Here is a 230,686-nt window from a genome sequence, read left to right on the forward strand (position 1 = left end):
CGACTGGAAACGGTCCACCAGCCGTTCGCGCTCGGCCACCGGCGTACCGCCGTGCAGGAGCTGGGAGGGGACGGCCCGCGCGGTGAGGTGGGCGGCAAGAAGCCGGGCCATCGTCACGTACTGGGTGAAGACGAGAACGGATCCGTCCTCGGCGAGGATGGTGTCGAGCAGCTCGTCGAGCAGGGCGAGCTTTCCCGACCGGCCGACGAGGCGGGTCGGCTCCTCCTGCAGATACTGCGCCGGGTGGTTGCAGATCTGCTTGAGCGAGGTCAGCAGCTTCATGATCAGGCCGCGCCGGGCGATGCCCTCCGACGCCTCGATGGCCCCCATCGTCTCGCGGACCGCGGCCTCGTAGAGCGTCGCCTGCTCCCGGGTGAGGAAGACGGGGTGGTCGGTCTCCGTCTTGGACGGCAGCTCGGGCGCAATGCCGGGGTCGCACTTCCTGCGGCGCAGGAGGAACGGCCGGACCAGGCGGGAGAGCCGTTCGACCGCCTCGTCGTCGGCGGGCCCGGCGGCCGTCCCGGCGCTCTCGACGGCACGGGCGTGGCGCGCCCGGAAGCCCTTGAGGGGGCCCAGCAGGCCGGGCGTGGTCCAGTCGAGCAGGGCCCACAGCTCGGAGAGGTTGTTCTCGACGGGGGTACCGGTGAGGGCGACCCTGGCCGGGGCCGGGATGGTACGCAGCGCCTTCGCCGTGGAGGAGTGCGGATTCTTCACGTGCTGGGCCTCGTCGGCGACGATCATGCCCCAACTGTGGTCGGCCAGTCGCGCCGCGCTGGAACGCATCGTGCCGTACGTGGTGAGGACGAAGCCGCCGTCGGGCTCGGCGAGTGTGCGGTCGGCGCCGTGGAAGCGGCGGACGGGGACGCCGGGAGCGAAGCGGTTGATCTCCCGGTGCCAGTTGCCCAGGAGGGAGGCGGGGCAGACGACGAGGGTGGGCGCGGGGTGGGCACGGCGCAGATGGAGCGCGATGAGAGTGATCGTCTTGCCCAGCCCCATGTCGTCGGCGAGACAGGCACCGAGACCGAGTGAGGTCATCCGGTCCAGCCAGGCGAGACCGTGGAGTTGGTAGTCGCGGAGTACGGCGTCGAGGCCGGGCGGCGGGGCGATGACGGTGGTGTCCGCGGTGATGCGGGCGCGGAGTGCGGCCAGGGCCCCGACGGGCACCGCTTCGACCTGTTCGCCGTCGACCTCGGCGCTGCCGGTGAGTGCCACGGAGAGGGCGTCGACCGGATCGAGCAGGCCGAGCTCCCGCTTGCGTGCCTTGCGGACGAGCGCGGGGTCGACCACGACCCACTGGTCGCGCAGGCGGACCACGGGCCGGTGCGCCTCCGCGAGAACGTCCATCTCCTGCTCGGTGAGCTGCTCGCCACCCAGGGCCAACTGCCAGTTGAAGGAGAAGAGTTGCTCGGCCTCGAAGAACGATGTGCCGTCGGTGGCCGAGCCCGGGGCGGGCCGCACGACGGCGGTGGCGGTCAGGGAACGGACGAGCTCCCTCGGCCAGTGGACACCCACCCCGGCCGCGGCCAGTCGGGGCCCGGCGTCGCCCAGCAACTCGTACAGCTCGTCCTCGTCGAGCGCCAGCACATCGGGCACCGGCTGATCCAGCAGCCGCTCCAGCGGTGACCAGACACGAGCGGCCCGGCGCAGCGCGAGCACGGCGTCGATCCTGGCCCGCGGGCCGAACGGCTCCCCCGCCCCGCCGTGCCACAGCGTGCCGGCGTCGACGACGTAGGTCGGGTCGGCCAGGCTGTGCACCTGGGTGATCGCCGCGGCTGCGTGGCGTGTTCCGGTGGGGCGTGTTCCGGTGGGGCGTGCGGCACCGCGCCGACCGGCACCGGTCCGGGCCCCCGCCGCTGTGTCAGAGGCGTCGTCGGCGTGCGGACCGTCCGGGACGTGAGGGTCGGCCGTTGCGTGCATGTCGGCTGTTTCATGCGCGCCCACCGTTTCCGGAGCGCCGGACGTGTCGGCCACATTGATCGTCCCGGTGCCGCTGATCCTCCCGGCCGCGCTGATCCTCCCGGCCGCGCTGGTCGTCTCGTACGCGTCGGCCGTGTCGAAGAGTTCGTACGCCGACAGGTCGAGGCGCAGCGAGACACGTACGCCCGCGTCGAGTCCGGCGGCGACGTCCACGGCCCAGGCGCGGGCTCCTGGCAGGTGCTGGGCTTCTCGGGCCGCGAAGGGCGCGCCCATCGCGTACGCGGCGGCGGGCGTGCGGGGCAGGGTGTCGGCCACGGCGTCGAGGAACGCGCCGAGCAGCCATTCCGGGTCGGGCAGCCGGAGCGGCGCACGGTCCGGGACCGGGACCGCGTACCCCTCCGGCGGCATGGCGGCGGCGATCGCCCGCAGATGTGCGATGTCCTCGGCATCGCGCGGACCGGCCCGCCAGGCGTCGAGGTCGTCACTCGTCAGGCCGGGGAGCAGCCTGCCGCGCGCCACCAGGTTGAGCGCCTGGAGCGCGGCGGCTCCCCAGCAGCGGGTGGCGGGATGCGCGCACCCGTGATGCCGGGCGCGCACGAGCAGGGGCAGCGCGTCGGTCACGGGCAGCAGGACGGCCGGCACGGCGCTCCGACGCGCTCCGCCCCGCTGTCCGTGTCTGCGGACGACAGTGATCTCCGCGGTGGTGACACCGTGTGCGCGGGCGTCCGCGGGTCCGTCGGCCGAGCCCGCGTTCCCGGCGGCCGTGAGCGGGAGCGCGCCGCCGTCGGGATCCCAGAAGGCGACGCGTCCGTCCCTCGGCAACGGCGCGGGCAGGAAGACGGCCGCGCACCCGATGAGACGGATGGCGGAGACGTCGGCCTGCGGCTGGTGTTGCGCCGTGATCATCGGTCCCCTCCCCTGCCGCTCTACCGCTCCGGTCGTCCCGATCGCCTGATGCTCATGACTCCTGCGAGTCTAGGCGGGGGGTATGACAATCGGCTTCGCGATGGCGTTCCCGCAGCGGGGAGGCGGTATGCGACCCATTTCTCCTCGACAGCGCCGGGCGCGGCGCTGTCGAGGAGAGCGAAGGACTCGGATCAGTGCGGGGCGAGCGGCTTGGGACGAGGGGACCGCGCGGGCTCGGCGGGCGCGGCCGGGGGCTTCTGCGCGGAGGAATCGGGCGCCGGAGGCGCAGGAGCCGGCGAGCGCTGCGGCGGGCGCGGCCTCGGGTGCGCCTGCTGCGTCTGCGCGGTGCGCTGGGTCTGCGCCTGCGCGGTGCGCTGCGACGGCGAGGGGCGCGGCGCCTGCGCGGGAGACGCGGAGGGCTGGGCGGGACGAGGGGCCTGCTGCGCCGCGGGCGCCCCGTCGGGTGCGGACTGGTGCGCTCGCTCCAGGAAGCGGAGCAGCTCCACCGGGAACGGCAGCACCAGCGTGGAGTTCTTCTCGGCGGCGACGGCCACCACCGTCTGCAGCAGTCGCAGCTGCAGAGCCGCGGGCTGGGAGGACATCGCGCTCGCCGCCTCGGCGAGCTTCTTCGACGCCTGGAGCTCGGCGTCCGCGTTGATCACACGGGCGCGACGCTCACGGTCGGCCTCGGCCTGACGCGCCATGGAGCGCTTCATCGTCTCCGGAAGCGAGACGTCCTTGATCTCCACCCGGTCGATCTGCACGCCCCACCCGACCGCCGGGCTGTCGATCATCAATTCGAGGCCCTGGTTCAGCTTCTCGCGGTTGGACAGCAGATCGTCCAGATCGCTCTTGCCGATGATCGACCGCAGCGAGGTCTGTGCCATCTGCGACACCGCGAACCGGTAGTCCTCCACCTGGATCAACGCGCTCGCCGCGTCGACCACCTTGAAGTAGATGACGGCGTCCACCCGCACCGTCACGTTGTCCCGCGTGATGCCGTCCTGCGCCGGCACCGGCATCGTCACGATCTGCATGTTGACCTTGCGCAGCCGGTCGATACCGGGGACCACCATGGTGAATCCGGGCCCGCGCACATCGTCACGCAGCCTGCCGAGCCTCAGAACGACGCCCCGCTCGTACTGTTTGACGACCTTGGCAGCCGCGGCCAGGTACAGCAAACCTGCCGAGGCCGCCACCACTACCGCGATCACGAGATCCTGGACCATGACGGGCCCCCTGACAGCCGGAACACCTGATACCACGGTATGCCCAATATCCACCGATATGAAGGTGTGGTGCGGCGGCACCCACGACGGGGCGTCCGCACGGCGTGGCATCCCTACGACGCGGCACCCTGACGACCGGAGCGGCGCGACGGGGTCGGTACGCGGAACCGGGCGCCGAAAGGGTCGGTACGCGGAGCCGGGTGCACGGGAGCCGGTGAACGGGGACCCTTCGCCCGCCCGGCCGCACACCGGATGCCGGGGAGCAGCGGGACGGGCAGGGTGGCCAGCATCGGCACGCGCCGGTACCGACGGATCCGATGGTGCCGACGGATCCGATGGTGCCGACGGATCCGATGGTGCCGACGAATCCGATGGTGCCGACGAATGACCGGACGAGACAGACGAGGTTCCGCCCATGCCTGCGATCGATCAGCGACGCCGCCATCCCGGCATCGCAGCCGTGACCGCGCTCCTGGCGCTCATCATCACGGGCTGCTCCGGTCTCGGCCGGACCGCGGTCGGACCGGTCACGTACACGACCGAACGGGATGCCGAGGTCACGTTGCAGAGCCCGCCGGTGAGGGGGTGCCACCGACTCGACCCCGCGGGTGCCAAAGCGGTGACCAATGGCACCCTCGTCGACATCGTCCTGTACCGCACACCCGACTGCACCGGGCCGGGCGCGACCTACCTCGCGACCACGTTCACCGACGTCAACGGCAGCGGCGCGCTTCCGTGGCGCAGCTTCCGTACGATTCACTGATCCGCGCCGCATGCTTCGCCTCCGTCGGTTCCCCCTCTCGCCCCGCCCTTTACTCCGCCCCCTTCACTTCGGTCCCCTTGCTCCCCTCGCCCCCCTTCCGGCGTTCCGTCAGACCGAGCGGCGTGCCACCAACGCCGCGCTGATGTGCTGGAGGTCGGCCGGGCGCGACGGGGAGAGGCCGGTCAGGCGGTCGATGCGGCGGATGCGGTAGTCGACGGTGTTGGGATGGATGTGCAGGGCGGCCGCAGTGGTCCGCCGGTCCAGCCCGAGTTCGAGATATGTCTCCAAGGTGTGCAGCAGTTCGGGCTTGGTCTCCAGCGGTCCCAGCAGCCGTGCCAGTCCGGGCAGCGCTTCGCTGGGCCGGCTGAGCTGGTACTCCAGCAGGACATCGGCGAGCCGGTACAGGCCGGACGGTCGGCCGGTGCGGACGACCAGGTCGACGATCTCCGCGTTACGGGCCACGGCGGCCGGAACGGCCCCCGGTTCCACGGTCTCCGCGGCGGCCGTGACGGGGACCCCCGCCGCACGGGCCGTCTCGTCGATCAGCGCGCACAGTCCGCCCGGACCGTGCCATTGCGGCGGCTCCGCGACGGGCAGCAGCACCGTGCCGCCGGACGCGTCGAGGGCGGTGAGCACCGGTGTACCGGCGAAGCGGTCGAGGACCGTACGGATCCGGCGACTGACCATCGGCGGCAACGACACCGAGCTCGTCGGCATCGCGCAGAAGTGCACCACCCTCGACCCGAACGCCACTCCGTGCAAGGAAAAGCGCCGACTACGCGTTCCACGACCTGCTCACCGCCGTCGCCACGAACGGCTCCGGCGCGACCGTCTTCCACTGCAGTGCGGGCAAGGACCGCACCGGCTGGGGCACGGCCGTCCTGCTCACCCTGCTCGGCGTCCCGCGCGGCACCGTCGAGGCGGACTTCCTCGCCAGCAACCAGTACACCGGCAACCCGAAGGCCGTCGAACTCGGCTGGCTGCGCGCGGCCTTCGCCCAGGTGGACGACCTTTACGGCGACTTCGACACCTACGTACGGGAAGGGCTGAAGATCGACGACGCGACGGTGGCCGCGCTGCGCGCCAAGCTGCTGAGCAACTGAGCAACCGTCATCGGCCGTCGGACGAAAGGACGTTCCCGAACGCCGCACACGCCGACTCCGGCAGGGCGTGTGCGGCGAACGACGGACGAGGTCGTCAGCACATCGGATAGCGGTCGGCGGGCCACACGACCGCGTGCTCGAACTCCAGGCACAGGTCGTCGGCCAGTTCGCCGATCACCGTCCGCCCCTCCGTCGCCACCAGCCAGGACGGCGGAAGATGCACGTCGCCGTGGCGGGCGCCGAGCAGATTGCCGCACACCGCCCCGGTGGAGTCGCTGTCGCCGGAGTGGTTGACCGAGAGCAGCAGCGCCTGCGCCACCTGTTCGGCGCCCGGCAGCACCAGGGCGCAGTACACGGCGATGGCCAGGGCCTCCTCCGCGACCCAGCCCGCTCCCAGGGTCTCCACCTTCTCGGCCGTCGGCCGCCCCTCGGCGGCCAGGTCCACGGCCGCGCGCAGCGCCCCCGTGGTCTCCTCGTGCCCCGGATGGCGGCCCAGCAGTTCCATGGCCCGCAGCACCGCGCCCGCCATCGAGTCGCCCTCCAGGAGGTGGGTGACGATCGCGGCGAGCGCCCCGGCCGCGTACCCGCCGGTCGGATGGCCGTGAGTGATCTGCGCGCACCAGTAGGCGAGCCGGAACCCCGCCTCGGCGTCCGCCGCCACCAGGCCGAACGGGGCCGACCGCATCACGGTGCCGCACCCCTTGGACCCGGTGTTCACGGGGCCCGACCCGCCGAGCCGCCCCATCGGCTCCGGCACATGGCCGGTGGCGAGACCGGTCAGGCAGGCATTGCCCGGGGCCCGGCGCGCGTACAGCCACGGCTCCAGCCTGAGCCGTCCGGTCCGCACCGGGTCGTCGCCGCCCCCGGTCGGCGGGGCGGGATGGTTCTGGGTGTCCAGCCAGCGCAGATAGGCGTTTCGCACGATCGCGGTCTCGGCACCCCCGATGCCCTTCGCCGTCGCCCGGCCATGGGCCCTGATCAGCCCCTCGGCCGTGAACAGGGTCATCTGGGTGTCGTCCGTGACCCGGCCGACGACGCCCTCCTCGTCCGCGAGGAGCCCCCGCACCCCGTGCTCACCGTGCGCGCGCCGGATACCGGCGAGGGAGAGGAACTCCACCGGGTTTCCCAGCGCGTCCCCGATCGCCCCGCCCAGCAGACAGCCCCGTACCCGCGCCCTGCGACCCGCGCGGTCCCCCCATGATGCGCCGTTCACGCACGATCCCCTCGACTCGGTGCCGACCCTGTCGGTGTCGACATGTCCCCAAAGCAACCGTCGCGGGTCCATCCTGGTAAGAGAGGTGATCACCATGCGTACCGGCAATGAACCGACGACTGCCCGTAGTCCTCTGCGACTGCGGCTGTGCCTGAGTCTATGGGGGCTGGCCTGGACCGTCTTCGGCCTGACCGCCTTCACGCTGGCCGACCGTCCGGCCTGGGCCGCCGCCTGCGGCCTGCTGCTTCTGCTGGTCCTCGCGGACATCGCGGTGATCATCCACCACATCCACCAGGGCCCGCACTACCAGCCGGGCCGGAACATCCCTCCGTACGAACCCGACCACGGCGGACGGGGGCGGTACGGCCACTGACCCGGCCGGCCGCAGGACGGCGGGCGTCCTCGCCCGCCGCCCTACGCTCCGGGAGACCGCACCCGCGCCGGGGCACCGGGGACACGGACACCCGCGGGGCCTGGGCGCGGAAGACCGGGGCCCGGCGTGCGGCGGGGTACGGGCCGCCGGTCTCAGCCCTTGGCCGCGGCCCGCCGGGTCAGCTCGGCCCACACCGCACGGACCTGCGGTTCCAGTTCCGCCAACGGTCCGTCGTTGTCGATGACCAGGTCGGCCACGGCACGCCGCTGCTCCCGGGTGGCCTGCGCGGACATCCGGGCGCGGGCCTCGGACTCGCTCATCCCGCGCAGCCGTACGAGCCGGTCGAGCTGGGTCTGGGGACCGGCGTCCACGACGACGACCATGTCGTAGAGCGGGGCGAGGCCGTTCTCGGTGAGGAGAGGGACGTCGTGGACGACGATCGCGTCGGGGCCCGCCGCCCGTTCCAGCTCGGCGGAACGGGCGCCGACCAGCGGGTGGACGATCGCATTGAGCGTGGCGAGCCGGTCGGCGTCGGAGAACACGATCGAGCCGAGCTTCGGGCGGTCGAGGGCGCCCTCGGCGGTCAGCACGTGCGCGCCGAACGCGTCGACGACGGCCGCGAGGCCGGGAGTCCCCGGCTCGACGACCTCGCGCGCGATCCGGTCCGCGTCGATCAGTACCGCCCCGTAGCCGACGAGCAGCCGCGACACTTCACTCTTGCCGGCGCCGATCCCGCCGGTCAGGCCCACTTTCAGCATGCCGGGCAGCCTAGTGCCATGACCGGCGATGTTTGCCCCGAAGGGGCGTCGTCCGGTGCGTGCGATCGCAAGGCGGCCGGAAGCCCTGGTAGCGGCCTACGGGGGCTTTTGGCCAACGCCGCGAGCAAGGGGGTCTCCCCTGCTCGAACGAAGCCGAGAGCTCGGGGAGGTGCCGGGCGGCGCGACGGGCAAACGTTGCCGGGAGGGGCACTACAACTAGGGCGCCCCAGTCGCAGTGCCCCGGCTGGCGCCCCTATGGGGGCGGTCCTGGGCGAACGGTCAGGCATCCCCTTCACGCTCCGCGAGGAAGCGCTCGAATTCGCGGCCGATCTCGTCGGCGGAGGGAAGCTCGACCGGCTCGGCGACCAGGTTGCCCCGGGTCTCGGCACCCGCGACCGCGTCGTACTGGTGCTCAAGGCCCTCGACGAGCGAGACGAGTTCTTCGTCCCCCTGGCCGATCTGCCGCTCGATCTCGGTCTGGGTGCGGTGCGCCTCCGTGCGCAGGGCATGGGCGACGGACGGCAGGACCAGCCCCGTCGCGGCCGTGATCGACTCCAGGGCGGTGAGCGCCGCGTCCGGGTAGGCGGAGCGGGCCACGTAGTGCGGCACATGGGCCGCGACGCCGAGGACGTCGTGCCCGGCCTCCATCAGCCGGTACTCCACCAGCGCTTCGGCCGAGCCCGGGACCTGCGCCTCGTCGAACGGGCTGCGATGGCCGGGCATCAGGTCCGTGCGGTTCCCGTGCGGGGTGATGCCGACGGGGCGGGTGTGCGGGACGCCCATCGGAATCCCGTGGAAGTTGACCGCGAGGCGGACGCCGAGGCGCTCGACGATCTGCTCGACGGCAGCGGCGAAGCGCTCCCACTCCGCGTCGGGCTCGGGCCCGGAGAGCAGCAGGAACGGCGCCCCGGTGGCGTCCTGCACGACGCGGACCTCCAGCACCGGGGCCTCGTAGCCCGCCCACCGATCGCGCCGGAAGGTCAGCAGCGGCCGACGCGCGCGGTAGTCGACGAGCCGGTCGTGGTCGAAGCGGGCGACGACCTGGTGCGGCAGCGTTGCGAGCAGGCCGTCGACGATCTGCTCGCCGGTCTCACCCGCGTCGATGTACCCGTCGAAGTGGTAGAGCATGACCAGACCGGCCGATTCCTGGGCGAGCGCCATGTCGACGACGGCCAGCCCCTTCGGCTCCCATTCGTACAAACTCTGCGGATCAGGCACGGTTACCGCTCCTCCTCGTGTTCCCCGGCAAGAACATCCGACGGGACATGGGCATTCCCGGACCGCGTCCCTCGCGCGTCGGTTCAGGGACCCTCCGACGGGAAGGCACCCCCCATGCGCACCCGCGTCCTGCTCCCCGCCCTGCTGGCCTGCGCACTCACCACCGGCGGCCTCTCCCTCACCCCCGCCACCGCGGCCGTCGCCCCCGCCGAGCGGACACGGCCGGCACGGCCGCGGTCATCGACGTGAGCACCGCCGCCCAGCTCACGTCCGCTCTCACCGCCGCCGCCCCCGGCGACACGATCCGCCTAGCCGACGGCACGTACAAGGGCAACTTCAAGGCGACCATCCCCGGCACCGCCTCCGCCCGGATCACCCTCACCGGCTCGGCCAAGGGGGTCCTCACCGCCGGTGGCGGCTACGGGCTGCACCTCAACGGCGCGTCCTACTCGACCGTCCGGGGCATCACCGTCACCCCGTAGAAGCGCCCCCACGAGCCACCTCTGCGGAAATGAACCGCCCGCGCGGACCCGCCCTGGAAACAGACGCGCGACTCCGCCCCTGAACACACGTGAGGCCCGTCCCCCGAAGGGAACGGGCCTCACCGTCAGCCGTCCCGGTCATTCACCGACCGGAGGGGCGAAGGCGCAGAGCGTCAGCTCTGGCCACCCGCCAGCTTCTCGCGCAGAGCGGCCAGGGCCTCGTCCGACGCCAGGGCGCCGGAGTTGTCCGCCGACTCCGAGGAGTACGAGCCACCGCTGCCGCCGGAGGCGGCCGGGGCACCACCGGCCGGGGCGGCAGCGCCCTCGGCAGCGGCGGCCTCGTCGGCCTCGCGGGACTTGATGACCTGGGCCTGGTGCTGCTCGAAGCGCTGCTGCGCCTCGGCGTACTGCGTCTCCCACGCCTCGCGCTGAGCCTCGTAGCCCTCGAGCCAGTCGTTGGTCTCGGGGTCGAAGCCCTCGGGGTAGATGTAGTTGCCCTGGTCGTCGTAGGACGCGGCCATGCCGTACAGGGTCGGGTCGAACTCGACCGACGCCGGGTCGGCACCGAAGGACTCGTTGGCCTGCTTCAGCGAGAGGCTGATGCGGCGGCGCTCCAGGTCGATGTCGATGACCTTGACGAAGATCTCGTCGTTGACCTGGACGACCTGCTCCGGGATCTCGACGTGGCGCTCGGCCAGCTCGGAGATGTGGACCAGGCCCTCGATGCCCTCGTCGACGCGCACGAACGCACCGAACGGAACGAGCTTGGTGACCTTACCGGGAACGACCTGCCCGATCTGGTGCGTACGGGCGAACTGCTGCCACGGGTCCTCCTGCGTCGCCTTGAGCGACAGGGAGACGCGCTCGCGGTCCATGTCGACGTCGAGGACCTCGACCGTGACCTCCTGGCCGACCTCGACGACCTCGGAGGGGTGGTCGATGTGCTTCCAGGACAGCTCGGAGACGTGCACGAGACCGTCGACGCCGCCGAGGTCCACGAACGCACCGAAGTTGACGATCGAGGAGACGACGCCGGAGCGGACCTGACCCTTCTGCAGGGTCGTGAGGAACGTCTGGCGGACCTCGCTCTGGGTCTGCTCCAGCCAGGCACGGCGGGACAGGACCACGTTGTTGCGGTTCTTGTCCAGCTCGATGATCTTGGCCTCGAGCTCCTTGCCCACGTAGGGCTGGAGGTCACGGACACGACGCATCTCGACGAGGGAGGCCGGCAGGAAGCCGCGGAGGCCGATGTCGAGGATGAGACCACCCTTGACGACCTCGATGACGGTACCGGTGACGATGCCGTCCTCTTCCTTGATCTTCTCGATCGTGCCCCAGGCACGCTCGTACTGAGCGCGCTTCTTGGACAGGATGAGGCGACCTTCCTTGTCCTCCTTCTGGAGAACCAGGGCCTCGATCTCGTCACCGACCTTGACGACCTCGTTGGGGTCGACGTCGTGCTTGATCGAGAGCTCGCGGGAGGGGATGACGCCTTCGGTCTTGTAACCGATGTCGAGCAGGACCTCGTCCCGGTCGACCTTCACGATGACGCCGTCGACGATGTCGCCGTCGTTGAAGTACTTGATCGTCTCGTCGATCGCGGCGAGGAAGGCTTCCTCGTTACCGATGTCGTTGACCGCTACCTGCGGGGTGGTGGCGGTGGTCTCGGTGCTGCTCGTCATGTGGGAAAGGGCTCCGGTACGGACAGTAAGTCGTAGGTACTGCTACGCCGGAAGCCCGTATCGCCTCTGCAGAAGCCGGACAGCCCGGGAAGCACCGGACCCGCCGTACGGGAGGCGCCTCGTGAACCGAGGGGACATACAACAGATGCGAGCGCGACCTGCTAGGTCTGAGGCGCGCAGGCTCGCAGCGCAACTTGTAGCATACGGGGGCAGCCGGGCACGGTCAATGCACGAAGGCGCACACCCGCGACGCATCGGCCCAATTCCGGCACATTTCGTGTTCCGCGAGGCCGCGTCGCCGCAGGGCACGCTCCCTCGGTGCGGGGGCCGTTGCCGGACGGCCCCTGCGTACCTCTCGCGTGCGACAGGGTGAAGGCAAACTACAACGACGGACACGATGAGCCAAGAGATGCACCTGCCCGAGCCGGAGGCGACCCGCCGCGCCGCCTCGGAGACCGAGAGCAGCCGGGCCAGTCGCGGCTGGTGGGACCGGAACGCCGACGACTACCAGACCGACCACGGCGCGTTCCTCGGCGACGACCGCTTCGTCTGGGGCCCCGAGGGGCTCGACGAGGCCGAGGCCGGTCTGCTGGGTCCGGCCGGCTCGCTGAAGGGACTCGACGTCCTGGAGATCGGCGCCGGCGCCGCGCAGTGCTCGCGCTGGCTGGCCGCGCAGGGGGCCCGCCCCGTCGCTCTGGACCTGTCGCACCGGCAGTTGCAGCACGCGCTGCGGATCGGCGGCGAGGTGCCGCTGGTGGAGGCCGACGCCGGGGTGCTGCCGTTCCGTGACGGCGCGTTCGACCTGGCGTGCTCGGCCTATGGCGCGGTGCCGTTCGTCGCCGACCCCGTGCGGGTGTTCCGCGAGGTGCACCGGGTGCTGCGGCCCGGCGGGCGCTGGGTGTTCTCGGTGACGCATCCGGTGCGCTGGGCGTTCCCGGACGAGCCGGGGCCCGAGGGACTGTCGGTCGCGTCCTCCTACTTCGACCGCACGCCCTACGTGGAGCAGGACGAGCGCGGCGAGGCCGTGTACGTCGAGCACCACCGGACGCTGGGCGACCGGGTACGGGACGTGGTGGCCGGCGGGTTCCGACTGGTCGACCTGGTCGAACCCGAGTGGCCCGCCTGGAACCACCAGGAGTGGGGCGGCTGGTCCCCGCTGCGCGGCAACCTGATCCCGGGCACGGCGATCTTCGTCTGCGAACGGGCCTGAGCCCCGGTCCGGGACCACGTCGCCGTCCGCCAAGGGGGCCGCGTCCGGTCCCGGACCGCGACCGCCGCGCGGAGCCGGGGGCGGTCCCGGATCGAGGCCGCCGCGCGTCCTCGTACGACACTGGGGGCGTGATCCGCACCGATGCCCTGGAGCAGCTGCCCGTTCGCACCGCCGTGCCCGTCCTGGAGCGAGCGCTCGACGACCGCGGCGCCGCGGTGTTGTGCGCACCCCCCGGCACCGGCAAGACGACCCTGGTGCCGCTGGTCCTGGCCGGTCTGACCGGCGAAGGGCCGGTGCGCCGGGTGGTGGTCGCCGAGCCGCGCCGGATCGCGGCCCGGGCGGCGGCACGGCGGATGGCCTGGCTCCTCGGGGAGCGGGTCGGCGGGCGGGTCGGGTTCACGGTCCGCGGGGAGCGGGTGGCGGGGCGCGACACCGTGGTGGAGGTGGTGACCACCGGGGTGCTGCTCCAGCGGCTCCAGCGCGACCAGGAACTGGCCGGGGTCGACGTGGTGATCGTCGACGAGTGCCACGAGCGGCATCTGGACGCGGACACGGTCGCCGCGTTCCTCCTCGATGTGCGGGAGACGCTCCGCCCCGATCTGCGACTGGTCGCCGCGTCCGCGACCACCGACGCGTCGGGCTGGGCGCGGCTGCTGGGCGATGCCCCGGTGGTGGAGGCGCGGGGCGTCTCGCATCCGGTGGAGGTGGTGTGGGCACCACCCGCCGGGGCGGTGCGCCCGCCGCACGGCACGAGGGTCGATCCGGCGCTGCTGGCGCATGTCGCCGCGACGGTGCGCCGTGCGCTCGCCGAACGGGACGGCGACGTGCTGTGCTTCCTGCCCGGTGTCGGCGAGATCGGCCGGGTGGCGGGACAGCTCGCCGGGACGGACGCCGAGGTGCTCCAGGTGCACGGGCGGGCGCCGGCGGCGGTGCAGGACGCGGTGCTGGCCGGGTCGCCCGGCGGCCGGCGGGTGGTGCTGGCGACCTCGGTCGCGGAGTCGTCGCTGACGGTGCCCGGGGTACGGGTCGTGGTCGACTCGGGGCTGGCCAGAGAGCCCCGTACCGATCACGCGCGGGGGCTGAGCGCGCTGACGACCGTACGCGCCTCTCAGGCGACGGGACGGCAGCGGGCGGGCCGGGCCGGCCGTGAGGCGCCCGGGGTGGTGTACCGGTGCTGGGAGCAGGCGGAGGACGGGCGGCTCGCGCGATTCCCGTCCCCGGAGATCGCGGTGGCCGATCTGACGGCGTTCGCGTTGCAGGCCGCCTGCTGGGGCGATCCGGACGCGTCGCGCCTGGCGCTGCTCGATCCGCCGCCCCCGGGCGCGATGGGCGCGGCGCGCGAGGTGCTGACGGCGGTCGGCGCGGTGGACGCGCGCGGGCGGGTCACCGACCGGGGCGTGCGGATGTCCCGGCTGGGTGTGCACCCCCGGCTGGCGCGGGCGCTGCTGGACGGCGCCGCCGAGGTCGGCGGGCGACGGGCCGCCGAGGTGGTGGCGCTGCTGAGCGAGGAACCGCCCCGGGAGTACGGGGACGACCTGGCGGCGGCGCTGCGGGCCGCCAGACGGGGCGGGGACGGGTATGCGGCACGGTGGCGGCAGGAGACCCGGCGGCTCTCCTGCGCGGTCGAGGGGGCCGCGGGCGGATCGGTCCCGGACGACGCCGCCGTCGGTCTGGTGGCCGCGCTGGCGTTCCCGGAGCGGGTGGCGCGGGCGCGGGGCGAGGGCGCGTTCCTGATGGTGTCGGGGACGGGTGCGCGGACGCGCGAGGATTCGGGGCTGCGGGGCGCGCCGTGGTTGGCGGTCGCGGTCGCCGACCGGCCCGCGCACGCGGCGTCCGCACGGGTGCGGCTCGCCGCCGTGATCGACGAGTCCACGGCGCGGGCCGCCGCGGGGCACCTGCGGTTCGCGGGCGAGGAGGTGCGCTGGGCGGGCGGCGACGTGGTGGCCCGCCGGGTGGAGCGGCTGGGCGCCGTCGAGCTGTCGGTGCGCCCGTTGGCCGAGCCCGAACCCGCGGTCGTGCGGGAGGCGCTGGTCGAGGGCCTGCGGCGCGAGGGGCTCGGGTTGCTGCGCTGGACGCGGGAGGCCGGGCGGTTGCGGGAACGGCTCGCGTTTGTGCACCGGACGGTGGGGGCGCCCTGGCCGGACGTGGCGGACGAGGCGTTGTCGGCACGTGCCGGGGACTGGCTGGAGCCGGAGCTGTCTCGGGCCCGGCGCCGCTGCGACCTGGGGCGGATCGACGCGGGGCAGGCGCTGCTGCGGCTCCTGCCGTGGGCGACCGGTGAGGCGGCCCGGCTGGACGAGCTGGCGCCGGAACGGATCGAGGTGCCGAGCGGGTCCCGGGTCAGGGTGGAGTACGGCGGGGAGCGGCCCGTGCTCGCGGTGAAGCTCCAGGAGTTGTTCGGGCTGGCTCGGACCCCGACGGTGGCCGGGGTGCCCGTGCTGGTCCACCTCCTGTCCCCCGCCGGGCGGCCCGCGGCGGTCACGGCGGATCTGGCGTCGTTCTGGCGGGACGGCTACCGGGCGGTGCGCGCGGAGCTGCGGGGCCGTTATCCCAAGCATCCGTGGCCGGAGGACCCCGCGACGGCGACAGCGACGCGGCTCACCAACGCCCGGCTCAGGCAGCGGGCGTAGGGCCGGGAGCCGCGTCGGGCGTCGCCGCGCCGGCGGGTCGTCCGTCGTCCGGGCGCCGGGAGCGTGCCTCCAGCCACAGCGCGAGGGCGAGCAGCGCGGCGCCCAGGCCCAGGAAAGCCCAGGGCAGGTACGAGGTGAGCAGCAGGATCAGCAGGCGCTGCGAGGCGACCAGGGCGACGGTCGACTCGATGTAGTCCTCGCGCATCTTCACGTGTCCGGCGAACACGGTGACGGTGTCCTGCGGCAGGCCCATGGCCTTGGCGTTGCGCAGTTCCTCCTTGTGGATCTCCTCGCCGTTGACGGGTGCCCCGGTGACCGGGTCGACCCAGAACATCCGCTTGGTGGTGTACCAGCGGGTCATGCCCGTCTTCGCGATCTGTTCCGGGGAGACGCCCTGGATGGGCATCTTCTTCGGCATCGGGACCTTGGTCCACGGGACGGTCTGTTCGAAGTAGTAGACGTCCATGCCGCGGAAGGTGCGGGTGCCCTTGTAGTGGATGGGCGAGCTGGTGCGGGACTGGGCGTCGAAGTACTCGTAGTCGCGTTTCTCGGTGAGGAAGGGCCACTTGAACTCGATGCCCTCGCGCCTGACCGGGTCGCCGTCGACCATTTCGCCGGTGGCGTGGACGGGCGCCTGGCTGTGCGCGTCGAAGATGTAGCGCTCGGGGATCTCGGAGACCATTTTCCCGTCGGGACCGGCGACGAAGCTGAGGGCGTCCCAGACGACGACGTCGCGGCCGGCGTCGCGTTCGATCCGCTCGGATTCCTCCACGTTGCCCTTGAGGGTCTGCACGATGGTGACCTTCGGGACCTGTTTGACCTTCATGCCGTCGTTGTAGTCGAGGAGAGTGGCGGGCTTCGCCTCCAGCACCACCTCCTGGTACTGGCTGGGCGGGATCTTCGCCAGCCTCGGGAAGGCGTACCAGCGCAGCAGGGGCGCCAAGGCGGCGAAGAAGACGGCGAGGGCCAGGAGTACGAGGCCGGCTCGGCGGTGCATGGTGGTGCCCTCCCTCAGCTTGCGCGGCTGCTTGCGCTGGACGTTTCGTGTGGCGCGGCTGCTTGTCGAGCGGTTGCTTCAGGTGGTTCTCGGTTCCCGGGAGATCACTGCTTCTTGGGTCCCGGGACGGTGGTCAGCAAGGGTTCGGGCGAGGTCTGTCCGGGCGGGGCCCCGATGGCGCAGACGGTGAGCACGAGCGCGAGGGCCGCGGCAAGTCCGATGGCGGCGGCGACGAGGGCACGCATGCCGGTCCTCCCGGTGAGCACGGTTCCGACGGCAACGGACCTGACAGGCCGTCAGGGTTGGGGCACCGTAGCAACACGGGCGCGAGAGGGGAACACGTGGAACAGCCCCTCCGCCGGGCGATGGCGGAGGGGCTGTCGGACGTTCGGGCTGCCGGTCGGGCGGAGGGGTCAGGTCGCGGGGGCCTCGATCACGAGGTCGATGACGAGCGTGGCGCCACCCTCGGTGGTGAGGCGCAGCTTGAACGTGCCCGTGGTGCCGTCCGCGTAGAGCCTCGGGAGCTCCAGCCTGCCGTCCGCGCCCGTCCTCAGGCCCGTGAGCGTACGGACCGCCTCGTTGTTCTCGCCCTTGAAGTACGGGCCCTTGTCGTTCTCGGACGGCTCGGCCTCGTCGTCGATCAGGGTGGCGGTCACGGCGACACCGGCGGCGATCGCGTCCTTGTAGGTGGCCTCGATCTCGACGGTGTCGGCGAACTCCGTGCCGGGCGCGGCCACCAGGGCCTTGTCACCGATCCTGGTGATCTCGTCGGCCTGCCGGGCGGTGACGGTGGCGGTGTAACCGACGCCGGGCAGCGCACGGCCGGAGGCGACGGCCCGCACCCTGAACTGCCCCGTCCGCTCGCCCGCCTTCAGCACCGGGGCGGTGACGGTGCCGTCGGCCTTGGTGGAGACGGTGACCTCGGGCTTCCCGCCGGCGAAGACGGCGTCCGTGTCGCCGGTGACGGTGAAGGTGACGGACACCCCGGCCATCGGGCCGCCGAGCGTGTCCACGGCCCGCACCTTGATCCGCTCGGCGAACGCGCTGCCCGCGGTGGCGGTCAGCGGGCCGGTCCCGGCGTTCTCCACCCGTGCGAGGGTCCGAGGCGGCTTGGGGGTCGGGGTAGGCGTCGGTGTCGGGCCGCCGGGCTTCGACGGATCGGTGCCCGGCTTCGACGAGGGCGGCTTCGGCTTGGGCTTGGAACCGGGCTTCGGCCCGGTCTTCCCAGGCGGCGTGGGAGAGGGGCCCGTGGTGCCGGGGTCCGTCGCGGAGTCCGAGCCCGTGCCTGCGCCGAGGTCGGGCAAAACGGTGCCCGAGCCGTCGGGGATCTCGTGGGTGCCGCGCTTGTAGTACGCGAACCAGGAGCGGACCGTACGGAGATAGACGTCCGAGTGGTTGTAACTCAGGACCGCCCGGTCGAGATCGGCGGCGACGGCCAGATCGCGCGAGCCCGCGCAGAGGTAGCGCGCGGCGGCGAGTGCGGCGTCGTAGACGTTGTTGGGGTCCTTGCGGCCGTCACCGTTGCCGTCCTGGCCCCACGTCGCCCAGGTGGACGGGATGAACTGCATCGGCCCGACGGCCCGGTCGTGCGTCGCGTCCCCGTCGTACGCCCCGTTGTCGGTGTCCTTGATCAGGGCGAAGCCCCGGCCGTCGAGGACCGGGCCGAGGATCGGGGCGAAGGTGGTGCCTTCCGCGTCGACCCGTCCGCCACGGGCGTGGCCGGACTCCACCTTGCCGATCGCGGCGAGCAGTTGCCACGGCAGCCGGCAGGCGGCATCACTGTCGGCGACGGTCCCTTCGGCCTTCTTGTACGCGGCCAGGACCGAGGCCGGTATGCCGGATTGCGAACCGCCGCCGGTGAGGGGCGACTCGGTGGTGGTGCCCGGCTTGTGGGGCGTGTTCAGCGGCGGCAGTTCCGTGTAATAGGGCGAGTTCCCGGTGGCCGCGCCCTCGTCGGGCTGCGGCGCCGCACCCGTGGCCTGCGCGTCGCCGCTCGCATCGGCCAGTGGCGTGCCCGGAGCACCCGAGGCGGAGAGCGCCGCCACGGCGACGGCGGCCACGGCCGTGGTGGTCGCCCCCTTGCGAAGTCGGCGACCGAACTGCGCTGCCATACCGTGGCCCCTCCCGTCGTCGGCTGCCCGCGCTCCCTGGCGCCAGGACTCAGGCGACCCTACGGCAACACATGCGACTGACACAGCGTCTACTGACCGATTATTACCTGTTTTTCACATTCCGGCCTACAAGTTGTACGGCGGCTGTCCGAGGGGTGAGGACGACTCACGCATACTTGCCGCCATGCCGTTCACACTCAGTCACGCCGCTGCCGTGCTGCCGGGCATACGGCGCGACGGCACGGCGCGCGGCCCATTCGTCGCCTCGGCCCTCGTCGCGGGTTCGTTCGCCCCCGACCTGACGTACTTCGCGGACAGCGTGGTCCCCGGCGCCATGGAGTTCGGGGCGGTCACCCACTCGGTGCGGGGTGTGCTCACGGTCGATGTGCTGATCACCGCGGCGGCGGTGGCGCTGTGGCAGGTTCTGCGCGATCCGCTGGTGGCGCTGCTGCCCGGGGCCTGGCAGGGGCGGACACACGCGTTCCTGCGGGGCAGGCCCGCGGCCGGGCGCGGGCCGCGGCGTGTCCGGGACGGCGCGTGGTTCGCGGTGTCGGCGGTCGTCGGGGCCGCCACCCACGTCGTCTGGGATGCCTTCACCCATCACGACCGCTGGGGCGTGCGGCTGGTCCCGGGGCTCGACGGAAGCCTCGGGGGACGTCCCGTGTTCCAACTGGTGCAGTACGGCAGTTCGGCGGTGGCCCTGGCCGTGCTCGCATGGTTCGCGGTGTCGGGGCTGCGGCGGACCGGGGCGCGGCCGGTCCCACCGGGCGTGCCGGTGCTGAACCGCCGGGGCCGGTGGGCGGCGGGGGCGCTGCTGGGTGTCTGCGTCCTGCTCGGCGTCGCGCACCGGTGCGCACGCTGGTACGCGTACTTCGGCCGCGTCGGCGACCCGCTGGACATCGTCCCGACGGCCTGCTTCGGCGCCGGGGCGGGGCTGGCGGCGGGCCTGGTGCTGTACGGAGTGTGGATGCGGCTGCGGCGATCGCGCCCACCCGCACCCGCGTCCCCCTCCGCAGCGGGACGGCCCGGGTCACCCGGCTGACCCGACGGGCCCGGGACAGCAAAACCGCACCCCGTCGCCACCCGCGGCCCCGAGGCGTGGTGGCCCGACGGTCCCGGGGCGGCCCGAGGCCCCGGGTGCCCTGGATGTCCGAAGACCCCGGGCGGCCCGTCCGACACCGCCGGCCCCGTGGGCCACGCCCACCGGTCGATGGGCCATACCCGCGGACCGGCGGACCGTACCCGGGTCAGTGGGCCGCCGACTCCCAGTCCGTGCCCACACCGACCGACACGTCCAGGGGGGCGCGCAACCGCACGGCCGTGGCCATCTCGTGTCGCACGATCTCCTCCACCCGCGCACGCTCCCCCGCCGCGATCTCCAGGACGATCTCGTCATGGACCTGAAGGAGCATCCGCGACTTCAGCGCCGCCTCGGTCAGCGCCCGGTCCACCTTGAGCATGGCGACCTTGACGATGTCCGCCGCCGTGCCCTGGATCGGCGCGTTGAGCGCCATGCGCTCGGCCATCTCACGCCGCTGGCGGTTGTCGCTGTTGAGGTCCGGGAGATAACGGCGGCGGCCGAAGACCGTCTCCGTGTATCCGGTGGCCCTGGCCTCCTCCACCACACGGTGCAGATAGTCGCGCACCCCGCCGAACCGCTCGAAGTAGGTGTCCATCAGACCGCGTGCCTCACCCGCCTCGATGTTCAGCTGCTGGGAGAGACCGAACGCGGAGAGCCCGTACGCCAGCCCGTAGCTCATGGCCTTGATCTTGCGGCGCATCTCCGGGTCGACGGCCGACTTGTCGACGCCGAACACCTGCGAGGCGACCGTCGTGTGCAGATCCTCACCGGAGGTGAACGCCTCGATCAGGCCCGCGTCCTCCGAGAGATGAGCCATCACCCGCAGCTCGATCTGGCTGTAGTCGGCCGTCATCAGCGACTCGAAGCCCTCGCCGACGACGAAGCCCCGGCGGATGGCCCGGCCCTCGTCCGTACGCACCGGGATGTTCTGCAGATTGGGGTCGGTCGAGGAGAGCCGGCCCGTCGCCGCCACCGTCTGGTTGAACGTGGTGTGGATACGGCCGTCCGCCGCGATCGTCTTGATCAGGCCCTCGACCGTGACCCGCAGCTTCGCCTGCTCCCGGTGGCGCAGCATGATCACCGGCAGCTCGTGCTCCGTCTGCGCGGCCAGCCACGCCAGGGCGTCGGCGTCCGTCGTGTACCCGGTCTTCGTCTTCTTCGTCCTGGGCAGCCCCAGCTCGCCGAAGAGGACTTCCTGGAGCTGCTTGGGCGAACCGAGGTTGAACTCCCGGCCGACCGCCGCGTGCGCCTCCTTCACCGCCTGCTGCACCGCACCGGCGAACTGCTCCTCCATGCCCTCCAGATGGTCCCGGTCGGCCGCGATGCCGTGCCGCTCCAGACGGGCCAGCAGCGCGGACGTCGGCAGCTCCATGTCGTGCAGCAGCTCCGCCGCACCGACCTCCGCCAGCCGGGCGCCGAACGCCTCGCCCAGGTCCAGGACCGCGCGGGCCTGCGCCATCAACGCGTCCGCCTCCGCCCGGTCGTCCGCACCGAAGGCCAACTGCCCGTCGGGCGCCGCCGCGGGCGCCAGCTCCCGGCCCAGGTACTCCACCGCCAGCGCGTCGAGCGCGAAGGAACGGCGGCCCGGCTTGACCAGGTAGGCGGCCAGCGCCGTGTCCATCGCGACGCCCTCGACCCGCCAGCCGTGCTCCGGGAAGACCCGCATGGCGCTCTTCGCGTTGTGCATCACCTTCGGCCGCGCCTCGTCGGCGATCCATGCGGCGAACGCCCGCTCGTCGACCTCGTCGAGCTCCGCGGGATCGAACCAGGCCGCCGCACCCCCCGCCGCGGCCAGCGCGACCTCGGTGACCGCGCCCGTACCGAGCGCCCAGGTGTCGACCGTGGCGACACCCAGCGGCTCCCCGCCGTGCTCCGCCAGCCACGGCGCCAGCTCGCCCGCGCCCAGCACCGCGCCGTCCAGCTCGACGCCCGCCGCGGGCACCGGGCCCTCGTCCTCGGCCGCGCCCGGATCGACGGCCATCAGCCGCTCACGCAGGCTCGGGTTACGGATCTCCAGGACGTCCAGCACACCCGTCACCGCCGTGCGGTCGTACGGCGCGCGCTCCAGGTCCTGCGGGGTCTTCGCCAGCTCCACGTCACGGACCATCTCCGTCAGCCGACGGTTCATCCGCACCGCGTCCAGGTGGTCCCGGAAATTCTGCCCGGCCTTGCCCTTGACCTCCTCCGCGCGCTCCACCAGCTCGGCGAACGAACCGAACTGCTTGATCCACTTCGCGGCGGTCTTCTCCCCGACGCCCGGGATACCCGGAAGGTTGTCCGACGGGTCACCGCGCAGCGCCGCGAAGTCCGGATACTGCCGCGGCGAGAGCCCGTACTTCTCCTCGACCTTCTCCGGGGTGAACCGCGTGAGCTCCGACACGCCCTTCGTCGGATACAGCACCGTGATGTTGTCGGTGATCAGCTGGAACGAGTCCCGGTCACCGGTGACGATCAGCACCTCGAAACCGGCCGCCTCGGCCTGCGTCGCCAGCGTGGCGATGACGTCGTCCGCCTCGAAGCCGTCGACCGCGAAACGGTCCGCGCGCATCGCGTCGAGCAGCTCACCGATCAGCTCGACCTGCCCCTTGAACTCGTCCGGGGTCGTCGAACGGTTCGCCTTGTACTCCGGGAACTCCTCCGAGCGCCACGTCTTGCGGGAGACGTCGAACGCCACCGCGAAATGCGTGGGCGCCTCATCACGCAACGTGTTCGCCAGCATCGACGCGAAGCCGTACACCGCGTTGGTCGTCTGCCCCGACCCCGTCGTGAAATTCTCGGCGGGCAGCGCAAAGAACGCCCGGTACGCCAGGGAATGCCCGTCCATCAGGAGCAGGCGCGGTCGGTTGTCTGCCGTCTTCTTCGATGCCGTCTCAGCCACGCCCCCGATCCTGCCACGGACCACCGACAATGCCCGACCGGGCGTCGCTCGGCCGCATTCGTCGACGCACGGCCGTCCCGCCCGCCGCCCCCGCGTGACAGGATCGAGCAAAGAACTGGGGAGAACAGCCTCCGCACGACGCACACGGCACGCAGCACGCACGGCACGACACGGTCCGCACCCGGCCCGAAAGGAACCGCACCATGGCCACGAAGCCCCCCGCAGGTGACCCGGTCCAGGACGCGCCCCAGGTCGGACCGGTCCGGCACACCGCCGCCGGCCTGCCCGCCGTCGCCCACAGCCTGAGCGCCGCCCGGCAGCAGATGGGCATCCGGCGCACCGCCCAGACCCTCCTCAAGGTCAACCAGAAGAACGGCTTCGACTGCCCCGGCTGCGCCTGGCCCGAGGGCGACCACCGGCACACCGCGGAATTCTGCGAGAACGGCGCCAAGGCCGTCGCCGAGGAAGCGACGCTGCGCCGCGTCACCCCCGAGTTCTTCGCCGCACACCCCCTGCCCGTCCTCGCCGCCCGCAGCGGATACTGGCTCGGCCAGCAGGGACGGATCACCCACCCCATGTACCTCCCCGAGGGCGCCGACCACTACGAGCCGGTGACCTGGGACCGCGCCTTCGACATCATCGCCGAGGAACTACGCGCGCTCTCCTCCCCCGACGAGGCCGTCTTCTACACCTCGGGCCGCACCAGCAACGAGGCCGCGTTCCTCCTCCAGCTGTTCGCCCGCGAATTCGGCACCAACAACCTCCCCGACTGCTCCAACATGTGCCACGAGTCCTCCGGCTCGGCACTCACGGAGACCATAGGCATCGGCAAGGGCAGCGTCTCCCTGGAGGACCTCCACCACGCCGACCTGATCATCATCGCCGGACAGAACCCCGGCACCAACCACCCCCGCATGCTCTCCGCCCTGGAGAAGGCCAAGTCCGCCGGGGCCAGGATCATCTCGGTCAACCCGCTGCCCGAGGCCGGACTGGAACGGTTCAAGAACCCCCAGACCCCGTACGGCATGCTCAGGGGAACCCCGCTCACCGACCTCTTCCTGCAGATCCGCATCGGCGGCGACCAGGCCCTCTTCCGCCTCCTCAACAAGCTCGTCCTCCAGACCGACGGCGCCGTCGACGAAGCCTTCGTCCGGGAACACACCCACGGCTACGAGGAATTCGCCGCCACGGCCCGCGAGGCCGACTGGGACCGGACCCTCGCCGCCACCGGCCTCGACCGCGCCGCCATCGAAGAAGCCCTCGCCATGGTCCTCGCCTCGAAACGCACCATCGTGTGCTGGGCCATGGGCCTCACCCAGCACAAGCACTCCGTGCCGACCATCCGCGAGATCGTCAACTTCCTCCTCCTGCGCGGAAACATAGGCCGCCCCGGCGCCGGCGTCTGCCCCGTGCGCGGACACTCCAACGTCCAGGGCGACCGCACCATGGGCATCTTCGAACGGCCCCCGGCCGCGTTCCTCGACGCCCTCGACAAGGAATTCTCGATCACCTCGCCGCGCCACCACGGATACGACGTCGTGCGCTCCATCCGTGCCCTGCGCGACGGCGACGCCAAGGTCTTCTTCGCCATGGGCGGCAACTTCGTCGCCGCCACCCCGGACACCGAGGTCACCGAGGCCGCGATGCGACGGGCCCGCCTCACCGTCCACGTCTCCACCAAACTCAACCGCTCCCACGCGGTGACCGGCACCCGGGCCCTGATCCTGCCCACCCTGGGCCGCACCGACAAGGACGTCCAGGCGAGCGGCAGGCAGTTCGTCACGGTCGAGGACTCCATGAGCATGGTCCACGCCTCCCGCGGCAACCTCACCCCCGCGAGCCCGCACCTGCTCTCCGAACCCGCCATCATCGCCCGCCTCGCCCGCGCCGTCCTCGGCCCCGGATCGGCCACCCCCTGGGAGGAGTTCGAGAAGGACTACGCGACCGTCCGCGACCGCATCTCCCGCGTCGTCCCCGGCTTCGAGGACTTCAACGCCCGCATCGCACACCCCGGCGGCTTCACCCTCCCCCACGCCCCTCGCGACGAACGCCGCTTCCCCACCGCGACCGGCCGGGCCAACTTCACCGCCGCACCCGTCGAACACCCCGAACTCCCCGACGGCAGACTGCTGTTGCAGACCCTGCGCTCGCACGACCAGTACAACACCACGATCTACGGCCTCGACGACCGCTACCGCGGCATCAAGGGCGGCCGACGCGTCGTCCTGGTCAACCCCGACGACGCACACGACCTCGACCTGCCCGACGGCGCGTACACCGACCTCGTCAGCGAGTGGAAGGACAGCGTGGAACGGCGCGCCCCCGGCTTCCGCGTCGTGCACTACCCGACCGCCCGCGGCTGCGCCGCCGCCTACTACCCGGAGACCAATGTGCTGGTCCCCCTCGACTCCACCGCCGACACCAGCAACACCCCCGCGAGCAAGTCCGTCGTCGTGCGTTTCGAGAACGTCCGTGTCGGGGACATCCGGGGTTGACCGGCAAAAGCCGCGGGTGACCGGGGGCGCCCGGGGATGACCGGGGGCACCCGGGGACGGCCCGGAACGGCCAGCGGTGACCGGGGACGAGGCCCCGCCCGGAGCGGCGCCCTCGACCCGGGCGTCCCCGGGGCGTCACCCCGCCCCGGCCCCGGGAGCGACCCACCCGACGAGCCGGACCGCCCAACGGGCCGGACCGCCCAACGGGCCGCGCCCGCGCCGGACTGTCCCGTACATCACACGACCTAAGCGACCGCTCAGTCGTCTGATATGAACGACGCAGACAGACCGAAGCCCCCAGGGATCGCAGACGATCGGAGCAGGCCAGCATGGGCGAGCACACCACTCCCACGTTCCCCCAGGAGATCATCGACGAATACGCCGCACTCGGCGTCGACCTCCCCGCCCTCTTCTCCGCCGGCCACCTCGGCGAACGCATGGGCGTCACGATCGTCGAGGCATCCGCCGACCGCGTCGTCGGCACCATGCCCGTCGAGGGCAACACCCAGCCGTACGGACTGCTCCACGGCGGCGCCTCCGCCGTACTCGCCGAGACCCTCGGCTCGGTCGGATCCATGCTCCACGGCGGCGCCACGAAGGTCGCCGTCGGCGTGGACCTCAACTGCACCCACCACCGCGGCGTGCGCAGCGGACTCGTCACGGGCATCGCCACCCCCGTGCACCGCGGCCGCTCCACCGCCACCTACGAGATCGTCATCACCGACGAGCACGACAAGCGGGTCTGCACCGCCCGCCTCACCTGCCTGCTCCGCGACGCACCGCGCCCCGACGCGGCCTGACCGAATCCCGGCAGCCCGCCCCGGCGCCGCCCGACCCCCGCGCCCCGCACCGCTGACCGAAACACACCCCATCGCACAACCCAACCGCACACCACGCACCACCGCCGCGCGCCACACGCCGGCACCATCGCCCGGCCGGACCGAGATCCGGCCGGGCATTCTCATTTCCCGCACAACTCACGTGAAGCAAAGCCAAGTTGACCATCTCTGTGATCAACAACCTTGGCGTCACCGTACGTTGATAGACCCACCCGACACCCGAATCACACCCAAGCGCACCGCCCGCACACACAACACCGCGTCAACCACACCACCACATGCATCACGCTGAGTAATCGACGGACGGTGTGTGCAGGCCACGCACACAACACCCGTATCCGGCCCCGCGAACACCCCGACACCACACCCGCAGGCCCGCCCGCACCCCACTCGCCCACACCGGGCGACAGCACCAAGATCTACTCAAGCCCCTTAGCAGAGCTGCGAGTTCTCACCATTCGGCCACTTTCACCGGCCGGTAAAAAGACGTACATGTCCGCACAGCCACCTCAAGCCTTGCTCAAGGGCATAACAAGAAAGTCACATCCTGCGGCGGACCCATCCCCCACCACCGCACCTGCGCCTAGAGTCACGGCCAGTCACCGCGCCGCCGGGCGCGTCAACCAGCACGGCCCTGTACCACCCGTACGGCCCGGCGAACGACACGGCACCTCAAGCAGAGGAGGCCGCGCCAGGGAAAGGACCTTTCGTGCGACACCGTTCCTCGCTCATCCTCACCGCAGTCCTCACCACAGGAGCACTGACACTCACCGCCTGCGGGTCGCGCGACGACAGCAACACCGGCGGCGGCGACAGCGGCACCAAGACCGTCGTCATCGGCGTCGACGCACCCATCACCGGCGACCTCTCCGCCCTCGGCCTCGGCATCAAGAACTCCGCCGACCTCGCCGCCAAGACGGCCAACAAGGAAAAGACCGTCCCCGGCATCACGTTCGAGGTCAAGCCCCTCGACGACCAGGCACAGCCCTCCGTCGGCCAGCAGAACGCCCAGAAGTTCATCGACGACGACACCGTCGTCGGCGTCGTCGGACCGCTCAACTCCGGCGTCTCCCAGTCGATGCAAAAGCCCCTCAACGACGCCGGCCTCACCCAGGTCTCCCCCGCCAACACCGGCACCGAACTCACCCAGGGCGAGAACTGGAAGACCGGCGACAAGAAGCGCCCCTACAAGACCTACTTCCGCACCGCCACCACGGACCAGATCCAGGGCGCCTTCGCCGCGAAGTACCTCTACAACAACGCGAAGATCAAGCAGGTCTACCTCATCGACGACCAGAAGCCCTACGGCGCCGGCCTCGCCGCCTCCTTCAAGAACACCTTCACCTCCCTCGGCGGCAAGATCGTCGGCAACGACCACGTCAACCCCGACGACCGCGACTTCAACGCCGTCGTCACCAAGGTCAAGAAGTCCGGCGCCAAGGCCGTCTACTACGGCGGCGAATACCCCGCCGGCGCCCCCCTGAGCCAGCAGCTCAAGGACAGCGTCCAGATCCCCCTCATGGGCGGCGACGGCATGTACAGCGCCGACTTCATCAAGCTCAACAAGAAGGCCCAGGGCGACATCGCCACCTCCGTCGGCAAGCCCGTCGAAGAACTCGACTCCGCCAAGAAGTTCATCGCCGACTACAAGACCGCCGGATACAAGGACGCCTACGAGGCATACGGCGGCGGCACCTACGACGCCACCTGGTCCATCATCGAAGCCGTCAAGATCGCCGTCGCCGACAACAACGGCAAGGCCCCCGACGATCTGCGCGCCAAGGTCCTCGAAGCCATGGCCAAGGTCAAGTTCGACGGCGTCACCGGCCCCGTCTCCTTCGACGAATACGGCGACACCACCAACACCATGATGACCGCCTACCAGGTCGACGGCGGCAAGTGGACCTCCAAGATCAGCGAGGTCTACAAGCCCTGACCACCGCCGCCCTCCCGGGCAACCCGAAGTGACCCAGACCGCGCGGGAGCGCCACCAGCGCCCCGCGCGGTGCCATATCCGAACCACTCCACGGAGGCCCTGCGGTGAACGAACTGCCGCAACAGCTGGCCAATGGACTCATCCTCGGCGCGATGTACGGACTCATCGCGATCGGCTACACGATGGTCTACGGAATCATCCAGCTCATCAACTTCGCCCACGGCGAGATCTTCATGATCGGAGGCTTCGGAGCTCTCACCGTGTACCTCTGGATGCCGGCCGGCGTCTCCCTCCTCGCGATCATCCCACTCATGATCATCGGCGGCGTCCTGTGCTCCGTCGCCGTCGGCACAGCCGCCGAACGCTTCGCCTACCGGCCCCTGCGAGGCGCCCCCCGACTCGCCCCCCTCATCACCGCGATCGGACTCTCCCTCGCACTCCAGCAAGCCATCTGGAAGTGGTACCCCGACGCCAAGAAGGACCGCTCCTTCCCCCAGTTCAAGGGCGACGCCTTCGACATCCTCGGCGCCCACATCCAACGCGGTGACCTCTTCGTCCTCATCACCGCCCCCATCTGCATGATCGCCCTCGGCCTCTTCGTCTCCAAGACCCGCGCCGGCCGCGGCATGCAAGCCACCAGCCAGGACCCCGACACCGCCAAGCTCATGGGCATCAACACCGACCGCATCATCGTCATGGCCTTCGCCATCGGTGCCGCGTTCGCCGCCGTCGCCGCCGTCGCCTACGGACTCAAAAACGGCCAGATCGGCTTCAAAATGGGCTTCATCATGGGCCTCAAAGCCTTCACCGCAGCCGTACTCGGCGGCATCGGCAACATCTACGGCGCCATGCTCGGCGGCGTCGTCCTCGGCATCGCCGAATCCCTCGCCACCGGCTACATGAGCAACGTCCCCGGCATGGAACTCTTCGGCGGCGGCGCCTGGAAGGACGTATGGGCCTTCGTCCTCCTCATCATCGTCCTGCTGCTCCGACCCCAGGGCCTGCTCGGCGAACGCGTCGCGGATCGGGCGTGATACGGATGACCACCAACCACACCACCACACCGCACACCGCACCCCTCCTCCCCATCCCCCCCGCAGCAGCCCGCATCGCCACCCTCACAGGCGCCGCACTCGCACTCGCCGGCACCTTCCTCGCCTGGACCTGGACCAAGGAATTCCCCGGCGACCTCACCGTCACCGGCTACCCCGGCGGCCTCCAGATCCTCACCCTCATCAGCGCCGCACTCACCCTCCTCCTCACACTCTCCGGATACGGCATCCGCGGCCTCCGTTGGCTCACCCCCGGCGGCACCAACAGCCCCGTCCGCCTCCTCGCCCTCGGCACCCTCGGCACCACCGGCTACACCCTCGGCGCCATCTCCTACGCCCTCGGCGGCCTCATCAACCTGGAACCCGGCGCCTGGGTCAGCGGCATCGGCGCACTCATCGCCGCCATCGCCGCACTCGGACTCCCCACCGACCAGCCCCCCACCGGCACCGGCACCACCACCGCCTGGGAACGCTTCCGCGACAGCCTCCGCGCCCCGTCCGCACCCCGGGCCAAAGCACTCCCCGACTGGGCCGAAATCCTCATCATCGTCATCGCGTTCGGCATCGGCCTCCACGTCTTCAGCTACGGCATCGACACCGACTACACCGAACTCTTCATCGGCTTCCTCATCACCACCGGCTTCGCCTTCACCGCACTCCATCGCGCCGGACTCGTCTCCCGCCTCACCGCGCTGACCGCGAAGCACCGCAACATCACCCTCACCGCCGCCCTCGTCGCAGCCGTCTGCTTCCCCTTCACCCAGCAGAAAGAGGAATACGCGCTCATCGGCGCCAACATCCTCATCTTCGGCACCGTCGCGCTCGGCCTCAACGTCGTCGTCGGCCTCGCCGGCCTCCTCGACCTCGGATACGTCGCCTTCCTCGGCGTCGGCGCCTACGCCGCCGCCCTCGTCTCCGGCTCCACCATGTCGGCCATCGGCGTCGAATTCCCCTTCTGGGCCGCCGTACTCACCGGCGCCGCCGCCTCACTCGTCTTCGGCGTCCTCATCGGCGCACCGACGCTACGGCTGCGCGGCGACTACCTCGCCATCGTCACCCTCGGATTCGGTGAAATCTTCCGCCTCACCGTCAACAACCTCAACGGCAACAGCGGCCCCGACCTCACCAACGGCTCCCAAGGCATCCCCAGCATCCCCGACCTCAACTTCTTCGGTTTCGACTTCGGAACCAAGCACGACGTCCTCGGCTTCAGCCTCGGCAGGTCCGCCAACTACTACCTGCTCATGCTCCTCTTCACCGCCGTCGTCGTCCTCGTCTTCCGCCGCTCCGGAGAATCCCGCATCGGCCGCGCCTGGGTCGCCATCCGCGAGGACGAGACCGCCGCCACCGCCATGGGCATCAACGCCTTCCGCCTCAAACTGCTCGCCTTCGCCCTCGGCGCGACCCTCGCCGGACTCGCCGGAACCGTCCAGGCACACGTCAACTACACCGTGACCCCCGAGCAGTACCAGTTCGCCGGCTCCGTACCCCCCAACTCCGCCTTCCTCCTCGCCGCCGTCATCCTCGGCGGCATGGGAACCCTCAGCGGACCCCTCGTCGGCGCCGCACTCCTCTACCTCATCCCGGCCAAGCTGCAATTCATGCAGGACTACCAGCTCTTCCTCTTCGGCGTCGCACTCATCCTCCTCATGCGCCTGCGCCCCGAGGGCCTGGTCGCCGACCGCAGGAAGCAGCTCGAATTCCACGAGTCCGACCAGCCCGACGTACCGGAACCGCGGCAGTCCGACGAAACCGGCGCCAACATCGCCAAGGCGGGGGCGTGACCACCATGACCACCACCAAAACCCCCACCACGAACAACGCCACCACCGTCCTCGACGCCAACGGGGTCACCATGCGCTTCGGCGGCCTCACCGCCGTACGCGGAGTCGACCTCACCGTCAACACCGGCGAGATCGTCGGCCTCATCGGCCCCAACGGCGCCGGCAAGACCACCTTCTTCAACTGCCTCACCGGCCTCTACGTCCCCACCGAGGGCAAGGTCAGCTACAAGGGCACCGTCCTGCCGCCCAAACCCCACCTCGTCACCCAGGCAGGCATCGCCCGCACCTTCCAGAACATCCGGCTCTTCGCCAACATGACCGTCCTGGAAAACGTCCTCGTCGGACGCCACACCCGGACCAAGGAAGGACTCTGGTCCGCCCTCCTGCGCCTTCCCGGCTTCACCAGGGCCGAGAACGCCAGCCGCGAACGCGCCATGGAACTCCTGGAGTTCATCGGCCTGGCGGACAAGGCCGACCACCTCGCGCGCAACCTCCCCTACGGAGACCAGCGCAAACTGGAGATCGCCCGCGCACTGGCCAGCGAACCCGGCCTCCTGCTCCTCGACGAGCCCACCGCCGGCATGAACCCGCAGGAAACCCGCGTCACCGAAGAACTCATCTTCGCCATCCGCGACCAGGGCATCGCCGTCCTCGTCATCGAGCACGACATGCGGTTCATCTTCAACCTCTGCGACCGCGTCGCCGTCCTCGTCCAGGGCGAGAAACTCGTCGAAGGCACCGCCGACGTCGTCCAGAGCGACGAACGCGTCGTCGCCGCCTACCTCGGCACCCCCTTCGAAGGCGCCCCCGGCGCCGAAGAAGCCGCCGAGGTCGAAGCCGCCGAGGCCGAGGCCCACAGGACGACCGACACCGGCACCGCCGACACCACCGCCACGGCCGACACCGCCGGCACCACCGGCACGACCAGCACCACCGGCGCCGACGGCACCGAGGAGGACCCCCGATGACCACCCTGCTGGAAGTCCAGGACCTCCGCGTCGCCTACGGCAAGATCGAAGCCGTCAAGGGCATCTCCTTCACCGTCCAAGCCGGCCAGATCGTCACCCTCATCGGCACCAACGGCGCCGGCAAGACCACCACCCTGCGCACCCTCTCCGGGCTGCTCAAACCCGCCGGCGGCAGCATCGTCTTCGACGGACAGCCCCTCGGCAACACCCCCGCCCACAAGATCGTCTCCCTGGGCCTCGCCCACTCCCCCGAGGGACGCCACATCTTCCCCCGGCTGACGATCACCGAGAACCTCCAGCTCGGCGCCTACCTCCGCAACGACAAGGCAGGCATCGAACAGGACATCCAGCGCGCCTACGACCTCTTCCCCATCCTCGGGGAACGCCGCAAACAAGCCGCCGGAACCCTCTCGGGCGGCGAACAGCAGATGCTCGCCATGGGCAGGGCCCTCATGTGCCGGCCCAAGCTCCTGATGCTCGACGAACCCTCCATGGGCCTCTCCCCGATCATGATGCAGAAGATCATGGAGACCATCGCCGAACTCAAGGCCCAGGGCACCACCATCCTGCTCGTCGAACAGAACGCCCAGGCAGCACTCTCCCTCGCCGACCAGGGCCACGTCATGGAGGTCGGCAGGATCGTCCTCTCCGGCACCGGCGCGGACCTCCTGCACGACGAGTCCGTCCGCAAGGCCTACCTCGGCGAGGACTGACCCCACCGGCGCCGCGCAGGGACCCCGCGACGGCACCTGAGCCACGAACGGACGAGGCCCGCACCCGGTCGAACCGGTGCGGGCCTCCCCCGTACGCGTACGCCGCCTACTCGCCCGTCTTCTTCTCCTCGGCGGCCTGCTTCTCAGCGGCCTTCTTCTCCGCCGCATCCGCGATCAACGCCTCGGCGAGCTGCTGCATCGACATCCGCCGGTCCATCGACGTCTTCTGAATCCACCGGAACGCGGCAGGCTCCGACAGACCGTAATCCGTCTGCAGAATGCTCTTCGCCCGGTCCACCAGCTTGCGCGTCTCCAGCCGCTGCGCGAGATCCGCGACCTCGCTCTCCAGCGCCTTCAGCTCCGCGAACCGCGACACCGCCATCTCGATCGCCGGCACCACGTCGCTCTTGCTGAACGGCTTCACCAGATACGCCATCGCCCCGGCGTCCCGGGCCCGCTCGACGAGATCACGCTGCGAGAACGCGGTCAGCATCAGAACGGGCGCGATGGACTCCTCCGCGATCTTCTCCGCGGCGGAGATCCCGTCCAGGACCGGCATCTTCACATCGAGGATGACCAGATCGGGCCGGTGCTCCCGAGCCAGCTCGACCGCCCGCTGCCCGTCCCCGGCCTCGCCGACGACTGCGTAGCCCTCTTCCTCCAGCATCTCTTTGAGGTCGAGACGGATCAGCGCCTCGTCCTCGGCAATGACGACACGGGTCGTCAGCGGCGGAACGTGCGACTTGTCGTCGTCGGTGGGCTGGGGCGACTCGGGGGTGGTCACGTGGCTCCTCTTTTTCAAGACAGGTGCTGCTACCCGAGCCTACCTAGCTCCTGTATGTTTGAGGCACAGCGGTCCTGCGCTAACCTTTGATGTTAAGGCCAGCCCTGGTAGTCCAGCGGAAGAGACACGGTGCTCAAACCACCGACAGCGTGGGTTCGAATCCCACCCAGGGCACTTCCCCTTTGATTCCAAGGTCAAATTGAGTCTTGGTGATCTTCACTCCTGCTGGTGAACGCTCCTTCGAATCCAGCACATACCGACGAAGATCGCACAAGACTCCCCCGTATGGAACAACACAGTCCTTCGTTACGGGACGAAGCGCTCGCCCTCCTGCGAAGCGGCTCCAGCAATCGCGCGGTTGCAGAACTCCTCAACGTTCCTCGCGGAACCGTCGGCTGGTGGCTGCACCAGGATCGCAAGCAGCGCGGAGTCCGATATGAGCAGCCCACCGACTGCCCGATGTGTACGGGTAGGGAGTTCGATCAGGTCGCTTACGTATACCTCCTGGGCCTCTACCTGGGCGACGGCCACATCATCTCGAAGCCGAAGCAGCACCACTTGTCAATCTTCTGCGACAACACATGGCCAGGACTGATCAACGAAGCGGAGTCGGCTATGCGAGGGGTGATGCCCTCTCCCCGCGTGACTCGCCGCCGCAGAGGCGGCTGCGTCGAGGTCAAGTCCTTTACGAAGCACTGGCCCTGCCTCTTCCCGCAGCACGGGAGCGGCAGGAAGCACGAGCGCCGGATCGCCCTCGTCTCCTGGCAGCAGGAGATCGTGAACACACACCCGTGGGACTTCGTCCGCGGCCTGGTCCACTCCGACGGATGCCGCGTCATCAACTGGACGACCCGCACCATCGCCGGAGAGCGGAAGCGCTACGAGTACCCCCGCTACTTCTTCACCAACGTCTCGGACGACATCCGACGCCTCTACACCGACACCCTCGACAGGCTTGGCGTCGAGTGGACACACTGCACCCGCGCGGGCAAGGCGTACAACATCTCCGTCGCCCGACGGGCGTCCGTCGCTCTCATGGACGCCCACGTCGGGCCGAAGCACTGAACGACCGGCCTACTTGCCTCCGTCGTCCTCGCCGATGCGGTGCACCCGGACCAGGTTCGTCGAGCCCGGGACCCCCGGCGGGGAGCCTGCGGTGATCACGACGACGTCGCCCTCCTCGCAGCGGCCGATCTTCAGCAGTTCCTCGTCGACCTGGGCCACCATCGCGTCCGTCGAGTCGACGTGCGGGCCGAGGAAGGTCTCGACACCCCAGGTCAGGTTGAGCTGGGAACGGGTCGCCGGGTCCGGGGTGAAGGCCAGGAGCGGGATGGGCGAGCGATAGCGGGAGAGGCGCCTGACGGTGTCGCCGCTCTGGGTGAAGGCGACGAGGAACTTGGCGCCCAGGAAGTCGCCCATCTCGGCCGCCGCGCGGGCCACCGCGCCGCCCTGGGTGCGGGGCTTGTTGTGGTCGGTGAGGGGCCTCAGGCCCTTGGCGAGGACGTCCTCCTCGGCGGCTTCGACGATGCGGGCCATCGTGCGGACCGTCTCGACGGCGTACCGTCCGACGCTGGTCTCGCCGGACAGCATCACCGCGTCGGTGCCGTCGATGACGGCGTTGGCGACGTCGGACGCCTCGGCGCGGGTGGGGCGGGAGTTCTCGATCATCGAGTCGAGCATCTGGGTGGCGACGATGACCGGCTTGGCGTTGCGCTTGGCCAGGTTGATGGCGCGCTTCTGGACGATCGGCACCTGTTCCAGGGGCATTTCGACGCCGAGGTCGCCGCGGGCGACCATGATCCCGTCGAAGGCGGCGACGATGCTGTCGATGTTCTCGACGGCCTGGGGCTTCTCGATCTTGGCGATGACCGGGAGGCGGCGGCCTTCCTCGTCCATGATGCGGTGGACGTCCTCGATGTCGCGTCCGCTGCGCACGAAGGAGAGGGCGATGACGTCGGCGCCGGTGCGCAGGGCCCAGCGGAGGTCCTCGATGTCCTTGTCGGAGAGTGCGGGTACGGAGACGGCGACGCCGGGGAGGTTGAGGCCCTTGTGGTCGGAGACCATGCCGCCTTCGAGGACGGTGGTGTGGACGCGGGGGCCGTCGACTTCGGTGACTTGGAGGGTGACGCGGCCGTCGTCGACGAGGATGCGTTCGCCGGGGGTGACGTCGGTGGCGAGGCCGTGGTAGGTGGTGCCGCAGGTGTGGCGGTCGCCCTCCATGGGTTCGACGGTGATGGTGAAGGTGTCGCCGCGTTCAAGGAGTACGGGTCCTTCGCGGAAGCGTCCGAGTCGGATCTTCGGGCCTTGAAGGTCCGCGAGGATGCCGACGCTGCGTCCGGTCTCGTCGGACGCCTTGCGTACGTGGCGGTACCGCTGTTCGTGGTCGTTGTAGGTGCCGTGGCTGAGGTTGAGGCGGGCGATGTCCATTCCTGCCTCGACGAGTGCCTTGATCTGTTCGTACGAGGTGGTGGCGGGGCCCAGGGTGCAGACGATTTTGGCTCGGCGCATGGTTCGACCCTAGACCTTACCTACGGGTAGGTAATTGGCTGTGCGTGACTACCCAACGACCTTTGAATGAAGGGTTGTTGACAAGTGTTGAATTGGGCGCCGGTGTGCTCGGATGAGCATTCCTCCGTTCCGGTATTCCTTGTTCGATGGTTGTTCCTCACAGTTCGGGCGGCGACATGATGAAGCGGGCGTTCACCTGGGCCTGGACGGTCTGGCGTCGTGGTTCGAGGTCGAGGGTGGGGGCCGGGGCGGCCGGGGCGCCGTAGCCGGCGCTTCCCCGGAAGCCGGGCGGGGTGGGCAGGGCGGCCGGGGCGGCGTTCTCGGCGCCGAGGTCGGCGAGTTCGACGAGTGCCGTGAGGTGGGAACCGAGGGCGTCGGCGTATTCGCGGGCTCGTTGGACGGCTTCGCGTACGGCTTGGCGGCGGGCGTTCGCGTGGGCGGGTGAGTCGGGGCGCAGGGCCCACCAGGGGCCGTTGACGCGGGTCATGTCGAGGTCGGCCACACGGGTGATCAGTTCGCCGAGGGCGGTGAAGTCGTTGAGGACGGCGGTGATGTGGACGCGCCCGTGGTAGGCGCGGACCTTTTCGTCGCGGCCTTTTTCGGCGAGTTCGGGGTTGATGGAGAGGGCGCCGGTTTCGAGTTTCTCGACCGCCGGGCCGTAGGAGCGTATGTGTTCGAGGACGGCTCCGTTGCGGCGGGTGAGGTCTTCGAGGGCGGTGCGGCGGTCCTTGCCTCGGGCGGTGACGGTGATGCCCAAGTGGGCGATTTCGGGGTCGACTTCGAGGCGGGCTTCGCCCCGGACGGCGACGCGGGGGTGCTCGGGGGTGCCGTAGGGGGCCGGGGTGTCGGTCATGGTTCCACTGTGGCATGCGGGTACGACAGCGGCTGGTCACCGGATCGCAAGCCTGTGGCGGCTACCGCCTCTCCAGGCGTGCCGCCAGCCGCTGCGGGAGGGTGTCGCGGTTGGCCGGGGTCACCTGGAGAAGTTCGATGTCGGCGCGGTGTTTGAGTGTGTCGGTGAGCGGGTTGTGCTGCGCCTGGACGGTGGCGACGACATCGATGTCGGCTGCGAACAGTGCCCGGACGGCGTCCTGGAACGGGCGGTACGCCAGTTCCATCTTTCCGAGCTCGTCGACGAGGACGAGACGTCCGGGTGTCGGCGTGGCCGTGGGGGCCGGGGGTGGCCACGACAGGGACGGCAGCGCCAGTCGTTCCATGACTTCCAGGTCGACGCCGTAGCGGCCGACCCGTGGCGGCCCCGGAAGGTCGACGTGGGCGAGTACGGCCCGTCGGCCGGTCAGTGTCTCCAGGGCGAAGCCCACCCGTGCGCCGTCTTCGCGGATCTCCTGGGTGGTGAAGCCGGTGGCCTGCCGGGTGTGCAGCAGTGCCGCCAGTCGGCGGATCGCGGTGGTCTTTCCGCTGCCGGGGCGTCCTTCCAGCAGGATCCTTGTCGGCATCGCGTCGTGCTCCGCAGCGTGAGCGGGTGTGGGTGGTCGGGTGGTGTGGCTCTGCTGTCAGCTTCCCATCGGGGCGGGTGGTCGGGCCACCGGGCGGGCTGGGCGGCGGATGTGCCCGGTCCGTGGGTATGGCCCGGGCTCGGGCGGTCGGGGCGGGCCGGCCGTTCGGCGCGCGCGATCGGGCCGGAGCTGATCTGCTGGAGAGCAGGGGCGTCCGCGCGCTTTTCGGGAGTGGTCCGGATGAGTACGTATCGAGTCGCCCAGGTGGCCGCGGCGGGCGGGCCGTTCGAGCTCGTCGAGCGTGAGGTGCCGCAGCCGGGGCCCTGTCATGTGCGGATTGCCGTGGATGCCTGCGGGATCTGTCACAGCGACGCTCTTTTCGTGGATGCAGGGGTGCCCGGCGTACGGTTTCCGCTGGTGCCCGGGCATGAGATCGCCGGCCGCGTCGAGGCGTTGGGGGAAGCGGTGCAGGACAGCGGTTGGCGGGTCGGTGATCGGGTGGCGGTCGGCTGGTTCGGCGGCAGCTGCGGCCATTGCACACCTTGCCGGCAGGGCGATTTCGTCGTGTGCGAGAACCTGAAGGTTCCCGGGTGGGCGTACGACGGGGGTTTCGCCGAGACCGTGATCGCGCCGATCGATGCCTTGGCCCGGATCCCCGACGCGTTGGCGGCGACCGACGCGGCGCCCATGGCGTGCGCGGGGGTGACCACGTACAACGGGCTGCGGCGCAGCTCCGCGCGGCCGGGCGATCTCGTCGCCGTCCTCGGTATCGGCGGTCTTGGCCATCTGGGGGTGAAGTACGCGGTTGCGATGGGTTTCGAGACCGTGGCGATCGCCCGGGGGGCCGACAAGGCCGATTTCGCCGAGCGGCTTGGCGCGCACCATTACATCGACAGCACGGGGAGTACTGGTGTCGCGGAGGCGTTGCGGGCTCTGGGTGGTGCCAAGGTCGTGCTGGCCACCGCTGCGAATGCCGATGCCATCGCGGCGACCGTGGACGGGCTGGCCCACCGGGGGGAGCTGGTGGTGATCGGTGTGAGTCCGGAGCCGTTGGGGATCAGTCCGGTCCAGCTGATCATGAGTGGCAGGGTGGTGCGGGGTCATCCGTCCGGTACCGCGCAGGATGTGCAGGAGGCCATGGCGTTCAGTGCTCTGTACGGTATTCGTCCGATGGTCGAGGTCGTGCCGTTGAGCCGGGCTGCGGAGGGGTTTCAGAGGATGCTCTCGGGTGCCGCTCGTTTCCGGATGGTGCTCGCCGTCCGCTGACACGTCTGCTGGGTGCCATGACTACGTCACGCGATGTGTTGTTCACCAGCCTGGACCAGGGGTCCGGTGGTGGTGTGGAGGAGGGTGGGCTGTCGCTCGCTCTCGCGGGGGCCGAGGTGATCGACCTGCTCGGTGCCGAGGTCGTCGGCCTGGACGGCGATCGCATCGTGCCGGGCGACCTCGTGTCCTTGGCCGATCCTCTGCTGGAGCGGGCCGCGTCGGCGCTCGTCCGTGAGGCGCCGTACGAGTCGGTGGGTGACTGGCTGTGGCGCAGGGGTCGGGGGCTGTTCGCGGCGTATCTGGCGGTGCTTGAGGCGGAGGGGAGCGTCGGTCGGCGGCATCGTCGTGGTGTGCCGTTCGGGGCGGGCCGGCTTGTGCCGGTCGATTCGCCGGATCGCCGTGACGCGGCGAGCCGCTGGGCGTCGAAGGAGCCTGTCCTGGTCTCCCTCGCGGCGGCTCTGGGAATCCGTGGCGAGGAGGGGGTGGATGCCGTCGGCTCTGCCGATTCTCCGGGTACGGACGACGACGCCGTGGACACCGTGCTCGCCGCTGTCCACGATGCGTTGACGCGTCTGGAGGCCATGCGGCTGCGGCGGACCATCGAGCAGGCCGCCTTCGACAACGTCTGGCGGGGCGATTGACACGCCCCCCTGCGGCCGGCCGGCGGTTGCGGTCTCTGGCCGGTCGTGGGAGGGGCCCGGGGGTGAGCCCGTGGGGGCGGGTGGGCGACTGGCAGCAGCCCCGGCCCCGGTTCGGGGCAGGTGTTCGGTCCAGGGGTGTCCTTCGGTCGGTCGGTGCGGGGCGCCCGTCTTCTTCAGGGGAGGGGCGGCCGCCTTGTTCGGCGTGGTGTGGGGTCAGTGGTTGTTGTGGGTGAGTGGGACGCGGTCGGAGGTCTGGGTGGGGAGGGGCAGGGTGGCGGGGGCGAGGCCGAAGGTGGTGAAGGCGGTGCGTTGTGGGAGTGGGTAGGGGTTGGTGCCGGTGAGGTGGTTGAGGATGGTGGCGCTGCGCCAGGCGGCGAGTCCGAGGTCGGGCGTGCCGACGCCGTGGGCGTGGCGTCCGGCGTTCTGTACGTAGATGTTTCCGGTGATGGTGGGGTCGAGGACGAGGCGGAAGTGGTGGTCGACGCGGGGGCGGGCGGAGTCGTCGCGGTGGAGGTGGTGTTCGAGGCCGGTGAGGAGGTGGTCGAGGGGGCGTTCGTGGTAGCCGGTGGCGAGGATGACGGCGTCGGTGGTGAGGGTGGTGCGGGTGTTTTGCTGGGTGTGTTCGAGGTGGAGTTCGATGCGGGTGCCGGCGGTGCGTGTTGCGGTGCGTACGGTGACGCCCGGGGTGAGGGTGGTGTGGGGCCAGCCGCCGTGGAGGGTGCGGCGGTAGAGCTCGTCGTGGATGGCGGCGATGGTGTCGGCGTCGATGCCTTTGTAGAGCTGCCATTGGTGGGGGACGAGTTCGTCGCGTACGGCTTCGGGGAGGGCGTGGAAGTAGTGGCTGTAGTCGGGGGTGAAGTGTTCGAGGCCGAGTTTGGAGTATTCCATCGGGGCGAAGGCGGGGGTGCGGGCGAGCCAGTGGAGGTTTTCGCGGCCGGTGGGGCGGGCGCGGATGAGATCGAGGAAGATCTCGGCGCCGGATTGTCCGGAGCCGATGATGGTGATGTGTTCGGCGTCGAGGAGTGCCTGGCGGTGGTGGAGGTAGTCGCCGGAGTGGATGACGGGGACCGAGGGGGCCTCGGCGAGGGGTTTGAGGGGTTCGGGGATGTGGGGTTGGGTGCCGATGCCGAGGACGATGTTGCGGGTGTGGGTGCGGCCGAGTGCTTCGGCTTCTCCGTCGGCGTCGAGTCGGGTGTAGTCGACTTCGAAGCAATCGTGTCGGTCGTTCCAGCGGATGGCGTCGACCTGGTGGTTGAAGTGGAGTGCGGGGAGTTGGTGGGTGACCCAGCGGCAGTAGGCGTCGTATTCGGCGCGTTGGATGTGGAAGCGTTCGGCGAAGTAGAAGGGGAAGAGCCGGTCGCGGGTGCGGAGGTAGTTGAGGAAGGTCCAGGGGCTGGTGGGGTCGGCGAGGGTGACGAGGTCGGCGAGGAAGGGGACTTGGAGGCTGGCTCCGTCGATGAGGAGGCCGGGGTGCCAGTGGAAGGCGGGGCGTTGTTCGTAGAAGGCGGTGGTGAGGGGGCGAGTGGTGGTGGGGGTGCGGTGGGCGAGTGCGGCGAGGGAGAGGTTGAAAGGGCCGATGCCGATGCCGACGAGGTCGTGTGGCTGGTCGGTTCGGGGGGTGGGTCGGTCGGTCATCGGGGGGTGTTGCCTTTCGTGAGTTCGTGGGTGAGGTCGTTGACGAGGTCGAGGAGGGTGTGGAGGTCGTCGGGGGTGGTGTGGGGGTTGAGCAGGGTGGCTTTGAGCCAGAGGCGGTTGCCGGTGTGGGCGCGGCCGAGGACGGCGTGGCCTCGGGTGAGGAGGGTGCGGCGGATGGTTGCGACGGTGTGGTCGTCGGCGTCGGTGGGGCGGAAGAGGACGGTGGTGATGGTGGGGCGGTCGTAGAGGTCGAGGGTGGGTGTTTTGGTGATGAGGTCGGCGAGGTGGTGGGCGGTGGTGACGGTGCGGTCGATGAGGTCGGCGAGTCCGTCGCGGCCGAGAGCCTTGAGGGTGACGGCGATCTTGAGGGTGTCGGGGCGGCGGGTGGTGCGCAGGGAGCGGCCGAGGAGGTCGGGGAGGCCGGCTTCGGTGTCGTCGTCGGCGTTGAGGTAGGGGGCGTGGTGGTGGAGGGGGTGGAGGTGGGTGCGGTGGGGGACGGCGAGGATGCCCGCGGGTGCGGGTTGCCAGCCGAGTTTGTGGAGGTCGAGGGTGACGCTGTGGGCGCGGTCGAGGCCGTGGAGTTTGCCGCGGTGGGTGGGGCTGAGGAGGAGGGGTCCGCCGTAGGCGGCGTCGATGTGGAGTTCGGCGCCGTGGGTGGTGCAGAGGTCGGCGATGTCGGTGAGGGGGTCGATCCGGCCGGTGTCGGTGGTGCCCGCGGTGGCGGTGACGAGGAGGGGGCGGTGGTGGTGTCGGGTGAGGGCTTCTTGGAGTGCGGCGAGGTCCATGACGCCGGTGGGGGCGGGGATGACGACGGGTTCGGGAAGGCCGAGGAGCCAGGCGGCGCGGGTGATGCTGTGGTGGGCGTTGGCGGCGTGGATCGTCTGGACGGGGCCGTTGCGTTCGCGGGCGAGGAGCAGGGCGAGTTGGTTGGCTTCGGTGCCGCCGGTGGTGATGAGCGCGTCGGGTGAGGGGTGGTGGGGGTAGATCTCGGCGGCGAGGGCGGCGGTGGTGTCGGCTTCGAGGGTGGAGGCGGCGGGTGCCTGGTCCCAGGAGTCCATGGAGGGGTTGAGGGCGGAGGCGGCGAGGTCGGCGGCGGTGGCGAGGGCGAGGGGTGGGGTGTGGAGGTGTGCGGCGCAGAGCGGGTGTGCGGGGTCTGCTGCGCCTTCGGCGAGGGCGGTGACGAGGGTGCGGAGGGCTTCGTGGGGGCCGGTGCCGTGGTCGGGGATGAGGGGGTGGGTGGTGGTGCGGGTGCGGTGGGTGACGGTGTCGGGTCCGCCGGTGGGGAGGGGGCCGTCGCGCCGGTGAGCGCCGTCCCGGAGTGCGGTGAGGACGGTGTCGAGGAGGGGGCGGAGTGCGTCGGGGCCGGTGGCGGAGCCGGCGAGGGGTGGGGTGGGCATGACGGCGGGGCCCTTCGGGTGTGGTGCGTGGGCATGGGTGGACATGCCAGCTTGTCCGGGATTTGAAGGGCGCGGCTGTGGAGCGTGGGGATCTGAACTCGAATGGGGGATGCGTGGTGCGTGTGGGGCTGGTGTGGCGGGTTGGAGTGGTAATGGGGGTTGGGGTGGCGATGGGGGGTGTCGGTCAGTGGTGACAGGCGTTGTCGGTCAGTGGTGAGGGGGGTCGGTCAGTGGTGACAGGCGTTGTCGGTGAGTGGTGACAGGCGTTGTCGGTCAGTGTGATGGGCGTTGGCGGTCATGGGTGTGCCCGGCGCATCCCTGGGTGGTGGGATACGCCGGGCACGGGTGGCTGCGGGGCCGTGTGTGATGCGGGGTGTGCTGTGTGGGGTGTGGGGTGTGGCGCCCCCGGCGGTCAGCGCGTCAGCGCCGAACGCGTCGACGACGGCCGCGAGGCCGGTGCGGGTAGACGGGCCGGTGCGGGTCAGTGGGTGGTTCGGCGAGTGCCGGTGGTGGGCCGGCTCCGGCTGGTCGGCGCCCGTGGTGGGTCCGCGCCGACCAGCCGACGCCGGTGGTGCGTTGGTGCGGGTCAGTGGGCTTCGCGTACGGCGAGGGCGCGGCGGAGGTCGTCGAGCTGGTCGATGAGTTTGCGGCGCAGGGCCGGGATGAGGTCCTTGTCGTTCAGGGTCTGTTCGCCGAGGTGGAGGTTGTCGGTGTCGACGGCGTACCCGGGGAACGCGTAGCGGCCTGCTGCTTCGGCGATGGCGGGGCCGCGTCGGGCGGCGAGACGGGTGGCCTCGGGGTAGTAGCGGGGCACGTAGTCCCGTACGAGGTCGGTCTGTTCGGGCTGCCAGAAGCCTTGGGCGGTGGCGGTGAACAGGTAGTTGGAGAGGGTGTCGTCGTTGAAGAGGGTGTGCCAGGCGGTTGCTTTGGCCTCGGGGGTGGGGAGGGCGGCGCGGCAGCGTGCGGCGCCTTCCTGTCCGGTGGCGCTGGGGTCCTGTTCGAGTTCGGCGGCGATGTGGGCCTCGTCGGTGGCGCCCAGGACGGCGAGGCGGGTGAGGATGCGCCAGCGCAGTGCGGGGTCGAGTTCGGGTCCGCCGGGGACGGTGCCGTTGGTGAGCCAGTCTTGGAGGGCGTCGGGTTGGGTGGCGGCGTCGATGAGGTGGCGTACGGCGATGAGGCGGAGGCCGGGGTTGTGGCCGTCCTCGGTGCGGCGGATGAGGTCGCGGCAGAGGGCGGTGATGGTGGCGAGGGCGGCGGGCCGGTTCTCGGGGGTGAGGTAGTGGCCGGCGATGTGGGTGCCCGCGAAGGCGAGTACGCCCTGTGCGAGGGCGAGGTCGGTCTCGTGCGGGAGGTGGGTGCGGGCGGTGTCGAGGTAGGTGGTGGGGGCGAGTTCGCCGTCGCGGACCATGTCGCGGGCGGTGTTCCAGATGACGGCGCGGGTCAGTGCGTCGGGGATGCCGGACAGATGGTGGAGGACGGTGTCCCAGGAGGTGTCGTCGAGGCGGACCTTGGCGTAGCTGAGGTCGTTGTCGTTGAGGACGACGAGGGCGGGGCGGCGGCCGGGCAGCGGGTCGGCCGGACCGTTGCCGGGGACGTCGATCTGGAAGCGGTCGCGCAGGACGAGACGGCCGGATCCGGTGCGGGCGGCGGTTCCGGAGAAGTCGGGGGCGTGGTCGTAGGCGCCGACGGCGATGCGGTGGGGACGGCCGCCGTCGTGGGCGACGGCGACGGACCACGTGCCGTTGGACTCCTGGACGCGGGAGGTGAGGGTGTCGACTCCGATGGTGCGCAGCCATGCCTCGGCCCAGGCGTGGACGTCGCGGTCGGTGGCCGATGCGAGGCTGTCGATGAAGTCGGCGAGTGTGGCGTTGGCGAACTTGTGGCGGGCGAAGTGGGTGTTGATGCCGGCCAGGAAGTCCTTCTCGCCGAGCCAGGCGACGAGTTGGCGCAGGGCGGAGGCCCCCTTGGCGTAGGAGATGCCGTCGAAGTTGAGCATCGCGGACGCGGTGTCGGGGACGGCGTCGGGGTCGGGGGCGACGGGGTGGGTGGAGGGGCGCTGGTCGGCGTCGTATCCCCAGCCCTTGCGTGCGACGCCGAAGTCGACCCAGGTGTCGGTGAAGCGGGTGGCTTCGGCGAGGGTCTGGTAGCCCATGTACTCGGCGAAGGACTCGTTGAGCCAGATGTCGTCCCACCAGGCGAGGGTGACGAGGTCGCCGAACCACATGTGGGCCATTTCGTGGGCGATGACCATGCCGCGGGTCTGGCGTTCGGTGTCGGTGACGGCGGAGCGGTAGACGAACTCGTCGCGGAAGGTGACGAGTCCGGGGTTCTCCATGGCGCCCGCGTTGAATTCGGGGACGAATGCCTGGTCGTAGGAGTCGAAGGGGTAGGGCTCGTCGAACTTCTCGTGGAAGCGGTCGAAGCAGGCGCGGGTGATGTCGAGGATCTCGTCGGCGTCCGCGTCGAGGTGGGGGGCCAGGGAGCGGCGGCAGTGGATACCGAAGGGCAGCCCGGCGTGTTCGGTGGTCACGGAGTGCCAGGGGCCGGCGGCGACGGCGACGAGGTAGGTGGAGATGAGGGGGGTGGGGGCCAGGGTCCAGCGGCCGTCGCCGTGGTGTTCGGCGATGCCGTTGCCGAGGACGGTCCAGCCTTCCGGTGCGGTGACGGTGAGTTCGAAGACGGACTTGAGGTCCGGTTGGTCGAACGCGGTGAAGACGCGCTGGACGTCCTCCATGAAGAGCTGTGTGTAGACGTATGTCTCGCCGTCGGTGGGGTCGGTGAAGCGGTGCATGCCTTCGCCGGTGCGGGAGTAGCGCATGGCGGCGTCGACGCGCAGTTCGTGCGCTCCGGCGGTGAGGCCGGTGAGCGGGAAGCGGTTCTCGACGAGGTGGGCGGGGTCGAGGGGCTGTCCGTCGAGGCTGATCGAGCGCAGCGTGGCCGGCTTGAGTTCGACGAATGTGTCTCCGTCCGCTGCCGCGGTGAACTGGATGACGGTGCGGGAGTCGAAGGTCTCCTCGCCTGCGGTCAGATCGAGGTCGATCGTGTACCGGTGTACGTCGAGGAACTGGGCTCGGGTCTGCGCTTCATCGCGCGTCAGTACGGACATGCGGTCCATGCTGCCGTACGGTCCGGGCACGGCGCAGGCGGGTTCTCGCAGGGCTGGGGATACGACGGGGCCCCGCGGGGTCACGTCGGGGCACGGGATGCGTCGGGGCCTGCGGGAGGCCGCGCGGTGGGACCGGTGACCGCCCTCGGTGCGTCCCGGTGGCGTGTGGGGACCGGGATGGTCGGGTTACCCGCGCGAGATCGCGGTCGACGCGCTGGACGCGTTGGACGGTAGGTTGAAGGGGTGGAGTTCGGCTCGCCGTGAGCGTGTCGGCGTTGCGGTTGCCGTTGCCGTTGCTGTTGCCGTGGGCCGACGCCTCGATGCGTCGGCCGGAGGACTGCGGTCCGACCGGTTGCGACCGCGGTGTGACGGACCGCGTGCGGGTGGTGGTCTCGGGGCGGGGAGGGGGCTGTCGTCGGACCGGCCGTCGTACGGCCGGAGGCCCAGGCCCGGTCCGGAGCGCTCAGGCGTCCCGGCCGGTCGTCGACTCCTCCGCGATCCGCTCGTGGTGGCGGATGACCTCGGCGACGATGAAGTTCAGCAGCTTCTCCGCGAAGGCCGGGTCGAGATGCGCGCTCTCCGCCAGTTGCCTCAGCCGGGCGATCTGCCGGCTCTCCCGGGCCGGGTCGGCCGGGGGCAGGTGGTGGGCGGCCTTGAGGTGGCCGACCTGCTGGGTGCACTTGAAGCGCTCGGCGAGCATGTGGACGACGGCCGCGTCGATGTTGTCGATGCTCTCGCGCAGCCGGTTCAGTTCCGCGCTCACGGACTCGTCGATGTCCTTCGTGGTCATGGTCAGCGAGCTTAGCCCGGCCGCCGCGGGCGGGGCGCCGCGGCTCGGCGCTCCGGCTCGGCACCGCGGCACAGCGGCACCGCGCCGCGAGAAGCCTGTAGAGACAGCCGCGAGAAGCCGACCGGGATCGCCGCGGGGATTCGGCCGGGTCGCCGCGAGGATACGACCGGGATCGGAGCGCCGGGCCCGAACGGGGCGGTCGTCGGCGGGTGCTCCGGGTCCGGCACCTCGTCGTTCCAGCCGCCCGGGACGTTGCGGCCCTGCTGTTCGCGGAACCGGACCGGTGCCGAGCCGACGCGGCGGGCGAAGAGCCGAAGGAGAAGTACGCCGGGTCGTCGTAGCCCACGCGCCGGGCGACGACGGCGACCGGCAGATCCGTGGCGACGAGGAGTTCCTTGGCGCGGCGGAGGCGGATGCCGGGGAGGTAGTCCTTGGGCTGCAGCCCGCGCCGCGCCGTACCGCCGTGCGCGGTTCGGCGGACGTCATGTCGGGCCGGGCGGCGTGCTCGGCGACGGACAGTCGGGCCGGGCGGCGTGCTCGGCGACGGACAGCGGCTGGAAGGCGTCACGGGCGAGGGCCTGGAGGGCGGGGTCGCCATCGGGGGCCGGCGTCGGCGCGCGCCCGGCGCAGGGCGACGAGGAGTTCGTGGACGGCGGCGCCGGTCTCGACCTCCAGCAGGGGGTTGCCACGGCGGGCGGCCCGCCGCAGCCCGTGCCGCTGGCCGCCCCGGTGCGGGCCCGGAACCCGGCCCCGGCGGATCGCCGGGGCCGGGCCGGTGCCGGGCCCGTGGCCCGTGGCCCGTGGCCCGTGCCGGAGCACCGGTTCCGGGTTACGCGTTCCGGACCCCGGGCTGCGGGTCCGGCCTGGCTCCGGAATCCGGGGTCCGGGCTCACGAACTTCGGACAGGTTTACGGCACGGGCTCATGGCCACGGGTTGCGGATCAGAGCGTGGACGCGGCCGAGGCGATGCTGGACGCGAAGGTCGAGACCTCGGTGTACACGCCCGGGTAGTCGGGCCTGGCGCAGCCCTTGCCCCAGCTGACGATGCCGACCTGTATCCAGGCCCCGGAGTCGTCCTTGCGGAACATGGGGCCGCCGGAGTCGCCCTGGCAGGTGTCCACGCCGCCGGTGTCGATCAGACCGGCGCAGATCTCTTCGCCGGGGACGAGGTCGCCGTACGCGGCCTGGCACTCGGCGTCGGAGACGAACGGCACGGTGGCCTTGAGCAGGTAGCGCTGCTGTGAGCCGCCCTCGGTGGCCGCGCCCCAACCGGCGATGGTGAAGGTGCCGTTGTTGTACGCGGTGCTGGTGGCGATCTTGAGGGTGGGCAGGTCGATCGGCTTGGCCAGCTTGATCAGCGCCCAGTCCTTGCCCGTGCCGTTGTAGCCGGGGGCCTGCAGGACCTTGGTGGACTTGACCTTGATGGCACTGGAGGACTGCAGGTCGACGACGCCGGCCGTGGCGGTGATGGAGGTGTTGTTGCCCGATCCGTCCACGCAGTGCGCGGCGGTGAGCACGATGTCCTTGGCGTAGAGGGCGCCGCCGCAGCCCATCGACAGCCGGACCATGAACGGGAATTCGCCCTGGGCGGCCGGGGTGCCGCCGACAACGGGCGCGGGGGCGGCAAAGGCTCCGGCAGGCTGGAGACTGACGGCCGCGAGGACCACGGCGGCCATGACGGAACATCTCTTCAGGGCGCGCAGAAGCTGCTTCAAGAGACTGCCTTCTCTCGTGGGGGGTGCCTGTGGGGGGTGCTTGTGGGGGGTGCTTGTGGCGTTCTCGTTGGAGATCTCGTGAGGGATCTCCCTGGATCTCGCGGGGTGTACCCGCCCTCGCCCGGGGCCCGGCACGCGGGCAGGAACACCCGAGTGGTCATGCTCCCGACAAAGGCGTGCTTGGGATTATCGGGACGCGCTCACAACCTCCACAAGGTCGGCTTTTCAGCCAAGATCACCGACGCCCTCACGGTGACGACCTGGGGGCCGACAGGGAGTGGATCAGAAAGCGCCGTCATGCGGCTTCGACGGCAAGGCGGAGGAGGGAGTCGATGCGGCGCGGAGGGGGTCTGCCCCAGGTCGGGCGAAGCCAAGACCTTGGGGAAGACCGACGGCAACGCGGCAAGCGGAGTCGCAGGTCGGCGCGAGCCCGCTCTCTGTGGCCCCAGGTCGATACAGTGGAGGCCGGTCGGACGTCGCGGACGGGGGTGGGCACGTGGCGGGCAGCGGTCGGGGCGGCAACCGTGCCGGTGGTGGCCCGGTCGTCCACGGTTTCCCTCATCTCGACACCGTCCGTTCCGCGATCACGGCGCTGTACCGGACGTTGTCGTACGACGGGGTGCGCGGTTACGCCACGAGCCTCGCCCCGGCCGATGTCGCTTTCTTCGACCACGACGACCCGCACCTCGGGGCACAGCGGGTGGCCCGGGCCGTGGTGCAGCACCTGCGCCTGCCGGACGCCCGGACGATCATCGCCTTCCGGACGATGGAGCATGCCGCCACGGTCGAACTCACCGCGGGGCCGGAGTACTTCATCGAACTCAACGACCGGTTCCGCACCCACCGCAGGGATGTCGGCGCCGCTCTCGCGCACGAGATCACGCATGTGCTGCTGCACCGGCTCGGCCTGGAGTTCCCCGGGACGCGGGACAACGAGATCCTCACCGACACCGTGACGACCTACCTCGGCGCCGGCTGGCTGCTGCTGGACGCCTTCCGCCAGGACGCCGTCTCCAGCCAGAAGCTCGGCTACCTCACCCCGGAGGAGTTCGGATACGTCCTCGCCAAGCGGGCGTTCGCCTTCGACGAGGACCCCGCCCCCTGGTTCACCAGCCCGCAGGCGTACACGGCTTACACGAAGGGACGTGCGCAGGCCCTGCGTGACACCCGGCAGCCTCCGCTCGCCGCCGCCGGCTGGGCGTCCCGGCACCGCTACGCCAGGGACCGGCGCGCCGCCCAGGAGGTTCGCGGCGCGTCCGCGCACCCGGCCCCCGATGTCTCGTACGCCTTCGACAACGGCCCGCAGGGGCTCCGGGTCTCCTTCCCCTGCCCCGCCTGCCACCAACGCCTGCGCGTTCCGGTGCGCGGCCGGATGCGGGCCCGGTGCGGACTGTGCCGGACGGTCCTGGACTGCGACACCTGAGCCGAACCGCCGTGCGGCCGTTCCCCGCCGGGCCGGGCCGCGGGGAACCTGACCGCAGAAGAACGGCGGGGCGTGAAAGTCCGGGGAACGGCAGGGCGTGGCCCGTCGCGCGGTGGTCGATGCGGCGGCTGAGGAACGAGCCGACCCCGTACACCGCCGTAACCCGGCCCCGTGCACCGCCCCGCCCTACTCCGCCCCGTACACCGGCCGCGGCGTCTGCGCCCGGGCGAGCAGCTTTCGGGCCGTCGCCCCCGCCTCGGCCGGGGCCCACCGGGCCCCGCGGTCCGCGGTGGGTCCGGGACGCCAGCCCTCCATGACCGTGATGCGCCCGGCCTCCGCCTCGAAGACGCGCCCGGTCACCCCGTCGCTCGCGGCCGAGCCGAGCCACACCACCAGCGGGGACACGTTCTCGGGGGCCATCGCGTCGAACTCCCCCTCCCCCGGCGCCGCCATCGTCTCGGCGAACGTCCGCTCGGTCATCCGGGTCCGGGCCGCCGGGGCGATCGCGTTGACCTGGACCCCGTACCGCCCCAGCTCCGCGGCGGCGACCAGGGTCAGGCCCACGATGCCGGCCTTCGCGGCGGAGTAGTTGCCCTGGCCGACGCTCCCGAGCAGCCCCGCGCCGGAGCTGGTGTTGACGACCCGGGCGACCGGTGGACGACCCGCCTTGGCCTCGCTCCGCCAGTGCGCGGCGGCCTGACGCAGCGGCAGGAAGTGCCCTTTCAGGTGGACGCGCATCACCGCGTCCCAGCCGTCCTCGTCCAGGTTCACCAGCATCCGGTCGCGCAGGAACCCGGCGTTGTTGACCAGGGTGTCCAGCCGTCCGAAGGTCTCCAGCGCGGTCGTGACCAGTGACGCGGCCCCTTCCGTGGTGGCGATGTCGCCGGTGTGGGCGACCGCCTCGCCGCCCGCCGCCGTGATCTCGTCGGCCACCTGCCGGGCCGGGCCGTCCGATCCCCCGGCCCCGTCGGCGCCGACACCGAGGTCGTTGACCACGACCCGCGCCCCCTCGGCGGCGAAGGCGAGCGCGTGCGCCCGGCCGAGCCCGCGACCGGCTCCGGTCACGACCACCACACGCCCGGCACACAGTCCCCCGGCGGTCTCCGCCACCCGCCCCAGTCCTGCCGCGCCATGTCCGTCCCTGCTCGTGGCCATCACACCTCTCCCCTGTTGGCGATGCGGGGGCAGACTGCTACCTTCCACACCTAACAAATGTTTGGTGGAAAGGTAGCTGATGCGCTCATGGGTGTCTCCACCACAAGCCCGGACAAGGGCGTCCGCCTGGTCACGGTCGACTACCCGCCCGTCAACGCGCTCCCCGTGCGGGGCTGGTACGACCTCGCCGACGCCCTGCGCGCGGCCGGGCGCGACCCGGAGGTCCGCTGTGTCGTCCTGGCCTCCGCGGGACGCGGTTTCAACGCGGGCGTCGACATCAAGGAGATGCAGCGCGACACCGGGCACGACGCCCTGATCGGCGCCAACCGCGGCTGCTACGAGGCGTTCTCGGCGGTGTACGCGTGCGAGGTGCCGGTCATCGCCGCGGTGCACGGCTTCTGCCTCGGCGGCGGTATCGGGCTCGTCGGCAACGCGGACGCGATCGTGGCGAGCGAGGATGCCACGTTCGGCCTGCCCGAACTGGACCGGGGCGCGCTGGGCGCGGCGACCCATCTCGCCCGGCTCGTGCCGCAGCACCTGATGCGCGCGCTGTACTACACCTCGCGCACCGCCACCGCCGCCGAGCTGCACGCCCACGGTTCGGTCTGGAAGGTCGTCCCGCGCAGCGAACTCCTCGACGCCGCCACGGAGTTGGCGGGCGAGATCGCGCGCAAGGACGGATATCTGATCCGGCTGGCCAAGGCCGCCATCAACGGCATCGACCCGGTCGACGTCCACCGCAGCTACCGCTTCGAGCAGGGCTTCACGTTCGAGGCCGGGCTCAGCGGTGTGGCCGACCGGGTCCGCGACACCTTCGGCAGGGAGGCACGACCGTGACCGACACCAAGACCGGGACCTCGCCCGAACCCGGGACCGAACCCGGACCCGGCACTGAAACCGGCCCCAGGACCGGAACCGGAACAGGGGCCGGGACCGGACAGGAACCCGGACCCCGGACCGAACCCGAAGCCGGGACCGGAGCCGGGACCGGGACCGGGGCCGGCACCGCTCCGGACGCGAGGACCGACAAGAGCATGACCGCCCGCGAGGTGGTCTCCCGTCTCTCCAGCGGGATGACGATCGGCATCGGCGGTTGGGGCTCGCGTCGCAAACCAATGGCGCTCGTGAGGGAGTTGCTGCGCTCCGACGTCACCGATCTCACCGTGGTCTCCTACGGTGGCCCCGATGTCGGCCTGCTCGCCGCCGCCGGCAGGATCCGCAAGCTGGTCGCGGCCTTCGTCACGCTCGACTCGATTCCGCTCGAACCGCACTTCAGAGCGGCCCGACAGCGCGGCGCATTCGAACTGATGGAGCTCGACGAGGCCATGCTCATGTGGGGACTGCACGCCGCAGCGAACCGACTGCCGTTCCTCCCTGTCCGCGCCGGGATCGGTTCGGACGTGATGCGGGTCAACCCCGTTCTGCGGACAGTCACTTCACCGTACGCCGACGGCGAGGAGTTCGTCGCGATGCCCGCCCTGCGGATGGACGCGGCGCTGGTCCACATGAACCGTGCCGACCGGTTCGGCAACGGCCAGTACCTGGGCCCCGACCCATACTTCGACGACCTGTTCTGCGAGGCCGCGGACGCGGCGTATGTCTCCTGTGAACGCCTCGTGGAAACCTCGGAGTTGACGGAGAAGGCCGCCCCGCAGACCCTCCTGGTCAAACGGCACTACGTCACCGGGGTCGTCGAGACACCGAACGGCGCGCACTTCACCTCCTGCGCCCCCGACCACCCCCGCGACGAGGCGTTCCAGAGGGCGTACGCCATCGCCGCCGCCGACCCCGCCGCCTGGGCGGAGTTCGGCGACCGCTTCCTGCCCGCGCACGGCGACGAGAACAGCTATCAGGCGGCCGTCCGGACCTGGCACGAGGAGCAGCAGTGACCACGGATCGCACCACGGACCACATCCCGGTCGAAGCGACGGGCCGCACCACGGTCGAAGCCCGCACCACGGCCGAAGCGACGGACCGTGTCACGCAGGACGCGGCGGACCGTACCACTACCGTCACCGGCGCACCGCGGCCCCCCGCCACCCGGGCCGAGTACTGCGTGATCGCCTGCGCCGACGCCTGGCGGGGCGACGGCGAGGTGCTGGCCAGCCCTATGGGTGTCGTCCCGTCCATCGGCGCGCGGCTCGCCCGGCTCACCTTCGCCCCGGATCTGCTGCTCACCGACGGCGAGGCGCTGATCGTGGGCCCGGACGGCACGACGGAGGGCTGGCTGCCCTACCGTCAGCACCTCACCATGGTGACGGGCGGCAGGCGTCACGTGATGATGGGGGCGAGTCAGCTCGACCGGTTCGGCAACCAGAACATCTCCTGCATCGGGGACTGGCACCGGCCCGACCGGCAGCTGCTCGGGGTGCGCGGCGCTCCCGTCAACACCCTTAACAATCCGGTGAGTTACTGGGTTCCCAAGCACTCCCCCAGGGTCTTCGTCGAGCGCGTCGACATGATCTGCGGCGTCGGGTACGACAGCGCTGCCGCGGCCGGCCCCTCGGCGCGGCGCCACCACCGCGTCCGGCGCGTCGTCACCGATCTCGCCGTCCTCGACTTCGCGACCCCGGACCACTCGATGCGCCTGGTCTCGCTGCACCCGGGCGTCACCGTCGAGCGGGTCCGCGAGGCCACCGGCTTCGCGCTCGCCGTCGCGGATGACGGCGTCCCGCCCACCCGGGAACCCACCCCCGCGGAGCTGCGCCTGATCCGCGAGGTCATCGACCCCGCGGGGACACGGGACCGCGAGGTGCGGGTCTGATGCGGACCGCGCTCACCGATCTCGTCGGTGTCCGCCACCCCGTCGTGCAGACCGGCATGGGCTGGGTCGCGGGCCCCCGGCTGGTCTCCGCCACCGCCCGCGCCGGGGCGCTCGGCATCCTGGCGTCCGCGACGATGACGACGGAGCGGCTGCGGGCGGCGGTGCGCGAGGTCAAGTCCCGTACGGACGAGCCGTTCGGGGTCAATCTGCGGGCCGACGCCGGGGACGCGCGCGAGCGGGTGCGGATCATCATCGACGAGGGCGTGAAGGTGGCGTCCTTCGCGCTGGCCCCCTCGAAGGACCTCATCGCCGAGCTGAAGGACGCGGGGGTGGTCGTCATCCCGTCGATCGGTGCCCGGCGCCATGCGGAGAAGGTCGCGGCGTGGGGCGCGGACGCGGTGGTCGTGCAGGGCGGCGAGGGCGGTGGCCACACCGGCGATGTCGCGACCACGGTGCTGCTGCCGCAGGTGGTCGACGCCGTGGACATCCCGGTGATCGCGGCGGGCGGCTTCCACGACGGTCGTGGCCTGGTCGCGGCGCTGGCCTACGGGGCGGCGGGCATCGCGATGGGCACGCGGTTCCTGCTGACGTCGGACTCGCCGGTGCCGGACGCGGTGAAGGCCCGCTACCTGGCGGCGGGCGTCAAGGACATCACGGTCACCACGGCGGTGGACGGACTGCCGCACCGGATGCTGCGTACGGAGATGGTCGCCGCGCTGGAACACGCGGGCCGCGTGCGGGCGTTGGCGCAGGCGGTGCGACGGGCCGCGGGCTTCCGACGGATCTCCGGCCTCGGCTGGTCGCGGATGGTCCGCGACGGTCTCGCGATGAGGCACGGCAAGGACCTCTCCTGGAGCCAGGTCCTGCTCGCCGCCAACACCCCCATGCTGCTGAAGGCGTCCATGGTCGACGGCCGCACCGATCTCGGCGTGATGGCGTCGGGGCAGGTGGCCGGGCTGATCGAGGATCTGCCCAGTTGTGCGGAGCTGGTGGAACGGGTGATGGCGGAGGCCCACGCGGCCCTGGGCACGGTGTCACGCGCCCTGGACCCGCTCGCAGCACCGCTCTCAAAGGCACCGCCCCCGCCGCCGGACGACGGAACGGCGGCGCGGTGACCATGACGACGGCCGGGCCGTGACCGGACGCACTCCGGTCACGGCCGTGGTCACGGTCACCGCGCCTCGTCCACGCGTGCTCCGTCGCGTCCCCGCGCGTGCTCCGTGTCCCCGCCCATGTCGCGTGCCCCACGCGTACGGGAGGTGACGGGAGACGGGTGACAGGTGACAGGTGACGGGAGACGGGTGACGGGTGACGGGTGACGGGTGACCGAAGTACGGCTACGCGGCCCGGCGGCCACGTCCCGTCCGCTCGTCACCACCGCGTCCGGCCCCGGATCCTGACCCGGCCCGGGTCCGGGAGCGCCCGGTACCCGCCGCGCGGGAGGAACCGCCGCTCGTGGAGCCGTCCGAGCCCCGGCGCTCGCCCCCGGCGCCCCGGCGCTCACCGCCTCCGGGGCCCCGGCCCGTACCGTCGGCGCCACGACCGGTGCCGCCGCGTCGGCGACGGCGCCCGCCCGGAGCGGTGCCGGGACCGTCCGACTCGGCCCCGCCGGACCGGGTGCGCTGCTTCGGCGGGGTGACCGGCTGCGGGACCTCGATGACGACCGCGACACCGGACGGTTCCCGGGCCCCGGTGATCCGGACCAGTTCCTCGTCGCCGGAACGGACGCGGGTGGTACGCGGGGAGATGCCCGCGTCGGCCATCAGCCGGTTCATCTCCCGCTTCTCCTCGGGCAGCACCAGGGTGACGACGCTGCCGGACTCACCGGCCCGCGCCGTGCGCCCGCCTCGGTGGAGGTAGTCCTTGTGGTCGGTCGGCGGGTCCACGTTCACGACCAGGTCGAGGTCGTCGACGTGGATGCCGCGTGCCGCCACGTTCGTCGCGACGAGCGCGGTGACCTGACCGTTCTTGAACTGGTCCAGCGTCCGGTTGCGCTGTGGCTGCGAACGCCCGCCGTGCAGGGCCGCGGCCCGTACCCCGTTGGCGAGCAGCCGCTTGGCGAAACGGTCGGCGGACCGCTTGGTGTCCACGAACATGATCACCCGGCCGTCGCGGGCGGCGATCCGGATGGCGACGGCCTTCTTGTCCGTCTCGTCGGCCACGTGCAGCACATGGTGCTCCATCGTCGTGACCGCGCCCGCCGACGGATCGACCGAGTGCACGACGGGGTCGGTGAGGAACATCCTGACCAGCCGGTCGATGTTCGCGTCGAGCGTCGCGGAGAACAGCATCCGCTGGCCGCCCGGCTGAACCTGCTTGAGCAGCGCCACGACCTGCGGCATGAAGCCCATGTCGGCCATCTGGTCGGCCTCGTCGAGAACGGTGACGGCGACCTGGTCGAGGCGGCAGTCCCCGCGTTCGATGAGGTCCTTCAGCCGGCCCGGGGTGGCGACGAGCACCTCGGCGCCCCGTCGCAGCGCGAGGGACTGCCGGTTGATCGACATGCCGCCGACGACAGTGGCCAGGCGCAGATGGACGGAAGTGGCGTACGGCGTCAGCGCGTCGGTGACCTGCTGGGCGAGCTCGCGGGTCGGGACGAGGACCAGCGCGAGAGGCGCCCGCGGCTCGGCGCGCCGCCCGGCGGTACGGGCCAGCAGTGCGAGGCCGAAGGCGAGGGTCTTGCCGGACCCGGTGCGGCCCCGGCCGAGGATGTCCCGGCCGACGAGCGAGTTCGGCAGAGTGGCGCCCTGGATCGGGAAGGGGTCGGTGACCCCCTGCGCGGCCAGGGTCTTCAGCAGGGCCGTCGGCATGTCCAGTTCGGCGAACGCCTCGACGGCGGGCAGTGCGGGGGTCAGAGTCTCGGGCAGGGCGAACTCTCCCTGCGGCGGCGCGGCCCTGCGACGGGACGACGCCTTGCCGGGGCCCTTGCCGGACCCCTTGGCGGCCGCCTTCGCCGGGGCCGTGCCGCGCCCCCTCGACGGGCGGTTGCGGGCAGGTCGGTCCTGGCGTTCGAAGCGGGTCATACGGAATTGCCCTCCTGGGGATTCCTGAGATCTCCCAGGACCCCCCGGGGAATCGCCGGGGACCGCTGGGACTGCATCATCACGGGACTTACGGAAATACGGGACTACGGAAATACGGGACAACGGCGCTACGGGACCACGGCGCTACGGGACCACGGGCCTACCGGACTGGGGGACCATCGGGGCCGCAGGAACCACATGGACCGCGGGTAACGCGGAACAACGGGGCTGCGGGGAACCCTCCGGGCCGGGTCCCGGGGCTCGATGCTTGGTGCTCGGTGCCTCGGTGCCTCGATGCCTCGGGGACAGCACAAGCCGGGACCCGCACCTCGACGGTGCGGGCCCCGGCTGCGGGTTGCGCGTCCGACGGTCAGGCCGGGACGATGTTCTCCGCCTGCGGGCCCTTCTGGCCCTGCGTCACGTCGAACGTGACCTTCTGGCCCTCCTGGAGCTCACGGAAGCCGGTGGCGCTGATGTTGGAGTAGTGGGCGAAGACGTCGGCGCCGCCGCCGTCCTGCTCGATGAAGCCGAAGCCCTTTTCCGAGTTGAACCACTTCACGGTTCCGGTGGCCATGTCATTCTCCTCAACAGGTGCAGTGCTGGAAATCCGCACTTCACGAATTCCAAGTCGCCGCATTGAGCCCCATCCGGAGAAAGCCGGAAAACAATAATGCGCCCGACGAAGCATTCCCGTCAGGCGCACATCATGTTCATGGGTACCAAAACTGCAACGAGGCAACCGTAGCACGTTCCGCCGGCCGCGGCGGGGACGCGCCGCGCCGCGAGCGGCGGATTTTGGGCCGGACCGGAGGAGATCAGAGCCGTTCGATGATGGTCACGTTCGCCTGGCCGCCGCCCTCGCACATGGTCTGGAGCCCGTAGCGGCCCCCGGTGCGCTCCAATTCGTGGAGCAGCGTCGTCAACAATTTCGCACCGGTTGCGCCGAGCGGGTGACCCAGGGCGATCGCGCCGCCGTTGACGTTCACCCGGTCCGGGTCGGCGCCGGTCTCCTTCAGCCAGGCCAGGACCACCGGGGCGAACGCCTCGTTGATCTCGACCAGGTCCATGTCGTCGATGGTCATGCCGGTCTTCGCCAGCGCGCGGGCGGTGGCCGGGATCGGGGCCGACAGCATGCGGATCGGGTCCTCGCCGCGTACGGAGAGGTGGTGGACGCGGGCACGCGGGGTGAGGCCGTGCTCGGCCACGGCGCGTTCGGAGGCCAGCAGCACGGCGGCGGCCCCGTCGGAGACCTGTGAGGAACAGGCCGCGGTGATCGTGCCGCCCTCCATGACCGGTTTCAGCGCGGCCATCTTCTCCAGGCCGGTGTCGCGGCGCGGCCCCTCGTCGGTGGTGACGTCGCCCACGGTGACGGTCTCGCGCGCGAAGCGGCCCTCGTCGATGGCGCGGAGCGCGCGCCGGTGGGAACGCAGGGCGAACTCCTCCATGTCGAGGCGACTGATGCCCCACTTCTCGGCGATGAGCTGGGCGCCGTGGAACTGGTTGACCGGCGCGTCGCCGTACCGGGCGCGCCAGCCCTCGCTGCCCGCGTACGGTCCTTCCGTCAGTCCGAGCGGCGCGGCGGCCTGGCGGGAGGCGAAGGCGATCGGGATCTGCGTCATGCTCTGGACACCGCCCGCGACGACCAGGTCCTGCGTGCCGGAGAGCACGCCCTGGGCGGCGAAGTGCACGGCCTGCTGGGAGGAGCCGCACTGGCGGTCGACGGTGACGCCGGGGACCTCCTCGGGCAGTCCGGCCGCCAGCCAGCAGGTGCGGGCGATGTCGCCGGCCTGCGGCCCCACGGCGTCGAGGCAGCCGAAGACCACGTCGTCGACGGCCGCCGGGTCGATCCCGGCCCGCTCGACGAGGGCCTTGAGTACATGAGCGCCGAGGTCGGCGGGGTGGATCCGTCCGAGTCCGCCCCCGCGCCTGCCGACCGGGGTGCGTACCGCTTCGACCATGTATGCCTCGGCCATGACTGCCACTCCTTCACTGAGCTCAAGGGCTCACGAGTTCACGGGTTCACGGGTTCACGGGTTCACGGGGCTTTCTCAGGGCCCAGGTGGTCCAGGGCGATGCCGTCCAGGACCATCGAGAGGTACTGGCGGGCGATCTCGTCGGGGCTGTGCTGTCCGCCGGGCCGGTACCAGGAGGCGGCGACCCAGACGGTGTCGCGGACGAACCGGTAGGTGAGGCGGATGTCGAGGTCGGCGCGGAAGGTCTTGTCGGCGACGCCGCGCTCCAGCGTGCCGAGCCACGCCTGCTCGAAGTTCCGCTGGGAGTCGACGAGGTACCGGAAGCGCGGCTGGGTCGCCAGGTGCTTGGACTCCTTCTGGTAGATGGCGACGGCGGCGCGATGCCGGTCGATCTCCCGGAAGGACTCGGTGACGAGGGCCTCGATGGTCTCCCGGGGGCCGAGTCCGGCGGCGAGCACCGCGTCGTACCCCTCCCAGAGCTCGGTGAGGAAGGTCGAGAGGATCTCGTCGATCATCGACTCCTTGGAGTCGAAGTGGTAGTAGAGGCTGCCCGCGAGCATCCCCGCCGCGTCCGCGATCTTGCGGACGGTGGTGGCGTTGTATCCCTGCGCGGCGAACACCTCGGCAGCGGTGTCGAGCAGTTCGCGTCGGCGCTCGGGCGAGGGGGTCACCTGGGGCTTCTTCTTGGTAGGCACCCGCCCATTCTCCGCCCACGGGCCCCTCCCCCGGACGTCGCGGGCGCGGCGGCGACCCTTCGCCCGGACACGCCGGGCGCCGTCCGCTCAGGCACGCTGACTGCTGACCGCGACGACCTCGCCCGTCATGTACGAGGAGTAGCCGCTGGCGAGGAAGACGATGACGTTGGCGACCTCCCAGGGTTCGGCGTACCGGCCGAACGCCTCCTTCGCGGTCAGTTCGTCGAGCAGTTCGGCGGAGGTGACCTTCACCAGGTGCGGGTGCATGGCGAGACTGGGGGCGACGGCGTTGACGCGTACGCCGTACTCGGCGGCCTCGATCGCGGCGCACCGGGTGAGCGCCATGACGCCCGCCTTGGCCGCCGCGTAATGGGCCTGGCCGCTCTGCGCGCGCCAGCCGACGACGGAGGCGTTGTTGACGACGACGCCGCCCCGCCCGGCCTCCCGAAGTGAGCGCAGGGCGGCCCGGGTGCAGCGGAAGGTGCCGTTCAGGGTGACGTCGAGGACCTTGGTCCACTGCTCGTCGGTCATCTCCGTGAGCGGTGCGGTGCCACCGAGGCCGGCGTTGTTGACGACGATGTCGAGGCCGCCGTGAGCACGTTCGGCGAGCGCGAAAAGGGCCTGGACCTGCGCCTCGTCGGTGACGTCGCAGGGCAGTGCGGCGACGCGGTCCGCGCCGAACTCCTCGGCGAGGGCGCCCTCGGTCTCCCCCAGGCGGCGGGCGTGCGCGTCCCCGATGACGACGCGGGCTCCCTCCTCCAGGAATCTGCGGGCGGTGGCGCCACCGATTCCGGTGCCCGCCGCGGCGGTGACGACGGCGCCGCGGCCGGCCAGCAGCCCGTGTCCGGGTTCGTACTGCGGTGCGCTCACGCCCGTGCCTCCTCGGTCCCGGTCCCGGTGTTCTCGACGGCGCTCAGCCCGTACGTTAACCTACCAAACACTTGTTAGGGAAGGATGAGCCGATGCCCGATGCCCACGCCACGTCCGCCGGTCGTCCCGACACCCGCACCGGCACCGACGGTGGCGCCGACGCCGCCGGCGGAACCCTCACCGGCGCCGAGGTCGTGCTGTACGAGCGCCGGGGGCCCGTCGCGTACGTGACGCTGAACCGCCCGCGCTACCGCAACGCGCAGAACTCGGCGATGACCTACGCCCTGGACGCCGCGTTCTACCGGGCCGCCGAGGACTCCGAGGTGAAGGTCGTCGTGCTGGGCGGCGCCGGGGACCACTTCTCGGCGGGCCACGACATCGGCTCCCCCGGGCGCGACGCCCATCTGCCGTTCGAGCGCCGGGCGGGGCTGTGGTGGGACCACTGCGACAAGGCGGGCGCGGAGAGCCGCTTCGCCCGTGAGTCGGAGGTCTATCTCGGCATGTGCAGGCGCTGGCGCGAACTGCCGAAGCCGGTCGTCGCCGCCGTCCACGGGGCATGCGTGGCGGGCGGGCTGATGCTCGCCTGGGTCTGCGATCTGATCGTGGCGAGCGAGGACGCCTTCTTCGCCGATCCGGTGGTCCGGATGGGCATCCCCGGCGTCGAGTACTTCGCACACCCGTGGGTGATGCCGCCCCGGATCGCGAAGGAGTTCCTGTACACCGGCGACCGGATGAGCGCCCGCCGCGCCCACGAGGTCGGCATGGTGAACAAGGTGGTGGCGCGCGACCGACTCGCCGCAGCCACCGAGGAACTGGCCCTTCGGATCGCGCGGATGCCGCGCATGGGCCTGGCGCTCACCAAGCGCGCGGTCAACCAGGCCGAAGATCTCCAGGGCCTGCACACCGGCCTCGACTCGGTCTTCGGGCTGCACCATCTCGCGCACGCGCACAACGCGGAGACGGCGGCGGACCCGCTCGGCGGCATGGACGTCGCCTCGATGAAGCGGGCGGAGACCACGAAGCGGCCGGACACGACGAGGTCGGCCGACACTCCAGGGCCGGCGGACACGACGAGGCATCCGGGCATGACGGGACCGAAGCAGACGGCGGGACAGGCGGAGACGACAGGGCAGGTGGGCGGCTGATGGATCTGTCCTGCACCGCCGAGGAGGAGGCGTTCCGGGCCGAGGCGCGGGCCTGGCTGCGGGACAACGTGCCCGCCGAGCCGCTGCCGTCCCTGGAGACTGCCGAGGGCTTCGCCGCGCACCGGGCGTGGGAGGCGCGGCTGCACGAGGACCGCTGGTCGGTCGTCTCCTGGCCGCGTGCCTACGGCGGGCGGGGCCTCGGTCTCTTCCACTGGCTGGTCTTCGAGGAGGAGTACTACGCGGCGGGCGCGCCCGGCCGGGTCTCGCAGAACGGCATCAACCTCCTCGCCCCGACCCTCTTCGACCACGCCACCGAGGAGCAGCGGGCCCGCGTCCTGCCGCCGATGGCGAGCGGCGAGGTGATCTGGGCGCAGGCGTGGTCCGAGCCCGAGGCGGGTTCGGACCTGGCGTCGCTGCGGTCGCGGGCGGTGCGCACGCAGGGCGGCTGGCTGTTGTCGGGGCAGAAGACGTGGTCGTCGCGGGCGGCGTTCGCGGACCGGGCGTTCGGCATCTTCCGTACGGACCCGGGGGCCGCGAAGCCGCACCACGGGCTGACGTATCTGATGTTCGACCTCTCGGCGCCGGGGGTGACCGTGCGGCCGATCGGACGGCTGGACGGCAAGCCCGCCTTCGCCGAACTGTTCCTGGACGAGGTGTTCGTGCCGGACGAGGACGTCATCGGGGAGCCGGGACAGGGATGGCGCATCGCCATGGCGGCGACGGGCGCCGAGCGGGGGCTGACGCTGCGCTCCCCCGGCCGCTTCCTGGCCGCCGCGGACCGGCTGGCCGCGCTCTGGCGCGACCGGGGCGACCCGTCGGACACCGCGCTGCGCGACCGGGTGGCGGACGCGGTCATCGGGGCGCGCGCGTACCAGCTGTTCACCTGCGCCGCCGCGTCACGGTTCGCGGCCGGGTCGGCCGTCGGCGCCGAGTCGAGTCTCAACAAGGTGTTCTGGTCGGAGTACGACATCGCGCTGCACGAGACGGCCCTCGATCTGCTGGGACCGGACGCGGAACGGGCGGACTCCGCGTGGGCCGAGGGGTATGTCTTCTCCCTCGCGGGCCCCATCTACGCGGGCACGAACGAGATCCAGCGCGACATCATCGCCGAGCGTCTGCTGGGCCTGCCGAAGGGACGGCGCTGATGCGTTTCCTGCTCGACGACGAGCAACGGGACTTCGCCCGCTCGCTGGACGCGATGCTGACGGCGGCCGGCACCCCGTCGGTGGTACGGGCCTGGGCCGCGGGGGACTTCGGGCCGGGCCGGACGCTGTGGGCACGCCTGGCGGAGGCGGGGGTGTTCGCCCTCGCCGCGCCGGAGGAGTACGGGGGCGTGGGGCCGCTCCCGGTCGAGCTGGCGGTCGCGTTCACCGAGCTGGGGCGGCACGCGGTACCGGGGCCGGTGGTGGAGACGGTCGCGGCCGGGGTGCTGCTGGCGGGCGTGGGCGGCGCCGCGGCGAAGGAGTGGCTGCCGCGTCTGGCGTCCGGCACGGCGTCGGCGACGCTGCGGATGGACGGGTACGGGCCGTACGCGCTGGACGCGGACGCGGTGGACGCCGTGTTCACGGTGGCCGGTGACACGTTGCGGTCGGCACCGGGGCACGGGACGCTCGCACCGTCCTCGGATCCGGCCCGGCGGCTGCTGCGTCCCCCGCCGGGCGGGGAACCGCTGGCGTCCGGGCCCGGGGTGGTGCGGGCGGCGGCGCGCGCCGCGCACTGGGCGGCATTCGCGACGGCGGCGCAGGCGCTCGGCACGGGCGAGGCGCTGTTGCGGACCACGGTCGATCACGTGAAGCGGCGTTCCCAGTTCGGCGCGGCCATCGGGTCCTTCCAGGCGGTCAAGCACCGGCTCGCGGATGCGCTGACCGGCCTGGAGTTCGCCCGTCCGCTGCTGTACGGGGCGGCGCTCGCGCTCGCCGAGGAGGCGCCGGACGCCGGTGCGCAGGTGGCGGCGGCCAAGGTGACGGCGGGCGAGGCGGGGTACGCGGCGGCGCGCGCGGCGCTGCAACTGCACGGAGCGGTGGGCTACACGGAGGAGCTGGACCTGTCGCTGTGGCTGCGGAAGGCGCGTCCGTTGCGGGACGCGTGGGGGACGCCGGGAGACTGCCGGGCGCGGGTGCTGGCGGGGTCTGCGGGGCCGAAGTAGTCCCTCCCCGGATGCGTCCTCTCCGGAGGAACCCGGAAAGGACGTGCCCGGGGCGGTGCGTGCCGTCAGGCTTCGTACGGGGTGCCGTCGGCGGGCCGGTGGATGGTGCGCACCGGCGCCCCCGGCCGCCACAGACGCAGCACCATCGCGTCGGAGCCGAGGGTGGTCAGGAGCACCTCGTCCAGTTCCCCGCGGAAGAGCTGGAACGGCTCCGGCGGTTTCGCCTCCTCGGTGAAGCGGGCCAGGAACGCGGGGTCGGTCACCTCCACCGCCCGGCCGGAGATCCGGACGTCGCCGTCCGCCATTTCGGCGTCCGGCCCCGGGTTGGCCTGTACGGCGAAGCGCGGATCGCGCAGCAGGTCCAGTGCCTTGCGTGAGTCGGGCATCATACCGAGCAGCAGTTCGCCGAAGCGGAAGTCCACCTCCAGGCCGGTGACCCGGGGCGAACCGTCCTTGCGGAGGGTGGCCAGGACGTGGTGCCGGTACAGCCCGAAGCGGGCCCGGACGGTGTCGGCGAAGTCCTGGTGGGCCGACCGGAACGCTTCCCAGGAACGCGAAGAACTCGAAGAACTCGACGAACTCGTTGTCATGGGGACATGGAACCCGGGAAACCCGACATCTCCTGTCCGGTTTCCCGGGGACATCCCGGCCCCAGCCCGTTGGGACACCCACTCGCGCCTCTGTCGGCATCCGTTCGCTATTTTGATCGCCGCCGCCCCACCGGCCGCTTCAAGTCCGCCCACCGTGAGGAGCCCGCCGTGGATGCAGAGGCCACCACCTGCTTCCGCCACCCGTCCTACGAGACGTATGTGAGCTGCGTCCGCTGCGAACGGTTCATCTGCCCCGACTGCATGCGGGAGGCGGCCGTCGGCCACCAGTGCGTGGAGTGCGTGAAGGAGGGACAGCGGTCGATCCGGCAGGCCCGTACGGTGTTCGGCGGCGTGGTGGCGAGGACCGCGGCGCCGCTCGTCACGTATGTGCTGATCGGCCTCAACGTCCTCGCGTACCTGGGCGAGTTGGTCCGCCCGGAGCTCGTCGACCGGTTCGCGATGCTGGGCGCCGGGCTGACCGCGCCCGACGGGAGCCAGTACGTCTACGAGAACGGTGACTTCACCGGCTTCGACGTGATCGGGGTGGTGGACGGCGAGTGGTACCGGCTGCTGACCGGGGCGTTCCTGCACCTCCCGCCGACCGGGGCGTCGTTCGGCGCGCTGCCGTTCGGGATCCTGCACATCGTTTTCAACATGTACGCGCTGTGGAACCTGGGCCGTGTCGTCGAGGAGCAGTTGGGCCGGGCCCGGTATCTGGCGTTGTATCTGCTGTCGGCGCTGGGCGGTTCGGTCCTGGTGTATCTGATCGCGCCGTTCGACGGCACGGTGGGGGCCTCGGGCGCGGTCTTCGGTCTCGGGGCGGCGTTCTACGTCATCAATCGGCGCCTGGGGCGCGACATGCGGGCGGTCAACCGGTTCATGGCCGGGTTCCTGGTCTGGATGCTGATCTCGGCCGGATTCACCTCGTGGCAGGGGCACTTGGGCGGCCTGCTGACCGGTGGTGTCGTCACGGTCGCGTACGCGTACGCCCCGGTGAAGGGCCGTATGGCGGTCCAGGCCGCCGCGTGCGTGGTGCTGCTCGCCGTGCTGGCGCTGCTGGTGGTGCTCAAGACGTCCGCGCTGCTGGAGTGATGCCGGGCCGCGGCCCGTTCGCGGCGGCGGCCCACGACGGCGGCGTTCCCGGGCATGCCGCGGCGCCTGCCACGTACCGCGTCACCCGCCCCCGCGCGCGTCGGCCTATCGCGTCCCGCCGTCCCCGGGGCACACCTGGTCCCGCCGCCCTCCGGGCACACCGGACACATGGCCTCGGCCGCCCCGGGCATGCCGCGGCGCCTGCCGATGGTCCGGGTCGGGGACGGGCAGGCGCCGCGTTCAGTTCCGTACGCCGTTGTACGGGACATCCTCGGGGTGATCAGACCGCCAGGGCGCGGTCCGTCGGGCGGATCGGGGCCGGCAGGGCGCTGGCACCGGTCAGGTAGCGGTCCACACCGCGCGCCGCGGAACGGCCCTCGGCGATGGCCCACACGATGAGGGACTGGCCGCGACCCGCGTCACCGGCGACGAAGACGCCCTCGACGCTGGTGGCGAAGTCCGCGTCGCGCGCGATGTTGCCGCGCTCGTCGAGCTCCACGCCGAACTGCTGGACCAGGCCGTTGGACCGGTCCGTGCCGGTGAAGCCCATGGCCAGGGTGACCAGCTGGGCGGGGATCCGCCGCTCGGTGCCGGGCTTCGGCTCCGGCCTGCCGTCCTTGAACTCCACCTCGACCAGGTGCAGGGCCTGCACATGGCCGACGGTCTGTCCCTCTTCGGGAGCGGAGCCCTCGAAGTGGGTGGTGGAGACGGAGTACACCCTCTCGCCACCCTCCTCGTGCGCGGAGGTGACCTTGTAGAGCATCGGGAACGTCGGCCAGGGCTGGTTGGCGTTCCGCTCCTCGCCCGGCCTCGGCATGATCTCCAACTGGGTGACGGAGAGCGCGCCCTGGCGGTGGGCGGTGCCGACGCAGTCGGCACCGGTGTCGCCGCCGCCGATGACGACGACGTGCTTGCCCTCGGCACTGATCGGGGAGACCGTCAGGTCGCCCTCCTGCACCTTGTTCGCGAGCGGGAGGTACTCCATCGCGAAGTGCACACCGTTCAGCTCACGGCCCGGCACGGGCAGGTCGCGGGAGACGGTGGCACCCGCGGCGATGACGACCGCGTCGTAGCGGCGGCGGAGCTCGGCCGCGTCGATGTCGCGGCCGATCTCCACCTCCGTGCGGAACTTGGTGCCCTCGGCGCGCATCTGCTCGACGCGACGGTTGATGTGCGACTTCTCCATCTTGAACTCGGGGATGCCGTAGCGCAGGAGCCCCCCGATGCGGTCCGCGCGTTCGTAGACGGCGACGGTGTGTCCGGCCCGGGTGAGCTGCTGGGCGGCGGCGAGACCCGCCGGGCCCGAGCCGATCACGGCGACGGTCTTGCCGGAGAGCCGCTCGGGCGGCTGCGGGGTGACGTCGCCGTTGCCCCATGCCTTGTCGATGATGGAGACCTCGACGTTCTTGATGGTGACGGCCGGCTGGTTGATGCCGAGCACGCAGGCGGACTCGCACGGCGCCGGGCAGAGCCGCCCGGTGAACTCCGGGAAGTTGTTCGTGGCGTGCAGGCGCTCGGACGCGGCCGTCCAGTCCTCGCGGTAGGCGTAGTCGTTCCACTCGGGGATGAGGTTTCCGAGCGGGCAGCCGTTGTGGCAGAACGGGATGCCGCAGTCCATGCAGCGTCCGGCCTGCTTGCTGATGACCGGGAGCAGCGAGCCGGGGACGTGGACCTCGTTCCAGTCCTTGAGGCGCTCGGCCACGGGGCGGGTCTCGGCGACCTCGCGCCCGGTGGTCAAAAAGCCCTTGGGGTCAGCCATGAATCGCCGCCTCCATCATCTTCTCGTTGGTCTCCTGCTCGGAGAGACCGGCGAGCTCAGCGGCGTCCTTGGCGGCGAGCACGGCCTTGTAGGTGGACGGGATGATCTTGCTGAAGCGGGAGGCGCCGCCGTCGGCGCCGTCCCAGTCGGCGAGCAACTTCTCGGCGACGGTGGAGCCGGTCTCCTCGTGGTGGCGGCGCACCACGTCGTGCAGCCACTGCCGGTCGGTGTCGGAGAGTTCCTCGATCGCGTCGTGGTTGCCGGCGTTGACGTGGTCGCGGTCGAGGTCGACGACGTAGGCGACGCCGCCCGACATGCCCGCGGCGAAGTTGCGTCCGGTCTCGCCGAGGACCACGGCGTGGCCGCCGGTCATGTACTCGCAGCCGTGGTCGCCCACGCCCTCCGAGACGACGGTGGCTCCCGAGTTGCGGACACAGAACCGCTCGCCGGTCCGGCCGCGCAGGAACATCTCGCCGGCGGTGGCGCCATAGGCGAGGGTGTTGCCCGCGATGGTGGAGTACTCGGCGAGATGATCGGCGCCCCGGTCCGGGCGGACGACGATCCGGCCGCCGGAGAGGCCCTTGCCGACGTAGTCGTTGGCGTCGCCCTCCAGGCGCAGGGTCACGCCGCCGGGCAGGAACGCTCCGAAGGACTGGCCGGCCGAACCGGTGAAGGTGAGGTCGATGGTGTTCTCGGGCAGTCCTGCGCCGCCGAACTTCTTCGTCACCTCGTGGCCGAGCATGGTGCCGACGGTGCGGTTGATGTTGCGGATCGGGAGCTGGGCCCGGACCGGCCGGGCGTTCTCGGCGCGGTCCGCGTCGAGGGCGTCGGCGGCCAGCCTGATCAGCTCGTTGTCCAGGGCCTTGGCGAGGCCGTGGTCCTGCTCGACGCGCCGGTGGCGGGCGGCGCCCTCGGGCAGGTCGGGGACGTGGAAGAGAGGGGCCAGGTCGAGGCCCTGTGCCTTCCAGTGCGAGACCGCGCGGTCGGTGTCGAGGACTCCGGCGTGGCCGACGGCCTCCTCGATCGAGCGGAAGCCCAGCTCGGCGAGGAGTTCGCGGACCTCCTGGGCGATGAACTCGAAGAAGTTGACGACGTACTCGGCCTTGCCCGAGAAGCGGTCGCGCAGCACCGGGTTCTGGGTGGCGATGCCGACCGGGCAGGTGTCCAGGTGGCAGACGCGCATCATGACGCAGCCGGAGACGACGAGCGGCGCGGTCGCGAAACCGAACTCCTCGGCGCCCAGCAGCGCGGCGATGACGACGTCGCGGCCGGTCTTCAGCTGGCCGTCGGTCTGCACGACGATCCGGTCGCGCAGGCCGTTGAGCAGCAGGGTCTGCTGGGTCTCGGCCAGGCCCAGTTCCCAGGGGCCGCCCGCGTGCTTCAGCGAGGTGAGCGGGGAGGCGCCCGTTCCGCCGTCGTGGCCGGAGATCAGGACGACGTCCGCGTGCGCCTTGGAGACACCGGCGGCGACCGTGCCGACGCCGACCTCGGAGACCAGCTTCACGTGGATGCGGGCCGCCGGGTTGGCGTTCTTGAGGTCGTGGATCAGCTGGGCCAGGTCCTCGATGGAGTAGATGTCGTGGTGCGGCGGCGGGGAGATCAGGCCGACTCCCGGGGTCGAGTGCCGGGTCTTCGCGACCCAGGGGTAGACCTTGTGGCCGGGCAGCTGGCCGCCCTCGCCGGGCTTGGCCCCCTGGGCCATCTTGATCTGGATGTCGTCCGCGTTGACCAGGTACTCGCTGGTCACACCGAAGCGGCCGGAGGCGACCTGCTTGATGGACGAGCGGCGCTCCGGGTCGTGGAGGCGCTCGGGGTCCTCGCCGCCCTCGCCGGTGTTGGACTTGCCGCCCAGCCGGTTCATGGCGATGGCGAGGGTCTCGTGGGCCTCGCGGGAGATCGAGCCGTACGACATGGCGCCGGTGGAGAAGCGCTTGACGATCTCGGAGACGGGCTCGACCTCGTCGACGGGGACCGGCGCGCGGTCCGAGGCGAAGGCGAACAGGCCGCGGAGCGTCATCAGGCGCTCGGACTGCTCGTTCACGCGGTCGGTGTACTTCTTGAAGATGTCGTAGCGCTTGGTGCGGGTGGCGTGCTGGAGGCGGAAGACGGTCTCCGGGTCGAACAGGTGCGGTTCGCCCTCGCGGCGCCACTGGTACTCGCCGCCGATCTCCAGCGCGCGGTGCGAGGGGGAGATGCCGGAGGCGGGGTACGCCTTGGCGTGGCGGGCGGCGACCTCACGGGCGACGACGTCGAGGCCCGCGCCGCCGATCTTGGTGGCGGTGCCGGCGAAGTACTTCGAGACGAAGTCCTCGTCCAGGCCGACGGCCTCGAAGACCTGGGCGCCCCGGTAGGAGGCGACCGTGGAGATGCCCATCTTGGACATGACCTTCAGGACGCCCTTGCCGAGCGCGTGGATCAGGTTGCGGATGGCCTTCTCGGGCTCGATGCCCTCGATGAACGTACCGGCGCGGACCAGGTCCTCGACGGACTCCATCGCCAGGTACGGGTTGACGGCGGCGGCCCCGTAGCCGATCAGCAGCGCGACGTGGTGGACCTCGCGCACGTCCCCCGCCTCGACCAGCAGCCCCACCTGGGTGCGCTGCTTGGTGCGGATGAGGTGGTGGTGGACGGCCGAGGTGAGCAGCAGCGACGGGATCGGCGCGTGCTCGGCGTCGGAGTGCCGGTCGGACAGGACGACGAGACGGGCACCGTCCGCGATGGCGGCGTCGACCTCGGCGCAGATCCGCTCGATCCGTACCGCGAGGGCCTCGGCGCCGTCGGCGACCCGGTAGAGCCCGGAGAGCGTGGCCGCCTTCATGCCCGGCATGTCGCCGTCGGCGTTGATGTGTATCAGCTTGGCCAGCTCGTCGTTGTCGATCACCGGGAACGGCAGCGTGACGCTGCGGCAGGACGCGGCGGTCGGCTCCAGGAGGTTGCCCTGAGGGCCGAGCGAGGAGCGCAGCGAGGTGACGAGTTCCTCGCGGATGGCGTCCAGCGGCGGGTTGGTGACCTGGGCGAACAGCTGGGTGAAGTAGTCGAAGAGCAGCCGGGGCCGCTCGGACAGGGCGGCGATCGGCGAGTCCGTGCCCATGGAGCCCAGCGGTTCGCCGCCGCTTCGGGCCATCGGCGCGAGGATGACGCGCAGCTCCTCCTCCGTGTAGCCGAAGGTCTGCTGGCGGCGGGTGACGGAGGCGTGCGTGTGCACGATGTGCTCGCGCTCGGGAAGGTCCCCGAGCTCGATGACCCCGGCCTCCAGCCACTCCTGGTAGGGGTGCTCGGCGGCCAGCGACGCCTTGATCTCGTCGTCCTCGATGATGCGGCCCTCGGCCGTGTCGACGAGGAACATGCGGCCAGGCTGGAGGCGGCCCTTGCGGACCACCTTCGCCGGGTCGATGTCCAGGACGCCGACCTCGGAGGAGAGCACGACGAGTCCGTCGTCGGTGACCCAGTAGCGCCCGGGGCGCAGCCCGTTGCGGTCGAGGACCGCGCCGACCTGGGTGCCGTCGGTGAAGGTGACGCAGGCCGGGCCGTCCCAGGGCTCCATCATCGTGGAGTGGTACTGGTAGAAGGCCCGTCGGCCGGCGTCCATGGTGTGGGTGGACTCGGGGCTCTCCCACGCCTCGGGGACCATCATCAGCACCGCGTGGGGCAGGGAACGGCCACCGAGGTGGAGCAGCTCCAGCACCTCGTCGAAGGAGGCGGAGTCGGAGGCGTCGGGCGTGCAGACGGGGAAGATCCGGTCGAGGCGCGCGGAGCCGCTGTGCCCGTGGTCGGCGGAGCCGCTGTGCCCATGGTCGGCGGAGCCGCTGTGCCCGTGGTCGGCGGAGCCGCTGTGCCCGTGGTCGGCGGAGCCGCTGTGCCCGTGGTCGGCGGAGCCGAACAGGTCGGAGGCGAGCTGCGACTCGCGGGCCCGCATCCAGTTGCGGTTCCCCTTGACGGTGTTGATCTCGCCGTTGTGTGCGACGAAGCGGTACGGGTGGGCGAGCGGCCAGCTCGGGAAGGTGTTCGTGGAGAAGCGCGAGTGGACCAGGGCGACGGCGGTGGCGAGGCGGCGGTCGGAGAGGTCGGGGAAGAACGGCTCAAGCTGCCCGGTGGTGAGCATGCCCTTGTAGACGAGGGTGCGGGCGGAGAGCGAGGGGAAGTACACCCCGGCCTCCCGCTCGGCGCGCTTGCGCAGCACGAACGCCTTGCGGTCGAGGGCGATGCCGGTGGACTCGCCGTCCGCGACGAAGAGCTGGCAGAACTCGGGCATGGTGGCGCGGGCACCGTTGCCGAGGATGTCGGGGGCGACCGGGACCTCGCGCCGGCCGAGGACCGTCAGGCCCTCCTCCGCGGCGATCTTCTCAAGCTGCCGGAGGGCCTCGGCGGACTCGCCCGCCGGGAGGAAGGCGATGCCGACGGCGTACGCACCGGCCTCGGGGAGGTCGAAGGCGACCTCTTCGCGCAGGAAGGCGTCCGGCACCTGGAGGAGGATCCCGGCACCGTCGCCGGAGTCGGGCTCGGAACCGGTGGCACCGCGGTGTTCGAGGTTGCGCAGTACGGTCAGCGCCTGTTCGACCAGTTCGTGGTCGGCCACACCGGTGAGTGTGGCCACGAACCCGACACCGCAGGCGTCGTGTTCGTCACGGGGGTCGTACAGCCCCTGCCGGGCGGGGCGACCGTCCATGGGCGACCAGGCGTCGGTACGCATGGGCTCTCCCGTCGTCGTCGTGGCATGTGCGGTGCCGAGGGACGACGTTGGCCCTCTGCGAAAGTGCGTGCATCTACATGATGGGGCGCTTCTCGAGACGCGAAAAGCTCGTTCCAACATGCGGACATCGGGTGATACGGGGATGAAGCGGTGGGGTGTGTCGCAGTTGGAGATCGGCGCCCGGAGGGGCCGGAAGGGGCCGCAGAGAGAAGGCGTCGTTGCCCGCGGTGTCTACGGCTCATGCCCGGTGGCCAAGAAAACGAAACCGCCGGGTAAGGGCTGCTGAGGAGCAGCTCCGTCGTGGAGGACGATGTTATGCCCGGCGGAGCGGTCCCGCCCAGAGGCGGGTTTCAGGACGTACATCACACGACCGGCCGAAGCGCATCACGCGGGCGGAGGACGGCGGAGCGTGCCCACGGCAGACGCGGGAGGCCGGGCACGCAAGACGCGCGACGGGGGCGCGCACAGACGCGGGGCGTTCCCACCCCGGAAGCAGAAAGGGCGCGCCAAGCGCGGAACGGGCCCGCCCGTTTCGTTCCGCTCGCCCTGGTGGTGCCGTGACCGGCAAGGTTCGCCCCCCGTCGCGCCGCCCGGCACTTCTCCGGGAGGGACACCAGGAGCCCCGTCAGCCCCCGACGGCCACACCGAACAGCGTGCCCAGACCGTAGGTGACCGCCGCGGCGGTCCCGCCCAGCACGAGCTGACGCAGCCCGCTGTACAGCCAGCTGCGCGCCGTCACCCTGGCTACGACCGCACCGCAGGCGAACAGCCCGGCCAGCGCGAGCAGCACGGCCGGCCACAACGCGCTCGCCCCCAGCAGATACGGCAGCACCGGCAGCAGGGCGCCCAGAGCGAACGAACCGAAGGACGACACGGCGGCGACGAGTGGCGAGGGAAGGTCGGCGGGATCGACGCCGAGCTCCTCGCGGGCGTGGATCTCCAGTGCCTGTTCGGGGTCGCGCGAAAGCTGCCGTGCCACCTCGCGGGCGAGCCCCGGCTCGACGCCCCGGGCCTCGTACAGCGCGGCGAGCTCCCGCTCCTCGTCCTTGGGGTGCTTGCGCAGCTCGCGCCGCTCGACGTCCAGCTCCGCCTCGACCAGCTCGCGCTGCGAGGCGACGGAGGTGTACTCACCGGCCGCCATGGAGAACGCGCCCGCGGCGAGACCCGCGAGGCCGGTGATCACGATCGTCTGCTGGGAGACGGCACCGCCCGCGACCCCGGTCATCAGGGCGAGGTTGGAGACCAGGCCGTCCATGGCCCCGAAGACCGCCGGACGCAGCCAGCCACCGTTCACGTCGCGGTGGGTGTGGTTGTCGCGGTGCGCCTCGTGCAGTACGGCGTCGGTCTCGATGATGGCCACGGTTCTCCCCTTCCGATGGCGGGTTCATGTGCTCCACCCCGCCCAGCACCATCGAAAGTACGCACGAAAAATGGCTCCCGCCAGCAAGGAAGGCCGTACTTACCACCCTCCGTAACCAGGTAAGTACGGCCTTCCTTGCTGTCCGGGCCCCCTCATCCGACTGGGCCTTTTGCCTTGAATATCAGCCTTTGCCGGGTCGTGATGTGGCACAGATCGATCAAGTACCTGAACCGGTCCGGTACGAGCGAAGGGTCGGCGCACGATGGATTCGACTTCTGGAAGTCCGGCGTGGACGCGGACGCGGGGCGTCCGGGGCGACGCGCCCCGTACCGACCGGGCCCGCGGCGCCCTGCTCGGTCTCGCGGTCGGTGACGCGCTGGGCGCACCTGCGGAGAACCTCCGGCCGTCCGAGATCCGCCGTCGCTGGGGCCGCATCGAGGGCTTCGTGCGGGAGGACCCGGCGGGCACGGACGACACGGAGTACGCGATCTTCTCCGGGCTGCTGCTCGCCCGGCACGGTTCGGCGCTCACCGTCACCCATGTGGAGCGGGCCTGGCACCTGTGGATCGCCGACCTCGACGAGGGACCGTTCCGCGGCGCCGGGTTCAGTGAACGGGGCACCCTGGAGAACCTCCGCCGGGGCCTGGCCGCCCCGATCTCCGCCCAGCACCGGCACGCCTGGAGCGACGGCCTGGCGATGCGGGCCGCGCCGTTCGGTGTCTTCGCGGCGGGCCGGCCGGACGAGGCGGCGCGGCTGGTCGCGGTGGACGGACAGGTCAGCCATGACGGGGAGGGCATCTACGGGGGCCGGGCGGTGGCGGCGGGGGTGGCCGCCGCGATGACGGGCGCCGGGGTCGTCACGGTGATCGCCGCCGCGCTGTCCGTCGTCCCCATGGACTCGTGGACGGCGCGCTCGCTGCGGCGCGCGGTGACCGCCGCACAGCGCACGTACCCCGACCGGCTGACCATGGAGCGCGCGGTGCGTTCCGCGGTGGTCGTCGGCGGCTACCCGTGGACGGACCTGGCCCCCGAGGCGGTCGGCCTGGCCTTCGGCGCGTTCGCGGCGGCCCGCGGCGACTTCCGTACGGCGGTGCTGACCGCCGTCAACATGGGTCGGGACGCGGACACCACGGCCGCGGTCGCGGGGGCACTGGCCGGTGCCCTGAACGGGGCGTCCGCGATCCCGCGGCCCTGGGCGGAGGCGATCGGTCCCGTCCGGGGCAGTTGCCTGCCGTCGATGCGGGGCCACCACGTCCTGGACATCGCGGAACTCCTCACCGCGCCGGACGCGACGCACGCTCCGGACACGGCGCACGAGGCGGACGCGACGCACGAGGGGGACGTCGGGGAACCGCCCGGTGCCGTACGGGACGCGGGCCGTGCACCGGCCGGGGAGCGTGCCTCCCGGCCGCGCTCGGCCCCCGCGACCGCAGGCACGGCCCGTACGGGAGCCGGCGCGCCCTTCACAGGGACCGGCACGACGTGGACGGAAGCCGGCGCGCCCCGCACCGCACCCGGACCCGCGACGGACCGTCCGGACGCCACCGCCGCCCCGTGCGCCACCGCGCGCCGGGACACGCCCCCTCCCCCGCCCCGGCCCGCAACACCGCCGCCGCACGGCGCCCGGGCCGAGCACGGCGCCCCGGTCGCCCGGCGCCGGACCGGGTCCGGGAGCGCCCCCGGGCACCGCGCCCGCGTCGAGGGGCTCCTGCTCGGGCTCGCCGCGGGGGACGCAGCGGGCTGGCCGGCCGCGCGGCACCGGGCGGCCCGGATGCCCGAATGGACCCGTCGCCTCACCCGTGAGCTCGACACCTTCGCGGAGCAGAACGCCACGACCACCCTGCCCGTCCCCATCGCGCTCAACCAGCCGCCCGAGCCGCTGCGGCTCGGCCCCTCCGACGACGCCGAATGGGCGGCGTTCGCCGCCGGGACCGTGCTCGCCCCGGCGGCCGGACCACTGCGCGGGCTGTCCCCGGAGCGGCGTCTGCGCGTCGCCGTCGACATCGCCTGGAACGCGCTGGCGGCCGAGGTCGCCGAGGCCGCCGCCCGGGCCCCCGAGGTCGAGTCGGCGGTGCTCCCGCTGCGGGCCCGGATCTCGGTGCGGGCCGGGCTCGGCAATCTCGCCGCCGGACTGCGCCCGCCCGCCACCGGCCACGACAACCCGCACTACTTCGACGACGCGGCCTGTGTGCGGGCCGCCGTCCTGGCCGCCGCCCATCCGGGGGACCCGGCCGCCGCGGCCGACCTCGCCGAGTTCGACGCCCGCTACACCCAGGACGGCGACGGTGTGCACGGTGCCCGCGCCATGGCCGCCGCGATCGCCGGGGCGCTGGGCGGCGCGGACGTGGACGGCGCGGTGGACGCCGCGCTCGCGCAGCTCCCCGACGGCACGGAGATCGCCCGCAACGCCGCCCACGCCGTCCGGATCGCGCGCGGATTCGTCGGCGAGGAGGCGGGAGTCTTCTCCCTCGTACCGGTGCTGGAGCACCAGATCGTCGACCACGTCTACAGCTACGGGATCGCCGCAGCCGAGACCGTCCCGGTCGCCCTCGCCCTGGCCACCGCCGCGCGCGGCCGGATCGCCGAGGCCGTCCCCGCGGCGGCGTGCCTGTCGCGGGTGGCCGACTCGGCGCCCGCCCTCGCAGGCGCGCTGACCGGTACGCTCGGCGGCATCGGCGCCCTGCCGGACGGGTGGCGCGAGGCGTGCCGCACCCTCGCCGGATGCGCGCTGCCCCGGCTCGCGGGCACCGATCTCGTCGAACTCGCCGGGCTGCTGGCAGACAGGGAACCGGGGCCCCCCGGGTGGACAATTCGCCCATGACGTTCCCGATGCCCATGGCGTCCCCGATGTCCACGACAACGTCGATGTCCGCGACGACGCCGGGGTCCGGAGCGCGGGACGCCGCACCCGCGCCCGCTGAACGCGCCACGGGAACGCCCGCCGACGACGCAGTCACCGGACCGACCCCACCGGACCGACCCCGAGGAGGCACACCGCCCATGACCGGCATCGCGGTGCTCGGCAGCACCAACATGGACCTTGTCGCATACGTCGCACGGGCTCCGCGGCGCGGAGAGACCGTGACGGGACGGGAGTTCCGCACCATTCCCGGCGGCAAGGGAGCCAACCAGGCCGTCGCGGCCGCCCGCGCGGGCGGCGACGTGACGATGATCGGCGCGGTCGGCAACGACGCGTACGGCGCCCTGCTGCGAAGCGGCCTGGAGCACGCGGGGGTCGACACCGATCTGCTGCACACCGTCGACGGCCCCAGCGGCACCGCGCACATCGTCGTCGACGACCTGGGCGGCAACTCCATCGTGGTGATCCCCGGCGCCAACGGCGCCATCACCGCGCTCGGCCACGGCGAGACGGCCGCGATCGCCGCCGCCGACCTGCTGCTCCTCCAACTGGAACTGCCGCTGTCCGTCGTGACGGACGGGGCACGGATCGCGCGCGCCCACGGCGTGCGCACCCTGCTCACCCCCTCTCCCGTGCGACCGCTTCCCTCCGAACTCCTTGACTGCGTCGACCTGTTGATCCCCAACGAGCACGAGGCGTCCGCCCTGACCGGCGTCACGGACCCGCACGCGGCGGCCCAGATCCTGCTCGGCCGGGTCCCCGAGGTCGTCGTCACCCTCGGCGCGAAGGGCTGTCTGTACGCGGCCCGGGACCGCGAATCCGTCCTCCTCCCCGCCCCCGAGGTCACCGTCGTCGACACCACCGGGGCCGGGGACACCTTCGTCGGCACCCTGGCCGTGGCGCTCGGCGAACAGCGGCCCGCGCCCGAGGCGCTGGCCTGGGCGACGTCCGCCGCCGCGCTGTGCGTACAGCGGCCGGGCGCTTCGGTCTCCATGCCGTACCGCAGCGAGATCGACGCCGCATGAACGCGCCCGCGCAGGCACCCCTGACCGGACTGCGGGTCGTCGACCTCGCCACGCTCTTCGCGGGCCCGCTCGCCGCCACCATGCTGGGGGACTTCGGCGCCGAGGTGATCAAGGTGGAGCACCCGCGCACACCCGATCCCTCGCGCGGGCACGGACCCACGAAGGACGGTGTCGGCCTGTGGTGGAAGCTGCTGGGCCGCAACAAACGCAATCTGACCCTCGATCTCTCCGCCCCCGCCGGGCGCGACCTCCTGCTGCGGCTGGCCGTCGACACCGATGTGGTCGTCGAGAACTTCCGGCCCGGGACGCTGGAACGCTGGGGCCTGGGCCCGGCCGAGCTGCACGCCGCGAACCCCAGGCTGGTGCTGGCCCGGGTCACGGGCTTCGGCCAGTTCGGCCCGTACGCGCGCCGTCCCGGCTTCGGCACGTTGGCGGAGGCGATGAGTGGTTTCGCCGCGATCACCGGGGAGCCGGACGCACCGCCCACGCTGCCGCCGTTCGGGCTCGCCGACTCGATCGCGGCACTCGCCACCGCGTACGCCGTGATGACCGCGCTCGCCGCGCGCGACCGGACCGGAGAGGGGCAGGTCGTCGACATGGCGATCATCGAGCCGATCCTGACCGTGCTCGGCCCCCAGCCCCTCTGGTACGACCAGCTCGGCCATGTCCAGCAGCGCACCGGCAACCGCTCCCGCAACAACGCCCCGCGCAACACGTACCGCACCTCCGACGGACACTGGGTCGCGGTCTCCACCTCCGCGCAGTCGGTCGCGGAACGGGTCATGCGCCTGGTCGGCCGGCCGGAGCTGATCGACGAACCCTGGTTCGGCTCCGGCACCACCCGCGCGGAGCACGCCGACGAACTCGACGAGGCGGTCGGCGACTGGATCGCCCGGCACACCCGCGCGCAGGCCCTGCGCGCGTTCGAGAAGGCGGAGGCGGCGATCGCTCCCGTGTACGACGTCCGCGACGTGATGGAGGACCCGCAGTACCGGGCGCTGGGCTCCATCGCCGAGGTCGACGACCCGGAGCTGGGACCGCTGCGGATGCAGAACGTCCTGTTCCGCCTCTCCGGGACACCCGGCGCGATCCGCTGGGCGGGACGGCCGCACGGCGCGGACACCGACGAGATCCTCACCGGGCTCGGCCTGTCGGCCCCGGAGATCGCCGCACTACGGGCGGAGCACGTGCTGTGACGGCGGCGGTCCCGCTCACCCTGCTCTACGTCCCCGGCGACCGGCCGGAGGTGGTGCGCAAGGCGCGCGACGCGGGCGCGGACGTGGTGATCGTCGACCTGGAGGACGCGGTCGCCCCCCACCGCAGGGAATACGCCCGGGCGGCCACCGCCGAGCTGCTGTCCGAGGCGTCCGGCGACACCGCCGTGCCGCTCCACGTCCGCGTCCGCACCGAGGCGGACGTGCGTGCCCTGGCCGGTCTGCCGGGCCTCGCCGGGCTCCGGCTGCCGAAGATCACGCACGCGGCCACCGTCCACCGCCTCGCGGCGGTGGCGCCGGGGGTGGCGCTGTGTCCGTTGCTGGAGTCGGCCCTCGGCGTGGAGCACGCGTACACGATCGCCGCCGCCCATCCCCAGGTGCGCTCCATCGCCCTGGGCGAGGCCGACCTCCGGGCCGATCTGGGGGTCGGTGACGACCCCGGGCTCGACTGGTCGCGCAGCCGGGTCGTGGTCGCCGCCCGCGCGGCCGGACTCGCTCCCCCCGCCCAGTCGGTGTTCCCCGACGTACAGGACCTGGACGGGCTGCGCGCGTCCTGCGCGCACGGCCGGTCCCTGGGCTTCCTCGGCCGGGCGGCGATCCACCCCCGCCAACTCCCCGTCATCGAACGGGCGTTCCGGCCGACGGCCCAGGAGGTCGAGGCGGCGGAGGAGATCGTGACGGCGGCCGTGACGGAGCAGGGCGCGCTGGCCCTGCCGGACGGCCGGTTCGTCGACGCGGCCGTGGTGGCCTCGGCCCACCGCACCCTGGCACTGGCGCACCGGGCGCGCTGACCGGCCGGTGCCGACGGTTCCGTCGGCCCTCGGGGGCGGAGGGCTCACAGCCTGGCCCGTCGGCTCCGGGCCCGGCCTTGCGCCTCGCGGTCCGCACCGTACGACGACCACTAGAACTCAAGGAACCCGGCGGGGCGCAGTGATCAGGATCCCGCGTGCGCCGACGACGTCGACGTCCCGATGGGTGGGTTCAGGTGCGGGCGCACACGGCTCAGGCTTTCTCGGCCGCCTCGGAGAGGCCGCTCCCGCTGTCCGCCCCGCCCGGGGCGTCACCGTCCTCGGCGTCCTCGGCGCCCTTGCCGTTCTTGATGTCCTTGGTGCCCGTCGCGTCCTTCAGGTCCTCCGGGCCCTTCGCGTCCTCGATGCCACCGGCGTCCGCCGTGCCCTCGGCCGCCGCCGGCTCCACGATCTCCTCGCGGCCCGGTCGCAGCTTCGCCGAGATCACGATGTACGCCACCGCCAGCACCAACACGATCAGCGCGGTCCACACGTTCAGGCGCAGGCCCAGGATGTGGTGGGCCTCGTCGACCCGCATGTACTCGATCCAGGCGCGCCCCGCGCAGTACGCGGCGACGTACAGCGCGAACACCCGGCCGTGTCCGAGCCGGAAGCGGCGCTCCGCCCAGATCACCAGCACGGCGACGCCGATGCACCACAGCGACTCGTACAGGAACGTCGGGTGGTACGTGCCGGCGACGCGGTTGGGGCCCTCGCTGATCTCCAGCGCCCACGGCAGATCGGTCGGCTTGCCGTACAGCTCCTGGTTGAACCAGTTGCCCCACCGGCCGATCGCCTGGGCCAGGGCGATGCCGGGAGCGAGGGTGTCCGCCAGGGCGGGCAGCGGGATGCCGCGACGGCGGCAGCCGATCCAGGCGCCCACAGCACCGAGCGCGATCGCGCCCCAGATGCCGAGACCGCCCTCCCAGATCTTGAAGGCGTCGACCCAGTTCTCGCCCTCGCCGAAGTACAGCTGGTAGTCGGTGATGACGTGGTAGAGCCGGCCGCCGACCAGGCCGAAGGGCACTGCCCAGACGGCGATGTCGGCGACGGTGCCGTCGCGGCCGCCCCGGGCGACCCAGCGCCTGTTGCCGAGCCAGACGGCGACGAAGACACCGATGATGATGCAGAACGCGTAGCCGCGGAGCGGGATCGGTCCGAGATAGATCACGCCGGTCGACGGGCTGGGAATGTAGGCAAGGTCCATGGCAGGGTCGACGCTACCCTGCCGGGTGGGGCCCGGGGCAACCCACCCGGCAACGTCTGCGTAACGGGCGCGTCGTCCCCCGCGCCCCCGGGCCGCGCCTTCCCCGGCCCGATTCCGGCGGCCCGCGGGCCCGGCCCGCGCCTGCAGGGGCCGCTTTCCGCGGCCCGGGCGGCGGCTCTCCTCGGGCCGGAAGGCGAGGGGCGTCCCCCGGGGGACCGTCGTCGGGCGGCGGTCAGGAAGCGGACGGAGCGGGCGAGGCCACGGCGGGCGGGGGCGTGGCGGACGCACCCGCGGCGGGCGCCCGTGCGCCGGACGCGGGCGGGGCCGTGCCTGCGGCGGACGCGCCGGACGCACCGGAGGCGGGCGCGCCGGACGCGGGCGTGCCCGTGGCCCTGGCCGTGGCGGACTTCTTGGCCTTTTCGGCCTCGGCGACCCACTTCTTCAGGTTCGCCACGGTGATCGGTTCGTTCCCCTTCTTCGGGAAGATCGGCTCGCCGTTGAGCAGTACGGTCGGCGTGCCGTTGAAGCCACTGGTCCGGAACGCCGTGTTGGACTTCTGGACCCAGCCGTCGTGCTTCGCGTCGTTCACACAGCCGCGGAAGGCCGGAGTGTCGAGGCCCGGGACCTTGCCCGCGAGGTCGATCAGCTTGCCGTTGTCCGCGAAGGCGTCGACCGTCTCCTGCGGCTGGTTGCGGAAGAGGATGTCGTGGTAGGCGGAGAACTTGCCGGCGTCCTGCGCGCAGGCCGCCGCGTTGGCCGCCCTCAGCGATCCCGAGCCGCCGAGGTTGCCGTCGATGATCGTGGCGAGGTGGTACTCGGTCCTGATCCGGCCGGCGCGCTCCAGCTCGTGGAAGGTGTCCCGGAAGGCGTTCTCGAACTGGGCGCAGACCGGGCAGCGGAAGTCCTCCCAGATGGTGAGCGTGGACGGGGCGTCGTCCGCGCCGGACCGGATGGCCAGGCCGTCCTTGCCGGTGGCCCCGGACGGTGCGACGAGGGGGCCCGCCGCCTTCTCCTTCTCCCCCTTGTCGCCCGAGTTCGCGGCGATCACGCCGACGACGGCGGCCAGCCCCAGCACCCCCACCACGGCACCGCCGACGATCAGCGACCGCCTGCGGCGCTCGCGGGCCTCCTCGCGCTCGCGCTGCCGGGCGAGCCGTTCGCGCGCCGCCCTTTTCCCGTGTTCGTTCTTCTCGCTCACACCCGCAGCAACGAACCGGGGAGGCACGCGCGCGCCTCCCCGGTCCAGGTCCACCCGTTCGGATGACGCCGATGCGGAGCGTCCGGCCGCGGGCTCCGCGGCCGGACCCTCTCAGCGCTTTCGCACGCCTTCGGCGAGTTCGCCCGCCAGGGTGCGGACGGCGGCCAGGCCGGCCTCCTCGTCGGGAGCGTCGAGCAGCCCCTTGACGAAGGCGGAGCCGACGATCACCCCGTCCGCGAAGCCCGCGACCTCGGCCGCCTGCCGGGCGTTCGAGACGCCGAGGCCGACGCAGACCGGGAGGGACGTGGTGGCGCGGGTGCGCTCGACCAGGTCCTGGGCCCGCTCTCCGACGGACTCGCGGGTGCCGGTGACGCCCATCAGCGAGGCCGCGTAGACGAAGCCGGAACCGGCCGCCGTGATGGTGGCCAGGCGCTCGTCCTTGCTGCTGGGCGCGACGACGAAGACGGTCGCCAGACCGCGCTTGTCGGCGTGCTCGCGCCACAGCGCGGATTCCTGGACCGGCAGGTCGGGCAGGATGCACCCGGCGCCGCCCGCCTCGGCGAGTTCGGTGGTGAAGCGCTCGACGCCGTACCGGTCGATCGGGTTCCAATACGTCATGACGAGGATCGGGGCGCCGGTCGCCTCGTGCGCCTCGCGGACCGTGCGCATCACGTCCGCGATCCTGACGCCGCCGCGCAGAGCGATGTCGTCGGCGGTCTGGATGACCGGGCCGTCGAGGACCGGGTCGCTGTGCGGCAGCCCCACCTCGACGATGTCCGCGCCGCCCGCCACGACCTCCTTCACCGCGGCGATGGCGCCGTCGACGGTCGGGAAGCCCGCCGGGAGGTACGCGATGAGCGCCGCCCTGTTCTCCGCCTTGGCCCGCGCGAGGGTGGAACTCAGCAACTCGACATTGCCGCTCACTTGGTGACCTCCTCTTCCCCGTCGGCCACATCGGCCTCGACGACCCCGTCGGTCTCGTCGTACAGCCCGAAGTAGCGGGCCGCCGTGTCCATGTCCTTGTCGCCGCGTCCGGACAGATTGACCACGAGCAGCCCGTCCTTGCCGAGTTCCTTGCCGATCTCCAGGGCCCCGGCCAGCGCGTGGGCGCTCTCGATCGCCGGGATGATCCCCTCGGTGCGGGACAGGAGACGCAGCGCCTGCATGGCGGCGTCGTCGGTGACCGCGCGGTACTCCGCGCGGCCGGTGTCCTTCAGGTACGCGTGCTCCGGGCCGATGCCCGGGTAGTCCAGACCGGCCGAGATGGAGTACGGCTCGGTGATCTGGCCCTCGTCGTCCTGGAGGACGTAGCTGCGCGAGCCGTGCAGGATGCCGGGCTCGCCCGCGGTCAGGGTCGCCGCGTGCTCTCCGGTCTCCACGCCGTGCCCGGCGGGCTCGCAGCCGATCAGGCGGACGCGGGCGTCCGGGATGAAGGCGTGGAAGAGCCCGATGGCGTTGGAGCCGCCGCCCACACAGGCGATCGCGGCGTCCGGGAGCCGGCCGGTGTGCTCCAGGATCTGGCGGCGCGCCTCGACGCCGATGACCCGGTGGAAGTCGCGGACCATGGCGGGGAAGGGGTGCGGTCCGGCGACGGTGCCGAAGAGGTAGTGGGTGTGGTCCACGTTGGCGACCCAGTCGCGGAACGCCTCGTTGATGGCGTCCTTGAGCGTCCGGGAGCCGGACTTCACGGCGATGACCTCGGCGCCGAGCATCCGCATCCGCGCCACGTTCAGCGCCTGCCGCCGGGTGTCGATCTCGCCCATGTAGATGGTGCAGTCGAGCCCGAAGAGCGCGCAGGCGGTGGCGGTGGCGACGCCGTGCTGGCCGGCCCCCGTCTCGGCGATGACCCGGGTCTTCCCCATGCGCCGGGTGAGCAGCGCCTGGCCCAGCACGTTGTTGATCTTGTGCGAGCCGGTGTGGTTCAGGTCCTCGCGCTTGAGGAAGATCCGGGCGCCGCCGGCGTGCTCGGCGAAGCGTCGGACCTCGGTCAGCGCGCTGGGCCGACCGGTGTAGTCGACCATGAGCGCGTTCAGCTCGGCGGCGAAGGCCGGGTCGGCCTTGGCCTTGTCGTACTCGACGGCGACCTCGTCCACGGCGGCGACGAGCGCCTCCGGGATGAACTTGCCGCCGAACGCGCCGAAGTACCCCTCAGCGCTGGGAATCAGACCCTCCGGGTCCGGGATGAAGAAGTCAGATGACATCCGACATGCTCCTCGACATCGCAATGGGTGGTTTCACCGTATGCGCCGTGAGCGGAGCGCCGCCGCGACCGGGAGCGGTCGGACGGTGCGGTCATACGTACAGAGGTGGTGCGGGTACGTCGGCCGGGGCTCGCTAGGGCGCGGACCCCGTGCGCCATCGCATGCCGTTGACCTGGCCGGGCTCGTCGCCGATCACGTACCGCACCCGTCGGCCGTGCACCCGGCGCGCCGGGGCGCGGCAACCCCGGTGCCAGAAGGGCGGCGCGCAGCGCCTCGGCTGGGGGTGGTCGAGGGGGACGGGCGGGTGGCCGCCGCGCGCCGACGGCGTGAACGGGCCCCGGACGGCCGTCGCACCGGTCGGGCGCGGGCCCGGCCGGGTGCGGGGCGAATCGGGACGGTCGGCGGTCACGGTCGCGGTCAACCCCGCCCGTGCCGCAGCGCCGGGTGGGCGCCCGCGGCGACCAGGTCGGCGACGGCGCCCCGGGGGTCGCGGCCGGTGACCAGGGACTCGCCCACGAGCACCGCGTCGGCGCCCGCGTTGGCGTACGCGATCAGGTCGTGCGGACCCCGGACACCGGACTCGGCGATCTTGACGATGTGATCCGGGATCTCGGGGCCGACGCGCTCGAAGGTGGAGCGGTCGACCTTGAGGTCCTTCAGGTTGCGCGCGTTGACGCCGATGACCTTCGCCCCGGCGTCCACGGCGCGCTCGACCTCCTCCTCGTCGTGCACCTCGACGAGCGGCGTCAGGCCGATGGACTCGGCCCGCTCGATCAGGGAGACCAGGGCCTCCTGGTCGAGGGCGGCGACGATGAGCAGGGCCAGGTCGGCGCCGTAGGCACGGGCCTCCCAGAGCTGGTACGAGGTGACGATGAAGTCCTTGCGCAGGATCGGGATGTCGACCTTGGCGCGGACGGCCTCCAGGTCGGCGAGCGAACCGCCGAACCGGCGCTCCTCGGTGAGGACCGAGATGACGGACGCGCCGCCCGCCTCGTAGTCCGCGGCAAGGGCGGCCGGGTCGGCGATCGCGGCGAGCGCCCCCTTGGAGGGGCTGGAGCGCTTGACCTCGCAGATGACACTGACGCCCTCGCCGCGCAGTGCGGCGGCCCCGTCCTTGGCCGCGGGAGCACGCCGCGCGCGTTCCTTCAGCTCGTCGAGGCCGACACGCGCCTGCCGCTCCGCGAGGTCGGCACGTACGCCGTCGATGATCTCGTCGAGCACACTCACGCGAGCGGCCCCCCTTCCAGGAAGGTGATGAGGGAACAGGATCAGCCATGTCAATGCTATCCGCAGGAGGCCCCGGGCCCGAATCCGCTCGGCGGGCGTCCCACCGACTGAACGGTCAGGGCGCGAGCGCAGCTCCGAACGGAAGGTTCCGGACGACCGAGAAGGCGATCAGCACGGCGCCGATCCCCCACCAGACGGCGGGGCTCGCGGCGATGCTCATGGGCCTTCCCCGGGCTGCACGGGCCGTCCAGACCACCCAGAGGACGGCGAAGAGCACATATCCGGCCACGGCGAGCGCGTTGGAGCCGAGGGCGGCGGCGATGTCGCCCTGCGCGAAGGCGTGGGCGCTGCGCAGACCGCCGCAGCCCGGGCAGTACAGGCCGGTGAGGCGGAGCAGCGGGCAGACCGGGTAGTGGCCCGGTTCGTTGGGGTCGACGGCACCGACGTAGCCGAAGGCTCCGACGACGGCGGCCATGACGCCCACGGGGGCGGCCAGCCGCCGCAGGCGTGCGACGGGTCCAGGGGGCGGCGCAGGGGGGAGGAACGGCGGCCCCCCGTGCGTCGGCGGATGGGCGGCGTCGGCGGGCCCGGGGCCGTGCGACGGCGGTGCGGCGGAAGTCGGCGATGCGTCCACCCGGTGATTGTCCCCGCCTGCACGGAAAGGCGCAGCCCGTTCCCGGGCTGCGCCTCGCGTTCGTACGGCTTTCGCGCGCGTCAGGAGATCTGCGCCTGCGCGGCGCGGGCCCGGGCGGCGGCCACCTCCGGCGTCTCCTTCGGCGTACCGAGGCCGGCCATCTTCATCGCGAGGCCGACGACCCCGCCGAGAAGGATGACGCCCATGCTGGCCCAGAACCCGACCGGGTTGGCCGCGACCATGAAGACGCCCCCGGCGCAGAAGCCGATGAAGGAGATGATGACACCGGTCCAGGCGGCCGGGGTGTGTCCGTGGCTGCTGCCCGCCATGAGTTGCTCCTTGTTGGTGTTGCGCTGTTGGTGTCGCTGTACGCAAAGCTGGTGGCGCTGTGGTGCCGCTGTGCAGAAAGCTGGGCCCATTGTCCCGTACGGACGCGCAGGACGTGACCTGGGGGTCACGGCATGGGTGCCGCTCCCGGCAACGCACTAGCGCGTCGGGTCCTCGCCCCGGTCCAGGGCCTTCCAGAGGTCCTCGGGCCGGTCCGGGTCCGGGGTCCCGCTCGCGGTCCGGCGCGGGCGGGGTGTGCCGTCCCGCTCGTACCGCCCCGATCCAGACATACTGGGCCAGAGTCTGCCGTAGCGCAGGGCGAGCAGCCCGGCGAGGAGGATCAGCAGGCCGCCCGCCGCGGTGACGTAGGGCCAGGGGGTGTGGGCGATGGCCTGGATGGTGGCCGAGGTGTCACCGGTGGTCCGCGCGGCCTTCTCGTCCAGCGCGGAGCTGTCGGAGGCGCCGAGGCAGGCGCTCAGTCCGGCGCCGAGTCCGCTGAGGGCGAGCAGCCCGGCGACGACCAGCCGTCCGCCGCCGCGGACCGCGAAGACGGCGACGAGGGCGGCCAGGCCGACGACGGCGAGGGCCGCGGGAAGGCCGGTGACGTCCTGACCGTCTGCGGTCAGGGGCAGAAAGCCGCCGCCGACGGCCACCCGGCCCTCGGCCCAGACCTGGCCGGAGGCGAGCAGGACGACGGTGGCGCCGACCGCGCCGAGGAGCAGGCCGACGGCCAGGCTGCGGCGGCTTCCCGCGGAGCCGGGTGCGGCGTCCGTGCGGGCGCGGGGCTGGGGTACAGGGACGGCACTCACGTACCCCACTATCCCCCACGGCCCGGTACGCGGCCGGACTCGGGGTCCCGGTATCCCGGTCCCTCCGCTCGCCGCGGGGCGGACCGCCGACCGCCTCACACGCCGCGGAGCCGGTTGGCGGTGTGGACGGCCCGGAGCACCGCCGCGGCCTTGTTGCGGCACTCGGTGTCCTCGGCGACGGGGTCGGAGTCGGCGACGACACCCGCCCCGGCCTGGACGTACGCCGTGCCGTCGCGCAGCAGCGCCGTCCGGATCGCGATGGCGGTGTCGGAGTCCCCGGCGAAGTCGAGGTAGCCGACGCAGCCGCCGTACAGGCCGCGGCGGGTCGGTTCCAGCTCCTCGATGATCTGCATGGCACGGGGCTTGGGGGCACCGGAGAGGGTGCCCGCGGGGAAGCAGGCGGTGAGGACGTCGAAGGCGGTGAGGCCCTCGGCGACGCGGCCGGTGACGGTGGAGACGATGTGCATCACGTGCGAGTAGCGCTCGATCGACATGAAGTCGACGACCTCGACGGTGCCGGGTTCGCAGACCCGCCCCAGGTCGTTGCGGCCGAGGTCGACGAGCATGAGGTGCTCGGCGCGTTCCTTCGGGTCGGCGAGGAGTTCCTCGGCGAGGGCCTGGTCCTCCTGCGGGGTGGCGCCGCGGTGCCTGGTGCCGGCGATCGGGTGGACCATGGCCCGTCTGTCCTCGACCTTGACGAGGGCCTCGGGGCTGGAGCCCACGACGTCGAAGCCGTCGAACCGGAGGAGGTACATGTACGGGGACGGGTTGGTGGTGCGCAGCACCCGGTAGACGTCCAGCGCGCTCGCCGCGCACGGGGTTTCGAAGCGCTGGGAGGGGACGACCTGGAACGCTTCGCCGGCCCTGATGCGTTCCTTCACGTCCTCGACTGCGTCCTGATACGACTCGCCGCCCCAGAGGGCGGTGTACGGGGGCAGCTCGGAGGGCGGGAGGACTGCGGGGGCGTTCTCGACGGGGCGCGCGAGGTCCCGTTCCATGGCGTCGAGGCGGGCGACGGCGTCCGCGTACGCCTCGTCGACGCCGGAGGCGAGGTCGTTGTGGTTGATCGCGTTGGCGATCAGCAGGACGCTGCCGTCCCGGTGGTCGAGGACGGCCAGGTCCGAGGTGAGCAGCATGGTCAGCTCGGGGAGGCGCAGGTCGTCCGCCGCGCTGTCGCCGATGCGCTCCAGGCGGCGCACGACGTCGTAGCCGAGGTAGCCGACCATGCCTCCGGTGAACGGGGGCAATCCGGCGTCGGCGACCAGGTCGCGGGGGGTGTGCAGGGTTTCGATGGTGGCGCGCAGGGCCTCCATCGGGTCGCCGTCGACGGGGACGCCCACGGGCGGAGTGCCCAGCCAGTGCGCCCGCCCGTCCCGCGCGGTGAGGGTGGCGGCGCTGCGTACGCCGATGAAGGAGTAACGCGACCAGGTTCGGCCGTTCTCCGCGGATTCGAGGAGGAAGGTGCCGGTGCGCCCGCCCGCCAGTTTGCGGTAGAGGCCGACCGGGGTGTCGCCGTCCGCGAGGAGTCTGCGGCTGACGGGGATGACGCGGCGTTCGACGGCCAGCTTGCGGAACGTGTCGAGATCCATGGCGCCGAACCCTACTGGGCGAACGGGAGGACATCGGCGTCGAAGCAGGTGCGGTCGCCGGTGTGGCAGGCGGCGCCCTTCTGGTCGACCTTGACGAGGACGGTGTCGGCGTCGCAGTCGAGGGCGACGGACTTGACGGTCTGGGTGTGGCCCGAGGTGTCGCCCTTGACCCAGTACTCGCGTCGGCTGCGGGACCAGTAGGTGCAACGGCCGGTGGTGAGGGTGCGGTGCAGGGCCTCGTCGTCCATCCAGCCGAGCATCAGCACCTCTCCGGTGTCGTACTGCTGGGCGATGGCCGGGAAGAGCCCGTCGGCGCCCCGCTTGAGGCGGGCGGCGATGGCCGTGTCGAGGTTGCTCTGCGGCGTCGGGGTGCCTGGGGCGGGCGCGCTGGTCATACGCCCATTGTGCCGTGGTCGCGGGACGGTCCGGTGCGGCTTTCGCTGGGCGGACCGGGCGCGACGGTCGTACGCTGGCGGGCATGTCGACCCATGCGAAGCGTGAACGACTCCTGCTCGCCGATCTGTTGGAGGCGGCGGGACCGCAGGCCCCGACCCTGTGCCGGGGCTGGACGACCCGGGACCTGGCCGCCCATGTGGTGGTGCGGGAACGCCGGCCGGACGCGGCGGGGGGTGTGGTGCTGGGCGTCCTGAAGAACCGCCTCGACCGGGTGCAGGCGGAGTACGCGGCGAAGCCGTACGAGGAGCTGATCCAGCTCATCCGCACCGGGCCGCCGCGGATGTCCCCGTTCGGTCTGAAGCCGATCGACGAGGTCGCCAACACCGTCGAGTTCTACGTCCACGCGGAGGACGTGCGCCGGGCCCAGCCGGACTGGTCGCGGCGCGAGCTGGACCCGGTCTTCGCCGATCTGCTGTGGTCGCGGGCCGAGCGGACGGCCCGGATGCTGGGCCGCAGGTCCCCGGTGGGGCTGGTGCTGCGCCGTCCGGACGGCCAGACGGTGGTGGCGCACAAGGGCACCCCGGTGGTGACGGTGACCGGCGAGCCGGGCGAGCTGCTGCTGTTCGCGTTCGGCCGCCAGGACGCGGCGGCGGTCGGGCTGGACGGCGAGCAGGAGGCGGTGGCCCGGCTGCGGACGGCGGAGCTCGGGATGTAGGGCGGGCGTACGGGTCTGGTCGGCGCGGGCGTGCCGCTCGGCGCAGCCGGGTGAAGGCCGGACCGGCCGTCGCCACCGCCGCGCACACCGGCGCCCGGCGGCGCCATTCGTCCTCCTGCTTGGCGCGCGTCGCCGCCGACACGTCGCGCAGGACCGCGTCGTCCTCGTCGCTCAGCATCCTGTCGACATCGAGGTCGAGGGTCTTGCCGGTTCCGTTCAGACGCCTGGCAGCACCTCGCCCCGCCGAGACTCGACGGGGCGAAGCAGGTCCCCGGATCGACCAACAGGGTCTGCACACCGCGCCAGGAACGATCGGCCGCCGCCCGGCACTCGATGAGTACCGCGGTCAGCGGACCGGGTGTCCGGCCTCCCGGAGCGCCGCCTTGACCTCGGAGATCCGCAGGTCGCCGAAGTGGAAGACGGACGCGGCGAGTACGGCGTCGGCTCCCGCGGCGATGGCCGGTGCGAAATCGGCGAGCCGGCCGGCGCCGCCGGAGGCGATGACGGGGACGGTCACGTGCTTGCGCACGGCCGTGATCATCTCGGTGTCGTAGCCGTCCTTGGTGCCGTCGGCGTCCATCGAGTTGAGCAGGATCTCGCCCGCGCCCAGCTCGGCGGCCCGGTGCGCCCATTCGACGGCGTCGATGCCGGTGCCCCGGCGCCCGCCGTGCGTGGTCACCTCGAAGCCCCCCGTCGGCGTGCGCCGGGCGTCCACGGAGAGGACCAGGACCTGGCGGCCGAAGCGCTCGGCGATCTCCCGGACGAGGTCGGGGCGGGCGATCGCGGCGGTGTTGACGCCGACCTTGTCCGCACCGGCCCGCAGCAGCTTGTCGACGTCGTCGGCGGTGCGGACGCCGCCGCCGACCGTGAGCGGGATGAAGACCTGCTCGGCGGTGCGTCGCACCACGTCGTAGGTGGTCTCCCGGTCGCCGCTGGACGCGGTGATGTCCAGGAAGGTCAGCTCGTCGGCGCCCTCGACGTCGTACAGCTTCGCCATCTCGACGGGGTCGCCCGCGTCGCGCAGGTTCTGGAAGTTGACGCCCTTGACGACCCGGCCGGCGTCCACGTCCAGGCACGGGATGACGCGTACCGCGAGGCTCATCGCGCGCCTCCCCGGTACGCCTCGACCTCGACCTCGACGACCAGGCTCGGGTCCACGAGGCCCGCCACGATCAGCATCGACGCGGCGGGGCGGACGTCGTCGAACAGCTCCTTGTGGGCGCGGCCCACCTCGTCCACGTCCCGGGCGTGGGTGACGTACATCCGGGTGCGGACGACGTCCTCGCGGCCCAGGCCGAGCTGCTTCAGGGCGTCGAAGGCGACCCTGAAGGAGGTGACGGTCTGCTCGTACGGGCCGCCCGAGGAGATCTGGCCGTTCTCCACCGAGGTGCAGCCGGAGACCAGGACGAGGCCGTTCGGCAGCTGGACCGCGCGGGAGTAGCCGAACTTCTCCTCCCAGGGGGCGCCCGAGGAGACGCGGCTGACGGAGTCGGTCATTCCGAGACCACCCTCAGAGCTTCTTCGAGGGTGAACGCCTTCGCGTACAGCGCCTTGCCCACGATCGCGCCCTCGACGCCGTCCGGGACGAGCGCGGAGAGGGCGCGCAGGTCGTCGAGCGAGGAGACGCCGCCGGAGGCCACGACGGGCTTGTCGGTGGCGGCGCAGACCTTCTTCAGGAGGTCCAGGTTGGGGCCCTGGAGCGTGCCGTCCTTGGCGATGTCGGTGACGACGTAGCGGGCGCAGCCCTCGGAGTCGAGGCGGGCGAGCGTCTCGTAGAGGTCGCCGCCGTCGCGGGTCCAGCCGCGGCCGCGCAGCGTGGTGCCGCGCACGTCGAGGCCGACGGCGATCTTGTCGCCGTGCTCGACGATGACCTTGGCGACCCACTCGGGGGTCTCCAGGGCGGCGGTGCCGAGGTTGACCCGGGTGCAGCCGGTGGCGAGGGCGGCGGCGAGCGAGGCGTCGTCGCGGATGCCGCCGGAGAGCTCGACCTTGATGTCCATGGTGCGGGCGACCTCGGCGATCCGCTCCCGGTTGTCCCCGGTGCCGAACGCGGCGTCCAGGTCGACCAGGTGCAGCCATTCCGCGCCCGCCCGTTGCCAGGCGAGGGCCGCCTCCAGCGGGTCGCCGTAGGAGGTCTCGGAACCGGACTCGCCGTGGACGAGGCGGACGGCCTGGCCGTCGCGGACGTCGACGGCGGGGAGGAGTTCAAGCTTCGGCATTACAGCGTCTCAATCCAGTTGGTCAGCAGCTGGGCGCCGGCATCGCCGGACTTCTCGGGGTGGAACTGGGTGGCCCACAGGGCGCCGTTCTCCACGGCGGCGACGAACGGCTCGCCGTGGGTGGCCCAGGTGACCCGGGGCGCGCGGATCTTGGGGTTGGTGACCTCCAGGGTCCATTCGTGCACGGCGTAGGAGTGCACGAAGTAGAACCGGGCGTCCGGGTCGAGCCCGGCGAACAGCCGGGAGTCCTCGGGCGCCCGCACGGTGTTCCAGCCCATGTGCGGCACGACCGGGGCCTTCAGCGGGCCGACGGTGCCGGGCCACTCGTCCAGCCCCTCGGCCTCCACGCCGTGCTCGATGCCGCGCTCGAAGAGGATCTGCATCCCGACACAGATACCCATGACGGGCCGGCCGCCGGCCAGCCTGCGGCCGATGACCCATTCGCCGCGGGCCCTGCGCAGTCCCTCCATGCAGGCCGAGAACGCGCCGACACCGGGCACCAGCAGCCCGTCGGCGTTCATCGCCGCGTCGTAGTCGCGGGTGATCTCGACGTCCGCGCCGACGTGGGCGAGGGCCCGTTCGGCGGACCGGACGTTGCCGAAGCCGTAGTCGAAGACGACGACCTTCTTCTTCGCGCTCTTCGTGTTGTCGCTCACCGGTCGTACCTCAGTCCCAGAGTCCCTGGATCCGCAAGACGCCCGCGACCAGGCACATCGCGGACCCGATGCCCAGGAGGACGATGACGCTCCTGGGCATCTTCTGCTTCGAGAAGGAGTAGACGCCGCCGGCCAGGAACAGGCCGACGACGATCAGTATGGTGCTGAGGCCGGTCACAGCGCGCCCTTCGTGGAGGGGATGATCCCGGTGGCCCGGGGGTCGTGCTCGCTGGCGTACCGCAGGGCGCGGGCCAGTGCCTTGAACTGGCACTCCACGATGTGGTGGGCGTTGCGCCCGTACGGGACGTGGACGTGCAGGGCGATCTGCGCCTGGGCGACGAAGGACTCCAGGATGTGCCGGGTCATCGTCGTGTCGTAGGTGCCGATCATGGGCGCCATGTTCTCCGGCTCGGTGTGCACCAGGTAGGGACGGCCGGAGAGGTCGACGGTGACCTGGGCGAGCGACTCGTCCAGCGGGACGGTGCAGTTGCCGAAGCGGTAGATGCCCGTCTTGTCGCCGAGGGCCTGCTTGAACGCGGCACCGAGCGCGAGGGCGGTGTCCTCGATGGTGTGGTGGGTGTCGATGTGCAGGTCGCCGTCGGTCTTGACCGTGAGGTCGAAGAGCCCGTGCCGGCCGAGCTGGTCGAGCATGTGGTCGTAGAAGCCGACGCCGGTCGACACGTCGACCGTGCCGGTGCCGTCGAGGTCGATCTCGACGAGCACCGAGGTTTCCTTGGTGGTGCGTTCCACTCTGCCTACGCGGGCCGCGCGGGTCATGCGTCGTGCTCCTTCTTGATCTCACGTGCGGCCGGCGCCGTCGGGGCGTCGGCCGCGGGTCCGTCGAGCAGTCCGTCGACCGCGTCGAGGAACGCGTCGTTCTCCGCCGGGGTGCCCGCGGAGACCCGCAGCCATCCCGGTACGCCGTTGTCCCGGACCAGGACGCCCCGGTCGAGGATCCGCCGCCAGGCGGTGTGGCTGTCGGCGAAGCGGCCGAACTGGACGAAGTTGGCGTCCGATTCGACGACCTCGAAGCCCCTGGCGCGCAGTTCCTCGACGATCCGGTCCCGCTCGCTCTTGAGCTGGGCGACGTATCCGAGCAGCGTATCGGTGTGCTCCAGGGCGGCGAGCGCGGTGGCCTGCGTGATGGAGGACAGGTGGTACGGCAGCCGCACGAGCTGGACCGCGTCGACGACGGCCGGGTCGGCGGCGAGGTAGCCCAGGCGCAGACCGGCGGCGCCGAACGCCTTCGACATGGTGCGCGAGAGCACCATGTGCGGCCGGTCCTCGATCAGCGGGAGCAGCGAGGGGTGGTGGCTGAACTCGCCGTACGCCTCGTCGACGACGACCATCGACGGCCCGGCCGCCTGGGCCGCCTCGTACAGGGCGAGGACGGTGTCGGCGCCTACGGCGGTGCCGGTGGGGTTGTTGGGCGAGGTGATGAAGACGATGTCGGGCCGGTGCTCGGCGATCGCCTTGCGAGCGGCCTCGACGTCGATGGTGAAGTCCTCGTTGCGCGGCCCGGAGATCCAGCCGGTTCCGGTGCCGCGGGCGATGAGGGCGTGCATGGAGTACGAGGGCTCGAAGCCGATCGCGGTGCGCCCGGGGCCGCCGAAGGTCTGGAGGAGCTGCTGGAGCACCTCGTTGGAGCCGTTGGCGGCCCAGACGTTGGCGGGTCCGACCTGGTGTCCGGCGGTGCGGCTGAGGTAGCGGGCGAGTTGCGTGCGCAGCTCGACGGCGTCCCGGTCGGGGTAGCGGTTGAGGTCGCGGGCGGCCTCGCGGACGCGTTCGGCGATCCGGTCGACGAGCGCCTCGGGCAGCGGGTAGGGATTCTCGTTCGTGTTCAGCCGTACGGGCACGTCGAGCTGCGGCGCGCCGTAGGGGGACTTGCCGCGCAGTTCGTCCCGGACGGGGAGGTCGTCGATGCGCACGGGGCGTTCGGGGGAAGTGCTCACCGGTTCGGCACCTTCCATCCGAAGCGGGCCTTGATGGCCGCGCCGTGGGCGGGCAGGTCCTCGGCCTCGGCGAGCGTGACGACGTGGTGCGCCACGTCGGCGAGGGCGTCGCGCGTGTAGTCGACGACGTGGATGCCGCGCAGGAAGGACTGCACGGAGAGCCCGGAGGAGTGGCAGGCGCAGCCGCCGGTCGGCAGCACGTGGTTGGAGCCCGCGCAGTAGTCGCCGAGCGAGACCGGGGACCAGGGGCCGACGAAGATCGCGCCCGCGTTCTTCACGCGCTCGGCGACGGCGGCGGCTTCGGCGGTCTGGATCTCCAGGTGCTCGGCGCCGTACGCGTCGACCACGCGCAGTCCCTCGTCCAGGCCGTCGACCAGGACGATCGCGGACTGCTTGCCGCCCAGGGCCGGGAGGATCCGGTCCTGGACGTGCCTGGTGGCGGCGACCTGCGGCTCCAGTTCCTTGGCGACCGCGTTCGCGAGTTCCTCGGAGTCGGTGACGAGCACGGCCGCCGCGAGCGGGTCGTGCTCGGCCTGGCTGATCAGGTCGGAGGCGACGTGCACCGGGTCGGCGGTGTCGTCGGCGAGGACGGCGATCTCGGTCGGTCCGGCCTCGGTGTCGATGCCGATGCGTCCCGTGAAGTAGCGCTTGGCGGCGGCGACCCAGATGTTGCCGGGGCCGGTGACCATGTCGGCGGGCGCGCAGGTCTCGGTGCCGTGCGCGAACATCGCGACGGCCTGGGCGCCGCCGGCCGCGTAGACCTCGTCGATGCCGAGGAGGGCGCAGGCGGCGAGGATCGTCGGGTGCGGCAGGCCGCGGAACTCCTTCTGCGGCGGGGACGCGAGCGCGACGGAGGCGACACCGGCCTGCTGCGCGGGCACGGCGTTCATGATCACGGAGGAGGGGTAGACGGACCGGCCGCCGGGCGCGTAGAGCCCGACCCGCTCGACCGGGACCCACTTCTCGGTGACGGTGCCGCCGGGCGCGACCCGGACGGTGTGGGAGGTGCGGCGCTGCTCGGCGTGGACGCGGGTGGCGCGCGCGATCGACTCCTCCAGGGCCGCCCGTACGAGCGGGTCCAGTCCGGCCAACGCCTCGGTGAGCGCGGCGGCGGGGACGCGCACCTGGTCCAGGCGCACGTCGTCGAACCTCTCCGCGTACTCGATCAGCGCCGCGTCGCCCCGATGATGCACGTCCTCGCAGATGGGCCGCACCTTCTCCAGGGCGGCTTCCACGTCGAACTCGGCACGGGGCAGCAGGTCGCGCAGGGCACGGCCCCCGGGGAGGGCGTCGCCGCGCAGATCGATTCGAGAGATCACACCGCAATTCTCGCAGACCGCACCCGTCGTCCCGGTGTCCGTATCACTGGCTGATACGTGTCCCCCGCCGCCACCGCTTCACTGGCTGATACGCGCTGCGGACTTACGGCCTCGCCCGCGATGGGCAGAGGGCGACGGGGCGGCGTCCGGGGCTTCGAATCCAAGGCGGAGGAGGGGTCGGATGGGTCTTTCTGCTCGAACGCGGCCGAGAGCTGGGGAAGGAGCGTCGGCGACCGACGACGAAGCAGGAGGCGGAGGTCCCGGACCCGCGACGCCGCTGACCATCGTGGGCGAGGCCGTTACCGCTGCCCCATAGCGTTCATGTCGTTACTCAGAGGGAAGAACAGCTCCGAGAGCGGAAGGGGGTACACCCGTGACCGAAGCGCATGACGGCGACTTCCCGGACGGACTCAGCGCGGCGGAGCTGGGCATGTGGCAGGCGTTCCGGAACGGCAGCACCTACGACCTGCGGGCCCGCGACCCGGCGCGGGACGACCCGTTCGCCCCGTGCGTCTGGGGCCCGGAGCGCAGTGTGGACGGGCGTGTCGTCGCCCGGCTGCTGCTGTCCGGGCCGTCGCCGCGTCCCGGGCGGGTCGCGGCGCTGAAGCTCCGCGGTGTGCGGATCAGCGGCACGCTGGATCTGGCGGGCGGGCGTGTCGCGCCGTACGTCGAGCTGACCGGCTGCCGCTTCGAGAACGAGGTGGTGTTCCCGGAATGCCACTTCACGACGCTGCGGATCGTCGGCTGCGCGATGCCCCGGCTGGAGGCGGCCCGGCTGCGGACCGAGGGCGATCTGCACCTGCCGCGCTGCCGGGTCCGCCGCGGAATCCGGCTCACCGACGCCCAGATCGGCACCGACCTTCTGATCAATCAGGTGGAGATCGGCCCCGACCGCAACGGGCGGGCCCTGGCCGCCGACGGTCTCGCGGTCGCCCAGGACCTCCAGGCGGAGCTGGTGGAGGCGCGGGGCGAGCTGAGCCTGCGCGGGGCGAAGGTCGGCGGTTCGCTCAGTCTGCGCGGCAGCCGGCTGCGCGGACGGGAGGGCCGGCGCGCGCTGAACGCGCCGCAGCTCACGGTGGAGCGGTCGCTGTACATGAGCGAGGCGTGGGTGAGCGTCGACACGGGCAACCAGGGCACCACTCCCCCGTACGGCATCGTCATGGCTCCGACCCCGGCGCGCGGTACGCGTTCGCAGATCTTCGAGTGCCGGGGCGGGGTGCGACTGGACGACGGGCGGTTCGGCGACGCGGTCGACCTGCACAAGGCGCGGTTCGTTCTGGCCCGGCACGAGGAGCTGTCGCTCCGCCGCATCGTCACGCCGGAGCTGCGGTTCAACGCGGAGCGGCCGGAGGAGGGCCGGGTCGTGCTGAACGGCGCGCGGGTGGCCACGCTGATCGACGTGTCGACGAGCTGGCCCGGGCCCGGCGGTCTGGCGATGGGCGGCTTCGTGTACGAGAACCTCGTGCCGTACGGGCACTTCCCGCTCGCCCGGCGCCTGGAGTGGGTGGCCGCGGCGACCCCGGAGTACGTGCCGGAGCCGTACGAACGCCTCGCGACGGTGCTGCGGAACTGCGGCGAGGACGCCGACGCCCGCGAGGTGCTGCTCGCCAAGCAGCGGCGGCGGCGCGAGACGCTGCCGCTCGCCGCGAAGCTCTGGGGGTTCCTCCAGGACTGGACGGTGGCGTACGGCTACCGGCCGGGGCGGGCCGCGGTGTGGATGGCGGTGCTGTGGGCGGCGGGGACGCTGGCCTTCTCGCGGCACGCCCCGGCACCGATCAAGAAGGACGAGCACCCGGAGTGGAACCCCGCGCTGTACGCACTGGACCTGCTGATACCGGTGATCAACCTCGGCCAGGACGGCTACTGGCGGATGAAGGACGGCTGGCAGTGGGGGTCGGCCGTGCTGATCCTGCTGGGCTGGATCCTGGCCACGACGGTCGCGGCCGGCGCCTCCCGGCTGCTGCGCCGCGGCTGAGCCGCACGCCGTGGCCGGACCGCCGCGCCGGGCCTTCGCCGGGACCGGGCGGTCCGGCCCGGTCGGAACGGGCGGTCCGGCCCGGTCCCAATGGTCCGAACGAACTGAACAATCGGGAGGACGGGGAGACGATCGGGCGGGGCGGAAGGGCCGGACACCGTCGGCCACAGCAGCGGGAATCGGACCGCCCCCGCACTCCTTTGCTTTTTGTTGACCCCACTCGGTACAACCCTCGCACTCGGCACCAAAGCTTCACAGCGCCCCACTGGCGCCGTCCCGACCAGCGCCTTTCAATGGTCTGCACCATGCCACTCCTTCGTTCCCTGTTCCGTGCCCCGCGCACGCCCCGGCTCTCCGCCCAGGAGTGCGCCGGGCTGACGGCGGACGACGCGGTGTTGCTCGACGCTCCCGACGAGCGGCTCTCCCCCGCGCTCGTCGCCGCCGCCGTCGGCGCGTACGAACCGGCCGCGGAACTCCTCGCCGCCACCAGGGACGGCGCCGAGTGGGAGAACCGCGACCGGTACCTCGGCCGGCTCGTCACGTTCGCCCGCAACCGTGACGGCTGGCTGACCGCGTGGCTGGCCGCCGCCCCGCTCGACCCCGACGCACTGCTCGTCAAGGCCGAGCTGGCGGTCCGCAGGGCCTGGGAGTCGCCCGTACGGGCCGAGCAGCTGCGCGAGGTGACGCCGCTGATCACCGCGGCGGCACAGAGCGATCCGCGCGACCCGGTGCCGTGGCGGCTCGCGCTCGACCACGCCCGCGGCATCCATGCCACGCACAGCGCGTTCGAGGCGCTGTGGGAGCAGGCCATCCGGCGCTCCTCGCACCATTACGGCTGCCATGTAGCGGCCCTGCGGTATCTCTCCGCCGCCCGGCACGGTTCTCACCGCGAGTGCTTCGACTTCGCCGAGCGGGCCGCCGAGGACTCGCTGCCCAGATCGCTGGTGCGGGCACTGCCCGTGCGAGCGGCGTACTCCCTGCTGGTCGAGGGGCCGGGGGCACGAACCACCTCGGTGCAGCAGGAACGGATCGACGCGGCGGCGGATCCGGCGATCACGCTGTCCGCCTCGTTCGCACCGGGCGACCCCTGGCCCGCCGAGGTCCGCAACCTGCTGGCGTTCGTCCTGGTCGCCCGGGGCCGCTGGGACGCGGCGCTGGAGCAGTTCCGGCGGATCGGGCCCCATGCGACGTCGTTCCCCTGGGCGTCGGTCTCCGAGGACCCGCTGGGACGGTTCCTCGCAGCGCGCGAAGAGGCGCGGTCCCGGGCGGCCGGCGCGGGGCCCCTGCCGGGGCGGGCCCGTAGGGGCCGTCCGCGCGACCATTACGCTTGACCGCTGTGACCCCCGCTCGCCTGCCCCTGTTTCCGCTGAACGCGGTGCTCTTCCCGGGCCTCGTGCTGCCGCTGAACGTCTTCGAGGAGCGATATCGCGCCATGATGCGCGAACTGCTCCGGACCGACGAGGACGAACCCCGCCGTTTCGTGGTGGTCGCGATCCGGGACGGCCACGAGGTCGCCCCGACGGGCACCGGAATGCCGGAGGAGGTGCGCTCCGTTGCCGGACGCGGCCCGGCGGACGGCTTCGGCCCCGACCCGATCCGGGCCTTCCACCCGGTGGGCTGCGTCGCCGATGCGGCGAAGATCCGGGAACGGCCGGACGGCACCTTCGAGGTCCTCGCGACCGGGACGACTCGGGTCGAGTTGCTCTCCGTCGACGCGAGCGGCCCCTTCCTGACGGCGGAAGTCCGCGAACTGGACGAGGAACCGGGCGAGGGTGCGGGCGCGCTCGCCGAGGGCGTGCTGCGGGCGTTCCGCAGCTATCAAAAGCGCCTGGCCGGAGCGAGCCGGCGGTCCCTGACGACGGGGGCGGAGCTACCCGACGACCCCTCGGTCGTCTCCTACCTGGTCGCGGCGGCGGCCGTGCTCGACGTCCCCGCGAAGCAGCGGCTGCTCCAGGCCCCCGACACCGCCACCAGGCTGCGCGAGGAGCTGACGATGCTGCGCGCCGAGACCGCCGTGATACGGCATCTCCCGTCGCTGCCCGCCGTGGAGCTGACGCGCGCCCCGACCCACCCCAACTGACCGACCGGACCGGGCGGGCGGACCGATCCGCCCCGGCCGACGGACGGATCGCTCCTCCCGACGAACCGACCACCCGAGGAACCCTCACCGTGGCGAAGAAGCCGAAGAAGCAGCACCCGTCCGGCGGCACCCCGGCGACGGTCGCGCTGACCGCGGCCGGTGCGGCCTTCACCGTCCACGCCTACGACCACGATCCGGCGTCGGCCTCGTACGGCGAGGAGGCCGCCGAAGCCCTGGGTGTCTCCCCCGACCGGGTCTTCAAGACCCTGGTCGCCGACGTGGACGGCACGCTCACCGTTGCGGTCGTCCCGGTGGCCGGCACCCTCGACCTCAAGGCCCTGGCCTCCGCCGTGGGCGGCAAACGGGCCGCGATGGCCGACCCGGCCGCGGCGGAACGCACCACCGGTTACGTGCGGGGCGGCATCTCGCCGCTGGGCCAGCGCAAGCGGCTGCGCACGGTACTGGATGCGTCGGCGCGGTCGCACGGGACGATCTGTGTGTCGGCGGGACGCCGCGGCCTCGAGGTCGAACTGTCCCCCGCCGATCTGGCGTCGCTGACGGGGGCGGTGTTCGCGGAGATCGGCCGCGGGTGAGGGCCTGCCCCCGGAGGACGCCGACAGTGCCCGCCCGCCCCGGCGGCCCACCACGCGCCCGGCCTGCGGACGGGGCGCGGGACCGGCTCCGACCCGATGGGGGGGCCGGCCGGCCCGCAGAGGCTCGGCCGACCAGTACGGGGGCCCGGCCGACCGGCGGAGAGAGCCGGTGAACCGACAGCGGGGGCGGCGGACCGGCGCGGGCGCAGCCGCGTTCGACCGTGCTGGGCGGCCTCTTCCCCCCGCCTCTTCGCCTCCGGTCTACGCCCCGGTCGGCGGCACCGGCGGCGCGCCCCCGCCGGGGCCCGTCCCCGGCCCGTCGGCCCCGTGTCCCGCGCCCGGGACCGGGCCACCGGCCGCCCACCCCGGAAAGGTGCCCCACTCCGGCTCCGGGTCCCTCGGCCCGAACAGCGCGGTCAGCGCGAGGTGTACCACCATCGCCGCCACCGGCCAGGCCAGCCACGCCGCGGCCGCCGTCCTCAGTTGGAGCGGCGCGTCGAAGACCACGCCCTTGCCGACCGCCCGCGCGTGCGCGACGACGTCCTGGTCCGGCCCGAGCCACACACCGAGCCGCCAGGCAAGCAGCGAACCGAGCACCCCGCCCACCGCGAGCGCCACCACCACCGCGACGCCGCCGCGGCGCCGGAACCAGAAGACCAGCGCGGCGGAGAGGGCCCCGAACGCCAGGGCCAGCAGCACGAACGTGCCGTCGGCACCGATCGCCTCCTCGCCCTCGCTGTCCTGGAGGAAGACGGCCGTGCCGTCCGAGATCAGCGGAACCCTCGGCGCGAGCCACACCCACAGGAGCCCGAGCCCGGCACCACTCGCGGTCACCAGAAGGGCGACGGCCACCGCGCGCAGCAGTTCCGCGCCGGAGCCCCCCTCGCCGTCCGGAGCCGACCAGGATCCGGGACCGGCCTTCCCGGGACCGTCCCAGTGCTGCGGGGTCTGCCAGGGTTCGTTGGAGGAGGGCCGGTGGGGCGGCGTCAGAGGTGCGGTCACCGTGCCATCGTGCCAGGCGTCCCCGCGCACCGCCTCATCGGACCGCTGCCCTGCGGTACGCCCAGGTGGCCACGGCCAGCGACAGGACACCGACGACCGCGCAGACGGCGAGATCCAGCCCGACGGCCGTCCAGTCCGGGTGGGCGTCGAAGGAGCGCGCGAGCGCCTCGACCCCGTACGTCGACGGCAGCAGATCGCGCGCCCAGCCGATCGGCACGGGCATCCGGTCGGCCGGCAGGACACCGAGCAGCAGCGCCGCCGACATGCCCAGTTGCCCGAGCAGGGTGGCCAGCTCCTGCCGGGGCGCGAGCAGCCCCAGCGCGGCGCCGAGCCCGGCGAGCGCCGCCCCGGACAGCGGGATGACGGCGACGAGCACCCACAGGTGCGTCAGCGGAAGTCCGAACAGCACGCTCCCCGTCACCGCCGTGACGATCGTGCCGGGCACGGTGAAGGAGGCGTACGCCCCTGCCGCGCCCAGCACCACGGCGGCGGGCGGCACGGGCAGGGTGGCGTAGTGGTCGAGCCCGCCCCCGGCCCGCAGCTGCCCGAAGTACTGGGCGAGCAGGTTGAGCGCGACGAACGCCACCACGAGGACGCTGGCCCCGGCGACGACCGCCCGTGCCTCGGAGCCGCCGTCGACGACCCCGCGCATCAGCACCATGATCCCGACGGATTGGAACGTCGCGACGAAGAGCAGCGGAATGCGGGCCACCCGCGCCCGGGACAGCTGGGCGCGGTACACGGCCGCGAGCGAGGGGAACAGCCGGGCCCGCGGCGCGAGCGGCACGGGGGGCGCCCCGTCGTGGCCGTCGCCGCCGTCGGCCAGGACGTCGGCGGCGGACCCTGCCGGTCCGGTCACCGCCTGTGCGGGAACGATGCTCGTCACCTGGCGCTGCTCCTGTCCGCTCGCCGCCCGGCCACGCACGCGCATCCGGCCGCCCCTGCCGCCCCCGACACCTCGGCCGTACCGACCGCCCAGGTCACGACTTCACCAGTCCCTTGCCCACGACGCCGCCGAGCGCGAGATAGACGTCCTCCAGGCTGGGCGTGGCCAGGGTGAAGTCGTCGAGCGCGGCGAACGCCGCCCCGCCGGTCACCGCGGCGACCGCGGCCCGCGCCTCGTCGGGCCCGAGCCGCAGCACCCAGCGCCGCCCGGACTCCTGCGCCGAGCGGCGCAGCGCCGCCACCTCGGGGACGTCCAACGGCGCCCGTTCGCGCCACACCAGCTCCACCCGGACCTCGCCGGCGACGCTCTCCTTGAGACCGTTCGGCGTGTCGCAGGCGATGACCCGGCCGTGTTCGATCACCGCGACCCGGTCGAGGACCGTCTCGGCCTCGATCACGTTGTGCGTGACCAGCAGGACGGTCGTACCGCGCTCGGCCCGGCGCCGGTCGACGGCGGCCCACACCGCGCGGCGCGCGACGGGGTCCATACCGGTGGTCGGTTCGTCCAGGACGAGCACGGGCCGCTCGCCGACCAGCGCGGCGGCGAAGCAGGCGAGCCGCCGCTGTCCCCCGGAGAGCTTCTTCAGCGGGCGCCCGGCGATGCCGGTGAGGCCCAGTTCGTCGAGCACGTCGTCGCGCTCGGCACGGGCCTCGGCCACCGCGAGACCGCGCAGCCGTCCGGTGGTCTCGGCAGCGAGCGACACGGTCAGTTCGTCGAGGGCGGTGGACTCCTGCCCGAGGTAGCCGATCAGCCGGGAGGCCCGTTCGGGATGGCGCACGAGATCGTGGCCCAGCACCGTGACGGTGCCGGAGTCGGGCCGCATCAGCCCGGTGAGCTGCCGTACCAGGGTGGACTTCCCGGCGCCGTTGGGGCCGAGCAGTCCGAAGATCTCGCCGCGCCGAACGTCCAGGCTGACGCCGTCGGTGGCGCGGACCTCCGGTGTGGCCGGTGTGCCGCGACGGCCGCGTGCGGCAGGGTAGGTCTTGACCAGGTCACGCACCGCGCACACGGTCCCGGTCGCCGTCTGCGCCTGTGCTGTGCCCGTACTCACGAGGTACGAGAGTACGGGGTCGCAGGGCCCCGATCACGCCCGGGGCCGTGCCCGTCCGGCGCCGACACCGCTCCCACCGGCCGCTTCGCCCGTCCGCATGCCCGGCGCCCCGCGGGCGCGGACGGAGCGCGTCCGGTCCCGGGCGCGGACGCCGTCAGTCGCCGGAGGAACCCGCGCGCTCCGGCACCGAGGCGTTCCCCGCCGCCGCGCGTACGTCGATCTCCCGCCAGAATCCCGCCCGGATGGCATAGCGGTCGTGCTCGTCGATCTGGTCGTCCTTGTGGGCGAGCAGGCCGAAGCGTGCCGCGTAGCGCAGCAGTTCGCCGTCGATGCGGTGCGGGACGCGCGGATACATCGTCGACAGCTTCTGCAGATGGGTGTGATCGGACAGCCGCTCCATCCAGCGGCGGGCGAAGACCTGGCCCACTTCGAAGGGGTCGCCGCCGACAGTGGTGATGTCCTCCTCCCGGTCCGCCCAGCGCTGCTCGGCGCTGGTGAGCTGGGCCAGCGTGGGGAGGCATGCGGTGTCGGCGGGTTCGCCGAGCGCTCCGCCGCGCTCGATCCAGCCCTTGTCGGAGGACCAGCGCAGCGTGGCGCCCGCGGGCGTGGACGGGGCGGGGGGCTGGGCGCCGGGGCCGCGCAGGCTGCCCGCCAGGTCCTTCGGGGTGGGGACGCCTCTTGCGCCGGGTCCGGGCCGCTCGGGGGTGTCGGCCTCCTCGGACTGGGGGGCGTTCCCGTCGGCCTCGGTCGCCGCGCGCGCCTCCGAAGCCCGCTCGGCGGACGCGGCGAGGGCCGCCTCCGGAAGCGGCGCGGAGAGGATCGCGGCGATTTCCGGACCGGGCGCGGGCTGCGGCGCGCAGACGCCCCCGGTCTCCTTGGCCCGCACGGCCCGGGTGATCCAGGTCCGGTCGAGCACCCGGCGTTCGTCGGCCTCGGCGACCAGGTCCTCGGACTGGTTGTAGTCGCCGTCGGCGGCCTGCACCGCCCACAGGTGGACGGCGACGCCGTGTTCCTTGGCGGACATCAGGCCCGGCAGCAGGTCGCCGTCCCCGGTCACCAGCACCACGTCGGAACAGGCCCGGTTCCTGGCCAGTTCGGTGAGCTCCGCGTGCATCGCGGCGTCGACGCCCTTCTGCGCCCAGCGCCCGTCGCTGCGGGTCAGGGCGCCGAGCCGGACGGTCACCCGGGGCATCACGCGCAGTCTGCGGTGCTCGGGCTGCGGCACCCGGTCGGGGGCGCCGTCGAACCAGTAGATCCGCAGCAACGGCTGCCGCGTATCGGCCTCCGCCAGCTCGCGCAGCCCCCGGATGAGGGCCGCGTGGTCGACGGTGATACGGGAACGGGCAGGTTCCCCGGCCAGCAGGCTCGCGGCCGCACCCAGCAGGTAACCGGCGTCCACCAGGACGACGCAACGGTCCACGCGTTCCACCCTCTTCCGGGAGTTCGGGTGTGGTTTTTGCGAAGAGTTTCCTTCGAGTCTGCCCGAATACGCGCGGGTAAACGGCCGGAACTCGATCATCGGCGTGGCGAACCCGGGAGGGGCGAATTGTACACCATCACTAGATCGCCGCTACGCACGGTAATGATCCAACATGCATGGTTTATCCCCTCATGTGAGTCTGAACGCGGTCCTGGCCCCGAGAGTCCCCCCAGGAGGAACACCATGGCCAAGAACAAGAACCGCAAGCAGGGCAGCCGGCAGAACCGCGCGTCCGCTCCTCAGCAGGGCGCGGACGAGGCCAAGCAGACCGCGTACGAGTCGCAGATACAGCCTCAGTCGCCGTCTCAGTCGCAGGCCCAGGGCAGCCCCGCCGATGTGGCCCGTAAGCACCAGCGCCGCTTCGGCCACAACTGACCGGGCGGATTCCGGTCCGGCGACAGGCCGTGCGACCGACGGGGGCGCCCCCGCCCGTTGAGCGGGGGCGCCCCTGTGTGCCCGTGTCTTCCGTGCCCGCACGTCCCGGTGCATGTCCGGTGCGTGTGTCCGGCGTGTGTGTCCCGCCGCGTCGCGGGACCGGTTCAGCCGGCCAGGCAGGACGGTCCGAGCAACACCTTCAGGTCGCCGTAGAGCGCCGGGTCGGGCTTCACCCGGTGCCGGTCGAGCCGGAGCACCGTGGTCTTGCGGGGGCCCTGGAGCCTGATCCGCACCTCGGTGTCGCCCCGGTGGTTGCCGAGCACCTCGCCCAGGCGGCTGACCAGGGGCGGGGTGACCTTGACGGTGGGGATGGTCAGGATCACGGGGGCGTTGGTGCCAGCCGCCGAGACGTCCGGAACCTGCATCTCCATCGCGACCAGCCGGGGCACGTCCTCGCGCTTGTCGAGGCGGCCCTTGACGAACACCACGGTGTCCTCGACGAGCTGGGTGGAGACCAGCTGGTAGGTGGCCGGGAAGAACATGCACTCGATGGAGCCGGCCAGGTCCTCGACGGTGGCGATCGCCCAGGCGTTGCCCTGCTTGGTCATCTTGCGCTGGAGGCCGGAGATGATGCCGCCGACGGTGACGATGGCCCCGTCCGCGTGCTCCCCGCCCGTCAGCTGGGAGATCGAGGCGTCGGCCTTGTCGGACAACACGTGTTCCAGGCCGAAGAGCGGGTGGTCGGAGACGTAGAGACCGAGCATCTCGCGCTCCTGCGCCAGCAGGTAGGACTTCTCCCACTCGACGTCGGAGAACTCCACGTCGAGCCCGAAGCCCGGCTCGGAGGCGCCGTCGCCCGCCTCGCCCATGCCGCCGAAGAGGTCGAACTGGCCCTCGGCCTCCTTCCGCTTGACCTGCACCACGTTGTCGATCATCGGTTCGTGGTGGGCGACCAGGCCCTTGCGGGTGTGCCCCATCTCGTCGAAGGCCCCGGCCTTGATCAGCGACTCGACGGTCCGCTTGTTGCAGACCACGGCCTCCACCTTGTCCAGGAAGTCCGGGAAACTGCTGTACTTCCCCTTCGCCTTGCGGCACCGGATGATCGAGTCGACCACGTTCTGGCCCACGTTGCGCACGGCCGTCAGGCCGAAGAGGATCACGTCGTCGCCCTGGGCCGCGAAGTTCGACAGGGACTCGTTCACGTTGGGCGGCAGCACCTTGATGCCCATGCGGCGGCACTCGTTGAGGTAGACCGCCGACTTGTCCTTGTCGTCCTTGACCGAGGTCAGCAGCGCCGCCATGTACTCGGCGGGGTAGTTCGCCTTCAGGTACGCGGTCCAGTACGTGACCAGGCCGTACGCGGAGGAGTGCGCCTTGTTGAACGCGTATCCGGCGAACGGGACCAGCACGTCCCACAGGGCCTGGATCGCCTCGTCGGAGTAGCCCTTCTTCTTGGCGCCGGCCTGGAAGAGGACGAAGTTCTTCTCCAGTTCCTCGGGCTTCTTCTTGCCCATCACGCGGCGCAGGATGTCGGCCTCGCCGAGCGAGTAGCCGGCGACGATCTGGGCGGCCTTCTGCACCTGCTCCTGGTAGACGATCAGGCCGTAGGTCAGGCCGAGGGTCTCCTTGAGCGGCTCCTCCAGCTCCGGGTGGATCGGGGTGATCTCCTGGCGGCCGTTCTTGCGCTCGGCGTAGTTCGTGTGCGAGTTCATGCCCATCGGGCCCGGCCGGTACAGGGCCGAGACGGCGGAGATGTCCTCGAAGTTGTCGGGCTGCATCTGGCGCAGCAGGGAGCGCATGGGCCCGCCGTCGAACTGGAACACGCCGAGCGTGTCACCGCGGCAGAGCATGTCGTACGTCTTCGGGTCGTCCAGCGGCAGGCTGAGCAGGTCCAGCTTGACGCCCTTGTTGCTCTCCACCATCTTGACGGCGTCGTCCATGATGGTGAGGTTGCGCAGGCCGAGGAAGTCCATCTTCAGCAGGCCGAGCGACTCGCACTGCGGGTAGTCCCACTGCGTGATGGTGACGCCGTCGGTGTGCCTCACCCAGACCGGGGCGTGGTCGACGATCGGCTCGCTGGACATGATCACGCCGGCGGCGTGCACGCCCATCTGCCGGACCAGGCCCTCCACACCCTTCGCGGTGTCGATGACCTTCTTCACGTCCGGTTCGTTCTCGTACATCCCCCGGATCTCGCCCGCCTCGCTGTAGCGCGGGTGCTTGGGATTGGTGATGCCGTCGAGGTCGATGCCCTTGCCGAGGACGTCGGCGGGCATGGCCTTGGTGAGCCGGTCGCCCATCGCGTACGGGTAGCCGAGGACGCGCGCGGAGTCCTTGATGGCGTTCTTCGCCTTGATCTTGCCGTACGTGCCGATCATGGCGACCTTGTCGGCGCCGTACTTCTCCGTCACGTACCTGATCACCTCGACGCGCCGGCGCTCGTCGAAGTCGATGTCGACATCGGGCATCGAGACGCGCTCGGGGTTGAGGAACCGTTCGAAGATCAGTCCGTGCTCGATCGGGTCGAGGTCGGTGATGCCCATCGCGTACGCCACGATCGAACCGGCCGCGGAGCCTCGGCCGGGGCCGACCGCGATGCCGTTGTTCTTCGCCCACATGATGAAGTCGGCGACCACGAGGAAGTAGCCCGGGAACCCCATCTGGATGATGACGTCCATCTCGTACTCGGCCTGCTTCTGCCGGTCCTCGGGAACGCCGCCCGGGAAGCGGCGGGCCATGCCGCGGCGGACCTCCTCCTGGAACCAGGTGACCTCCGTGAAGCCGTCCGGGATCTCGAACTTCGGCATCAGGTCGCGCTTCTCGAACATGCCGCCGGTGTCGATCTGCTCGGCGACCAGGAGCGTGTTGCGGCACCCCTCCTGCCAGGCGTCGGAGGAGTCGATGGCGTACATCTCGTCGGTCGTCTTGATGTAGTAGCCGGTGCCGTCGAAGCGGAAGCGGTCCGGGTCGGAGAGGTTCTTGCCGGTCTGGATGCACAGCAGCGCGTCGTGGGCGGTGGCCTCGTGCGCGTAGGTGTAGTGCGAGTCGTTGGTCACCAGCGGCGGGATGCCGAGCTTCCGGCCGATCTCCAGGAGCCCGTCACGGACCCGGTGCTCGATGTCGATGCCGTGGTCCATCAGCTCCAGGAAGTACCGTCCCTCGCCGAAGATGTCCTTGTAGTCGGAGGCCGCCTGGAGCGCCTCGTCGAACTGGCCGAGGCGCAGCCGGGTCTGCACCTCGCCCGAGGGGCAGCCGGTGGACGCGATGAGGCCCTCGGACCACTGGGCGATGGTCTCCTTGTCCATGCGCGGCCACTTCTGCAGCCAGCCCTCGGCGTACGCGTCCGAGGACAGCCGGAAGAGGTTGTGCAGGCCCGTGCTGTTCGACGCCCAGATCGTCTTGTGGGTGTAACCGCCGGAACCCGAGACGTCGTCGCGCTTCTGGTGCGGCTGTCCCCAGAGGATCTTCCGCTTGTGTTTGCGGGACTCCGGGGCGACGTACGCCTCGATCCCGATGATCGGCGTCACGCCCGCCTTCTTCGCCGAGTGGAAGAAGTCGTACGCCCCGTGCAGGTTGCCGTGGTCCGTCATCGCGATGTGCGTCATGCCCATCTCGTTGCACGCGTTGAACATGTCCTTGAGCCGCGCGGCACCGTCCAGCAGCGAGTACTGGGTGTGGACGTGAAGGTGCGTGAAGGGCGGCTTGCTCACGGCGGTGGGCCTCCGAAGTGCGGGCGCGGCGCGGAGCGCCTCGATGAGGGGCGACGGGCGGGCGGGCTGCGGGTGACGGGTGGGGACAGCGTTGGAGTCTACGTCTCCGGGAAGAACCGCGGGGCACTCCGCGACGCGGTCGCGCGTTGGAGGTGCTGGGAAAACCGTCCCGTTCGTCCATGCACGTCAGGCACCAGGAGGCACCCACAGATGTCGGAACCGCAGACCGGCGCGGCGCAGCGCGGGGAGCAGATTCTCGAGGTCTTCGACACCGCTTTCGGCGAGCTGCTGGCGGCGGACCCCGCCGCCTTCCGAGTGAAGTTCCGCAGGATGGCCGGTTCGGCGTTCGCCTTCTACCGGGGCACGGCGTGCCTGTTCTACCGGGACCTGGAGCGGGAGCGGCACGGCGGCCCGTATCTGGACGAGCGGACCGGCCGGGTGTGGATCCACGGCGATCTGCACGCGGAGAATTTCGGCACGTACATGGACGCCAACGGCCGGCTGGTCTTCAACGTGAACGACTTCGACGAGGCGTACGTCGGTCCGTTCACCTGGGACCTGAAGCGGTTCGCCGCCTCCGTCGCGCTGATCGGCTACGCGAAGGCGCTGAGCGACGACCAGATCACGGAGCTGGTCCGGATCTACGCGGCGGCCTACCGGGAGCGGATCCACGCCCTGGCGACGGGCGCCAAGACCGACGAGCTGCCGCCGTTCACGCTCGACACGGCCGAGGGGCCGCTCCTGGCCGCGCTGCGTGACGCCCGGTCGCAGACGAGGTTCTCGCTGCTGGACTCGATGACGGAGATCCGGGACTTCGAGCGCCGGTTCGCGGCGGGCGGCGGCGCGATCGACCTGGACGCGGCGACGCGCTACAAGGTGCTGGCCGCGTTCGACGGCTATCTGGAGACGCTCCCGGAGTCGAGCCTGACGCGTCCCGACTCGTACCGGGTGAAGGACGTCGTGGGCCGTCGTGGCATCGGTATCGGTTCGGCCGGGCTGCCGTCGTACAACATCCTCCTGGAGGGCAACAGCGACGCCCTGGAGAACGACGTGGTGATCTATCTCAAGCAGGCGCAGACCCCGGCGGTCTCCCGGCACATCACCGATCCGGCGGTGCGCGGGTACTTCCACCACGAGGGCCACCGCACGGTCATCTCGCAGCGCGCCCTCCAGGCGCACGCCGACCCGTGGCTGGGCTGGACGGAGCTGGACGGCTCCGGGCAACTGGTCGCCGAGGTGTCGCCGTACGCGGTGGACCTGGACTGGTCGGACATCGACGAGCCGGAGGAGATCGCCGCGGTCGTCGCCGACCTGGGCCGGGCGACGGCGACGATGCACTCCGCGGCGGACGACGAGAGCGGGCACTCGCTGGTGCCGTTCTCCACGGAGCGGGCGATCGACGCGGCGATCGCGGTGGACGAGGAGGGCTTCGCCGAGCTGCTGGTGGACTTCGCCCACGCGTACGGGTCGCGGGCTCGCGCCGACCACCAGATCTTCGTGGACCTCTTCCGCAACGGCCGCATTCCGGGGCTGTAGGCGTTTGGCAAGCCGAAGGCCGCCCACCCCTTCGGGCTCACAGATTCGCATGGGACACTCCTCGACGATGGACATCTCCGGGACGCAGCTCAGAGTCGTTCGCGCGGCGCTCTTCACGGCGCTCGTCGTGACGCTCTCCACCGCGTCCCACGTGCTGCTCTCCCGGCTCCCGCTGCCGCTGACCGCCGTCGCGCTGCTGGCCGGCGCGGTCTTCGCCGTGGCGTACGCGCTGGCCGGCCGGGAGCGCGGTTTCTGGGCCATCGCCGGGCTGCTGGTGCCGCTGGAGCTGGCCGCCGACACCTTCTTCACCACCGGTCAGCACCTCTGTTACGGCGCGGCGGGCGGCCCGATCGCGGGGCCGCTGCGCTCGGTCGGGGTGGACGTGCTGTGCGGCGGCGCCGTCGGCGCCGGTGCGTCACCGGCCGCTCACATCGGCGCCCCGCTCGCCTCGGTGACCGGTGCCGGGCACACGGCGGCCACGCTGCTGGCCTCCCCCGGCCCCGCGGTGCCGTGGCTGCTGCTCGCCGCCCATGTGTCGGTCGGGCTGCTCGCCGCGGCCTGGCTCCGGCGCGGCGAGTCCGCGCTGGTTTCCCTGCTGGGGGCGGCCGCCACCCTGGCATTCCGGCCGCTGCTGGTCGCCGTCGCCGTGGTGGGCGCGACCTGCCGCTCCGTACGCCTCAAGGTGCGCGCCACCGACCACGGCCCGCACCCGCTCCTGCGCGCCCGTCTGCTCGTGCACTCCGTGGGACGGAGGGGACCACCGCGCTCGGCCCGCGCCACCGCCTGAGCACGTACGTCCCCGAAGACCTATCACCATGGAGAGAGCAACATGAGCAACCGCAACAGCCAGGCCAACAAGGCGGCGGCCCGCGAGCGTCTGCGCGCCGAGCGCGAGCGGCAGGCCAAGCGTGAGAAGACCCGTCGGCAGGTGGTCGTCGGCCTCTCGATCGTCGGGGTGCTGGCGATCGCCGGCGGCGTCGGCTGGGGTGTCATGCAGATGAACAAGCCGTCCCAGTGGGAGGCGGCCAAGGACGAGAAGAAGGTCACGGCGCCCAAGAACACCTCGGGCGAGAACGGCACGAGCGTCGTCATCGGCAAGCCGAGCGCCAAGAAGACGCTGGAGCTCTACGAGGACGCGCGCTGCCCGATCTGCGGAACGCTCGAGCAGACCATCGGCAAGACGGTGCACGAGGACGTCGACGCCGGAAAGTACAAGATCAAGTTCGTCGGTGCCACGTTCCTCGACGACATGACCAACGGCGAGGGCTCGAAGAACGCGTTGAGCGCGCTGGGTGCCGCGCTCGATGTCAGCCCGGACGCCTTCCTCGACTACAAGTACGCGCTCTACTCCGCGAAGTACCACCCGCAGGAAGCCGACGACAAGTTCAAGAAGGACTCCTACCTGATCGAGATCGCGAACACGGTCGACGCGCTGAAGGGCAACAAGGAGTTCCAGAAGAACGTCGAGGACGGCACGTTCGACGCCTGGGCGATGAAGATGTCCGCGGCATTCGACAAGAGCGGCGTGCAGGGCACCCCGACGCTGAAGATGGACGGCAAGACGCTCACCGGATCGGACGGCAAGAACGCCCCGATGACGGTGGAGGAGTTCAACACCGCGATCGACGCAGCGCTGAAGGGCTGAGACACGCACGCCGCACCGGAACCGCGCGTTCCGGGCGGAACAGGGCCCTCCGCGTGACCAATTCCTGACGGCTGTTCAGCAAAGGGCAGGCGAACTTCCTTCGTTCGCCTGCCCTTTGGGCTTACCGGTCAGTAAGGTCCTGGCCCATGAACTCCCGACACCTTTCGTCGCCGCCGGCCGCCCCCCGGCGCCGCACGGTCGTCAAGGCCGCCGCCACCGCCGCCGTCGCGGTCCCCGTCCTGGGCTCCGCCACCACCGCACGCGCCGCGGACGGGCCCGCCTTCCTCCATGGCGTCGCCTCCGGCGACCCGCTCCCCGACGGCGTCCTCCTGTGGACGCGCGTCACTCCCACACCCGACGCCGTGCCCGGTTCCGGCCGCGGCGCCGACACGACGGTGAGCTGGGAGGTCGCCGAGGACAAGAGCTTCTCCCGGATCGTCTCCCGCGGCTCCGCCGTCGCGCGGGCCGCCTCCGACCACACCGTCAAGGCCGACATACGCGGGCTGCGCCCGGCCACCACGTACTGGTTCCGCTTCTCGGCGGGCGACGGCACGCCGGCCCTCTCACCGACCGGCCGCACCCGCACCGCGCCCGCGGCCGGGGCCACCGTCGCCGGTCTGCGCTTCGGCGTGGTCTCGTGCGCCAACTGGGAGGCCGGTTTCTTCTCCCCTTACCGGCATCTCGCGGCCCGCACCGACCTCGACGCGGTACTGCACCTGGGCGACTACATCTACGAGTACGCGTCGGGCGTCTTCCCGGAGGCGAAGTACGTCGTACGGCCGCACGAGCCCCGGCACGAGATCCTCACCCTCGCCGACTACCGCGCTCGGCACGGTCATTACAAGACGGACACCGACCTGCGGGACCTGCACGCCGCCCACCCGGTGATCGCGATCTGGGACGACCACGAGATCGCCAACGACACCTGGTCGGGCGGGGCCGAGAACCACACACCGGCTACGGAAGGCTCCTGGGCCGACCGCGCCGCGGGCGCCAGGCAGGCGTACTTCGAGTGGATGCCGGTCCGCCCCTCCACCGAGGGCACCGTCTACCGGCGGCTGCGCTTCGGCAACCTGGCCGACCTCCACCTGCTCGATCTGCGCACCTTCCGCTCGCAGCAGTCGACGGTCGGCAACGGCTCGGTCGACGACCCGAACCGCACGATCACCGGCCGGGCGCAGCTCGACTGGCTGAAGGCGGGCCTGGCCGGTTCGGACGCCGCCTGGAAGCTGGTCGGAACATCGGTGATGATCTCGCCGGTCGCGTTCGGCGCGCTGCCCGCGCATCTGCTGGAGCCGCTGGCCGAGCTGCTGGGGCTGCCGAAGGAGGGGCTCGCCGTCAGCGTCGACCAATGGGACGGCTACACCAGCGACCGCAAGGAACTGATCGCGCATCTGCAGGACCGGTCGATCACGAACACGGTGTTCCTGACCGGCGACATCCACATGGCGTGGGCCACCGACGTGCCCGTGAAGGCTGCCACGTACCCGCTCTCGGCCTCGGCGGCCACCGAGTTCGTGGTGACGTCGGTGACCTCGGACAACCTGGACGACTTCCTGCACGTGGCGCCGGGGACCCTCTCGGCGGTCGCGAGCACGGCGGTGAAGGCCGCCAACCGCCATGTGAAGTGGGTGGACATGGACTCGCACGGCTACGGCGTCCTCGACGTGACCGCGGAGCGCTCGCAGATGGACTACTACGTCGTGTCCGATCGCTCGAAGCGGGACGCGACCTCCTCCTGGGCGCGTTCGTACCGGACGCTCAGCGGAACCCAGAAGGTCGAGCGAGCGAACCAGCCAGTGCGCTGAGGGATCATTTTCAGCCACGCGCATGCGCGTTGACGGCACATCACCTCACTACGACGGGTGGCGTGTCTCCATGCACGAATGGGGACACACCACCCGCCGGGGTAACGCGTGACATGACGTCCGCATCTCAAACCCCGGAACGCTCGGATTCTTTTCTCCCTTTTCCAACCGTTTCGCCCCTCGATCCATCCGGCTTGATCATCTCTGCTACGGGTCTGACATGCGCACGTAATCTCCCTGGCGGTGAGGAGGAAGTTCCTCCTCCACATGTCCGCGAGGAGACCCCGTGCAGGCTCTTGCCCGTATTTCGCCGCGTATGCGCAACCGTGCGCTCGGCACCGCCGTCCTGGCCGGAACCCTGGCCCTGGCACCGCTCTTCGCCGCCCCCGGTTCCGCCTCCGCGAAGGTGTCCGCCGCCCCCGCCTCCTCCTCGACGGCCGCGTCCGCCCAGAAGTGCGCGGACGGCACGGCCACCGACGCCACGGCGCGCAGGGCGCACCCCGAGAAGACCACGAACGCCCACGACCCCAACGAGCTGACTGCCGCCCAGGCCAAGGCCATGGACTCCCAGCTGCGGCAGAGACTCGCGGACCGCCGGGCCGACGGCTCCGCGCTCGCCGCGGGCGCCACGATCCCGGTGTACTTCCACGTCATACACTCCGGCACCACCGGCAAGCTCAGCGCGACCGCCATCAATGACCAGCTCAACGTCCTGAACGCCGCCTTCAGTGGCCAGGGCACCGGAAACACCGACTCCGGTTTCCGGTTCACGCTGGCCGGCACGGACTACACCGACAACAGCTCCTGGTACAACGTCTCGCCGGGTTCCTCCGCCGAGACCGCGATGAAGTCGTCGCTGCGCAAGGGCGGCGCGAACGCCCTCAACGTCTACACCGCCAGTCTCGGCGGGGGGCTGCTCGGCTGGGCGACCTTCCCCAGCTCGTACAAGTCCGACCCGTCCGACGACGGCGTCGTCCTCCTGAACTCCTCGCTGCCCGGCGGCTCGACCAGCAACTACAACGAGGGCGACACCGCCACCCACGAGGTCGGCCACTGGCTGGGGCTCTACCACACGTTCCAGGGCGGCTGCAACGGCAACGGTGACTACGTCTCCGACACGCCGGCCGAGAAGAGCGCCGCCTCCGGCTGCCCGACCGGGCGCGACACCTGCACCAGCAAGCCGGGCGTCGACCCGGTCCACAACTTCATGGACTACTCGTACGACGCCTGCATGTACCAGTTCACCCCGGGCCAGGTGCAGCGGATGAGCGACAGCTGGATCGCCTACCGCGCCTGATCCCCGTCCGCCGAAGGGCCCGCGCACCGCGCGGGCCCTTCACGCGGTCACCCGCTACCGGGGGCGCGGCTCCCGCGCGGTCACAGGGTGGCGAGAAAGCCGAGCGCGACCTTCCAGGCCAGCTCGGCCGACGCCGCGTCGTGGTCGGGCAGCTCGTGATCGGTGAAGAGGTGCCCCGCGCCCGGGTAGCGGTAGACCTCGACATCGGCTCCGGTCCGCTGCATCCGCAGGTACCAGGAGTTCAGCCAGTCGTGCGTCTCGAACGGGTCGGGGTCGGCGACGTGCAGCTGCACGGGCAGCTCGTCCACCGAGGCGTTCTCGGCGATGTCCGAGGTGCCGTGGAACAGCAGCAGACCGCGCGCCTTCTCGTCGCCGAGCGCCAGCGTCTGCGCGGTGGCCGCCCCGAGGGAGAAACCGGCGTACACCAGACCCCGGTCGGAGTAGGGCGCGGCGGCCAGCACGGCCCGCCGCAGCAGCTCGTCCTTGCCCAGTTCCTCCTTGAAGGCCAGGCCCTCCTCGACGGTGTCGAAGGTGCGCCCCTCGAAGAGATCGGGCACGTGTACCTCGTGCCCGGCGGCGCGCAGCCGGGCCGCGGCGGCGTGCACCGCGGGGCGCAGACCGTACGTCGAGTGGAAAAGCATGATGTTCATGGGGCCCATGGTGCCAGCCGCTGCCGCCGCGCCGGCGGGCCTCAGCGGCTCTCCGCCGCGATCCTGTCCAGGGCCCGCTGGAGGTCGTCCGGGTAATTGCTGGAGAACTCCACCCAGCTGCCGTCGGACGGGTGCTCGAAGCCGAGCCGGACGGCGTGCAGCCATTGCCGCGTCAGGTCGAGGCGCTTGGCCAACGTCGGGTCGGCGCCGTAGGTGAGGTCGCCGACGCAGGGGTGGCGGTGGGCGGACATGTGCACCCGGATCTGGTGCGTGCGGCCGGTCTCCAGCTTGATGTCGAGGAGACTGGCGGCCCGGTACGCCTCGATGAGGTCGTAGTGGGTCACGGATGGCTTGCCGTCGGCGGTGACGGCCCACTTGTAGTCGTGGTTGGGGTGGCGCCCGATGGGGGCGTCGATGGTGCCGCTCATCGGGTCCGGGTGGCCCTGCACCAGCGCGTGGTACTTCTTCTCGACGACCCGGTCGCGGAACTGCGCCTTCAGCAGCGTGTAGGCCCGCTCCGACTTGGCCACGACCATCAGACCGGAGGTGCCGACGTCGAGGCGGTGCACGATGCCCTGGCGCTCGGCCGCGCCGGACGTCGAGATCCGGTACCCGGCGGCGGCGAGCCCGCCGATCACCGTTGTACCGGTCCAGCCGGGGCTCGGGTGGGCGGCGACCCCGACCGGCTTCACGATCACCACGACGTCGTCGTCGTCGTGCACGATCTCCATGCCCTCGACGGGTTCGGCGACGACCCGCACCGGCGCGGGGGCCTGGGGCATCTCCACCTCCAGCCAGGCACCGCCCCGCACCCGCTCGGACTTCCCGACCACCGCACCGTCCACCTGCACCTTTCCGGCGGCGGCCAGATCGGCGGCCTTGGTGCGGGAGAAACCGAACATCCGGGAGATGGCGGCGTCGACGCGCTCGCCCTCCAGGCCGTCCGGTACGGGCAGGGTGCGGACCTCGGGATACGTACTCACCCGATCGAGTATGCCTTGCGGCGGCCGGTCCTCGTGCACGGTCTCGCTCGGTCCCGTGCGGACGACCCCGCCTCCGCGTCTCCCGGCACCAGCGCCGTGACCGGCAAGGTCTGCCCGGAAGGAGCGTCGTCCGGTGCGTACGATCGCAAGGCGGCCGAAAGCCCTCGGACGGGTCTCTCCCCTGCTCGAACGAAGTCGAGAGCTCGGGGAAGTGCCGGGCGACGCGACGGGGCAAACGTTGCCGGGACAGAACGCCCAGTCCGCGCCTAGTCCTTGTGCACGGTCCCGTCCGGGTCCAGGCCCCGGAAGGAGAGCAGCACGATCAGGATGCCGCCGCAGACGATCGCGGAGTCGGCGAGGTTGAAGACGGCGAAGTGCTCGACGGAGATGAAGTCCACCACCGCGCCCTGGAAGACGCCGGGGGTGCGGAAGAGGCGGTCGGTCAGGTTGCCCAGCGCCCCGCCGAGCAGCAGCCCGAGGGCGATGGCCCATGGCAGGCTGTAGAGCTTCCGTGCCAACCGGGCGATCACCACGATCACGGTCGCCGCGATGACGGTGAAGACGATCGTGTACGCCTCACCGACGCTGAACGCGGCGCCCGAGTTGCGGATCACCTCGAACTTCAGCCAGTCGCCGATGACCTCGATCGGCTGGTGGTGCTCCAGCTTCGCGACCACCAGCAGCTTGCTGACCAGGTCCAGCAGGTAGGCGAAGGCGGCCACGCCGAAGAGCACCGCGATCTTCCGCCTGCCCCTGGCGGGGGGCAGCTCCTCCGCCGGGTTCCCGGTCCCCTCCCCTTCGGTCCCCCCAGCATCGGGGATGTCCGGCGTACCGATGATGCGCTCCGCCTCTGCCACGTGAGTCCCTCAACCTAGGTTCCTGACTGAGGACGAGGGTACGACACGGCGCGCCGGATCAACCGCGTCGCTCCTGCTTCTGTTTGTCCTCGACGCAGAGCGTGGCGCGGGGGAACGCCTGCATCCGGGCCTTGCCGATCGGTTTGCCGCAGACCTCGCACAGGCCGTACGTCCCGGCGTCGAGCCGGGCCAGCGCCCGTTCGGTCTGGTCCAGCATCTCCTGGGCGTTGGCGGCGAGCGCCATCTCGTGCTCGCGGGTGATGTTCTTGGTGCCGGTGTCGGCCTCGTCGTCGCCGGCGCCGTCGCCGGATTCGCGCATCAGACCGGCGAGCGCGATGCCCGCGGCCTCCAGCTCGTTGCGCAGCCGCGTGCTCTCGCCGCTCAGCACGGCCCGCGCATCGTCGACCTCCTGCGAGGTCCAGGGATCCTCGTCCGGCCGGACCGCCAGCTCGCCGGGGGCCGTCGTGACGACTCCCCCGCCCGGCGGCGCGACGGTCGGCGTGGCCTCGTCGGCCGTGCGGGTCCGGGCCCCGCTCTTCTTGGCTACCACCGTGTGGGCTCCCGTCTGCTCGGCGGACTCGGCCGCCTCCGTGGCCGCCGCGGCGGCCTTCTTCGAGGACTTCCTGGCCGCGACCTTCTTCGCGGGGGCCTTCTCGGCCGGTGCCGCGTGCCCGGCATCCGTGCGTGCGGCGGACACCGCCTTCGAAGCCGCTGCCTTCTTCGCCGCGGTCTTGTCCGCGGCCGTCTTCTTCCCGGCCCTTCCGGCCGTCTTCCCGGCCGCCGTCTTCTTCGCCGACGCCGCCTTCGTGGCCGCCTTCTTCTTCGCCGCGGCCTCGGGGCCGCCCTCCGCATCCGTCCTTCCGGCCGCCGCACCCGTGGGTCTCGTCGACGCCGTCTTCTTCGCGGCGCTCTTCTTCGCCACCATGGCCGCGGCCCCTTCACATATTGTGATCTTGCACGCGAATCGTGCTGGGACGATAAATCGGCCCCGGCCCCGCGGCAACGGGGCACGCCGCCGATTCGTCCTCGCCCGCATCCGGACGCCGACCTGCCTGAATCCGTTGTGCCCAGCTCACAGCCCGATAATCCGACTCCCGCGACGCCCCGGCCGACTCCTCCGGGCCCGCCCGTCCCCGTCTCCCCATTCGAGTCACGCCCCGCACCGCCCGATATCCGGTCGGCCGGTGCCCGTACGGGCCCGTACACTGGCCTGAGCGAGAGGCGTGGATGGGACGAGTAGCGTCGTACGCAGCCAGGAGCGACCCGGGGACGGTGGAAGCCCGGGGGCGAGCGCGGCGTGAAGATCACCCGGAGCCGCCGGAAGAACGCCACGAGGCAAGTAGAACCGGCATCGCGACCCCAATGAGGGGGCCACGGGCGCGTGCCCGGGGCCAAGGAGGGTGGTACCGCGGGAGTCGACGAGGCTCTCGTCCCTCCGACGGAAGTGGAAATCGTCCGCCGGAGGAAGTCCGCCCATGACATCGCCGCAGTACCGCCAGGTACCCGCCCAGGTCGACCTGCCCGCGCTGGAGCACGCCGTGCTCGATTTCTGGCGCGAGAGCAAGATCTTCGCCAAGAGCCTCGAACAGTCCGAGGGCCGTCCCGAGTGGGTCTTCTACGAGGGCCCGCCCACCGCCAACGGCATGCCCGGCGCCCACCACATCGAGGCGCGCGTCTTCAAGGACGTCTTCCCCCGCTTCCGCACCATGCAGGGCTACCACGTCGGCCGCAAGGCCGGCTGGGACTGCCACGGCCTGCCGGTCGAGCTCGCGGTCGAGAAGGAGCTGGGCTTCAACGGCAAGAAGGACATCGAGGCGTACGGCATCGCCGAGTTCAACGCCAAGTGCCGCGAGTCCGTGACCCGCCACACCGACGCCTTCACCGAGCTGACGACCCGGATGGGCTACTGGGTCGACCTCGACGACGCCTACCGCACGATGGACCCCGAGTACGTCGAATCCGTGTGGTGGTCGCTGAAGGAGATCTTCGGGAAGGGCCTCCTGGTCCAGGACCATCGCGTCGCCCCCTGGTGCCCCCGCTGCGGCACCGGCCTCTCCGACCACGAGCTGGCGCAGGGGTACGAGACGGTCGTCGACCCGTCGGTCTTCGTCCGCTTCCCCCTCACGTCCGGCCCGCTGGCCGGCGAGGCATCCCTCCTCGTCTGGACGACCACGCCGTGGACGCTGGTCTCCAACACCGCCGTCGCCGCCCACCCGGAGGTCACCTACGTCGTCGCGACCGACGGCCGGGAGAAGCTCGTCGTCGCGCAGCCGCTCGTCGAGAAGGCCCTGGGCGAGGGCTGGGAGACGACCGGGCAGACGTTCACCGGCCGCGAGATGGAGCGCTGGACGTACGAGCGCCCGTTCCAGCTCGTCGACTTCCCGGCGGAGGCGCACTACGTCGTCAACGCCGAGTACGTGACGACCGAGGACGGTACGGGTCTGGTCCACCAGTCCCCCGCCTTCGGCGCCGACGACCTCCAGGTCTGCAAGGCGTACGGTCTCCCCGTCGTCAACCCGGTCCGCCCCGACGGCACCTTCGAGGAGGACCTGGCGCTGGTCGGCGGCGTCTTCTTCAAGAAGGCCGACGAGGCGCTCACGGAGGACCTGGCCGCCCGCGGCAAGCTGTTGCGGCACGTCCCGTACGAGCACAGCTACCCGCACTGCTGGCGCTGCCACACCGCGCTCCTCTACTACGCGCAGCCTTCCTGGTACATCCGCACGACCGCGATCAAGGACCGGCTGCTCGCGGAGAACGAGAAGACCAACTGGTTCCCGGAATCGGTCAAGAACGGTCGCTTCGGCGACTGGCTGAACAACAACGTCGACTGGGCACTGTCCCGCAACCGCTACTGGGGCACCCCGCTGCCGATCTGGCGCTGCGAGGACGGCCACCTGACCTGCGTCGGCTCGCGCGCCGAGCTGGGCGAGCTCGCCGGCACGGACCTGTCCGGTCTCGACCCGCACCGCCCGTTCATCGACGAGATCACGTTCACCTGCTCGCACGAGAACTGCCGGCTGGAGGCGCACCGCGTCCCGGAAGTCATCGACGCCTGGTACGACTCGGGCTCGATGCCGTTCGCGCAATGGGGCTACCCGTACAAGAACAAGGAACTGTTCGAGAACCGCTACCCGGCGCAGTTCATCTCCGAGGCCATCGACCAGACCCGCGGCTGGTTCTACACGCTGATGGCCGTCGGCACGCTGGTCTTCGACAAGTCGTCCTACGAGAACGTGGTCTGCCTGGGCCACATCCTCGCCGAGGACGGCCGCAAGATGTCCAAGCACCTCGGCAACATCCTCCAGCCGATCCCCCTCATGGACCAGCACGGCGCCGACGCGGTCCGCTGGTTCATGGCGGCCGGCGGCTCCCCCTGGGCGGCCCGCCGCGTCGGCCACAACACCATCCAGGAGGTCGTCCGCAAGACCCTCCTGACCTACTGGAACACGGTGGCCTTCCAGGCCCTGTACGCCCGCACGTCGAACTGGGCCCCCTCCGCGGCCGACCCGGCCCCGGCGGACCGCACGGTCCTGGACCGCTGGCTGCTGAGCGAACTGAACGCGCTGGTGGACCAGGTCACGCAGGCGCTGGAGGGGTACGACACCCAGCGTGCCGGCAAGCTCCTGTCCACGTTCGTCGACGACCTGTCCAACTGGTACGTCCGCCGCTCGCGCCGCCGCTTCTGGCAGGGCGACAAGGCCGCGCTGCGCACGCTGCACGAGGTCGTCGAGACCGTGACCCGGCTGATGGCGCCGCTCACCCCGTTCATCACCGAGCGGGTCTGGCAGGACCTGGTGGTCCCGGTCACCCCGGACGCCCCCGAGTCGGTGCACCTGGCCGCCTGGCCGAAGGCCGACCTCACGGTCGTCGACCCGGAGCTGTCGGTCCACATGACGCTGGTGCGCCGCCTGGTCGAACTGGGCCGGGCCACCCGCGCCGAGTCGGGCGTCAAGACCCGCCAGCCGCTGTCCCGCGCCCTGGTCGCGGCGGCCGGCTTCGAGTCCCTCCCGCCCGAACTGCACGCCCAGATCACCGAGGAGCTGAACGTCTCCTCGCTGGCCTCGCTCTCCGACGTCGGCGGCTCGCTGGTCGACACCACCGCGAAGGCCAACTTCCGCGCCCTCGGCAAGCGGTTCGGCAAGGGCGTCCAGGCGGTGGCCAAGGCGGTCGCGAACGCCGACGCGGCGGCACTCTCGCTGGCTCTGCGCGAGGGCACGGCGTCGGTCGAGGTGGACGGCGAGACGGTCACCCTCGCCCCCGACGAGGTGATCATCACCGAGACGCCGCGCGAGGGCTGGTCGGTGGCGTCCGACTCGGGTGCGACGGTCGCCCTGGACCTGGAGATCACCCCGGAGCTGCGGCGCGCGGGCCTGGCCCGTGACGCCATCCGCCTCATCCAGGAGGCTCGCAAGAACAGCGGCCTGGACGTCGCGGACCGCATCGCCGTCCGCTGGACGTCCACCTCCCCCGCCACCGCGGAGGCGCTGACCGAGCACGCGGCCCTGATCGCGGACGAGGTCCTGGCGCTGGACTACGCGCAGGGCGAGGCGGACGCGACCTTCGGCGAACCGTTCGAGGACGAGGGCCTGGCCCTGGCCTTCCGCCTCCGCAGGACGGAGCAGTAACCCCCACTCCTCGGCGGGCCCGTCCGGAACACCCGTTCCGGACGGGCCCGCTCGGCGTTTCCCCGTCCGACGGCCGTATCCCCCGCCCACCTCATGGCACGACAAGGGCCGGGCCCCGGGGAAAACCCCGGGGCCCGGCCCTCAGCCTGCCGACGGCTACGCGCTCACCGCGCGCACCCGACTCAGTTGTCGTCCTCGTCGATCAGGAACCCGCGCATCGGCGACGGCGCCTGCTGCATCGGCTGCGGCGCCTGCGGCCGCACCGGCGCCATCGGCTGGGTCATCGCCGGCGACATCTGCTGCTGACCGCCGTACGAGGGCCCACCCCCCATGGACGGGGTGCCACCCATCGGCTGGTTGCCGTGGTTGCCACCCATGCTGTGGCCCATGGCGCCCGCACCGGCCGGGGCCAGCGAGGGCGACGGCGGCAGCGAGGCGGTCGCCGGGGTGCGCGGCGGGGCGAGCGAGTCGTCCGCCTGGGTCTCCAGCTGACGCAGCTGGCTCTCCAGGTAGGACTTCAGACGGGTGCGGTACTCGCGCTCGAAGCCGCGCAGGTCCTCGACCTTGCGCTCCAGCGTCGCGCGGGCGGACTCCAGCGAGCCCATCGCCACGCGGTGCTTCTCCTGCGCGTCCCGCTCCAGCGCGTCCGCCTTGGCCCGCGCGTCGCGCTCCAGCCCCTCGGCACGGCTGCGTGCCTCACCGACGATCTTGTTGGCCTCGGAACGGGCCTCGGCGATCGCCTGGTCGGCCGTCTGCTGCGCGAGCGAGAGGACACGGGCGGCGCTGTCGCCACCGGGGGCCTGACCGGGCTGCTGCATCTGCGGCGGCTGCTGCATCTGCTGCTGCGGGGCGTGACCGCCCATGGGGCCGCCCATCGGGCCACCCATGGGACCGCCCTGCATCGGGCCGGGGCCGTGCGGGCCCTGCGGACCGGGGCCGTGCTGCCCCTGAGGGCCGGGGCCATGACCACTGGGACCGGCGGGCAGCTGCGGAGCACCACCTGGCAGCTGGGGGGGACCCATCTGCGGGGGCTGCTGCTGGACCGGCGGTCCCGATATGGCGGCGGGCACGGGGGGCCCGGGCCGGTCCTGCGGCTCCGGCTTGCGCATGCCCTGCTGCTGGCTCTGCGCAGCGGCACGCGTGGCGGCGGCCAGCTTGGCGCGCAGGTCCTCGTTCTCACGGAGCAGGCGGGTCAGCTCGGCCTCGACCTCGTCGAGGAAGGCATCGACCTCGTCCTCGTCGTAGCCTTCTCGGAGACGGACGGTTGTGAACTGCTTGTTCCGCACGTCCTCGGGGGTCAGCGGCATCTCTTCTTCACCTCTACGTAGTCGTCGGCAGTCGGCAAGACCGTATCGCTCACAACCCGATCACGATGCCTCTCAGGATGAAAACGATGATCATCAGAACGAAGAAGGACAGGTCGAGTGCCACGCCCCCGAGACGCAGCGGCGGGATGAACCGCCGCAGAAGCTTGAGCGGTGGATCGGTGACCGTATAGGTGGCTTCGAGTATGACCACCATCGGCTTGCCGGGCTGCCATGAACGTGCGAACTGGAAGACGTAGTCCATGACCAGCCGGAAGATCAGCACGATGAGGAAACACGTCAGCGCGATGTAGAGAACCTCTTGTGCGACGCCCATTTCGCGCTTCCCTCTCCCCTGGCTCTCTGGCTCCGGCCTCCCGGCCGGGCCGTTCCCGGTGTCGTGTTCTCAGCTCTGGTTGAAGAATCCGCCCTCAGCGATGCGGGCCTTGTCCTCCGCCGTGACATCGACGTTAGCAGGCGACAACAGGAACACCTTCTGCGTCACGCGCTCAATGCTGCCATGGAGCCCGAAGACGAGTCCTGCCGCAAAGTCGACAAGTCGCTTCGCGTCCGTATCGTCCATCTCTGTGAGATTCATGATCACCGGAGTGCCCTCGCGGAAGTGTTCACCGATGGTACGGGCCTCGTTGTAGGTCCTGGGGTGCAGCGTGGTGATGCGGTACGGCTCCCGCTCGGACACGACCTTGGGCATGATCACCGGCGCGTTCTTCTCCATGCTCGGGCGTTCGGGTGTGATGGATGCCACGGGTGCGATCCGGGCGGGTCTTTCCCTTTCCGCCGGGATCTGCACCGGCTCCCGCTGCGCGGGAGGCTGCACCGCTCGCACCGGTTCGTCCTGTTCGCGCTCCCGCTCCCGGTCCCGCTCGCGTTCGACCTGATGCGCGGGCTGATGCCGCCGCCGGTCACGCTCCGGCTCCGGCTCGGGTTCGAATTCGTCATCGGGGTCGAACCCCGGACCGTCGTACCCATCGTCCTCCACGAGGCCGAGGTAGACCGCCATCTTGCGCATCGCGCCGGCCATGCTCTGAATCCTCCGCTCTGTGGTGGATCGGCATCTGTCACCAAGTGCCCCGCGATCCACTGTGGTCTGCCCGCCATCGGCGGAATTGACCATATTTTCTGCTGTGGTCCGACTCGTTTGGCGACGTTACCCGAGGCTCGGTCGGACTCCGAGTACCGCCGTACCGACGCGTACATGTGTCGCTCCGGCCGCGACCGCGTCCTCGAGGTCCGAACTCATCCCCGCGGAGACCATGTTCGCAGCCGGATGGTCCGCGCGCAGGCGGGACGAGAATTCCATCAGCCGATCGAAGGCGGCACGCCGCCGTCCCGCGTAGGGTCCGGCGAGCGGCGCGACGGTCATCAGACCGGCGAGCCGCAGTCCGGGCGCGGCATCGACCGCGGCGGCCAACTCCTCGATCCCGTCCGGCGCGACGCCGCCCCGGACGCCCCGCTCGCCGCTCTCCGCGTCGAGCGCCACCTGCACGAGGCAGCCGAGTTCGCGGCCCTCGCGCACGGCCGCCGTCGAGAGTGCCGCGACCAGTTTGCCTCGATCCACCGACTGCACGAAATCGGCATAACCGGCCACAGAACGAACCTTATTTGTCTGCAGCTGACCGACAAAATGCCATGTGAGCGACAGATCCGCACACTCGGCCGCCTTGGGGGCGGCATCCTGGTCACGGTTCTCCGCGACATGACGCACACCGAGTTCATGCAGAACCCGCACATCGCTCGCGGGGTAGGTCTTGGTGACGACGATGAGCGTCACTTCCTCCCGCGGGCGGCCGGCGGCGGCGCAGGCGGCAGCGATACGTTCTTCCACCCGTGCCAGATTTTCGGCGAGTTGGGTTCTACGGTCCGTCATGCCCTATCAATCCAACCAGACATATCCGGCGAGCCGCCCGGTGGTGCGGTCGCGGCGGTACGAGAAGTGATCAGCCGATTCGAGGGTGCAGACCGTCGACGCCTGCCGGTCCTCCACACCGAGCGCTTCGAGCTGGGCGTGGACCCCCGCGGTGACATCCACGGCCGGGGTGCCCCAACTGGTCTCGGACCAGGAGGCCGGAACGGCGTCGGCGACCTCGGCGCGCATCGCGGCGGGGACCTCGTAGCACCGTCCGCAGACGGCCGGTCCGGTCCGGGCGACGATCCGCGAGGGCATCGCACCGAGCGCGGTCATCGCCGCGACCGCGGCGGGGACGATCCCGGCGACCAGCCCGGGGCGGCCCGCGTGCGCCGCCGCCACGATCCCGGCGACGGGATCGGCGAGCAGTACGGGGGTGCAGTCGGCGGTGAGCACGGCCGGCGCGAGTCCGCGCCGCGCGGTCACCAGCGCGTCCACGGCGGGGATCTCCGAGGCGTCCCCCCAGGGGGCGTCGACGACCGCGACGTCCCGTCCGTGCACCTGGTTCATCCAGACGACCCGCGCCGGGTCCAGGCCGAGGGCCCGGGCGGCGCGCTCCCGGTTCGCCAGAACGGCGGCGGGGTCGTCACCGACCGCGCCGCCGAGGTTGAGTTCCTCGTACGGAGCCGCGCTCACCCCGCCCCACCTGTCGGTGAAGGCGAAGTGCGCGCGGCCCGCCGAGGTCTCCGGGGCCACCGCAGGAACCGAGCGGTGCGGGACTATCACTTCAAGAAGTCCGGGACATCCAGCTCTTCGACCTGGGAGTCCGGGTAGGGCCGGGCCGGCGGGATGTGCGGCGCGGTGGTGACCGGCGGCAGGTGCTTCTCGGCCACCGGAGCGGGTTCGGCCGGGGTCACGGGCTCCTCGCGCGGAGGCAGGGAGCCCAGCCCGCCGGTGTGACGCACGGGCTCGGAGCGGACCGGCGGAGCCGGCTCCTCGCGCTTGGCGGAGCTCGCGCCCAGAACGTTCTCACGGCGGGCCGGCGGCTGCCCGCCGTCGAAGCCGGCCGCGATCACGGTGACGCGCACCTCGTCGCCCAGCGCGTCGTCGATGACGGCGCCGAAGATGATGTTCGCCTCGGGGTGCGCCGCCTCGCTCACCAGCTGGGCGGCCTCGTTGATCTCGAAGAGACCGAGGTCGCTGCCGCCGGAGATGGAGAGCAGGACACCGCGGGCGCCGTCGATGGACGCCTCCAGCAGCGGCGACGAGATCGCCATCTCCGCGGCGGCCACCGCGCGGTCGTCGCCGCGGGCGGAGCCGATGCCCATGAGCGCCGATCCGGCCTCGGACATGACCGACTTGACGTCGGCGAAGTCGAGGTTGATCAGGCCGGGCGTCGTGATGAGGTCGGTGATGCCCTGGACACCCGAGAGCAGCACCTGGTCGGCCGACTTGAACGCGTCGAGCACGCTGACCTGCCGGTCCGAGATGGACAGCAGCCGGTCGTTGGGGATGACGATGAGGGTGTCGACCTCTTCGCGGAGCTCGGCGATGCCGTCCTCCGCCTGGTTCGCGCGGCGCCGGCCCTCGAAGGTGAACGGGCGGGTGACCACGCCGATCGTCAGGGCGCCCAGCGAACGCGCGATGTTCGCGACGACGGGTGCGCCGCCCGTGCCGGTGCCGCCGCCCTCCCCCGCGGTGACGAAGACCATGTCGGCCCCCTTGAGAACCTCCTCGATCTCCTCGCGGTGGTCCTCTGCCGCCTTGCGACCGACGGCCGGGTTGGCCCCGGCTCCGAGTCCGCGGGTGAGTTCGCGACCGACGTCGAGCTTGACGTCGGCGTCGCTCATCAACAGGGCTTGCGCATCCGTGTTGATCGCGATGAACTCGACGCCCTTGAGACCGACCTCGATCATTCGGTTGATGGCATTGACACCACCGCCGCCGACACCGATGACCTTGATGACTGCGAGGTAGTTCTGCGGTGCTGCCACGTCGAAGGCCTCTCGCCTCGAGTTACGTGTCGTCGCTTGGCGGTGTTCCCGCCGCGACGACGGATGCCGATTGGGGCGGTCCGAAACGCCGACCCCAACCCTAACGTTGAAGTTTAGGGTTACCAGTGTGTCTGTTTCATGGACTCTTCCGAACAGGACACTAAGTCGACAAGTGGCGCGTGTTCAACGAACACGCCGAACCTCCCGTTTTTCTTTTCACCCTATGTGATCAGCCGTAGCCCTGACCAACCAGGGGGCTGGCCAGGCCGCATATGCGTCAACCGTCCGATACGGCAGGGGCGGTGGGCGCACTCACGTCGAAGTGTCCCGCTTGGGGGGCGGCTTTCATCAGAGCGGTGAGGACCCCGGCCTTCACTTGACCGTCCTCGCCGCTGCCCCAGTTCACCGTACGACCCCGGGTGAGCTCCAGGGAGATCGAATCGTACGAGACGACCCGTACGACCTCGGTGTCCTTGGCGACATCGCCCGGAAGCCCGCCCGCGACCCGGACCGCCTCCCGCACCAGCCGGTCGCTGCCGAAGCGACGTAGACCAGGCGACTGACGAGGTGTCAGCTCCAGGGTCGGTACGCGCCGGGGCGCTTTGTCCACCGTCGCGAAGCGCACGCCTTTCGCGTCCACTTCGACGAACTTCGCACCCTTTTTCACCAGCAGGACCGGCTGCCGTTCGGTCACTTTAAGTCCGATTCCATGCGGCCATGACCGCACGACATCCACCGAGTCGATACGAGGCACCTTCTGGCGCAATCGGTCGGCGATGGCGTCGGTGTCCACGGAGATGAGCGGGGCGCCGAGCGGTACCGCCGCGGCGGCCTCGACCTCGGCCGGGGTCAGCACGTCCACACCGGTCGTCCGGACCCGTTCGGCCCGGAGCCAGGGAGAGCCGTAGAGCGCCCAGACGGCCCCCGAACCGAGCAGCAGGACCAGCACGCCGGTCACGATCAACCGGGTGCGGCTGGACCGCCAACGCCGTTGCGGGCTCGGCGGATCGGCCGGGGATTCCTTCTGCTGCGCTGCACCGCGCTGGGCGGTCGTCGGTCCGGCCACGCTCGCTCCTCACACCGGGTCCGGGAGCCGCGCCCCCGGACCCGTCCGCCTCACGCGCCTCGGCGTGCGGAAATCGCCTCGTACACCATGCCGACGAGCAGGTCGTCGGCGTCCCGGCGGCCGAACTCGGCGGCGGCACGGGACATTTCGTACAGCCGGTGCGGATCGGCGAGCACGGGCAGGACGTTGCCCTGCACCCACTCGGGGGTGAGCGCCGCGTCGTCCACCAGCAGACCGCCCCCCGCGTTCACCACCGGCTGGGCGTTGAGCCGCTGTTCGCCGTTGCCGATGGGCAGCGGCACATAGGCGGCGGGGAGTCCGACGGCGGAGAGCTCGGCGACGGTCATCGCGCCCGCGCGGCAGAGCATCATGTCGGCCGCCGCGTACGCGAGGTCCATCCGGTCCACGTACGGTACCGGGATGTACGGCGGCATACCGGGCATGTTGTCGACGTGGGGCAGTTCGTTCTTCGGTCCGACCACGTGCAGGATCTGGATCCCGGAGCGCTGGAGCAGCGGGGCGACCCGCTGGACCACCTCGTTGAGGCGGCGTGCGCCCTGGGAGCCGCCGGAGACCAGCAGCGTCGGCAGGTTGGGGTCGAGCCCGAAGGTGGCACGCGCCTCGGGGCGGACCCGGGCGCGGTCCAGGGTGGCGATGGTCCGGCGCAGCGGGATGCCGATGTAACGGGCGCCGCGGAGCTTGCTGTCGGGGGTGGAGACGGCGACCCCGTGGGCGTACCGCGAGCCGATCTTGTTGGCCAGACCGGGCCGGGCGTTGGCCTCGTGGACGACGATCGGCACACCGGCGCGCTTGGCCGCCAGGTAGCCGGGCAGGGCGACGTAGCCGCCGAAGCCGACCACACAGTCCGCCTTGGTCCGCTCCAGGACCTGCTCGGCGGCCTTGATGGTGCCGCGCAACCGCCCCGGGACAGTGATCAGTTCCGGGGTGGGCTTGCGCGGCAGCGGTACGGCCGGGATCAGGGCGAGTTCGTACCCCCGCTCGGGTACGAGCCTGGTCTCGAGTCCGCGCTCCGTGCCCAGGGCAGTGATCCCCACGGTCGGGTCCTGCCTGCGCAGGGCGTCCGCGAGGGCGAGCGCGGGCTCGATGTGGCCGGCGGTCCCCCCGCCGGCGAGTACGACATGCACCGAAATTCACCGCTCTCCGGACGGACGCTTCTTGACGCGCCGTCTCATCGTCTTCCATCTCACCCCGGTCCTCCGCATGGCCAGGGCCGCCTTCGCGGCGGGTTCCTCTCGCGCGAACGCGATCAGCAGCCCGACGGCGAACATGGTCGGCAGCAGGGCCGACCCTCCGTAGGAGAACAGCGGGAGCGGGACACCGGCGATCGGCAGCAGGCCGAGCACCGCACCGATGTTGATCATGAACTGCACCATGATCCAGGTGGTCACGCCTCCCGCGGCGTACCTCACGAAGGAGTCCTCCGTGCGTCCGGCCACGCGGATACTCGCATAGCCTAGAGCCGCGAAGAGAGCGAGCACCGACAGCGTCCCCGCCAGCCCCAGTTCCTCGCCGGTGATGGCGAAGATGAAGTCGGTGTGCGGTTCAGGCAGTTGACCCCATTTTTCCACACTCGCGCCGAGCCCGGAACCGAACCATCCGCCGGAGGCCAGGGCGTAGATGCCGTGCACGGCCTGCCAGCAGGAGTCATCGGGGCCCGGTTCGGTGGCGCCGACGCAGGCGAGCCGGGACATCCGGTTCGGGCTGGTCTTGATCAGCACGAGCGCGATCACGGTGGCGACGGCGAGCACTCCGGCGAAGAGCCGGGTGGGGGCGCCCGCCAGCCAGAGCAGCCCGAACAGGATCGCCGTGAGGATGATCGCAGTGCCCATGTCACCGCCGAGCATGATCAGCCCGAGGAGCATGAAGGCGACCGGGACGAGCGGGACGAGCATGTGCTTCCACTGCGTGAGCAGTTGCTTGTCCTGTTTGCGGGCGAGCAGGTCGGCGCCCCACAGAACCAGGGCGAGCTTGCCGAACTCGCTGGGCTGGAGCTGGAAGGGGCCGCCCAGGGAGAGCCAGTTCTGGTTGCCGTTGATCGACATCCCTATCCCCGGCACCTGGACCAGCACCATCAGGAAGACGGCTCCCAGGAGCAGCGGATAGGCCAGCGCCCGGTGCAGTTTGACGGGCATCCGGGCGGCGACCGCCATCAGGACGGCGCCGATGACGGCGGCGAGGAACTGTTTACGGAAGAAGTAGCCGCCGGGCTTGTTCAGCTCCAGGGCCTTGATCATCGACGCGGAGTAGACCATCACCAGGCCGAGCACGGTGATCAGCAGGCCGGCGCCCAGGATCACGTAGTACGCGGTCAGGGGGCGGTCCCAGGCCCGCCGCGCCCGCTCGTACAGCCGCCGTGCCGCGCCGCCGCGAGGGGCGCGGGGAGAGCCGGTGGAACGGCCCTTGGGGCGCGGCGGGGCGGGGCGCCGGGGCCCGGCGGCGGAACGGACCCGCAGCAGGGGTCCGAGGGGCGCCCCCGCGCCCGCGGGCAGGGGCGGGGCGAGTGCCCGGCTGATCGCCGCGGTGACCCGTGGGCGGTCCCCACGGGCCGTCACGGCGGAACTCTCTTCGGCCGGCATTTCGCTGTCCCCTCCACTGTGCGTGCCCGGGGCCGCAGCCGAGGGCCGGGCGGCCGCGGCACGGCCGCCCGCGCCCGGTCCTCCGGGCGGTACGGCGCGGAGGCCGGCCCCGTCAGTCGCTCTCGGCTGCGAGCGCGCGGACCGCGTCCGCGAACGCCTCGCCCCGTTTGTTGTAGTTGACGAACATGTCCATCGAGGCACAGGCCGGGGCCAGCAGGACGGTGTCCCCCGGCCGGGCGAGCCGGGCCGCCTCGCGGACCGCCTCGGACATCGCCCCAGTGTCGGTCCGGTCGAGGTCGACCACCGGCACCTCGGGGGCGTGTCGCGCGAGGGCTTCGCGGATCAGCGCCCGGTCCCGGCCCATCAACACCACGCCGCGCAGCCGCCCGGCGGCCCCCGTCACCAGTTCGTCGAAGGCGGCGCCCTTGGCGAGGCCGCCGGCGATCCACACGATCGGGTCGTAGGCGGCGAGGGATGCCTCGGCGGCATGGGTGTTGGTGGCCTTGGAGTCGTCGACGTAGGCGACCTCGGCGACGTCCGCGACGTGCTCGATGCGGTGCGGGTCGGGGCGGAAGGCCCGCAGGCCGTCCCGTACCGCCGCGGGCTCGACGCCGAAGGCGCGGGCCAGGGCCGCCGCCGCCAGGGCGTTGGCGATGTTGTGCGGCGCGGCCGGGACGACGTCGCAGACCTCGGCGAGCTCCTGGGCCTGCTCGTGCCGGTTCTTCACGAAGGCCCGGTCGACGAGGATGCCGTCCACGACGCCCAGCTGGGAGGGGCCCGGCGTGCCCAGCGTGAAACCGATGGCGCGGCAGCCCTCCTCGACGTCCGCCTCTCGGACCAGGTCCTCGGTCGCCTTCTGAGCCACGTTGTAGACGCAGGCGACGCGGTTGCCCTGGTAGATCCGGCCCTTGTCGGCGGCGTACGCCTCCATGGAGCCGTGCCAGTCGAGGTGGTCGGGGGCCAGGTTGAGGACCGCCGCGCAGTGGGCGCGCAGCGACGGCGCCCAGTGCAGCTGGTAGCTGGACAGTTCGACGGCGAGCACGTCGTACTCCTCGTCGCCGAGGACGGCGTCGAGGAGGGAGACACCGATGTTGCCGACGGCCGCGGTGCGCAGCCCGGCCGCCTCCAGGATGGAGGCGAGCATCCGCACGGTCGTGGTCTTGCCGTTCGTACCGGTGACCGCGAGCCAGGGCGCCGCGCCGGGGCCGCGCAGCCGCCAGGCGAGTTCGACATCGCCCCAGACCGGGACGCCCGCCTCGGCGGCCGCGGCGAACAGCGGCTTGTCGGGCCTCCAGCCGGGGGCGGTGACGACGAGCTCGGTGGACTCGGGCAGGGTCGCCCCGTCGCCGAGACGGACGGTGATTGCGCCCACCCGTCGCCCACCGCCACCCTTGACCGAGGCGCTTCGCGCCGCTGCCCAGGATTCCAGTTCGGCGGCCTGCGCGCGGGAACGCTCGTCGTCCCCGTCGTCGACGACCGTGACGACGGCGCCGAGGCCGTGCAGCGCCCGGGCCGCCGGAATTCCGGAGACCCCCAGTCCGGCGACGGTGACGCGCTTGCCCTGCCAGTCCACTGTGCTCACTTCTCGGCTGCCCATCCCGCGTAGAAGAGTCCGAGGCCGACGATCACGCACATGCCCTGGATGATCCAGAAGCGGACCACCACAAGGACCTCGGACCACCCCTTGAGTTCGAAGTGGTGCTGGAGCGGCGCCATCCGGAAGACCCGCTTGCCGGTCATCTTGAAGGAACCGACCTGGATGACCACGGACATGGTGATCATCACGAAGAGACCGCCGAGGACGGCCAGCAGGAACTCCGTGCGGGAGCAGATCGCCAGGCCGGACAGTGCGCCGCCGAGGGCGAGCGAGCCGGTGTCGCCCATGAAGATCTTGGCGGGCGAGGTGTTCCACCACAGGAAGCCGAAGCAGGCGCCCATCAGCGCGGAGGCGACGACGGCGAGGTCGAGCGGATCGCGTACCTGGAAACAGGCGTGGGGGTTGGTCAGGGCCTCCGCGTTGGCGCAGGACTCCTGGAACTGCCACAGCCCGATGAAGGTGTACGCGCCGAAGACCATCACGGACGCGCCGGTGGCCAGACCGTCGAGGCCGTCCGTGAGGTTCACGCCGTTGGACATGGCGAGGATCATGAACAGGGCCCAGACGACGAACAGCACCGGGCCGATCGACCAGCCGAAGTCTGTGACGAACGACAGCTTCATGGAGGCCGGGGTGTTGCCGCGGGCGTCGGCGAACTGGAGCGAGAGCACCGCGAAGGCGACACCGACGATCAGCTGGCCCGCCATCTTCGCCTTGGCCCGCAGACCCAGCGAACGCTGCTTGACGATCTTGATGTAGTCGTCGAGGAAACCGACGAGGCCCATGCCGGCCATCAGGAAGAGCACCAGCACGCCGGAGAAGGTCATCGGCTCGCCGGTGATCACCTTCGTCAGGAAGTACGCGATGATCGTGGCCAGGATGAAGGCGATCCCACCCATGGTGGGGGTGCCCTTCTTGGACCCGTGGGTGCGCGGGCCGTCGTCCCGGATGAACTGGCCGTATCCCTTGCGGGCCAGCAGCTTGATGAGCAGCGGAGTTCCGACCAGGGTCAGGAAGAGCCCGATGGCCCCCGCGAACAGGATCTGCCTCATCGGCCGGCGACCTCGCCCTCGGACGCGTTCTCCAGCAGTGCCATGGCGACCTGCTCCAAGCCGACCGACCGGGACGCCTTCACCAGCACGACGTCTCCCGGGCGCAGTTCACTGCGCAACAGGTCGACCGCAGCCTGTGCGTCGGACACGTGCACCGACTCCTCACCCCACGAACCCTCGTTGTATGCGCCCAGTTGCAGCCAGGAGGCCTCTTTGCCCCCCACCGCGACGAGCTTGCTGACGTTGAGTCGGACGGCGAGCCGTCCGACCGCGTCGTGCTCGGCGAGCGAGGCGTCGCCCAGCTCGGCCATGGGGCCGAGCACCGCCCACGTACGGCGGCCCCTCCCCATGGCGGCCAGTGCGCGCAGCGCTGCCTTCATGGATTCGGGGTTCGCGTTGTAGGCGTCGTTGACGATCGTCACGCCGTCCGGACGCTCGGTGACCTCCATGCGCCAGCGGGAGAGGGTGCCCGCCTCGGACAGCCCTTCGGCGATCTCGTCTGCGGACAGGCCCAGCTCATGGGCGACGGCGGCCGCGGCGAGCGCGTTCGACACGTGGTGCTCACCGTACAGGCGCATCGTCACATCGCTGCACCCGGTGGGTGTGTGGAGCGTGAAAGCGGGGCGGCCGTCGTCGGTGAGACGTACGTTCTCGCCCCGTACGTCCGCTTCCGCGGCCTCGCCGAAGAGCAGCACCCGTGCCTTCGTGCGGGCGGTCATGGCGCGGACGAACGGGTCGTCGGCGTTGAGCACGGCGACGCCGTCCTCGGGCAGGGACTCGACCATCTCGCCCTTGGCCCGGGCGATCTGCTCCCGGCCGCCGAACTCGCCGATGTGGGCGGTGCCGACGTTGAGGACGAGGCCGATGCGGGGCGGGACGAGACCGGTGAGATAGCGGATGTCGCCGATGTAGCGCGCGCCCATCTCCAGGACGAGGTGCCGGGTCTCCTCGGTGGCGCGCAGCGCGGTGAGCGGCAGGCCGATCTCGTTGTTGAGGTTGCCCGCCGGGTAGACGGTGGGGCCCTTGCGTTCGAGGAGTTGGGCGATGAGGTCCTTGGTGGAGGTCTTGCCCGCGGAGCCGGTGAGGGCGACGACGGTGGTGCCGAGGCGGCCGACGACGGCGCGGGCGAGCGCGCCGAGCGCGGCCACGACGTCGTCGACGACGATCGCCGGAACACCGACGGGGCGGGCGGCCAGCACGGCTGCCGCGCCCGCCTCGACGGCGCGCTGCGCGTAGTCGTGGCCGTCGACCCGCTCTCCGGCGAAGGCTGCGAACAGGCTGCCCTGCTCCACCTGTCGGGAGTCGATGACGACGGGCCCGCCGACGACTGCTGCCGGATCGGGTATGTCGTGTGGCTGCCCGCCGACGATTTCGGCGATCTCGGCGAGGGAAAGGGCGATCACTTGGTCATCCCTGACTGTTGTTCTCGTGGGTGTGGGCGCGGTCGTCGGTACCGGGGGTGCCGTCGTGCCCCAGGGAGCGTTCGATGGCCGCGCGCAGGACCACGCGGTCGTCGAAGGGGCGTATCACGCCGTGGATGTCCTGCCCCTGCTCGTGGCCCTTGCCGGCGACCAGCACGGTGTCACCGGGCTCGGCACGGGCGACCGCGGCGGCGATGGCGGCGGCCCGGTCGGCGTCGACCAGGACGTCGCCCCGCTCGTGGACGGGCACCTCGGCGGCGCCCGCGAGCATGGCGGCGAGGATTTTGAGGGGGTCCTCGGAACGGGGGTTGTCGGAGGTCAGTACGGCGGTGTCGGCGAGCCGGGCCGCGGCTGCGCCCATCGGGCCGCGTTTGGTGGTGTCGCGGTCGCCGCCGCAGCCGAGGACGATGTGCAGCCTGCCCCGGGTGACCTTGCGGAGCGAACGGAGCACGGACTCGACGGCGTCGGTCTTGTGCGCGTAGTCGACGACGGCGAGGTAGTCCTGCCCGGCGTCGACGCGTTCCAGCCGCCCGGGGACGCCCGGGACGGCGGCGACGCCGTCGGCGACGGTCTGCGGGTCGAGGCCCGCGACGGCGAGCGTGACGACGGCGGCGAGGGAGTTGGCCACGTTGAACGGGCCGGGCAGCGGGGCCCTGGCGGCGATCCGCTCGCCCTTGGGGCCGACGACGGTGAACGTGGAGCCCAGGGGCCCGACCTCCACGCCCTCGGCGCGCCAGTCGGCGTCCGGATGGCCCTCGGCGGAGAAGGTGACGACCGGGACCGATGCCTCGGCGAGGAGCCTGCGGCCGTAGGCGTCGTCGAAGTTGACGACGCCCTGCCGACTGCGGCGCGGGGTGAAGAGCTGCGCCTTGGCCTGGAAGTAGTCCTCCATCCCGGAGTGGAACTCCATGTGCTCCGGGCTGAGGTTGTTGAAGACCGCGACGTCGAAGACGCATCCGTCGACCCGGCCGAGCACCAGCGCGTGGCTGGAGACCTCCATGGTCACCGCGTCGACACCGCGTTCGCGCATCACGGCGAGCAGGGCCTGGAGGTCGGTGGCCTCGGGGGTGGTGCGCTCGGACTTGATGCGTTCGTCGCCGATGCGCGTCTCCACCGTGCCGATCAGCCCGGTGGCCCGCCCGGCGGCGCGCAGGCCGCCCTCGACGAGGTACGCGGTGGTGGTCTTGCCGGAGGTTCCGGTGATGCCGATCCGCAGGAGGCCGTCGCCGGGCCGTCCGTAGATCTCTGCGGCGAGTTCGCCCATACGGGCGCGCGGGTCCTCGGTGACCAGGACCGGCAGTCCGGTGGCGGCGGCGCGCTCGGCGCCGGCCGGGTCGGTGAGGACCGCCGCGGCGCCGAGGCCGGCCGCCTGGGCGGCGAAGTCGGCACCGTGGAAGCGGGCGCCCGGCAGGGCCGCGTAGACGTCACCGGGTCTCACCGCCCGGGAGTCATGGGTGATTCCGGTGACCTCGGCGGTCCCCGGCGGCTCGACTCCCAGCCGGGCTGCCAGCTCGCGGAGCGGCGTCGGCCTGAGCCGATCCGGGCGGGGCGCTCCCGGCTGGTTCACGGGAGCGGCCTTCTGGGTGGTTTGGAACTGATCAGCGTGGGGCACGGCGGTGAGCGTACCGGGCTCACCCGGCCTCTCGCGAAGTGAGGGGCCGGGGTCCCGGTGGTTCCCGTTCCGGTTCCCGGGATCGGGCGTGATGGTCGTCACTGATCGGTCCCCCGTGTTCACTCGCCGGGATCGAAGGACACCGGCAGCCTGGCCGGCGGCTTGCCGGACGGTGGGGTCTGGAGGGTCTTCAGCGCGAACTCCATGACCTCCTTGTAGATCGGCCCGCAGATCTGGCCACCGAAGTAGCTGCCCTTGGTCGGGTTCTGGATCGCGCAGTAGACGGTGATCTGCGGGGCGTCGGCCGGTGCGAAGCCCGCGAAGGACGCGGTGTATCCGCGGTAGCCGCCGCGTACGGGATCGACCCGGTTGGCCGTACCGGTCTTGCCCGCCACCCGGTAGCCGGGGATCTTCGCCTTCGTCCCGGTGCCCTCCTCGTCGCCGACCACCGACTCCAGCATGGTGGCGAGCGTCTTGGCGGTCTTGTCGCTGACCACCCGGGTCTCCTTCGGCGCGGGTGCCGGTTCGAAGCGCCCGTCGGGGCCCTTGGCGCCGCGTACCAGCGTCGGGGCGATGCGGACGCCGCCGTTCGCAATCGTCGAGTAGATGGAGGCGGCCTGCATCGCGTTGACCGAGAGGCCCTGGCCGAACGGGATCGTGTACTGCTGCGAGGTCGACCAGTCCCCGGGCTCGGCGAGGATGCCGGGGGTCTCGCCCGGGTAGCCGAGTCCGGTCGGCGAGCCGATCCCGAACTTGCGGAGGTAGGAGTAGAGGACCCGGTTGGCCTCGGCCTGCGTCTCGCCGAGTTCGCCGGTGGCCAGGATGGTGCCGATGTTGCTGGACTTGGCGAGCACGCCGTTGAGCGTCAGGTACCAGGTGGGGTGGTCGATGTCGTCCTTGAAGAGCCGGTCGCCGCGGTGCAGCCGGTTGGGGACGGTGACGTGGGTGCCGGGGGTGGCGACGCCCTCCTCCAGCACGGCCGCCATGGACATGACCTTGCTGGTGGAGCCGGGTTCGTAGGCGTCCTGGAGCGCCGCGTTCCCCAGGGACGCCGCGTCGGCCTTCGAGAGGTCGTTGGGGTCGAAGCCGGGGGCGTTGGCCATCGCGAGGACCTCGCCGGTCCTGGTGTTCTGCACGACGACGTAGCCGCGGTCGGCCTTGGACTTCTTCACCTGGGCGGTGATGGCCTGCTGGGCGGCCCACTGGATGTCGCGGTCGATGGTCAGCTCGATGTCGGAGCCGGGGACGGCCGGGACCTCCTTGGTGCCCGCGGTGGGGACCCGACGGCCGCCGGACTGGGCGTAGCTGATCGTGCCGTCCTCGCCCGCGAGCTGCTCGTTGAGCTGGGCTTCGAGGCCGCCCGCGCCCTTGCCCTCGGCATTGACGTAGCCCAGTATCCCGGCGGCGAGACCGCCGTTGGGGTAGACCCGCTTGGTGGTCGCCTCCTGGAAGACGCCCGCCAGCACGTTGCCCCCGGGGCCGCCGGCCGCCTTGTCCTTGGCCGCCTTCTCGGCGAAGACGGACTTGAGGTCCCTGATCTGGTTCCAGACCTGCGGGGTCTGCCGACGGGCCAGGACGGCGTAGCGGCCCTTCCCGGTCAGCTTGGCGGTCAGCTCGGCGGCGTCGGCGCCGAGGATCGGGGCCAGGAGCTCGGCCGCCTGCCGGGGCGCGTCGGGAACCTTGCTGAACTCGGGCGTGAACATCGACGGATCGGCGGTGATGTCGTACGCGTCGACGCTGGTGGCAAGGGCGACGCCGCGGCGGTCGGTGATCTGGCCGCGTTCGGCGGCGACGGTGTGCTTGAAGTAGCGGTTCACCTCGGCCTTGGCCGCGTACGCGCTGGCGTCGACGGCCTGGACCTGGAGGAGCCGGACCACGAACACCAGCATGACGAGCGTCAGGGCGACACCGACCAGGCGGAGGCGGGGGCGCGGGCTGCCGAGCCGCAGGGGGCCCGCGGGCCGGTTGCGGGGCGCGCGGGAGCGGGGCGCGGGGGGCGCGGACCTGCGGGTGGCGGGCCGGGGGCGGCGCCGGTCCCCGGCGGCGCCGCGCGGACGTGCGGGGCCGGGGACCCGGCGGCGCGGTGGTTCCTTGGGCGGCACTGCGTCACCTGCCGGGGCTCGTCGGAGGCTGGCCCGCCGGGGTGCGCGGCCCGGTGGACGGATTCGGTGTGGCGCCCATGGGGGTGACGCCCGTGGGAACGGCCGTCGCCGAGGGGGCGGGCGAGGCCGGTGCCCGGCCGGCCGCCGGCGCTGTCGCGGAAGTGGTGACGACGGGCTTGCGCGGCGGCTCGGGGATCGGTTCGGCGGTGGCCTCGTCGGGCAGGCCCCGCACCTTGCCGTCCGGGCCGAGGAAGGCGGGACTGCCGCCGGGCACCATGCCCAGTTCGCGGGCCCGCCGCTCCAGCGCGTCCGGCCTGGAGAGGCCGTCGACGTCGTGCTGGAGGGCCTGCTCCTCGTCGGTCAGCTCGGTGGTCCGCTTCTTCAGCTCGCTCAGCCTGAACGATCCTTCGTTGATGGCCGAGTTGAGCATCAGGAGCGCGATCAGGCCACCGCTGAGGAGCAGGACGACGAGCAGGACGAAGGGAGTGCGGGCCGCTGTGCTGGGCCCGGACGGCATCAGCCGGGCGAGCCGCGCGGCCCGCCCTTTCATCTGCCGGGCCGGTCCGCTCACCGTGCCGCCCCGGTCGTCGCCGATGTCCGGGCCCCCGGGCGCCCGGCGCTCATCGCTCGTCCTCGCGGATCCGCTCGGCGCCGCGCAGCCGGGCCGGGGCGGCGCGGCGGTTCTCGGCGACCTCCTCCTCCGTGGGCAGTTCGGCGCCGCGCGTCAGGAGCTTCAGCCGGGGCTGGTAGCGCTCCGGCACGACGGGCAGACCGGGCGGTGCCGTGGTGGCGGCGCCCGCCGCGAAGACCTGCTTGACCAGCCGGTCCTCCAGCGAGTGGTACGAGAGGACGGCGATGCGTCCGCCGACCGCGAGGCTCCGCACCGCTGCCGGGATGGCCCGCTCCAGGACGGCCAGCTCACCGTTGACCTCGATGCGCAGCGCCTGGAACGTGCGCTTGGCGGGGTTGCCCCCGGTGCGCTTGGCGGCCTGCGGCAGTGCGTCACGGATCAGCTCGACAAGCCGGGCGCTGTTGCTGAACGGCTCCTTCTCGCGCTCGCGCACGATCGCCGAGACGATCCGCTTGGCCTGCTTCTCCTCGCCGTACGCGCGAAGGATCCGGACCAGTTCGCCCGGCGGGTAGGTGTTGAGGACCTCGGCGGCGCCGATCCCCGTCGTCTGGTCCATGCGCATGTCGAGCGGCGCGTCCTGGGCGTAGGCGAAGCCGCGGTCGGCCTCGTCCAGCTGCATGGAGGAGACGCCGAGGTCGAACAGGACGCCCTGGACCTTCGGGACGCCGAGCCTGGCGAGCACCTCGGGCAGTTCGTCGTAGACCGCGTGCACCAGGGTGGCCCGGTCGCCGTACGGGGCGAGCCGCTCGCCGGAGAGCCGCAGCGCCTCCTTGTCCCGGTCGAGGGCGATCAGCCGTGCCGAGGGGAAGGCGGAGAGCAGCGCCTCGCTGTGCCCGCCGAGGCCGAGGGTGCAGTCGACGACCACGGGATGCTGCGGCTGAGGCGCCTCCAGAGCAGGGGCCAACAGGTCCAGGCACCGCTGGAGCATCACCGGGACGTGTCGGGTCTGGCTCATGCGCCCTCTCAGGCTCAGGTCCCGCGCGGCGGACGTACGGCCGGGTCCCCGCCCGCTCGGAAGGGGAGGTCGTCCGGCGCCGGGGAAGGGGCGCCGGGCGACCGTCGAACGGGAGAGGGCCGGACCGTACGTACGCGGCACACGGGGGAATTCCACGGAATGTGCGGGGTGTCGTAACTTCCCGTCACTTTAGTCCACCCTGCCATTCGATCGATTCCCGATCAATCAGCCGGACAACGCGTCGCCCGGCCCCTCGTCCACCTGGTTGTTCACCCGGCGGAATGAACTGTTGTGAGACTTGTGGGTTACCTCACAACAGTAGTCGTTGGCGTTCTTTGTCCTCTTCCACAGCACGACGCGACCCGCCACGGAAGATAACGTCGTAGCCATGTCGACTTCCGCGCACTCCCCCGCCGGGCCCTCCGCTCCCGCTGCCGCCCCGGACCGCACCGGGGGCACGGTCACCGACCGCCTGGTCGAGGCGAACGTCCGGTACGCCGCAGGTTTCGAGGACCCGGGCATGGACGCCAAACCGGTCCTGCGCGTCGCCGTGGTCGCGTGCATGGACGCCCGGCTCGACCTGCACGACGCGCTCGGTCTCGCGCTCGGCGACTGCCACACCATTCGCAACGCGGGCGGTGTGGTCACCGACGACGTCATCCGTTCGCTGACCATCAGCCAGCGGGCGCTCGGCACCCGCAGCATCGTCCTGATCCACCACACGAATTGCGGTCTGGAATCGATCACGGAGGAATTCCGCCAGGAACTGGAGGCGGAGGTCGGACAGCGTCCGGTCTGGGCCGTGGAGGCGTACAAGGACGCTGATCAGGACGTGCGGCAGTCGATGCAGCGCGTGCGCACCTCGCCGTTCCTGCTGCACACGGATGACGTCCGCGGTTTCGTCTTCGACGTGACGACCGGTCTGCTGCGCGAGGTGCTCCCCGTCTCCTGACCGCCGAAACCGCCTCCTCCCTGGCCGACCGGACCGTCTCCCTGCCACCCGGACGACCTCCTGTCACCTCGGACGCCCATCGATCCCGATGAAACCCATCGAACCCGACATACCGCCCCGAGTTGTCCACAGGCGAGTGACACCAAGCGGTAACGGCACAAGAATGCGCGTGTGACATCCCGCCGGACGTTTCCGGTGAGGTGTCCGTTTTTCGGGGTGGGCCGGACCGCCACGCGCGCATTCGGTCCGTGAATGGGGTATCCCCCGCTCCTGGTGGGCGCGGGACAGGGCCGAGGAGGGCCGGGTGACGACCTATGACGATCGAGCGAGCCTCACAGATCTGACCGCGATCACGGAGCGGGTGCGCAGGTCGGTGGAGAGCGTGATCGAGGGAAAGCCCGAGGTCGTGCGGCTCTCGCTGACCGTGCTGCTGGCGCAGGGGCATCTTCTCATCGAGGACGTCCCCGGGGTCGGCAAGACGATGCTGGCCAAGGCGCTGGCCCGGTCCGTCGACTGCTCGGTGCGGCGCATCCAGTTCACACCTGACCTGCTGCCCTCGGACATCACCGGTGTGTCCGTCTTCGACCAGCAGCGGCGCGACTTCGAGTTCAAGCCGGGCGCGATCTTCGCGCAGGTCGTGATCGGCGACGAGATCAACCGTGCCTCGCCGAAGACGCAGTCGGCGCTGCTGGAATCGATGGAGGAGCGTCAGGTCACCATCGACGGGCAGACGTACGAGCTGCCCGACCCGTTCATGGTGGTGGCCACCCAGAACCCGGTGGAGATGGAGGGAACCTACCCGCTGCCCGAGGCCCAGCGCGACCGGTTCATGGCACGGGTGTCGATGGGCTACCCGAGCGCCGAGGCGGAGCTGCGGATGCTCGACGTGCACGGCGAGCTCTCGCCGCTCGACGATCTGCGGCCGGTGGCCCACGCCCATGAGATCGCGAAACTGATCGAGGCGGTACGGACCATCCACGTGGCCGAACCCGTGCGGCGCTACGCCGTGGAGCTGGTCGGGGCCACGCGCGGCCATCCCGACCTCAGGCTCGGCGCGTCGCCGCGCGCCACCCTGCATCTGCTGCGCGCGGCGAGGGCCTCGGCGGCGCTGGCCGGCCGCGACTACTGCCTGCCGGACGACGTGCAGGCGCTGGCGGTCGCGGTGCTCGCGCACCGGCTGCTGCCGACGGCACAGGCCCAGCTGAACCGCCGCACCGCCGAGGAAGTCGTGCGGGACATCCTCGGGCGGACACCGGTGCCGTCCGCCGACGGTGGTGTCCGGATGCCCGGGAGCCGGCCGGGCCGTCCGGCGTACGACCGGACGCGGTCCGGCGCGCGGCGGGTGTGATGGCCTACGGGGGGCCGGGCCCCAGGGACGACGGCGGGGGCGGCTCGCGGGCCGCGCTGAGCGGGCTGACCACGCGCGGGCGGTCGTTCCTCGCGGCCGGTGTCGCCGCGATGGTCTGCGCGTACGTGCTGGGCCAGGCCGATCTGCTGCGGGTCGGGCTGCTGCTCGCCGCCCTGCCGCTGGTGAGCGTGGTGGTGCTCGTCCGCACGCGCCACCGGGTCGCGGGCACCCGTCGGCTCGCGCCGTCCCGGGTCCCCGCGGGCACGGAGGCCCGGGTCCACCTGCGGATGGAGAATGTGTCGCGCCTGCCGACGGCGCTGCTGATGCTCCAGGACCGGGTGCCCTACGTGCTCGGGCCGAGGCCCCGGTTCGTACTGGACCGGGTGGAGCCGGGCGGGCGGCGCGAGGTGTCCTACCGGGTGCGGTCGGATCTGCGGGGACGCTACCCGCTGGGACCGCTGCAGTTGCGACTGAGCGACCCGTTCGGCATGTGTGAACTCACCCGCCCCTTCAGCGCGTACGACACGCTCGTCGTCGTACCGCGGACGGAGCCGCTGCCGCCGGTGCGGCTGGCGGGCGGGGCCCCGGGGTACGGCGAGGGGCGGCAGCGGTCGGCTGCCCTCGCCGGCGACGACGACGTCATTCCGCGCGGCTACCGGCACGGCGACGACCTGCGCCGGGTGCACTGGCGCTCGACCGCGCGGTACGGGGAGCTGATGGTGCGCCGCGAGGAGCAGCCGCAGCGCCCGCAGTGCACCGTGCTGCTGGACACCCGGCGGACCGCGTACCGGGGAGCCGGACCGGATTCCGCCTTCGAGTGGGCGGTGTCCGGCGCGGCGTCCGCTCTGGTCCACATGCTGGAGCAGGGCTTCTCGGTCCGGTTGCTGACGGACGACGGGAACGCCGTCCCGGGTGCGGCCGCGGGTGGTCTCGCGGGTTCGACGCACGAGTCCGCCGAGGCCGCGAGCCTGCTGATGGACACTCTGGCGTTGATCGGCCACTCCGACGGGACCGGTCTGTCGCGCGCGTACGACATGCTGCGCGACGGCGACGGGCTGCTCATCGCGTTCCTGGGGGCTCTGGACGAGGAGCGGGCGGCGGAGGTGGCCCGGATGCGGCGGCGCAGCGCGGGTGCTGTGGCGTTCGTGCTGGACGGCGCGGACTGGGAGACCGGCGACGTCCCGCCGGCGGGAGCGCGGGAGGCGTTCGAGCGGCGGTTGCGGCTGCTGCGCGAATCGGGCTGGACGGCGGTCGCGGTGGGGCCGGGGACCAGCCTCGCCGAGCACTGGCGGCGGGCGGGACGGCCGGGGGCGACGGACGGGCCCGCCGCCGTCGGCACGACGGGTTTCTCCGGGGGGTGGTCATGAGCGGTCGTGGTCGGCTGACGCTGTGCGGCGTCGCGGCGACGCTGCTGGCGGCATGCTCGCTGCTGCCGCTGGTCGAGCCGGCGGCGTGGATCCTGCCCGCCGCGATCCTGCTGGCGGTACAGGGCGGGGCGGGGGCGCTGATCCGCCGGGCGCCGGTGCCCCGGACGCTGGTCGTCGTCGCGCAGGCACTGGTCGTGCTGGTCCTGTTGACGCTGGTGTTCGCCCGGGAGCAGGCGGTGGCCGGTGTCCTGCCGGGCCCGGAGGCACTCCGGCGGCTGGCGCATCTGCTGGTGTCGGGCGCCGAGGACGTCGGGAGGTACGCCACGCCCGCACCGGCGACGGACGGCATCCGGCTGATGCTGATCGGTGGCGTGCTGCTGGTCGGTCTGCTGGTGGACGCGCTCGCCGTGACGTTCCGCAGCGCGGCACCGGCCGGTCTGCCGCTCCTCGCGCTGTTCTCGGTCGCGGCGGGGCTGTCCGAGGGCGGAGCGGACTGGCTCCGGTTCCTGCTGGCGGCCGGTGGCTATCTGCTGCTCCTGCTGGCCGAGGGCCAGGACCGGCTCTCCCAGTGGGGGCGGGTATTCAGCGGTGGCGCCGGATCCCGGGGCGGTGCGGGCGGCGGCGTGTTCTCCGGCGACCGGCCGACGGCCCCGGTCCGCACCGGGCGCCGCATCGGCGTGCTGGCGCTGGGGGTCTCCCTGGCGGTACCGGCGGCCCTGCCCGCGCTCGACGGCGGTCTGCTGACCGATGCGCGGTCCGGGAACGGCAAGGGCGGCGGCACGGTCTCCGCGGTGAATCCCCTGGTGTCGATGCAGGACGACCTGACCCAGGCGGACAACCGGCAGGTGATCTCCTACCGCACCGATTCCCGGGATTCACAGGGCTTCTATCTGCGGATCCTGGCCCTGGACACGTTCGACGGGAGCGAGTGGCGCCCCTCCACGCGCCGGCTGCGGGACGTACCGAAACGGCTCCCGACCCCGGAGGGTCTCGGCCCGGACGTCAGGGTCACCGAGATCAGGTCGAGCATCTCCGCCGCCCCTTCCTACCGGCAGACCTATCTGCCGCTCCCCTACCCCGCGACCGAGGTCGCAGTCGGCGGGAAATGGCGGTACGAACCGGCTGGGCGGACGCTCGTCGGGGACCGCGGCGAGACGACGGGCGGCGCGCAGTACCGGGTCTCCAGCCTGGTGGTCCGGCCGACCGCCGGTCAGCTGGCCGCGGCGGGCGTCGCGCCGCCCGCCCTGCGGCAGGAGTACACCCGCCTCCCGCGGTCCCTGCCGAAGGTGGTCCACGAGACCGCGGCCAAGGTGGCGAAAGGCGCCGACAACGACTACGAGCGCGCGGTGAAGCTGCAGGACTTCTTCGCCTCGGCCGGCGGTTTCGCCTACGACACCTCGGTCGACTCCGGCACCGGGAGCACCGCGATCGTCCGGTTCCTGAAGGACAAGCGGGGTTTCTGCGTCCACTTCTCGTTCACGATGGCCGCGATGGCCCGGACGCTGGGGATTCCGGCGCGGGTCGCGGTGGGCTTCACCCCCGGTACCCCACAGCCGGACGGTTCGATGTCGGTGGGGCTGCGTGACGCTCACGCCTGGCCCGAGCTGTACTTCGAGGGCATCGGGTGGACGCGTTTCGAGCCGACCCCCACACGGGGCACGGCCCCGTCCTACACGCTGCCGGACGCCCCGAGCAGCGAGGCGTCCGCCCCCGCCGTGCCGGAGAGCGGGCCCTCGGCGGTCCCGAGCGCCGAACCGTCCGTCGCGGACGACTGCCCGGCCCCGATGCGCAAGCAGGGCGAGTGCGGCAGCTCGACGGCTCCGGGCGCGGCGGTTGCGACGGACTCGGGGACGCCCCCGGGCACCGTTCTCGGCCTGGCCGCGATCGTCCTGGTGGTTCTGGGGCTGCCGGTGCTGCCCCTGATCTGGCGGCTCCGGGTGCGCAGACGGCGGCTGGGCTTCTCGGCCGGACGGACACCGGCGGACACGACGGCCAGGACACTGGCGGCCTGGCGGGAGGTCATCGACACCGCGTGGGACCACGGGATCGGACCCGACGACTCCCTGACACCGCGCAAGGCCGCCGACCGCCTGGTACGACTGGGGCGGCTCGGCCCCGAGGCGTCAGCCGCGGTGCACCGGGTCGCTGGGGCGGTGGAGCAGGTTCTCTACGCCCCGCAGCCCCGGCACGACACGGGGATCGCCGGGGACGTGGAGACGGTACGGGCCGGGCTTCGGGAGTCGGCCGGTTGGCGGCCGCGAGTCCGCGCCGTCGTGGCGCCGCGCTCGGCTGCTCGGGTGGTCCGTGCGGCGTCGGAGCGCCGGGCGTCGGTCGGCGAGGGGTGGGCGGCGAGGCTGCGCCGGATCCGGTGGACGGGCCGACTGCACCGGCCGTCCCGTCGGCGGGCATGACGCCCCCGGGTGCCGTCCTCTGCGATGGCGCCCCCGCCGACAGGGCGCGAGCACGGACGAGGGGCGGCCGCGATGTCGCGGTCGCCCCTCGCTGAGCGTTTCCGGGCCGTGACGCGCGCCAGGCGTCGCACGGCAGGCGGCAGTTGAAGGCGGGACCTAGTGGCCCTGTTCGTCGCGGCGGCGCTGCCACCGCTGCTCGATCCGGTCCATCACCGTTCGACGTTGCCTGGGTCGACGGTTCGTACCGCCGGCTCCGGCCGCCGGATGCTCTCCCGGCTTGGGCGCCTTGCGCCAACCAGTGACCGCGAGGACCGCGCAGCCCAGCATGACGAGGAATCCCACCACGCCGATCCAGATCTGCTGGGCGACCATTCCGGCCATGAGGAGCGCGATACCCACAAGGAAGCCTGCGACCGCCTGGTAGACCCGTCGCCGGGTGTACGTACGCAGCCCGCTTCCCTCGAGCGCTGTCGCGAACTTGGGATCTTCGGCGTACAGCGCTCGCTCCATCTGCTCGAGCATTCGCTGCTCGTGCTCCGAGAGCGGCACGGAGTCCTCCTCGTCGTCGGCCGCGGGGGGCGGCCGGTCTGCGGCCCTTCCAGGATAGGCAGGGAATCGCCCCCGTGAAACCCGCCCTCTTTGTCGCACAGCCAGTCCGGGCCGCCACGAAGGATCGGCTGTTGAGGCGTAGATTCCCCGACCTGCGATCCGTCATGCCGGATGCTGCGCTCCGATCATACGGGGCCCGGCCCCCGATCGGGCGTCCCGGGACGTACTCCGTCTGCGGCTGCGTTCCTGATCAGCCATGCCGCGGCCGGGTCACCACCTGCGGCCGACTTGCGGCCGTCCGCGAGTGGTGCTCAGGCGCGCTTCGTACCCAGGACGTGCAGCTGCGTCGCCACCGAGTGGAACGCGGGCAGCTCGGCGGCGGCCGCCTCCAGCTTGAGCAGCGCGTCCATGGCGCCGGGCTCGGTGTCCACCAGGACGCCCGGCACCAGGTCGGCGAAGACCCGTACGCCGTGGACGGCCCCGACCTCCACGTCCGCCGCGGAGACCAGCTCGGTGAGCTGCTCGGCGGTGTAGCGCCGGGGTACCGGGTCTCCCGTGCCCCAGCGGCCCGCCGGGTCGCTGAGCGCCTGCCTCGCCTCGGTGAAGTGACCGGACAGCGCCCTGGCCAGGACGGCACCGCCGAGCCCGGCCGCGAGCAGACTGAGGGCGCCGGACGGGCGGAGCGCCTCGACGGCGTTGCGGACGCCCTCGGCGGGGTCGTCCACGTACTCCAGGACCCCGTGGCACAGGACCGTGTCGAAGCCGCCGCGCTCGACCACCTCGAACAGGCCGTGGATGTCGCCCTGGACCCCCCGGACGCGGTCGGCGACCCCGGCCTCGGCGGCGCGGCGTTCCAGCGCGAAGAGCGCGTTGGGACTGGGGTCGACGACGGTGACGCGGTGGCCGAGGCGGGCCACCGGCACCGCGAAGTTTCCGGTGCCGCCGCCGGTGTCCAGTACGTCCAGGGCGTCCCGGCCGGTCGCCTTGACCTGGTGGTCGAGGGCGTCCTTGAGGACCTCCCAGACCACGGCGGTACGGAGGGAGGCGCGGGGGCGCAGCTGGTCCGACACGGCAGTTGACTCCTCGGCACGGTGCCGCCGTGGACGGCGGAGCGTGAACAGTGCAGGTGGTACGGGTGCTGTCCACCTTATTGCCTCGTGCCGCCGTCGCCGTCATCGCGCGTCGGGCCGACCTCTTTGGGGGGCTTCGGCAGGACCGGCTGGAGCACCAGCATCCGTTCACGGCGAGCACCGCGGGGGCGGTGCGCAGGGCCGCGAGGTGGGCGGTCGCGCCCGCGTTTTGCCTCGGTCCCGAGTCCGGGATAATCTTTTTGAACTGACTAGTCAGTTCAAAACAAGGGAGAGCCAGTGGACAGCCCGCACGGGGCAGCCGTCACCGCCGGGGCCCTCGGACTCAAGGGGTCGCGCGGCTGGGCCTTCCGAGGCGTGGACATCGAGGCCGGGCCGGGGTCGCTGGTGGCGATCGAGGGACCGTCCGGCTCCGGCCGCACCTGCCTGCTGCTCGCGCTCACCGGCCGCATGCGCCCCACCGAGGGCCGGGCGCAGGTCGGCGGACTGCGTCTGCCGCGCAAGATGGCCGCCGTGCGCCGGATCAGCGCGCTGGGCCAGGTGCCCGGGGTCAACGAACTCGACCCGGCCTTCACCGTCGCCGAGCACCTGCGCGAACAGGCTCTGCTCCGACACCGCTACGACGGGGCGCTGCGTGCCCTGCTGCGCCCGCGCGCCGAGCGCGTGGCCGCCGCGCGCGGACGCATCGAAGCGGCGCTCGAGGTCGCCGGGCTCGACCCCGCCACCCTGCCCAAGGGCGAGCGGACCTCCGTACGGGATCTGGAACGGCTGGAGGCACTGCGGCTCTCCATCGCCCTCGCCCTGATCGGCCGGCCCCGGCTGCTCGCGGTGGACGACACCGACCTCAAGCTCTCCGACGCCGAGCGCGTCCGGGCCTGGGACCTGCTGCGGTGCATCGCCGACGACGGCACCACCGTGCTCGCCGTGTGCAGCCAGGCGCCCGAGGGCGCCGTCACCGTACGGACCGACGCCGCGGTCGCACCGGCGGACACGCGGAGCACCGCGGCCGGTGAGACCCCGGCCGCCGGGACCACGCCGGGAACGACGACGGCCGCCGCGATCAGCACGGGGACGACCGCGGCCGCAACGACCACCACCGACGGGCCCGCGACCGACGAGACCTACGCCGACGGGCCCGCGACCGAGGAAGGACGACCGGCCGATGCGTTCGCCGAAACTTGCCGCGCTTGAGCTGAGGCGTTTCGGCCGGGGGAAGCTGCCGGTCGCCGCGCTGATCGCGCTGCTGCTCCTGCCGCTGCTCTACGGCGCCCTGTACCTCTGCTCCTTCTGGGACCCGTACGGCCGCCTCGACAAGATCCCCGTCGCGCTCGTCAACAACGACAAGGGCGCCACCGTCGCCGGGAAGCGCGTCGCGGTCGGTGACGAGATCACCGGCGAACTCCTCGACTCCAAGACCTTCGAGTGGCACGAGGTGAGTTCCGCCGAGGCCCACAAGGGCGTGGAGAACGGCACGTTCTACCTCTCGCTCACCATGCCGTCGGACTTCAGCGAGCGGATCGCCTCCAGTTCGGGCGACTCCCCCGAGACCGGCGCGCTCCAGGTGCGCACGAACGACGCCAACAACTACATCGTCGGGCAGATCTCCCGCTCGGTCTTCTCCGAGGTGCGTACCGCCGCGTCGACCAACGCCTCCCGGACCTTCTACGACCGGATCTTCATCAGCTTCTCCGACCTGCACGACGCGACGGCGAAGGCCGCCGAGGGCGCCGACGACCTCAAGGGCGGCATCGGCAAGGCGAAGAAGGGCTCGCAGGATCTCGCCGACGGGCTGAAGAGCGCCAAGAACGGCAGCAGCAACCTGGCCGGCGGGATCGTCAAGCTCGACAAGGGCGCCGGGGACCTGGAATCCGGCTCCCGGCAGGTCGCGAACGGAACCCAGGCACTGGCCGACAAGGTCAACGGAGCGGCGTCCCACGTACGCCCGTTCCTGAAGGACAACGGCGAGTCGATCGGCGACACCGCCCGTCTGGTCGCCGACTCCGCGCAGACCGTACGGGACAACCTCGACCGGCTGGTGGAGGAGGCGCCCACCGCGTCCACCGCCGCCCGCACCGCTTCGAACGACCTGGCCGAGGTCTACCGCACCACGTGCACGGAACAGCAGCCCGCCGACGCCGCCGATGCTTCCGCCGCCTCCGCCTGTCCGTCGCTGAAGCGCGCGAAGACCGCCGCGGCCGATGTCGCGAAGGTCGCCGACGACGTCGACGTGCTGGTGACGAACGAGAACGGGAAGCTGAAGAAGCTGCGATCCCAGCTGACAACGTTGCAGCGGCAGGCCGACGACCTGGCCAAGAGCGCGCCGCGCCTGGACGAGGACCTGAAGTCCGCCGTGGAGAAGGTCGACGCGCTCAACACCGGCGCCCACAAGGTCGCCAAGGGGGCCAACGAGCTGCACACCGGCCTCACCACGGCCAGGACCGGTTCCGCCGACCTCGACACCGGCGTCGGCGACCTCAAGAAGGGCGCCACCGACCTGGACAGCGGACTGATCCGGCTCGGCGACGGCTCGACGAGCCTGGCCCAGGGGCTCAACGACGGCGTCGGAATGATCCCCGACTACGACGAGAAGGACCGCGAGGCGCGTTCGCAGGTCATGGCAGACCCGGTGCAACTGGCCTCCAAGTCGCTGCACGCCGCCCCCAATTACGGCACCGGCTTCGCCCCCTACTTCATCCCGCTGTCCCTCTGGGTCGGCGCGATGGTGGCGTACATGCTCATCCAGCCGCTCAACCGGCGGGCACTCGCCGCCGGGGCCTCCGCCTGGCGGATCGCTTTCGCGGGCTGGCTCCCGGTGGCCGCGATCGGCCTGCTCCAGGTCGCCGCCCTGATGTCCGTACTGCACTGGGGACTTGGTCTCGAGATGGCCAGGGCCGCCGGGACAATCGGCTTCCTCGCGCTGGTGACCTGCTGCTTCGCCGCGATCGTGCAGTGGCTCAACGCCCAGTTCGGGGCAGCGGGACGCATCCTGGTGCTGGCCGTGCTGATGCTCCAGCTGACCTCGGCCGGGGGCACGTACCCCGTGCAGACGAGCCCCGGGTTCTTCAACGCGATCCACCCCTATCTCCCGATGAGTTACATCGTCGACGGGCTGCGCAGGCTGATCACGGGCGGCGGGCTCGGCCCGGTCTGGCAGGGCTCCGCGGTGCTGCTGGCCTTCACTGCGGGCGCGCTCGCCCTGACCGCGTTCGCCGCGCGCCGCAAGCAGGTGTGGACCCTGGACCGGCTGCATCCGGAGCTGAGTCTGTGAGCGCGCCGGAACCTGTGAGAATCAAGGGCATGGAAAGCAGCAGCGGCACGCGCCGCCAAGCCACCCGGCAAAAGCTCTACGAGGCGGCTGTGACTCTCATCGCCGAGAAGGGTTTCTCGGCGACCACGGTGGACGAGATCGCCGAGCGCGCCGGGGTCGCCAAGGGCACGGTCTACTACAACTTCAAGAGCAAGACCGAGCTCTTCGAGGAACTGCTGCGCCACGGCGTCGGGCTGCTCACCGCGTCGCTGCGCTCCGCGGCCGAGGGGACGACGCAGGGCGGCGGCACCCGGGTCGAGGCCCTGGACGCGATGATCAGGGCGGGTCTGGTGTTCATCGACCGCTACCCGGCCTTCACCCAGCTCTACGTCGCGGAGCTGTGGCGCACCAACCGGGCCTGGCAGTCGACCCTCCTGGTGGTACGTCAGGACGCGGTGGCCGTGGTGGAGGAGGTGCTGCGCGAGGGGGTGGAGCGCGGTGAGCTCAGCGAGGAGATCGACATTCCGCTGACGGCCGCCGCCCTGGTCGGCATGGTGCTGGTCGCGGCCCTGGACTGGCAGGCGTTCCAGCCGGAGCGGTCGATCGACGACGTGCACTCGGCGCTGTCGCTGCTGCTCCACGGGCGGGTCAGCGGGCGCTGATCCGCCCGTCGCCCGGCGGGTGCGCGAGGACATCAGCCGGTGCGCGAGGACGCCGGTCCGGTGAGGCCCGGTCATCCCGGGCCCGCGCCGGGCCGGCGTCCTCCTCGCTGCCGAAGAGCCCTTCTCCCTGGCCGCGTTCTCCCCCGTGGCCCTGGACTCTCCTTCGTTCCCCCCGTACTCCCCTCGTTTCCCCCGTACTCCCCGGTCCGGAAGGAGTGCCGCGCCCGTTCCGCCGCCCCGTGTCGGCGGTGCCGCGCGCCGCGCTCCTGTCCGTGCGTTCCACTCTTCCGCCGCGCGGGCGGGAACCCATCCGCGCACCTACTCATCTCACCGCCTAGGTACGGATACTCACGTCCGCGCCCGGAACCCCGCCCGGGACCGGGACCCGTCTGGTTACGATCACGTCCGTGTCCGTACTCCCCCTGGTGTTCACGAGCGGCTGGGCGAGCGGGATCAACGCCTACGCGGTGGTCCTGCTGCTCGGCGTCTTCGGCGCGACCGGGCTCTTTGACGAGGTACCCGCGGCACTGCAGCGCACCGACGTCCTCGTCGTGGCCGGCGTGCTGTTCCTGTGCGAAACGGTGGCGGACAAGATCCCGTACGTGGACTCGGTCTGGGACTCGGTGCACACCGTCGTCAGACCGGTCGCCGGGGCCGTCGTGGCGGCGCTGCTGGCCGGCGAGAGCGGTTCGCTGCCCGAGATCGCCGCCGGTGCCGTCGGCGGTTCCACGGCGCTGGTCAGCCATCTGGTGAAGGCGGGCACCAGGATGGCGGTCAACACCTCCCCCGAGCCGTTCAGCAACGTCGCGGTGAGCGTCGCCGAGGACCTGGGCGTCGCGGGGATCCTCGTCTTCGCCCTGTTCCACCCGCTGGCGGCCGCGGCCATCGCCGCGACGCTGCTGCTGCTCGGCCTGGTGACCATGATCTTCCTGGCCTCCCGCATCCGCCGGTTCCTGCGCCGCAGGGCCCAGCGCCGCCAGGAGGGACGCCTGTCCGGGGCGGATACGCACGGACCGCCGGTCCGGGTCGCGCGGGAGGCCGTGAAGGACACCGGACCGCGGATTCGTGAAGGCCGCTGAACCGGCTGCCACAGGCGGCCGTTAAGGTCGCTGGCATGGCACGAATTGCGGTGATCGGCGCCGGGATGGGCGCGATGGCGGCGGCCGCCCGGCTCGCCGTGGCAGGCCACCGGGTGACGGTGTACGAGCGGTCGGAGACCTTCGGCGGCTCGGTCGGCCGGTACGCCCGCGACGGTTTCGCCTTCGACACCGGCCCCACGCTGCTGCATCTGCCCGCGGTCTACCGCGACCTGTTCGTGAAGACGGGCAAGGAGCCGCTGGAGCGGTGCGTCACGATGACCCAGGTCGATCCGGCGAGCCGTCATGTCTTCGCGGACGGTACGGCCGTCTCGCTGCCGAACGCCTCGCGGGCCGGGGTGGTCGACGCCCTGGACGCCGCGCTGGGGGGCGGCGCGGGCGCGGCCTGGGGCGCTTTCCTCGACCGGGCGCGGGATGCCTGGGACCGGTCGAGACGTCCGCTCCTGGAGGAGCCGCTGCGCCCCGACCGGCAGGTGCTCGGCCGTGATCCGTATCCCGCGCTGCAACGGCGCAGGCTGCTGCGGCCGGCCCGGCAGGCGGGCACGGTGGCGGAGATCGGCGCGTGGGAGCTGGCGGATCCCCGGCTGGCCGCCCTGCTCGACGGCTACGCCCTGTCGTACGGCCTGGACCCGCGCCATGCACCGGCGGCCGCCGCACTGCTGCCGTACATGGAGGAGACCTTCGGCAGCTGGTACGTCGAGGGCGGGATCCGGGCCCTGGCGCAGGCGGTGTACGAGCGGTGCCTGGCCCGGAGGGTGGAGTTCGTCCTCGGCCACGAAGCGGTCCGGGTGGTGGAGAAGGACGGCCGGGCGGCGGGCGTCGAGTTCGTGGACGGCACGGTCGCGCAGGCCGATCACGTGGTGCTGGGGGCCCGGCCGCGTCCCGGCCTGGTGCCCGGTCGGGAGCTGTGGCCGGACGGGGGCGGGGAACCGCACCCCGGGCCCGCGCGGGGGCGGTCGGTGGAGCCGGGCCGGTTCCTGGTCATGCTGTCGCTGAGCGGCGCCCGGCCCTCGGACGCCGTGCACCGGACGGTGGTGCATCCGGCGGACGGCGCGGCGGAGCAGGAGGCGGTGTTCGCCGGACGGATCGCCGACCGGCCGACGGTGACGGTGCTGCGCCCGGACGACCCGGCGACCCGCCCCGACGACGCGCACGAGGCGGTGACGCTGATGGCGACGGTCGCCCCGCACGGGGCGGTGGACTGGAGGGATCCGGCGACCCGCGCGCGGTTCGCCGACACCCTGATCGAGGCGGCGGGAGCGGTCGTGCCCGGCATGCGCGAGCGGATCCTCCACGCCGAGGTGCGCACTCCGGCCGAGACGGCGGCCGACACGGGAGCCGAGGGTGGTTCCGTGCCCGGGCCCGCACTGGCCGGGGCACAGGGGGCGTATCTGCGCCCCGGCAACCGCACCGATCTGCCGGGGCTCTACCTCGCGGGCGGCTGGTCGCATCCGGGCGGCGGACTCGCCCACGCCGGAATGTCGGGGGCCCTGGTGGCGGGGCTGATCGTGGAGGGGGACGGGTTCCGGGGTTCCCAGTGACTCCGGGCGCCCGCCGCCGGGCCCGTCCTCGGCGTCGGTGCCCCGCTTTTCAGTAGCGGTACTGCTCCTCGTCGTAGCCGTTGCCGTTGTGGTAGCCGTTCGGGCGCGGCGCGGGCTGCTCCGGGGGCACGGCCGGGTACTGCTCGCCCTCGCGCTGCTGCGGCACCCAGACGCCGCCCGGCGGGGTGTCGGCGTACTGCTGACCGTACGGATCGCCGTAACCGTCGTACGGGGCGGGGCCGCCCGCGGTGCTGGTCCCGATGTAGGGGTCGGAGTACGCGGCGTACCGCTGCTGCCCGTCCGTCCCGTAGTCGTACGGTCCGGCGAAGGAGTTCTGGCCGCCCAGGGAGTCAGGGCCGGTCGAGAACGGGCCCTGGTCACCGGTCGGGAACGCCTCGTGGCCGGTGGCGAACACGCCCTGACCGGTGGCGAACGCGTCGGGGCCGGCCGGGAACGCGTCGGGGCCGGCCGGGAAGTCCTGCCCCGGTGCCGGGTATACGGCGTCGCCGGTGCCGCCGTCGTACGCGGCGTACTGCGGCTGCACCCGCGTCCGTTCCTGATCGTCGTGGCCGCCGCCCTGTGCCGCGCGGGAGTGACCGGAGTAGACACCGTACTGACCGGTGTCGTCGGGCAGCGGCTCCGGATCGTAGACGGCGGTGGCCGGGGGCTCGGCCTGCACCTGCCCGTCCCGGGCCGTCTCCACGTCCGGCACTTCGAGGGCGGGTGCCGCCCTGCGGCTGCCGTTCCGGCCCTTCCCCCCGCTCCCCCCGCTCCCGCCGCGGCGGCGACGGCTCTCGCCGGGGCTCCCCCCTATGGCCCAGCCGGTGGAGAAGCCGCGCCGGAAGGACAGCGTGACGTACGTCTGACCGGTCGCGAACGCGATCGTGCCGACAGCGATCACGAATACGGACGACAGCAGTACGCCGACGACCACGCACAGGAAGCCCGCGAAGGCCAGCAGGCGCCAGCGGAGGCGTGCCTTGTACTGCAGGAGCACCTCGCCGAGCAGCCACAGCGCGACGATTCCGAACGCGATGTAGAGGACCGTCCAGCCCATGCCCGCCCCCTCCTACGGCCACCGCCCGGGTCATGGCGGGTACGGCCGGTCACAACTGCTTGTGCAGTCCGAGATTCTCGTGGATTTCGAGCGTCGCCGTCGAGCTGTTGAGCGTGATGAAGTGCAATCCGGGCACACCTTCGGAAAGCAGCCTCGCGCAGAACCGCGTTGCGAAGTCGATACCAATGGAGCGTACAGCGGCGGGGTCGTCCTTGAACGCGAGGATCCGTTCTTTCAGCGACGACGGGAAAGAGGCGTTGCTGAGCTGTGCGAACCGGTCGAGCTGTTTGACGCTGGTCAGCGGCATGACCTCGGGAATGATCGGGGTTTCGCAACCCGCAGCGACCGCTCGGTCACGCATCCGCACATAGTCGTCCGGGTTGAAGAACATCTGGGTGATCGCATAATCGGCACCGGCGCGGCACTTGTCCACGAAATGCCGGATGTCGGTGTCCCAGTCGGTCGAACGCGGGTGCATCTCGGGAAAAGCCGCGACCCCGACACAGAAATCTCCGGATTCCTTGATGAGCCGGACGAGATCGGCCGCGTACCGCACGCCCTGCGGGTGCTCGACCCATTCGCCCCTCGGGTCGCCGGGCGGGTCGCCTCGCACGGCGAGGATGTTCCGGATCCCGGCATCGGCGTACTGCCCGACCATGTTGCGCAGCTCGGCGACGGAGTGATTGACCGCGGTGAGGTGCGCGACGGGGGTGAGGGTGGTGTCGGCGGCGATCTCCTGCGTGGCCTTGACCGTCCCCGCCCGGGTGGAACCGCCGGCGCCGTACGTCACGGAGACGAAACTCGGCCGCACCGCCTCGACGCGACGCAGGGCGTTCCAGAGGTTCCGTTCGCCCTTCTCGGTCTTGGGTGCCCAGAACTCGAAGGAGTACGAGGGCTTGCCGGTCGCGAGGAGTTCACGCACCGTGGGCGCGTGATCCCTCCTGGTGGTAGGTGTGCCAAGAGCCATACGGGCAGGTTAACCAGAGCGTGCGGACCGCAGGACCAGACCGGTGCAAAATGTCCGAATGAGGCGTTTGTTTGTCCACCCTTCGGACACTCGGCTGGAACGCGCTCGACGCGGCCCCGGCTCATGCCCCGGTACCGGCCCCGGACCACGTCCTGGCAAGGGGCGTCATCACTCCTCGACGCGGGCCCGGATCCGTCCGGCGAGCTCGGCGGTGGCCGCCGCGGGGTCTTCGGCCTCGGTGATCGCCCGTACGACGACCACCCGGCGCGCCCCGGCGTCCAGCACCTCGTCGAGGTTGCCCGCGTCGATCCCGCCGATGGCGAACCAGGGGCGCCGAGTGCCGAGCGAGGCGGCGTACCGCACGAGGTCCAGCCCCGGGGCGGGCCGGCCGGGCTTGGTCGGGGTGGGCCAGCAGGGGCCGGTGCAGAAGTAGTCCGCACCGGGCTCGGCCACGGCCGCGTCGACCTCGGACCGGGCGTGGGTGGAGCGGCCGATCAGCACACCGTCGCCGAGGATGGCGCGGGCCGCGCGGACCGGCAGATCGCCCTGGCCGAGATGGAGCACGTCGGAGCCGATGGCATGGGCGACGTCGGCCCGGTCGTTCACCGCGAGGAGCTTGCCGTGGCGCTCGCAGGCGTCGGCGAGAACCGCGAGGTGTTCGAGTTCCTCGGCGGCCTCCATGCCCTTGTCGCGCAGCTGGACGATGTCGACCCCGGCGGCGAGGACGGCGTCGAGGAAGGCCGGGAGATCTCCCTGACGCCTGCGGGCGTCCGTGCACAGGTAGAGCCGGGCGTCGGACAGCTGCGCGCGAGGCGTGGGCATGGTGTGGTTCCCCCCGAAAGAGCGTGAGCGGTCATCGGAACGGCGCCGGGGTGCGGCCGTGCGGCCCGCACCCCGGCGTGCGGCCTCTCAGACGGCGAGCGCCTGGGCGCGGCGCTTCACCTCCGTGCCGCGATTCTCACTCAGTGCCTGGGCGGGTGTGCCCGGCAGGGTCGGGTCGGGCGTGAAGAGCCACTCCAGCATCTCTTCGTCGTTGAAGCCATCGTCCCGCAGGAGGGTCAGGGTGCCGGAGAGCCCCTTGACCACCTTGTTGCCGGCGATGAAGGCGGCCGGCACCTGGAGAGCCCGGTTCTCACCACGGCGCACGGCGATGAGCTGGCCCTCCTTGACCAGCTGCCGCACACGTGTCACCTCGACACCGAGCGTGTCGGCGATGTCGGGGAGGTGGAGCCAGGCAGGGACGAGAGCATCGATCTTTGCGTCAATCTCGGTCACGGGACAAGCGTGCCATCCCGGACCGACAGCCGGTAGCCGGGCCGACCGTACGGGCGGCGCCGGTACGCCGTCGGAGGGTCGGCGGCCCCAGGGGCACGGACGTCGAAGAGCCGTCGGCCCCCGGGGGCGGGGGCGTCAGAGGGCCGTCGACTTCAGGGGCACGGAGGGGTCGGCGGCCCGCACCGGGTCGACGCGCGTCCCCGCCTCGATGAGCCTGCGGCCCTGCGCCAGGTCGCGGGGGCGGCCCACGGCGAGGACCGCGACCAGGACCCCGTCGCGCAACCAGCACACCGACCAGGCGGAGTCGGCGGCGTCGCCGCGCCACAGCAGGGTGTCGGCGCCCGCGTGGTGGCCCGCGTACTGCACGAACCGGTCGAACTGCTCGGACCAGAAGTACGGCACGGGGTCGTAGGCGGGCGGCGCCGGGTGCTCCCCGCCCGCCGCCGCGACGATGTCGGCGGCGACGGTCCGGGGGCCCTGGAGCGCGTTGTCCCAGTGATGGACGAGCAGGCGTTCGCCGTAGCGGGCGGACGGGAACGAGGCACAGTCGCCGACGGCGTACACATCGGGCAGCGAGGTGCGCAGCGCCGCGTCGGCGGTCACCGACCCGTCGGGGCCGAGTTCGACGCCCGAGCCTGCCAGCCAGCCGGTGGCGGGGCGGGCACCGATGCCGACGACGACCGCCCCGGCCGGGATCCCGCGGCCGCCGGCGAGGACCACCCGGCCCGGTTCGACATGGTCGACCCGGGTGCCGGTGAGGAGTTCGGCCCCGCTCTCGGCGTACCAGGCGGCCATCGGGGCGGCGACCTCGGCGGGCAGCGTGCCGGCGAGCGGCCGGCCGGCGGCCTCCAGGACGGTGACCGCGCAGCCGGCGGCGCGGGCCGCGGTGGCGAACTCGGCGCCGATCCAGCCCGCGCCCACGACCACCACGTCGTGCCGCTCGTCGAGGACGGGCCGCAACCGCGCCGCGTCGTCGAGCGTGCGCAGCAGGTGGACGCCGGGGACGCCCTCGGTGCCGGGCAGGGCCACCGGTTCCGCACCGGTCGCGATGACCAGCACGTCGTAGGGGACGGGGCCGGACCGGGTGTCCAGTTCGTGCGCCGCGGCCCGCAGGCCGGTGACGTCGAGGCCCAGTCTCAGCTCGATGTCCAGTGCCTCGAAGTCGATGTCGAAGGCGGAGTCCTCGGCCGTGCCGAGCAACACCGCCTTCGACAGCGGGGGCCGGTCGTAGGGCTGGTGGGTTTCGGCGCCGATCACCGTGACGGGGCCGGTGAAGCCCTGCTCCCGCAGGGCCACGGCCGTCTGCACACCGGCCATCCCCGCGCCGACGACGACGACGCGGCGCTCCGTGCCCGGGTTCGGGCGCTCCGACTGCTGCGACTGCTGCTGATCGCTCACCTGTCCACCATAAGCACCTGACTGACCGTCACGGCAGGGGGAGTTCCTCCACGGTGCTGGTGCCGCTGCCCTCCTGGGACTCCCATTCCCACCGCTCCTCCAGCCGGACCCGGCCGTCCGGGAGATCGACGACGGTGGAGACGCAGTGGCCGCAGGACGTCGTTCCGTCCTGCTTGAGCTGCACGTACCGGAAGTCGAGGACGTCGCCGGCGCGGGTGCCGACGAGTCGGCCGCGGACCACGTCGCCGCCCGCGTACTCGGCCCAGATCCGGCCGTCCTCCTCGTGGTACGTGAAGCGGGTGCGGGTACCGACCTGACCGGGTGCCTGATCGGCGACCGGCGAGAGGACGAGTCCGTCGAGCGAACGGGCCATGGCGCTGCTCCCTTGCCTGGGTCCGGCGGTCCCTCACCGGGCCCGGTGGACGGGGTTTACGGCCTCATCCACGCTTGGCAGCGGGTGAGGCCGTTAGGGTGGCCACGGTAAGACACTCGCGGGAGCCCGGACGCAGGGGCTGAGAGGGAGGCTGGAGCGGCCTTCGACCGTACGAACCTGATCCGGGTCATGCCGGCGAAGGGAGGGGCTGGACGCCCATGCGTTCTTCTCACCACGAAGGCCGGTCCGCCGGGGACGGGGGGCCTTACGACGTCCTCGTCGTCGGGGGCGGGATCATCGGCCTGGTGACCGCCTGGCGCAGCGCGCAGCGCGGACTGCGCACCGGGGTCGTCGATCCCGATCCGGGTGGCGGGGCCGCCCGCGTGGCAGCCGGGATGCTGGCCGCCGTCACCGAGCTCCACTACGGCGAGGAGCTGCTGCTGGGCCTCAATCTCGCCTCTGCCGCCCGCTATCCGGCCTTCGTGGCGGAGCTGGAGGAGGCGAGCGGCCGGGACACGGGTTTTCGCACCTGCGGCACGCTCGCCGTCGCGTTGGACGCCGACGACCGGGCCCATCTGCGGGAACTGCACGCCCTGCAACGGCGTTCGGGCCTGGAATCGCAGTGGCTGACGGGCCGCGAGTGCCGCCGTCTGGAGCCGATGCTCGCGCCGGGCGTGCGCGGCGGGCTGCGGGTCGACGGCGATCACCAGATCGATCCGCGCCGGCTGGCCGCCGCGCTGCTGACCGCGTGCGAGCGGGCCGGGGTGGTCTTCCACCGGGCCCGCGCGGAGCGCCTGACGGTGGTGCGCGACCGCGCCGCCGGAATCGTGCTCGCCCGGGGCGCGGAGCTCGCCGCCGGCCAGACCGTGCTCGCCGCGGGGAGTCTCAGCGGCCGGCTGCCGGGCCTGCCGGACGGGGTCGCGCCACCGGTCCGGCCGGTGAAGGGGCAGGTGCTGCGACTGACCGTGCCCGCCCGGTACGCGCCCTTCCTCTCCCGGACGGTCCGGGCCCTGGTCCGGGGCGGCCACCTCTATCTCGTACCGCGCGAGAACGGCGAACTGGTCGTCGGCGCCACCAGCGAGGAAATGGGCTGGGACACCACCGTCACCGCGGGCGGCGTCTACGAGCTGCTGCGCGACGCCCACGAGCTGGTGCCCGGCATCACGGAGCTGCCGCTCGTCGAGACCCGGGCCGGCCTGCGCCCCGGCTCCCCCGACAACGCCCCGCTGCTGGGCCCCACCGCGCTGCCCGGCCTCCATCTCGCGACCGGCCACCATCGCAACGGGGTGCTGCTCACGCCCGTCACCGGCGACGTCATGGCGGCGGCGCTGGCCGACGGTGAGCTGCCCGAGGTGGCCCGCCCCTTCACCCCGTACCGCTTCTCGCCCGCCGCCGACTCCGTACGTCAGGAGCAGCCCGCATGACCGAGCCCGCGCCCTCCCCCGCTTCCGATTCCGTGTCCGTCCCCTCCGCCGCTTCGATGTCCGTGTCCGTGAACGGGGAGGTCCGGCTCCTCGCCGCGGGCACCGCCCTGGACGCGCTGGTCGCCGGGCTGACCTCCGCCCGCTCCGGTGTCGCGGCGGCCGTCAACGAGAGCGTCGTGCCGCGCGGGCAGTGGTCCGCCACGCCGTTGCTCGACGGGGACCGCGTCGAGATCCTGACCGCGGTCCAGGGAGGCTGACCGTGTCCGACGACCTCTTCTCGCTCGGCGACACCACGTTCGGCTCCCGGCTGATCCTGGGCACGGGCGGGGCGCCCAGCCTCGATGTGCTGGAACGCTCCCTCGTCGCCTCCGGCACCGAGCTGACCACCGTCGCGATGCGCCGTCTCGACCCGACCGTGCGGGGATCGGTGCTGTCCGTCCTGCGGCGGCTCTCCATCCGCGTCCTGCCGAACACGGCGGGCTGCTTCACCGCGGGCGAGGCCGTCCTGACCGCCCGGCTGGCCCGCGAGGCCCTCGGCACCGACTGGGTCAAGCTGGAGGTGGTGGCCGACGAGCGGACCCTGCTGCCCGACCCGGTCGAGCTGCTGGACGCCGCGGAGACCCTGGTGGACGACGGTTTCACCGTGCTGCCGTACACCAACGACGACCCGGTGCTGGCCCGTCGGCTCCAGGACGTGGGCTGCGCGGCGGTGATGCCGCTCGGTTCCCCCATCGGCTCCGGTCTGGGCATCCGCAATCCGCACAACTTCCGGCTGATCGTCGAGCAGGCGCGGGTGCCGGTGATCCTCGACGCGGGCGCCGGGACGGCCTCGGACGCCGCACTGGCGATGGAGCTGGGGTGCGCGGCGGTGATGCTGGCGTCCGCCGTGACCCGGGCCCAGGAGCCCGAGCTGATGGCCGCCGCGATGCGGCATGCGGTTGCGGGCGGGCGGCTGGCGTACCGGGCGGGCCGGATCCCGCGCCGGCACTTCGCCGAGGCGTCGTCTCCGGTGGCGGGGCGTGCGGTGCTGGACCCGGAGCGCCCGGCCTTCTGACCGGGGTGCCCGGGCACCGGCGGGCCGCGGAGGCGGCGTGTCCCTGTCACGGCTCGGCTGCGGTTCGACCCCGGGACCGTGCGGGCCGTCGGACGCGTCCGCGGCGGCTCGTAGACTCACTTGCGTGGATACGACCCTCCAGGACCCTCTCGTCGGGCAGCTGCTCGACGGCCGCTACCGCGTCGATGCCCGCATCGCCGTGGGCGGCATGGCCACGGTCTACCGGGCCGTGGACACCCGGCTCGACCGGGTGCTCGCCCTCAAGGTGATGCATCCGGCACTCGCCACCGACGCGTCCTTCGTGGAGCGGTTCATACGCGAGGCCAAGTCCGTGGCCCGGCTGGCGCACCCCAACGTGGTCGCGGTCTTCGACCAGGGCGCCCAGGGGCAGTACGTCTACCTCGCCATGGAGTACGTCGCGGGCTGCACCCTGCGCGATGTGCTGCGCGACCGCGGCGCTCTGCAACCGCGGGCCGCTCTGGACATCCTGGAACCGGTCCTCGCCGCGCTCGGCGCCGCGCACCGGGCGGGCTTCGTGCACCGCGACATGAAGCCGGAGAACGTCCTCATAGGCGACGACGGCCGGGTCAAGGTCGCCGACTTCGGTCTCGTACGGGCGGTGGGCGCCGTCACCCACACCATCGGATCAGTCCTGGGCACCGTCTCCTACCTCGCCCCCGAGCAGATAGAGCACGGCACGGCGGACACCCGCACCGACGTGTACGCCTGCGGTGTCGTCCTGTACGAAATGCTGACCGGGTCCAAGCCGCACGCCGGCGACACCCCCGCCCAGGTCATCTATCAGCACCTCAACGAGGACGTCCCGGCCCCGTCGGCCGCCGTCCCGGAACTCCCGGTCGAGCTCGACGACCTGGTGGCGAGCGCCACCGCCCGTAATCCCGAGGTCCGCCCGTTCGACGCGGTGGCGCTGCTCGCCGAGACCCGTGAGGCCCGCTCCGGCCTCACCGACGCCCAGTTGGACGCCGTACCGCCGCAGGCCCTCGCCGATGCGCACGACCCCGCCGAGGACCGCACGAGCGTGATCCCGCGGCTGCTCCCGGCCGGCCAGGGCGTCGCCCATCACACCAGCCGACTGGAAATGCCCCTGCCGGCCCCGCCGCGGCCCGCACCGCGCGCCCCGTGGCGCCGCGGCCCCCGGCGCTCCGTCGTCACCGCGGTCGTCGCGGTGCTGCTGGTACTGGGGATCGGCACCGGTGTCTGGTACATCAGCTCCGGGCAGTTCACCCGGGTACCCTCCGTGCTCGGCCAGACCGAGAAGACCGCCCAGCAGCGGCTCTCGGACGCCGGTCTGGAGCTCGAGGGTGTCGAGCGGGCCTACAGCGACACGGTGGAACGAGGCAAGGTCATCAGCAGCGACCCCGGTTCGGGCGACCGTATCCGGGGGAACGATGCGGTGAAGCTCGTCGTCTCGCGCGGCCCCGAGATCGTGAAGGTGCCCGATGTCCAGGGCCTCGCGCTCGCCGACGCCAAGCGTGATCTCGAGGAGGTCGGCCTGGTGCCCGGCATGGTCACCAAGGAGTTCAGCGAGGAGACGGCACGGGGCGAGGTGATCCGTACGGACCCCGAGGCGGGGGCCGAGCGCCACTCCGGCTCCGCGGTCGCCCTGGTCGTCAACAAGGGCGCTCCGGTCGATGTGCCCGATGTCACCGGGCTCTCCGTCGAGGACGCCACCGCCGCGCTGGACGAGGTGGGGCTGAAGGCCGAGGTGCTGCCCGACCGGGTCCACTCCCCCGAGGTCGCCGGCGACATCGCCCATCAGTCACTGGGCGAGGGCACCCGGGCTGCCGAGGGCGACACCCTCACGCTCACGGTCTCCAAGGGGCCGCGGCTGATCGCCGTCCCGGACGTCACCGGGAAGGACGTCGACGACGCGACCGGCGAACTGGAGGACGCGGGCTTCGAAGTCAAGGTCGACCGCCCGTTCCTCTCCTTCAACGACACCATCGCGAGCCAGTCCGTCACGGGCGGCGAGCGGGCTCCCGAGGGCAGCACCGTCACCATCAGGACCAAGGGGCTCTAGATCCGCATGCGCAACCCAGTCGGCGGCCATGTTCCCGTGGCCGGCGGTCTCGCCAGGGTCGGCCTGCCCTACGCCCGGGAGATGGGGGCGGAGGCGGTGCAGGTCTTCGTCGCCAATCCGCGCGGCTGGGCGACCCCCGCGGGCAACCCCGCCGAGGACGAACGGTTCCGCGCCGAGTGCGCCGCCGCCTCCGTACCCGCGTACGTCCACGCTCCGTACCTGATCAACTTCGGCTCGCACACCGAGGCCACCGTGGAGAGGTCGGTGGGCTCGCTGCGCCATTCGCTGCGCCGGGCCCGCGAGATAGGCGCGCTGGGCGTCGTGGTGCACACCGGGTCGGCGACCGGCGGCCGACCGCGCGAACGGGCCCTCGCCCAGGTGCGTACGCACATGCGGCCGCTGCTGGACGAGCTGACGCACGACGACGACCCGTACCTGCTGCTGGAGTCCACAGCCGGTCAGGGGTCCTCGCTCTGCTCACGGACCTGGGACTTCGGCCCGTACTTCGAGGCGCTCGACTCCCATCCCAGGCTCGGCGTGTGCCTCGACACGTGCCACGTCCACGCGGCGGGCCACGACCTGGCGGGCCCGGGGGGCATGCGGCAGACCCTGGACCTGCTGGTGGACACCGTCGGCGCGGGCAGGCTGAAACTGATCCATGCCAATGACTCCAAGGAGGCGGCGGGGGCCCACAAGGACCGGCACGCGAACATCGGTGCCGGGCACATCGGTGCGGAACCGTTCCGGGAGCTGTTCTCCCATCCGGCCACCGCGGGCGTGCCCCTGATCATCGAGACACCGGGCGGAAAGGACGGCCATACGGCGGACGTGGCCCGGCTGAAGCGGCTGCGCGACCAGGACTGATCCCGCGTCCTTCCCCCTCTTGATCCTCATCGAGGGATACCTCTGGGGTACCCGGTCGACCAGTGGATCACCTGCCGCGGCACGGGTCACGCGGTGGGGCACCGGTACCGCCACCGACGACGGACCGGACACGCCCGCCGTCCATCGGGTCAGAGCTCGGGGCCGTCCCCGGGCTCTTCCTGGTACGAGTAGCGCTGTTCGCGCCACGGGTCGCCGACGTTGTGGTAACCCCGCTCCTCCCAGAAACCGCGGCGGTCCGCCGTCATGTACTCGACGCCGCGGACCCACTTGGGCCCCTTCCAGGCGTAGAGGTGCGGCACGACGAGCCGGAGCGGGAAACCGTGCTCGGCGGTGAGCAGCTCACCGTCCTTGTGGGTGGCGAAGATCGTTCGCTCCGACGTGAAGTCGGAGAGCCGCAGGTTCGAGCTGAAGCCGTACTCGGCCCAGACCATCACATGCGTGACGTTCGGCGCGGGCGGCGCGAGCTCCAGGACCGTACGGGCGAGGACCCCGCCCCATTCGGCGCCGAGCATGCTGTATTTCGTGACGCAGTGCAGGTCGGCGACGACCGAGGTGTACGGCAGCGCGGAGAACTCCTGATGATTCCAGCAGTGCTTCCCGCCGTCCGCCGTGGCACCGAAGACCCGGAACTCCCAGCGGTCCGGCTTGAACTTGGGTACCGGCCCGTAGTGGGTGACCGGCCAGCCGCGCTGGAGCCGCTGTCCCGGCGGAAGCTCCGACTGCTCTGACGCGCGGTTTTCCCGGCTTTCCGGCTGACCCATGCCTCCATGGTGACAGACAGACAAGGGTGGTTCCGACCAGGGTGTGGATAATTCCGGCAAATCCTACTAAGCGTGTACTTACTGGACGATCACCGGGCGCGGTGCGAGGATTCGGCCAACTTGCCGTATTCGTTGGCATTCACTGGCATTCATCGGCATTGGCTGGCATTCGCCGGCCGGAAGGAGCCTCTCCGATGCAGGGCGATCCCGAGGTCATCGAGTTCCTGAACGAGCAGCTGACCGCTGAACTGACCGCGGTCAACCAGTACTTCCTTCATTCCAAGATGCAGGAGCACCACGGCTGGCTGAAGCTCGCGAAGTACACCCGCGCCGAGTCGTTCGACGAGATGCGCCACGCCGAGATCCTCACGGACCGCGTCCTGTACCTCGACGGACTCCCCAACTATCAGCGGCTGTTCCACGTAAGGGTCGGTCAGACCGTCACCGAGATGTTCCAGGCCGACCTCCAGATCGAGGTGGAGGCGATCGACCGGCTGCGGCGCGGGATCGAGCTGATGCGCGGGAAGGACGACATCACGTCCGCGAACATCTTCGAAGCGATCCTCGACGACGAGGAACAGCATGTGGACTACCTCGAAGCGCAGTTGGCGCTCGTCGAGAAGCTCGGCGAGCCGCTCTACATCGCGCAGCAGATCGAGCAGCCGAACGACGAGGGGCACGACGACCAGACGGGCTCCAAGGGGTACCGCTGAGTGCTCTCGGGGCACCGGGAGCACCGGGATCCCGCGCTGCGGACACTCGGGAGCCGACCCGGGAAGGTCAGGCCGCCTCGGGGAGCCGGGCAGGCGGTACGGCGTCCGGGGCGAGGGCGTCGACGTCGCCCCCGGTGGCGTCGGAGTCGGCGCCGGGCGTCGGCTTCCGGTCGAGCATCTCGCGGCGCGGGCAGGCGCCGCGGCCGAGGACGGCCTGGATGGCCCGGACACAGCCGCCGCAGTCCGTGCCCGCCTTGCAGGCGGAGGCGATCTTCCGGGGGGTGCAGGCTCCGGCGTCCGCGTGCTCCCTGACCTGCTGCTCCGTGACGCCGAAGCACGAGCAGACGTACATGCGGTTCACCTCCCGACGGGTTCGGCCCTCGACTGCCAAACCGTCCCCCTACCCGGTGAGGCAAACCTAACCTTACCCTGCGCGCAAGGTGCCCGGAACCTCCGAAAGCCCTGTGGGGCACGGATCACAGCGATCCGTGCCCCACAGTCGTACGTGTGTCACCCGCGGTGACGCCTACTGGTCCCGGTACATCTCGGCGACCAGGAACGCCAGGTCGAGGGACTGGCTGCGGTTGAGGCGGGGGTCGCAGGCCGTCTCGTAGCGCTGGTGCAGATCGTCCACGAAGATCTCGTGCCCGCCGCCGACGCACTCGGTGACGTCGTCGCCGGTGAGCTCGACGTGAATGCCGCCCGGGTGCGTGCCCAGGCCCTTGTGCACCTCGAAGAAGCCCTTCACCTCGTCCAGGACGTCGTCGAAGCGGCGGGTCTTGTGGCCGGAGGCGGCCTCGAAGGTGTTGCCGTGCATCGGGTCGGTCACCCACGCCACGGTGGCACCGGACGCGGTGACCTTCTCCACCAGCTCGGGGAGCTTGTCGCGGACCTTGTCCGCGCCCATGCGGACGATGAAGGTCAGCCGGCCCGGCTCCCGGTCGGGGTCGAGGCGCTCGACGTACTGCAGCGCCTCCTCGGCCGTCGTGGTCGGGCCGAGCTTGATGCCGATCGGGTTGCGGATCTGCGAGGCGAACTCGATGTGCGCGTGATCCATCTGCCGGGTGCGCTCGCCGATCCAGACCATGTGGCCGGAGGTGTCGTACAGACGGCCGGTGCGCGAGTCGACACGGGTCAGCGCCGACTCGTAGTCCAGCAGCAGGCCCTCGTGCGAGGCGTAGAACTCGACGGCCTTGAACTCCGCCGGGTCCGTTCCGCACGCCTTCATGAAGTTCAGCGCGTTGTCGATCTCGCGGGCGAGCGCCTCGTAGCGCTGGCCGGAGGGCGACGACTTCACGAAGTCCTGGTTCCAGGCGTGCACCTGGCGCAGGTCGGCGTAGCCGCCGGTGGTGAAGGCGCGCACCAGGTTCAGCGTGGAGGCGGACGCGTGGTACATCTGCTTCAGCCGCTGCGGGTCCGGGACGCGGGCCTCCTCGGTGAAGGCGAAGCCGTTCACCGAGTCGCCGCGGTAGGTCGGCAGCGTGACGCCGTCGCGGGTCTCGGTGGGCTTGGAGCGCGGTTTGGAGTACTGACCGGCGATCCGGCCCACCTTGACGACCGGCACGGACGCCGCGTAGGTGAGGACGGCACTCATCTGGAGCAGCGTCTTCAGCTTGGCCCGGATGTGCTCGGCCGACACGGCGTCGAACGCCTCGGCGCAGTCACCGCCCTGGAGCAGGAACGCCTCGCCCTTGGCGACGGCTGCCATACGGGCGCGCAGCTGGTCGCACTCGCCCGCGAACACGAGCGGCGGATACGACGCGAGTTCCGCGAGTACATCGCGCAGGGCCTCGGCATCGGGGTACTCGGGCTGCTGCGCCGCGGGAAGGTCTCGCCAGGTGTGGCCACCGGCGACGGAGGTATTGGCGTTCACGGTCACACCGACAACATTACGGGTTCCGGCGCCGCGGCCATCCAAAAGCTCAATAGTTGAGACACCCGCTCGGACGACCCTCCCGACCGCCGGGGCCGCCCCCGCCCTGCGACGGCGTCCGTCGGCGGATTTCCGTTGGGGGACGCCCCGCCCGTCCGCTAGGGTTCGGGGCATGTTCGCGCAGACGACCCAGAACTGGTGGTGGACCGCTCATCCGGCGGCCCACTGATCGATCGCGCGACAGACCACGCGAAGGCCGCCCGAGGGGCGGCCTTCTTCGCGTTCGGGAGCCGTTCCTCCTCATGGAAGGAACAGCCCGTGTCCCGTCCCCAGCCCCAGCCCCGCCGCACCGGCTCCGTCGTCGAACGGCTGCTCGGTGACGACTGCCCGCCGTTCGCGCTGCTGCGCCGGCGCACCCCCGGCCACGACCAGGACGTGGTCGAGGTGCTGATCGGCCCGGTGCGGGAGGTGGACCGGCTCGCCGACCTCCCGGTCGGGCCGCTGCCCTCGCTCGCCCTGGTGCCGTTCCGGCAGATCGCCGAGCGCGGCTTCGACGTGCGCGACGACGGCACGCCGCTGTCCGTGCTGGTCGCCGACGAGGTGTACGCACTGCCGCTCGCCGAGGTCCTTGAACACCTTCCGGTGCGGGACGTGCGGGTCGAGGGCGGCGGCTTCGACGTACCCGACGAGGAGTACGCGGAGATCGTCCGCAGGGTCGTCGAGGACGAGATCGGGCAGGGCGAGGGCGCGAACTTCGTCGTCCGGCGCACCTTCCGGGGCGAGATCCCCGGCTTCGGCCGGGCCGACGCGCTGGCCCTGTTCCGGCGGTTGCTGGCCGGTGAGCGGGGCGCGTACTGGACGTTCGTGGTGCACACCGGGAGCGGGCAGGGGGCGGGACCTTCCTTGGAAGGGCGGACGCTGGTCGGGGCGAGCCCCGAGGTGCACGTGCGGATGTCCGGCGAGACGGTCGTGATGAACCCGATCAGCGGCACGTACCGCTACCCCGCCGAGGGACCGACCACCGAGGGCCTGCTGGCCTTCCTCGCCGACCACAAGGAGCGCGACGAGCTCTCCATGGTCGTCGACGAGGAACTGAAGATGATGTGCACCGTGGGCGACCGCGGCGGGGTGGTGGTCGGGCCGCGGCTCAAGGAGATGGCCCATCTCGCGCACACCGAGTACGAGCTGCGCGGACGTTCCTCGCTCGATGTGCGGGAGGTGCTGCGGGAGACCATGTTCGCGGCGACGGTGACCGGATCGCCCGTGCAGAACGCCTGCCGGGTCATCGAGCGGTACGAGTCCGGCGGGCGCGGCTACTACGCGGGGGCGCTGGCGCTGCTGCGGCAGGAGCCGGGCGGGACGCAGAGCCTGGACTCGCCGATCCTGATCCGTACCGCCGACATCGCGGCCGACGGCGGGCTGCGGGTGCCGGTCGGGGCGACCCTGGTGCGCCACTGCGATCCGGAGGGTGAGGTCGCCGAGACGCACGCGAAGGCGGCCGGGGTGCTCGCCGCGCTGGGGGTGGGGACCGGACGGCCCCGGGCCGGGGCGCCGGGTCCGGCGCGGTTGGCCGACGATCCGCGGGTGCGGGAGGCGCTGGACGCCCGGCGAGGCGGGCTCGCCCCGTTCTGGCTGCGGATGCAGGAGCGGGCCCCTGAGGTGTCCGGCCGTGCGCTGGTGGTCGACGGGGAGGACACCTTCACCGCGATGCTGGCCCATCTGCTGCGCTCCTCGGGGCTTGAGGTGTCGGTGCATCGCTTCGACGAGCCGGGGCTGCGCGAGCGGGTGCGCGGGCACGCGGGGCCGGTCGTGCTGGGGCCGGGGCCCGGGAACCCGGGCGACACGGCCGATCCGAAGATGCGGCTGCTGCGCGCGCTCGCCGCGGAGCTGGTCCGCGACCACCGGCACGGTCTGCTGGGGGTCTGCCTGGGCCATGAGCTGATCGCGGCGGAGCTGGGGCTGGACATCGTCCGCAAGCCCGTCCCCCATCAGGGCGCGCAGGTCCGGATCGACCTCTTCGGGCGGCCGGAGACGGTCGGCTTCTACAACAGCTTCGGCGCGCGCTGCGACGAGGCGGCGGCCGTCGAACTGGCGGCGCACGGCATCGAGTCGAGCGTGGACCCGGCGACCGGGGAGCTGCACGCGCTGCGCGGGCCCGGATTCGCGTCGGTGCAGTTCCATCCGGAGTCGGTGCTGACGCTGCGCGGCACGACGATCGTGGCGGAGCTGCTCGCGGGGCTGCCGGTCACCGGCTGAGGCGTGCCGACGAGCGGGGCGCCGGGGACCGGCGGGTCCCCGGGGCGTCACCCCGCCGGGAGCGCCGGGACGAGGACGTTCTCGCTGCGGCGGCCGGCCAGGTGGTCGGCGATGTTGCGCACGGTGGCGTCGATGATCTGGGACACGGCGTCCCGGGTGTAGTACGCCTGGTGCGAGGTCACGACGACGTTGGGGAAGGTGACGAGCCGGGCGAGGGTGTCGTCGTCGATGCCCTCCAGGGACTTGTCGACGAAGAAGAGCCCGGCCTCCGCCTCGTACACATCGAGTCCGACCCCCAGGAACCGGCCCGCGCGGAGCTCGGCGACCAGTGCGTCGGTGTCGACGAGACCGCCGCGGCTGGAATTGACGAGGATCGCGTCGTCCTTCATGCAGGCCAGGGCCCGCGCGCCGATCAGGTGGTGGGTCGCGGGCAGCAGCGGAACGTGCAGGCTGATCAGGTCGGACTCGGCGAGGAGCCGGTCCTTGTCGACGTACTCCATGCCGAGCGCGACGCAGGCGGGGTTCTCGGTGACGTCCCAGCCGAGCAGTCTCATGCCGAACCCGTGGGCGATACGGGTGAACGCCTCGCCGATGCGGCCCGTGCCGATCACCCCGGCCGTGCGCCCGTGCATGTCCCGGCCGAGGAGGCCGTCGAGCCGGAAGTCGAAGTCGCGGGTGCGGCTCGCGGCACGGACGACGCGGCGGTTGACCGCCATCGCGAGGGCCCAGGCGAACTCCGCGACCGAGTACGGCGAGTAGTGGGAGACCCGGGCGACCCGCAGGGCGAGCCGTTCGGCGACGTCGAGATCGATGTTGTTGAAGCCGGTGGAGCGCTGGGCGATCATCTGCGTGCCCCCCGCCGCGAGCGTCTGCAGGACGCGGGCGCCGAGGTCGGCGTTGACGCTGGTGGAGATGACCTCGTGGCCCGCCGCGATGGGGGCGGTGTCGGCGGTGAGGAAGACGTCCAGGCACCGGACCTCGTGCTGCCCGGCGAACGCTCTGCAAAAGGCGCTCTCGATCAGCGGCTTCTCGTCGGACTGCACACCGAAGGCCAGAATTTCCACGACTGCTCCCGTTCGTCGCACGGATCGGGGACCGAGGGCATGAGCCGGCCATCGGGGATGCGCCGGTCATCGCGAATGTACGATTCCGGTCCCCGTCGCGCCGCTCGGAGGCGTCGCTCGCCCGACGGCGGGCCCGGACGTGCTCAGACGTCGTCGAGGCCGCGCTCGATCGCGTACCGCACGAGCTCCACCCGGTTGTGCAGCTGGAGCTTGCCCAGGGTGTTCTGGACGTGGTTCTGGACGGTGCGGTGGGAGATGACCAGACGCTCGGCGATCTGCTTGTACGAGAGTCCCTTGGCGACCAGCCGCAGCACCTCCGTCTCGCGCTCGGTGAGCCGCGGGGCCCCCGGCTCGTCGGCGGCGACGGGCGCGGGGTCGGAGGCGAGCCTGCGGTACTCGCCGAGGACGAGTCCGGCCAGGCCCGGGGTGAAGACGGGATCGCCGGCCGCGGTGGACCGTACGGCCTCGGTCAGCTCCTGGGTACTGGCCGATTTGAGCAGATAACCGGTGGCACCGGACTTGACCGCCTCCAGCACGTCGGCGTGCTCGCCGCTCGCGGAGAGCACCAGCACCCGCAGCCCGGGGAGGGCACCGACGAGTTCCTTGCAGACCTGCACGCCGGGCATGCCGGGCAGATTGAGGTCGAGGACGAGGACGTCGGGCGTGACGGCCTTCGCCCTGCGGACGGCCTGCGGTCCGTCACCCGCGGTCGCCACCACCTCGAAACCGGACTCGGACAGATCGCGGGCGACGGCGTCGCGCCACATCGGGTGGTCGTCGACCACCATCACCGTGGTGGTCCGCTCCTCGGCGCTCCGGTCGCCCTGCGTGCTCATCGCGCTGAACCTGCCTTCCCCCGTGAAACCTTGGAAACCTTCAACTCCACCTCGGTGCCCTGACCGGGCACCGAGACCAGCTCCGCCGTACCGCCCAGGTCACGCAGCCTGCCGCGGATCGACAGCGCGACCCCCATCCGTCCCTCCCCCTCCGCCTGGGCGAGCCGCCCCTCCGGAATGCCCGGCCCGTCGTCCCGGACCGTCACGATCACCTCGTCCGGCCAGTCCTCGACGAGGATCCACGCCTGGGCGTCCTCCCCCGCGTGCACCCTCACATTGTCCAGGGCGGCACCGACGGCGGCCGCCAGCTCCGTCGCGGTGTCGGGGGCGAGCAGCACCGGAGCCCCGGGCTCCGCGAAGGTGATCCGGGAGCCCGCGTACGGGGCGAGCAGGGTGCGCAGGTCGCACACGGCCGGGCCGGACGGTTCGTCGTCGACCTCCACGCTGCGGACCACCGCGCCCTCGGCGGCGTCCTCGGAGACCCGGGTGGTGGGCACGAGGCCGCTGGTGACCAGGGTACGCAGGGCGATCTCCTGCTCCCCGGCCAGCCGGCCCAGTTCCGCCGCCTCGCCGCCGAGCGCGGTGCCGCGGCGCTGCACCATCGCCAGGACCTGGAGGACGCTGTCGTGGATGTCGCGGGCGAGCCGTTCCCGTTCCCGGGTGGCGGCCTCGATCTCCAGGGCGCGGGCGAGGGTGCGTTCACTGGCCCGGGCGACCTCGACGACGTACCCGATGGCGATGGAGGCGACCCAGACCAGCAGGACGTTGTGGAAGGTGTCCCGGCTGGGCTCGCCGCGTTCGACGATGTTGACGGCCGCGACGAGGGTCGAGGCGAACGCCGCCCAGCGCCAGCCGCCCTTGAGCGCGAAAGCCAGCACCGAGCCCGCGGTCCAGATGGACGGCAGTGTGGGGCCGTCGACCGACTGGGCCTCGAAGTCGGCGAGCGGGGTGAGGAGGATACCGGTGAGGGCGAGCGCCAGGTCCACCCCGAGGAAGCGTTTGGTGCAGGCGACGGCGCCCGAGACCTTCGGCAGGGTGGCGAGCGTCCAGACCGCCAGCACGGTCAGGAAGACGACGGCGACCCACGGCCGGTCGTACCGCTCGCGGCCGAACACGGCGAGCAGCACCGCGTAGAGCATCGTCAGCACGCGATAGGCCGTCAGGGCACGCCACAGCGGCTGCTCGACCGACATCCGTACGACGCGTTCGCGCCTGGCCACTTCCCCCCACCCCCCGGACAGGACCGGCGCACTACGCGCCGAACCGTTCCGTCACCCCTGCGTTCCGGACTCTCCGCCCGCGCGCTTCTCCTCCGCGCGGCGCTTGGCCTCCTCCGCGATCTGGCGCTTGGCGACGGTCGCGTAGATGTCGACGTACTCCTGCCCGGAGAGCTTCATGATCTCGTACATCACCTCGTCGGTGACCGAGCGCAGGATGAAGCGGTCCCCCTCCATGCCGTGGTAGCGGCTGAAGTCGAGCGGCTTGCCGATCCTGATCCCCGGGCGCATCAGCTTGGGCATCACCTTGCCGGGCGGCTGGATCTTCTCCGTGTCGATCATCGCGACGGGGATGACGGGGGCGCCGGTGGCCAGCGCGACCCGGGCGAGCCCACCGGGCTTGCCCCGGTAGAGACGGCCGTCGGGCGACCGGGTGCCCTCCGGGTAGATGCCGAACAGCCCGCCGCTCTCGATGACTTCGATGCCCGCCCTGACGGCGGCCTCACCGGCGCCCCGGGTGCCCGAGCGGTCCACCGGGAGCTGGCCGACGCCCTTGAAGAAGGCGGCGGTGAGCTTCCCCTTCACGCCGGGCGTGGTGAAGTACTCGGACTTGGCGATGAAGGTGACCTTGCGGTCCAGGACGGCGGGCAGGAAGAACGAGTCGGAGAAGGACAGGTGGTTGCTCGCGAGGATCGCCGGCCCGTGCTCGGGAATGTTCTCCAGGCCCTCCACCCAGGGCCTGAAGGCGAGCTTCAGCCCGTTGCCGATGGAGAGCTTCATTGCGCCGTAGATCAACTCGGTGCCTCCTGTGTGCTGTCCGACAGACCTTAACCTGTGCGGCCGTCCCCGCTCCCGCCCGGATCGGGCGTTGCGGCGGACGGGGCCGGGACGGCCCTGGTCGGTGTCAGTCCGGTCGCGTACGGTGAAGCAATCCTGTGCACTTTCCTCTTTCGTTCCCCTTCACGTCTCGTTCCCTTCGAGCTCTCGTCCCCCCTTCAAGCCTTTCGAGCCTCACGAACAGGAGATCCCCGGTGCCGGTCCTGCCTGGAGCCGAGCCGTTCCGCCACGAGGGCGGGGAGGTCGGCGTCCTTCTCTGCCATGGATTTACCGGTTCCCCTCAGTCGCTGCGCCCCTGGGCCGACCATCTGGCGGAGCGCGGCCTCACCGTCTCGCTGCCGTTGCTGCCCGGGCACGGCACCCGCTGGGAGGACATGCAGATCACCGGCTGGCAGGACTGGTACGCGGAGGTGGACCGGGAGCTGCGCGGGCTGCTGGAGCGATGCGCCCAGGTCTTCGTCTGCGGCCTCTCCATGGGCGGCGCGCTGACGCTGCGGCTGGCGGCGAAGCACGGTGACGCGATCAGCGGGCTGGTGCTCGTCAATCCGGCGAACAAGGTGCACGGCCTGTCGGCGTACGCGCTGCCGGTCGCCCGCCATCTGGTGCGGACGACGAAGGGGCTGGCGAACGACATCGCCAAGGAGGGCTCGCCGGAGCTGGGCTACGACCGCGTGCCGCTGCACGCGGCGCATTCGCTGCGGAGGTTCCTCCGCCTGGTCGACGCCGAACTGCCCCAGGTCACGCAGCCGCTCCTGCTGCTGCACAGTCCGCAGGACCATGTGGTGCCGCCCGCCGACTCGGCCCGGATCCTCGGCCGGGTCTCGTCGACGGACGTCGAGGAGATCCTGCTGGAACAGAGCTACCACGTGGCGACGTTGGACCACGACGCGGAGCGGATCTTCGACGAGAGCCACCGGTTCATCGGTCGGCTCGCTCCGAGCGTCGGGAAGAAGGGGAGCACGTCCGGTGGCTGAGCACGACGCGGAGCGCACAGGAGGCGAGGAGGGACGCGAGTCCCCTCCCGCCGAGGGACCCGTCCGGCCCGCGGAGGGCGGGGCTCCTGCGGCGGCGGACACGCCCGCCCCCGGGGACGGCGACGGACACCGGAACGGGGACGGTACGGACGCGCGGGGCGCGGCCCCGGCCGCCTCCCCGTCCGCGCCCCCGGCCTCTTCGCCGGCCGGGAAGGCGGGCGACGACGGGCGGCGGGCGGACGACGACGGCCCGGAAGAACGGCCGGGCGACGGACGTCTCGACGAGGACGCGGCGTGGCGGGCGATCGTCGCGGGGTACGGCGAGGAGCCGCCGGACCCGCCGGGTGCCAGGCCGTTCCGGTCGGTCGAGGATCTCGCGGGGCTGGAGGACGACCGCTCGGGCGTCCTCGACCTGGACAAGGGGATCGACAAGAAGGCTCCCCGGCCGCCGGAGCGCCCGCTCGGCAGCTCGGTCGTGTTCGCGCCCGGTGTCGGCGGGCCGCGCGACCACGAGCTCGCGAAGCCGAAGGACGACGATCTCGACGACACGGACGAGGGGCACTTCGTGCCCCCGGAGCCGCCGCCGCTGCCGGAGGCCGATGTCACGGCGAAGTTCGCCTGGGTCGCGGTCGTCGGCGGTCCGGTGCTGATGCTGCTCGCGGTCCTGCTGCGGTGGGAGATCACCTGGTGGCTCGGCACGCTCTGCGTCGGCGGCTTCGTGGGCGGCTTCATCACGCTGGTGGCACGGATGGGGGACGACGACGAGGACGGGGACGACCCGGGGCGCGGGGCGGTCGTCTGAGACCGGTCGCCGGGAGCGGGCGTCCCTCGCCGGACACCGCCCCACGTGCCCCCGTTCCGCCTGGACACCGCCCCGCCCGGCCCGTTCCTCCCGGAGGTCGGGGCGTGGGCGGCGGGTCAGGGCCTGAGCGCGGGCACCCGTAGCGCCGCCAGTACCGGCAGATGGTCGGTGGCCGCCCGCAGGTCCGTGTCGGTGACGCCCGGCAGCCCGGCGGGGACGCCGCAGCCGAGCACCTCGATCCCCTCCGTCGCGAAGACCGCGTCGATGCGCTGCCGGGGGCCGTTCGACGGCGAGGTGTTCTCCTCGCCCCACGGCCGTACCGCCCAGCAGTCCTGGAGCCGCCCGGCCAGCCGTCGGAACGCGGCGCCGCCCGGGGTCTCGTTGACGTCCCCGGCCGCGATGGCGTGCTCCACGCCCATCGTGTCCAGCTGTTCCAGCACCATGCCCGCCTGTGCCAGGCGTTCGTCGGACCGCAGGCTCAGGTGGAAGCTGAGCAGACCGATCCGGGTGCCCGCGATCCGTACCACCGACGTGGCGAATCCCCTGCGGTGCAGACCCGGGGTCAGCGGCAGCAGGACATCCTCCGTGCGTTCCACGGTGGCCCTCAACGAGCAGAGCAGCAGCGGCCCGGCCGCCGTGGCGCCGCCGCCGAGCACGACCAGATCGGTACGGGCCGCGAGCCAGGCGGCGTGCTTGCGCCAGCGGAAGAAGCGCGGGGCCTCCTGGACGAGGAGGAGGTCGGGGGCGCAGGCGCCGATGACACGGGCCAGTGCCTCGCGGTCGTCGCGCATCGACCGGACGTTGTAGCCGAGCACCCTGATGACCGCCGAACCGTCCGGCTCGGTACGGGAGTCGGGCAGTGGCGTCACAACCATGGGCCCACGATACGCCGGACGCCCGTCGTGCCCCACGGGGCACGACGGGCGTCCGGCTCCGTACGGTGGCGGCGGTCCCTCAGCCCTGGCGGGCCAGGTCCGCCGCGCCCACCAGCCCCGCCTTGCCGCCCAGTCGGGCCGCGAGCACCTGGGCGTGCGGGCGCCACTGGCTGCCGATCAGCCAGCGGCGGAACGACTTGCGGATCGGGTCGAGGACCAGTTCGCCCTCGTCCGAGACACCGCCGCCGACGATGAACGCGGACGGGTCGAAGAGCGAGGCGAGGTCGGCGAGTCCGGCCCCGGCCCAGCGGGCCAGTTCGCGGAACGAGTCGATCGCCACCGGGTCGCCCTGCCGGGCGGCCTGGCTGATGTGCTGGCCCTCGATGCCGTCGATCGTGCCGTCGCCGAGCGACAGCAGGACCGCGGCGTTCTCGGGGGTGGCGTTGGCGCGCTGCCTGGCATACCGGACGAGGGCGCGGCCGGACGCGTACTGCTCCCAGCAGCCCTGGTTGCCGCAGCCGCAGAGCAGGCCGTCCGGCACGACCCGGATGTGGCCGAACTCGGCGGCCACGCCGAAGCGTCCGCGGCGCAGCTTGTTGCCGATGATGATGCCGCCGCCGAGGCCGGTGCCGAGCGTGATGCAGATGACGTCGTCGTGGCCCTGTCCGGCGCCGAAGCGGTACTCGCCCCAGGCGGCGGCGTTGGCGTCGTTCTCGACGACGACCGGGAGGCCGACGCGCTGTTCGACCTTGTCCTTCAGCGGCTCGTGGCGCCAGTCGATGTTCGGTGCGAACAGGACGGTGGCGCGCTTCTCGTCGACGTATCCGGCGGCGCCGATGCCGACCGCGTCGATGTGGTGTCCCTCGCTCGCGCCGGACACGGCGTCCGCGATCGCGTCCACGATGCCGCCGGCCGTCGGCGGGGTGGGCACCTTGAACGTCGAGAGGATGTGGCCCTCCTCGTCGACCACTCCAGCCGCGATCTTCGTGCCGCCGATGTCGACGCCGATGGTGAGTCCCATGAATCCCTCAGTTTCGGTCGAGCCCCGCTGGGGCCAACCGTACCCGAGCAGTGGACCCGGTCCTTCCGTGCAGGTCAGTCCAGGTCGATGTGCTCGCCGCCGGAGGCTCCCCCGTCGCGCGGGTCGGTGGGGTCGCCGGAACGCTCCTCGGTGCCGGGCCGCTCCCCCGCGTCCCGGGTCCAGCGGCGTTCCTGGCCCTCCACGGCGGAGCGGTAGGCGGCGAGGAGTTCACCGCCGGCCGCGGCGAGATGGTCGAAGACGTCCGGGTTGCGTTCGATGACGGGCTGCGCGGCGGACTTCGCCTGCTTGATGAGCTGCTGCACGGTGCCCTGTGCCGCCGGGCCCAGCAGCGGCGTCGGCAGGGACGAGAGCCGGTCGGCCACGGCATCGATCAGCTTGCGGAGCTCCTCGGCGGCGGTCCCGGGGCGCGGGCCGTGGTGGGCGCGGCGGCGGGCCTTCTCCGCTTCGAGGTCCTCGGCGCAGGCCCGTGCCCACGCGTCGTCGTCGACGGGACGATCGGTGGCTTCGCTCATGACGGACTCCTGCGACGTGGTTCGCCCGCGGTCGCGCGTACGGGACCGTGCGGGCAGGTATCACCGACGTTACCCGAACGGCGGGGCGCCGTTCAGTCCGTACGGGGCCACAGCCCGGGGTCGGGGGTGAATCTGACCCGGAGCACCCCGTCGGTGAGGGCGGCGCCGGAGACGGTGCAGCGGCGCAGTCCGGACTCCAGGGGGATGATCCGGCGGAACGGGCCGACGGTGAGCAGCAGTTCGTCGCCGCGGCGCACGAGTTGCAGGTCCGACTTGACGGCTCCGGGCAGCGGCAGGCACCAGACGAGGACGGGGTCGCCGTCGTCGGTCCGCGGGGCGGCCACGATCCGGGGGCCGGGCGGCCGGGTGTGCCTTTCGCCCGCGGCGGCCGGGTCGTCGGGGGCGGCCGGTTCCCCGGTCCGCCAGGGGTCCTCGACCCACCAGGGGTCATCGGCCCGGCCGGGGGCCGGTTCCTCCGGTGCGGCGGCGAGTCCGTCCCCCGTCCCGCGGCCCGCGGTGGTCGCCCCGGTGGGCGCGGTGGAGCGGGCCCGGTCGTCGAGGAGGGCGAGGTCGTCGAGGCCCCGGGGGTCGCGGCCGAGATGGGGCACCTCGCGCAGGGCCGTCGTGGGCGCCCATTCCTCGTACCAGTGGTCGACGGTCTTCGCCTGCTGCGCGGCTAGGTCCGCGAACCAGGGGTCGCCGGAGTGCCGGGGCAGGAGCCGGTTCACGGCGAGGGTGTCGACCCGCAGTCCGTGCAGGGCGAGGCCGGTGCGGGCGGTGCGCAAGGCGTCCTCGGCGGCCGGTCCCGGCTCGGCGACCAGCCGCAGCGTGGTGGCGCGGTCCTCGATCAGGGCCTGGACGGCTGCCAGTTCGGCGTCCTTGCGAGCAGCGGCCTCGTACAGCCACTGGGCGGGCATGGGCACACCGGCGAGCTGGGCGAGCATGGGGCGCAGGGCTCGTGCGGCCTGGCGTTCCGGGGGCAGCAGCCGACGCAGATAGCGGCGCAGTTGTTCGGGGAGGGCGAGGACGGCGAGTGCCTCGCGCAACGGCGGCAGGTCGACGACGAGGAGGTCGAAGCGGCCGTCCGCCCAGTCGCCCCCGGCGGCGCGGCGCAGCGCGTGCAGCAGGGCGAGCTGGGTGCTGCCGGGGAGTTCGGTGAGTTCCTCGCCGTCCATCCGGTGCCCGCCGAGCAGGTCGAGCACGCCGGAGGCCCGGTCCTGGAGCGCGAGGAGCTCGCCGCGGAAGTGCTCGCCGGAGTCGATGCGGGCGGACCACAGGCCGTCGGTGACCTCGGTGGGTTCCGTGCCGTCGGGGAAGCCGGGTATGGGGTCGGCGGAGAGCAGCAGGGCGCGGCGGCCCCGGCGGGCGGTGGCCAGGGCGGTCGCCGCCGCGACGGTGGTACGGCCCGCGCCGCCGGGTCCGGTGACGAGAACCGTACGCACCGGTCAGCCCTTCGGTACGGACTCGACGCGCTTCTTCAGACCGGCCAGGGCCCGGTCGATGATGACCTTCTCGGCCTTGCGCTTGATCATGCCGAGCATCGGGATCTTGACGTCGACGGTCAGCCGGTAGGTGACCTCCGTGCGGTCGCCGTCGCCGAGCGGGGCGAGCGCGTAGGTGCCGTCGAGGGCGCGCAGCATCTGCGACTTGACGAGCGTCCAGCTGACCTCGCGGTCGCCGGTCCAGGTGTACGCCAGGGTGTGGTCGTCCTTGATCGCCCCGGCGTCGAGGACGAGGCGGACCTTCTCGGCGCGGCCCCGGTCGTCGGTGGCGAGGACCTCCGCCTCCTTGACCTCGCCGGTCCACTCCGGATAGCGGGCGAAGTCGGCGATCACTCCCATGACGTCGGCCGGCGCCGCCTCGATCGTGATCGTCGAGCTGGTGTGTTCAGCCATCGCCGTGGCTCCTCCAGTGCGGTGTGACCGGTGCGTCGGCAGATGCCTGCCGCCAGAAGGCTATCGCGTGCCCGCGGTGGTCCGTCCCAGGGTCCGGCGCGTCCCAGGGTCCGGCGCGGCGGCCGGTGGGAGCGGGCGTCGGGGCGGGGTCCGTGCCGGGACCGGCGGCGGGTCCGTCACCACTCCAGGGCCCAGGGCCTGCCGGTGGAGGCGAAGTGGCCGACGTTCACGCACTCGGTGGCGCCGATCCGCATCCGGCGGACCAGGGGCTGGTGGACGTGGCCGAACAGCGCGTAGCGGGGGCGGGTCGCGCGGATGGCGTCGAGCAGGGCTCGGCTGCCGCGTTCGAAGCGGCGCGCCACCGTGTCGTAGGTCAGTTCCGGCACGTCGGGCGGGATGTGGGTGCAGAGCACGTCGACCGTGCCGACCGCCTCGATCTTGGCCGCGTACTCCTCGTCGTCGATCTCGTACGGGGTGCGCATCGGGGACCTCAGTCCGCCGCCGACGAACCCGAACACCCGGCCGCCGATCTCGACGCGTCCGCCGTCGACGACCGTGGTGCCCGGGCGGGCGTACTCGGCCCACAGTCCGGGGATGTCGACGTTGCCGTAGGTGGCGTACGTCGGGGTGGGGAAGGCCGCGAAGAGTTGCGCGTACTGCTTGCGCACGGCCGAGACGATCGCGGCGTCGCGGTCCATGCCCGCCCAGAGGCGGCGACCGAACTCCCGGGCCTCCTCGAAGCGGCGGGCGGTGCGCAGGGCGACGAGCCGGTCGGTGTTCTCCGCGCCGAAGAGGTCGGGGAAGATGCCGCGCGAGTGGTCGGCGTAGTCGAGGAAGAGGACCAGGTCGCCCAGGCAGATCAGGGCGTCGGCGCCTTCCCCGGCACGGGCCAGTGCCTCGGCGTTGCCGTGCACGTCACTGACCACGTGGAGGCGCGTGCGCCGTCCGGCGGGGCTGACTCGGGCGTCCGGTGCGGCGGGCATGACGGCCAGCCTAGTGCCGTGACCGGCAAGGTCGGCCCGCAAGGAGCGTCGTTTGGTGCGTGCGACCGCGAGGCGGCCGGAAACGCTCGGACGGGGTCTTCCCTGCTCGAGCGAAGTCGCGAACTCGGGGAAGGGCTGCGCGGGCCTGCGGCCGATGCCGCGAGCAAGGGGGGCTCCCTGCTCGAACGAAGCCGAGAGCTCGGGGAAGTGCCGGGCGGCGCGACGGGGCACACGGTGCCGGGAGGGGCACGAGAACCCCGTCGGCGACCGGGACGGGGGCCGCCGGACCTGCGACGGACCCGGCCGGTGGCGCGCCGTGGGCTACTGTGCGCGCAAGGATCACCATCGTGTGTGACGCATAAGACATTGGCCCGAACCCTCTATCGAGAACTGAGTACTGGTGGGTAACGTCCGGGCAGTCCAGTCGTGCTCACTTCACAGCATGAGCATCTGCCTATCTTGGACCGCGGCCGGTGCGTCACACAGAGCCGTGACACCGGAGCCCGATGAGGAGCAGCAGTCTTGCGCGAGTTCAGCCTTCCGGCCCTGTACGAGGTCCCCTCGGACGGCAACCTGACGGATCTCATCCGCCGCAATGCCGCTCAGCATCCCGATGTCGCGGTGATGAGCCGCAAGGTGGGGGGCGTGTGGACCGATGTCGACGCCAGGCAGTTCCTCGCCGAGGTCAGGGGGGTGGCCAAGGGGCTGATCGCGGCGGGCGTCGAGGCGGGCGACCGCGTGGCCCTGCTGTCGCGCACCCGTTACGAGTGGGTGCTGCTGGACTTCGCGATCTGGAGCGCGGGCGCGGTCACCGTCCCGGTGTACGAGACGAGCTCGCCCGAGCAGATCCAGTGGATCCTCGGTGACTCCGGGGCCACCCTGTGCGTCGTGGAGTCCGCGGCGCACCAGGCGTCCGTGGAGTCGGTCCGGGCGGATCTTCCCGCCCTGAAGGGGGTCTGGCAGATCGAGGCGGACGCGATCGCCCGGCTGACGGAGACGGGCTCCGGCATCCCGGACGAGACCGTGGACGCGCGGATGGCGAGCGCCAGGGCGGACGACCCGGCCACCATCGTCTACACCTCGGGCACGACCGGCCGCCCCAAGGGCTGTGTGCTCACGCACCGCAGCTTCTTCGCGGAGTGCGGAAACGTGGTGGAGCGGCTGAAGCCCCTCTTCCGTACCGGCTCGTGCTCGGTGCTGCTCTTCCTGCCCGCCGCGCACGTCTTCGGGCGGCTGGTCGAGGTGGCCTCCGTGATGGCTCCGCTCAGGCTGGGCTGCGTACCGGACATCAAGCACCTCACCGATGAACTGGCCTCGTTCCGACCGACGTTGATCCTCGGCGTGCCGCGCGTCTTCGAGAAGGTCTACAACGGGGCGCGGGCCAAGGCGCAGGCCGACGGCAAGGGCGCGATCTTCGACCGGGCCGCGAACACGGCCATCGCGTACAGCCGTGCGCTGAACACTCCGCAGGGCCCGTCCCTGGGACTGCGCCTGAGGCACAAGCTGTTCGACAAGCTGGTCTACAGCAAGCTGCGCGCGGTGCTGGGAGGACGCGGCGAGTACGCGATCTCCGGCGGCGCGCCGCTGGGCGAGCGGCTGGGCCACTTCTTCCGGGGCATCGGCTTCACCGTCCTGGAGGGGTACGGCCTGACCGAGACCTGCGCGGCCACCGCCTTCAACCCGTGGGACCGGCAGAAGATCGGTACGGTCGGCCAGCCGCTGCCCGGCTCGGTCGTCCGGATCGCCGACGACGGCGAGGTGCTGCTGCACGGCGAGCACCTGTTCACCGGCTACTGGAACAACGAGGCGGCCACGGCCGAAGCGCTGGCCGACGGCTGGTTCCACACGGGCGACCTCGGCACGCTCGACGAGGACGGCTATCTCACGATCACCGGCCGCAAGAAGGAGATCATCGTCACCGCGGGCGGCAAGAACGTCGCTCCCGCCGTGATCGAGGACCGTATCCGCGGGCATGCCCTGGTCGCCGAGTGCATGGTGGTCGGCGACGGGCGGCCGTTCGTCGGCGCGCTGATCACCCTGGACGAGGAGTTCCTGCGCCGGTGGGCCGAGGAGCACGGCAGGCCGGCCGGGGCGACGGCCGCTTCGCTGCGCGAGGACCCGGAGCTGCTGGCCGAGGTGCAGCGGGCGGTGGACGACGGGAACGCCGCGGTGTCCAAGGCGGAGTCGGTCCGCAAGTTCCGCATCCTGTCCTCCCAGTTCACCGAGGAGGCGGGACACATCACGCCGTCGCTGAAGCTGAAGCGGAGCGTGGTGGCGAAGGACTACGCGGACGAGATCGAGGCGATCTACCAGCGCTGACCGCACGCGCGGCGGACGTGCGCGCCGTCAGAGCACGGGAACGGGCCCGCACCCTGGTCGGTGCGGGCCCGTTCCCGTGCGCGGACGGCGTCAGAGCAGCGCCTTGAGCCGCTCGGCCAGCAGGTCCCAGCGCCATTTCTCCTCGACCCAGGCCCGTCCCCGCTCCCCCATCCGGCGCCGCAGCTCCGGGTCGTGCAGCAGGGTGACGATCCGGTCGGCGGTCTCCTCGACGGAGCCACCGCGCACCACCCACCCGGTCTCGCCGTCGAGCACGGCGTCCGGCGCGCCGCCCGAGTCGCCCGCGACGACCGGCAGCCCGGTCGCGGACGCCTCCAGGAACACGATGCCGAGGCCCTCCACGTCGAGGCCGCCGCGCCGGGTGCGGCACGGCATGGCGAAGACGTCGCCCGCGCCGTAGTGGGCGGGCAGTTCCTCCCAGGGCACGGGCCCGGTGAAGCGCACCGCCGCCTCGACCCCCGTCTCCCCGGCCAGTCGCCTCAGGTCCTCGGCGTACGGTCCGCCGCCGACGATCAGGAGGACCGCGTCCGGGACCCGCTCCAGGATCGTGGGCATCGCCCGGATCAGTGTGTCCTGGCCCTTGCGCGGCACGAGCCGTGACACACACACGACGACGGGCCGGTCGGCGAGCCCGAGCCGCTCCCTGACCAGGTCCCCGCCGGAGCCCGGGTGGAAGGTCTTCTCGTCGACGCCTGGCGGCAGTTGGACCATCCGGCCGGCCGCCGCGGGGCTGAGCGCCGAGGCGATCCGGGAGCGGGTGTACTCCCCGAGGTACGTGAGGGTGTCGGTACCGTCGCCGATCCGCCGCAGCAACTGCCGGGCCGCGGGCAACTGGGCCCAGCCGGCCTCGTGCCCGTGCGTGGTGGCGACCAGGCGGCGGGCCCCGGCCCTGCGCAGCGCCGGGGCCATCAGCCCGAGCGGGGCGGCGGCGCCGAACCATACGGACGCGCAGCCGTGTTCGCGCAGCAGCCGCACCGCGCGCCGGGTGACCCGGGGTGTGGGCAGCAGCATCGTCGTGGGGTCGCGGACCACGGTGAACGGCTGCTCGGCGTCGAACGCGGCGGTGGCCGCGACGCCTTCGGAGGTCCGCTTCCAGGTGGAGGCGTACACGACGACCCGCTCGGGCTCCAGCCGCAGGGCCATGTTGTGCAGGAACGCCTGGATGCCGCCGGGGCGCGGCGGGAAGTCGTTGGTCACGATCAGGGTCTTGTCCATCGCGGCCGACAGTACCGGGCGGGTGTCCGTGATGGCCGACGCAGGGGGTCGACGGGCATGATGACCCCTCGTAACCGCGCGTGTCCGCTTCTCTCCGCGTCGTCCGGGTCGTACGGGGGACCGCGCCCGCGCACGAACGGAACGGATGAGCTGCCATGACGGGATCGACCGGGGCGCGGCTCGCTCCCGCGGTATGGGCTCTCACGAGGGTCGCGCTGCTGCTCTGCGTCACGAAGGTGATCAACCTGCCCGGGCCGGACGTGACCGGCGATGTCTCGGTGATCTACCAGGGCTGGTCGGAGGTGCTGCGCTCGGGTACGTATCCGCGGTCGGACGTGACCTGGCAGTATCCGCCGCTCGCCGCGCTCGCGGTGCTCTCCCCCGCCCTGCTCCCCTTCCTCGACTACACCTCGGCCTTCTTCGTCCTCGTGCTCCTGTGCGACGGGCTGGTACTGGCGCTGCTGCTGCGCGCGGGGCGCGGAAGGGGCCGGTCGGCGGCGGGGGCCTGGGCTTGGGTGGCCGGGGTGCCGCTGCTCGGTACGACCGCGTACGCCCGCTACGACCTGATGGTGACGGCGGTGGCGGTGGCGGCGCTGCTGGCGGGGGTGCGGCACCCGCGGGTGCTGGGGGTGTTGGCCGCGGCCGGGGCGCTGCTGAAGGTGTGGCCTGCGCTGATCCTGGCGGGCACCGCGCCCGGCTCCCGGACGCGCCGGGCGTGGACGGCCGCGGCTCTGACGGCGGCCGGGCTCGCGCTGGGGTGCGCGCTGGCGCTCCCCGGGGCGTTCGCCTTCCTCGGCCACCAGCGCGACCGGGGCACCGAGGTCGAGTCGCTGGGGGCACTGGTGTTCCATGTGGCGCGGTGGTTCGGCTGGCCGGGACGGGTGGAACTGCACTACGGCTCGCTGGAGTTCCTGGGGCCGGGGGTGGAGCTGGTGAGCACGCTCGCCCTGGGGCTGTCCGTCCTCGCCCTCGGCTGGCTGCTGGTGTGGCGGCTGCGTGCCCGTACGTTCCGGGCGAGCACCCCGGCCGACGCCGCGTTCACGGCGGTCCTGCTGTTCACGGCCACGAGCCGGGTGATCAGCCCCCAGTACATGCTGTGGCTCGTCGGCCTGGCGGCGGTCTGCCTGGTCTTCCGGGACAGCGGGATGGGGCTGTCGGCCGGGCTGGTGCTGCTCGCCACCGGCGTGACGCAGGCGGAGTTCCCGCTCGGCTTCGACCATGTGACGGCCAGTGACGCGAGGGGCGTGACGCTGATGTTCCTGCGCAACGGCCTGCTGGTCGCGGCGACGCTGATCGCCTGCCGCCGGCTGTGGCGGCGCACGGTGCCCGGGGCTCCCGGGGCCTTGGGCGAGGACGGCGGGGACGGGGACCTGCTCGCGGCGGGCCGCCGTCGCGACGCCCGGGAATCGGAGCGCGCCGGTTCCTGAGCCCGTGCCCAGCAATCCGCGCCCGGCGATCCGTCTCAGGTGCGGTCTGTTCGCCCGCGTTCAGCCGAGTCGTGCGCGCAGGTGCTCCCGCCAGCGCGCGGTGAACTCCGCGGGAGTGCTGGAGAGCACCTCCCGCAGGGCCCGTTCCACCGCCCCGTCGCGCTCCCGCTGCCCCGCGACGGCCCGGTAGAACGCGGACAGCTTCCGCTCGCCCCACGTGTCGGCGATCAGCTCGCAGGCCAGCAAGCCGCCCTCGTACGCCTTCGCCAGCCGCGCCTCGTCGCCCGCGAAGCCGAAGTCCTCGTCGGACGGGAGCGCGTCGGGCACCTCCCCGCGCCGGACCGCGGCGGTCAGTGCGGGCGCGGCCTGTGCGGCGGTGTAGTGCTCGGCGCGGTAGGCCACCCGGTCCGCGAAGCCCTCGGAGAGCCAGGCCGGGGTGGCGCCGGTGGTGCGGGCCCGGGTGGCGACATGGGTGATCTCGTGGGTGAGGACGACCCGTTGCCCGAACGCGCCGAGCGTGCCGTACGCCTGCGGATTGACGATCACCCGGTCCGCGGGGGCACCGTCCGGGCCGCCGGGCCGCGCGGTGGTGACGGCCGCCATGCCCCGGTAGTCCGCGGCGGGCGCGCCCAGCAGCCCCGCCATGTCCTCCACGGTGTGCGGCACGAGCACCAGAACCCGGCCGGGCCAGCGTTCCGGCCAGGCGTCGGAGACCGCGGGCACCGCCCGGTCGGCGGTCCGGGCGATCGCGCGCAGTTGGTGCCCGGTGCGGCCGACGCCCAGGACGAGGCTGTGCGTGCCGCGCACCACCCGGACCCGCCCCTGCTGCCAGAGCAGGCCGCCGCCGTCCCCGCCCGGCCGGTCGGCGGTGAGGTACCAGCGGCCGTCCGGCCCGCCCCGGCGCAGGTCGAGCACCCGGTCCGCGGTGGCCGGGGCACGGTCGTACCCCTTGATCCGGTAGCTGAGCCGGACGTGCGCGGTGAGGTGACCGGCGCCCCGTCCGGTCAGTTCCGTGACCCGGTACGTCCAGGAGTCCAGCGGCACATCGGCGAGGTTGTCCAGCTCACGGCGCTGGGCCGCGCGCAGCCCGACGGCGCGGGGGTCGACGAAGGCCACGTAGGCGTCCGCGTCATGGGCCGTCACGGCGGCGGCGCGGCGGTCGAGGAGGGCACGCACGGAGCGGGCGACGGCACCCAGTACGGGTCCGTCGGAACCGCGGCCGGGGTCGTCGCAGGCCGCGCAGCCGGACAGGAGCAGCGCCCAGGCGAGCAGCGCCCCCGCCGCGCGCCGCCCACCGCCCCGTCCTCGTCGCCGGCTCACCCGGTCGAGGGTACGGGCCGGGCCCGGGCGGCCGGGCCCGGACGGCCGGTCAGACGCGGGTGACCGAGGAGACCGGCATCATGCCGACGGGGTCGTACCGCACCGGGGCGCCGGGGTAGGGGGCGTGGATGACCTGGCCGTTGCCCACGTACATGCCGATGTGGCTGGCGTCGGCGCGGTACGCGACCAGGTCCCCGGGGCGTGCCTGGGACAGCGACACCGTGTGTCCCGCATGCCGCTGGGCCTGCGAGGTGCGCGGCAGGCTGACACCGGCCCGGGCGTACGCCCACTGCATGAGTCCGGAGCAGTCGAAGCCGTCGGGTCCGTTGGCCCCCCAGACGTAGGGCTTGCCCAGGGCCTGTTGGACCGCCATGACGGCGACGGCCGCCCGTGCGGAGCCGGGCGGCAGTCCGGCCGCCGTCACGAACACGTCCTCGCGGCCGGAACGGGAGGCGCGGGCGAAGTCCGCCCGGTCGGCTCCGGACAGCGTGTCCAGCAGTCGCTCGGCCTGGGCGAGTTTGCGCTCGACGGTCCGTTTGTGGCGGGCGGCGGCCTCGCGGTTGCGTTCCAGTTCGGCCAGGGCCCCGGTGGCCTCCGCACGGGTCTGTTCGAGGGAGCGCCGGGTCTGCCGGAACTCCCGCACCTCGGCGACTTGACGTTCCGTCAGGCGTTCCAGGGCGGCGGCCCGTTCGAGGTAGCTGCCCGGGTCGCAGGAGAGCAGCAGGGCGAGCGAGGGGTCCACACCGCCGGAGCGGTACTGCGCGGTGGCCAGCGAACCGAGCGACTCGCTCATCCGGTTGAGGTGTTCCTGCCCCCGGGCCGCCCGGTCGCGCGCCCGGTTCACCTCGTCGCGCAGCCGGTCGGCGTTCTCCCCGGCCCTGTCGTACTGCTCGGTGGCGCGCTCGGCCTCGACGTACAGCCGGTCGATCCGGGCCTTCACGCTCCGGGGCGTGTCCTGCGGGTCGGCGTTCGCGGTGGCCGCCCCGAGCGTGGCGGCGGCGGTCGCCGCCGCGGCGGACAGAACAGTGGCCCTGGCACCCCGGTTGAGGCCGGGCTGTGTGGAACGGCGATGGGACACCACAGGACGCCGCGCTCCCTTCCGCTGTACGCAGATGTGCGCGGCCCCTGCCGCCCGGACGGGCGGACCGACGACGGGAGCCGCACAGCAGGCAGACAGTAGTCGTACGGCTACGGAGCGACCAAGGACCTCGATGGACGGGCCTGCGGCAAAAACGCGGACGCCCCGCCGGTGACCTGTGGTCTCCGGCGGGGCGGACGATCGTGCGGGGCGCGGGAATTCGCCCGTTCGGGCGTCGTCAGGCGACGCGCACGCCGAACTGGAAGCTGCCCATGGTGTTCATCGACTCGTAGCGGACGGACGTGCCCGGGTACGGGGCGTGCAGGACGGTGTTGTTGCCCGCGTAGAGGCCCACGTGCGAGGTGTTGTTGAAGAAGACCAGGTCGCCCGGCTTCAGCGCGCTGCGCCCGATCCGGGGGCCGTCGTTGACCTGCGTGTACGTGACCCGGGAGATGGAGACATTGGCCTGGGCGTAGGCCCACTGGGTCAGCCCGGAGCAGTCGAACGAGTTGGGGCCGGTGCCGCCGGAGCGGTACGGCTTGCCGATCTGGGTGGCCGCGGCGCTCAGGGCGGCCGCACCGCGGGCGGACGCGGGGGCCTCGTTGCCGAGGTCGCCCCGGTCGACGGAGGCGCGGTCGGCGCGGCTGGAGCGCTGTTCGGCCTCCTGCATCTTCGCGCGCTCGGCGGCGGTCAGCGTGTTGAGCAGCTGGCGCGCCTTGGTGAGCCTGGCCTGGAGCTGCTTCTTCTTCTCCCCCATCACCTTGCGGGCGTCCGCGAGGTCACCCAGCTTGTCCTGGGCCTCCTTGCGCTCCTGGGCGAGGGACCGCTGCTTCTCCTGGATCTTCTTGAGAGCCTCGGCCTGCTTGGCCGTCAACTGGCCGAGCGCCGACGCCTCGTCGAGGAAGGTGTCCGGGTCCGAGGAGAGGAAGAGCTGCACCGACGGGTCGAGGCCGCCGGAGCGGTACTGCGCGGCGGCGAGCGAACCGAGGCCGCTGCGCAGGTTGTTGATCTCCTCCTGACCGCGGGCCACCTTGTCCTGCAGCGCGCTGACTTCCTTCTCCAGCTTCTGCTGCTTCTCCTTGGCGCCGTAGTACTGCTCGTTGGCCTCGCCGGCCTCGTGGCCGAGCTTTTCGATCTCCGCCTTGACCTCGTTCTTGGAGGGCTTGGGGTCGGCCTGGGCCGCCTGGGAGGACAGGGCCACGGCTGCGGCGGCGGTCGCGGTGAGCACGGTCACACGGGCGCGGCTCGGCTGCTTGGGACGACGGTGGGACGCCACGAAGGCGATCTCCTTCTTCCTCCGGCCGCCTACCGGGCTGTGGGGGGGCTCGGGTCCCCGGCTCCGTGCACGTCACGGACTCGGCGGGTCCTTCGCCGTCACCCCGGATGGGTGATCAACCGAGCGAAGGTTCGAGGGTGACCCTAGTGACCAACTTGTGATCAGTTCAAATCCTCAACGGAAAAATCTCACCACAGCAGGCACTTCTTTACCCATATCACACAGGCCGTAGTGAGGGCCTGACGGTCCGTTCCCTGAAATCCGGCGAGTCGCGACAACCGTCATGAGACGCGCGAAAGACGCTTCAGGAGCAAGGCGGACGCGACGGGTCGGGCGCCCGCCTTCGCCACCCCGTCGGCGACCTCTCGGTCGGTGGAGACCACCACGACCGGGCGTCCCGGCGGTTCGGCACGGGCCAGTTGGCGGATCAGCTCGTCCGCGGTCACGCCCGGCTTGCTGAACAGCACGCGGACGCCGCGCGGCGGCGCGAGCAGCACCGGGGCGGCGAGTTCGGCCCCGTCGAAGACACAGGTCATTTCCGCGCCGGTCTGCGCGGCGAGCACCGCGAGACCACCGAGCAGCCGCAACCGCTGCTTCTCCAACGGCAGTTGCGGGTAGCCGGTCTTGGTGACGTTGTAGCCGTCCACGATCAGGTGCGCCTGCGGCAGCGCGAGCAGTTGGTCGAGCAGGGCCGGATCGTTCTCCGAAAGCGCCCTGGCGGCAATGTCCTTGGGCGACATCCGGCCGGGTTCGACCGCGTCGACCCCGTCCGCCGGGCGGATCGAGGCCGGGGGCAGGGCCAGTTCACGGCGCAGCCCCCGGGCCGCGTCGAGCACCGTGTCCAACAGCAGCCGCAGTCGCATGTCCTCGACCGAGCGGCCCTCCCGCGCGGCCCTGCGGCCCGCCTCGACGGATGCCTCGGCCTCGCCGAGCCGCGCCTTGAGCCGGCGGGCCTCGCTCTCCGCCGCCGAGACCTGGGCAGCCGCCTCGGCGCGTACGACGTCGGCCTCGGCCCGGCTGCGGCGCAGCGCGGCCTCGCCGCGCCTGACGTCGTTGACCGCGCTGCGCAGCTTGCGCTGGAGGGACTCGGCCTCCTTGCGGGCGGCGTCCAGTTCGGCGCGCAGCCGTTCCGTCTCGCTCTTCGTCTGAGCCCGGGCCTGGGCGAGCTCCTCGCGCAGCCGTTCCAGCTCGCGGCGGCTCGCCTCGTCGGCGCGCTCGGCCTCGGCGCGCTGGACCTCCTCGCCCGCGGCGGCGACCAGCTTCACCCAGCCTGCCGGACGCAGCACGTAGGCGGCCGCGGCGACGTCGACGGGATCGGCGGCGGCGGGCGGCGAACCGGACTCCAGGGCAGCGGCCAGCTCCGGCTGCTGCTCCCCGAGCCGTTCACCGATACGCTGCCGGAACAGCGCGTCGCTCTCCAGCGCCGCCGCCATCGCGTTCCCGGCGAACTTGGCACGCCGGGTCGGTGTGAAGCGGGCGTACTGTCTCAGCGCGGCCGGGAGTTCGCCGACGGTCAGGCCACCGAATGCGTCCGAGACCAGCGCGACGACCCGCCGCCGCACACCTTCGGGCAGCGGGCGGTCGAGCGCCTCGACAGCGCCGTCGGCCGCCTCGGCCGGTTCGGCGCCGCTTGCGGGCTGCTCCACCATCCGTCACCCCAAAATCGATTGTCTGTACGCGCGGCTCCGTCAGGAGTCGGCACCCGGCCTGGCGACCAGTTCGATCTGATCCACCGCGTTGCACCAACGGCAACGCACCGACTCGATGGTCTCACTGACCACCTCACGCTCCTCGACGGTGGCCTCCCCAGCCAGGTCGAGGTGCACGTACTCGACGACCTTGGAGGAGCGCGTCACATCGAAACGCGTGAGGTTTCCGCACAGCGTGCAGCGCCAGCGGGTCCCGTCGGTCGGCTGCGGAACCGTCGTCATCGTTGCGTCCTCTTTCGTCGAGCCTCGTGCCGTCTGCTTCAAGGATCTCGCGGTGCGCCGTCGAACTGCGGATGTCCCCCGGTAACCCTACGGCTTCCCCGCGTCCGCCCGACACGGCGAGGCGGTCTGTCCCGTTCCCTCCGCTTGCGTCATGCTCTGTTCATGATCGATCTGCGAGGTGCGGCCGGCAGGCTGACCAGCGAACTCCTACGGACGGTCACCTCCCGCGGACCGCTGGTCACCCACACCCTGATCGCGGTGTGCTGCCTGATCTTCGTGTTCGGCCCGCTCTCCGGTCTCCGCCCGCCCCAGGGCACCGCCGATGCCGCGCTCGCCGCACAGGCCGGCTACTTCGAACGCTGGGGGGTGATCCCGAACGAGCTGTGGAACGGTTCCGGCCGCGTCCTGCTCACCCCGCTCACCGCCCTCTTCGTGCACGGAAGCTGGCTGCATCTGCTCGGGAACATGCTGTTCCTGTACGTTTTCGGGGCGATGGCCGAGGAACGCATGGGCCGCGCCGAGTTCACCCTCTTCTACGTCGTCTGCGGCTATCTCGCGCTGGTCGCCTACGCCGCCGCGCACGCCACGTCCGACCAGACGCTGGTCGGCGCGTCGGGGGCCATCTCGGCGGTGCTGGGGGCCTTCCTCTACCTGTTCCCCAGGGCCCGGGTCACCAGCCTGTTCCCGTTCCTCTTCTTCCTGCCGCTGCGCTTCCCCGCGTGGATCGTGCTGATCTTCTGGTTCGTCCTGCAGTGGCTGGCGGTCCGGAACTCCGGCGACGGCGGGCCCGGGGTGGCCTATCTGGCCCACGTGGTCGGCTTCGCCCTCGGCTTCGTCTACGCCTGGGGACGCTACCGGCGTGCGGATAGAGTGAAGGCCCCAGAAGCGGCCACCGAGGGAGAGAACCAGCCGTGATCAGCGCGATCGTGCTCATCAAGACCAGCGTGGACCGGATTCCCGAGATCGCCGAGGCCATCGCCGCACTGGACAACGTCAGCGAGGTCTTCTCCGTCACCGGCACCTACGACCTGATCGCCATGGTCCGGGTGGCCCGGCACGACGACCTGGCGGACGTGATCCCCGGCCGGATCAGCAAGATCCCCGGCGTCGAGGCCACCGACACGCACGTGGCCTTCCGCACGTACTCGCAGCACGACCTGGAGGCCGCCTTCAACATCGGCCTCGACGCCTAAGGGCTGTCCCGTAATCCCTGGTGTAGCAGCGCGCGGCGTCGGATGCGGTGCATCGCAAGGCGGAGGGGCGCCCGCATACTGGACGTATGTGGGCGTTCCGACAACGCGGCGAGGCGCCGTAGCTGTCGTCGTGCGCCCGCCAGGGAGTACGGGACAGCCCTCAGTGCCGCATCAGGCGGCGTTTGCCCCCGTCGCGAGCCGGTGAACCCTTCCGGTCACGGCACCGGCGTCCGCCGCCCGGCACCCGACCCCGGTGGGAGGCGGTCCCGCCCCACCCGGGTGTCACGCGCCCGTCAGAGCTGCGCCTCGCCCCGGTCCGGCACGCAGCGGCCGCCCTCGGTGCGGTACGTCCACCGGGCGCCCTGTCCGACCAGTTCCTTGACCGCCCGTACGAAGCGCTCGATGTGCTCGTCGGGCGTACCGGCGCCGAAGCTCACCCGGATCGCGTTGAGCGAGAGCTCCCCCGGCGCGGCCTCCGGCGCGCCGCACGCGCCGCCCTGCTGCGGATCGCCGCCCAGCAGCGTACGGACCAGCGGGTGGGCGCAGAACAGTCCGTCACGCACCCCGATGCCGTACTCGGCGGAGAGCGCCGCGGCGAAGTGCGAGCTGTTCCAGCCCTCCACCACGAACGAGATCACGCCGACCCGGGGGGCGTCGTCGCCGAACAGCGAGAGCACCGTGACCTCGGGGACCTCGGCGAGCCCGGCGCGGACGGCGGCGACGAGGCGCTGCTCCCGGGCGACCAGGCCGTCGAAGCCCGCCTCGGTGAGCGCCTTGCAGGCGGAGGCGATGGAGTACACGCCGATGACGTTGGGGGAACCGGCCTCGTGACGGGCCGGGGTGGTGTGCCACTCGACGTCCACGCCGCCGTCGGCACGCCGGGCGACGCCTCGCGAGGCGCCGCCGCCGGCCAGGTACGGTTCGGCGTCCCGGAGCCAGTCGGCCCGGCCCGCGAGCACGCCCGAACCGAACGGCGCGTACAGCTTGTGCCCGGAGAAGGCGACCCAGTCGACGTCCAGGCCGGTGATGTCGACGGGGTGGTGCGGGGCGAGCTGCGCGGCGTCCAGCACGATCCGGGCGCCGTGCGCGTGGGCGGCGGCCGCCAGTTCCCTGACCGGCCACAGTTCGCCGGTGACGTTGGAGGCGCCGGTGACGCAGACCAGCGCGGGGCCGATGGGGCCTCCCCTGCTCGAACGGAGTTGAGAGCTCGGGGAAGGGTCGCGGTCGGCGAGCGCCCGCTCCAGCGTCTCGACGGCCTGGGCCGGGGTGCGCGGGGCGTTCAGGTACGTCACCCGGGCGTCGCGCCACGGCAGCAGCGAGGCGTGGTGCTCGGTCTCGTACACGAACACCTGGCAGTCGGCGGGGACGACCGCGGCCAGCAGGTTGAGCGAGTCGGTGGTCGAGCGGGTGAAGACCACCTGGTCGTCAGGGCGACAGCCGAGGAACTCCGCGACGGTCGCGCGGCTGTTCTCGAAGAGGTCCGTGGACAGTTGCGAGAGGTACCCGGCCCCGCGGTGGACGCTGCCGTAGTACGGAGCGTACGCGGCGACGTCGTCCCAGACGCGCTGGAGGGCCGGGGCGCTGGCGGCGTAGTCGAGTGCGGCATAGGTGACTTCACCACCTGTGACCAGCGGAACCGTTACGTCCTGACCCAGAACCGGCAAGGGGGTACAAAGCGACTGGTCGGCGGCAGCGGTGAGGACAGACATGGCGAACTCCCGTAACAGGCAGGCGAAAAGCGTGCGCCGGCGGATACGCGGCAGCGCAGCGACAAGAGAAAAGGGGTGCGGAAAAGGGCCGGAACGCCCTAGCGCATTCGCGTGCTCACAAGAGACTCCCTAGGGACCAGGACCCCGGGGGTTGGCATTCGCAGATGCCGAGGGGCCCGCGCTTGCCGCAGACCTCGCTGCCTGCGGCCCGGTCTTCACCCGGGGCACCCCGCCACGGACGGAGGGTTGCCGGACAGCGGGCCGGGGCCGTAGTCGCTGTCACTCATGACCTGCCTGCATCCTGCCATACGTCTGCGAACGCGCAAGGGCGCGGTCCAGGATCCGGACCGCGCCCCACGTGACATCCCGTCGGCTCGAAGACCGCCGGCCAGCGTTCAGCCGGCGGTCCGCGACGCGTTGCTGGCCGCCACCCACCTCTCCAGCGCCCGCCGTGCCGCCCCGGAATCGATGGATTCGGCGGCCTTCGCGACCCCGGCGGCGAGCTGTTCGTTCAGCGTGCCGTCCGTCGGGTCCAGGGCCACCAGCGCCGCCGCCGAGTTGAGGAGCACGGCCTCCCGTATGGGCCCGTGCTCACCGGCCAGCACCCGGCGGGCCACATCCGCGTTGTACGAGGCGTCACCGCCGCGCAGCGCCTCGGCCGGGACCAGTTCCAGACCGATGGCGCGCGGGTCGAACGCCTCCTCGCGCACCGCGCCGTCCCGGACCACCCAGACCCGCGAGGTCGCGGTCGTCGTCAGCTCGTCGAGCCCGTCGTCGCCGCGGAAGACGAGCGCCGAGTTGCCCCGTTCGGCGAGGACCCCGGCGACGATGGGCGCCATCCGCAGATCGGCGACGCCGACCGCCTGGGCCCGCACCCGGGCCGGGTTGGTGAGCGGGCCGAGAACGTTGAACGTGGTCTGCGCGCCCAACTCCTTGCGGGCGCGGGCCGCGTGACGCAGCGCGGGGTGGAACTTCACGGCGAAGCAGAAGGTGATGCCCGCCTCCTCGGCGACCTCGGCCACACGCCGCGCGCTGAGCTCCAGGTTGACGCCGAGCTTCTCCAGCACGTCGGAGGAGCCGCTCGCCGACGAGGAGGCGCGGTTGCCGTGCTTGACGACCTTGGCACCGGTGCCCGCGACGACGACCGCCGCCATCGTGGAGATGTTGACCGTCTTGGCGAGGTCGCCGCCGGTGCCGACGATGTCGACCGTGTGGCCGGGGACGTCGATGGTGTTGGCGTGCTCGTACATCGCGCGCACCAGGCCGGACACCTCCTCGACCGTCTCGCCCTTGGCGCGCAGGGCCACGGCGAAACCGGCGATCTGCACATCGGTCGCCTCGCCGCTCATGATGCGGTCCATCGCCCACGCGGTGTCGTCCGCGCTCAGGTCCTCGCCGCGCAGCAGCGGGTTCAGCACGCCGGGCCAGGAACGGTCCGCCACGCTGTCGCCGCCGACCGGGGTCACAACGTTCATGGTCCGCTCCTGGGGTCCACAGCCGATAAGAGGGTTCGACTTCCACCCTATCGAGGGTGGCGGACAGCGAAGAGCCCCGTCCATCGGATGGACGGGGCTCCCGCTGTGGCGATCAGTTCAGGCGATCAGTGGTGACCGTGGCCGCTGGTGATCTCCTTGTACTCCTCGACGGTGGGCTTGGCGATCTGGTTGTTCTCGCCGTAGTAGCCCTTGCTGAGCCGGGCGCGCAGCTTCTGCATCGCGGAGACCTTGCGCTCGACACCGTTCTCGTCGACCGTCGGGCCGATCTCGACCGGCTCGTACTGCTCGTGCGCCGTGAGCGTGTGCAGCTGCTCGGGGCCGAGCGGCTCGTGGACCTCGACGAACTCACCGTGCGGCAGGCGCTTGATGATGCCGGACTCGCGCCCGTGCAGCACCTTCTCCTTGTCGCGGCGCTGGAGGCCGAGGCAGATCCGCCGGGTGACGACGAACGCGATGACCGGGCCCGCGAAGATGAAGATCCGGATGAACCAGGTGATGGCGTTGATCGACAGGTGGAAGTGCGTGGCCCACAGGTCGTTGCCACCGCCGATGAAGACGATGACGTACACCGTGATCCAGGCGACGCCGAAGGCCGTCCGGGTCGGGGCGTTGCGCGGGCGGTCCAGCAGGTGGTGCTCACGCTTGTCACCGGTGACCCAGGACTCGATGAACGGGTAGACCGCGATGACCGCGAGTACCACTCCGAAGAGCGCCAGCGGGATGAACACACCCAGGACGAGCGTGTGGCCCCACAGATTGATCTCCCAGCCAGGCATCACTCGGATCAGACCCTCGGCGAAGCCCATGTACCAGTCGGGCTGGGCACCGGTGGACACCTGGTCCGGCCGGTACGGGCCGATGGACCAGACCGGGTTGATCGTGGCGATGGCCGAGATGATCGCGATGATGCCGAAGACCAGGAAGAAGAACCCGCCCGCCTTCGCCATGTAGACCGGCAGCAGCGGCATGCCGACGACGTTCTTCTGGGTGCGGCCGGGGCCGGGGAACTGCGTGTGCTTGTGGTAGAAGACCAGGATCAGGTGCGCCACCACGAGACCGAGCATGATGCCCGGCAGCAGCAGGATGTGGATCGAGTAGAACCGGGCGACGAAGTCGTGGCCGGGGAACTCTCCGCCGAACAGGAACATCGAGATGTACGTGCCGACGATCGGCACGGACAGGATCGCGCCCTGGGTGAAGCGGATACCCGTACCGGACAGCAGGTCGTCCGGGAGCGAGTAGCCGGTGAAACCGGTGAACATGCCGAGCACGAACAGCAGGAAGCCGAACAGCCAGTTGATCTCGCGCGGCTTGCGGAAGGCGCCCGTGAAGAAGACGCGCATCATGTGCACGAACATGGCGGCCAGGAAGATCAGCGCGGCCCAGTGGTGGATCTGGCGGACCAGCAGACCACCGCGGACGTCGAAGCTGATGTCCAGCGTCGACGCGTACGCCTCGGACATCCTGATGCCCTGCATCGGCTCGTACGAGCCGTGGTACACGACCTCGTTCATGCTCGGGTGGAAGAACAGCGTCAGATACACACCCGTGAGGATGATGATGATGAAGCTGTAGAGCGCGACTTCCCCGAGCATGAAGGACCAGTGGTCCGGGAAGATCTTGCGCATGTTGGCCTTGGCGAGGGAGTAGATCCCCAGCCGGCCGTCCGCCCAGTCGGCCACCCGCTCACCGGCGGGTGCCTTGCGATTGCCCGGCGCCGAGGAGCCGGGGGCTTGCGTGGTCGCAGTACTCATCCGCGCTCCCAGAATGCAGGACCGACGGGCTCTTCGAAGTCACCGAGCGCTTCAAGGTTGCCCTCGCTGTTCACACCGATCCGCAGCTGCGGAAGGGCGTGACCGGCCGGGCCGAAGATGACGCGGGCGCCGTCGGAGAGGTCGAAGGTGGACTGGTGGCAGGGGCAGAGCACGTGGTGCGTCTGCTGCTCGTAAAGGCTGATCGGGCAGCCGACGTGGGTGCAGATCTTGGAGAAGGCCACGATTCCCTCGTGCGCCCACTCGCGCTCGCGCTTGTCCTTGATGTCCTCCGGCCGAATCCGGACGATCATCAGCGCTGCCTTGGCGATCTGGTTGTTGAAGTCATGCGCGTCCTCCGCCAGGCCCTCGGGCATGGCGAAGGTCAGCGAACCGACGGCGACGTCCTCGGGACGCAGCGGCTCCATCGTGTTCATGTTGATGAGCTGCTTGCCCTGGGCCCACAGCGTCTTGCGGAGCTTCTTCTCCGGCAGCGGGCCGAGGTCGCGCAGCAGCACCACGCCGGAGAGCGGCACCAGTGCCAGCGCGCCGAACATGGTGTTGCGGATCAGCTTGCGCCGACCGAGCGCGGACTCCTTGGCACCGTCGGCGAAGTCCGCCAGGACCTTCGCCTTGACCTCGGGAGCGGCCTCGATCGGGTGGCGCTCGTCGGCGACCTCCACGTCGGACATCAGGGTGCGCGCCCAGTGGACCGCCCCGGCACCGATCGCGAAGAGAGCCACGCCCAGGGTCAGCCCCAGGGAGAAGTTGAGCGCGCTCACATGGCCGACGGGCCAGATGTACACGATCTTGTCGACCGGGAAGATGACGTACGACGCGATGAAGCCGATCGTCGCCAGCATCGACAGCGTGAAGAACATGGCGACGGTGCGCTCGGAACGCTTCGCCGCCCGCTCGTCGATGTCCTGGATGCGCGGCTCGTGGGCCGGCAGCCCCGGGTCGGCGAACGGGTTGTCCGCGACCTCTACCGCGCCGTGCGCGGTGTCCTGCGCGATAGGCAGGTTCTCGTCTGGAATCTCTTGGCTACTCATGACTTCTTGGCCTTAGCGGTGTGGGCCGCGACCCAAACGGCGAGTGCGATCAGGGCGCCGAGACCGAAGATCCAGGCGAACAGACCTTCGCTGACCGGTCCCAGGCCACCCAGCGAGAGACCGCCCGGGTTCGGGGTGTCGTCGCTGTTCACGGCCTTGACATAGGCGATGATGTCCCGCTTCTGCTGCTCGGGCATCGTCGTGTCCGGGAAGGACGGCATGTTCTGCGGGCCGGTCTGCATGGCCTCGTACAGGTGCTTCGACGACACGCCCTCGAGGCTGGGCGCGTACTTGCCGTTCGTCAGCGCACCGCCCTGGCCGGTGAGGTTGTGACACTGGGCGCAGTTGTTGCGGAACAGCTCGCCACCCTTGGCGGCGTTCGCGCCGGCGGGGTCGTGCTGCTTCTTGGTCGGCGTGATCGGACCGGCGCCGAGCGACGCGACGTACGCCGCGAGCTGGTCGATCTCGGCCTGGCTGTAGATGTTCTTCTTCTTCGGCACCTGGGCGCCCGGCTGCTGCGCCGGCATACGGCCCGTACCGACCTGGAAGTCGACGGCGGCGGAGCCCACGCCGACCAGGGGCGGCCCGTCGGTGGTGCCCTGACCGCCGGTCCCGTGGCAGCTGGCACAACCGACGGTGTACAGCTTCTTGCCCTCGTCGATGGCGAGGGACTGGGCGGTTTCGTCGGCCTGCGCCTTACTCGCGGGCGCAAACGCGGCATACAGCCCCCCAGTAGCCGCCAGCGCGAGGAGTAGTACGACGACCGCCGCCAACGGATGGCGTCGTCGAGCGGAGAGCTTTTTCACGGATTACCCCGGTGTCAGGATCTTCTGCGTCGATGCTGGATGTGGTTCGGGTCGAGCCCGGTTACTTGATCAGGCGGTTCAGGTCGGGCCCGGTCACTTGATCATGTAGATCGTGGCAAAGAGGCCGATCCACACGACGTCGACGAAGTGCCAGTAGTAGGACACGACGATGGCCGAGGTGGCCTGTTCGTGGGTGAACCTCTTGGCCGCGTACGTCCTGCCCAGGACGAGCAGGAAGGCGATGAGCCCGCCTGTCACGTGCAGCCCGTGGAAGCCGGTCGTCAGGTAGAACACCGAGCCGTACGGGTCGGAGGAGAGGGAGAGCCCCGCTTCCTTGACCAGCTCGGTGTACTCGAGGACCTGGCCTCCGATGAAGATCGAACCCATCACGAACGTGATGATGAACCAGGTCCGGAGCTTCTTCACATCGCCCCGCTCGGCGGCGAAGACGCCGAGCTGGCAGGTGAGTGAGGAAAGCACCAGGATCGTGGTGTTCGTCGCCGAGAACGGGAAGTTCAGGTGCCCGGCCATCTCCTTCCAGTGATCGGGTCCCATCACCGATCGCAGGGTGAAGTACATCGCGAAGAGGGCCGCGAAGAACATCAGCTCGGAACTCAGCCAGATGATGGTTCCGACGCTGGTGAGGTTCGGTCGATTGACCGACGGGTGCGCGTGCCCGGTTTCTACTGTCGTTGCTGTCGCCACGACCGACATTATGTCGGTCGCTTATCCCGCCCTCACCTCGGGGGGGTGCCGTTCGGTGTGTCAACCGGGTGTGCCCTCCTCGAACGGCCCAGGAATCCGCTTCCGCGGGCGATGCTGACGGGCCATCGGCGGAGTACGATCCGCGCATCGGTTCATGCCCTGAAAGCCCCGCAGACACGGATGTCACGGAGGAACAATGCAGCCGACCGCCACGGTCCTGGTCTACAGCGACGACGCCCATACCCGTGAGCAGGTGAGGCTGGCAGCCGGGCGCAGGCCCGCGGCCGACGTGCCTCCGGTGGAGTACGTGGAGTGCGCGACCCTGCCCGCCGTCCTGGAGGCGCTGGACAGGGGTGGTATCGACGCCTGTGTGCTGGACGGCGAGACGGCGCCCGCGGGCGGCATGGGCGTCTGCCGGCAGATCAAGGACGAGGTCTTCCGCTGCCCGCCCGTCCTGCTGCTGATCGGGCGCCCTCAGGACGCCTGGCTGGCCACCTGGAGCCGCGCGGACGCCGCGGTGACCCATCCGGTCGAACCCGTCGAGTTCGCGGACGCACTGGCGGCCCTGCTGCGCAGCAGGCTCTGCGTGAACACCTGAGCCCCGCCGCCGTTCCGTCCGTCCTCTCGTCCTCTCAGAGGGGCAGCGCACTCCCCGGGCCGGTCAGACCTGGGGGCGCAGGCGCGCCGCCTGGATCGTGTCCTGTTCCGGCTCGGCGTCCTTGCGCAGTGCGCTGCCCTTCTGCCATTTCTCCCAGGACAGGTTCCAGTCGCCGTAGCCGTTGTCGAACGGGGTCATCGTCTCGCCCTCGCTGCCGACGACCGCGACGATGTCGCCCTCGCGCACGGTGTTGAAGAACCACTCGGCCAGGCCGGTGGTCATGCCCGTGCAGCCGTGGCTGACGTTCGCGTACCCCTGCGAACCAGTGGACCAGGGGGCCGCGTGGACGTACTCGCCGCTCCAGGTGACGCGTGTCGCGTAGTAGACCTGCAGGTCGTACGAGTCGTCCGAGCCCGCCGCGATGCCGATCGTCTCGCCGCGCATGCGCACGGAGTACTCCTTGGACAGCACCACCTTGATCCCGTTCCGGGTGGCGAAGCCGGGTTTGCCGGTGGTGACCGGAATCGTCTTGACCACCTTCCCGTCACGCTTGACGGTCATCGTGTGCGCGGCGGCGTCGGTGATGGCCTCGACGCGGTCGCCGGTGGTGAGCTTCAGCGCCTTCGTGGGCGCCCCGTAGAGGCTGTCGGTGACCTTGATGCCCGCCAGGCCGCTGCTGACGTCGATCCTGGCCCTGGCGGGCCAGTACTCCTTGGGGCGGTAGTGCAGGGTCTTGTCGTCGACCCAGTACCAGGATCCGACGACGGCGGGCGTGGAGCGGACGCTCAGGGCGCGTTCCACGACGGCCCTGGCGGCCTTGTCCTTGATCGGGGCGCTCAGTTCCGCGGTGATGGGCTGCCCCACGCCGTAGGTGCCCGCCTTGGGGCCGAAGGCGACCTTCAGGGTCTTCTTCTTGGTGGCGCCGGTTTCGAAGGAGAGCGTGCGGCTGCCGGGGGCGCCGTCGTCGTCCTCCATGCTGACCCGCACGGTGTAGCGGTGGCCCGCGGCGAGCGGGGAGGTGGAGCGCCAGTGCTTCCCGTCGGCGTCGAGTTCGCCCGCCAGGCGGCGCCCGGTCGCGTCCGTGGCCGTCACGTCCGTGATCCGGCCCTCGTCCTTGACGCCGACCTCGATCGGCCGGTCGGAGTCCGCCTTCTCGTCACCCTCCGGCAGGTTGGAGGTGATCTCGTCCGCCGCGTCGTACGGCTTCGCCGCGAGCGGGTGGCCGTCGGAGGCTCCGCAGGCGGTCGCGGCCGCTATCAGGGTCGCGGCCAGCAGCATGCTGCTCACTACGGGGCGGATGCGCAGCGTGTGGTCCATGAACCCACGCTATGGAGATTTCATCCCTTTTGGCGCGTCTTGTGCGTGCAAACGGGGGCCCGTACCTCTTTTGGTGGAGGTACGGGCCCCCGTTGGACGGAGCCGGTGAAGCGGTGACCTCAGGTCACTGGGTGCGGTTCTCGCCGTGGTAGTACTCGAGGACCCAGCCGAGCAGGCCGATCAGGATCATCGGGGCCGAGAAGTACAGCAGCCACCAGCCGAAGATGACGCCCAGGAAGGCGAGGGAACTACCCACGGCCAAAGAGAGCGGCTGCCAGCTGTGCGGGGAGAAGAATCCCACCTCGCCGGCCTCGTCGACGATGTCCGCCTCTTTGTTGTCCTGCGCCATGGCGTCGACCCGCTTGGCCGTGAAGGCCAGGTAGAAGCCGATCATGACGGCCAGACCGAAGGCCAGGAGGAGGACGGTGGTGCCGACCGGCTCCTTCGCCCACACGCCGTACGTGATCGCCATGGCGAGCATGAAGACGCTCAGCCAGAGGAACATCTTTCCCTGGATCTTCACTTGCCCGCCTCCTTGCCGCCGGCGACGGCCTTCTCACCCTCGGGGGTGAGCTCCAGCTGCTCCAGAGCCGCGATCTCGGGGTGGTGCAGGTCGAACGCCGGGGATTCGGAACGGATCCGCGGCAGCGCGAGGAAGTTGTGCCGCGGCGGCGGGCACGAGGTCGCCCACTCCAGCGAACGGCCGTAGCCCCACGGGTCGTCGACCTCGATCTTCTTGCCGTACTTGGCGGTCTTCCACACGTTGTAGAAGAACGGCAGCATCGACAGGCCGAGCAGGAACGAGGCGATCGTCGAGACCGTGTTCAGGGCGGTGAAGCCGTCGGCGGCGAGGTAGTCCGCGTAACGACGCGGCATGCCCTCGGCACCCAGCCAGTGCTGCACCAGGAACGTGCCGTGGAAGCCCACGAACAGCGTCCAGAAAGTGATCTTGCCGAGCCGCTCGTCCAGCATCTTGCCGGTGAACTTCGGCCACCAGAAGTGGAATCCGGCGAACATCGCGAAGACCACGGTGCCGAAGATGACGTAGTGGAAGTGCGCGACGACGAAGTACGAGTCCGTGACGTGGAAGTCCAGCGGGGGCGCTGCCAGGATCACACCGGTCAGACCACCGAAGGTGAAGGTGATCAGGAAGCCGATAGCCCAGAGCATCGGGGTCTCGAAGGACAAGGACCCCTTCCACATCGTGCCGATCCAGTTGAAGAACTTCACCCCGGTGGGTACCGCGATGAGGAACGTCATGAAGGAGAAGAACGGCAGCAGCACACCGCCGGTGGCGTACATGTGGTGCGCCCACACCGTCACGGAAAGACCCGCGATGGCGATCGTGGCACTGATCAGACCGATGTAACCGAACATCGGCTTCCGGCTGAACACCGGAATGATCTCGGAAATGATTCCGAAGAACGGCAGAGCGATGATGTACACCTCTGGATGGCCGAAGAACCAGAAGAGGTGCTGCCAGAGCATTGCCCCGCCATTGGCCGCGTCGAAGATGTGCGCACCGAATTTACGGTCGAACTCCAGCGCGAAGAGCGCGGCGGCGAGAACCGGGAAGGCCAGCAGGACCAGCACACCGGTCAGCAGGACGTTCCAGGTGAAGATCGGCATGCGGAACATCGTCATGCCGGGTGCGCGCATGCAGATGATGGTGGTGATGAAGTTGACCGAACCGAGGATCGTGCCGAACCCGGAGAGCACCAGACCCATGATCCACATGTCGCCGCCGATACCCGGCGAACGGACCGCGTCCGTCAGCGGGGAGTAGGCGAACCAGCCGAAGTCTGCCGCACCCTGCGGGGTGAGGAAGCCACCCACCGCGATCAGCGAGCCGAAGAGGTACAGCCAGTAGGCGAACATGTTCAGCCGCGGGAACGCCACGTCGGGCGCGCCGATCTGCAGCGGCATCATCCAGTTCGCGAAACCGGCGAACAGCGGCGTCGCGAACATCAGCAGCATGATCGTGCCGTGCATCGTGAACGCCTGGTTGAACTGCTCGTTCGACATGATCTGCGTGCCGGGGCGGGCCAGCTCGGCGCGCATGAAGAGCGCCATCAGACCGCCGATGCAGAAGAACGCGAACGACGTGATCAGGTAGAGCGTGCCGATCGTCTTGTGGTCGGTGCTGGTCAGCCACTTGACGCCGAGGTTTCCGGGCTGCTTGCGCCGGACCGGCAGCTCGTCCTCGTACGAGTCGTCTGCTGCCGCGGCACCCTGAGGTTCGTTGAGGATGCTCACAGTTTGTTCGTCTCCGCATTCCTGGCCGGGTCAGTCTGCTTGATGCCGGCCGGCACGTAGCCCGTCTGGCCCTTCTCCGCCAGCTCCTTGAGGTGCGCCTGGTAGCGCTCCGGGGAGACGACCTTGACGTTGAAGAGCATGCGGGAGTGGTCGACGCCGCAGAGTTCGGCGCACTTGCCCATGAAGGTGCCCTCCTGGGTGGGAGTCACCTCGAAGGCGTTGGTGTGGCCCGGGAAGACGTCCTGCTTCATCAGGAACGGCACCACCCAGAAGGAGTGGACGACGTCGCGCGAGGTCAGGACGAAGCGGACGCGCTCACCCTTCGGCAGCCACAGGGTCGGGCCGGGGTTGCCGTTCTGGGGGTTGCGCGTGCCCGGGACGCCGTAGTCGTAGACACCCTCCGCGCCCTTGGGGAAGTCCTTCTGGTACTTGTCCGGGATGGCGTCGAGCTCCTTGGGGACCTTGTTCCCCGTAGCGGTCGAGCCGTCCACGTTCTCGATGTAGTTGAATCCCCAGCTCCACTGGTAACCGACCACGTTGATGGTGTGGGTCGGGTTCTTGAGTTCGAGGAGCTTGGACTGATCGCGCGCGGTGAAGTAGAAGAGCACCGAGACGATGATCAGGGGGACCACGGTGTACAACGCCTCGATGGGCATGTTGTACCTGGTCTGCGTAGGAACCTCGACCTTGGTGCGGCTGCGCCGGTGGAAGATGACGCACCACAGGATCAGGCCCCAGACCAGGACGCCCGTGGCGAGCGCTGCCGCCCACGAGCCCTGCCAGAGGGAGAGGATCCGCGGTGCTTCTTCCGTGACCGGCGTGGGCATACCGAGGCGGGGGAAGTCCTTATATGTGCAACCGGTGGCTGTTGCCACGATCAGGCCCGCAGTCAGCACCTGCGGCAGCTTCCGCCGCATCGGGCGCCGCGACGAGCGGTCGGAGCCGTTGGGACTCACGTAGCGCCTTCCCGAGAGTCTCGCCCACGCGGTCGGCGCGGCCGGTCGTTCTGGTCGGTCGCCGCCCTGACGCGGGCAGGGGTTTGGATGTTTATGCGGACCAAACCCTACTGGACGCCATTTGGGGTCGCGCGGGGAGGGTGCCCAACGCGCCGCCCGACTCCCCGAAGGGGTGGAATGCGGGCTCGCGACCGCCATCTGACGCCCCTTCTCCTCGTGGCGCGCCGGGCCCGCACCGGGGTCGGCCCCCGGAAGGGGCGGCGTGCCCTGGCGGCGCGGCGGGGTGTGTCACGGCGCCGGGGCACGGGCCGGAGGCGCGGATGGGGGCCGGGGTGCGGTGGCGGGCGACCCGGCCCCGGATGGGGCGGGGCGCGACCCGGGAGGCGTCCCGGCGCCGGGGCGGGACGGGGCGGGCTAGCGTGGTCATGTGCCCTACTTCGATGCCGCGTCCTCCGCTCCCCTGCACCCCGTCGCCCGTCAGGCGCTGCTCGCCGCGCTGGACGAGGGGTGGGCCGACCCGGCCAGGCTCTACCGCGAGGGGCGGCGCGCCCGGCTGCTGCTGGACGCGGCCCGGGAGACCGCCGCGGAGGCCGTCGGCTGCCGTCCGGACGAGCTGACCTTCACTCCTTCGGGGACGCTGGCCGTGCATTCCGGCATCTCCGGTGCCCTCGCGGGACGTCGGCGTGTCGGCCGCCATCTGGTTGTCTCCGCGGTCGAACACTCCTCCGTACTTCACACGGCGGCCGCCCATACGGCGGAGGGCGGGGAGGTCACCGAGGTCGCGGTGGACCGGTCGGGGGCGGTGAGCGCGCCGGAGTTCGCGCGGGTGCTGCGCGCGGACACCGCGCTGGCCTGTCTGCAGTCCGCCAATCACGAGGTCGGCACCGAGCAACCGGTCGCCCGGGTCGCGGAGATCTGCCGGGCCGCGGGGGTGCCGCTCCTGGTGGACGCGGCGCAGTCGCTGGGCTGGGGACCGGTGCCGGAGGGCTGGTCGCTGCTGGCGGCCTCCGCGCACAAGTGGGGCGGGCCCTCGGGGGTCGGGCTGCTGGCGGTGCGCAAGGGGACGCGGTTCGCGGCCCGGGGACCGGCCGACGAGCGCGAGTCGGGGCGGTCGGCGGGGTTCGAGAACCTTCCGGCGGTGGTGGCCGCGGCGGCGTCGCTGCGGGCCGTGCGGGCCGAGGCCGCGGCGGAGGCGGCGCGGCTGCGGGTCCTGGTGGACAGGATCCGGACCGGGGTGCGGGGGCTGGTGCCCGATGTCGAGGTGGTCGGCGATCCGGTGCGGCGGCTGCCGCATCTGGTGACCTTCTCGTGTCTCTATGTCGACGGGGAGACGCTGCTGCACGAACTGGACCGGGCCGGGTTCTCCGTGTCGTCCGGTTCGTCCTGCACCAGCAGCACGCTGACCCCGAGCCATGTGCTGAGAGCGATGGGGGTGCTGTCGGAGGGGAACGTACGGGTGTCGCTGCCGCGCGGCACCACGGATGAGGACGTGGACCGCTTCCTGGACGTGCTCCCGCGGGCGGTCGCGGAGGTACGGAAGAGGCTGGGCGCGCCCGTGCCGGCACCCGGGGAGGCCGCCGGGGCCGCCTCGCTGGTGGTCGACGCCCTGGGCAAGCGCTGCCCGGTGCCGGTGATCGAGCTCGCGAAGGTGATCGGGGACGTGCCGCCGGGCGGGACGGTGACGGTCCTCTCCGACGACGACGCGGCGCGCCTGGACATCCCGGCGTGGTGCGCGATGCGTGAGCAGGAGTACGTGGGCGAGGAGCCGGCGGACCGCGGCTCGGCCTATACGGTCCGCCGACTGACCTGAGATTCCGCCGGGTGGGTCAGCCCAGGTGCGTGCGGACCTCGTCGGCGGCCTCGTCGCCGTACGCCTTGGTGAAGCGCTCCATGAAGTGGGCGCGGCGCAGGGTGTACTCCTGGGTGCCGACGGTCTCGATGACCAGGGTGGCGAGCATGCAGCCAACCTGGGCGGCGCGCTCCAGGTTGACGCCCCAGGCGAGGCCGGAGAGGAATCCGGCCCGGAAGGCATCGCCGACGCCGGTCGGGTCGGTCTTGCTCTCCTCCTCCGGGCAGCCGACCTCGATCGGCTGGTGCCCGGCGCGCTCGATGCGGACGCCGCGGGCGCCGAGGGTGGTGACCCGGTGGCCGACCCGGGAGAGGATCTCCTCGTCGCTCCAGCCGGTCTTGGACTCGATGAGGCCCTTCTCGTACTCGTTGGAGAAGAGGTACGTGGCGCCGTCGAGCAGGATGCGGATCTCCTCGCCGTCCATCCGGGCGATCTGCTGCGAGAAGTCGGCGGCGAACGGGATGCCCCGGGAGCGGCACTCCTCGGTGTGGCGGAGCATGCCCTCGGGGTCGTCGGCGCCGATCGAGACGAGGTCGAGGCCGCCGACACGGTCGGCGACGGACTGCAGCTCGATGAGCCGGGCCTCGCTCATGGCGCCCGTGTAGAAGGAGCCGATCTGATTGTGGTCCTCGTCCGTCGTGCAGACGAACCGGGCGGTGTGCAGGACCTCGGAGATCCGGACCGAGCCGGTGTCGACGCCGTGGCGGTCGAGCCAGGAGCGGTACTCGTCGAAGTCGGATCCGGCGGCGCCGACCAGGATCGGGTTCGTGCCGAGCAGACCCATGCCGAAGCAGATGTTGGCGGCGACACCGCCCCGGCGCACGTCGAGGTTGTCGACCAGGAAGGAGAGCGAGACCGTGTGCAACTGGTCCGCGACCAACTGGTCCGCGAATCGGCCGGGGAACGTCATGAGGTGGTCGGTGGCGATGGAGCCGGTGACTGCGATGCGCACGGGAAGAGTGCTCCTGCGGAGATCGGGGGGAACGGGTGGTCTTGTTCCCTGGGCGGCGTGACAGTTCACGCTACCGTTCCCGGTGCGCGCCCTGAAGGAGGGAAAACTACCCGATAGTAGGGCTTTCTTCTCAGGGTGGGCGATGCCTACGGTGCCGTCATGCCGAATCACATCGCCACGCGCGAGTCCGAGATCAGCAGCCTGTCGGAGCTGCGCGGTGACTGCGCGCGGATGGCGCCGCACTGGGTGGCCCGCAGGAAGCCCGCTCCCGACCGGGTACCCCCGGAGCGGATCCACGGTGTGACCGTGCCGGCGGCGTCCGCCCGGCTGGTGGACGGCATGTCCGCGTACGGCGACTGAACGTCGGGCGTCCGCGCCCCCGCTCCACCCGGCTCCGGGACCTGCGGCCGGGCGGCCTGGTGCGGCGGCCGGGCGCGCCGACGGCGCGCGGGCCTGACGAGCCGAAGTCAGTAGCGGCCCCCGAACCGACGGGCCGATTCCTGGACGTGCGCCAGCCTGCGCAGGCTGAGCAGCACCGGTTCGTACAGCACGGTCAGCGCGACGGCCGCCTCGATCTGCCCGGCCGCCGTGGGCTGCTCCTCCACCGCGTCCAGGTCGGCGACAGCGAGCTCGGCGGCGATGCGGCCGTACGACAACAGGTGCGCGGTGTCGCAGGGGTAACCGAGGCGGACGAGCGCGGCGACAGAGGCGACGAGCGTGCCGAGGGCGGGGGAGGCGTCCTCGTGCGTGCAGTGCCAGTCCAACTGCTCCAGCAACGCCTCCACCGAGCGGCGCGCGATCCCGGTCGCCTCGTCGTCCTCGTCCTCCTCGGCGGGCCCCGGGCCATGCGGCAGCGCCCGGGCGGCCGCGCCGAGCCGCATGTGGTGGTCCAGCGACGCGTCCTCCGCTGCGGCGATCACCTCCCGCGCGACGGCCACCGGCACCTTGCCGATCTGGATCAGCGCCCGCACCAGACGCAGCCGGCGCAGGTGCTCCTCGCCGTAGGCGGCCTGGGTGGCGGTGACCCGGTGGCCGGGCTGGAGCAGCCCTTCCCGCAGGTAGTACTTGATCGTCGAGGCGGACACCCCGCTGCGCTCACTCAGCTCGGCCAATCTCATCAACTTGCGCCCCCCTTCGGATACTGTCACTATCCAATCATGGATAGTGACGCTATCCAATAGGACAGTGGGGAGCGCGGCATGGGTAAGGCACCGATAGCGGGGCGAGTCACGACGGCGGCCAAGGGGGACGTGGTGGTCTTCCTCATCGGCATGCGGATCAACCGGTGGCGGTCGGTGCGCCACTGGCTGCCCGCCTTCACGGCCATGCCACGCATGCTCAACGAGCTTGCGCGCGAGGAGGGCAGCGGGCTGCTGGGATACCGGGGGTACGCAGCCGGGCTGCGCACCCACACGCTCGTCCAGTACTGGGAGTCGCACGAGAAGCTGCTCGCCTACGCCTCGGCCCCGGAACGACAGCACCGCCCCGCCTGGGCGGCGTTCAACCGCCGTGCGCGGAGCGCCGCGGGGAGTGTCGGCATCTGGCACGAGACATACATCGTGCCGGCGGGCTCGTACGAGGCGATCTACCACGGCATGCCACCGACTGGGCTCGGCGAAGCCCATGGCGTCGAGCCGGTCGGGCGGCGGGGCGAGCGGGCCGCGGAGCGGCTCGCGGGCTAGCTGTTCTGTCCCGGGGTGAGGGCGGCCACCTGGTCCGGGTGGTCGACGGCGCGCGGCGCGGACGCCACCTGGTCGTGGTCGTCGCCCACCAGGCGGAACCGTACGGCCCTGTGCCCCGTCCCATCGTCGTCCCGATCCGAGGGGCGGACGACAGGCCGACCGACGGCCTGTGACGGCGGCAGCACAGGCGAAGGAGCGGATCCGGTTGAGCACCGAGCGACCCGACAACGACGTGACCGGTCCCCGGGACGAGGCGACCGGCGCCCGGCGAGGTTCACCGCTAAAGGATGCTCCGGACGGGGCACCGGGTGGTGTTCCGGACGAGACGGCGTCCGCCCGGACAGGGCTTTCGAAACGTTCCGTGGTCGTGGCCTCGGTGGCGGCGGCGGTACTGCTGGCCGGCGGCGGTGGCGCGTACTGGGCGGCGACCGCGGCGAACGGCGACGGCGCGAGCAGTGGCGGGGCGGCGGCCGGTGGCGGGGGCTCCGCTCCTCCCCCGCTGGCCCTGGACGAGCGTGTGGACACTGCGCCGGCGGCACCGGACGGGCCCCCGCAGGGCATCGCGATCGGTGAGCCCGATCCGCATGGGGGGAGGGTGGTCCACCGCGTGTCCGGGCCGCTGCCCCAGGGGCCGGGCCGCGCCGAGGTGCGCCGCGCGGTGGGCACGGTCACGGCGGCGGAGGTGACCCGGCTGGCAAAGGCGCTGGGCCTGGCGGGCACGCCGCGGGCGGAGGGCACGTCCTGGACGGTGGGGTCGGAGAAGGACGGCTCGGGGCCGCTCCTCCGGGTGGACAAGCAGGCCCCGGGCACCTGGTCCTTCGCCCGGTACGGCTCCGGGGGGACCGACGACTGCCGCCGGGGGGCGTCGGTCTGTTCGAGCGGGAAGGCGTCTCCGGGCGGCAGCGGCTCCCCGGTGGGCGAGAGCGCCGCCAGGGCCGCCGCGACGCCGGTGCTGAAGGCGGTGGGGCTGGACGACGCCGCCCTCGACGCCCGCCAGCTGATGGGATCCGCACGGGTGGTGAACGCCGATCCGGTGGTGGACGGGCTGCCCACGTACGGCTGGTCGACCGGCATCCAGGTGGGTCCGGACGGTGACGTGGTCGGCGGAAGCGGGCATCTGAAGGACCTGGAGAAGGGCGACGGTTATCCGGTGATCAGCGCGGGTGAGGCGCTGAAGCAGCTCAACGGTTCGTCGTCGCGGACGGGCCGGGGCTCCGGAGTCGGCGGGTGCGCCGAGCCCGTTCCGCTGGAGGGCGACCTGAAGTCGCCGGAGGGCCGTTGCGGAGCGCGGAGCGGGGCGGAGCCGCCGACGACGACGGTCACGATCGACAAGGCGGTGTTCGGCCTGTCGATGCGGTACGTGGCGGGCGAGCAGGCCCTCGTGCCGTCCTGGCTCTTCTCGGTGCGGCCCGCCGCGGGCGGCGCGGGCACGACGGTGGCTCAGGTCGCCGTGGACCCGGCGTATCTGGCGAAGGACGCCCCGGAGGCGCCGTCGGCCGGGGAGGGCGGCACGTCCGGCAGCTCGCGGCAGATCCAGTCGTACAGCGCCGACGGACGGACCTTGTCGGTGACGTTCTGGGGCGGCGTGTGCAGCACGTACGCGGCGAGCGCGGCCGAGGACGGGAAGACGGTGCGGGTGACGGTGACGGAGTCGAAGCAGGAGGGGAAGAAGGTCTGCGTGACGATGGCCGAGGAGCTGACCCGGACGGTGACACTGGACGCGCCGCTCGGTGACCGGGCGGTGATCGACGCGGCCTCGGGCGCCCGCGTACCGCGCGCCTGACGGTCCCCGTACGCACGGCTTCGTACGTACGGCTTCACCCGCACGCGGCCTCGTACGCGCGGCGGAGGCGGCGGCCCCACGGACGGCCCGGACGCACGACGGAGGCGGCGGCTCCGGATTTCCGGGGCCGCCGCCTCCGTCGTGATTGCTCCGTCTCCACCTTCGGGCTCGGCCCTGTCAGGAGCGGGCCGCTTCGGGCCCGGCCGCTTCGCGGCTCAGCTGAAGGAGTCGCCGCAGGCGCAGGAACCCGTGGCGTTCGGGTTGTCGATCGTGAAGCCCTGCTTCTCGATGGTGTCGACGAAGTCGATGGAGGCGCCGCCCAGGTACGGAGCGCTCATCCGGTCGGTGACGACCTTGACGCCGTCGAACTCCTTGACGACATCGCCGTCGAGCGAGCGCTCGTCGAAGAAGAGCTGGTAGCGCAGGCCCGAGCAACCGCCGGGCTGGACGGCGACGCGCAGCGCCAGGTCGTCGCGGCCTTCCTGCTCCAGCAGGCTCTTTACCTTCGCGGCGGCGGCGTCGGACAGGAGGATGCCGTCGCTCACGGTGGTGGTCTCGTCCGATACGGACATCTGCTTCTCTCCCGGGGTTGTACGGAGACTGCTTGCCGACGTTGCAACCGTCGGGACCGCGGAATCATTCCGGGCCGAGCGCTTGCCTGTTCCCTTCATGCTCGCACACGGGCCCCGCCAGGGAATGCGTCACATCGACACTATGGCCATCGTCAAAGTGACATAAAGCGGTTATCATAGATAACGTCATTTCGACGAAAAGGCTCCTCCGCAGAGAAGAAAGGGTGCGTGACGTGACCACGGCCCACCCCGTTCAGGATCTCGACGTCCAGCCGACGCCCCTCGCGCTGCTCCTCCTCGGCCGCGAGGCCGACCCGAGGAGCGAGCGCGGTGTCGAGTGTCCCGGCGACCTGCCCGCCCCGTCCGACCCGGACCTCGTGGAGCGTGCCCGCGCGGCCAAGGAGAAGCTCGGGAACAAGGTGTTCGTCCTCGGCCACCACTACCAGCGCGACGAGGTCATCCAGTTCGCCGACGTCACCGGCGACTCGTTCAAGCTCGCCCGTGACGCGGCGGCGCGCCCGGAGGCGGAGTACATCGTCTTCTGCGGCGTGCACTTCATGGCCGAGTCCGCGGACATCCTGACCACGGACGACCAGCAGGTCGTGCTGCCGGACCTGGCCGCGGGCTGCTCCATGGCCGACATGGCCACCGCCGAGCAGGTCGCCGAGTGCTGGGACGTGCTGACCGAGGCCGGGATCGCGGACCAGGTGGTGCCGGTCTCGTACATGAACTCCTCCGCCGACATCAAGGCGTTCACCGGGCGGCACGGCGGCACGATCTGCACCTCGTCCAACGCGAAGCGGGCGCTGGAGTGGGCCTTCGAGCAGCGGGAGTCCGGGGCCGCCAAGGTGCTCTTCCTGCCCGACCAGCACCTGGGCCGGAACACGGCGGTCCGGGACATGGGGATGTCCCTCGACGACTGCGTCGTCTACAACCCGCACAAGCCGAACGGCGGCCTGACCGCCGAGGAACTGCGGAACGCGAAGATGATCCTGTGGCGCGGGCACTGCTCGGTGCACGGCCGCTTCTCGCTGGACTCCGTCAACGACGTGCGCGAGCGCATACCGGGCGTCAACGTGCTGGTCCACCCGGAGTGCAAGCACGAGGTCGTGGCGGCGGCCGACTACGTCGGCTCCACGGAGTACATCATCAAGGCCCTGGAGGCGGCCCCGGCCGGCTCGAAGTGGGCGATCGGCACGGAACTGAACCTGGTGCGCCGCTTGGCGAACCGTTTCGCCCCCGAGGGCAAGGAGATCGTCTTCCTCGACAAGACGGTCTGCTTCTGCTCGACGATGAACCGCATCGACCTGCCCCACCTGGTCTGGGCCCTGGAGTCGCTGGCCGACGGCAAGCTTGTCAACCGGATCCAGGTCGACCCGGAGACCGAGAAGTACGCGAAGCTGGCCCTGGAACGGATGCTGGCGCTTCCGTAGCCGGTTCTGTACGCGCGGATGCCGGTCGGGCCGAATACCGCCCGACCGGCATCCGCGCGTCCCACCCGCAACTACGCTGTTGTATCCACAACTCGCGGGCCTCCGCCGTCGCGAAGGGAAAAGTGCGACGAACCCCGCCAGCGCGCCAGAAACGCCGCATGACTACCGTGCGCCCGGTGATGGTATGGCAGCTCCGCTGAGGTCAGATATCCCGGAAGAGACCAGGCGGACCCGTGACCTGCCGAGATGGGTGACTTCGGGCCGCTGACCTGGACAGATGGTCTTGCGGCTGTTTCGCAGTCATGCCCGTTGATGCGACCGGGCTGAGGTTCGTGCATCAGCGGTCCGCCTTGAACGAACACGGAGCAGGTCGCATGCGCGTTCAGTCGGTCGGTCCGTAGGTCCCGCGCCGGACCACAGGGGGATCGGCCGGTCGGTGGGACCACTGATCGAGGCGGAATGCCGCTACCTGGTACCCGGCGCGAGGAAGGCGTGTCGTTCCCGGTTGGCGGATGAACTGGCACCCCACAGTCCGAGGCGCTGCCACGCCCGGTTCGACCGTCATCTCGTCGCCGACGGCGGAATTCTGCAGCATTGCGCGCTCTTGGTGCGGCTGGTGCCCAGAGTTCCGTCCGTACCCGCCGAGTGGCCGACCCCTCGGAGATCAGCGCCCGTCACCGGGGCCACGGTTGGTGACGTCCGGCGCGGGGCAAGCACGCGCCACCTCCCGGGGCGGGAGGGTGAGGGCCTACGGTCGACGGGGCCTCGGCACGCCTGACCTGAATCTGCCCCCTGATATGGCTGGAAGTGCCCCAGGAGGAAAGAAATAGACAGGTGGGAAAATCTAGCCAATTGACGCTGCCATGACGGCAATATAGCTTGAGACGGCTTCCATGATCGGAATCGCGCGGGGGATGAGATGCGTAGGCTCTGCTTTGCGGTACCTTTGGCCACTCTTTTGGCGGGCATTATCACCGCCTGTTCATCCGCGCCAGAAGTTTCCGTCTGGCAGGACGGTATCGAACCGGCTGCGCGATCGGGTTCGATCGGCGGGGCCGGTACCGCGTGTACCCTGCCCGTGACGTTCGACATCGCACCCTCGTGGACTCCGCGCCCCGTGGTTGGCACAGCCGGCTCCCTCCCCAGGCAGGGCGATGCCACCCTGGCCTGTGAAGTCGATGCCAAGCCTGCGGGCGTCTTCGGCTTCCTGCGCGTGTGGAGCGGCACCGGCACCGCGAAGAACTCCCGCAGCGCGCTCGACGCCTACTTGGCCGAGGAAAAGAAAATCTCCGGCCCTGAGTACCGCGAGACAAAAGCTGGCCCTTTTTCCGCAACGGAAGTCACATATCTCAAATCTTCGGCGGACGGTCCCGCGAAAAGGGAACGCGCACTTTCCGTGTTGCTTCCCGAGGGGTATGTGATCATTCACGTGGGCGGCCTTGACACACAGGAGCACGAAAAGCTGCTGCCGGGTTACGAACTCGCCCGGGACACCATGGCCGCCTCCAGTACCTCGTTCCCGAGAGCTCAGTAGCGCATGAGCACGGGCGCGGACGCGGACGCGACGTCATGGCTCCTTACTTTCCGCCGATGGCTGTCGCTCCTCCGAACGCAGCATGCGTGGGAGGGCCCTGTCTGCCCTGCCCGGCCCTGGCCCACATTTTCTCCGGATCACGTGCCCGGTACCGCAGCTGCTCGCGAGCCCTGCGTCGCTGAAGGAATCCGGAGGCACCATCGCTGTCGACGAACCGGTCGCGGCGTCAATCAGTGCATCAGAAGGGCGCTATGGGATGAGCCCCATAAGATCGACAACCTCACCACGCTTACGGAGGGTACTTAGACGTACCTTCATGGTGGCGGCCGCCACCACCACCATGTCCCTACTCGCGTCGACCGCCGACGCGGCGGCGGTCGCGTCCCGGACCACGGCCACGGGACCGGCAGCTATCGCGGCGGCCTCCGCCTCCGATGTTCCTCCAGGCTTTCCGGACCTCAAGTGGGACCGCTGGCCGGAGTGGAGCATCTGGACGAACTTCAAAAAGCCTGATCCGGTCAACTGGAATACGTGGACGCCCAGTTCCGACACAGGCGAGCAGGAGCAAGCCGATCAATGCAGGCTCGGGAGCGTCCTCCATAACGGAGGACCACTCGTCAAGGGCCTGGCCCAGTCGGCCCTGGCAGGAACGCCCCAGGATCGCCGTGACGCGCTGACGGAGAATGCCTCGGCCGAGAGTCCGGTCGATCTGGCGAACGACGAGGACTGGAAGACCGCACCGCCACCCCCGGGCTTCGAGACCGAACAGCAGAAACGCTGGCTGGAGCAGATCAACAAGTTCGAGTACCACTTCGACGCACCAGAGTTCGACACAGCCACACGCGAGTTCCGCCGTGATTCCCACGAGCGCACCTCGAAGGCAACCTTCGCCGACCTCGTCCCAAGGGCGGGCAAGGAATCGCTCGATCGTGTCACCGAGATCATCGGCGAGACGCAGGACAGTGACGAGTATTTCCAGGCGCTCGACAAGTTCCAGAAGGAACTGGCAGCAGTGATGGGCTCGTCCGGTGGCACGCTCAAGGATCTCTCCGTCGGGATGTCCGCCGACGATGCACGGATGTTTCTGCAGTTCGGCGGATTCCCGAAGACCGCACCAGTACCAGGAACGATGGAGCATCGTACCGAGGTCGAGTCGCTGAAGGTCCGCTGGTCCAACTGCGACTTCGAGAACCCCGCCGACCCGTACCGGGTCATGGGTGAGGTCGTCGAGACCGCACGCAACGAATGGCAGGCGGAGCTCGATGCCCAGGCCCCGTACCGGAACACCATCGTCGCCGCCGAGGCCGCGGCCTACGACGACCTCTGGAACGCCTCGTTCGCCATGGTCGAGGCGGTCGGCCAGGCGTGGGTGGCCGAGGAGGTACTGGCCTGGCAGCGCTCTCAAGGGCCGAACTGGCAGCCCACGGCGGCGCAGAAGAGCCAGATCGAAACGGAGCTGAAGAACACCCAGACGCGCATCAACGCGCAACTGGCGCTCGCGAAGTCGCTCGCCGAAGACGCCGCGACCCAGGCGTCCAGGGCGGACACGGCTCAGGCCGCGGCCGCTGAGGTCGCCAAGGCAGCGGGCACTCCGCAGGGCCGTGGCCTCGCCTACGCCCAGCAGTCGGCGCAGGTCGCAAAGGCGTCCGCGGCGGGTGCGCAGGCCGCGTACAAGGCGGCCAACACCGCTTTGCAGGCGTCCAAGGCCACGGTCGCGGACAACGGCGCCCTGTTCTCCCGCGCCCGAGCGGAGGCGAACGCCCTGGAGGCGGAGTACCGGCGCGCAGCCGCGGAGGAGAACGCCGCTCAAGCCACGGCGGCAGCCAAGGCAGCCGACGAGCAGGCCACTCTTGCCGCCGGCGAAGCAGCGAAGGCCAAGTCGGCACGTACGCGTGCCGAGACTGCGGAGGGCAAGGCCAAGGCCGCTGCCGCGGACGCTCGTTCAAAAATGGAGACCGCGCAGCAGGAAAAGGCGGCCGCAGCGGCGGCGCGCAAGCGGGCCGACTCCGAACGCGCGAAGGCCACCGCTGCCGAGGCGCGAGCCGTGACGGAACGGAAGGCCGCAGCGGACGCTCTCGAACGTGCCACCGCGGCCGGCGGGGTGGCGGACTCGAAGTCCCAGGCCGCCCTTGTCTCCGAGATGGAGGCGGCCGCAGCCAGGGACAGGGCAGTCGCTGCTGAGCGGAAGAAGGACGCCGCCGCTTCCAGGGCAGCGGCCTACGAAGCGGCAGCCGCCGCTGCGGAGGGAACCGACAACGCCGCCGCGGCCCGAGCAGCGGCCACCGAGGCCAGGGCCGCGGCGAATGACGCGTCGGCTGCTGCCTCCCGTGCTCGCACCGCGGCGAACGAGGCGAGTACCGCGGCGATCGCCGCTCGCAAGGCGGCGACGGAGGCCACAGGCGCGGCCGAGCGTGCCAGGGCCGCCGCGAACGGCGCGAAGGCGGCGGCGGCGACCACCCACGCCCAGGCCACGGCAGCACACGCCGCGGCAGCCGATGCCATCGCGGCTTCCAAGGCCGCCGCAGGGCGCGCCCGGGCGGCGGAGGGCTTCAGTCGCGTGGCGGCGGCCAACGCGGTCGCGGCCAAGGCCAACGCGGCGGAAGCCCGCTCGCAGGCCGATCAGGCCCGGGCCGAGAGCGCCGTGACCGCGGGACAGGCGTTCGCGGCGGCCCAGGCGGCCACGGCAGCTGGCGACGCCGCGAAGGAGGTGATCGATCCCGCCAACGAAGCGATCTCGTTGGGCAGCCCCTACCAGGAGACCGACGCATCGGCGGGTATGGCCGTACTGGTGGGCCAGAACGCCATGACGCTGGCCGACCAGCAAGCCGCCGCAGCGCAGGCCAAGGCCGATGAAGCGGCCGAGGCCGCCGAGGCGGCGAAGGATGCCGCCGAGCGGGCCGATGCCGACAGCAAGCTGGCGGCGGAGGCGGCGGCCACGGCTGCGGCCCAGGCGGCGAAGGCCGCGATCTCCGTCACCAAGGCACGGGCCTCCGCGAAGGCGGCAGCGGCCGACGCGGCCGCGGCACAGAGCGCCGCGGGCCGCGCCACCGAGTACGACATCGAGGCACGAGGGTACGCGGACACCGCCGACACGGCTGCGACCGCCGCCGAGAGCGAGGCCGCTGCCGCGCGCGACGCGGCGACCGAGGCCGAGCTGGACGCCGAGGGTGCTCGCAACGCGGCGAATGCCGCCCAGAGTGATGCCGACAGCGCCGTGAGCATCGCCCAGTACGCGGAGGAGGCGGCCGACAGAGCGGAGACCGCGGCCGCGAACGCTCAGGCCAGCGCCGTCGAGGCCGACGAGGCTGCGACGCGCGCTGAGGAGGCCCTGCGGCAACGGATCGAGGCCGCACGGGCCGAGCGGGCGGAAGGACCCGTCGACACCGGTGCCGATCTGTCGGGCGAAGAGGAAGCCATCCTGCTGCGCCTGTGCGGTCAGAGCTGTGTCGATGACTGGCGGGCCGCCAAGAACGCGACGGCTCAGGACGTACTCGACTGGATCAAGGCCAACGGTGGCGAGATCATCCTCGATGTCGTCGGCTACACCGATGCGAAGACCTGCTTCACTAAGGGCGACATCGAAGCCTGCCTGTGGACGCTGATCAACGCCGCCAGCGTCGCCGTCGTGGTGGCGAAGCTCCCGGCGCTCACCGTCGCGGTCGCCCGGGTCACTGCGGGGATCACCAAGTTCTTCGAGGCGTCCGCAAAGGGCAAGCGGACACTGAAGAAGCTCCGGGACCTCATCGAGAAGGCCAGGAAGGACCCCAACACGCCGCCCTGCGTGGGCAAGTCCCTTGCCCGTGCGGCTGCCGAGGACGTCTGTAATCTCGACAGGGAGATCGGCGACCTTCCCTACGAGACGCTAGACGATCTAGACCAGAGGTACGGCAGCGACATCACCGACGGCGTCGAGTACAACTGGCGCAAGATGCAGGAGAAGGGTGCGGACGGAAAGCCGACGAAGAACGCCATCGACCACGCCATCCCCGGCATCGGCACGAACGTCGAGGAACTGGCCAAGTACTGGGCCAAGTGGCGGGGCAAGGCTACCCACATCGACCCCACCACCAAGAACACCGTCGCCTTCGACGAGGCGAAGGGAGTCCTCGTCATCATCAAGGACCGGTACATCCACGGATACCGGATGACCAAAGAGAAGTTCCTCTCGAAGTTCGATCCGCTTCCGTCCAGCTGAGGAGGACAGACCGGTTTGAGAACACAGATCAAGCTGACCGAGGTCGAGGGGACGTTCAGGACACGCCTCACATCCACCCAGACCGACCTGATGCTCGAGGCGCTGCGGACGCTCCAGGGGTGGGGATACTCCGACGAGGCCCTCGTAGTACAGCTGGGCGCGGATCAGGAGGAGATCGACCGTCTGGCCGAAAGGCTCAAGGGTGATCACAAGACCACCCGCGACTTCACTCTGACCGCGCGCGAACTGCACGTCATCCACTCGGCGCTGACTGCGGTGGCCACGACGTTCATCGCGAGGAACGGGTTCTCTGAAGAGGGGTTCTACAACAAGACAAGCTTCTTCAGGGAGAACTTCGACTCCATGGCGTTGAGCATCATCACGGCTGTCGACGAAGCGACGAGACGGTAGGTGACATGGTCGGTGGGCCGCACTCTCTCCAGGGGTGCGGCCCACCTGCCTGTTCCATACGCATACGCGGTGGCTACGGCGTGCATGGGCTGGGGTCGGCGGCAAGCCGATACCACCACCCCCACGCCGACATGGTTGGTCCTCTCCTTCTGGCGGGCCACGGTGCTGCCCAAGAGACATCGCTCCCGAAGATCTCATCCCCCTCGTCACTGAGACATCGCCCGACCTCCGCAACCGCCTCGTCTCGGAGGTCGCCACGCTCAGCGCGGATGCATGCCCACCAGTACGCCGCGCTCCGGGTTCGGATCATCCAGGTGCTCGCCAAGACTGCCGCCGCGTGTTCTCTGTCATCTGTCTCGCCTGGCCGCCTCACCCGGCGTCGGCAAGGCGCCCCGGCCCTCCACGAGGAGCACCGGGACGTGCAGTGCAACATCACGCACACCGAATCAGGCGTCTGCCCGCGTCAAGCACCTGGTCCAGTGTGAGTCGGGCACCGCATCGCATGTCCTTCACTTCGCCGGGAGCAGCACACCTGACGGTGGACCACGGTTCGTCACCAATGACGGGAGCGAGACCTCAGTAGCCCTGGAGGGGTTATGGGGCTGCGCCGTCGCCACCACCTCCCTCGGTCTGCGTCTTCTCGACCCCAATGACTGCTGGACAGAGCCGCTCGCCAAGGAGCCGACCGGCTCCGTCCCGGTCGCCATCGGCTGGCATGGACAGGTCCCGGATGCACACGCTTGCGCCTTCGCCGGGATCTTCTACCGAAACCTTGCCGAGGGCGACTCCGTCCCCCAGGCCAAACTCCACCGCCTGTCTCGTGCTGGGGCCCATCGGCCGCACGGACATGCCCGTACTGCACACGACACCCAAGCATCTGCCCGAGGCCCATTTCCTGATCCATTCCGAGAAACACCCCGTCCCTCCGGGCCAGCCGCTCAAGCCTCGCTGGTACGAGAGCAGTGCTCTGTTGCGTAAGCCACGGCTTTCTCGTCCTCCGCAAGCGTGAGCCCGGCTTCCAGCCGCTCTCCTCGGCTCGTGGCGATCCGCAGGGTGTCCCGCAGCGACTCCGCGAGCCTCACTCCGGCGAACCTCAACTCCTGCTCCTCCACCGCATTTTCGGCCAGCAGCGCCCGCGCCTCAATGAGCACGTAGTCGGCGGATGCGAGCAGGTCGGCCTCCACCTCGTCGGCCAGCAGCGACAACCGGCTGCTCGGGTCGCCGGTGCTCAAGTAGCACGGCCCTCCACGCTCGTTGGTCCAGGGGAGCAGGCGCATGGGCCGCCCCTGCGCGTCGAACATCATGTCGTCATCGCCTCCGTTCGAGATGCGCGTGGTACGCGACCACACGCTACGGCTACCGTGTGTGCCCTCATCGTCGCGTTGCGATGAAGTGCATCAACAGGGTTGCCCTGTCCCAGCGTTGAAACCGGGACATATGGAAGGCGCACACCATGACGTTCAAGCCTCAGCCCCTCACTCCGTATCTATCGGCCCGGCACTACTTCGGCTCCGAGCAGCGCCGCCACCGCGAGCGCGCGAACATGTCCCTCGTGCAGCTGGCGGACACCCTGAACTCCAGCAAGAGCACCCTCGCCCGGATCGAGACGGCGGAGCTGATGCCGCCGCCGGACATCCCGGCCCGGCTCGACGCGGCGTTCGGGACGGACAAGCACTTCCACGGGCTGTACGAGCTGGCGAAGAAGGAGATCCACCCGGACCAGTACCGCCGGTACATGGATTTCGAGGCCAAGGCGGAGGTCATAGAGGTGTATGAGCCGCAGGTCGTTCCTGGGCTGTTGCAGACAAGGGAGTACGCATACGAGTTGCTGCGCTGCCAAGAAGACCTGAACGCTGAGCAGGTAGAGCAACTGGTCAACGCACGGATGTCACGGCGCGATTGGCCGGCCGACGCCGCTCCCCTGCGCTGGGCCATCCTCGATGAGGCCGTTCTCAGGCGGCCGGTTGGTACCCCAGAGGGCATGCTCAAACAGCTGGTCTCGCTCTTGGAACATGTGGATACTCCGAACTGTAAAGTTCAGGTGCTGCCGTTCAGCGCAGGGCCACACGCACTCATGGGCGGCACCCTCAATCTCCTGACGCTCCCCGACGACACCACAGTGGCCTACGAAGAAAGCATCTCGACCGGCTACCTCCACGAGGACCGGGAGACCGTGCTGAAACGGCGTCGACAGTACGAGGTGCTGCGCGCCAACGCGCTCTCCCTGGCCGAGTCAGCAGAGCTGATCAGAAAGGCTATGGAGGACTACAAGCCATGCGACACACCCCCGAGCTGAGCAACGCCCCCTGGCGCAAGAGCAGCCACAGCAACACCAACGGGGGGAGCTGCGTCGAAATCGCCGACGGCATCCCCGGCACCGTCCCCGTACGCGACAGCAAGCAGCCGGCCGGCCCCGCGCTCCTCATCTCCGCCCCCGCCTGGAACGACTTCGTCAACTCCCTCAAGTAACGGCGGGAATCAGCAGGCACAACGGAACGGCCTGTCCCACGGGTGAACGTGGGACAGGCCGTCGCCGTCTTCAGCAGATCCGCTACACGCCCGACGGCTCCGCCGTGCGCGTTCCCTCGGACGGGGCCGGGGCGTCCGTGCCCGTCTTCCCTGCCCGCCTGGCCGCCTTCTTCTTCGCGCGGCGCTCCTTGCGGAGTTCGACCATCGCGTAGAGCGTCGGGACCAGGAGCAGTGTCAGCAGGGTCGAGGTGACCAGGCCACCGATCACCACCACCGCGAGCGGCTGCGAGATGAAGCCGCCATCGCCGGTGACGCCGAGCGCCATCGGGAGAAGGGCGAAGATCGTCGCGAGTGCCGTCATCAGGATCGGGCGGAGGCGGTGGCGTCCGCCCTCGACGATCGCTTCGACGATGCCCAGACCCTGGGCGCGGTACTGGTTGATCAGGTCGATCAGGACGATCGCGTTGGTGACCACGATGCCGATGAGCATCAGCATGCCGATCATCGCCGGGACGCCCATCGGGGTGCCGGTGAGGACGAGCAGGCCGATCGCGCCGGTGGCGGCGAACGGGATGGATACCAGGAGGATCAGCGGCTGGATGAGGGACCGGAAGGTCGCCACGAGCAGCATGAACACGATCGCGATCGCGGCCAGCATGGCGAGGCCGAGCTTCAGGAACGCGTCGCTCTGGTCCTCGGAGAGGCCGCCGATGGTGGCCGTGGCGCCCTCCGGGAGCTTCAGGGCGTTGATCTTGCTCTGGAGTTCGGTGCCGATCGCGCCGGTGTTGTCACCGACCGGGCGGGCCGTGATGGTCGCCGCGCGCTGGCCGTCGATGCGGGTCTTCGAGACCGGCCCGGGGACCAGTTCGACGTCGGCGATCTGGCCGAGCCGGACCGGGCCGAGGGGGAGCTTCTTCAACTCGGCCATCGTGGTGGCCGGGTGGGCGGAGGTGACGACGACATCGCGCTCGGTGTCGCCCATGACGGCCTTGCCGGCCGGGGTGCCGCTCACCGCTCCGGCGACGACGGCGCCCAGCGTGGTCTGGTCGAAGCCCGCGTCCGCCGCCTTGGCGTTGGCCTTGACGGAGATCCTGGGGACGCTCTGCGCGAGGTCGCTCTGGACGTCGGTGACGTCCTTGACCTCGGCTACCTCGGCCCGTACCTGCTCGGACGCCTTCTTCAGGACGTCCGCGTCGGCGGCCTTGACCACGACGGCGAGGTCCTGGCTGCCGAAGCCGCTGCCCGCCGAGAGGGTGGTGTCGCCGATGCCGTCGAGCTTGCCGAACTCCGTCTCCAGGCGCTTTTGCACGGCCTCGGCGTCGCCCGCGTCCTTCAGGGTGATCTGGTAGGACGCCTGGTTGGCGCCCGTGCCGCCGCCGAAGGCGGCCATGAAGCCGGAGGAGCCGACGGTGACCTGGTAGTCCTTGACGCCCTTCTCGTCCTTGAGGACCTTCTCGACCTTCCTGGCCGCCGCGTCGGTTGCCGCCAGGCTGGTGCCGGGCGCCAGCTTCTGCTTGACGGACAGGACCTCCTGCTCGCCCTCGTCGAAGAAGTTGGTCTTGAGCAGCGGGGCCATGCCGAAGGTGCCGAACAGCACCACGAACGCGATGACGACGCTGGTGATCCGGCGCCGGGTGGCGAAGCGCAGGACCGGGACGTACAGCCGCTGGAGCCGGTTGCGGGCTTCCTGCTCCTCGGCCTGGCGGCGGGCCTCGTCCGGGTCCTGGGAGGTGCCCTTGGGAGCACGCAGGAACCAGTACGACAGAACAGGGACTACCGTCAGCGAGACCAGCAGGGACGCCAGCAGGGCGGCGGTGACGGTCAGCGAGAACGAGCCGAAGAGTTCGCCGACCATGCCGCCCACGAGGCCGATCGGCAGGAACACGGCGACCGTGGTGAGGGTCGAGGAGGTGACCGCGCCGGCCACTTCCTTGACGGCGGTGATGATCGCCGTCCGGCGTTCCTCGCCGTAGCCGAGGTGGCGCTTGATGTTCTCCAGGACCACGATCGAGTCGTCGACGACGCGGCCGATCGCGATGGTCAGCGCGCCGAGGGTGAGCATGTTGAGCGACAGGTCGCGGGTCCAGAGCACGAGCAGTGCGAGGACCACGGAGAGCGGGATGGAGACCGCCGTGACCAGCGTGGAGCGCAGCGAGGCGAGGAAGAACAGGATCACCACGACGGCGAAGACCAGGCCGAGCGCGCCCTCGGTGGTGAGACCGGAGATGGCCTTGGAGACGGCGGGTCCCTGGTCGGAGACGATGGTCAGCTCGGCACCGGAACCGAGGTCCCCCCGCAGGTCGGGGAGCTTGTCCTTGACCGCGTCCGAGATGGCGACGGCGCTGCCGTCCTTGTCCATCGTGGCCATCACGGCGAGGCTCGGCCGGCCGTTGGTGCGGGTGAGGGAGTCCGCCGTGGCCGGCTCCTGCTTCACGGTGGCGACGTCACCGACCCGGACGGCCTTGCCGGACCGGCCCGTGCCCGGGTCCGTCGCGGCGACCCGCAGGTCCTCGATCTGCTTCAGCGACGTGAACTGCCCGCCCACCTGGACGGTGCGGCTCTTGCCCGATTCGGAGAAGGAACCGGCCGGGATCGTCGCCCCGCCCGCCTTGAGCGCCTGGGAGAGCGTCATGGCGTTCAGACCGGCCGCCGCGAGCTTCTGGTCGTCGGGGGTGATGGAGACCTGGAGGTCCCGCACGCCGCTCACGGAGACCTGGCCGACGCCCTCGATGTCCTCCAGCGCGGGAACGACCGTGCGGTCCAGCTGGTCGGCGAGGGCCTGCTGGTCCTTGTCGGAGGTGACGGCGAGGACGACGGTCGGCATGTCGTCCGACGAACCCGCCACGACCTGCGGGTCCACGGTGTCGGGGAGCTGGGCCCGGGCGCGGTTCACCGCCTGCTGGATGTCGGCGACGAGCTGCTTGGTGCCCTCGCTGCCGAAGTCGAAGGACGCCATGATGACGGCGCTGCCCTCGCTGGCGGTCGAGGTGATGCCGGTGACGCCGTCGACCGCCTTGATGGAGTTCTCCAACGGCTCGACGACCTGCTTCTCGACCACGTCGGGCGACGCACCCTGGTAGGGGGCGAGCACCGACACCATCGGAAGGTCGATGGTGGGCAGCAGCTGCTGCTTGAGCTGCGGTATCGCGATCACGCCGAAGACGAGGGCGACGATCGAGATCAGTCCGATCAGGGCCCGTTGCGCGAGGCTGAATCTGGACAGCCAGGACATGGGTGGTGGTCTCTCTTCTGTGGCTTGCGCGGCAGGTGGGCGGGCAGTTGGGGGACAGACCCGGCCCACGTACACGATCTCTCATGGCCGGACCCGGAAGCCTCGGCCCCTGGGTCGCTTTCTTATGCCGCGCATACCGCGGCTGGAGTACGTCCTTTCTCCACCCCTCGCCGCACCCGCGGGTGGTCTTGCGTCCACCCCTGGGACCACCCACCCCTAAGAGCGCCCGCACCTGGAACCGCTCGCACCTGGGCGGCCGGGACCGCCCCGCTCCCCCCGGGCGGGTTCCTCACTCCACGCGGGCGCGCACCAGACCCGATTCGTACGCGATGACCACCAGCTGCGCCCGGTCCCGCGCGCCGAGCTTCGCCATCGCCCGGTTCACGTGGGTCTTCACGGTGAGCGGGCTGACGGCGAGCCGCTCGGCGATCTCGTCGTTGGAATACCCGCCCGCGACGAGGACGAGCACCTCGCGTTCCCGGCCGGTGAGCGCGGCGAGCCGCGCGGACTGCTCGGCGGCCCCCGTCCCCTCACGGGCGCCCGAACCGCCGCCCTGCGCGAGGAAGGTGGCGATCAGGCCCTTGGTCGCGGCCGGTGAGAGGAGCGCCTCGCCCGCGGCCGCGATGCGGATGGCTGCGAGGAGTTCGTCCGGCTCCGCGCCCTTTCCGAGGAAGCCCGACGCCCCGGCCCGCAGCGACTGCACCACGTACTCGTCCACCTCGAAGGTGGTGAGCATGACGACCCGTACGCCCGCCAGTTCCGGGTCGGCGCTGATCATGCGGGTCGCTGCGAGGCCGTCCGTGCCGGGCATCCGAACGTCCATCAGCACCACGTCGGGGCGGGTCGAGCGGGCGATTTCCACGGCCTGGGCGCCGTCCGCCGCCTCACCGACCACCTCCATGTCGGCCTCCGAGTCGACCAGCACCCGGAACGCGCTGCGCAGCAGTGCCTGGTCGTCCACGAGCAGCACCCTGATGGGCGGTGTCATGCGTTCTCGTCCTCCCCCGCGCGGACCGTACGGCCTGTCTGGCCCGTCCGGTCCTTCCAGCCTGTCCGCCCCGTCGTACCCGAGCCCCCCGGCTCCGCCGCACGGGCCTCGACGGGCAGGATCGCATGGACCCGGAATCCGCCGCCGTAGCGGGGCCCGGCGGCGAGGGTGCCGCCGAGCGCGGTGACGCGTTCCCGCATGCCGAGCAGGCCGTGTCCGCCGCCCGAGCGGTGATCACCGCCCGCGTCGTACGCGTCGCCGCCCGGGCCCCGGCCGCCGCCGCGCGAGCCGTTGTCGATCACGGTGATCTCCACGGCGGCCCCGACCCGTACGACGCTGATCTCCGCCCTCGCGCCCGGGCCCGCGTGTTTGCGGACGTTGGTCAGGGCCTCCTGGATCACCCGGTACGCGGCCAGGTCGACGGCCGCGGGCAGCGAGGGCCGCCCGTCCGCGCAGGCCACCTCCACCGGGAGCCCGGCCCGCCGCACGGTATCCACCAGTTCGTCCAGGACCGCGAGCCCGGGGGCCGGTTCGGTCGGCGCGGCCGGGTCGCCGGACTGCCGCAACAGGCCGACGGTGGCCCGGAGTTCGTCGAGCGCGGACCGGCTGGCCTCCCGGACGTGGGCCAGCGCCTCCTTGGCCTGGTCGGGGCGCCGGTCCATGACGTGGGCGGCCACGCCCGCCTGCACGTTGACGAGCGCGATGTGGTGGGCGACGACGTCGTGCAGGTCGCGGGCGATCCGCAGCCGCTCCTCCGCGACCCGGCGCCGGGCCTCCTCGTCCCGGGTCCGCTCGGCGCGTTCGGCGCGCTCCCGGATCGCGTCGACGAAGGCGCGCCGGGAGCGGACGGCGTCCCCCGCGGCGCAGGCCATGCCGGTCCAGGCGAAGACCCCGAAGTTCTCCTGCCCGTACCAGGGGCCGGCGCCCAAACACATGGCCGTGGCGGTCAGCCCGACCGCCGTGAGCAGGCCGACCCGCCAGGTGGTGGGCCGGTCGGTGCGTGCGGCGACGGTGTACAGCGCGATGGCGTTCGTCATCACCACGGGCGACGGCGGATCGGAGATCAGCAGCTCGACGACGGACGGCACGAGGGTGACGACCAGCACCGCCATGGGGCGGCGCCGCCGCCAGAGGAGCGCCGCGGCACCGACCGCCATCAGCAGCACGTCGCCGGCGTCCGGGCTGCGGGCGGCGAGGCCCGATCCTTCGGGCACACCGGGATGGACGAACGACACGGTGAGCATGACCAGGAGGACGACCAGCGCGAGCGCGGCGTCCATGGCCAGGGGGTGGTCGCGCAGCCAGCGCCGGGCGCGCGGAGCGCCGGTTCCGAGGGTGGTCACGTCGGGCTACGTTACGGCGTGTCACGCGTGGTCCGGCCGGGTTCTCGGAAGATTCCGGACACACCCGTTCCCCGGTTCTCCGGGGGACCGGGGAACCGGGGAACGGGGGAACGCGTCGAAGCGCGTACCGGTTCGGATGCGTACGGCGCCGGACGCGACGGGGTGCTGGAGAGCGAGGGGCGCGCGCGTCAGCCGGGGATCAGCCCTTCGTCATGGAGCATCGCGCGCACCTCTTCGAGCGTCGCGTCGGGCGACGGCAGGATCAGATCGGACGGTTCCAGGGAGTCGTCCGGCAACGGCGTACCGAGTTCGCGCACCTTGTCCAGGAGCGCGTGGAGCGTGGAGCGGAAGGCCGGGCCGTCGCCGCTCTCCATCTCGTTCAGCAGTTCGTCGTCGAGCACGTCGAGCTCGACGAGATGGCTGTCGGCCAGGGCGACCTGGCCCTCCCCCATGATCCGTACGATCATGACGCTGCCTCAGCTCTTGTCGAACCTGTGCGGGGACTGCGATGCCTGCTGCTGCGCCGCGTCCTGCGGGCCGCCCTCGATCGCCTGCTGCGGGGCGGATCCGCCGGCCAGCTCGGCCTTCATGCGCTGGAGCTCCAGCTCCACGTCCGTACCGCCGGAGATCCGGTCCAGCTCGGCCGCGATGTCGTCCTTGGCCGTGCCGGTCGGGTCGTCCAGGGCGCCGGACGCGAGCAGTTCGTCGATCGCCCCGGCCCGGGCCTGGAGCTGCTGAGTCTTGTCCTCGGCCCGCTGGATCGCCAGGCCGACGTCACCCATCTCCTCCGAGATCCCGGAGAACGCCTCACCGATCCGGGTCTGTGCCTGAGCGGCGGTGTAGGTGGCCTTGATGGTCTCCTTCTTGGTGCGGAAGGCGTCGACCTTGGCCTGAAGCCGCTGGGCGGCGAGGGTCAGCTTCTCCTCCTCGCCCTGCAGCGTGGAATGCTGCGTCTCCAGGTCGGTGACCTGCTGCTGGAGCGCGGCGCGCCGGGACAGCGCCTCGCGGGCCAGGTCCTCCCGGCCGAGCGCGAGCGCCTTGCGGCCCTGGTCCTCCAGCTTGGCGGACTGTCCCTGCAGTTGGTTCAGCTGCAACTCCAGCCGCTTGCGCGAGGTGGCCACGTCGGCGACCCCGCGACGCACCTTCTGCAGCAGCTCCAGTTGCTTCTGATACGAGTAGTCAAGGGTCTCGCGCGGATCCTCGGCCCGGTCAAGGGCCTTGTTCGCCTTCGCGCGGAAGATCATCCCCATACGCTTCATGACACCGCTCATGGGCTTCGCGCGCCCCCTTCTGACGGACTGAGCTCCAGCACTCCATACAGAACCCACAGTACGGGCCCTACCTCTATTACCGCACTGTTCGAGCGCCGATGTGCTCCTCCCCAAGGACGACTGCGCCCGGTCGCCGATCCGGCCCAGGGAGTAGACCGGGGTCGAGGCCGCCGCGACATCCGGGACACCACCGCCGCATCCGGGCGTACGCCCCCGGGTCCGGGCGTACGCCCCCGGGTCCGGGCGGAAGACCCCTGGTCCGGACGGAAGACCCCTGGTGCCACCTGGGAGGACGCGGTCCGTTGCCGGATCGTTCCCGACCGGCCTGGGGCCGCGGCGATCGACCCCGTACCCTTGGGCCTTGTGTTCCGTAGCCGTTCGAAGGAAGAGAAGGCGCCCACCGGCAAGGTGACGGCAGACCTCTCCAAGCAGCCCCGCGACCCGCAGGCCCCCAAAGGTCGCCCCACCCCCAAGCGCAGCGAAGCCCAGTCGCAGCGCCGTCGTGCCGCTGGTGGCGCGCCGCTGGACCGCAAGGAGGCCATGCGGCGCCAGCGCGAGGCGCGCCGTGCGGACCTGGCGCGGCAGCGCGAGGCGCTGGCCAACGGCGACGAGCGCTATCTGCCGGTCCGCGACAAGGGTCCGGTGCGGCGCTTCGTGCGCGACTTCGTGGACTCGCGTTTCTGCGTCGCGGAGTTCTTCCTGCCGATGGCCGTGATCATCCTGATCCTCAGCGTGATCCAGGTGCAGAACGTCCAGACCATCTCGCTGTTGCTCTGGCTCTTCGTGATCGTGCTGATCGTCGTCGACTCGATCGGCCTGGCGTTCCGCCTGCGGAAGCAGCTGAACGCCCGCTTCCCCGACACCCCCAAGCGCGGCGCGGTCGCGTACGGGCTGATGCGCACCCTCCAGATGCGTCGGCTCCGGCTGCCGAAGCCGCAGGTCAAGCGTGGAGAACGACCCTGAGCAGAGACACCACCGGACCGGTCGGCGGTCCGCCCGTCGGCCCACCCGGCGACATCGCCCCCGTCACCGGTTTCTCGGCAGCGTCCTCGGTATGGCTGAAGGGGCTCGGAGGTCTGCGCAACACGGTCCGCCAGGAGCTCGTCGCCCGGCAGATCGACGAGCAGATCGCGGCCCGCTTCCCGGTCGGTCAGCGGCTGCGGGTCCTCGACGTCGGCATGGGGCAGGGCACCCAGGCGCTGCGCCTGGCCAGGGCCGGCCACACCGTGACGGGCCTGGAGTCCGACGCCGAGATGCTGCGGGTGGCGCGGGAGGCGCTCGGCGGCGAGCCTGCGGGCATTCGCGAACGGGTGCGGCTGATCGAGGGCGACGGCCTGGAGACCGGGGTGCACTTCCTGCCCGGCAGTTTCGACGTGGTGCTCTGCCACGGCGTGCTGATGTACGTCCCGGAGCCGGACGCGATGCTGGCCGGTCTGGCCCGGATGCTGGCCCCCGGCGGGCTCCTCTCGCTGCTCGTACGCAACGCCGACGCGCTCGCGATGCGGCCCGGGAACGCCGGGGACTGGGATGCGGCGCTGGATGCCTTCGACACGGACACGTACCCCAACCGGCTCGGTCTCACGGTCCGTGCCGACCGGCTGGACGCCTTGACGGCCACGCTCGACGGGATCGCGGCGCCTCTGCACGCCTGGTACGGGGTGCGCGTGTTCACGGACAACGTGAGCAACGACGTGGAACTGCCGG

Annotated in this window: 193 protein-coding genes, 1 tRNA gene, 6 pseudogenes and 2 riboswitches (2 of these 202 cut by a window edge); of the genes and pseudogenes, 80 read left to right on the plus strand and 120 right to left on the minus strand. The window is 71.4% G+C overall.

Annotated features, from left to right (window positions below; genetic code table 11):
• Both ACGF2V_RS06320 and ACGF2V_RS06325 read right to left on the minus strand, forming a co-directional pair.
• Positions 1-2,823, minus strand: the 5' portion of a protein-coding gene (locus ACGF2V_RS06320; RefSeq protein ID WP_362703817.1) for a DEAD/DEAH box helicase. Its footprint begins 327 nt before the window's first position; only the first 2,823 of its 3,150 coding nucleotides appear in the window; its start codon is at positions 2,821-2,823; its stop codon lies off the left edge, out of view.
• Positions 2,824-3,014: 191 nt separating this feature from the next.
• Positions 3,015-4,052, minus strand: coding sequence for a slipin family protein (locus tag ACGF2V_RS06325; RefSeq protein ID WP_362621087.1), 1,038 nt, complete (start codon positions 4,050-4,052; stop codon positions 3,015-3,017).
• Between the two features lie 415 nt (positions 4,053-4,467).
• Between ACGF2V_RS06325 and ACGF2V_RS06330 the strand changes: the two genes are divergently transcribed.
• Positions 4,468-4,815: a hypothetical protein gene (locus ACGF2V_RS06330; RefSeq protein ID WP_362703820.1), complete on the plus strand. Its 348-nt coding sequence runs from the start codon at positions 4,468-4,470 to the stop codon at positions 4,813-4,815.
• Positions 4,816-4,923: 108 nt separating this feature from the next.
• On the opposite strand, the pseudogene ACGF2V_RS06335 reads toward ACGF2V_RS06330, so the two are convergent.
• Positions 4,924-5,493: pseudogene (locus ACGF2V_RS06335) on the minus strand (PucR family transcriptional regulator); the annotation flags it as partial.
• Positions 5,494-5,585: 92 nt separating this feature from the next.
• On the opposite strand from ACGF2V_RS06335, the pseudogene ACGF2V_RS06340 reads away from it, so the two are divergent.
• Positions 5,586-5,918: pseudogene (locus tag ACGF2V_RS06340) on the plus strand (tyrosine-protein phosphatase); the annotation flags it as partial.
• 94 nt (positions 5,919-6,012) lie between these two features.
• Here ACGF2V_RS06340 and ACGF2V_RS06345 read toward each other — a convergent pair.
• Complete coding sequence (locus tag ACGF2V_RS06345) at positions 6,013-7,131, minus strand: ADP-ribosylglycohydrolase family protein (protein WP_362621091.1); 1,119 nt, start codon at positions 7,129-7,131, stop codon at positions 6,013-6,015.
• 94 nt (positions 7,132-7,225) lie between these two features.
• On the opposite strand from ACGF2V_RS06345, the gene ACGF2V_RS06350 reads away from it, so the two are divergent.
• Entirely contained in the window at positions 7,226-7,504 is a 279-nt protein-coding gene (locus ACGF2V_RS06350; protein WP_362621093.1) for a DUF6343 family protein, read from the plus strand.
• Between the two features lie 152 nt (positions 7,505-7,656).
• On the opposite strand, the gene coaE is transcribed toward ACGF2V_RS06350, so the two are convergent.
• Positions 7,657-8,262 carry a dephospho-CoA kinase gene (gene coaE / locus ACGF2V_RS06355; RefSeq protein WP_362621095.1) on the minus strand — a complete coding sequence of 202 codons (606 nt, stop codon included), beginning with the start codon at positions 8,260-8,262 and terminating at the stop codon, positions 7,657-7,659.
• Positions 8,263-8,541: 279 nt separating this feature from the next.
• Entirely contained in the window at positions 8,542-9,480 is a 939-nt protein-coding gene (locus ACGF2V_RS06360) for a PAC2 family protein (RefSeq protein WP_362621097.1), read from the minus strand.
• A 114-nt stretch (positions 9,481-9,594) separates the two neighbouring features.
• Between ACGF2V_RS06360 and ACGF2V_RS06365 the strand changes: the two are divergent.
• Positions 9,595-9,953 (plus strand): annotated as a pseudogene (locus tag ACGF2V_RS06365) (sheath polysaccharide-degrading enzyme); the annotation flags it as partial.
• A gap of 182 nt (positions 9,954-10,135) precedes the next feature.
• Here ACGF2V_RS06365 and rpsA read toward each other — a convergent pair.
• A complete protein-coding gene (gene rpsA, locus ACGF2V_RS06370) occupies positions 10,136-11,644 on the minus strand; it encodes a 30S ribosomal protein S1 (RefSeq protein ID WP_073788681.1) in 1,509 nt (502 codons plus the stop codon).
• 397 nt (positions 11,645-12,041) lie between these two features.
• On the opposite strand from rpsA, the gene ACGF2V_RS06375 reads away from it, so the two are divergent.
• Positions 12,042-12,854, plus strand: a complete 813-nt coding sequence (locus ACGF2V_RS06375) for a class I SAM-dependent methyltransferase (protein ID WP_362621100.1) — start codon at positions 12,042-12,044, stop codon at positions 12,852-12,854.
• Positions 12,855-12,982: 128 nt separating this feature from the next.
• Positions 12,983-15,484, plus strand: a complete 2,502-nt coding sequence (gene hrpB, locus ACGF2V_RS06380) for an ATP-dependent helicase HrpB (RefSeq protein ID WP_362703823.1) — start codon at positions 12,983-12,985, stop codon at positions 15,482-15,484.
• Here hrpB and ACGF2V_RS06385 read toward each other — a convergent pair.
• From ACGF2V_RS06385 to ACGF2V_RS06395, 3 genes are all read right to left on the minus strand, one after another.
• Positions 15,468-16,481 carry a DUF3068 domain-containing protein gene (locus ACGF2V_RS06385; protein ID WP_362703825.1) on the minus strand — a complete coding sequence of 338 codons (1,014 nt, stop codon included), beginning with the start codon at positions 16,479-16,481 and terminating at the stop codon, positions 15,468-15,470. The genes hrpB and ACGF2V_RS06385 overlap by 17 nt on opposite strands.
• Before the next feature lie 104 nt (positions 16,482-16,585).
• A complete protein-coding gene (locus tag ACGF2V_RS06390; RefSeq protein WP_362621105.1) occupies positions 16,586-16,726 on the minus strand; it encodes an SPW_0924 family protein in 141 nt (46 codons plus the stop codon).
• A 168-nt stretch (positions 16,727-16,894) separates the two neighbouring features.
• Positions 16,895-18,592, minus strand: a complete 1,698-nt coding sequence (locus tag ACGF2V_RS06395; RefSeq protein ID WP_362703827.1) for a lytic murein transglycosylase — start codon at positions 18,590-18,592, stop codon at positions 16,895-16,897.
• 184 nt (positions 18,593-18,776) lie between these two features.
• Here ACGF2V_RS06395 and ACGF2V_RS06400 point away from each other — a divergent pair, with 184 nt between their 5' ends.
• The gene (locus tag ACGF2V_RS06400; protein WP_362703829.1) at positions 18,777-19,634 is read left to right on the plus strand and encodes a DUF4184 family protein; all 858 of its coding nucleotides are present in this window, start codon (positions 18,777-18,779) and stop codon (positions 19,632-19,634) included.
• Positions 19,635-19,839: 205 nt separating this feature from the next.
• Here the strand turns inward: ACGF2V_RS06400 and polA are convergent, their stop codons facing one another.
• Positions 19,840-22,551 carry a DNA polymerase I gene (gene polA, locus ACGF2V_RS06405; RefSeq protein ID WP_362621110.1) on the minus strand — a complete coding sequence of 904 codons (2,712 nt, stop codon included), beginning with the start codon at positions 22,549-22,551 and terminating at the stop codon, positions 19,840-19,842.
• 203 nt (positions 22,552-22,754) lie between these two features.
• Between polA and ACGF2V_RS06410 the strand changes: the two genes are divergently transcribed.
• From ACGF2V_RS06410 to ACGF2V_RS06440, 7 genes are all read left to right on the plus strand, one after another.
• A complete protein-coding gene (locus ACGF2V_RS06410; RefSeq protein WP_362703832.1) occupies positions 22,755-25,046 on the plus strand; it encodes an FdhF/YdeP family oxidoreductase in 2,292 nt (763 codons plus the stop codon).
• A 329-nt stretch (positions 25,047-25,375) separates the two neighbouring features.
• Positions 25,376-25,846, plus strand: coding sequence for a hotdog fold thioesterase (locus tag ACGF2V_RS06415; protein ID WP_362621113.1), 471 nt, complete (start codon positions 25,376-25,378; stop codon positions 25,844-25,846).
• 748 nt (positions 25,847-26,594) lie between these two features.
• Entirely contained in the window at positions 26,595-27,821 is a 1,227-nt protein-coding gene (locus ACGF2V_RS06420) for a branched-chain amino acid ABC transporter substrate-binding protein (protein ID WP_362621115.1), read from the plus strand.
• Between the two features lie 104 nt (positions 27,822-27,925).
• Complete coding sequence (locus ACGF2V_RS06425; RefSeq protein ID WP_362621116.1) at positions 27,926-28,855, plus strand: branched-chain amino acid ABC transporter permease; 930 nt, start codon at positions 27,926-27,928, stop codon at positions 28,853-28,855.
• A 5-nt stretch (positions 28,856-28,860) separates the two neighbouring features.
• Positions 28,861-30,657 carry a branched-chain amino acid ABC transporter permease gene (locus ACGF2V_RS06430; RefSeq protein ID WP_362621118.1) on the plus strand — a complete coding sequence of 599 codons (1,797 nt, stop codon included), beginning with the start codon at positions 28,861-28,863 and terminating at the stop codon, positions 30,655-30,657.
• 5 nt (positions 30,658-30,662) lie between these two features.
• Complete coding sequence (locus ACGF2V_RS06435; protein ID WP_362704126.1) at positions 30,663-31,625, plus strand: ABC transporter ATP-binding protein; 963 nt, start codon at positions 30,663-30,665, stop codon at positions 31,623-31,625.
• On the plus strand, positions 31,622-32,338 hold the full coding sequence (locus ACGF2V_RS06440; RefSeq protein WP_362703834.1) for an ABC transporter ATP-binding protein: 717 nt from the start codon (positions 31,622-31,624) through the stop codon (positions 32,336-32,338). The genes ACGF2V_RS06435 and ACGF2V_RS06440 overlap by 4 nt, the downstream gene beginning before the upstream one ends.
• 106 nt (positions 32,339-32,444) lie before the next feature.
• Here ACGF2V_RS06440 and ACGF2V_RS06445 read toward each other — a convergent pair whose 3' ends face one another.
• Positions 32,445-33,122 carry a response regulator gene (locus tag ACGF2V_RS06445; protein WP_362703837.1) on the minus strand — a complete coding sequence of 226 codons (678 nt, stop codon included), beginning with the start codon at positions 33,120-33,122 and terminating at the stop codon, positions 32,445-32,447.
• Positions 33,123-33,223: 101 nt separating this feature from the next.
• On the opposite strand from ACGF2V_RS06445, the gene ACGF2V_RS06450 reads away from it, so the two are divergent.
• Together ACGF2V_RS06450 and ACGF2V_RS06455 are read left to right on the plus strand one after the other, a co-directional pair.
• Positions 33,224-33,296, plus strand: a tRNA-Leu gene (locus tag ACGF2V_RS06450).
• Positions 33,297-33,407: 111 nt separating this feature from the next.
• On the plus strand, positions 33,408-34,187 hold the full coding sequence (locus ACGF2V_RS06455) for a helix-turn-helix domain-containing protein (RefSeq protein ID WP_362703839.1): 780 nt from the start codon (positions 33,408-33,410) through the stop codon (positions 34,185-34,187).
• A gap of 9 nt (positions 34,188-34,196) precedes the next feature.
• On the opposite strand, the gene pyk is transcribed toward ACGF2V_RS06455, so the two are convergent.
• The 3 genes from pyk to ACGF2V_RS06470 form a co-directional block, all read right to left on the minus strand.
• Entirely contained in the window at positions 34,197-35,630 is a 1,434-nt protein-coding gene (gene pyk, locus ACGF2V_RS06460) for a pyruvate kinase (RefSeq protein WP_362703843.1), read from the minus strand.
• 157 nt (positions 35,631-35,787) lie between these two features.
• Positions 35,788-36,483, minus strand: coding sequence for an SIMPL domain-containing protein (locus tag ACGF2V_RS06465; protein ID WP_362703845.1), 696 nt, complete (start codon positions 36,481-36,483; stop codon positions 35,788-35,790).
• A 61-nt stretch (positions 36,484-36,544) separates the two neighbouring features.
• A complete protein-coding gene (locus ACGF2V_RS06470) occupies positions 36,545-37,087 on the minus strand; it encodes a nucleoside-triphosphatase (RefSeq protein ID WP_362703847.1) in 543 nt (180 codons plus the stop codon).
• 240 nt (positions 37,088-37,327) lie between these two features.
• On the opposite strand from ACGF2V_RS06470, the gene ACGF2V_RS06475 reads away from it, so the two are divergent.
• Together ACGF2V_RS06475 and ACGF2V_RS06480 are read left to right on the plus strand one after the other, a co-directional pair.
• Positions 37,328-38,353, plus strand: coding sequence for an alcohol dehydrogenase catalytic domain-containing protein (locus tag ACGF2V_RS06475; RefSeq protein ID WP_362621129.1), 1,026 nt, complete (start codon positions 37,328-37,330; stop codon positions 38,351-38,353).
• A 17-nt stretch (positions 38,354-38,370) separates the two neighbouring features.
• Positions 38,371-38,994, plus strand: coding sequence for a GPP34 family phosphoprotein (locus ACGF2V_RS06480; RefSeq protein ID WP_362621130.1), 624 nt, complete (start codon positions 38,371-38,373; stop codon positions 38,992-38,994).
• A gap of 213 nt (positions 38,995-39,207) precedes the next feature.
• Here ACGF2V_RS06480 and ACGF2V_RS06485 read toward each other — a convergent pair whose 3' ends face one another.
• From ACGF2V_RS06485 to ACGF2V_RS06510, 6 genes and pseudogenes are all read right to left on the minus strand, one after another.
• Positions 39,208-40,629 (minus strand): SidA/IucD/PvdA family monooxygenase, encoded by a 1,422-nt coding sequence (locus ACGF2V_RS06485; RefSeq protein WP_362621132.1) that lies wholly within the window; start codon positions 40,627-40,629, stop codon positions 39,208-39,210.
• Positions 40,626-42,026: an aminotransferase class V-fold PLP-dependent enzyme gene (locus tag ACGF2V_RS06490; protein ID WP_362621134.1), complete on the minus strand. Its 1,401-nt coding sequence runs from the start codon at positions 42,024-42,026 to the stop codon at positions 40,626-40,628. The genes ACGF2V_RS06485 and ACGF2V_RS06490 overlap by 4 nt, the downstream gene beginning before the upstream one ends.
• Positions 42,027-42,612: 586 nt before the next feature.
• Positions 42,613-45,132 carry an aminopeptidase N gene (pepN, locus tag ACGF2V_RS06495; RefSeq protein WP_362621136.1) on the minus strand — a complete coding sequence of 840 codons (2,520 nt, stop codon included), beginning with the start codon at positions 45,130-45,132 and terminating at the stop codon, positions 42,613-42,615.
• 463 nt (positions 45,133-45,595) lie between these two features.
• Positions 45,596-45,922: a chorismate mutase gene (locus tag ACGF2V_RS06500; RefSeq protein ID WP_362621137.1), complete on the minus strand. Its 327-nt coding sequence runs from the start codon at positions 45,920-45,922 to the stop codon at positions 45,596-45,598.
• Between the two features lie 200 nt (positions 45,923-46,122).
• Positions 46,123-46,624: pseudogene (locus ACGF2V_RS06505) on the minus strand (helix-turn-helix transcriptional regulator); the annotation flags it as partial.
• A gap of 239 nt (positions 46,625-46,863) precedes the next feature.
• Entirely contained in the window at positions 46,864-47,637 is a 774-nt protein-coding gene (locus tag ACGF2V_RS06510) for a serine protease (RefSeq protein WP_362621138.1), read from the minus strand.
• A gap of 496 nt (positions 47,638-48,133) precedes the next feature.
• On the opposite strand from ACGF2V_RS06510, the gene ACGF2V_RS06515 reads away from it, so the two are divergent.
• Positions 48,134-49,060 (plus strand): hypothetical protein, encoded by a 927-nt coding sequence (locus ACGF2V_RS06515; RefSeq protein ID WP_362703851.1) that lies wholly within the window; start codon positions 48,134-48,136, stop codon positions 49,058-49,060.
• Positions 49,061-49,246: 186 nt separating this feature from the next.
• Here the strand turns inward: ACGF2V_RS06515 and ACGF2V_RS06520 are convergent, their stop codons facing one another.
• A complete protein-coding gene (locus ACGF2V_RS06520) occupies positions 49,247-50,215 on the minus strand; it encodes an SDR family oxidoreductase (RefSeq protein WP_362703854.1) in 969 nt (322 codons plus the stop codon).
• Between the two features lie 87 nt (positions 50,216-50,302).
• Here ACGF2V_RS06520 and ACGF2V_RS06525 point away from each other — a divergent pair, with 87 nt between their 5' ends.
• The 4 genes from ACGF2V_RS06525 to ACGF2V_RS06540 all read left to right on the plus strand — a co-directional run bounded on the left by ACGF2V_RS06525 (position 50,303) and on the right by ACGF2V_RS06540 (position 54,094).
• Positions 50,303-51,052 carry an enoyl-CoA hydratase family protein gene (locus ACGF2V_RS06525; RefSeq protein WP_362621143.1) on the plus strand — a complete coding sequence of 250 codons (750 nt, stop codon included), beginning with the start codon at positions 50,303-50,305 and terminating at the stop codon, positions 51,050-51,052.
• A gap of 197 nt (positions 51,053-51,249) precedes the next feature.
• Positions 51,250-52,104 carry a CoA-transferase gene (locus tag ACGF2V_RS06530; protein ID WP_362621145.1) on the plus strand — a complete coding sequence of 285 codons (855 nt, stop codon included), beginning with the start codon at positions 51,250-51,252 and terminating at the stop codon, positions 52,102-52,104.
• A gap of 167 nt (positions 52,105-52,271) precedes the next feature.
• Positions 52,272-52,979 carry a CoA-transferase gene (locus ACGF2V_RS06535; RefSeq protein WP_362621235.1) on the plus strand — a complete coding sequence of 236 codons (708 nt, stop codon included), beginning with the start codon at positions 52,272-52,274 and terminating at the stop codon, positions 52,977-52,979.
• Positions 52,979-54,094 (plus strand): nitronate monooxygenase, encoded by a 1,116-nt coding sequence (locus ACGF2V_RS06540; protein WP_362621147.1) that lies wholly within the window; start codon positions 52,979-52,981, stop codon positions 54,092-54,094. The genes ACGF2V_RS06535 and ACGF2V_RS06540 overlap by 1 nt, the downstream gene beginning before the upstream one ends.
• Before the next feature lie 222 nt (positions 54,095-54,316).
• On the opposite strand, the gene ACGF2V_RS06545 is transcribed toward ACGF2V_RS06540, so the two are convergent.
• From ACGF2V_RS06545 to ACGF2V_RS06565, 5 genes are all read right to left on the minus strand, one after another.
• Complete coding sequence (locus ACGF2V_RS06545; RefSeq protein WP_362621148.1) at positions 54,317-56,002, minus strand: DEAD/DEAH box helicase; 1,686 nt, start codon at positions 56,000-56,002, stop codon at positions 54,317-54,319.
• A 370-nt stretch (positions 56,003-56,372) separates the two neighbouring features.
• Positions 56,373-56,576 (minus strand): cold-shock protein, encoded by a 204-nt coding sequence (locus ACGF2V_RS06550; RefSeq protein WP_362621150.1) that lies wholly within the window; start codon positions 56,574-56,576, stop codon positions 56,373-56,375.
• 241 nt (positions 56,577-56,817) lie between these two features.
• Positions 56,818-57,975: an acetyl-CoA C-acetyltransferase gene (locus ACGF2V_RS06555; RefSeq protein WP_362621152.1), complete on the minus strand. Its 1,158-nt coding sequence runs from the start codon at positions 57,973-57,975 to the stop codon at positions 56,818-56,820.
• A gap of 62 nt (positions 57,976-58,037) precedes the next feature.
• Positions 58,038-58,670 carry a TetR/AcrR family transcriptional regulator gene (locus tag ACGF2V_RS06560; protein ID WP_362621154.1) on the minus strand — a complete coding sequence of 211 codons (633 nt, stop codon included), beginning with the start codon at positions 58,668-58,670 and terminating at the stop codon, positions 58,038-58,040.
• Positions 58,671-58,757: 87 nt separating this feature from the next.
• A complete protein-coding gene (locus tag ACGF2V_RS06565) occupies positions 58,758-59,540 on the minus strand; it encodes an SDR family oxidoreductase (protein WP_362621155.1) in 783 nt (260 codons plus the stop codon).
• A gap of 92 nt (positions 59,541-59,632) precedes the next feature.
• Between ACGF2V_RS06565 and ACGF2V_RS06570 the strand changes: the two genes are divergently transcribed.
• From ACGF2V_RS06570 to ACGF2V_RS06580, 3 genes are read left to right on the plus strand one after another with little or no spacing between them, the layout of a single operon-like run.
• Positions 59,633-60,685 carry an enoyl-CoA hydratase gene (locus ACGF2V_RS06570; protein ID WP_362703856.1) on the plus strand — a complete coding sequence of 351 codons (1,053 nt, stop codon included), beginning with the start codon at positions 59,633-59,635 and terminating at the stop codon, positions 60,683-60,685.
• Complete coding sequence (locus ACGF2V_RS06575) at positions 60,685-61,830, plus strand: acyl-CoA dehydrogenase family protein (protein WP_362621158.1); 1,146 nt, start codon at positions 60,685-60,687, stop codon at positions 61,828-61,830. The genes ACGF2V_RS06570 and ACGF2V_RS06575 overlap by 1 nt, the downstream gene beginning before the upstream one ends.
• On the plus strand, positions 61,830-62,831 hold the full coding sequence (locus tag ACGF2V_RS06580; protein ID WP_362621159.1) for an acyl-CoA dehydrogenase family protein: 1,002 nt from the start codon (positions 61,830-61,832) through the stop codon (positions 62,829-62,831). The genes ACGF2V_RS06575 and ACGF2V_RS06580 overlap by 1 nt, the downstream gene beginning before the upstream one ends.
• Before the next feature lie 65 nt (positions 62,832-62,896).
• Here ACGF2V_RS06580 and ACGF2V_RS06585 read toward each other — a convergent pair whose 3' ends face one another.
• On the minus strand, positions 62,897-63,421 hold the full coding sequence (locus ACGF2V_RS06585) for a pyridoxamine 5'-phosphate oxidase family protein (protein ID WP_362621161.1): 525 nt from the start codon (positions 63,419-63,421) through the stop codon (positions 62,897-62,899).
• Positions 63,422-63,589: 168 nt separating this feature from the next.
• On the opposite strand from ACGF2V_RS06585, the gene ACGF2V_RS06590 reads away from it, so the two are divergent.
• Positions 63,590-64,513, plus strand: a complete 924-nt coding sequence (locus ACGF2V_RS06590; RefSeq protein WP_362703858.1) for a rhomboid family intramembrane serine protease — start codon at positions 63,590-63,592, stop codon at positions 64,511-64,513.
• Positions 64,514-64,793: 280 nt separating this feature from the next.
• On the opposite strand, the gene ACGF2V_RS06595 is transcribed toward ACGF2V_RS06590, so the two are convergent.
• From ACGF2V_RS06595 to ACGF2V_RS06605, 3 genes are all read right to left on the minus strand, one after another.
• Entirely contained in the window at positions 64,794-66,272 is a 1,479-nt protein-coding gene (locus ACGF2V_RS06595) for a glutamate synthase subunit beta (protein ID WP_362621164.1), read from the minus strand.
• Positions 66,265-70,962 carry a glutamate synthase large subunit gene (gene gltB, locus ACGF2V_RS06600; protein WP_362703860.1) on the minus strand — a complete coding sequence of 1,566 codons (4,698 nt, stop codon included), beginning with the start codon at positions 70,960-70,962 and terminating at the stop codon, positions 66,265-66,267. The genes ACGF2V_RS06595 and gltB overlap by 8 nt, the downstream gene beginning before the upstream one ends.
• Before the next feature lie 625 nt (positions 70,963-71,587).
• The gene (locus ACGF2V_RS06605; protein WP_362621167.1) at positions 71,588-72,322 is read right to left on the minus strand and encodes a VIT1/CCC1 transporter family protein; all 735 of its coding nucleotides are present in this window, start codon (positions 72,320-72,322) and stop codon (positions 71,588-71,590) included.
• A 262-nt stretch (positions 72,323-72,584) separates the two neighbouring features.
• Here ACGF2V_RS06605 and ACGF2V_RS06610 point away from each other — a divergent pair.
• From ACGF2V_RS06610 to ACGF2V_RS06630, 5 genes and pseudogenes are all read left to right on the plus strand, one after another.
• Positions 72,585-73,613: pseudogene (locus ACGF2V_RS06610) on the plus strand (ADP-ribosylglycohydrolase family protein); the annotation flags it as partial.
• A gap of 417 nt (positions 73,614-74,030) precedes the next feature.
• A pseudogene (locus ACGF2V_RS06615) lies at positions 74,031-75,243 on the plus strand (ADP-ribosylglycohydrolase family protein).
• A gap of 79 nt (positions 75,244-75,322) precedes the next feature.
• Positions 75,323-76,207, plus strand: a complete 885-nt coding sequence (gene rbsK / locus ACGF2V_RS06620) for a ribokinase (RefSeq protein WP_362621169.1) — start codon at positions 75,323-75,325, stop codon at positions 76,205-76,207.
• The gene (locus ACGF2V_RS06625; protein WP_362621171.1) at positions 76,204-77,403 is read left to right on the plus strand and encodes a CoA transferase; all 1,200 of its coding nucleotides are present in this window, start codon (positions 76,204-76,206) and stop codon (positions 77,401-77,403) included. Before rbsK ends, ACGF2V_RS06625 begins: the two co-directional genes overlap by 4 nt.
• Positions 77,400-78,212, plus strand: a complete 813-nt coding sequence (locus tag ACGF2V_RS06630) for a CoA ester lyase (protein ID WP_362621173.1) — start codon at positions 77,400-77,402, stop codon at positions 78,210-78,212. The genes ACGF2V_RS06625 and ACGF2V_RS06630 overlap by 4 nt, the downstream gene beginning before the upstream one ends.
• Positions 78,213-78,423: 211 nt before the next feature.
• Here ACGF2V_RS06630 and lgt read toward each other — a convergent pair whose 3' ends face one another.
• The 10 genes from lgt to hisI form a co-directional block, all read right to left on the minus strand.
• Entirely contained in the window at positions 78,424-79,416 is a 993-nt protein-coding gene (lgt, locus tag ACGF2V_RS06635; RefSeq protein ID WP_362621175.1) for a prolipoprotein diacylglyceryl transferase, read from the minus strand.
• Between the two features lie 232 nt (positions 79,417-79,648).
• Positions 79,649-80,614 (minus strand): thioredoxin domain-containing protein, encoded by a 966-nt coding sequence (locus ACGF2V_RS06640; RefSeq protein WP_362621177.1) that lies wholly within the window; start codon positions 80,612-80,614, stop codon positions 79,649-79,651.
• Between the two features lie 111 nt (positions 80,615-80,725).
• Positions 80,726-81,538 carry a tryptophan synthase subunit alpha gene (gene trpA, locus ACGF2V_RS06645; RefSeq protein WP_362621178.1) on the minus strand — a complete coding sequence of 271 codons (813 nt, stop codon included), beginning with the start codon at positions 81,536-81,538 and terminating at the stop codon, positions 80,726-80,728.
• Entirely contained in the window at positions 81,535-82,815 is a 1,281-nt protein-coding gene (trpB, locus tag ACGF2V_RS06650; protein WP_362621180.1) for a tryptophan synthase subunit beta, read from the minus strand. The genes trpA and trpB overlap by 4 nt, the downstream gene beginning before the upstream one ends.
• A 417-nt stretch (positions 82,816-83,232) precedes the next feature.
• Entirely contained in the window at positions 83,233-84,042 is an 810-nt protein-coding gene (gene trpC / locus ACGF2V_RS06655; protein ID WP_073788761.1) for an indole-3-glycerol phosphate synthase TrpC, read from the minus strand.
• Between the two features lie 115 nt (positions 84,043-84,157).
• Positions 84,158-84,676 carry a DUF2752 domain-containing protein gene (locus ACGF2V_RS06660; RefSeq protein WP_392910998.1) on the minus strand — a complete coding sequence of 173 codons (519 nt, stop codon included), beginning with the start codon at positions 84,674-84,676 and terminating at the stop codon, positions 84,158-84,160.
• An 80-nt stretch (positions 84,677-84,756) separates the two neighbouring features.
• On the minus strand, positions 84,757-85,005 hold the full coding sequence (locus ACGF2V_RS06665) for an HGxxPAAW family protein (RefSeq protein ID WP_362621181.1): 249 nt from the start codon (positions 85,003-85,005) through the stop codon (positions 84,757-84,759).
• A 156-nt stretch (positions 85,006-85,161) separates the two neighbouring features.
• The gene (locus ACGF2V_RS06670) at positions 85,162-85,821 is read right to left on the minus strand and encodes a TIGR02234 family membrane protein (RefSeq protein WP_362621182.1); all 660 of its coding nucleotides are present in this window, start codon (positions 85,819-85,821) and stop codon (positions 85,162-85,164) included.
• Between the two features lie 86 nt (positions 85,822-85,907).
• Positions 85,908-87,401 (minus strand): anthranilate synthase component I, encoded by a 1,494-nt coding sequence (locus tag ACGF2V_RS06675; RefSeq protein WP_362621183.1) that lies wholly within the window; start codon positions 87,399-87,401, stop codon positions 85,908-85,910.
• A gap of 11 nt (positions 87,402-87,412) precedes the next feature.
• The gene (gene hisI / locus ACGF2V_RS06680) at positions 87,413-87,796 is read right to left on the minus strand and encodes a phosphoribosyl-AMP cyclohydrolase (RefSeq protein WP_362621185.1); all 384 of its coding nucleotides are present in this window, start codon (positions 87,794-87,796) and stop codon (positions 87,413-87,415) included.
• An 83-nt stretch (positions 87,797-87,879) separates the two neighbouring features.
• On the opposite strand from hisI, the gene ACGF2V_RS06685 reads away from it, so the two are divergent.
• The gene (locus ACGF2V_RS06685; protein ID WP_362621186.1) at positions 87,880-88,512 is read left to right on the plus strand and encodes a TIGR03085 family metal-binding protein; all 633 of its coding nucleotides are present in this window, start codon (positions 87,880-87,882) and stop codon (positions 88,510-88,512) included.
• 346 nt (positions 88,513-88,858) lie between these two features.
• On the opposite strand, the gene hisF is transcribed toward ACGF2V_RS06685, so the two are convergent.
• From hisF to hisD, 8 genes are read right to left on the minus strand one after another with little or no spacing between them, the layout of a single operon-like run.
• Positions 88,859-89,614 (minus strand): imidazole glycerol phosphate synthase subunit HisF, encoded by a 756-nt coding sequence (gene hisF, locus ACGF2V_RS06690; protein ID WP_362621187.1) that lies wholly within the window; start codon positions 89,612-89,614, stop codon positions 88,859-88,861.
• Positions 89,611-90,009: a RidA family protein gene (locus ACGF2V_RS06695; protein WP_362621188.1), complete on the minus strand. Its 399-nt coding sequence runs from the start codon at positions 90,007-90,009 to the stop codon at positions 89,611-89,613. The genes hisF and ACGF2V_RS06695 overlap by 4 nt, the downstream gene beginning before the upstream one ends.
• Positions 90,006-90,731, minus strand: coding sequence for a bifunctional 1-(5-phosphoribosyl)-5-((5-phosphoribosylamino)methylideneamino)imidazole-4-carboxamide isomerase/phosphoribosylanthranilate isomerase PriA (gene priA, locus ACGF2V_RS06700; RefSeq protein WP_362621190.1), 726 nt, complete (start codon positions 90,729-90,731; stop codon positions 90,006-90,008). Before priA ends, ACGF2V_RS06695 begins: the two co-directional genes overlap by 4 nt.
• On the minus strand, positions 90,731-91,387 hold the full coding sequence (gene hisH / locus ACGF2V_RS06705; protein WP_362621192.1) for an imidazole glycerol phosphate synthase subunit HisH: 657 nt from the start codon (positions 91,385-91,387) through the stop codon (positions 90,731-90,733). The genes priA and hisH overlap by 1 nt, the downstream gene beginning before the upstream one ends.
• 10 nt (positions 91,388-91,397) lie before the next feature.
• Complete coding sequence (locus ACGF2V_RS06710) at positions 91,398-91,565, minus strand: hypothetical protein (RefSeq protein WP_362621194.1); 168 nt, start codon at positions 91,563-91,565, stop codon at positions 91,398-91,400.
• Positions 91,562-92,164, minus strand: a complete 603-nt coding sequence (gene hisB / locus ACGF2V_RS06715) for an imidazoleglycerol-phosphate dehydratase HisB (protein ID WP_362621196.1) — start codon at positions 92,162-92,164, stop codon at positions 91,562-91,564. The genes ACGF2V_RS06710 and hisB overlap by 4 nt, the downstream gene beginning before the upstream one ends.
• Positions 92,161-93,339: a histidinol-phosphate transaminase gene (locus ACGF2V_RS06720; protein WP_362621198.1), complete on the minus strand. Its 1,179-nt coding sequence runs from the start codon at positions 93,337-93,339 to the stop codon at positions 92,161-92,163. Before ACGF2V_RS06720 ends, hisB begins: the two co-directional genes overlap by 4 nt.
• Positions 93,336-94,658 carry a histidinol dehydrogenase gene (hisD, locus tag ACGF2V_RS06725; protein WP_362703864.1) on the minus strand — a complete coding sequence of 441 codons (1,323 nt, stop codon included), beginning with the start codon at positions 94,656-94,658 and terminating at the stop codon, positions 93,336-93,338. Before hisD ends, ACGF2V_RS06720 begins: the two co-directional genes overlap by 4 nt.
• Positions 94,659-95,031: 373 nt before the next feature.
• Between hisD and ACGF2V_RS06730 the strand changes: the two genes are divergently transcribed.
• From ACGF2V_RS06730 to ybaK, 4 genes are all read left to right on the plus strand, one after another.
• On the plus strand, positions 95,032-96,633 hold the full coding sequence (locus tag ACGF2V_RS06730) for an oxidoreductase (protein ID WP_362621201.1): 1,602 nt from the start codon (positions 95,032-95,034) through the stop codon (positions 96,631-96,633).
• 293 nt (positions 96,634-96,926) lie between these two features.
• Positions 96,927-97,964 carry a hypothetical protein gene (locus ACGF2V_RS06735; RefSeq protein WP_362703867.1) on the plus strand — a complete coding sequence of 346 codons (1,038 nt, stop codon included), beginning with the start codon at positions 96,927-96,929 and terminating at the stop codon, positions 97,962-97,964.
• Positions 97,965-97,969: 5 nt separating this feature from the next.
• Positions 97,970-98,713, plus strand: coding sequence for an LON peptidase substrate-binding domain-containing protein (locus tag ACGF2V_RS06740; protein WP_362703870.1), 744 nt, complete (start codon positions 97,970-97,972; stop codon positions 98,711-98,713).
• An 89-nt stretch (positions 98,714-98,802) separates the two neighbouring features.
• Positions 98,803-99,306, plus strand: coding sequence for a Cys-tRNA(Pro) deacylase (gene ybaK, locus ACGF2V_RS06745; RefSeq protein WP_362621206.1), 504 nt, complete (start codon positions 98,803-98,805; stop codon positions 99,304-99,306).
• 261 nt (positions 99,307-99,567) lie between these two features.
• Here ybaK and ACGF2V_RS06750 read toward each other — a convergent pair whose 3' ends face one another.
• The 4 genes from ACGF2V_RS06750 to ACGF2V_RS06765 form a co-directional block, all read right to left on the minus strand.
• The gene (locus tag ACGF2V_RS06750) at positions 99,568-100,308 is read right to left on the minus strand and encodes an ABC transporter permease (RefSeq protein ID WP_362621208.1); all 741 of its coding nucleotides are present in this window, start codon (positions 100,306-100,308) and stop codon (positions 99,568-99,570) included.
• Between the two features lie 34 nt (positions 100,309-100,342).
• On the minus strand, positions 100,343-101,134 hold the full coding sequence (locus tag ACGF2V_RS06755; RefSeq protein ID WP_392911109.1) for an ABC transporter permease: 792 nt from the start codon (positions 101,132-101,134) through the stop codon (positions 100,343-100,345).
• 154 nt (positions 101,135-101,288) lie between these two features.
• Positions 101,289-102,263 (minus strand): ABC transporter ATP-binding protein, encoded by a 975-nt coding sequence (locus ACGF2V_RS06760; RefSeq protein WP_362704129.1) that lies wholly within the window; start codon positions 102,261-102,263, stop codon positions 101,289-101,291.
• Between the two features lie 196 nt (positions 102,264-102,459).
• Entirely contained in the window at positions 102,460-103,734 is a 1,275-nt protein-coding gene (locus tag ACGF2V_RS06765; protein ID WP_362703873.1) for an NYN domain-containing protein, read from the minus strand.
• Positions 103,735-103,968: 234 nt separating this feature from the next.
• On the opposite strand from ACGF2V_RS06765, the gene ACGF2V_RS06770 reads away from it, so the two are divergent.
• The gene (locus tag ACGF2V_RS06770; protein WP_362621212.1) at positions 103,969-104,160 is read left to right on the plus strand and encodes a hypothetical protein; all 192 of its coding nucleotides are present in this window, start codon (positions 103,969-103,971) and stop codon (positions 104,158-104,160) included.
• 164 nt (positions 104,161-104,324) lie between these two features.
• Here the strand turns inward: ACGF2V_RS06770 and dnaE are convergent, their stop codons facing one another.
• Entirely contained in the window at positions 104,325-107,870 is a 3,546-nt protein-coding gene (gene dnaE, locus ACGF2V_RS06775; RefSeq protein ID WP_362621214.1) for a DNA polymerase III subunit alpha, read from the minus strand.
• Between the two features lie 210 nt (positions 107,871-108,080).
• On the opposite strand from dnaE, the gene ACGF2V_RS06780 reads away from it, so the two are divergent.
• From ACGF2V_RS06780 to ACGF2V_RS06800, 5 genes are all read left to right on the plus strand, one after another.
• Positions 108,081-109,406 carry a DUF2252 domain-containing protein gene (locus tag ACGF2V_RS06780; protein WP_362621216.1) on the plus strand — a complete coding sequence of 442 codons (1,326 nt, stop codon included), beginning with the start codon at positions 108,081-108,083 and terminating at the stop codon, positions 109,404-109,406.
• Positions 109,407-109,473: 67 nt separating this feature from the next.
• Positions 109,474-110,193: a hypothetical protein gene (locus tag ACGF2V_RS06785; protein WP_362621218.1), complete on the plus strand. Its 720-nt coding sequence runs from the start codon at positions 109,474-109,476 to the stop codon at positions 110,191-110,193.
• 42 nt (positions 110,194-110,235) lie between these two features.
• Positions 110,236-111,051 (plus strand): DsbA family protein, encoded by an 816-nt coding sequence (locus ACGF2V_RS06790; RefSeq protein ID WP_362703875.1) that lies wholly within the window; start codon positions 110,236-110,238, stop codon positions 111,049-111,051.
• Positions 111,052-111,197: 146 nt separating this feature from the next.
• Entirely contained in the window at positions 111,198-112,859 is a 1,662-nt protein-coding gene (locus tag ACGF2V_RS06795; RefSeq protein ID WP_362703878.1) for an alkaline phosphatase D family protein, read from the plus strand.
• A gap of 316 nt (positions 112,860-113,175) precedes the next feature.
• Positions 113,176-114,156, plus strand: a complete 981-nt coding sequence (locus ACGF2V_RS06800; protein WP_362621223.1) for a zinc metalloprotease — start codon at positions 113,176-113,178, stop codon at positions 114,154-114,156.
• 80 nt (positions 114,157-114,236) lie between these two features.
• On the opposite strand, the gene ACGF2V_RS06805 is transcribed toward ACGF2V_RS06800, so the two are convergent.
• The 4 genes from ACGF2V_RS06805 to ACGF2V_RS06820 form a co-directional block, all read right to left on the minus strand.
• Positions 114,237-114,815, minus strand: a complete 579-nt coding sequence (locus tag ACGF2V_RS06805) for a dienelactone hydrolase family protein (RefSeq protein ID WP_362621224.1) — start codon at positions 114,813-114,815, stop codon at positions 114,237-114,239.
• Between the two features lie 32 nt (positions 114,816-114,847).
• Entirely contained in the window at positions 114,848-115,789 is a 942-nt protein-coding gene (locus tag ACGF2V_RS06810; RefSeq protein WP_362621226.1) for an RluA family pseudouridine synthase, read from the minus strand.
• Between the two features lie 266 nt (positions 115,790-116,055).
• Positions 116,056-116,646, minus strand: coding sequence for a signal peptidase II (gene lspA / locus ACGF2V_RS06815; RefSeq protein ID WP_362621227.1), 591 nt, complete (start codon positions 116,644-116,646; stop codon positions 116,056-116,058).
• 58 nt (positions 116,647-116,704) lie between these two features.
• A complete protein-coding gene (locus ACGF2V_RS06820; protein ID WP_362621229.1) occupies positions 116,705-117,571 on the minus strand; it encodes a TraR/DksA C4-type zinc finger protein in 867 nt (288 codons plus the stop codon).
• A 550-nt stretch (positions 117,572-118,121) separates the two neighbouring features.
• On the opposite strand from ACGF2V_RS06820, the gene ileS reads away from it, so the two are divergent.
• Complete coding sequence (gene ileS / locus ACGF2V_RS06825; RefSeq protein ID WP_362703882.1) at positions 118,122-121,271, plus strand: isoleucine--tRNA ligase; 3,150 nt, start codon at positions 118,122-118,124, stop codon at positions 121,269-121,271.
• A 182-nt stretch (positions 121,272-121,453) separates the two neighbouring features.
• Here the strand turns inward: ileS and ACGF2V_RS06830 are convergent, their stop codons facing one another.
• The 16 genes from ACGF2V_RS06830 to rsmH form a co-directional block, all read right to left on the minus strand.
• A complete protein-coding gene (locus ACGF2V_RS06830) occupies positions 121,454-122,578 on the minus strand; it encodes a DivIVA domain-containing protein (protein WP_362626853.1) in 1,125 nt (374 codons plus the stop codon).
• A 49-nt stretch (positions 122,579-122,627) separates the two neighbouring features.
• Positions 122,628-122,912: a YggT family protein gene (locus ACGF2V_RS06835; protein ID WP_362626850.1), complete on the minus strand. Its 285-nt coding sequence runs from the start codon at positions 122,910-122,912 to the stop codon at positions 122,628-122,630.
• 69 nt (positions 122,913-122,981) lie between these two features.
• Positions 122,982-123,617: a cell division protein SepF gene (locus ACGF2V_RS06840; protein ID WP_362626847.1), complete on the minus strand. Its 636-nt coding sequence runs from the start codon at positions 123,615-123,617 to the stop codon at positions 122,982-122,984.
• Between the two features lie 126 nt (positions 123,618-123,743).
• Positions 123,744-124,463 carry a YggS family pyridoxal phosphate-dependent enzyme gene (locus tag ACGF2V_RS06845; RefSeq protein ID WP_362626844.1) on the minus strand — a complete coding sequence of 240 codons (720 nt, stop codon included), beginning with the start codon at positions 124,461-124,463 and terminating at the stop codon, positions 123,744-123,746.
• Between the two features lie 6 nt (positions 124,464-124,469).
• Complete coding sequence (gene pgeF / locus ACGF2V_RS06850; RefSeq protein ID WP_389045045.1) at positions 124,470-125,228, minus strand: peptidoglycan editing factor PgeF; 759 nt, start codon at positions 125,226-125,228, stop codon at positions 124,470-124,472.
• Complete coding sequence (gene ftsZ, locus ACGF2V_RS06855) at positions 125,225-126,436, minus strand: cell division protein FtsZ (RefSeq protein ID WP_362703884.1); 1,212 nt, start codon at positions 126,434-126,436, stop codon at positions 125,225-125,227. Before ftsZ ends, pgeF begins: the two co-directional genes overlap by 4 nt.
• 277 nt (positions 126,437-126,713) lie before the next feature.
• Entirely contained in the window at positions 126,714-127,502 is a 789-nt protein-coding gene (locus tag ACGF2V_RS06860) for an FtsQ-type POTRA domain-containing protein (protein ID WP_362626834.1), read from the minus strand.
• Between the two features lie 50 nt (positions 127,503-127,552).
• Positions 127,553-128,647 carry an undecaprenyldiphospho-muramoylpentapeptide beta-N-acetylglucosaminyltransferase gene (gene murG, locus ACGF2V_RS06865; protein WP_362626831.1) on the minus strand — a complete coding sequence of 365 codons (1,095 nt, stop codon included), beginning with the start codon at positions 128,645-128,647 and terminating at the stop codon, positions 127,553-127,555.
• A 6-nt stretch (positions 128,648-128,653) separates the two neighbouring features.
• Positions 128,654-130,099: a putative lipid II flippase FtsW gene (gene ftsW, locus ACGF2V_RS06870; protein WP_362626828.1), complete on the minus strand. Its 1,446-nt coding sequence runs from the start codon at positions 130,097-130,099 to the stop codon at positions 128,654-128,656.
• Between the two features lie 112 nt (positions 130,100-130,211).
• Positions 130,212-131,681, minus strand: coding sequence for a UDP-N-acetylmuramoyl-L-alanine--D-glutamate ligase (murD, locus tag ACGF2V_RS06875; protein WP_362626825.1), 1,470 nt, complete (start codon positions 131,679-131,681; stop codon positions 130,212-130,214).
• Complete coding sequence (gene mraY, locus ACGF2V_RS06880) at positions 131,678-132,748, minus strand: phospho-N-acetylmuramoyl-pentapeptide-transferase (protein ID WP_362626822.1); 1,071 nt, start codon at positions 132,746-132,748, stop codon at positions 131,678-131,680. The genes murD and mraY overlap by 4 nt, the downstream gene beginning before the upstream one ends.
• Positions 132,745-134,151 carry a UDP-N-acetylmuramoyl-tripeptide--D-alanyl-D-alanine ligase gene (gene murF / locus ACGF2V_RS06885; protein ID WP_362626819.1) on the minus strand — a complete coding sequence of 469 codons (1,407 nt, stop codon included), beginning with the start codon at positions 134,149-134,151 and terminating at the stop codon, positions 132,745-132,747. The genes mraY and murF overlap by 4 nt, the downstream gene beginning before the upstream one ends.
• A gap of 4 nt (positions 134,152-134,155) precedes the next feature.
• On the minus strand, positions 134,156-135,883 hold the full coding sequence (locus ACGF2V_RS06890; RefSeq protein WP_362626816.1) for a UDP-N-acetylmuramoyl-L-alanyl-D-glutamate--2,6-diaminopimelate ligase: 1,728 nt from the start codon (positions 135,881-135,883) through the stop codon (positions 134,156-134,158).
• A 17-nt stretch (positions 135,884-135,900) separates the two neighbouring features.
• Positions 135,901-137,883 (minus strand): penicillin-binding protein 2, encoded by a 1,983-nt coding sequence (locus ACGF2V_RS06895; RefSeq protein ID WP_362626813.1) that lies wholly within the window; start codon positions 137,881-137,883, stop codon positions 135,901-135,903.
• Positions 137,884-137,887: 4 nt separating this feature from the next.
• On the minus strand, positions 137,888-138,454 hold the full coding sequence (locus tag ACGF2V_RS06900) for a septum formation initiator (protein ID WP_362626810.1): 567 nt from the start codon (positions 138,452-138,454) through the stop codon (positions 137,888-137,890).
• A gap of 49 nt (positions 138,455-138,503) precedes the next feature.
• Complete coding sequence (gene rsmH / locus ACGF2V_RS06905; protein ID WP_362626807.1) at positions 138,504-139,469, minus strand: 16S rRNA (cytosine(1402)-N(4))-methyltransferase RsmH; 966 nt, start codon at positions 139,467-139,469, stop codon at positions 138,504-138,506.
• Between the two features lie 388 nt (positions 139,470-139,857).
• Here rsmH and ACGF2V_RS06910 point away from each other — a divergent pair, with 388 nt between their 5' ends.
• From ACGF2V_RS06910 to ACGF2V_RS06925, 4 genes are all read left to right on the plus strand, one after another.
• A complete protein-coding gene (locus tag ACGF2V_RS06910; protein WP_362626804.1) occupies positions 139,858-140,421 on the plus strand; it encodes a carbonic anhydrase in 564 nt (187 codons plus the stop codon).
• A 304-nt stretch (positions 140,422-140,725) separates the two neighbouring features.
• Positions 140,726-141,769, plus strand: a complete 1,044-nt coding sequence (locus tag ACGF2V_RS06915) for an AAA family ATPase (protein WP_362626801.1) — start codon at positions 140,726-140,728, stop codon at positions 141,767-141,769.
• Complete coding sequence (locus tag ACGF2V_RS06920) at positions 141,769-143,136, plus strand: DUF58 domain-containing protein (protein WP_362626798.1); 1,368 nt, start codon at positions 141,769-141,771, stop codon at positions 143,134-143,136. Before ACGF2V_RS06915 ends, ACGF2V_RS06920 begins: the two co-directional genes overlap by 1 nt.
• The gene (locus ACGF2V_RS06925; protein WP_362703890.1) at positions 143,133-145,547 is read left to right on the plus strand and encodes a DUF3488 and transglutaminase-like domain-containing protein; all 2,415 of its coding nucleotides are present in this window, start codon (positions 143,133-143,135) and stop codon (positions 145,545-145,547) included. The genes ACGF2V_RS06920 and ACGF2V_RS06925 overlap by 4 nt, the downstream gene beginning before the upstream one ends.
• A gap of 156 nt (positions 145,548-145,703) precedes the next feature.
• Here ACGF2V_RS06925 and ACGF2V_RS06930 read toward each other — a convergent pair whose 3' ends face one another.
• Together ACGF2V_RS06930 and ACGF2V_RS06935 are read right to left on the minus strand one after the other, a co-directional pair.
• On the minus strand, positions 145,704-146,096 hold the full coding sequence (locus ACGF2V_RS06930) for a DUF3040 domain-containing protein (RefSeq protein WP_362626792.1): 393 nt from the start codon (positions 146,094-146,096) through the stop codon (positions 145,704-145,706).
• 311 nt (positions 146,097-146,407) lie between these two features.
• Positions 146,408-147,166, minus strand: a complete 759-nt coding sequence (locus tag ACGF2V_RS06935) for a methyltransferase (RefSeq protein ID WP_362626789.1) — start codon at positions 147,164-147,166, stop codon at positions 146,408-146,410.
• Positions 147,167-147,463: 297 nt separating this feature from the next.
• Here ACGF2V_RS06935 and ACGF2V_RS06940 point away from each other — a divergent pair, with 297 nt between their 5' ends.
• The 5 genes from ACGF2V_RS06940 (at position 147,464) to ACGF2V_RS06960 (ending at position 153,731) form a co-directional block, all read left to right on the plus strand.
• Positions 147,464-148,375, plus strand: coding sequence for an ATP-binding cassette domain-containing protein (locus tag ACGF2V_RS06940; RefSeq protein WP_362703893.1), 912 nt, complete (start codon positions 147,464-147,466; stop codon positions 148,373-148,375).
• Positions 148,347-150,452, plus strand: coding sequence for a YhgE/Pip domain-containing protein (locus tag ACGF2V_RS06945; RefSeq protein ID WP_362626785.1), 2,106 nt, complete (start codon positions 148,347-148,349; stop codon positions 150,450-150,452). Before ACGF2V_RS06940 ends, ACGF2V_RS06945 begins: the two co-directional genes overlap by 29 nt.
• A 29-nt stretch (positions 150,453-150,481) precedes the next feature.
• Positions 150,482-151,093, plus strand: coding sequence for a TetR/AcrR family transcriptional regulator (locus tag ACGF2V_RS06950; protein ID WP_362626782.1), 612 nt, complete (start codon positions 150,482-150,484; stop codon positions 151,091-151,093).
• A gap of 407 nt (positions 151,094-151,500) precedes the next feature.
• Positions 151,501-152,172, plus strand: a complete 672-nt coding sequence (locus tag ACGF2V_RS06955) for a DUF4126 domain-containing protein (RefSeq protein ID WP_362703896.1) — start codon at positions 151,501-151,503, stop codon at positions 152,170-152,172.
• A 35-nt stretch (positions 152,173-152,207) separates the two neighbouring features.
• On the plus strand, positions 152,208-153,731 hold the full coding sequence (locus ACGF2V_RS06960) for an NAD(P)/FAD-dependent oxidoreductase (RefSeq protein ID WP_362703899.1): 1,524 nt from the start codon (positions 152,208-152,210) through the stop codon (positions 153,729-153,731).
• Positions 153,732-153,780: 49 nt separating this feature from the next.
• On the opposite strand, the gene ACGF2V_RS06965 is transcribed toward ACGF2V_RS06960, so the two are convergent.
• From ACGF2V_RS06965 to ACGF2V_RS06990, 6 genes are all read right to left on the minus strand, one after another.
• On the minus strand, positions 153,781-154,788 hold the full coding sequence (locus ACGF2V_RS06965; RefSeq protein ID WP_362703902.1) for a hypothetical protein: 1,008 nt from the start codon (positions 154,786-154,788) through the stop codon (positions 153,781-153,783).
• A gap of 49 nt (positions 154,789-154,837) precedes the next feature.
• Positions 154,838-155,755 (minus strand): methylenetetrahydrofolate reductase [NAD(P)H], encoded by a 918-nt coding sequence (metF, locus tag ACGF2V_RS06970; protein ID WP_362626770.1) that lies wholly within the window; start codon positions 155,753-155,755, stop codon positions 154,838-154,840.
• Between the two features lie 168 nt (positions 155,756-155,923).
• Positions 155,924-156,577, minus strand: a complete 654-nt coding sequence (gene thiE / locus ACGF2V_RS06975; RefSeq protein WP_362626767.1) for a thiamine phosphate synthase — start codon at positions 156,575-156,577, stop codon at positions 155,924-155,926.
• Positions 156,578-156,664: 87 nt separating this feature from the next.
• Positions 156,665-157,030 carry an Rv2175c family DNA-binding protein gene (locus tag ACGF2V_RS06980; protein WP_362626764.1) on the minus strand — a complete coding sequence of 122 codons (366 nt, stop codon included), beginning with the start codon at positions 157,028-157,030 and terminating at the stop codon, positions 156,665-156,667.
• Between the two features lie 135 nt (positions 157,031-157,165).
• Positions 157,166-158,347: an FAD-dependent oxidoreductase gene (locus ACGF2V_RS06985; protein WP_362626857.1), complete on the minus strand. Its 1,182-nt coding sequence runs from the start codon at positions 158,345-158,347 to the stop codon at positions 157,166-157,168.
• A gap of 109 nt (positions 158,348-158,456) precedes the next feature.
• Positions 158,457-158,801 (minus strand): hypothetical protein, encoded by a 345-nt coding sequence (locus ACGF2V_RS06990; protein ID WP_362626761.1) that lies wholly within the window; start codon positions 158,799-158,801, stop codon positions 158,457-158,459.
• 108 nt (positions 158,802-158,909) lie between these two features.
• Positions 158,910-159,022: riboswitch (TPP riboswitch) on the plus strand.
• On the opposite strand from ACGF2V_RS06990, the gene thiO reads away from it, so the two are divergent.
• From thiO to ACGF2V_RS07015, 5 genes are all read left to right on the plus strand, one after another.
• Complete coding sequence (gene thiO, locus ACGF2V_RS06995; protein WP_362626758.1) at positions 159,020-160,225, plus strand: glycine oxidase ThiO; 1,206 nt, start codon at positions 159,020-159,022, stop codon at positions 160,223-160,225. Its footprint overlaps the riboswitch before it by 3 nt.
• Positions 160,222-160,482 (plus strand): sulfur carrier protein ThiS, encoded by a 261-nt coding sequence (gene thiS, locus ACGF2V_RS07000; RefSeq protein ID WP_362703905.1) that lies wholly within the window; start codon positions 160,222-160,224, stop codon positions 160,480-160,482. Before thiO ends, thiS begins: the two co-directional genes overlap by 4 nt.
• 2 nt (positions 160,483-160,484) lie before the next feature.
• On the plus strand, positions 160,485-161,279 hold the full coding sequence (locus ACGF2V_RS07005; RefSeq protein ID WP_362626751.1) for a thiazole synthase: 795 nt from the start codon (positions 160,485-160,487) through the stop codon (positions 161,277-161,279).
• Between the two features lie 124 nt (positions 161,280-161,403).
• Positions 161,404-163,320, plus strand: a complete 1,917-nt coding sequence (gene pknB / locus ACGF2V_RS07010) for a Stk1 family PASTA domain-containing Ser/Thr kinase (RefSeq protein ID WP_362703908.1) — start codon at positions 161,404-161,406, stop codon at positions 163,318-163,320.
• Positions 163,321-163,326: 6 nt separating this feature from the next.
• Positions 163,327-164,184, plus strand: a complete 858-nt coding sequence (locus ACGF2V_RS07015) for a deoxyribonuclease IV (RefSeq protein WP_362626746.1) — start codon at positions 163,327-163,329, stop codon at positions 164,182-164,184.
• 149 nt (positions 164,185-164,333) lie between these two features.
• Here ACGF2V_RS07015 and ACGF2V_RS07020 read toward each other — a convergent pair whose 3' ends face one another.
• A complete protein-coding gene (locus ACGF2V_RS07020) occupies positions 164,334-164,966 on the minus strand; it encodes a sulfite oxidase-like oxidoreductase (RefSeq protein ID WP_362626743.1) in 633 nt (210 codons plus the stop codon).
• A gap of 194 nt (positions 164,967-165,160) precedes the next feature.
• On the opposite strand from ACGF2V_RS07020, the gene bfr reads away from it, so the two are divergent.
• The gene (gene bfr / locus ACGF2V_RS07025) at positions 165,161-165,679 is read left to right on the plus strand and encodes a bacterioferritin (RefSeq protein ID WP_362626740.1); all 519 of its coding nucleotides are present in this window, start codon (positions 165,161-165,163) and stop codon (positions 165,677-165,679) included.
• A 67-nt stretch (positions 165,680-165,746) separates the two neighbouring features.
• Here the strand turns inward: bfr and ACGF2V_RS07030 are convergent, their stop codons facing one another.
• The gene (locus ACGF2V_RS07030) at positions 165,747-166,031 is read right to left on the minus strand and encodes a (2Fe-2S)-binding protein (protein ID WP_362703911.1); all 285 of its coding nucleotides are present in this window, start codon (positions 166,029-166,031) and stop codon (positions 165,747-165,749) included.
• A gap of 174 nt (positions 166,032-166,205) precedes the next feature.
• Positions 166,206-167,558: a class II 3-deoxy-7-phosphoheptulonate synthase gene (locus ACGF2V_RS07035; protein ID WP_362626734.1), complete on the minus strand. Its 1,353-nt coding sequence runs from the start codon at positions 167,556-167,558 to the stop codon at positions 166,206-166,208.
• Between the two features lie 166 nt (positions 167,559-167,724).
• Between ACGF2V_RS07035 and ACGF2V_RS07040 the strand changes: the two genes are divergently transcribed.
• Positions 167,725-167,781 carry a trp operon leader peptide gene (locus ACGF2V_RS07040; RefSeq protein ID WP_078513512.1) on the plus strand — a complete coding sequence of 19 codons (57 nt, stop codon included), beginning with the start codon at positions 167,725-167,727 and terminating at the stop codon, positions 167,779-167,781.
• 89 nt (positions 167,782-167,870) lie between these two features.
• Positions 167,871-169,808, plus strand: coding sequence for an anthranilate synthase family protein (locus ACGF2V_RS07045; protein WP_362703913.1), 1,938 nt, complete (start codon positions 167,871-167,873; stop codon positions 169,806-169,808).
• 47 nt (positions 169,809-169,855) lie between these two features.
• On the opposite strand, the gene ACGF2V_RS07050 is transcribed toward ACGF2V_RS07045, so the two are convergent.
• From ACGF2V_RS07050 to ACGF2V_RS07065, 4 genes are all read right to left on the minus strand, one after another.
• On the minus strand, positions 169,856-170,872 hold the full coding sequence (locus ACGF2V_RS07050; protein WP_362626729.1) for a 2-hydroxyacid dehydrogenase: 1,017 nt from the start codon (positions 170,870-170,872) through the stop codon (positions 169,856-169,858).
• 143 nt (positions 170,873-171,015) lie between these two features.
• The gene (locus ACGF2V_RS07055; protein WP_360112501.1) at positions 171,016-171,708 is read right to left on the minus strand and encodes a response regulator transcription factor; all 693 of its coding nucleotides are present in this window, start codon (positions 171,706-171,708) and stop codon (positions 171,016-171,018) included.
• Positions 171,705-172,928: a MacS family sensor histidine kinase gene (gene macS / locus ACGF2V_RS07060; RefSeq protein ID WP_362703916.1), complete on the minus strand. Its 1,224-nt coding sequence runs from the start codon at positions 172,926-172,928 to the stop codon at positions 171,705-171,707. Before macS ends, ACGF2V_RS07055 begins: the two co-directional genes overlap by 4 nt.
• Positions 172,929-172,979: 51 nt before the next feature.
• Complete coding sequence (locus ACGF2V_RS07065; RefSeq protein ID WP_362626722.1) at positions 172,980-173,720, minus strand: lysophospholipid acyltransferase family protein; 741 nt, start codon at positions 173,718-173,720, stop codon at positions 172,980-172,982.
• Positions 173,721-173,956: 236 nt separating this feature from the next.
• On the opposite strand from ACGF2V_RS07065, the gene ACGF2V_RS07070 reads away from it, so the two are divergent.
• A complete protein-coding gene (locus ACGF2V_RS07070) occupies positions 173,957-174,736 on the plus strand; it encodes an alpha/beta fold hydrolase (protein WP_362626720.1) in 780 nt (259 codons plus the stop codon).
• A complete protein-coding gene (locus ACGF2V_RS07075; RefSeq protein ID WP_362703918.1) occupies positions 174,729-175,538 on the plus strand; it encodes a hypothetical protein in 810 nt (269 codons plus the stop codon). Before ACGF2V_RS07070 ends, ACGF2V_RS07075 begins: the two co-directional genes overlap by 8 nt.
• 116 nt (positions 175,539-175,654) lie before the next feature.
• Here ACGF2V_RS07075 and ACGF2V_RS07080 read toward each other — a convergent pair whose 3' ends face one another.
• From ACGF2V_RS07080 to ACGF2V_RS07105, 6 genes are all read right to left on the minus strand, one after another.
• Positions 175,655-176,413: an endonuclease/exonuclease/phosphatase family protein gene (locus tag ACGF2V_RS07080; RefSeq protein ID WP_362626714.1), complete on the minus strand. Its 759-nt coding sequence runs from the start codon at positions 176,411-176,413 to the stop codon at positions 175,655-175,657.
• A 79-nt stretch (positions 176,414-176,492) separates the two neighbouring features.
• Complete coding sequence (locus ACGF2V_RS07085) at positions 176,493-177,434, minus strand: ROK family glucokinase (RefSeq protein WP_362628088.1); 942 nt, start codon at positions 177,432-177,434, stop codon at positions 176,493-176,495.
• A gap of 74 nt (positions 177,435-177,508) precedes the next feature.
• Entirely contained in the window at positions 177,509-177,967 is a 459-nt protein-coding gene (locus ACGF2V_RS07090; RefSeq protein WP_362703920.1) for a DUF5304 domain-containing protein, read from the minus strand.
• A gap of 92 nt (positions 177,968-178,059) precedes the next feature.
• Entirely contained in the window at positions 178,060-179,409 is a 1,350-nt protein-coding gene (locus ACGF2V_RS07095; protein WP_362703922.1) for an ArsA-related P-loop ATPase, read from the minus strand.
• 3 nt (positions 179,410-179,412) lie between these two features.
• A complete protein-coding gene (locus tag ACGF2V_RS07100; RefSeq protein WP_073788906.1) occupies positions 179,413-179,862 on the minus strand; it encodes an SRPBCC family protein in 450 nt (149 codons plus the stop codon).
• Positions 179,863-180,038: 176 nt separating this feature from the next.
• Positions 180,039-180,845 (minus strand): metallophosphoesterase, encoded by an 807-nt coding sequence (locus ACGF2V_RS07105; protein ID WP_362628079.1) that lies wholly within the window; start codon positions 180,843-180,845, stop codon positions 180,039-180,041.
• A gap of 522 nt (positions 180,846-181,367) precedes the next feature.
• Between ACGF2V_RS07105 and ACGF2V_RS07110 the strand changes: the two genes are divergently transcribed.
• Positions 181,368-183,164, plus strand: coding sequence for an AMP-dependent synthetase/ligase (locus ACGF2V_RS07110; RefSeq protein ID WP_362628076.1), 1,797 nt, complete (start codon positions 181,368-181,370; stop codon positions 183,162-183,164).
• A gap of 90 nt (positions 183,165-183,254) precedes the next feature.
• Here the strand turns inward: ACGF2V_RS07110 and ACGF2V_RS07115 are convergent, their stop codons facing one another.
• Positions 183,255-184,397 (minus strand): glycosyltransferase family 4 protein, encoded by a 1,143-nt coding sequence (locus tag ACGF2V_RS07115; RefSeq protein ID WP_362703925.1) that lies wholly within the window; start codon positions 184,395-184,397, stop codon positions 183,255-183,257.
• A gap of 155 nt (positions 184,398-184,552) precedes the next feature.
• On the opposite strand from ACGF2V_RS07115, the gene ACGF2V_RS07120 reads away from it, so the two are divergent.
• On the plus strand, positions 184,553-185,824 hold the full coding sequence (locus tag ACGF2V_RS07120) for a glycosyltransferase family 87 protein (protein ID WP_362703927.1): 1,272 nt from the start codon (positions 184,553-184,555) through the stop codon (positions 185,822-185,824).
• Between the two features lie 60 nt (positions 185,825-185,884).
• On the opposite strand, the gene ACGF2V_RS07125 is transcribed toward ACGF2V_RS07120, so the two are convergent.
• The 5 genes from ACGF2V_RS07125 to ACGF2V_RS07145 form a co-directional block, all read right to left on the minus strand.
• Positions 185,885-187,144, minus strand: coding sequence for a hypothetical protein (locus tag ACGF2V_RS07125; RefSeq protein ID WP_362703929.1), 1,260 nt, complete (start codon positions 187,142-187,144; stop codon positions 185,885-185,887).
• Positions 187,145-187,193: 49 nt separating this feature from the next.
• Positions 187,194-188,225, minus strand: a complete 1,032-nt coding sequence (locus ACGF2V_RS07130; RefSeq protein ID WP_362703932.1) for an NlpC/P60 family protein — start codon at positions 188,223-188,225, stop codon at positions 187,194-187,196.
• A gap of 235 nt (positions 188,226-188,460) precedes the next feature.
• Positions 188,461-189,498, minus strand: coding sequence for an NlpC/P60 family protein (locus ACGF2V_RS07135; protein ID WP_362703935.1), 1,038 nt, complete (start codon positions 189,496-189,498; stop codon positions 188,461-188,463).
• 281 nt (positions 189,499-189,779) lie between these two features.
• Positions 189,780-191,144, minus strand: coding sequence for an NYN domain-containing protein (locus tag ACGF2V_RS07140; RefSeq protein ID WP_362628093.1), 1,365 nt, complete (start codon positions 191,142-191,144; stop codon positions 189,780-189,782).
• Positions 191,145-191,186: 42 nt separating this feature from the next.
• Positions 191,187-191,429 (minus strand): hypothetical protein, encoded by a 243-nt coding sequence (locus tag ACGF2V_RS07145; protein ID WP_073782241.1) that lies wholly within the window; start codon positions 191,427-191,429, stop codon positions 191,187-191,189.
• Between the two features lie 162 nt (positions 191,430-191,591).
• Here ACGF2V_RS07145 and ACGF2V_RS07150 point away from each other — a divergent pair, with 162 nt between their 5' ends.
• The gene (locus ACGF2V_RS07150) at positions 191,592-192,344 is read left to right on the plus strand and encodes a rhomboid family intramembrane serine protease (protein WP_362628057.1); all 753 of its coding nucleotides are present in this window, start codon (positions 191,592-191,594) and stop codon (positions 192,342-192,344) included.
• On the plus strand, positions 192,341-192,622 hold the full coding sequence (locus tag ACGF2V_RS07155; RefSeq protein ID WP_073782239.1) for an Lrp/AsnC family transcriptional regulator: 282 nt from the start codon (positions 192,341-192,343) through the stop codon (positions 192,620-192,622). Before ACGF2V_RS07150 ends, ACGF2V_RS07155 begins: the two co-directional genes overlap by 4 nt.
• Positions 192,623-192,915: 293 nt before the next feature.
• On the opposite strand, the gene ACGF2V_RS07160 is transcribed toward ACGF2V_RS07155, so the two are convergent.
• From ACGF2V_RS07160 to ACGF2V_RS07185, 6 genes are all read right to left on the minus strand, one after another.
• Positions 192,916-194,331: an aminotransferase class V-fold PLP-dependent enzyme gene (locus ACGF2V_RS07160; protein WP_362628054.1), complete on the minus strand. Its 1,416-nt coding sequence runs from the start codon at positions 194,329-194,331 to the stop codon at positions 192,916-192,918.
• 173 nt (positions 194,332-194,504) lie between these two features.
• A riboswitch (SAM riboswitch) is annotated at positions 194,505-194,622 on the minus strand.
• A 104-nt stretch (positions 194,623-194,726) separates the two neighbouring features.
• Positions 194,727-195,806, minus strand: a complete 1,080-nt coding sequence (trpD, locus tag ACGF2V_RS07165) for an anthranilate phosphoribosyltransferase (RefSeq protein WP_362703937.1) — start codon at positions 195,804-195,806, stop codon at positions 194,727-194,729.
• 125 nt (positions 195,807-195,931) lie between these two features.
• Positions 195,932-197,581 (minus strand): ubiquinol-cytochrome c reductase cytochrome b subunit, encoded by a 1,650-nt coding sequence (locus tag ACGF2V_RS07170; RefSeq protein ID WP_362628048.1) that lies wholly within the window; start codon positions 197,579-197,581, stop codon positions 195,932-195,934.
• On the minus strand, positions 197,578-198,630 hold the full coding sequence (locus ACGF2V_RS07175) for a Rieske 2Fe-2S domain-containing protein (protein ID WP_362628045.1): 1,053 nt from the start codon (positions 198,628-198,630) through the stop codon (positions 197,578-197,580). The genes ACGF2V_RS07170 and ACGF2V_RS07175 overlap by 4 nt, the downstream gene beginning before the upstream one ends.
• Complete coding sequence (locus ACGF2V_RS07180; RefSeq protein WP_362628042.1) at positions 198,627-199,436, minus strand: c-type cytochrome; 810 nt, start codon at positions 199,434-199,436, stop codon at positions 198,627-198,629. The genes ACGF2V_RS07175 and ACGF2V_RS07180 overlap by 4 nt, the downstream gene beginning before the upstream one ends.
• Positions 199,437-199,529: 93 nt before the next feature.
• Positions 199,530-200,150 carry a heme-copper oxidase subunit III gene (locus ACGF2V_RS07185; RefSeq protein ID WP_351518526.1) on the minus strand — a complete coding sequence of 207 codons (621 nt, stop codon included), beginning with the start codon at positions 200,148-200,150 and terminating at the stop codon, positions 199,530-199,532.
• Positions 200,151-200,337: 187 nt separating this feature from the next.
• On the opposite strand from ACGF2V_RS07185, the gene ACGF2V_RS07190 reads away from it, so the two are divergent.
• Positions 200,338-200,739, plus strand: coding sequence for a hypothetical protein (locus ACGF2V_RS07190; protein WP_362703940.1), 402 nt, complete (start codon positions 200,338-200,340; stop codon positions 200,737-200,739).
• A gap of 63 nt (positions 200,740-200,802) precedes the next feature.
• On the opposite strand, the gene ACGF2V_RS07195 is transcribed toward ACGF2V_RS07190, so the two are convergent.
• From ACGF2V_RS07195 to ACGF2V_RS07210, 4 genes are all read right to left on the minus strand, one after another.
• The gene (locus ACGF2V_RS07195) at positions 200,803-202,056 is read right to left on the minus strand and encodes an Ig-like domain-containing protein (RefSeq protein ID WP_362703943.1); all 1,254 of its coding nucleotides are present in this window, start codon (positions 202,054-202,056) and stop codon (positions 200,803-200,805) included.
• Positions 202,057-202,180: 124 nt separating this feature from the next.
• Positions 202,181-202,579 (minus strand): cytochrome c oxidase subunit 4, encoded by a 399-nt coding sequence (locus ACGF2V_RS07200; RefSeq protein ID WP_362628033.1) that lies wholly within the window; start codon positions 202,577-202,579, stop codon positions 202,181-202,183.
• Positions 202,576-204,312, minus strand: coding sequence for a cytochrome c oxidase subunit I (gene ctaD / locus ACGF2V_RS07205; protein ID WP_362703946.1), 1,737 nt, complete (start codon positions 204,310-204,312; stop codon positions 202,576-202,578). The genes ACGF2V_RS07200 and ctaD overlap by 4 nt, the downstream gene beginning before the upstream one ends.
• A complete protein-coding gene (locus ACGF2V_RS07210; protein ID WP_362628028.1) occupies positions 204,309-205,268 on the minus strand; it encodes a cytochrome c oxidase subunit II in 960 nt (319 codons plus the stop codon). Before ACGF2V_RS07210 ends, ctaD begins: the two co-directional genes overlap by 4 nt.
• Positions 205,269-205,695: 427 nt before the next feature.
• Between ACGF2V_RS07210 and ACGF2V_RS07215 the strand changes: the two genes are divergently transcribed.
• Positions 205,696-207,078 (plus strand): aminotransferase class V-fold PLP-dependent enzyme, encoded by a 1,383-nt coding sequence (locus ACGF2V_RS07215; RefSeq protein WP_362703949.1) that lies wholly within the window; start codon positions 205,696-205,698, stop codon positions 207,076-207,078.
• Positions 207,079-207,094: 16 nt separating this feature from the next.
• On the opposite strand, the gene ACGF2V_RS07220 is transcribed toward ACGF2V_RS07215, so the two are convergent.
• Positions 207,095-208,069 (minus strand): carbohydrate kinase family protein, encoded by a 975-nt coding sequence (locus ACGF2V_RS07220; protein ID WP_362628022.1) that lies wholly within the window; start codon positions 208,067-208,069, stop codon positions 207,095-207,097.
• A 159-nt stretch (positions 208,070-208,228) separates the two neighbouring features.
• On the opposite strand from ACGF2V_RS07220, the gene ACGF2V_RS07225 reads away from it, so the two are divergent.
• A complete protein-coding gene (locus ACGF2V_RS07225; protein ID WP_362703952.1) occupies positions 208,229-208,429 on the plus strand; it encodes a hypothetical protein in 201 nt (66 codons plus the stop codon).
• A 107-nt stretch (positions 208,430-208,536) separates the two neighbouring features.
• Here the strand turns inward: ACGF2V_RS07225 and ACGF2V_RS07230 are convergent, their stop codons facing one another.
• Positions 208,537-209,187 carry a MerR family transcriptional regulator gene (locus tag ACGF2V_RS07230; RefSeq protein ID WP_362703955.1) on the minus strand — a complete coding sequence of 217 codons (651 nt, stop codon included), beginning with the start codon at positions 209,185-209,187 and terminating at the stop codon, positions 208,537-208,539.
• Between the two features lie 81 nt (positions 209,188-209,268).
• Here ACGF2V_RS07230 and ACGF2V_RS07235 point away from each other — a divergent pair, with 81 nt between their 5' ends.
• A complete protein-coding gene (locus tag ACGF2V_RS07235) occupies positions 209,269-209,751 on the plus strand; it encodes a DUF4188 domain-containing protein (protein ID WP_362628014.1) in 483 nt (160 codons plus the stop codon).
• Between the two features lie 205 nt (positions 209,752-209,956).
• Positions 209,957-211,534 (plus strand): hypothetical protein, encoded by a 1,578-nt coding sequence (locus ACGF2V_RS07240; protein WP_392911074.1) that lies wholly within the window; start codon positions 209,957-209,959, stop codon positions 211,532-211,534.
• Positions 211,535-211,749: 215 nt separating this feature from the next.
• Here ACGF2V_RS07240 and erpA read toward each other — a convergent pair whose 3' ends face one another.
• Positions 211,750-212,106, minus strand: coding sequence for an iron-sulfur cluster insertion protein ErpA (gene erpA, locus ACGF2V_RS07245; RefSeq protein ID WP_362629994.1), 357 nt, complete (start codon positions 212,104-212,106; stop codon positions 211,750-211,752).
• Positions 212,107-212,330: 224 nt separating this feature from the next.
• On the opposite strand from erpA, the gene nadA reads away from it, so the two are divergent.
• The 4 genes from nadA (at position 212,331) to ACGF2V_RS07265 (ending at position 219,679) form a co-directional block, all read left to right on the plus strand.
• The gene (nadA, locus tag ACGF2V_RS07250) at positions 212,331-213,539 is read left to right on the plus strand and encodes a quinolinate synthase NadA (RefSeq protein WP_362703960.1); all 1,209 of its coding nucleotides are present in this window, start codon (positions 212,331-212,333) and stop codon (positions 213,537-213,539) included.
• Between the two features lie 919 nt (positions 213,540-214,458).
• On the plus strand, positions 214,459-215,073 hold the full coding sequence (locus ACGF2V_RS07255) for a lipoprotein (RefSeq protein ID WP_362703962.1): 615 nt from the start codon (positions 214,459-214,461) through the stop codon (positions 215,071-215,073).
• A gap of 316 nt (positions 215,074-215,389) precedes the next feature.
• A complete protein-coding gene (locus tag ACGF2V_RS07260) occupies positions 215,390-219,268 on the plus strand; it encodes a hypothetical protein (RefSeq protein WP_362703964.1) in 3,879 nt (1,292 codons plus the stop codon).
• Positions 219,269-219,283: 15 nt separating this feature from the next.
• Positions 219,284-219,679, plus strand: coding sequence for a hypothetical protein (locus tag ACGF2V_RS07265; RefSeq protein WP_362629985.1), 396 nt, complete (start codon positions 219,284-219,286; stop codon positions 219,677-219,679).
• Between the two features lie 938 nt (positions 219,680-220,617).
• On the opposite strand, the gene ACGF2V_RS07270 is transcribed toward ACGF2V_RS07265, so the two are convergent.
• Positions 220,618-220,983, minus strand: a complete 366-nt coding sequence (locus ACGF2V_RS07270; RefSeq protein WP_362629982.1) for a hypothetical protein — start codon at positions 220,981-220,983, stop codon at positions 220,618-220,620.
• A 149-nt stretch (positions 220,984-221,132) separates the two neighbouring features.
• On the opposite strand from ACGF2V_RS07270, the gene ACGF2V_RS07275 reads away from it, so the two are divergent.
• Together ACGF2V_RS07275 and ACGF2V_RS07280 are read left to right on the plus strand one after the other, a co-directional pair.
• Entirely contained in the window at positions 221,133-221,975 is an 843-nt protein-coding gene (locus ACGF2V_RS07275) for a helix-turn-helix transcriptional regulator (protein ID WP_362703966.1), read from the plus strand.
• A complete protein-coding gene (locus ACGF2V_RS07280) occupies positions 221,954-222,148 on the plus strand; it encodes a DUF397 domain-containing protein (protein WP_362703969.1) in 195 nt (64 codons plus the stop codon). The genes ACGF2V_RS07275 and ACGF2V_RS07280 overlap by 22 nt, the downstream gene beginning before the upstream one ends.
• 82 nt (positions 222,149-222,230) lie before the next feature.
• On the opposite strand, the gene ACGF2V_RS07285 is transcribed toward ACGF2V_RS07280, so the two are convergent.
• The 5 genes from ACGF2V_RS07285 to ACGF2V_RS07305 all read right to left on the minus strand — a co-directional run bounded on the left by ACGF2V_RS07285 (position 222,231) and on the right by ACGF2V_RS07305 (position 228,970).
• Positions 222,231-225,380: an efflux RND transporter permease subunit gene (locus ACGF2V_RS07285; protein WP_362703971.1), complete on the minus strand. Its 3,150-nt coding sequence runs from the start codon at positions 225,378-225,380 to the stop codon at positions 222,231-222,233.
• Positions 225,381-225,669: 289 nt separating this feature from the next.
• Positions 225,670-226,368, minus strand: coding sequence for a response regulator transcription factor (locus ACGF2V_RS07290; protein ID WP_362703974.1), 699 nt, complete (start codon positions 226,366-226,368; stop codon positions 225,670-225,672).
• Positions 226,365-227,711, minus strand: coding sequence for a sensor histidine kinase (locus ACGF2V_RS07295; RefSeq protein ID WP_362703976.1), 1,347 nt, complete (start codon positions 227,709-227,711; stop codon positions 226,365-226,367). The genes ACGF2V_RS07290 and ACGF2V_RS07295 overlap by 4 nt, the downstream gene beginning before the upstream one ends.
• A 188-nt stretch (positions 227,712-227,899) precedes the next feature.
• Positions 227,900-228,178 (minus strand): hypothetical protein, encoded by a 279-nt coding sequence (locus tag ACGF2V_RS07300; protein ID WP_362629966.1) that lies wholly within the window; start codon positions 228,176-228,178, stop codon positions 227,900-227,902.
• Between the two features lie 9 nt (positions 228,179-228,187).
• Positions 228,188-228,970, minus strand: coding sequence for a PspA/IM30 family protein (locus ACGF2V_RS07305; RefSeq protein WP_362629963.1), 783 nt, complete (start codon positions 228,968-228,970; stop codon positions 228,188-228,190).
• Between the two features lie 375 nt (positions 228,971-229,345).
• Here ACGF2V_RS07305 and ACGF2V_RS07310 point away from each other — a divergent pair, with 375 nt between their 5' ends.
• Together ACGF2V_RS07310 and ACGF2V_RS07315 are read left to right on the plus strand one after the other, a co-directional pair.
• Entirely contained in the window at positions 229,346-229,945 is a 600-nt protein-coding gene (locus ACGF2V_RS07310; RefSeq protein ID WP_362629961.1) for a DUF3043 domain-containing protein, read from the plus strand.
• A 95-nt stretch (positions 229,946-230,040) separates the two neighbouring features.
• On the plus strand, positions 230,041-230,686 hold the 5' portion of the coding sequence (locus ACGF2V_RS07315) for a methyltransferase domain-containing protein (protein WP_362629997.1). Its footprint extends 107 nt past the window's final position; 646 of the gene's 753 nt are visible here — the first part of the coding sequence; the start codon lies at positions 230,041-230,043; the stop codon falls past the right edge of the window.

Source organism: Streptomyces sp. NPDC047982 (assembly GCF_043204165.1).
GTDB lineage: Bacteria > Actinomycetota > Actinomycetes > Streptomycetales > Streptomycetaceae > Streptomyces.

Excerpts from the sequence above, each read along its gene's own strand:
- ACGF2V_RS06325 (WP_362621087.1), bottom strand. The coding sequence starts at position 4,052 with ATGGTCCAGGATCTCGTGATCGCGGTAGTGGTGGCGGCCTCGGCAGGT.
- ACGF2V_RS06330 (WP_362703820.1), top strand. The coding sequence starts at position 4,468 with ATGCCTGCGATCGATCAGCGACGCCGCCATCCCGGCATCGCAGCCGTG.
- ACGF2V_RS06350 (WP_362621093.1), top strand. The coding sequence starts at position 7,226 with ATGCGTACCGGCAATGAACCGACGACTGCCCGTAGTCCTCTGCGACTG.
- coaE (WP_362621095.1), bottom strand. The coding sequence starts at position 8,262 with ATGCTGAAAGTGGGCCTGACCGGCGGGATCGGCGCCGGCAAGAGTGAA.
- rpsA (WP_073788681.1), bottom strand. The coding sequence starts at position 11,644 with ATGACGAGCAGCACCGAGACCACCGCCACCACCCCGCAGGTAGCGGTC.
- ACGF2V_RS06375 (WP_362621100.1), top strand. The coding sequence starts at position 12,042 with ATGAGCCAAGAGATGCACCTGCCCGAGCCGGAGGCGACCCGCCGCGCC.
- ACGF2V_RS06385 (WP_362703825.1), bottom strand. The coding sequence starts at position 16,481 with ATGCACCGCCGAGCCGGCCTCGTACTCCTGGCCCTCGCCGTCTTCTTC.
- ACGF2V_RS06390 (WP_362621105.1), bottom strand. The coding sequence starts at position 16,726 with ATGCGTGCCCTCGTCGCCGCCGCCATCGGACTTGCCGCGGCCCTCGCG.
- ACGF2V_RS06395 (WP_362703827.1), bottom strand. The coding sequence starts at position 18,592 with ATGGCAGCGCAGTTCGGTCGCCGACTTCGCAAGGGGGCGACCACCACG.
- ACGF2V_RS06400 (WP_362703829.1), top strand. The coding sequence starts at position 18,777 with ATGCCGTTCACACTCAGTCACGCCGCTGCCGTGCTGCCGGGCATACGG.
- ACGF2V_RS06410 (WP_362703832.1), top strand. The coding sequence starts at position 22,755 with ATGGCCACGAAGCCCCCCGCAGGTGACCCGGTCCAGGACGCGCCCCAG.
- ACGF2V_RS06415 (WP_362621113.1), top strand. The coding sequence starts at position 25,376 with ATGGGCGAGCACACCACTCCCACGTTCCCCCAGGAGATCATCGACGAA.
- ACGF2V_RS06430 (WP_362621118.1), top strand. The coding sequence starts at position 28,861 with ATGACCACCAACCACACCACCACACCGCACACCGCACCCCTCCTCCCC.
- ACGF2V_RS06435 (WP_362704126.1), top strand. The coding sequence starts at position 30,663 with ATGACCACCACCAAAACCCCCACCACGAACAACGCCACCACCGTCCTC.
- ACGF2V_RS06440 (WP_362703834.1), top strand. The coding sequence starts at position 31,622 with ATGACCACCCTGCTGGAAGTCCAGGACCTCCGCGTCGCCTACGGCAAG.
- ACGF2V_RS06455 (WP_362703839.1), top strand. The coding sequence starts at position 33,408 with ATGGAACAACACAGTCCTTCGTTACGGGACGAAGCGCTCGCCCTCCTG.
- pyk (WP_362703843.1), bottom strand. The coding sequence starts at position 35,630 with ATGCGCCGAGCCAAAATCGTCTGCACCCTGGGCCCCGCCACCACCTCG.
- ACGF2V_RS06465 (WP_362703845.1), bottom strand. The coding sequence starts at position 36,483 with ATGACCGACACCCCGGCCCCCTACGGCACCCCCGAGCACCCCCGCGTC.
- ACGF2V_RS06470 (WP_362703847.1), bottom strand. The coding sequence starts at position 37,087 with ATGCCGACAAGGATCCTGCTGGAAGGACGCCCCGGCAGCGGAAAGACC.
- ACGF2V_RS06475 (WP_362621129.1), top strand. The coding sequence starts at position 37,328 with ATGAGTACGTATCGAGTCGCCCAGGTGGCCGCGGCGGGCGGGCCGTTC.
- ACGF2V_RS06480 (WP_362621130.1), top strand. The coding sequence starts at position 38,371 with ATGACTACGTCACGCGATGTGTTGTTCACCAGCCTGGACCAGGGGTCC.
- ACGF2V_RS06485 (WP_362621132.1), bottom strand. The coding sequence starts at position 40,629 with ATGACCGACCGACCCACCCCCCGAACCGACCAGCCACACGACCTCGTC.
- ACGF2V_RS06490 (WP_362621134.1), bottom strand. The coding sequence starts at position 42,026 with ATGCCCACCCCACCCCTCGCCGGCTCCGCCACCGGCCCCGACGCACTC.
- pepN (WP_362621136.1), bottom strand. The coding sequence starts at position 45,132 with ATGTCCGTACTGACGCGCGATGAAGCGCAGACCCGAGCCCAGTTCCTC.
- ACGF2V_RS06500 (WP_362621137.1), bottom strand. The coding sequence starts at position 45,922 with ATGACCACGAAGGACATCGACGAGTCCGTGAGCGCGGAACTGAACCGG.
- ACGF2V_RS06520 (WP_362703854.1), bottom strand. The coding sequence starts at position 50,215 with ATGGCCACGAGCAGGGACGGACATGGCGCGGCAGGACTGGGGCGGGTG.
- ACGF2V_RS06525 (WP_362621143.1), top strand. The coding sequence starts at position 50,303 with ATGGGTGTCTCCACCACAAGCCCGGACAAGGGCGTCCGCCTGGTCACG.
- ACGF2V_RS06530 (WP_362621145.1), top strand. The coding sequence starts at position 51,250 with ATGACCGCCCGCGAGGTGGTCTCCCGTCTCTCCAGCGGGATGACGATC.
- ACGF2V_RS06540 (WP_362621147.1), top strand. The coding sequence starts at position 52,979 with ATGCGGACCGCGCTCACCGATCTCGTCGGTGTCCGCCACCCCGTCGTG.
- ACGF2V_RS06545 (WP_362621148.1), bottom strand. The coding sequence starts at position 56,002 with ATGACCCGCTTCGAACGCCAGGACCGACCTGCCCGCAACCGCCCGTCG.
- ACGF2V_RS06550 (WP_362621150.1), bottom strand. The coding sequence starts at position 56,576 with ATGGCCACCGGAACCGTGAAGTGGTTCAACTCGGAAAAGGGCTTCGGC.
- ACGF2V_RS06555 (WP_362621152.1), bottom strand. The coding sequence starts at position 57,975 with ATGGCCGAGGCATACATGGTCGAAGCGGTACGCACCCCGGTCGGCAGG.
- ACGF2V_RS06570 (WP_362703856.1), top strand. The coding sequence starts at position 59,633 with ATGCCCGATGCCCACGCCACGTCCGCCGGTCGTCCCGACACCCGCACC.
- ACGF2V_RS06575 (WP_362621158.1), top strand. The coding sequence starts at position 60,685 with ATGGATCTGTCCTGCACCGCCGAGGAGGAGGCGTTCCGGGCCGAGGCG.
- ACGF2V_RS06580 (WP_362621159.1), top strand. The coding sequence starts at position 61,830 with ATGCGTTTCCTGCTCGACGACGAGCAACGGGACTTCGCCCGCTCGCTG.
- ACGF2V_RS06585 (WP_362621161.1), bottom strand. The coding sequence starts at position 63,421 with ATGACAACGAGTTCGTCGAGTTCTTCGAGTTCTTCGCGTTCCTGGGAA.
- ACGF2V_RS06595 (WP_362621164.1), bottom strand. The coding sequence starts at position 66,272 with ATGGCTGACCCCAAGGGCTTTTTGACCACCGGGCGCGAGGTCGCCGAG.
- gltB (WP_362703860.1), bottom strand. The coding sequence starts at position 70,962 with ATGCGTACCGACGCCTGGTCGCCCATGGACGGTCGCCCCGCCCGGCAG.
- rbsK (WP_362621169.1), top strand. The coding sequence starts at position 75,323 with ATGACCGGCATCGCGGTGCTCGGCAGCACCAACATGGACCTTGTCGCA.
- ACGF2V_RS06625 (WP_362621171.1), top strand. The coding sequence starts at position 76,204 with ATGAACGCGCCCGCGCAGGCACCCCTGACCGGACTGCGGGTCGTCGAC.
- lgt (WP_362621175.1), bottom strand. The coding sequence starts at position 79,416 with ATGGACCTTGCCTACATTCCCAGCCCGTCGACCGGCGTGATCTATCTC.
- trpB (WP_362621180.1), bottom strand. The coding sequence starts at position 82,815 with ATGTCATCTGACTTCTTCATCCCGGACCCGGAGGGTCTGATTCCCAGC.
- ACGF2V_RS06665 (WP_362621181.1), bottom strand. The coding sequence starts at position 85,005 with ATGGCGGGCAGCAGCCACGGACACACCCCGGCCGCCTGGACCGGTGTC.
- ACGF2V_RS06675 (WP_362621183.1), bottom strand. The coding sequence starts at position 87,401 with ATGGATCTCGACACGTTCCGCAAGCTGGCCGTCGAACGCCGCGTCATC.
- hisI (WP_362621185.1), bottom strand. The coding sequence starts at position 87,796 with ATGACCAGCGCGCCCGCCCCAGGCACCCCGACGCCGCAGAGCAACCTC.
- ACGF2V_RS06685 (WP_362621186.1), top strand. The coding sequence starts at position 87,880 with ATGTCGACCCATGCGAAGCGTGAACGACTCCTGCTCGCCGATCTGTTG.
- hisF (WP_362621187.1), bottom strand. The coding sequence starts at position 89,614 with ATGAGCCTCGCGGTACGCGTCATCCCGTGCCTGGACGTGGACGCCGGC.
- ACGF2V_RS06695 (WP_362621188.1), bottom strand. The coding sequence starts at position 90,009 with ATGACCGACTCCGTCAGCCGCGTCTCCTCGGGCGCCCCCTGGGAGGAG.
- priA (WP_362621190.1), bottom strand. The coding sequence starts at position 90,731 with ATGCCGAAGCTTGAACTCCTCCCCGCCGTCGACGTCCGCGACGGCCAG.
- hisB (WP_362621196.1), bottom strand. The coding sequence starts at position 92,164 with ATGACCCGCGCGGCCCGCGTAGGCAGAGTGGAACGCACCACCAAGGAA.
- ACGF2V_RS06735 (WP_362703867.1), top strand. The coding sequence starts at position 96,927 with ATGGTCTGCACCATGCCACTCCTTCGTTCCCTGTTCCGTGCCCCGCGC.
- ACGF2V_RS06770 (WP_362621212.1), top strand. The coding sequence starts at position 103,969 with ATGGCCAAGAACAAGAACCGCAAGCAGGGCAGCCGGCAGAACCGCGCG.
- ACGF2V_RS06780 (WP_362621216.1), top strand. The coding sequence starts at position 108,081 with ATGTCGGAACCGCAGACCGGCGCGGCGCAGCGCGGGGAGCAGATTCTC.
- ACGF2V_RS06785 (WP_362621218.1), top strand. The coding sequence starts at position 109,474 with ATGGACATCTCCGGGACGCAGCTCAGAGTCGTTCGCGCGGCGCTCTTC.
- ACGF2V_RS06790 (WP_362703875.1), top strand. The coding sequence starts at position 110,236 with ATGAGCAACCGCAACAGCCAGGCCAACAAGGCGGCGGCCCGCGAGCGT.
- ACGF2V_RS06795 (WP_362703878.1), top strand. The coding sequence starts at position 111,198 with ATGAACTCCCGACACCTTTCGTCGCCGCCGGCCGCCCCCCGGCGCCGC.
- ACGF2V_RS06800 (WP_362621223.1), top strand. The coding sequence starts at position 113,176 with ATGCGCAACCGTGCGCTCGGCACCGCCGTCCTGGCCGGAACCCTGGCC.
- ACGF2V_RS06805 (WP_362621224.1), bottom strand. The coding sequence starts at position 114,815 with ATGGGCCCCATGAACATCATGCTTTTCCACTCGACGTACGGTCTGCGC.
- ACGF2V_RS06820 (WP_362621229.1), bottom strand. The coding sequence starts at position 117,571 with ATGGTGGCGAAGAAGAGCGCCGCGAAGAAGACGGCGTCGACGAGACCC.
- ileS (WP_362703882.1), top strand. The coding sequence starts at position 118,122 with ATGACATCGCCGCAGTACCGCCAGGTACCCGCCCAGGTCGACCTGCCC.
- ACGF2V_RS06830 (WP_362626853.1), bottom strand. The coding sequence starts at position 122,578 with ATGCCGCTGACCCCCGAGGACGTGCGGAACAAGCAGTTCACAACCGTC.
- ACGF2V_RS06835 (WP_362626850.1), bottom strand. The coding sequence starts at position 122,912 with ATGGGCGTCGCACAAGAGGTTCTCTACATCGCGCTGACGTGTTTCCTC.
- ACGF2V_RS06840 (WP_362626847.1), bottom strand. The coding sequence starts at position 123,617 with ATGGCCGGCGCGATGCGCAAGATGGCGGTCTACCTCGGCCTCGTGGAG.
- ACGF2V_RS06845 (WP_362626844.1), bottom strand. The coding sequence starts at position 124,463 with ATGACGGACCGTAGAACCCAACTCGCCGAAAATCTGGCACGGGTGGAA.
- ftsW (WP_362626828.1), bottom strand. The coding sequence starts at position 130,099 with ATGCCGGCCGAAGAGAGTTCCGCCGTGACGGCCCGTGGGGACCGCCCA.
- mraY (WP_362626822.1), bottom strand. The coding sequence starts at position 132,748 with ATGAGGCAGATCCTGTTCGCGGGGGCCATCGGGCTCTTCCTGACCCTG.
- rsmH (WP_362626807.1), bottom strand. The coding sequence starts at position 139,469 with ATGAGCCAGACCCGACACGTCCCGGTGATGCTCCAGCGGTGCCTGGAC.
- ACGF2V_RS06910 (WP_362626804.1), top strand. The coding sequence starts at position 139,858 with ATGTCGACTTCCGCGCACTCCCCCGCCGGGCCCTCCGCTCCCGCTGCC.
- ACGF2V_RS06920 (WP_362626798.1), top strand. The coding sequence starts at position 141,769 with ATGGCCTACGGGGGGCCGGGCCCCAGGGACGACGGCGGGGGCGGCTCG.
- ACGF2V_RS06925 (WP_362703890.1), top strand. The coding sequence starts at position 143,133 with ATGAGCGGTCGTGGTCGGCTGACGCTGTGCGGCGTCGCGGCGACGCTG.
- ACGF2V_RS06945 (WP_362626785.1), top strand. The coding sequence starts at position 148,347 with ATGCGTTCGCCGAAACTTGCCGCGCTTGAGCTGAGGCGTTTCGGCCGG.
- ACGF2V_RS06950 (WP_362626782.1), top strand. The coding sequence starts at position 150,482 with ATGGAAAGCAGCAGCGGCACGCGCCGCCAAGCCACCCGGCAAAAGCTC.
- ACGF2V_RS06960 (WP_362703899.1), top strand. The coding sequence starts at position 152,208 with ATGGCACGAATTGCGGTGATCGGCGCCGGGATGGGCGCGATGGCGGCG.
- ACGF2V_RS06965 (WP_362703902.1), bottom strand. The coding sequence starts at position 154,788 with ATGGGCTGGACGGTCCTCTACATCGCGTTCGGAATCGTCGCGCTGTGG.
- metF (WP_362626770.1), bottom strand. The coding sequence starts at position 155,755 with ATGGCTCTTGGCACACCTACCACCAGGAGGGATCACGCGCCCACGGTG.
- thiE (WP_362626767.1), bottom strand. The coding sequence starts at position 156,577 with ATGCCCACGCCTCGCGCGCAGCTGTCCGACGCCCGGCTCTACCTGTGC.
- ACGF2V_RS06985 (WP_362626857.1), bottom strand. The coding sequence starts at position 158,347 with ATGGCCGGTGTGCAGACGGCCGTGGCCCTGCGGGAGCAGGGCTTCACC.
- ACGF2V_RS06990 (WP_362626761.1), bottom strand. The coding sequence starts at position 158,801 with ATGGCCCGTTCGCTCGACGGACTCGTCCTCTCGCCGGTCGCCGATCAG.
- thiO (WP_362626758.1), top strand. The coding sequence starts at position 159,020 with ATGCGTTCTTCTCACCACGAAGGCCGGTCCGCCGGGGACGGGGGGCCT.
- thiS (WP_362703905.1), top strand. The coding sequence starts at position 160,222 with ATGACCGAGCCCGCGCCCTCCCCCGCTTCCGATTCCGTGTCCGTCCCC.
- ACGF2V_RS07015 (WP_362626746.1), top strand. The coding sequence starts at position 163,327 with ATGCGCAACCCAGTCGGCGGCCATGTTCCCGTGGCCGGCGGTCTCGCC.
- ACGF2V_RS07020 (WP_362626743.1), bottom strand. The coding sequence starts at position 164,966 with ATGGGTCAGCCGGAAAGCCGGGAAAACCGCGCGTCAGAGCAGTCGGAG.
- bfr (WP_362626740.1), top strand. The coding sequence starts at position 165,161 with ATGCAGGGCGATCCCGAGGTCATCGAGTTCCTGAACGAGCAGCTGACC.
- ACGF2V_RS07030 (WP_362703911.1), bottom strand. The coding sequence starts at position 166,031 with ATGTACGTCTGCTCGTGCTTCGGCGTCACGGAGCAGCAGGTCAGGGAG.
- ACGF2V_RS07055 (WP_360112501.1), bottom strand. The coding sequence starts at position 171,708 with ATGAGCACGCAGGGCGACCGGAGCGCCGAGGAGCGGACCACCACGGTG.
- ACGF2V_RS07080 (WP_362626714.1), bottom strand. The coding sequence starts at position 176,413 with ATGGTTGTGACGCCACTGCCCGACTCCCGTACCGAGCCGGACGGTTCG.
- ACGF2V_RS07085 (WP_362628088.1), bottom strand. The coding sequence starts at position 177,434 with ATGGGACTCACCATCGGCGTCGACATCGGCGGCACGAAGATCGCGGCT.
- ACGF2V_RS07090 (WP_362703920.1), bottom strand. The coding sequence starts at position 177,967 with ATGAGCGAAGCCACCGATCGTCCCGTCGACGACGACGCGTGGGCACGG.
- ACGF2V_RS07100 (WP_073788906.1), bottom strand. The coding sequence starts at position 179,862 with ATGGCTGAACACACCAGCTCGACGATCACGATCGAGGCGGCGCCGGCC.
- ACGF2V_RS07105 (WP_362628079.1), bottom strand. The coding sequence starts at position 180,845 with ATGCCCGCCGCACCGGACGCCCGAGTCAGCCCCGCCGGACGGCGCACG.
- ACGF2V_RS07115 (WP_362703925.1), bottom strand. The coding sequence starts at position 184,397 with ATGGACAAGACCCTGATCGTGACCAACGACTTCCCGCCGCGCCCCGGC.
- ACGF2V_RS07120 (WP_362703927.1), top strand. The coding sequence starts at position 184,553 with ATGACGGGATCGACCGGGGCGCGGCTCGCTCCCGCGGTATGGGCTCTC.
- ACGF2V_RS07145 (WP_073782241.1), bottom strand. The coding sequence starts at position 191,429 with ATGACGACGGTTCCGCAGCCGACCGACGGGACCCGCTGGCGCTGCACG.
- ACGF2V_RS07150 (WP_362628057.1), top strand. The coding sequence starts at position 191,592 with ATGATCGATCTGCGAGGTGCGGCCGGCAGGCTGACCAGCGAACTCCTA.
- ACGF2V_RS07160 (WP_362628054.1), bottom strand. The coding sequence starts at position 194,331 with ATGTCTGTCCTCACCGCTGCCGCCGACCAGTCGCTTTGTACCCCCTTG.
- trpD (WP_362703937.1), bottom strand. The coding sequence starts at position 195,806 with ATGAACGTTGTGACCCCGGTCGGCGGCGACAGCGTGGCGGACCGTTCC.
- ACGF2V_RS07170 (WP_362628048.1), bottom strand. The coding sequence starts at position 197,581 with ATGAGTACTGCGACCACGCAAGCCCCCGGCTCCTCGGCGCCGGGCAAT.
- ACGF2V_RS07175 (WP_362628045.1), bottom strand. The coding sequence starts at position 198,630 with ATGAGTAGCCAAGAGATTCCAGACGAGAACCTGCCTATCGCGCAGGAC.
- ACGF2V_RS07185 (WP_351518526.1), bottom strand. The coding sequence starts at position 200,150 with ATGTCGGTCGTGGCGACAGCAACGACAGTAGAAACCGGGCACGCGCAC.
- ACGF2V_RS07190 (WP_362703940.1), top strand. The coding sequence starts at position 200,338 with ATGCAGCCGACCGCCACGGTCCTGGTCTACAGCGACGACGCCCATACC.
- ACGF2V_RS07195 (WP_362703943.1), bottom strand. The coding sequence starts at position 202,056 with ATGGACCACACGCTGCGCATCCGCCCCGTAGTGAGCAGCATGCTGCTG.
- ACGF2V_RS07225 (WP_362703952.1), top strand. The coding sequence starts at position 208,229 with ATGCCGAATCACATCGCCACGCGCGAGTCCGAGATCAGCAGCCTGTCG.
- ACGF2V_RS07230 (WP_362703955.1), bottom strand. The coding sequence starts at position 209,187 with ATGAGATTGGCCGAGCTGAGTGAGCGCAGCGGGGTGTCCGCCTCGACG.
- ACGF2V_RS07235 (WP_362628014.1), top strand. The coding sequence starts at position 209,269 with ATGGGTAAGGCACCGATAGCGGGGCGAGTCACGACGGCGGCCAAGGGG.
- erpA (WP_362629994.1), bottom strand. The coding sequence starts at position 212,106 with ATGTCCGTATCGGACGAGACCACCACCGTGAGCGACGGCATCCTCCTG.
- ACGF2V_RS07255 (WP_362703962.1), top strand. The coding sequence starts at position 214,459 with ATGCGTAGGCTCTGCTTTGCGGTACCTTTGGCCACTCTTTTGGCGGGC.
- ACGF2V_RS07260 (WP_362703964.1), top strand. The coding sequence starts at position 215,390 with ATGGTGGCGGCCGCCACCACCACCATGTCCCTACTCGCGTCGACCGCC.
- ACGF2V_RS07270 (WP_362629982.1), bottom strand. The coding sequence starts at position 220,983 with ATGATGTTCGACGCGCAGGGGCGGCCCATGCGCCTGCTCCCCTGGACC.
- ACGF2V_RS07275 (WP_362703966.1), top strand. The coding sequence starts at position 221,133 with ATGACGTTCAAGCCTCAGCCCCTCACTCCGTATCTATCGGCCCGGCAC.
- ACGF2V_RS07280 (WP_362703969.1), top strand. The coding sequence starts at position 221,954 with ATGCGACACACCCCCGAGCTGAGCAACGCCCCCTGGCGCAAGAGCAGC.
- ACGF2V_RS07285 (WP_362703971.1), bottom strand. The coding sequence starts at position 225,380 with ATGTCCTGGCTGTCCAGATTCAGCCTCGCGCAACGGGCCCTGATCGGA.
- ACGF2V_RS07290 (WP_362703974.1), bottom strand. The coding sequence starts at position 226,368 with ATGACACCGCCCATCAGGGTGCTGCTCGTGGACGACCAGGCACTGCTG.
- ACGF2V_RS07300 (WP_362629966.1), bottom strand. The coding sequence starts at position 228,178 with ATGATCGTACGGATCATGGGGGAGGGCCAGGTCGCCCTGGCCGACAGC.
- ACGF2V_RS07305 (WP_362629963.1), bottom strand. The coding sequence starts at position 228,970 with ATGAAGCGTATGGGGATGATCTTCCGCGCGAAGGCGAACAAGGCCCTT.